Below are 221,142 nucleotides of genomic sequence, written 5' to 3'. Positions count from 1 at the left end.
TCGGCGCCACCGTCGCCGAGACCAACTGGCTGATCGCCGCCTATATGGCGCCGAACGTCTCGCTCTCGATCGCCCTGATCAAGATCAGGATGCAATACGGCCTGCGCAACTTCGCCGAGATCAGCATCGCCGGCTTCGTCATCGCCGCCCTGCTGAATTTCTTCGTGCACGATTTGCAATCGGCGCTGGTCGTGCGCTTCATGAGCGGCATCGCCGCCGCGCCGATGTCCTCGCTCGCCTTCCTCTACATGATCGAGCCGCTGCAGCCGCGCCAGAAGCTGACAGTCGGCCTGTCGCTGGCGCTGACCAACACCACGCTCGGCATCCCCGTCACGCGGCTGATCTCGCCGAGCCTGCTCGAGATCGGCGGCTTCCATGGCCTGACCCTATTCGAGATGGGGCTGGCGCTGGTCGCCTTCGGCCTGGTCTACGCCCTGCCGCTTGTGACGCCGCCGCGGGTCAAGGTAATCGGCCCGCTCGACGGCGTGAGCTATCTCCTGATCGCGCTCGGCTTCGGCGCCATCGCCGTCGCGCTTTCGCTCGGGCGGATCTACTGGTGGCTGGAGGCGCCCTGGCTCGGCTGGCTCTTCGCCGGCGCGATCCTCTGCCTGACGCTGGCGGCGGTCATCGAATTGCACCGCCAGAGCCCACTCATCGACATACGCTGGCTGACCAGCCCGGCGACGCTGCATTACGCCACCGTGCTGCTGCTCTTTCGCGTCGTGCTGGCCGAGCAGACGGTCGGCGCCTCCAATTTCTTCCAGGTGCTGGGCTTCCAGAACGAGCAGACCCTGCCGCTCTATGGCGTGATCCTGGCGGCAATCCTGGCAGGCGGCTTCACCTGCGCGACGCTGCTGCGGCCCGGCCGGGAGAATGCCTTCTACGCGGCGGCGCTGGTCTGCATCATGGCCGGCGCGATCCTCGACAGCAGCGCCACCAACCTGACCCGGCCGGACGACATCCATCTCAGCCAGGCACTGGTGGCCTATGGCTCCGCCCTCTTCCTGCCGGCGGCGATGGGACAGGGTCTCGCCCCGGCGCTGGCGCGGGGACCGGTCTACATCCTCAGCTTCTTCGTGATCTTCCTGTTCACCCAGAGCATTGGCGGGCTGCTCGGCTCGGCGCTGTTCGGCAGCTTCATCACGCTCAGGACCAGCTTCCACTACAGCCAGCTCGCCGAGCATTTCTCGCTGGCGAATCCGCTCGTCGCCGAGCGTGTCCAACAGCTCGGCGGCGCTTATGGCCATGTCCTGACCGATCTCGGGCTGACGCGGGCCGAAGGCGTCACCCTGCTCGCCCAGCAGGCGACCCGGGAAGCGACCGTGCTCGCCTATAACGACGCCTTCCTGCTGATCGCCCTGATCGCCGGCAGCGCGCTGATCGGCCTCCTCACCCATCTCACTGCCTTACGCCTGCGGGAACGCTTCGCCGCTCCCGCCGCCACCCCTGCCCCCGTGCCCCAGCCATGACCCGCATCGTCCGCTCGCTCTCAACCTATGTCGCGCTCGCCGTCGGCCTCGCTGGCATCGGCGTCATCCTCTACGCATGGCGGTTGCCGCCCTTCGCCAGCGCGATCGAGACCACCGAGAACGCCTATGTGCGTGGCCAGGTCACGGTGATCTCGCCACAGCTCGCCGGCTATGTCGCGGAGGTGGCAGTCCAGGATTTCGCGGCGGTGAAGCAAGGCCAGCTCCTCGTCCGCATCGACGAGCGCATCTTCCAGCAACGGCTCGATCAGGCCCGCGCCAGCCTCGCCGCGCAGCATGCCGCGCTCGCCAATTCCGAGCAGGCCCGCCACGCCGCCGAGGCACGCCAGCGCGCCAGCGAAGCCAATGTCGCCAGCGCCGAGGCAGCGCTACGCACGGCGGAAGCAAATTGGGGCCGCATCGAGCCGTTGCGCGAGCGCGGCATCGTCAGCCAGACCAACACCGATCAGAGCCAGCAAGCATTCGACCAGGCTAAAGCCGCCCTGACGGCGAGCCACGCCGCGGTCGACGTCTCCCGTCAGGACGTGCAGAGCGCCATCGTCAACAAGGCTTCGCTGGAAGCCGCGGTGCAGGGCGCCGAGGCGGCTGTCCATCTCGCCGAGATCGACCTGCAGAACACCCGCATCACCGCGCCGCAGGACGGGCGCCTCGGCGAAGTCTCGGCCCGGCTCGGGCAGTATGTCTCGGCCGGCACGCAATTGATGGCGCTGGTGCCGAGCCAGGTCTGGGTGATCGCCAACTTCAAGGAGACGCAGCTCTCCGGCATGCGCATCGGCCAGAAGGTCTCCTTCACCGTCGACGCGCTGCGCCATGCCCGGCTGGCTGGCACGATCGAACGCTTCTCGCCGGCGGCCGGGTCGGAATTCAGCGTGATCCGGCCGGAGAACGCCACCGGCAACTTCGTCAAGATCGCCCAGCGCGTGCCGGTGCGCATCGCGATCGACCCCGGCCAGGGCCTGGCCGAGCGGCTCTCGCCCGGCATGTCGGTGGTGGTCAGCGTCGATACCGCCCAGCGCTGACGCGCCGCATAACCTGATCAATCGGCGATATCGACGTCGGTGAGCAGGAATCCGGTCGGCGTCTTGGTGAAGGTGAAGATGCTCCCGCCGCAGGCGGTGGCGTAGATCTCGTTCCTGGCGCCGTCGCGGTCGTAGACCGGCTTGGTGCGCTGCAGGCAGGTGCGGTTCTTCGTAGTGAAGTCGCGCGGCCAGGCCTTGGCACGGAATTGTGCGGCATCGGCAATGGAGGCGTCGGCCATATAGGGCAGCCGCGTCATGCCGGCGACGGCTGCTGCATCATTGGCTTTCAATGCCGCGCGGAACTTTCCGATGAAGTCGCCGAACTCCTTCTGCACGGCCGGGGAAGCCGTGGCTGGCTTGGGAGCCTGAGCGAAGGCGGGAGCTAGATTGGCAAGAGCGGCTGCGATCACAAGGGCCGGCAGAGTCTTCATGGTTCAGCTCCGTCCGCTTCATCGATCAGCGCAGGGTGCAGGCTGATCGGGGGAGGAGCCTACCGCAACGTCAGCATCCGCTCCAGCAGCAGCTTCACGTCGCCTTCCGTCTGGTAGAGCCCGAAGCCGACGCGCAGGCGGTCGCCGCGCAGATCGACGGTGATGCCGGCCTGCTTCAGCTTCTCGTGCCACAGCGTCGCGTCGGCATGGCGGAAGGTCAGGAAATTGCCGCGCGCCGGCTCGTCCAGCGGTACGACCAGGTTCTCCAGTGCGAGCACGCCGCAGGGCTGCCGCGCCAAGCCCTCGGCAAAGATCGCCTGCAAGGCATGGGCATGCGCGTGGATTGCCGCGGCATCCAGGCCCTTGGCATCGAGCCAGTCGAACATCGCGCCCATGCGGTAGAGACCGGATGGGTCGAAGGTCGCGCCCATGAAGCGCCAGCCATTCTCAGCATAGCCGATCTCGCCCTGCGCGCCCGAGAGCGCGCCGAAGGAGGCATACCAGCCGGTGTCGCGCGGACGCATGGCGAAACCCGGCGGGCAGTGCATGAAGCAGGCGCCCTCGCCCGACATCGCGTATTTGTAGCCGCCGGCGATATAGAAGGCCTTGTCTGCGATCCCCGAGAGATCGGTCGGGCGGGCCAGGAAACCGTGATAGCCGTCGATGACGACGAGTCGCCCGGGCGCGCTGACGCCATCGACCAGCGCTTCCAGATCAGTCAGCGCATAGCCGGAATTGAAATGGACCTGGCTGACGAAGACCATGTCGGGACCGGGGCCGGTTTGCGAGGCCGCGATCAGCCGCTCGGTCAGGCCGGCGAAGGGTTCGGCCGGAACGACGGTGAGCTCGATCAGAGCATCCTCGGCGAGCCGCTCGATCTGGCGCCGGAAGGAATGGAATTCGGCATCGCTGGTCAGGATGCGCGGCTTGCGCTCGCGCGGCAGACAGGAGAGCAAGCGGTTGACGAATTCATGGGTGTTGTTGGCCGGGACGAGCCCATCGATGCCAGGCAAATTGAGATGCCGGGCAACGCCTTGCGCGAGCTTCTGCCAGACCGGGCCGAGCACCTCCTGCCACTTGCCATCGACGAGGCGAGCGGCATCGTCCCAGGCGCGTAAGTGTGCCTCGCGGGTCGCATCCGGCCAGAAATGATGGCTGTGGGCGGCAAAATGCAGCTTGGCCGGCCAGTTCTGGCGGAAGCGCGAGAACTCGGCGGAAAGATCGAAGGGCGGGCGGCCGAGCGTTGCGGGAACCTTCGTCATCTGGTCCATCATCATGCTCCGCAGCCTTGCCGATCCGGCAAAATACTTTAAATTTAAAATATCTTGTGCCTCTTCCCAGTCAAGGCGCGAGGCGAGCGAGGGCGGCATCATGACCAGCGGGACGGGCGATCACCAGAGCCGGATCGAGCCGGGCATGCAGACCGATTTCAAGGAGCGGATGGATTACGGCTCCTATCTCGGTCTCGACCTCTTGCTCGCAGCGCAGAAGCCGCTCAGCGATGCGCCCGACGAGCTCCTGTTCATCACCATCCACCAGGTCCAGGAGCTCTGGCTGAAGCTCGCCGCGCACGAGCTCGACGGCGCCATCGCCGCGATCAGGGCCGACGAATTGCAGCCGGCCTTCAAGTCGCTGGCGCGGGTCTCGCGCATCCAGGCGCAATTGATCAGCGCCTGGGACGTGCTCTCGACCATGACACCGGCCGATTACCTCGCTTTCCGCGACGCGCTCGGCCAGTCCTCCGGCTTCCAGTCCCATCAGTACCGCGCCTTCGAATTCCGCCTCGGCGCCAAGGATCCTCGCATGCTGGCGATGCACAAGCATCACCCCGAGCATCACGCCCATCTGAAGGCGCTGCTGGAAGTGCCGAGCCTGTATGACGAGGCGCTGCGGCTGCTCGCCCGCCGCGGCCTGCCCATCCCGGCCGAGTGCATCGAGCGCGACTGGAGCCAACCGCATGTCGCGAATGAGGGCGTGAAGGCTGTCTGGCTCGCGATCTATCGCGATACGCACACCTATTTCGATCTCTACGAGTTCGCCGAGGAGCTGGTCGATGTCGAGGACCAGTTCCAGCAATGGCGCTTCCGCCACATGAAGACGGTCGAGCGCATCATCGGCTTCAAGCCGGGCACCGGCGGCTCCAGCGGGGTGAAGTTCCTGCGGACCGCGCTGGAGCGCTCGTTCTTCCCTGAGCTCTGGCAGCTGCGCAGTGAGTTGTAGCTTTACCCGCGCAGTCATTCCGGGGCTTCGCGTAGCGAAGAGCCCGGAACCCAGAAACGATGCCTTCGGCAGGAGAACCGCAATGGCGGCCGTTTCCCTTTAGCCACCTGCGGTTCTGGATTCCGGGCTCAGGCCTACGGCCTGCCCCGGAATGACGGCGAGTGCTATTCGTTATTCCCGAAGGTCATGTCGCGCCGCGCCGTCAGGATGCTGATCGAGTAGCCCGCGATCACGTCGACCAGCGCCATCAGCGTGATGATCACGAAGGTGCCGGTGCCGAAGCCGGGTACGAACAGGAAGATCAGTCCGCAGGCGATGAACACCACCATGGACAGGCCATGGTTGAGGATCGAGCTCGACTTGGCGCTGGTCGCGTTCATGATCTCGAAGAACAGCACGACCGTCGAGATCGCGAGCAGAAGCTCGCTGACAGTGAGGACGAAGGCCGAGCCGGACGGCAGGCCGATATTCAGAAGCTCGCGCGAGAGCGGCACGCCCAACGCCGCGACGGTGACGCCATAGGCGATGACCGCCAGCAGCATGAAGGGAAAGAAGCGCGCCATCGCATCACCGTTCGGTTTGCCGGCGCAGCCTGCTCTTTCGCGGCGCACCGGGAGCCGCTAGATAACAGCCCTGCACTGAACGCGCTACGCGGCTGCCGCTGCGACAGTCTCACCGCGTTGCCCGTGCAGTTTGGAACTGGTAGAAGCACGTCATGACGGTGAAACGGCAGAACAGGGGCGAAGTCCGGCGCGTGATGCGCCGCACACTGAACCTGCGCCGTTTTCCGAGCACCCAGGGCTTTGCCGCGCTGCATGACCATGCCCGCCTGCCCTGGCGCTTCTTCGGCCGCTTCACGGCCTCGCTCGCAGCCGGCCTTAGCCGCGCCTGAGACCGGCCGTCCGGCCGGCGACAGGCCATTGCGATGCGCGAAAGCCCTATTGGGCTGCTACCCTTTTCCATACCGAAGGCGATGAAGCCATGACTGCGACCAAGGCCCCCACCACCCTCTACGACAAGATCTTCGAGGACCATGTCGTCGATCGCCAGGACGACGGCACCTGCCTGCTCTATATCGACCGCCATCTCGTGCATGAGGTGACCAGCCCGCAGGCCTTCGAGGGCCTGCGCATGACCGGCCGCAAGGTCCATGCCCCCGGCAAGACGCTCGCCGTCGTCGACCACAACATCCCGACGACCGACCGCAGCAAGGGCATCGCCGAGGAAGAGAGCCGGATCCAGGTCGAGGCGCTGGCCAAGAACGCGAAAGAGTTCGGCGTCGAGTACTTCAACGAGCTCGATATCCGCCAGGGCATCGTCCACATCGTCGGCCCCGAGCAGGGCTTCACCCTGCCCGGCACGACCATCGTCTGCGGCGACAGCCACACCTCGACGCACGGGGCTTTTGGGGCTCTTGCCCATGGCATCGGCACCTCGGAGGTCGAGCATGTGCTCGCCACCCAGACGCTGATCCAGAAGAAGGCCAAGAACATGCTGGTCCAGGTCGACGGCAAGCCCGCTCCGGGCGTCGGCGCCAAGGACATCACGCTCGCCATCATCGGCGAGATCGGCACGGCCGGCGGCACCGGCTCGGTGATCGAGTATGCCGGCGAGGCCATTCGCGGCCTCTCCATGGAAGGCCGCATGACCGTCTGCAACATGTCGATCGAGGGCGGCGCCCGCGCCGGCATGGTCGCGCCGGACGAGAAGGCCTACGCCTATCTCAAGGGCCGCCCGAAGGCGCCGCAGGGCGCCGCCTGGGACGAGGCCGTGCGCTACTGGGAGACGCTCCGGACCGACGAGGGCGCGTATTTCGACCGCATCGTCCGGCTCGATGCCGCCAACCTGCCGCCGATCGTCTCCTGGGGCACCAGCCCCGAGGACGTGATCTCGGTGACCGGCGCCGTGCCCGATCCCGAGCAGATCGAGGACGAGGTCAAGCGCGCTTCGAAGAAGCGGGCGCTCGACTATATGGGCCTGACCGCCGGCACCAAGATGACCGAAATCCCGCTCGACGTGATCTGGATCGGCTCCTGCACCAATGGCCGCATCGAGGACCTGCGCACCGTCGCCAAGATCGTCGAGGGCAAGAAGATCCATCAGAGCCTGGACTATGCCATGATAGTGCCGGGCTCCGGCCTGGTGAAGCAGCAGGCGGAAGCCGAGGGGCTCGACAAGATCTTCCTCGCCGCCGGTTTCGAATGGCGCGAGCCGGGCTGCTCGATGTGCCTCGGCATGAACCCGGACCAGCTCAAGCCGGGCCAGCGCGCCGCCTCGACCTCGAACCGCAATTTCGAGGGCCGTCAGGGCTTCAAGGGCCGCACTCACCTGGTCTCGCCGGCGATGGCGGCGGCGGCGTCCCTGATCGGCCACTTCGTCGACGTGCGGACGCTGGGCTGAAGCGGTTCGATTCGCGGGAGGACGTCATGAGCACCGATCCCCGCGAAGCCGCCCGTGCCAAGGAGGCCAAGGAAGCGCTCGATCGCGTCAGGCGCGACGATGAGAGTTTCCTCGGCTCCTCCATGGGGCGCGCGGCCGACCACTTCTCCGGCAAGGACGCGCCGGAAGGCGACGACATCGAGCTCTGGGGCCGCAGAATCGGCCGCGGTCTCTCGCTGATCGCCTTTATCGGCCTGTCCTGGTGGCTCGGGCATCAACTGAAGATCTGGTGATGGGCAGCGTTCCGTCGATCAAGGCAGCCGCTTCGGGCGAGGCCTCGCAGGGCCTCGACTGGGACGGCGTGCGCGCGCCTTCGAGCGCCGAGTTCGAGATCCTGGCGCAGGCGGCCTATGACCGTCTGCCCGAGGATTTCCGCAAGCTCTGCGCCGATCTCGTCATCAACGTCACCGAGTTCCCCGAGGACGACGTGCTGAAAGAGCTCGAGGCCGAGAGCCCCTTCGACCTGCTCGGCCTGTTCTCGGGCGTAGGCCTGCCGCAGCAGGGCTATGCTCCGCAGACCGGGCAGATGCCCAACACCATCCATCTCTATCGCCGGCCGATCCTCGACTACTGGGCGGAGCACGACGAGACGCTGGGCGCCATCGTCACCCATGTGCTCGTCCACGAGATCGGCCACCATTTCGGCTTCGACGACGACGACATGGACGCAATCGAGAAGGCAGCGGGATAAAAGACATGCTGGACGAACTGACCCGCCACCTGCCTGACCTCGCCTTGGTCTTCTCGGCCTTCTTCATCGCCGTCGCCAGCCCTGGACCGAGCAATCTCCAGGTGATGGCGACCTCGATGGAGCATGGTCGGAAAGCCGGGATGACGCTTGCGCTCGGCGTCACCACGGGATCGCTGACCTGGGGCATCCTCGCCGCGGTCGGCGTCACCGCGCTGATCGTCGCCCATCCCGGCGCGCTCTACGCCATCAAGATCGTCGGCGGGCTCTATCTCCTGTTCCTGGCCTGGCGCTCGGCGCGCTCGGCCATGCAGGCGGAGATGCCGCCGCCGAAAGCCAGTGGCTCGGGCCGCCGCCTCTATCTGCGCGGCTACCTGATGCACCTCACCAACCCGAAAGCGATCCTGAGCTGGACGGCGATCATCGCGCTCGGCCTCAGGCCCGAAACGCCGGCGGTGGTGCTCTACGCCATCATCCTCGGCTGCCTGACGATCTCGCTCGCGATCAACCAGACCTATGCCTGGCTGTTCTCGACCGCCTCGATGGTGGCGGGCTACCGCAGGATCCGCCGCCGGGCGGAAGCCTGCCTCGCCGCCTTCTTCACCTTCGCCAGCTTCAAGCTCCTGACGGCGCAGCTCTGACGCGCGCCGCCGCCCTATCCTGACCAGACAAGACCTGCCGGAGTATCCGCCATGCAGCCCTTCACCACCCTGACCTCGACCCCCGCCCCGCTGAAGGTGATCAATGTCGACACCGACATGATCATCCCCAAGCAGTATCTGAAGACGATCAAGCGCACCGGCCTTGGCACCGCGCTGTTCTCGGAGATGCGCTACAAGGAGGACGGCTCGGAGAATCCGGACTTCGTCCTGAACCAGCCGGCCTATCGCAAGTCGGAGATCCTCGTCGCCGGCGACAATTTCGGCTGCGGCTCGTCGCGCGAGCATGCGCCCTGGGCCCTGCTCGATTTCGGCATCCGCTGCGTGATCTCCACCAGCTTCGCCGACATTTTCTACAATAACTGCTTCAAGAACGGCATCCTGCCGATCGTGGTCAGCCAGGAAGATCTCGACAAGCTGTTCGACGACGCCGACCGCGGCTCGAACGCGACGCTGACCGTCGATCTGGTGAACCAGAGCATCAAGGGGCCGGACGGCGGCACGGTGAACTTCGAGATCGATCCGTTCCGCAAGCACTGCCTGCTCAACGGCCTCGACGACATCGGCCTCACTATGGAGAAGTCGAGCAAAATCGACGCCTTCGAGGAGAAGCTGAAGGGCCGCGCCTGGGCGTGATCTTCCCTTCTCCCCTCGGGGGAGAAGGTGGCAGCGCGAAGCGCTGACGGATGAGGGAAGGGTCGCGCAAGCGGCCCTTTTTGTGGTGCCTCACCCCGTCATAACGCCCTCATCCGCCTGCCGGCACCTTCTCCCCAGTCCATGTCGGATGTTTCCGACATGGACCACCTAAAGTACCGATCTCGGGCAAGCCCGAGATCGGTGGGAGAAGGAGGCTAGACGACCAGCCCCTGCATCGGCGCGAGCCCGCCGGTGCCCGGAAACACCTTTTCGGCCAGCACCGGGCCGGACAGCCCGAACAGGTCGGCGACCACACCCTTGGCGACGGCGCGGATGTCTGTGGTCGGCCTGAGATCGCGCTGCTCGTGCAGTTGCTCGGGTTTCAAGCCCGGCCAATCGACGATCATCCGCTTGCCCTTGACCGCGCCGCCGACCAGGAAGGCGACCGTGCCGGTGCCGTGATCGGTGCCGACCGTGCCGTTGACGCGAGCGGTGCGTCCGAACTCGGTGACGACCATCACCACCGTGTCCTTCCAGACCGGCTTGAGCCCGCTCTCGAAGGTAGCAAGCGCGCCGTCGAGCCCGCCGAGCAGCGTGGCGAGCCTTCCCTTGGCACCGCCCTCATTGGCATGCGTGTCCCAGCCCTCGAAAGCCAAAGCGGCGATGCGCGGGCCATCCTCGGCGCCGACCAGCCTCGCTGCGCCCTCAGCGATCCGCTTCATGCCCTCGGCACTATCAGGCCCGCCGCCGCCGCGCGGCTGCTCCGCGCCCTGCCTGGACGCGATCAGTTCGGTCTCGATCGCTCGCTTCAGCACCAGCGCTAGAGCAGGATCGCGCTCGCCATAGAGATCGCCGAGGCGCTGGACGAGATCGGCGCCGGCCCGCGCCATGCGCGGCGGCGCCCAGCCCAGCACCGGCGCCGCGCCACGCACCACCAAAGGCGGCACCACGCCGACGCCGAGCGCACCATGGCGCGACACCGCCTCGCCCGGCGGCAAGCTGGCGATCAAACGGTTGAGCCAACCTGAGTCAGTCTTGCCCGGGCCGCCCTGCCCGCTCTCCAACACGTCCTGCCCGTCGAAATGCGAGCGCTCGCGATAGCCGGTGGCGCTGGCATGGACGATCGCCGCCTGCCCGCCGGCATAGAGCCGCGCCAGGTTCGGCATCGCCGGGTGCAGATAGAAGAAGCCGTCGAGCGGCAACGCCGCCTCCGGCCCGTCCTTGCCCAGCGCGATGCCTTCGCGCAGATCGGCGTAGGCGGGATCGCCGAGCGGCGGCACGGCCGAAAGCCCGTCGAGCGCGCCGCGCAGAACCACCAGCAGGAAGCGGGCATCGCGCGAACCCGCCGCCGCATGGGCGAATTTCGGCATATAGGACCAGGCGAAGAGCGCGCTGGCCGCCCCGAGCACGGCCCGGCGCGAGGGCGTCATGCGTTCGCAATCGTCATCGTCGGCGGCCATGCTCACCTCCGCTGGAATTCAGGCGACATCAGCAGCAGTGCGAGCGCCTGAGGCTTGCTCTCGGCACGCGCCACCGCCTGCCGTGTCTGTGGCGAAGCGAGCGGGCCGAGTACCTCCTCGACCAGCGCGCGCGGATCGGCGACCGAACCGGCGGCCTGCCGGCTGAGCTGGGCAGCGACGTCGATGCGGGTCTTGATCCCTTCCGGCGTCGCCCAGGCGGCGTTGCTGTCGGGATAGCCGTCCGGCCCGGAAGGCTGCCAGAGCGGCTGGCCCATCACGCCGAGCGGCCCGGCGATCTGGCCAAAATCCGGCTTGCGGCCGAGCGCCCGGAACGAGGCGACCAGGAACTCCTGCGGCGTGCGCAGCTTGGTCGCCGGTGCTGCCCCGGCAAGCTCCGAGGTCACCAGCGCCCGCGAGAGCGCAGCGAGGTCGCCACCGGTCTCGCGGAACGTACGAGCGAGTTCGGCGACCAGCGCCTGCGGTGGATCATCGGCGACGAAATGGCGGGCGAGCTTGCGGGCGATGAAACTGGCTGTGCTCGGATGGCGGGCGAGATCGGCGAGCGCCGCCATGCCCATCTCCTTGCCCTCCTGCCGGTAGACCTTGCCGAGCAGCCTCTGGCCGCCGGGATCGTGCAGGCCGGGATTGAAGGCGAAGGAGCCGGGAAAGCCGAGGCGGGCATCGCGCCCGACCACCGTCCAGCCGGTGATGATCCGCGCCAGTGAGGTGACGTCGGCTTGCGTGTAGCCGCCGGAGACGCCGAGCGTATGCAGCTCCATGATCTCGCGAGCGAGGTTCTCGTTGAGACCACGGCCGCGGCGCTTGCCGGCGCGCGAATCCGGGCCGATCGAGAGCTGGTTGTCGAGGAAATTGAGCATAGCGGGATGGCTCTCGACCGCGACCAGCAGATCCTCGAAGCGGCCGAAGATGTTGGGGCGGACCGCCTCGCGCTCGAAGGCGCCGGCCATGGCGCGGACGAAATTGCCCTTGGCGACCGAGACGCAGAAATGGTTCGACCAGAACTGCACGAGCCGCTCGGCGAAGCCGGCCTCCGCCTCCAGCGCACCCTGGACGCGGGCGACCGCTTCCTCGCGATAGACTTTCGCCGGAAAGGGCGGCTCGAGTTGCGGTGGTTTCGCCGTCGGGCTCTGGGGCTGGCCGGGCATGGGCGACGCGGCGGCGACCTGTACGCCCTGCCCCATGGCCTGCTGCCCGCTGCCCTGCTGGGCGGCGACGCGCTTTGCCTCACGCGCAGCGCGTTCCTCATCCTCGAAGGCGTAGAGCGCCCGGCCGATCGGCGCGGCGCCGGAGAAGCTGACGCGCGGCTGCGGCGCGCCTTCACTGCGAATCTCCGCGAGCAGGCGCTCGCGAACGTCTGCAACCGTTCCGCCCTGCCCCGGCTTCAGGCCGAGGCCGAAGCGTTGCAGGGCCAGCATCCTCAAGCGTGGGTCTGACCAATCCGCCATGCCCTCGCCTCCGCCATCTGCGTCGCCATCCGCAGACTCCACTGCAACTATGGCGAAAGCCCGACCGTCTCCGCAACGGAAAAAGGCCGCCACTCCCTCGGGAGCGGCGGCCTCCTGTAGATCGCAGGATGCGTTCGGGTCACATCGCCGGCAGCGCCGCGACATCACGCACCGGCGCGGTGAGCCCGCCGATCTTGCCGACCATCGCGGCCTTGCCCGAGGTCAGGTCGACCTTGTAGAGGCCGCCATCGGCGACGAGCCAGCCGGTATTCGTGCCATCGGCCGCCGTCTCGATGTCGAAGGCGATCGCCTTCGGAGTAACGCCGAGCTTGCCGATCGCGCCGAGCACGCCATCATTCGGCGGCGCCTGCTTCAGGAGCCCGCTGATCTTGCCATCGATGTCGTAGAGCGCCGTCTCCTTGGTGCCCTTGACCGAATTGCTATAGGCGCCGGCGACGACCATCGGCGTCTCGCCCTTGTGCATGTCGGTCTCGGCGAACTTCAGCTTGCCGTCGACCGTGGTCTTGCCGTCGTCGACATTGACGCGAAGATTGGTGCCATCGGCGCCGATGACGCGCAGACGATCGGCCGCCGGGTTGAAGTCGACCGTCGCCATGGTGCTGGCGGGCAGCACCGTGTCCATCTTCGACTTCATCGTGGCCTTGCCGGCCTTGTCGACCGTGTAGACCGTGCCGTCGAGGCTAAGCGCATAGAGCATGCCGTCGGCCGGGCGGACATCGATGCCGGCGATCTTGCCGTTGATGCCGCTAACCTTCATCGACTTGCCGGCCTTCTGGGTCGCGGTATCGACCATGGTCAGCGTGTCGTCGCCGGTCAGGACGGCGAGCGTGCCGGCCTGGGTTGCAGTCGCCGCGAAAGCTGCGCTGAGAATGGTGGAAGCGAGAAGCAGGTTGCGAGCCTTGGTCATGTGATGTTCTCCGGTTCGTGTCGCGATCTCAAAGGGGCTGGCCGACGCCTCCTGCGGCGCGGCACCCATGACGGATAGCGGCGAGTTTCGGGATCGGATGCGGGTGCAAAAATAAAAGCCGCAGCCTGCATCCATGACGAGCGGCATCGCGTAACTATGAGCCGCCGCTCTCACGAGGACGGCCGGAGACCGGGGAGACGGATGGCGACCGACGTGAAGCAATCAGGAGAGCTCGGCGAGATCGAAGCCGCGCTGCTCGCTTGCGCCGCCGGCGATAAAACTGCGCTCCGCCGCATCTACGAAGCGGAGTCGCCGCGTATGCTCGGTGTGGCGCAGCGTTTGCTGAAGCGCCGGGCCCTGGCGGAGGAAGCGGTGCAGGATGCGTTCGTGCTGATCTTCAGGCATGCCGGCCGCTTCGATCCCGAACGCGGCGCCGGCCTGACCTGGATCTACGCGATCCTGCGCAATCGTTCGCTCTCGATCCTGCGCGACGAGAAGCGCACCGAGACCAGCGACACCCCGATCGCCGAGGAAACGGCGAGTGAGGAGGACGATCCCGAGACCGTGATGTCGAAGCTGTCGGACGCCAGCGCGCTGCGAGCCTGCCTGGAGACGCTCTCGCCGCAGCGGCGCGGCCTCGTCCTGCTCGCCTTCGTCCAGGGCCTCACCCATGGCGAAATCGCCGGCCGCCTCAAGCTGCCGCTCGGCACGGTGAAATCCTGGATCCGCCGTTCGCTGCTCTCGCTGAAGGAGTGCCTCGGATGAGCGCTCTGCACGATGCCTCCCTGACACCGCCCGAGCGTGACGCGCTCGCCGGCGAATATGTGCTCGGCCTGCTCGACGGGACGGAATGCGCGGCCATCGAGCGCCGCCTCGACACGGATCGCGATTTCGCCGCCTCGGTCGAGCGTTGGCGGCAGCACTTCTTTGCACTCGATGCGACTGCCACGCCGCTCGCGCCACCCGCCGACCTCTGGTCCCGGATCGAGACTGGACTGGCGGGCCTGCTGCAACCGGCCTCGGCCGCGACGTCGCGGCCGACAATGGCCGGCTCCAGCCACCTCGCCGAGTGGTGGAACAGCCTGTTCGTCTGGCGCGGCGCGGCCCTCGCCGGGGCATTGGCGAGCGTGCTGCTGGCCGTCGGCCTCTTCGGCGCGCTCGATCGCGCCAGGCGTCAACCGCTGATGGTCGCGGTGCTGCTGACCGAGGGCAATGCGGCCGCCGCCGTGGTCAATACCTTCGCCGACGGGCGCGTCGAGATGCTGCCCTTGCAGAGCATCGACGTGCCGGCCGGCAAGGCGCTCGAGATCTGGACGTTGTGGGATCGCGCCGTCGGCCCGCGCTCGGTCGGCCTGATCGATCGCGCGCGCTCGACACCCCTGCGGCTCGACAATCTGCCGCTCGGCAATGGCCAGCTCTTCGAGATCACGCTGGAGCCTGCATCGGGCTCGCCGACCGGGCGCCCGACCGGCCCGATCATCGCCAAGGGCACGACTTCGCAGCGGCTGTGATGGACCGAGCCAGTGCTGACGCGATAGGACGCCGCCGAGCGACAAGCACGGTGGACCTGCAGGGCTGACGGCTAGAGGCAATGACTGATCTGAACGGACGAACGGCCCTGATCACCGGGGCCGGCAAGGGCCTCGGCCTCGCGATCGCCAAAGGGCTTGCCGCGCGCGGCGCGCACGCCGTGATCCATGGCCGCAGCCAAGACGTGCTCGATGGCGCTGCCGCTGAATTGGCGGCGGAAGGCCTCGCGGTCTCGACCTTCGCCGCCGATCTCGCCGATGAGGAGGCGACCGCGCGGGCACTTGAAGCGCTGGTCGCCCGTCATCCCCGCATCGACATCCTCGTCAACAATGCCGGCTTGCGCGATCGCCGGCCGCTCGATGCGCTCGACCGTGCCGCCTTCCGGGCCTTGCTCGAGGTCAATCTCGTCGCGCCCTTCGACCTGGTGCGGCGGCTCGCCCGGCACATTCCGGATGGCGGGCGCATCGTCAACATCACCTCGATCGCCGGCTCGATCGCGCGGGCAGGCGATCCCGGCTACATCGCGACCAAGGGCGGGCTGGAGGCGCTCACCCGCGCGCTTGCGGCCGAGCTCGGCCCGCGCGGCATCACGGTCAACGCCGTCGCGCCCGGCTTCTTCGCGACCGAGGCCAATGCCGGCCTCGTCGCCGATCCCGGCATCGCCGGCATGCTGGCGCAGCGGACCTCGATCGGGCGCTGGGGCGTTCCCAACGAGCTCGTCGGCGCCGTAGCCTTCCTGTGCTCGCCGGAAGCGGCCTATGTCACCGGCGTGACGCTACCGGTCGACGGCGGCTATCTCGCGCATTTCTGAGCAGAAGCCGCGCTCACTGCAGATCGGCGAAGGCCTGCTTCAGGCGCTCGGCCGCCTCGACCACGACGGCGCGCTGGGTCGCCAGATTGAAGCGCAGGAAACTGTCGCCGCCGGCGCCGAAGCTGTTGCCGTGGTTGACCGCGATCTTCGCCTGCTTCTCGACGCGGGCGATGAAATCCTTCGGCTCCATGCCAGTGCCGGAGAAGTCGACCCAGGCGAGATAGGTCGCTTCCAGCGGCATCGAGCGCAGGCCGGGGATGGCGTTGATGGCAGCGTCGAAGACCCGGCGGTTGCCGTCGAGATAGGCGGCGAGCGCATCGACCCAGGCGGCGCCCTCCTTGCTGTAGGCGGCGGTCGACATCTCCATGCCGAAGGAGTTCGGGGAGATGCCAAGCGCGTTCATCCGGGCACGGAAAGGCGCACGCAGTTTCTCGTCAGGGATGATGACATTGCCGACATGAGCGCCAGCGATGTTGAAGGTCTTGGTCGTCGCGGTCATCATCACCAGGCGATCGATGATCTCCGGCGCAGCGAGAGGCATGACGGTGTGCTTGTAGCCGGGCATGACGAGGTCGTGGTGGATCTCGTCCGAAACCAGGATCAGGTCGTGGCGGACGCAGAAATCGGCGATCTGGCGAAGCTCGTCACGGCTCCAGACCCGCCCGCCCGGATTATGCGGCGAGCACAGCACCAGCATCTTTTCCTTGCCGGTCATCTGCGCATCCCAGGCAGGGATGTCGAGGACGTAGAGGCCATCCTGCTGTGCGAGCCGGCATTCGACGACATCGCGGCCGGCCGCCTTAATGACGCGGGCGAAGGCGTGATAGACCGGCGTCATCAGCACGACGCCATCGCCCGGTTTGGTATAGGCGTCGACGCAGAGCGCAGTGCCGTTCACCAGCCCATGCGTGGTAAAGATCGCTTCCGGTGCGACCTCCCAGCCATGGCGTTCCTGCATCCACCAGCGGATGGCGTCGCTGTTGGTCTTCTCGTGGCCGAAATAGCCGTAGATGCCATGGGCGGCCATCGCCTCGACCGCGGCCTGCACGCAAGCCGGCGGCCGGAAATCCATGTCGGCGACCCACATGGCGATGCCCTCGGAGGCCGGCACGCCGTAGATGGCCTCCATCTTGTCCCATTTAGCGCAATTGCTGCCGCGGCGGTCGATGTGCAAGTCAAAGGTCGAAGCTGCGATCATCTCAGGTTCCGATGCATTGCCGGGCCAGCACGAGATCATCGCATACCAAGAAAATTCTTCTACGCCAGCAGCGTTTTGCGCAATTCCAATCTACCGTGGCGGTCTGGCGGAACAATACTAACGGCCTTCAGCGATGACCGATGGTGTGATTCTCCGGTCATTCCGGGACATGGCGAAGCCATGGGCCCGGAACCCAGAACCGATGCCCTGTCCGGAAGGGCGCTGCCGCCGCGGCGCCTCGCTCACAGCCGGCATCGGTTCTGGGTTCCGGGCTCAGCCCTGCGGGCTGCCCCGGAATGACCGCGAGCTCATTGCTGCGACCAGTCAAAGCCAAGGATCGTTCTTGTAAGCTACATTACCAACGTGATCGTCTGCGCCGCACGGGTCAGGCCGGTATAAAGCCAGCGCGCCCGGTGCTCGCGGAAGGCGAAGGCTTCGTCGAACATGACGATGTTGTCCCATTGCGAGCCCTGCGCCTTATGCACGGTGAGGGCGTAGCCGAAGGTGAACTCGTCGGTATGGCGGCGAAGCTCCCAGGGCACCTCGTCCTCGGTGCCATCAAAGAAGTTGGGCATGACCGAGACCTTGACCGGCTTGCCGCCGGTATCGTCCTCCGGCGTCACCCGCATGGTGATGAGGCCCTTCTTCGAGGTCTTCAGCTCCTGCACGATCCAGGCGCCGCCATTGAGCAGGCCCTTGCTCTTGTCGTTGCGCAGGCAGACCAGCTTCTCGCCGACCGCCGGGACATTGGCGACATGGCCCATGAGCTGGCGCATGCGGGCATTGTAGAGCCGGCGCGTCTTGTTGAGGCCGACCAGGACCTGATCGGCCGAGAGCACGATCTCCGGCGTGATCTCGGCGCGCCGGATGATCCGGCTCGCGCCGTAGTCGCCGATCTCGAGCCGGCCCCCTTCACGCACGATCATCGACATGCGCACGATCGGGTTGTCGGCCGCCTGGCGATGGACCTCGGTGAGCATGATGTCGGGCTCGGCCTCGGTGAAGAAGCCGCCGCCCTTGACCGGCGGCAGCTGCGCCGGGTCGCCCAGCACCAGCACCGGCGTGCCGAAGGAGAGCAGGTCGCGCCCTAACTCCTCGTCGACCATCGAGCATTCGTCGATGATGATCAGCTTGGCCTTGGCGGCAGTGCTCTCGCGGTTGAGCACGAAGGTCGGGCTCTCCTCATCGACGCCGCGCGAGCGGTAGATCAGCGAATGGATGGTCTGCGCGCCCTCGCAGCCCTTGTTGCGCAGCACCAGCGCCGCCTTGCCGGTGAAGGCGGCGAAGACGACGGTGCCGTCGACGCCCTCGGCGATGTGCCGGGCGAGCGTGGTCTTGCCCGTGCCGGCATAGCCGAACAGGCGGAAGAGCTGCGGCGAGCCGACCTTCAGCCAATCGGCCACGGCAGCGAGCGCCGCGTCCTGCTGCGGCGACCAGCTCATGGATGGATGCGGATGCTTTTGGGCATGGCGCACAAGGCCGCGAGTCGGGCGGCCAAGGCAAGCCGGTTCAGGCGGCGCGCAGGCGCCGGGCGAATTCGTCGGCCTCCGCCTGCAGGGCGGAGATGCGCTCGTCGAGCTGGCGGGCGCCGCTCGCGCCCTGCTCGGCATGGGCAGTGGTCTGGACACCGGCGCCAGCGATCGTCGTCACTGCGGCCGCCGCCTGCCCGGTGACCACCGAGATACGCGCAATGGTCTCGCCCAGCCCCTGCAGCAGGCCGGTATGCGAGGCAACCATGGTCGAGATCTCGGTGCTCGCCTGCTCGACCGCGCCGGCCCGGCTGGCGATGCCGATGATCGCCTGCGCGGCCTGCGACAGCGCGATGTCCACGGTCGCGATCCGCCTGGAGATCTGCGCCGTCGCATCGGCGGTCTGCGTCGCCAGCGCCTTCACCTCGCTGGCGACGATGGCGAAGCCGCGGCCATGCGTGCCGGCGCGGGCCGCCTCGATCGTCGCGTTGAGCGCAAGCAGATTGGTCTGGCGCGCAATCGCCTCGATCAGCTGGACGACGTCGCGGATCTTGCCGGCGTTCTCGGTCAGCCGGCCGACGAGGCCGACCGTGCCGGCGGCATCGCGGGTCGCGAGGCTGGCGGTCTCGGAGACACGCCGGACCTCGCGATTGATCTGCTCGACGACCTCCTCCAGCCGCATGGCGGCATCGGCGATGCGTATCGCCTCGTCGCCAGCTCCAGCGACGGCCTCAGCCGCAGCGTTGCCGCTGTGCGAGATCTGGCCGGCACGGAGGGCGGATGAGGCGAGCGCCGCGCGCAGGCCTTCGCTCAGCCGGCCGATATCGGCGAGCAGACGGCCGATGCGCGCCTCGAACTCCTGGGCGATCCTGTGCAGTTCCTCCGTCCGGTGCTGCCGATGCTGCTGTGCCAGATCGGCCTCGGCATCGCGGGTGACCAGCGTGGCGCGGACCTCGCTCAGCGTGCGCACCGTCCGGGCGAGCTGGCCGATCTCGTCGCGCCGTTTGCCATAGGGCACCTCGACGGCCCGGTCCGAGGAGGTGACCCTCGCGATGGTCTCCATCAGCACGCGCAAGGGCCGCGTCAGATAGGTCCGCAACAGCAGGATCGCGATCAGGCCGCCAGCCAGCGGCAGGCCGGCGGCAATCAGGATCACACGCAGCCTGACTTCTTGCGCCAGAGCGCCGGCGCGGCTGGCGGCGAGGCCGGCCTGACGATCGAGATCGTCGCGGAGCCGCGCCGTCGCCGCGATGATCTGGCGGACGTTCTCGCGCGCCTCGGCGGCCGAGGCTTCGATCAGCGCCGCCTTCGGTGAGATGCGCCGGCCGATGTCGACGATGTCGCGCTGAAAGGCGATGAACGTCTTGATGCGAGGATCGAGCGCGGCATTGACCTGGCGCTGGCCGGCAGGCAGCGACGACAGCAGATTGGCGCGGGCGGCATCGACCAGCTCGACCGCTTCATCGAGCTGGTCGAGCGCGGTTGCGACCGCCCCCGGCTCCGTCGCATCGTCGAAGCGACTGAGGAGCGAAGCTTGCGCGACCCGGCTCGACAGCAGCGCCGCCTTGTTGGCGAGCTGCTGTCCGGCAAAGGCCTCCCGATCGATCCCATGGACAGAATCGAGGCCGCTGACCGCGCTCGCCAAACCGAGGGCAGCCGCGATCCCGAAGATCGCGAACAGGACAGTGATCTTGGCTGTAAGCCCGAACGGCCGCATCATCTTCACCGCTTCGTCAGCGGGCAGAGCTTTCGCAAGTGCGAGACAAACAGATCCTTAACGGAGCCAGCTAAGTATCTAAAAAATATAAAATATTTGGCTTGACATCGACCCTTTCGATTCTCCCGCGAGGACGCTCCAGCTACAGGACGAAGCGCATCAGCGGTCTACCCGGCTTCTGCCTGGTGACCTCGACGAAACCGGCGCGCTGGAACACGCTCTCCGGACCGACATAGAGCCCATCGGCGCTGCGCCTGGCCTCGTTGTTCATTGGCGCGGCCTCGACCAAGCATGCGCCGCTCGCCCGTGCGAAAACGACCCCACCAGCCAGCAGCGCCGCCGTGACGCCCTTGCCGCGAAAGCCCTTGCGCACGAAGAAGCAGGAGGCCGCCCAGTTGCGCTCATCCTGCGCCGGCGCATCCGGCAGCGGCGTCGAGGCCCGGCGTGGATTATTCCATTCGGGCACATGCGCCCGCGGGCCGATCTGCAGCCAACCGACAGGAGCCTCGCCGGCGAAAGCGAGCCCCCCCGGAGGCGGACCTGCCTTCACCCGGCCCTCGAACAGCAGCCGCGCGCCCTCGCCGAGCAGCGGCTTGCGCAATTTCGGCGGCATGCGGAAATGATTGCACCAGCAGCCATAGCAGGGCCCCTGCGGGCCGAAGAGATCCTCCAGCGCCGGCCAAAGCTCCGGCGTCAGCGGGACGACTTGAAAATCCGCCTTCTGCACGCGCGCTCCCCTCTCTCGACAGGCCGGCGCAAACAGGAGAGGAATGACGCGCCGTCTTCAAGGCGGCCGCCAAGCCCGCCGGGAGGCTCCCTCCATGTCACTCGAACTCTTCGCCGCCTATCTCGTCGCCTGCCTGGTCATCATCATCGTACCCGGCCCGACCGTCACGCTCATCATCGCCAACAGCCTGAGGCATGGTAGCCGCGCCGGGCTCCTCAACGTGGCGGGAACGCAAGCGGGCCTCGCGATCATGATCGCGATCGTCGGCATCGGCCTGAGCTCGGTGATCGCGGCGATGGGCCATTGGTTCGACTGGGTCAGGCTCGCCGGCGCCGCCTATCTGATCTGGCTGGGCTGGAAGATGTACCGCAGCGCCGGCGCGACCGCCGAGGGCGGAACAGAAGCGCGTCCACCGCGCGGTGGCTTCTTCCTGCAGGGCTTGCTGGTGGCGCTGAGCAATCCGAAGACACTGGTCTTCTTTGGCGCCTTCTTCCCGCAGTTCCTCGATCCAGCCCGTGACCACGCCACCCAGATTGCGATCATGGGCGCGACCACGATGCTGTTCGCCGCGCTCAGCGACGGCGCCTACGCGATCCTCTCCGGCCGCGCCGGCCGCTTCCTGTCGCAGCGGCGCGTCCGGCTGATGTCCAAGGTCAGCGGCGGCTTCCTGATCGGCGGCGGGCTCTGGCTCGCCTCGACCCGCGGAAGCTGATCCCTACCAGGGGATCGCCTCGCCCTTCCAATTGCGGAAGCTGTTGGTCTGAGCCATGCCGGAAGCGTCGATCGTGGCGATCAGCCCGGCGGCGCTTTCCGTCGGCGGAATATCGGCGCCACCGCCGCCCATGTCGGTACGGACCCAGCCGGGATGGAAGAGCAGCACGGCGACCTCGCTGGCGCGCACCGCATTGCCGAAGCCGACCATCGCCATGTTCACCGCCGCCTTCGAGGAGCGATAGGCGATGGCGCCGGAGGGATTGCTGCCGATCGAGCCCATGCGGCTCGAGATCGTCACGATCTTGCGGCCGGAACCCGCTTCGATATTGGGCAGGAAGGCCTGTGCCACCCGTAAGGGGGCATAGACATTGACCTCGAAGACCTCGCGCCAGGCCTTGAAGTCCATGTCGAGCGCCGATTGCCGGTCACGCGGGCCATAGACGCCGGCATTGTTGACGAGCACGTCGATCGGCCGGCCATCGAGCGCCTGCTTGGCTGCCGCGACGCTCTTGTCGGAGGTCACGTCGAGCTCGAGCGGAGTCAGCGTCCCGGCCTGCCCGCCGGCGACCTCCGCCAAAGCCCCGCCCCAGGGTTCGCGCGCTGCGGCGACGACATGGTCGCCCCGCCGCAGCAATTCCATCGTCAAGGCCAGGCCGATGCCGCGATTGGCACCGGTGATCATCCAGGTCTGGGGCATGGTCGGTCTCCGTCTCTAGAGACTTCAGATAGGCGCGCTGCCTGCCTTCGTCATCGGGAGGCGAACCCTGCCATCCCGCAGCGCTTGCATGAATATTCATATGACCCTATTTGAATATTCATAGGAGACTATCCATGCCCCTCTATATTCGCGACGATGCCGTGGATGTCCTGGCCGAACGCGTGCAACGGGCGACGGGCGCGCGTACCAAGACCGAGGCCGTCAAGGCTGCGCTGGAGAACGAGCTTGCCCGCATCGAGGCCGACAAGCCGCTGCGGCAACGACTCGCGCGCAGCCTCGCCCTCGCCGATGCGATGGGCGAGGCGTCTGGCGATTTCGACATGAAGCGTTTCACCGATGAGATGTGGGGCGAACGCTGATGTACCTGGACGCATCCGCGATCGTCGCGATCCTCGGCCGCGAATCCGACGCAGACGCTTTGATCGAGCAGATAGAAGCGGCCACAACGCCTCTGAGTGTGTCACCGCCGGGGCTGTTTGAGGCGGTTCTCGGGCTTGCCGCGAAGAAGGCGCGGGCAGCAGGCCGCGAGCCCAATGCGGAAACGATCAGCCAATCCGAGGCGAGCATCCGGCAATTCGTCGCCGATCTCGACGCCGAGGAGATTTCGGTGACGCCGGAGATCGGCCGCGCTGCGATCGAGGCAGCGAAGCGCTATAGCCGCGCGGTCGGCAGCCCGGCCTCACTCAATTTCGGTGACTGCTTCGCCTATGCCTGCGCCCGCAGCCGCGATTTGCCCTTGCTCTACAAGGGCAACGATTTCGCGCAAACCGACTTGGCTTGAGCCTCAGCCCTTGCGCTTTCCATAGCCGCCGGCGGTCGGCGTGATCACGGTCACCGCTTCGCCGGCCTGCAGCAGCGTCTGGTCTGACGGCTTGAGCTCCTCGATCTCTCCGGAAAACCGCCGGACCAGCGTCCGGCCGAGCTCGCCGGGCTCGCCGCCCTTCATGCCGAAGGGGCGGACCTTGCGGTGCGAGGCGAGGATGGCGCAGTCCATCGTCTTGAGGAAACGGATGGTGCGGCTGGTGCCGTCGCCGGCATTCCACTCGCCCTTGCCGCCCGAGCCGGCGCGGATGTGGAAGTCCTCGAGCACGACCGGGAAGCGCGTCTCCAGGATCTCCGGATCGGTCAGGCGCGAATTGGTCATGTGGACGTGGACGCCCGAGGTGCCGTTGAAGCCCGGCCCCGCCGGCGAGCCCGAGCAGATCGTCTCGTAATACTGATACTGGTCGTTGCCGAAGGTCAGGTTGTTCATCGTGCCCTGCGAGGACGACATCGCCTCGAGCGCGCCGAACAGCGTGTTGGTCACGGCTTGGCTGACCTCGACATTGCCGGCGACGACGGCCGCCGGATAGCGCGGCGCCAGCATCGAGCCCTCCGGCACGATCACCTTGATCGGGCGCAGGCAACCGGCGTTCATCGGGATCGCGTCGTCGACCATGACGCGGAAAACGTAGAGCACGGCTGCGCGGGTGACAGGTGCCGGCGCGTTGAAATTGTCCTCGCGCTGCGGCGAGGTGCCGGTGAAGTCGACGGTCGCTTCGCGCTTCTCGCGATCGATGGTGATCTTCACCTTGATCGCGCAGCCCTGGTCCATCGGATAGGTGAATTCCGAGTCGTGCAGGCGGGTCAGCAGGCGCGCGACGCTCTCGGCGGCATTGTCCTGGACATGGCCCATATAGGCCTGGACCACGTCGAGGCCGAAGGAGCGGATCATCTTGCGCAGCTCCGCCACGCCCTTCTCGTTCGCAGCGATCTGCGCCTTCAGGTCGTTGACGTTCTGGACGACGTTGCGCACCGGCCAGCGCGCGCCGGTCAGGAGCTTGACCAGTCCCTCCTCGCAGAAGCGGCCCTGATCGACGATCTTGAAGTTGTCGATATAGACGCCTTCTTCCTCGATATTGGTCGCCAGCGGCGACATCGAGCCCGGCGCGGTGCCGCCGACATCGGCGTGGTGGCCGCGGCTCGCCACCCAGAACAGGATGTTCCTGTCCTCATTGTCGAAGACCGGGGTGCAGACCGTAATGTCGGGCAGATGCGTGCCGCCGTTATAGGGCGCGTTCAGGCAGTAGACGTCGCCGGGGCGGATCACCGGATTGTTCGAGATCACCGTCTCGACCGAACGGTCCATCGAGCCCAAATGCACCGGCATGTGCGGCGCGTTCGCGACCAGCGCGCCGGTCTGGTCGAAGACCGCGCAGGAAAAGTCGAGCCGCTCCTTGATGTTCACGGAATAGGCGGTGTTCTGCAGCGTCACGCCCATCTGCTCGGCGATCGACATGAACAGGTTGTTGAAGATCTCGAGCATGACCGGATCGGCCTTGGTGCCGATCGCCGCGTTCTGCACCAGCGCCTTGCTGCGGGTCAGGACGAGATGGTCCTTCGCCGTCAGCCTGGCGGTCCAGCCATCCTCGACCACGACGGTCTGGTTCGGCTCGATCACGATGGCCGGACCGGCAATGCCCTGCCCCCGCGCCATCGCCTCGCGCCGGACGATCGCCGCCTCGTGCCACTGCCCCTTCGAGAAGAAGCGGGTGCGCTCGGCGATTCCGGGCTCGCCGGCATTCTCAGCCGCTGCTGCTTCCTCGAAGCGGGCGCCGCCGCCGACGGCCTCGACCTCGACCGCCTCGACCACCAGCGCCTTGGTCTCGTCCATGAAGCCGAAGCGGGCCTTGTGCGCCGCCTGGAAGGCATCCTGCATCTCGGCGCGGCTGCCGAAGGGCGTCGCGATCGCGGTGTCGGTGCCGGCATAGCGGATATGGGCGCGGACATGGATAGCGATATCGCCATCCGGCACGCCCTGCCCGGCGACTTCGCCCTTCGCCTCGGCGCCGAGCCTGTCGGAAAGCGTACCGATCGCAGCCTTGGCGTCGGCATCCAGGGGCACATCAAGCGCCGCGGTGCGGGTGGCGCGGATCTCGGCGAGGCCCATGCCATAGGCGGAGAGCAGGCCGGAGAACGGGTGCAGCAGCACGGTCTTGATGCCGAGCGCATCGGCAACGAGGCAGGCATGCTGGCCGCCGGCGCCGCCGAAGGAGTTCAGCGCATAGCGGGTGATATCGTAGCCGCGCTGGACCGAGATCTTCTTGATCGCCTCGGCCATATTGGCGACGGCGATCTGGACGAAGCCGTCAGCGACCTCCTCCGGGGAACGGCCATCGCCGACCTCGCTAGCGAGCGTCGCGAACTTCTCGCGCACCGTCGCGACATCGAGCGGCTGGTCCTGGCCGGGGCCGAAGATCGGCGGGAAATAGGACGGGATCAGCTTGCCGACCATGACGTTCGCATCGGTCACGGCGAGCGGGCCGCCGCGGCGATAGGCGGCGGGGCCGGGATTGGCGCCGGCGGAATCGGGACCAACCCGGAAGCGCGAGCCGTCGAAATGCAGGATCGAGCCACCACCGGCTGCGACCGTATGGATCAGCATCATCGGCGCACGCATGCGCACGCCGGCGACCTCGGTCTCGAAGGCGCGCTCGTATTCGCCGTCGAAATGGGCGACGTCGGTCGAGGTGCCGCCCATGTCGAAGCCGATGACCTTGTCGAAGCCGGCCGAGCGGCCGGTCTCGGCGAGGCCGACGACGCCGCCGGCCGGGCCGGAGAGGATCGCATCCTTGCCCTGGAACAGCTCGGCGGCGGTGAGGCCGCCCGAGGACATCATGAACATCAGCCGCGCGCCGGTGCGGGCGATGTCGAGCTCTTCCGAGACCTGCGCGACATAGCGGGCAAGGATCGGCGAGAGATAGGCGTCGACCACGGCGGTGTCGCCGCGCCCGACCAGCTTGATCAGCGGCGAGACCTCATGGCTGACCGAGACCTGAGGGAAACCGATCTCGCGGGCGACCTTGGCGGCAAGCTGCTCATGCGCCGGATAGCGGTAGCCGTGCATGAAGGCGATGGCGACGGCGCGGAAGCCGGCATCGAACTGCGCCTGCAAGGCGGCGCGGATCGCGGCCTCGTCGGCGGCCTTCTCGACCGAGCCGTCGGCGAGGACGCGCTCATCGACCTCGACCACGGCGTCGTAGAGCTGCTCGGGCTTGATGATCTCCTTGGCGAAGATGTCGGGCCGGGCCTGGTAGCCGATGCGCAGCGCATCGCGGAAACCCTTTGTCGTGACCAGCAAAGTGCGGTCGCCCTTGCGCTCGAGGAGTGCATTGGTCGCGACCGTCGTGCCCATGCGGACCTCGCCGACCGTGCCGGCCGGGATCGGCTCGCCAGTCTTCAGGCCCAGATGATCGCGGATGCCCTGGACGGCGGCGTCACGATAGGCGCCGGGATTCTCGGAGAGCAGCTTGCGGGCATATAATTTGCCTGCAGGATCGCGGCCGATCACGTCGGTGAAGGTGCCGCCACGGTCGATCCAGAAATCCCAACGGCTCGCGGTCATCTGATCCCCCGATTATTGGCCAGTATGGCTCTTTGACGTTTCATCGATAAATCGTCGATGAAACGTTGACAAGCTCATTTCGCCGATTAGGATCGGCTTTAGCGATCGGGACATGGCTGAGGGGCCGGACCGATCTTAGGGGAGGCTTTCATGACAGGACCGGTCCTGGCAACCGTTGCTTTGCGCATGGCCGAGCGGCCCGGCGCAGCGACGCATCGTCGCGAGGCGCGCGCATGATCCGCCGCTTTCTCGACGCGCTCTATCTCTTCTCCGGCTATGCCGCCGGCCTGTTCCTGATCGCGATCCTCGTCCTGATGATGGGCCTCTCGATCGGCCGCGAAGTCGGCTTCAACATCCCCGCCGGCGACGATTTCGCCTCCTGGTGCATGGCTGCGATGGCCTTTCTCGGCCTCGCCCATACCTTCAAGTCCGGCGAGATGATCCGGGTCGGCCTGCTGATCGACCGCTTCCAGGGCCGCAAGCGCTGGTTCTTCGAGGTCTTCTCGCTGGTCCTCGGCCTCGGCTTCGCCGGCTTCTTCGCCTGGCACGCCGTGGTGATGACCTGGCAGTCCTACGAGTTCAACGACGTCGCCGGCGGCGTCGTCGCCATGCCGATGTGGATCCCGCAGCTCGGCTATTCCGGCGGCCTCACCATCCTGTTCATCGCCATGCTCGACGAGTTCGTCCACGTCGTGCTGCGTGGCCAGCCGCCGCGCTACGAGAAGCCGCCGCCGCAATCCGACGAGGAGATCGTCGAACGCGCCATGGCGAGCGGAGTCTGACCCATGTCGATGATGGAAATCTCCGCGCTGCTGCTCGTCCTGCTGATCATCATGCTGGCGGGCGGCGTCTGGATCGCGATTTCGCTGATGGCCTGCGGCTGGGTGGCGATGCAGTTCGTCGCCGGCGGCATTCCGGCCGGCTCCGTGCTCGCAACGACGATCTGGGGCAACAGCGCCTCCTGGACACTCGCCGCCCTGCCCCTCTTCATCTGGATGGGCGAGATTCTCTATCGAACGAAGCTGTCGGAAGAGATGTTCCGCGGCCTCGCCCCCTGGCTGAACTGGCTGCCGGGCCGGCTGATGCACGTCAACGTGCTGGCTTGCGGCATCTTCGGCTCGGTCTCCGGCTCCTCGGCCGCGACCTGCGCCACCGTCGCCAAGATCGCCCTGCCCGAGCTGAAGCGCCGCGGCTATGACGAGAAGCTCGCACTCGGCTCGCTCGCCGGCGCCGGCACGCTCGGCATCCTGATCCCGCCCTCGATCACCATGGTGGTCTATGCGGTGGCGGCGAACGTCTCGATCATCCAGATCTTCCTGGCCGGCTTCCTGCCCGGCCTGCTCGTGATGGCGCTCTATTCCGGCTACATCGCGATCTGGCACATGCTGCATCCGGACAAGGCGCCGCCGGCCGAGCCGACGATGAGCCTGCGCGAGAAGCTCCGGGAATCGGCCAATCTCATCCCCTGCATGCTGCTGATCGCGCTGGTCTTCCTGTCGCTGCTGCTCGGCTGGGCGACGGCGACGGAATGCGCGGCCTGGGGCGTGCTCGGCTCCTTCGGCATCGCCTGGTGGTCGGGCTCGCTGACCAGGGAAGCCTTCTGGCTGAGCGTGATGGGGACGACGCGGATCACCTGCATGATCATGCTGATCCTCGCCGGCGCCTCCTTCATGTCGACCTCGATGGCCTATACCGGCATCCCGGCGGCACTCGCCGAATGGGTCGACAGCCTGCACCTGTCGCCCTACGCGCTGATCGCCGCGCTCACCGTAATGTACATCGTGCTCGGCACCGCGCTCGACGGCATCTCGATGATCGTGCTGACCACCGCGATCGTCATCCCGATGATCAAGGCCGCCGGCTTCGACCTGGTCTGGTTCGGCATCTTCCTGGTGCTGATCGTCGAGATGGCCGAGGTCTCGCCGCCGGTCGGCTTCAACCTGTTCGTGCTGCAGACCATGTCGGGCAAGGATTCGAACACGGTCGCGCTCGCCGCCCTGCCCTTCTTTTTTCTACTGGTCGCCGCTGTGGCGATCATTACGGTCTTCCCGCAGATCGTGATGGTCTTGCCCGAACTCGCCTTTCCGAAATGATGCGCAACCACCACCAAGAGGGAACGGAGAACACCATGAAGCGCAGCGATTTCATCAAGGGCCTGCTCGTCGCCGGCGTCGCGGCCCCGAGCCTTACATTCGCCGCCCCGGCGGCCTTCGCCCAGGCGAAGTGGAACCTGCCGGCGGCCTACCCGTCCGACAACCCGCACAGCGAGAACCTCGCCGCCTTCGCCAAGGATGTCGAGACCGCGACCGGGGGCAAGCTCTCGATCACCGTCCACGCCAACGCCGCTTTGTTCAAGGCGCCGGAGATCAAGCGCGCCGTCCAGACCGGCCAGGCCCAGATGGGCGAGGTGCTGATGTCGCTGCACGAGAACGAGGACCCGATCTTCGGCATCGACGTCGTGCCCTTCCTCGCCACTTCCTTCGTCGAGTCGAAGAAGCTCTATGCCGCCTCGAAGGCGGCGGTCGAGAAGAAGCTCGACAGCCAGGGCATCAAGCTCCTGTTCATGGTCCCCTGGGCGCCGCAGGGCGTCTACGCCAAGAAGGAGATCAACACGATCGAGGACATGAAGGGCCTGAAGTGGCGGGCCTACAATGTCGGCACGACCCGCCTCGGCGAGTTGCTCGGCATGCAGGCGGTCACGATCCAGGCGGCGGAGCTGCCGCAGGCGCTGGCGACCGGCGTGGTCAACTCCTTCATGTCGTCGGGCGGCACCGGCTATGACTCCAAGGCCTGGGAGACGCTGACGCATTTCTACGACGTCCAGGCCTGGATCCCGAAGAATGCGACCTTCGTCAACAAGGCCGCCTTCGCCGGCCTCGACAAGGCGACGCAGGACGCGATCCTCAAGGCCTCGGCCGATGCCGAAGCCCGCGGCTGGAAGCTCTGGGAAGAGAAGACCAACTGGTATCTCGACCAGCTCAAGAGCAAGGGCATGAAGGTCAACGCGCCTTCGCCGGCTCTCAAGGACGGCTTCAAGAAGGCCGGCGACACCCTGACCGCCGACTGGCTGAAGAAGGCCGGCGCCGACGGCCAGGCGATCGTCGACGCCTACAAGAAGATGTGAGGCAGCCCAGGACGAGGGCGACGTGAACCCTTCTCCCACCAATCTCGGGCTTGCCCGAGATTGGCACTCAGAGTGGTGCATGTCGGAAACATCCGACATGCACGGGGGAGAAGGTGGCAGCGCGAAGCGCTGACGGATGAGGGAAGGACGGGCCACAACCTGCCCGACTCTCACCCGGTCGCACCGCCCTCATCCGTCTGCTGCGCAGACACCTTCTCCCCCGAGGGGAGAAGGAGGCCACTCACCTCCCGCCCCCTTCCGGCAAGAGACAGCATGCACCCCTCCGATGACCTCGGCCCGATCGTCTCCTCCGGCCATCTCGCCTCCGGCGCGATGCCGGCGCTGTCGGAGTTCGAGTTCGCCCTGACCATGACCGTCAATGCTTTCCATCGCTGGATGCTGCGCGCCATGACGGCGGCGGGCGTGCCGGAACTGACGCCGATGGACGTACTCGTCCTGCACAACGTCAACCATCGCGGCAAGGCCAAGCGCCTCGCCGACATCTGCCTCGTCCTCAACATCGAGGACACGCATCTGGTCAACTATTCGCTGAAGAAGCTCGAACGCCTGAAGCTGCTGAAGAGCGGGCGCAGGGGCAAGGAGAAGACCGTCGCGGTTACCCTCGCCGGCGAGGAAGCCTGCAAGCGCTACGCCCAGATTCGCGAGCAGTTGTTGGTCAAATCAGTGCTGGCGACCGGCATCGACCCAGCCCGCCTGTCGGAGATTGCCGCGGCGATGCGCTCGCTCTCCGGGCAGTACGACCAGGCAGCGCGGGCGGCGGCGAGTCTCTAGAAACGCGAGGGCTACGGCATGTTGCGGAGGACACTGACTTACGCGTCGGAGTCCGGCGACATCCCCGTCCCCATCACGATCGATGCTCCGCGCCAGGGCGAACGCGACTGGTCCTGCGCCTACGAGATCGGCTGGCCGGACGGCCCGCGCCGCAGTTTCGGCTACGGCATCGATACGACACAGGCGATGCTGCTGGCGTTAAAGGCGATCGGGACCGACCTCTACACCAGCGACTATCACCGTTCCGGCCGGCTTAGATGGATCGAGCCCGGTGATGGCTACGGCTATCCCGTGCCAAAGAACATTCGGGACCTGCTCGTCGGCAACGATGCCGAGTACGACGGGTAATCTTCCCTAACCCTCGACCAGCCGCCGCGCGATCACCTGCGCCTGGATCTCGGCCGCACCCTCGAAGATGTTGAGAATGCGGGCGTCGCAGAGCACGCGGCTGATCGGGTATTCCAGCGCAAAACCGTTGCCACCATGGATCTGCAGGGCGTTGTCGGCCGCCGCCCAGGCGACGCGGGCGCCCAACAGCTTGGCCATGCCGGCTTCCAGATCGCAGCGCCGGTCGGCATCCTTCTCGCGGGCGGCGAAATAGGTGAGCTGGCGGGCAATGACGAGTTCGGCCGCCATCATCGCGAGCTTGTCGGCGACGCGCGGGAAGGCGATCAGCGGCTTGCCGAACTGAATGCGCTCTTGCGCATAGCGCAGGCCGAGATCGAAGGCACATTGCGCGACGCCGAGCGCCCGCGCCGCGGTCTGGATGCGGGCGGCCTCGAAGGTCTGCATCAGCTGCTTGAAGCCCTGCCCTTCGACGCCGCCGAGCAGGTTCTCCCCCTTCACCTCGAAGCCGTCGAAGGCGAGCTCATATTCCTTCATGCCGCGATAGCCGAGCACCTCGATCTCGCCGCCGGTCAGCCCCTCGACCGGGAACGGCTCGGCGTCCGTGCCGCGCGGCTTCTCGGCGATCAGCATGGAGAGGCCGCGATAGCCCGGCGCATCCGGATCGGTGCGGACCAGCAGCGTCATGATGTCGGCGCGCACGGGGTGGGTGATCCAGGTCTTGTTGCCGTAGACCTTCCAGACGTCACCGTCCTTCACCGCCTTGGTGCGCAGCGACGCAAGGTCGGAGCCGGTATTGGGCTCGGTGAAGACGGCGGTCGGCAGGATCTCGCCCGAGGCGATCTTCGGCAGCCAATAGGCTTTCTGCTCGTCGGTACCACCGTTCAGGATCAGCTCGGCGGCGATCTCGGAGCGGGTGCCGAGCGAGCCGACGCCGATATAGCCGCGCGAGAGCTCCTCGGAGACGACACACATCGAGACCTTCGACAGGCCCATGCCGCCGAACTCCTCGGGGATGGTCAGGCCGAAGACGCCGAGCTCGGCCATCTGCTCGACCACCGGCATCGGGATGTATTCGTTCTGAAGATGCCATTCATGGGCATGCGGCGTGACCTGCTGCTCGCAGAAGCGGCGCATCTCCGAGCGGATCGCCTCAAGCGTCTCGTCGAGGCCGGGATCGCCGACGCTGGCGAGGCCCTGGCTCTGGCTGAACAAGGCCACGAAGCGGGCGCGGTTCTCCGGTGTGTTGCCCTCGGCGATCAGCTGCTCGGCTGCGTCCGAGCAGGCGGCGGCGACGGCCTTGGCCGAGAGGCCGAGCGTCGGCAGGCGGACGATCTCGCCCTGGCTCATCGGGATGCCGCCGAAGATCTGGGCGGCGTACTCGCCGGCGCCGATCCGGATCGCGTAGTCCTCGATCGCGCCGTAGCGATCCTCGCTCTGCAGGCGCTCGCCATAGGCCTTGAGCTCGCGCAGGCCCATCACATAAGTGGCGAGCCAGGAGAGGCCGTGGGCGGCGTGCTGCTCCTGCTCCAGCTTGGCCGAGGAGATGCGGCCGTCGACCAGCACCTTCTGCCTGACCGCAGCCACTGCCTCTTCCAGCAGAGCCTCGAAACCGGGCAAGGCGGCGGCGATCAGCGCGACGGCATTGGCTTCGGAATCGGCCTTGAGGACGGCAGCATTCATGTCTCTCTCCCTTTGTTGCGGCGCAGCATAAGGGAAGAATCGCCGATCGCGAAAGCCGTCTTTTGGCGGAGAGCCGCCGATGCGAGCGGGCGGCCGTTAACCGCCTTTCAACCCTGACAAGGGATTATCCAACTGTCGCGAATTTGCATCATCGGATTCGCGGCCACTCATCTTTCGTCTTCTCGGTGTGAGGGCCTGGGTCAGTTGCGTCTGCGTCGGCGATCGAAGCGAATGGGCTGGCAGAAGCTGCGCTGGGCGCTAGCGACCGTCGCTCCCTGGGCGCTCTCGGCCGGCATGCTGGTCTCCTTCACCGCCTCGGCCGGGCAGAAACCCGATGTCCTCGGCCCGCCGGGCTCGCTGATCCCCCGCACCGCGCCGGGCGCGCTCTCCGACCTTGCGGAAGGCCCGTCCCTGCTCGTCGCCGCCAGCGCCTTCCGTATGCCGGAGCGCGCCTATGCCCGTCTGATCCTGCCGGCACGCCTCTCCTTCGAGACGCCCGAGCGGACCTTCGCGATCGATCCGCGCCTGCCGCGCGAGGACATGAAGCGCACGGCCAGCGCCTTCCCGCAGGTCGACCGCAGCAGCAAGGGCGATCCGATCGTGCCCCTGCGTCCGACGCTGACCCGCAACGGCCCGCCCGGCGAGCTCGAACAGGTCGTCTTCGGCGACACCCAGCCCGGGCTGATCTCGGGCGGTTTCTCGCTCGAAGCGCAGGAAAGCCCGGAGGAGCCGCCGCTCGGCTTCGAGCCTTTCCTGCGCGACGAAGGCGTCACCGACCCCGCCCTGTCGGATTCCTCGCCGACGGCGGTTCCAAAGAGCCTCGGCTCGCCGCGCCATGGCGAACTGAATCCGGAAAACCTCGACGGCTCGACGCCGTCAGTCTCCGCCGCGCTCGGCCAGTCCTCCAGCACGCCGACGGCCACCGGCGTCGCCGGAGCGGCCTCCGCCACGCCGATGCAGATGGCGCCCGTCGCTGCCGAGCCGAAATCGCGTAGCCGCATCGCCAAGTCGGAGCGTGGCACGACCACGGACCTGCGCACCGTCGATCCCAGCGAAAAGCAGATCTACACCAGCCTGATCGCGCCCGAGAACATGGCCAAGGAGCAGCGCTGCCTGGCCGAGGCCGTCTATTTCGAGGCGCGCTCGGAAGGCGAGCAGGGCCGCGCCGCGGTCGCGCAGGTGGTGCTCAACCGGGTCAAGAGCGGGCTCTACCCGAATACGGTCTGCGGCGCGGTCTACCAGAACGCCAGCCGCCACCTCGCCTGCCAGTTCACCTTCGCCTGCGAGGGCAAGTCGTTGCGCATCACCGAGCCCGGCCCCTGGCGCGACGCCACCCGCATCGCCCGCGAGGTCTATGACGGCACGACCTATCTGGCGGAAGTCGGCGCCTCCACCCACTACCACGCCGACTATGTCCGGCCGTACTGGGCGCGCAAGCTGAAGAAGATGGACACGATCGGCCGGCACGTCTTCTACAAGCTGCGGCCGGGACAAACCTAGCCAGCGCGTTGTCTAACTGTCCGGCACGGCAATCATTGACTATCGCAGTGGGTATTCAAGCGCACTCACTGATCTGATATCGACGATCTCCAAGCGGCACGCGCGGAGTCTATTTGCTTGATCGACTGGGTGTCTTTTCTCCACGGTTGATTTATATCGATCCGGTACTCTTCGTAGAGCTCACTAGGAAATATGCTTAATATTCGCAGCCTGCCGTTTCTGAGGCCTGCCATTAACGCTGCCAATAACATACCGTAGCACTTTGCCGCTCAACTAGTAAGGTGATGTCAAAGACGACGAGCAGCTGCGTGACGGCAGATCGACGCTTTTTGATTTCGGCCTGTGCATCCAAAAGCCCGCTTGGACAGTAAACTGTCTCAAGCTGTTCAGGCTCGCGTGATCACTCCCGCGATAGAAGCGTTTTCGGTTCTGACGGCCGCAAGCTGCAGGGTGATCTGGTGTGTTGGAGCGCCGCCATGGACCACGACAGAGTTCGGCAGGCTCAGGCCCTGCGCGTGAAAGCGTTGATGTGCCGCCGCTGGGCCGATACCGCCCGGGACAGCGAGGGCGCAGCCCGCCTGGCCGCCATGGCGAGCGCCTATGAAGGGCAAGCGGACGCATTCGAACAGGAAGCCGCGACGCCCGGCTGCGCACAGCGGGGACGATAGGCGCCGGCGACGCTTGTCAGTGCGGGATCGTGGCGCCGTCGGTGCTTGCTCTGGCGGGGCTCGAGCATGGCTCGATCACCCCGAGCGCCTATTCGCCGTAGAGCGCCGAATGCCGCGCGGCTGCGAGGCGATCGACCTTGTCCTTGGCGATCGCATCGGGGTTGTAGAGCCAGCAGATCGACTCGCCCTCGTTCATCATCCGGCCCTGCGCCAGCTCGGCGCCGGCATAGCCGGCCTCGCGCAGGTCGCGCTTCAGCCGGCGGGCGTCCCATCTGATCGCGGCATAGCCGAAGGCGTCGTTGTCGAGGACGAAGCCGTCCTCCTTGATCCGCAGGAGGGCGTTCGTGATGTCTTGCGCTGAGTATGTCATGGCCTGTTCTGGGCTGTGATGGCCCTCCCTAACCTGCAGGCCCTTGGCCGATTGATACGGATTTGACTCGCATTTTAGCGGCGTGCCGATTTTCTGCCGCGTCGGAGCCGGCTCCACTCCCCGCAAAAGCACGAGGCCAGGACTGGTCCCGGCCTCGCTCATGGTCCCGAGATATCGCCCTCTAGTCCTGGAAGGCCCAGGCGGCGGGCAGCCAGCGATACTGGCCCTGATCGGCGACGACGCGGCCGAGCCCTGGGAAGGGCATATGCGTCGCGGCGATCAGCGAGCCTTCCGCTACCGCGCGCTGGAAGAAGCGGGTGCGCATCGCCTGCGCCGCCGGGCGGTCCTGCTCGAACAGGAAATTCACATCGAGCCCCGCCGGATGAACCACCGGGAAGAGCATGTCGCCGGCCATGATCAGGCTCTGGCCGGCATCGGCGATGCGCACGCCGATATGGCCCGGAGTGTGGCCGGCAAGGTCGACGATCGAGACGCCGGGGACGATCTCCCGCTCACCATCGATGGCCTGCAGCTTGGGATAGAGGCGTGCGACCTCGCCGGCGAGCTTGATGCCGTTCTGGAGATAGGACGGCGAAGCCGAGCGGGTCGCCGGGTCGGTCCAGTGCGCGAGCTCGCGCCGATCGACATAGATCTCGGCCTTGGCGAAACTGGCCTGCTCACCAACGACGAGGCCGCCGATATGGTCCTGGTGCATATGAGTGACGATCACGGCGTCGATCTTGCTTCGATCGAGGCCGAGTGCGGCTAAGCCCGCCGGCAGCTTCCCGGATTGGCCGATCGTACCGCCGGGGCCGGCATCGATCAGGATACGATTGCTGCCGTCCTCGATCAGGTACTGGTTGAACATCATCCTGATGCCGCCGGGCCGGGCCGAGAACTGCGCCTTCGCCAGGGCCTCGACCTCGGCGGCGGAGCGGCCGGGGAAGTATTCATAGGGCATATCGACATAGCCGTCGCTCAGCGCAGTCACCTTGAAGCGGCCGATCCTGAGCTGCGCCAAGGGCGGCGGCGGCACCACGCGCTCGGCTGTGGCCGGCGCCTGCGCCAGGCCGGCCGAGGACAGGCCAGCGCCCGCTGCCGCCAGGGCCGGGAGGCCGAGCGAAAATCCCCTGCGTGAAAGACCGGTCATCGTGAACTCCTGGGCTCGTCAGAGCGCGAGGCGCCACGAGCGGCGCCTTCATGAACAACGACGTAGTCCTCCCGGTGAGCGGATGCTATGGACAGATCATGGAGATAGCCTCCCGAATTATGGAAACCTGATGGACCGCCTGGACGCCATGGCGGTGCTGCTCGCGGTGGTCGAGGCCGGGAGCCTGTCGGCGGCCGCGCGAAAGCTGCGCATGCCGCTCGCCACCGTCAGCCGCAAGATCGCCGATCTCGAAACGCATCTGCGGGCCAGGCTGATGCTGCGCACGCGGCGCGGGACCGAGCTGACCGAGGCCGGCCGAGCCTATCTCGAAGCCAGCAAGCGCATCCTCGAACAGGTCGAGGAGGCCGAGCGGATCGCCGCCGGTGAGTACAGCGCGCCTCGCGGCGAACTGAGCCTCACCGCGTCGACGCTGTTCGGCCAGCGCCATGTCATGCCGGTCGCCCTCGCTTTCCTGGAGCAGAACCCGGAGATCTCCCTGAGGCTCCATCTCGAAGACCGGCAGATCAACCTCACCGACGAGCATATCGACGTCGCCGTGCGGATCGGCCACCTCGACGCGGGTGGGCTGATCGCGACGAAGGTCGGCGAGGTCCGGCGCGTCATCTGCGCCAGCCCGGCCTATCTCGACCGCCGCGGCAGGCCGCGGACGCCGGAAGACCTCGGGGCCCATGACGGCATCTCCTTCCGCGGCTTCTCGGTCACCCCGGAATGGCGCTATCGCGGCGACAACCCCGCCCTCGGCGAGGAACCCAGGGCCCGGCTCTCGGTGAACTCGACGATCGCGGCGATCGACGCAGCGCGGGCCGGCTTCGGCCTCGTGCGGGTGCTGTCTTACCAGGTCGAGGACGAGCTGCGGCAAGGCATCCTCGAAGCAGTGCTGGACGACTTCGCCCCGGCGCCGCTGCCGGTCAGCCTCGCCTATGCGGAAGGGGGCCTGCGCAGCCTGAAAGTCCGTTCCTTCCTGGACTGGGTGACGCCGCGCCTGCGCGCACGCCTGGCTGCTCGTGGCGGGGACCATTCCTAGGTGATCGCAGAGCTGGCATTTGCCGGTGGCGCAGCTTTTTCTGCCGAACCATTCCGCCGCCCGCGCGTTCCTTCAGCATACCCATCACGAACACGAGGAGCGTCCAATGGACTGGAACCGCGTCGAAGGAAACTGGAAGCAGCTCAAGGGCAAGGTCAAGGAGCAGTGGGGCAAGCTGACCGATGACGATCTCGACGTCATCGCCGGCAAGCGCGACCAGCTCGAGGGCAAGATCCAGGAGCGCTACGGGATCGAGAAGGACAAGGTCCGCACCGATGTCGACGACTGGTACGGCCGCCAGACCTGGCACTAAGCACGCCGCTTGCGAGCCGGCGCTCCATCTGGCCCGCCGGCTCGCGCCGGCGGGCCTTGCCTATGGGCGCCGGAGACGACGCTCAGCTTCCGTTCATCGCTGTCCCCTATCCTTCCCTGACGATCCCGCCCTTGGCTTTGGCCTCGCGCAGAACAGGAGTACAGGCACGATGTTCAAGACGCTCGCCATCGCGGCCCTCATCGGAGCGGCCATCTCGTCCACGACCAGCGCGAACGCCCAGTATTACGATCCCTACCGGCCGGCACCGCGCTACGATTACGATCGGCCGCCGCCGCCTTATGGCTACGAACGCCCGCGCTATGGCTATGAGCGGCCCTATCGCCAGCGTTTCGGCGACACCTGCGTGACCTCCCGGGGCAACTGCGCAGCCAGGCCGGCGCCGGCCAATTCGTCCTGCAGCTGCTATATCGAAGGCTTCGGCATGAAGCGCGGCGCCATCGACTGACGCCCGACCGGAAAGCTGCTTCCAGACAGGGCCGGCGGTGCTGGCCGGCTACTGCGCCGGCCCGCACTGAAACCCTTGAATACTGGGCAGCGCACCCGACGCGGCAGTCATGACGGGACTGCTTCCGTTCGGGCAGAATTGGTTAATTTTACCTTGTTTTGCAGTTAACCTTGTCTTCATAGATCGTCTCAGGCTTTCTTATCCCAACGACGCAGCGGCAGCGTTGCGCAACGCAGGGTTGGGGTCAGCTATGACGGTCAGGCTTCTTTCACTTTCGGCTCTCGCCACCACGGCGCTGATGGGCCTCGCCGCTCCGGCGCTCGCCGGCGGCTGCAGCAGTTCCTCCTGCTACCGGGCGCCGGTCAGCACTTGCGGCGGCGGCTCCTGCTACAAGCTGGTTTCGACCCCGCCGGTCTACGGCACCGTCGATGAAAGCTATGTCGTGCGCCCCGAGCGCACCTTCTCGCGGGTCGTCCCGGCACAGTACGACACCGTCACCGAGCAGGTGGTGATCCAGCCGGAGCGCCGCGTCGCCCGCCATATCCCGGCGCAGTACCGGACTGTCTCCGAGAAGGTCCTGATCTCGCCGGCGACCAAGCGCTGGGAAGTCACCCGCGACGCCTACGGCCAGACGACCGGCTGCTGGGTGCATGTCCCCGCGCAATACGGCTATCAGCAGCGCACCGTCGAAGTGTCTCCGGCCTCGGTCGACTACGACGTCATTCCGGCCGTCTATGGCCAGCGCAACCGCCGCGTCATGGTCAGCGCCACGCGGGTCGAGCACGAGACCGTGCCGGCCGAGTATGCGACGCGCCAGCGCCAGGTCCTAGTCAGCCCCGGCTCGCAGCATTGGGCCAGGGGCGGCTACTGAGTTTTCCAAGTTTTCTTCGTAGTACCTGTCACCACGTAACAGACACCTCACGCCCCGGCTTCGGCCGGGGCTTTTTTGTCTGCAAGCCTGAGCGAAGTGACCGTCATGCTCGGGCTTGACCCGAGCATCTCAGGCCGGAAGAGACGCCGGCCATCGTCTTTTCGTCAGGAGATTCTCGGGACTGCGCTTCGCTTCGCCCGAGAATGACGGTGGAGGCTCAGGCCAAGCCGCCGGTCAGCAGAATCAGCACGCCGATGCCGAAGGCGAAGGCCAGGATGCGGGCAGGCATGGAGAACAGGGTGCCGGGCGGCTGCTTCGTCACGAAGCCTGCGACGACCTCGACCAAAGCGAGCGCCAGCAGCACATAGACGAAGGGCGGGAAGGTCCCCCCTCTGGCGATCCAGCCGGTGTTGACCGCGAGCGAGGCGAGCGCGCCAAGGCCGACGCCGGCCGCGGCGAAGAATTGCTCGGGCCGGCTGAAACGCATCGTAAGCTCAGCGCCGACGGAAGTTCTGCGGCCGCGGCGGCATCGGGCCGGGGCTGGCGGTCTTCTGGCGGAAGTTGATCCGGCCACGATCGAGATCGTAGGGCGACATCTCGACGACCACGCGGTCGCCGGCGATGGTGCGGATGCGGTTCTTCTTCATCTTGCCGGCCGCATAGGCCAGGATGACGTGGTCATTGTCGAGCTTCACCCGGTAGTTGCCGTCCGGGAGCACCTCGACCACGGTGCCGTCGAATTCGAGCAGTTCTTCTTTCGCCATTCGCTGATCCTTCGTCTTGTCCTCGGCGCGGGGCCAAGCCTTTCCGGCTTAGCCCCAGCGGTTACGGTGCCTGTCAGTTCGGGCGCCGCCCGCCGCCGCCGGTGCGTCGTTGTCCCGTTCTTTGCTGCAAGAACGCGACGCCGCCAAGCCCTTCCTTGCCGGAAGCCGCGTCTTTTCGTGCACCGCCCCCATCCTGGCGTTGGGCCGGACGCTCATGACGCTGCTGCTCCGGACGTGCCTGCTGCTGGCGCGGCTGGCTCGGACGGGGCTGCTCGCGGCGCTGTTCCTGACGCTCGCCCTGCTCCGGGCGCTGGCCATTGCGGCCCTGCGCGCCCCGGCCGTCGCGGCGCTGGCCCTGACCCGGCTGCTGTCCGTTCTGCGGACGCCCCTGCCCGCGGCCACCACGATTCTGCGGCGGCTTCTTCGGGGTGCGACCATCCCAATGCGGCACGTCACCGACCGGGGTGAGCGCGATCTTGGTCAGCTTCTCGATCGCGGCGAGATCGCCGCGCTCTTCGGGCGTGCAGAAGGCGATGGCGAGACCCGAGGCGCCGGCGCGCGCAGTGCGGCCGATGCGGTGGACATAGGTCTCGGGCACGTTCGGCAGGTCGAAATTGACGACATGGCTGATGCCGTCGACATCGATGCCGCGCGCCGCGATGTCGGTCGCGACCAGAATGCGCAGCTCGCCGTCGCGGAAGGCGCCGAGGGCACGCTCGCGCTGGCCCTGGCTCTTGTTGCCATGGATCGCGGCGGAGTTGATGCCGGCCTGCTCAAGCTGGCGCACGACCTTGTCGGCGCCGTGCTTGGTGCGGGTGAAAACGATGGCGCGCTCCATCTCCGGAACGCTCAGGGTCTTCGCCAGCAAGGCCGGCTTCTGGCCGGCTTCGGTGAAGATGACGCGCTGCTCGATCTTCTCGGCCGTGGTGGCGACGGGCGCGACCGCGACCTCGACCGGATCGGTCAGGTAGGCCGAGGCAATCTCGCGGATCGCCTTCGGCATGGTCGCCGAGAACAGCAGCGTCTGGCGCTGCTTCGGGATCAGCGTCGCGATCTTGCGCAGCGCGTGGATGAAGCCGAGGTCGAGCATCTGGTCGGCTTCGTCCAGCACCAGGAACTCGATCTCACGCAGCGAGACGGCGCGCTGGTCGACGAGGTCGAGCAGGCGGCCAGGGGTCGCGACGAGGATGTCGACATGCTGGCCGAGCGCGCGGATCTGCTTGCCGACCGGCACGCCGCCGAAGATCACCGTCGACTTCAGCGAGGTGAACTGGGCGTAGTTGCGGATGCTGGCCTCGATCTGGGCGGCGAGCTCACGCGTCGGCGACAGGATCAGGGCGCGCACCGAGCGCGGCTGCATGCGCCGCGGCTGGTTCAGCAGGCGGTGCAGCATGGGCAGCGAGAAGGCGGCGGTCTTGCCGGTGCCGGTCTGGGCGGCTCCGAGCAGGTCACGGCCATCGCGAATGGAAGGGATCGCCTGCGCCTGGATCGGCGTCGGCGTCTCATAACCTTCGGCGGCGAGCGCTTTGAGAAGCGGCTCGGCCAGGCCGAGGTCGGTAAATTTGGTCAAATCAGGTCTTTCTGAGCCGAACGAAATGGGGCGCACGTGGTGAACGGAAGCGCCTCGACATGCCGTCTCGGTCTACGCATGGTCTCTTTCCGCCCGGCGAACCGCTAGCCACTGCGCCGGAGGATGTCGTGTGTCGCGGGCCTCAAGGCTCGCGTGTTGAAAACGGGCGGACGCTAATGGCCCGCCCGATAAGCGTCTTCAGCCGGCGACGAGGTTGCCAGCCGAGGACTTGCCGGTCTTGCGATCGGCGATCAGCTCGTAGGAGACGACCTGGCCTTCGCGCAGCTCGCGCAGGCCAGCGCGCTCGACGGCGCTGATGTGGACGAAAATGTCCGGGCCGCCAGCCTCAGGGGTGATGAAGCCGTAGCCCTTGGTGGCGTTGAACCACTTGACGGTGCCCTTGTTCATAGCGGGACTAATCCTTGCACTTCAGATCCGCGTATTCGTGGAACCCATGACCGGACGCGCGGACGCCTTGCCATGGCCTTGTATCGACGTGTGGTGGATCTGAAGTGGCCCGCCGGTCGGAATACCCGCGCGGAGGATTGGCCAGAACCGGCCGCATCTCGTCTTACATCGGTGGAGCTAGCACAAATTGCAAGGCTGGTCCAGCTAAGGGGCCATTAGCCCCGGCGAGGCCGCGGTTTCGGCCCGGTCAGAGTGTGGGCTCGCGCCACGATCGCCGCGACCTCGTCCCAGTCGGGACCATCGTCGAGACGCATGCCGACCCAGCCCCTGTGGCCGACATAGGGCGGCACGAAGAAGCGCCGGGGATCGGCGCCGACCAAGACCTCCTGGCTGCCGTTCGGCGCCTTGCACCAGAGCGAGCAACGGCCGTCGCCGGATTTCACCATGGCGAAGATGCGCTCGCGCACCCGAAAGGTCGGGTCGCCCCAGGCCTCCTTCTCGCTGGCGCCGGGCAGAGCAAGGCAGATGCGGCGCAGACGTTCGACCGGGTCGTCTGGCATGCTCGCTCCCCGCGTTTGGCGTGCGCCTCAGCCGATCTCGCGCACCAGATCGACCAGCCCGCCGAGATCAGACAGCTTGCGGAAACGGACCTCCCCTGCCGGCTCCTCGGCATGCTCCAGCGCCCAGGTCAGCTCATGGGGGACATGCGCCGCCCAGGCGCCGGCGGCGAGCGCCGGGACGATGTCCGACTTCAGCGAGTTGCCGACCATCATGGCCCGCCCCGGCCCGTCGCCATGGCGGGCGAAGAGCTTCTCATAGGTCGCGGCGCTCTTGTCGCTGACGATCTCGACCGCGTCGAAGAAATCGCCGAGCCCTGACTGGGCCAGCTTGCGCTCCTGGTCGAAGAGATCGCCCTTGGTGATCAGCACCAGCCGATAGCCGCCGGCGAGCTTAGCGAGCGTATCCTGTGCATGCGGCAGCGTCTCGACCGGATGGCTCAGCATCTCGCGGCCGGCGGCGAGGATCTCGCCGATCACCGCCGGTGGGACTTGCCCGCGGGTGATCTCGAGCGCGGTCTCGATCATCGAGAGGGTGAAGCCCTTGATGCCGAAACCGTAGAAGGAAAGGTTGCGCTTCTCGGCCTCGAGCAGCTTGCCGGAGATCTCGGCCGCCTCGCCATGCTCGCCGAGCAGCGCGACGAAGCGGTCCTCCGTCAACCGGAAGAACTGCTCGTTCTGCCAGAGCGTGTCGTCGGCATCGAAGCCGATGGTGGTGAGGGCGCGTGCCGCCATGATGGATCGCGCCCTCCCGTTTCTCAGGCGTCCTTGGCCTTGATCGCCCCCAAAGCCGCCTGCGCGGCGGCGAGGCGCGCGATCGGCACGCGGAAGGGCGAGCAGGACACATAATCCAGCCCGACGCTCTCGCAGAAGCCGATGGAGGCGGGGTCGCCGCCATGCTCGCCGCAGATGCCGAGCTTGATGTTCGGGCGCGCCTTGCGGCCGCGCTCTACCGCGATCCTGACCAGCTCGCCAACGCCGTCCTGGTCGATCGTCACGAACGGATCGGATTCGAGCAGGCCGCGCGCCGTATAGGAGCCGAGGAAGGAGCCGGCGTCGTCGCGGCTGATGCCGAGCGTGGTCTGCGTCAGGTCGTTGGTGCCGAAGGAGAAGAACTCGGCACTCCTTGCGATCTCCTCCGCCCGCAGCGCTGCGCGCGGCAGTTCGATCATGGTGCCAACCTGATAGGTGAGCTCCGTGCCGCTCTCCTTTTTCACGGCCTCCGCCATCGCGTCGATCCGGCCCTTGACCAGGTCGAGCTCGGGCGCGCCCATAACGAGCGGCACCATCACCTCCGGGATGACCGGGTGGCCGGTCTCCCTGGCGGCGATCACGGCCGCCTCGAAGATCGCCCGCGCCTGCATCTCGGCGATCTCGGGATAGGCGACCGCGAGGCGCACGCCGCGGAAGCCGAGCATCGGGTTGAACTCGTGCAGCTCGGCGGCGCGGCGCTTCAGCTTGTCGGCGGTTGTGCCCATGGCCGAGGCGACCTCGGCGATCTCATCGTCGGTATGCGGCAGGAACTCGTGCAGTGGCGGATCGAGCAGGCGGATCGTGACCGGCAGGCCCTGCATGATGGTGAAGAGCTCGACGAAGTCCTGGCGCTGCATCGGCAGGAGCTTGGCAAGAGCGGCGCGGCGGCCCTTCTCGTCCTCAGCCAGGATCATCTCGCGCACGGCGAGGATGCGGCCGGCATCGAAGAACATGTGCTCGGTGCGGCAGAGGCCGATGCCCTCGGCGCCGAATTCGCGGGCCGCCTTGGCGTCGCGCGGCGTCTCGGCATTGGCGCGGATCTTCAGGCGCCGGACTTTGTCGGCCCAGCCCATCAGCGTCCGGAAGTCGCCGGAAAGCTCGGGCTGCTGCATCTTGACCTCGCCGAGCAGCACCTGGCCGTTGCTGCCGTCGATGGTGACGAAGTCGCCGGCTTTCAGCGTGGTCGGGCCGACGGTCATCGTGCCCTTGGTGTAGTCGACGCGGATCTGGCCGGCGCCGGAGACGCAGGGCTTGCCCATGCCACGCGCCACGACCGCCGCATGCGAGGTCATGCCGCCGCGCGTGGTCAGGATGCCTTCGGCGGCGTGCATGCCGTGAATATCCTCCGGCGAGGTCTCGACGCGGACGAGGATGACCTTCCTGCCGGCCTTCTTCGCCAGCTCGGCGGCCTCGGACGTGAAGACGATCTCGCCGGCGGCAGCACCGGGCGAGGCCGGCAGGCCGGCGGTCAGCACGCGGCGCTCGGCCTTGGTGTCGATGGTCGGATGCAGGAGCTGGTCGAGCGCGCCGGGCTCGACGCGGCCGACCGCTTCGGTCTCGGTGATCAGGCCCTCGCGGGCGAGCTCGACCGCGATCCTGAGCGCCGCCTTGGCGGTGCGCTTGCCGGAACGGGTCTGCAGCATCCAGAGCTTGCCCTCCTGGATGGTGAACTCCATGTCCTGCATGTCGCGGTAATGCTTCTCGAGGATGCCGTAGATGCGGCAGAGCTCGGCATAAGCCTCCGGCATCACCTTCTCCATCGAAGGCTTGTCGGATTTGGCAGCGGCCTTGGCCGCCTCGGTGATGTCCTGCGGGGTGCGGATGCCGGCGACGACGTCCTCGCCCTGGGCGTTGACCAGGAACTCGCCATAGAGCGCGTTCTCGCCGGTCGAGGGATTGCGGGTGAAGGCGACGCCGGTCGCCGAGGTCTCGCCCATGTTGCCGAAGACCATCGACTGGACGTTGACCGCCGTGCCCCAGGAGGCCGGAATGCTGTTGAGCTCGCGGTACTTGATGGCGCGGGCGTTCATCCAAGAGGAGAAGACGGCGCCGACCGCGCCCCAGAGCTGCTGCTGCGGGTCCTGCGGGAAGTCGGAGCCGAGCTCCTTCCTGACGATGTCCTTGTACTTGCCGACCAGCACCTTCCAGTCATCGGCCGCAAGGTCGGTGTCGAGATGGAGGCCCTTGCGCTCCTTGTAATCCTCGAGCGCCTCCTCGAAATGGCCGTGGTCGATGTCGAGCACGACGTTCGAGTACATGGTGATGAAGCGGCGGTAGCTGTCATAGGCGAAACGGGCATCGCCCGAGGCCTTCGCGACCGCCTCGACGGTGACGTCGTTGAGGCCGAGATTGAGGACGGTGTCCATCATGCCCGGCATCGAGGCGCGTGCCCCCGAGCGGACCGAGACCAGCAGCGGGTTCGCCGGGTCGCCGAAGGTCTTGCCGGTCAGCCTGGCCATGCCGGCGAGCGCGTCCTTGACCTCACCGTCCAGCTCGGCCGGGAAGCTCTTGCCGTTGTCGTAATACCAGGTGCAGACCTCGGTGGTGATGGTGAAGCCCGGAGGCACCGGAAGCCCCAGATTGCTCATCTCGGCCAGGTTCGCGCCCTTGCCGCCGAGCAGGTTCTTCATGCCCGCCTCGCCTTCGGCCTTGCCGTCGCCGAAGGTGTAGACCCACTTCTGCCCTGCCATAGCCTGCCTTTCCCAACGTTGTCGCCGACATCAACGCCGGCGGGTCCGCCTGGTTTCGCATTTGCGGTGCCCGCTTGTTGCAGCGCACCGGGTGCGGGGGTGGTCATGCCGAAAACCGGATGAACAATCAATGATCATGCGGTGGAGCCGGCCCACCCACCCGACAATCCCGGGCGACCTGGCGACCGGTCGCGCAATATGGCCAAGGCCAGCGCCGCGCGATAGGGTACCGTTCCCGCCTCCGAGCAGCGACGACCGCCGCCGATCCGATGGTCGCCAGCGCCACACTCGCCTTGCCAGAACGACACCGAAGCAAACGATGCGCCTGAACGCCTGTCACAACTTCCACGATTTCCGCACCCTCGCCAGGAAGCGGCTGCCGGGCCCGATCTTCAACTACATCGATGGCGGGGCCGATGATGAAGTCACTCTGCGGCGAAACTCCGAGAGCTTCGAGCGTTGCGACCTCGTTCCGAGCGTCCTGCGCGGCGTGAGCAGCCTCGATACGTCCGTCACCGTGATGGGCCAGAAGCTCGCCGTGCCGTTCTACTGCTCGCCGACAGCCCTGCAGCGGCTCTTCCATCATCAGGGCGAGCGGGCGGTCGCCGCGGCGGCGGCGCGCTACGGCACCATGTTCGGCGTCTCCTCGCTCGGCACGATCAGCCTCGAGGAGCTACGCAAGGCCCATAGCGGCCCGCAGGTCTACCAGTTCTACTTCCACAAGGACCGCGGCCTGAACCGGGCGATGATGGAGCGCGCCAAGAGCGCCGGCGTCAACGTCATGATGCTGACTGTCGACAGCATCACCGGCGGCAATCGCGAGCGCGACCTGCGCACCGGCTTCTCGATCCCGTTCCGGCTCAACCTCGCCGGCATCGCCCAGTTCGCGATCAAGCCGCAATGGGCGCTGAACTACCTCACCCACGAGAAATTCAGCCTGCCGCAGCTCGACAGCCACGTCGACATGGGCGGCGGCGTGATGTCGATCAGCCGCTATTTCACCGAAATGCTCGACCCGTCGATGACCTGGGACGACGTCGCCGAGATGGTCAAGCTGTGGTCGGGGCAGTTCTGCCTCAAGGGGATCATGTCGGTCGCCGATGCGAAGCGCGCCGTCGAGATCGGCTGCACCGGCATCATCCTCTCCAACCATGGCGGCCGGCAGCTCGACGGCTCCCGCGCCGCCTTCGACCAGCTCGCCGAGATCGTCGATGCGGTCGGCGACAAGATCGACGTGATCATGGACGGCGGCATCCAGCGCGGCACGCATGTGCTGAAGGCCCTGTCGCTCGGGGCCAAGGCCGTCGGCATCGGGCGCTACTACCTCTACCCGCTCGCGGCGGCAGGCCAGCCCGGCGTCGAACGCGCCCTCGGCCAGCTCAAGACGGAAGTCGAGCGCAGCATGAAGCTGATGGGCGTCACCAGTCTCGACCAGCTGTCGCGCGAGAATTTGCGCTTTCGGTAGAGCCGGCCCAAGTCGCGACGGCTCACATTTGCTGGCCCGCGTCCGGAGCGATCACCGGCAAGCCGGGGAAATATGTCCGATAGCGGGAAGCGTCGCGCGTGATCAGCGTGTAGCCGGCGACCGCCGCATGCGCGCCGATGAAGAAATCTGGGAGCGGCGATTGCTTCGCGCCGCCTCTGCGCTTGTAGGCAAGGAAGCATTTGCCGGCCAGAAACGCAGCGGCGAATGGTATCGGCTCCCGCTCCAGCATCGTCGTAGGGAGGGCCGCATCCAAATCCTCAACCCGTGAATAATGGGTCGAGATTTCGGCATAGACTATCGCATTGATCACAAGCCGCTGCCGATCAGCGGCCTCGGACAAGGCGCGCGCCGACCAGGCGGACCAGCGGGTGTCCTGCGTCAGAACGTCGAGCAGAACATTGCTATCGACGAGGACTGCGCTCATTCGGGCTCGCGCGTCAGCGCCATGATCTCATCGGTCGTCATGGCGATATCGCCCTTGCTGTGACGCAGATGCGCAACCAGCCTGTCGCCGCGCCCCATCTTGCGGCGCGCCGGCACGGGCACGATCCGAACGACTTTGCCGTCGAACTCGAAATCCACCTCGGTCTCGGGCAGGAGGCCGGCCCGCTCACGGATATCGGCAGGAATGGTCACCTGGCCCTTGGACGTGATCCGCATAGGAACCTCCTTACTCTTACGCGTAAGAGTAAGACTTTGGCCGGGGCGCTACAAGCTGAACCGACGCGTCCTTACCGTTGCGGCCCTCGCGCCGCCTTCGGCCAGCGCAGCGGCCAGGCGACGATGCGCTCGACGATCTCCTCCTCGGCGACCTCGTCCTCGTTGGCGTGGACCTTGCCCCGGACGGACACGCCCGCCGCAATCACCGTCTGAGGATCACCGGAAACAAGCGGATGCCACCAGGGCAGATCCCTGCCCTCCCCGAGCAGCCGATAGGCGCAGGTCGGCGGTAGCCAGGGCAGCGTGCGCACCGCCTCGGGCGTGAGCGTGACGCAGTCGGGCACGGTCTTCGAGCGATTGGCGTAATCGTGGCAACGGCAGGTCGCCGCATCGAACAGGCGGCAGCCGATATCGGTGGCGTGGATCTTGCCGGTATCGTCATCCTCGAGCTTGACCAGGCAGCAGCGCCCGCAGCCGTCGCAGAGCGATTCCCACTCCGCCTCGGTCATCTCCTCGAGCGTCTTGCTGCGCCAGAAGGGCGTGCTGTCGGTCATCGCGTCGGCCATGGCCGCTTATGCACCTTGGAGGCGGCCGTCGGCAATCGGGCATCGGTAGCCGGAACTCGCCCCATCCGCGACGACGGTCGGCGACCGATGGCGATCGCCATTTCTTATAGAGATTCTAATCTATACTTAGAGAAGTTATAATCTATGAAAATTGACCCAATACACGGTTCGTCCTAACGGGAAGAAGAATTCCCTCGCTCACGAGCCGTCTTCAATGCTGACCCGCCGACATCTTCTGCGCGCTTTTACCATCACCGCGGGCCTGACGGTGGCGGCCCTCCCCGCGCTGGCCGAGAAGGTCACCGTCACCGACATCGTCGGGCGCAAGGTCGAGGTCGAGGCGCCGGTCAAGCGGATCATCCTCGGCGAAGGCCGGCAGATGTACTTCGTCGGCGCGCTCGACAGGGACGAGCCGTTCAAGCGCGTCGTCGGCTGGCGCGACGATCTCGGCAAGGCCGATCCCGAGACCTTTCGCGCCTATGCGAAGCGCTATCCCGAGATCGCCAAGCTGCCGACCTTCGGCGGCATGAAGGAAGGCGCCTTCGACATCGAGCAGGCGATCGCGCTCAAGCCCGACGTGCTCTTCCTCAATATCGAGGCCAAGATCGCCAGCGACGAGGCCAAGCTGGTCGAGAAGCTCGCCTCGGTCGGCATCCCCGTCGTCTATGTCGACTTCCGCGAGAAGCCATTCGAGCACACCGAGCCGTCGATGCGCCTGATCGGCAAGCTCTTCGGCAAGGAGCAGGTCGCCGAGGAGTTCATCACGTTCCGCGCCGAGCAGATCAAGATCGTGACCGATCGTCTCGCCGGCGCCAAGGAGCTGAAGCGCCCGCTCGTCATGATCGAGCGCGCCGGCGGCTATTCCGATGATTGCTGCATGTCCTTCGGCAATGAGAATTTCGGCAAGATGGTCGACTTCGCCGGCGGCCGGAACCTGGCGACGCCGCTGATCCCCGGCACCTTCGGCACCGTCAATGCCGAGCAGATCGTCGCCTCCAATCCCGATGTCGTGATCGTCACCGGCAGCAATTGGGACGGCTATGTCCCGGGCGGCAACTGGGTCGGCCTCGGCTACGGCGCCGACATGACCGAGGCACGCCGCAAGCTGGCCAATCTGATGAAGCGTCCGGCCTTCACCCAGACGGCTGCGGTCAAGAACGGCCGCGTCCACGGCATCTGGCACCAGTTCTACAACAGCCCCTACCAGTTCGTGGCGATCCAGGAGATCGCGAAATGGCTGCACCCCGAGTTGTTCAAGGACGTCGATCCCGGCGCGACGATGAAGGTGCTGCACGAGCGCTTCCTGTCGCTGCCCTATGAGCCCGGCCTTTGGATCTCGCTCGAGGCGGGCAAATGAGCCTAGCGCCCGCCAGCGCCGACGACGTTGTGACGACGCCGGCAGAAGCGCCGCGGAGCACGGCCCAAGGGAGAGACGCCTATCGGGCGCTGGCGCTGCGCCGCAAGCTGATCCTCGCGGGCTTTGCCGCCGTGCTGCTGGCCTGCCTGATCGTCGACCTGATGCTTGGGCCCGCCCGCTACAGCGTGAGCGAGGTCGTCAACGCGCTGCTCTCGCCCTCGACCGCGCCGGCAGCCGTCCGGGTGGTGATCTGGGATATCCGCCTGCCGGTCGCGCTGATGGCGGTCGTCACCGGCGCCGCGCTCGCCATCGCCGGCGCGCAGATGCAGACCGTGCTGAACAACCCGCTCGCCAGCCCTTTCACGCTCGGCATCTCCGCTGCGGCGAGCTTCGGGGCGGCGCTGGCGCTTGTCTTCGGCGTCTCGATCGTGCCGCTCGCGATCGACTATGTCGTGCCGCTCAACGCCTTCATCATGGCGATGGGCGCTTCGCTGCTGATCCATCTGCTCAGCCAGCGCCGCGGCGTCACCACCGAGACGGTGGTGCTGCTCGGCATCGCGCTGGTCTTCACCTTCAACGCCCTGCTGGCACTGCTGCAGTTCTTCGCCTCCGAGCAGGCGCTAGGGGCCGTCGTGTTCTGGATGATGGGCTCGCTGACCAAGGCGAACTGGCACAAACTCGCCATCACCTCCACCGTGCTGCTGATCTGCATCCCGCTGTTCGCGCGCCGGGCCTGGGCGCTGACGACCTTGCGCCTCGGCGACGAGAAGGCGGCGAGCTTCGGCATCGACGTCCGCTATCTGCGGCTCGAGACCATGCTGCTCGTCGCCCTGCTCGCATCGGTCCCCGTCGCCTTCGTCGGCACGATCGGCTTCATCGGCCTGGTTGGCCCGCATATCGCCCGCATGGTGATCGGCGAGGACCAGCGCTTCTTCATGCCCGCATCCGCGCTCGCCGGCGCGGCCGTGCTCTCGGCTTCATCCGTGGTCAGCAAGTCGCTGATCCCCGGGCTGATCTTCCCGATCAGCATCGTCACCGCGCTGGTCGGGGTGCCGTTCTTCTTCAGCCTGATCCTGACCAGCCGGAAACGCTCATGGTGAAGCGCCTCGCACTCAGCGATGTCGGCGTTGCCTATGGCAAGCGCCAGATCCTTTCGGGGATCACGACGCCGACCATGACCGGCGGCGAGGTCGTCGCCGTAATCGGCCCCAACGCCGCCGGCAAGTCGAGCCTGTTCCGCCGCATCGCCGGGCTGATCCCGGGCGCCGGCAAGGTCCAGGTCGAAAGCACGACCGGCAAGACGCCCTGCTACCTGCCGCAGGATACTGCGGTGAACGCGGTGCTGACCGTCTATGAATCGATCCTGCTCGCCCGCAAGCAAGGCGGCTCCTGGGGCGTCGGCGACGACGAGCTCGCCGCGATCGACGAAGCCCTGCACGCGCTCGACATCGCCGATCTCGCCTTCCGCGGCCTCGGCGAGCTCTCGGGCGGCCAGCGCCAGCTCGTCTCGATCGCCCAGACCTTGGTGCGCCGGCCCGAGATCATGCTGCTCGACGAGCCGACCAGCGCGCTCGACCTGCACCGCCAGTTCGAGGTGCTGAGCCTCGTCGGCCGGCTGGCGCGCGAGCGGCAGATCTGCGTGCTGATCGCGATCCACGACCTCAACCAGGCGCTGCGCATCGCCGACAAGGTGATGGTGCTATCACAAGGGCGGCTCGCCGCCTTTGGCGACCCGCGCGAGATCATCACGCCGGCCCTGCTGGAAGACGTCTACGGCGTCGTCGCGCGGGTCGAGGCGAACGAAGGCGAGACGCCCTTCATCGTCGTCCACGGCTCCGCCCGCAGGCGCAGCCGCGGCGATACGCAGCTTGCTCCTGCCCAGGCAGCGGAATAACCCCCTCTCAGTTCAACCTGGCGAACCGCCGATGTCAGACAGCAGCCTCCAGACTGGTCTTTCCGCCCCTGGTGCCAACTACTCCCTCAAGGAGGAGATCCGGACCTATTGGTCCGGCCGGGCCGCCAGTTTCGACCAGCAGGTCGGCCACGCCATCAAGTCGGACGCCGAGCTCGCCGCCTTCCAGTCGCTGCTGCGGCAATCCTTCGGCGCGGAGCCGCGCGAGGTCCTCGATCTCGCCTGCGGCACCGGCGAGATCACCCGCGCCTTGCTCTCGCTCGGGCACAAGGTCACGGCACTCGACTTCTCCGAGGAGATGCTGGCCCGCGCCCGCGCCAAGCATGGCGACAAGGCTCGGATCCTCGCCGGCGATGCCGAGCGCCTGCTCGACGAGGACGGGACCTATGATGCGCTGGTGACCCGCCATCTGGTCTGGACGCTGACCGACCCGGAAGCGGCCTTCGCCGAATGGTTCCGGGTGCTGAAGCCCGGCGGCAAACTGCTCGTCATCGACGGCGACTGGATCAACCGCTCCTGGCTGCAGCAGATGCTGAACCGCGCCGCGACATTCCTGCGCGAACGCGCCGGCGCCGCCCCGCACGCGGCCGATCGCGACGCCTTCGACTCGATCACCAAGCGCTTCTTCTTCCGCGACGGCCTGAGCTTCGAGCGGCTGGGCACGATGCTGCGCCAGGCCGGTTTCGCCCGCATCGAGGCAGCCGATTATGCGCAGGTGGTCCGGGCGCAGCAGCGCAACGCCGCCCTGCACGACGCGCTCCGGCTGGCCTCCTCGACCCGCTTCGCAGTGCTCGCGACCAAGGGCTGACCGACTACTCGGCGGCACACCCATTTTGCCGTGCAGCCGGACCACCGCCCTCTTCCGTTGCCGGCCCCGAGCTCTTACCTTCTGAGATCGGGCATGGCCTTCGCCGGCCGGTCCGGGACACCGCGGACGCGCGCCCGCGGCAGGCTCAGGATGCCGCACGACCGTGATCGAGTTCCGGAAAGCGAGCTGGACGACCCGTCTCAAGCGCCTCGCGCTGAGCGCCGACTCGTGGATCGACGCCTCGCTCTACGCGGCCGGCCACCGCGCCGGCGAGATCTATGAACGCATCCGCAGCATCACCGACCGGCTGACTGTCAGCGGCCCGAAACGGCTCGCGGCCGAATTCGCCAGCGAGGGCCTGAACGTCGGTATCGCCGGCGCGATCGTGATGCTGATGCTGGCGATCCCCGCCTTCCGCGAAGGGCGCGAGGAGGCGCTGAAGAACCAGGTCTTCGCCGTCACCTTCCTCGACCGCTACGGCTCCGAGATCGGCCATCGCGGCGCCCGCCATGATGATTCGCTGAAGCTCGAGGAATTCCCCGATCACCTGCTCAAGGCGGTGCTCGCGACCGAGGACCGGCGCTTCTACGACCATTTCGGCATCGACGTGATCGGCACCTTCCGGGCGATCACCGTCAACGCCCGCGCCTCGGGCGTGGTCCAGGGCGGCTCCTCGCTGACGCAGCAATTGGCCAAGAACCTGTTCCTCAACAACGAGCGCTCGCTCGACCGCAAGATCAAGGAAGCCTTCCTCTCGCTCTGGCTGGAATACCGGCTCACCAAGAACGAGATCCTGAAGCTCTATCTCGACCGCGCCTATATGGGCGGCGGCACGTTTGGCGTCGTGGCGGCGGCCGAATACTATTTCGGCAAATCGGTGAAGAATGTCACGCTGGCGGAGGCGGCCATGCTCGCCGGCCTGTTCAAGGCGCCGACCAAGTTTGCGCCGCATGTCAACCTGCCGGCGGCACGGGCGCGCGCCAACGACGTGCTGAACGCCATGGTCGATGCCGGCTTCATGACCGCCGGCCAGGTCGACTCGGCCCGGCGCAACCCGGCAACGCCGATCGATCGCAAGCGCGATTCCAGCCCGGACTACTATCTCGACTGGGCCTTCGACGAGATCCGCAAGCTCGCGGATGACGGCAAGCTCGGCCCCGAGCGAGTGCTGACGGTCAAGACTCCGCACGATCCGGCCATCCAGAAGCGCGCCGACGAGGCGGTCGAGTCGATCCTGCGCCAGCATGGGCCGGCCTATCGCGCCAGGCAGGCGGCGGCGGTGATCATGGATCCGGACGGGGCGGTGCGCGCCATCGTCGGTGGGCGCGACTATGGCGTGAGCCAGTTCAACCGGGCGACATCGAGCCTGCGCCAGCCCGGCTCGTCCTTCAAACCATACGTCTATGCAGCGGCGATGAGCGCCGGGCTCTACAAGCCGACCACTGTTGTCACCGACCGGCCGGTCTGCATCGGCAACTGGTGCCCGAACAATTACGGGCGCTCCTATGCCGGCTCGATGCCGCTGACGGTGGCGCTGGCGAAGTCGATCAATACGATCCCGGTTCAGATGTCGATCGCGATCGGCAAGGCGACCGGCGAGACGCACGAGGCCCGCGCCGCCCGCATCGGCCGGATGAAGATCGTCGAGACCTGCCGCGCCATGGGCCTGACCACGCCGCTGACCGACACGGTCTCGCTGCCGATCGGCGCCGGCGAGGTTACCGTGATCGAACAGGCCGCCGGCTATGCCGTCTTCGCCAGTGGCGGCAAGCGAGCCAAGCCCTATGCCGCCTTCGACATCCGCAACTCGGCCGGCGAGGAGATCTATCGCCACGACCGCGACGAGCCGGCGCCCGCGCAGGTGCTGAGCACGCAGGTCGCCTTCGAGATGAACCAGATGCTCTCGACCGTTCCGACGGCTGGCACCGGCCGGCGCGCCGCGCTCGACGGCGTCGTCAGCGCCGGCAAGACCGGCACGACCAATGGCTACAAGGACGCCTGGTATGTCGGCTACACCGGCAACCTCGTCGGCGCGGTCTGGTTCGGCAACGACGATTCCTCCGAGACCAACAACATGACCGGCGGTTCGCTGCCGGCGATGACCTGGAAGGAGATCATGGCCTTCGCGCATCAGGGCATCGAGCTGAAGCCGATCCCGGGGGTGACGCCGCAACCGGGCGACGCCAAGGTAGCAGCGGCCAAGGCCACCGACCCTGCCGCCGCGGCACGGGCCAGCGCCGGTCATATGCCACGCAAATCCTTCGAGGTGCTCTCCTCGGTCGGCGCGATGTTCAAGGCGGTCGAGGTTCCCCGGACGGCCCGGGCTTCCGTCCAGGTCGGGGCCCGCGACGCCGCGCGCGGCCTCACCGCCATACGCTGACTGCCATCATGCGGACCCGGATCGTTCCATGCGCGTCCTCCCGCTGGCCTATGTGATCGCGCTCGGGGCCGGCCTCGGCCTTGTCTCCGCCCGCTATGCAGTGGCGGAGCGGCCCTGGTTCGGCCGCGCCCAGGTCGGCGCCTGGACGAGCTGGCCGAAAAGCGGCGCGCGCGACATCGATCCCTATATGCGGGCCTATCTGGCGCGCGGCGTGCACTTGCCGCTCGGCGCCGGCGAGGGACTGGAGCTGATCGCCGGAGAGGATGACGGCGGGCAGGCGCTCGATGCGCGCTGCCGCTATCTTGTCAGCGGAGCGACACCGCCGGCGCGCGGCTGGTCGCTCGGCGTCGCCGACCCGAGGGGCCGGCACCTGCAACTGCCGATCGAGCGCGAGAGCTTCACCGACGCCGAGATCGTGCGCGGCGAGCGCGGCGGCATGCGCATCGTGCTGGCGACGACGCCCGAGACCGGCAATTGGCTGCCCCTGCCGGCAGAAGGGCGCTTCCAGCTGCGCCTGCGCCTCTACGACACGCCGATCTCGAGCCATGCCGGCGAGCTCAGGCCCGACACCCTGCCCCGCATCACCAGGGTCGATTGCCGGTGAGCGCGATCGACGACAGCCTGATGGTACCGGCCGCGGCGCCCCTCCCCGCCTGCGCAGGCGCGCCGCGCCGTTTTCTGGCGCGCCTGGGCAGCGGCCTCCTGCGGTTCGCGCTGCTGACCCTGGCCGGGCTGCTGCTCGCCGGCATCGTCCACATCGTCACCGTACTGCGCATCCCGGCCCTGGCCACACATGACGCGGCCACGGTCTATGCCGCGCTCGGCGCCAACGGCCGCGCCGAGCTGGTGACGCCGCCACCTGCGGGTTTGCCGGCCATCCTCGACGGCGATCCCAACAGCGTCGCGGCGGTGTGCAGCTACGATCTTTCGGCGGGGCCCTTGCGCGTCGTGGCGCGCACCGGCTCCCTGCCGCTCGGCCTCACCGTCCATCGCCGCGGCGGCGGCGTCGCCTATGCGATCACAGATCGGGCTGCGATCCGCGGCGTGCTCGAATTCGTGGTGATGACGCAGGAGCAGCTCGACGAGCGTCTGGCCAATGACGAGGAAGGCGAGACCTCGCGGGAACTCCGGGTGGTCTCGCCGTCGCTGCAAGGGCTCGTCGTCGCCAGGGTGGTCGTTCGCCGCGCCTTCGACCGCAGCGAGGCGGAAGCACAGGCGACCGGCGTCGCCTGCGGGCTGGCGGATTAGTCTTTAGTTTCACGCAATTCCGGACGCAAAACCGCTACGCACTTTTGCTGGAATTGCTCAGTCCGGCTTCGCGCTCAGCGTTCCAAAGAGCGATTCGAGCTGCGCGCTCATCGGCAGGCGCAGGCGCTCGCCGCCCGGCAGCTTGTGCATGAACCAGCGATTATAGCTGTGCTCGAGCTCGCGGCTTTCGGCGATGCTGCGGAACATCCTGTCGACCAGGGCCGCCATCGCCGGATCGTCGCGACGGAACATGATGCCGTAGGGGTCGTAGGAGAGGAAATCGCCGACGACCATCACCTTGTCCTCGGCCTTGGCGCGCGCGATCATGCCGTAGAGCAGGATGTCGTCGCCGGCATAGGCATCGGCCTTGCCGGCCATGAACTGCGCGAAGGACTGATCATGGTCCGGCGTGGTGACGATCGTGGCGCCGGTCTTGAAGCGCGCCTGAAGATCGTTCATCGCCTTCTCATTGGTGGTGCCGGCGGTCACGACCACGGTCTTCCCGTTGAGATCGCGGAAGGAGCGGATGCCGGCATCCTTGCGGACCATGAGCTTGGTGCCGGCAACGAAGGTCACCGGCGAGAAGGCTGCGATCGCCTGCCGCTCGCGATTCTGCGTGGTCGAACCACATTCGAGGTCGATCTCGCCTTTGGTGAGCGCGTCGAAGCGCGAGGCCGAGGTCACCGGAACCCATTTCAGCTGAAGTTCGCGGCCGAGCTCGTCGCTCATCGCATCGACGATCAGCCGGCAGAGATCGATCGAATAGCCGATCGGCTCGCGCCTGGCGTCGAGATAGGAGAAGGGGAACGAGGCCTCGCGATAGCCGATGGTCACCGCCCCGGCATCGCGCGCCTTCTTCAGCGTACCGGTGAGCGCATTCGACTGGGTCTGCGCCGAGGCCGCAGCCCCGACGAGGCACCCGAACACGGCGATCAGGCCGACAAAGAGCCGTCGCATCGTCGCTCCTTTCGGGCGGCCGCCATGGCCGCCCCGTAATCCCCGGGATGAGCGGCTTCCGGATCAGGCAGCCTGCCCGGCAAGAGCGGCCGAAGCTCCGGCGGCAGCCGGATCGTCGACCGGCTCGCCGAGCTGCCCCTCCCATTTGGCGACGCTCGCCACGGCGATCGAATTGCCGACGGCGTTGGTGGCGGAGCGCCCCATGTCGAGAAACTGGTCGACGCCCATGATCAGCAGCAGCCCGGCTTCGGGGATGTTGTACTGGTTCAAGATCGCGGCGATGACGACCAGCGAGGCGCGCGGCACGCCGGCCATGCCCTTCGAGGTCAGCATGAGCAGCAGCATCATCGAGATCTGCGTGCCCCAGGACAATTCGATGCCGTAGGCCTGGGCGATGAACAGCACGGCGAAGGTGCAGTACATCATGCTGCCGTCGAGGTTGAAGGAATAGCCCATCGGCAGCATGAAGCTGGAGATCTTGCGGCTGACGCCGAAGCGGTCGAGCGCCTCCAGCATCTTCGGATAGGCCGCCTCCGAGCTCGCCGTCGAGAAGGAGATCAGGAACGGCTCCTTGACCAGGCTGACGAGCCTGGCAACGCTCGGCCCCAGGATCAGGAAGCCGACGAGGATCATCAGCCCCCAGAGCACGAACAGGCCGAGATAGAACGAGCCCATGAACTTGGCGAAGGTGACGAGGATGCTGAGCCCCTGGGTGGTGATGGTCGAAGCGACGGCGGCGAACACCGCGATCGGCGCGAAATACATCACCATGCCGGTGATCTTCAGCATCAGATGGGCCATCTGATCGATCATCTCGGTCAGGGCCTTGCCGGTCTCGCCCATCGAGGCGAGCGCGACGCCGGCGAAGAGCGAGAACACCACGATCTGCAGGATCTCGTTGGTGGCGAGCGCCTCGGCGACCGATTTCGGCACCAGATGGGTGATGAAATCCTTCAGCGTGAAGGAGGAGGTCTTGAGATTGGTCGCAGCGCCGACATCCGGCAGCGGCAGGCCGATATTGTGACCGGGCTGGAGAAGGTTCGCCAGGATGAGCCCAAGCGCCAGCGAGATCAGCGAGGCGACCATGAACCAGCCCAGCGCCTTGATGCCGACACGGCCGATCGAGGAGGTGTCGCCCATATGGGCGATGCCGACGATCAGGGTCGTGAGCACCAGCGGGCCGATGATCATCTTGATCAGCCGCAGGAACACGGTGGTGATGATGTTGATGTTGTCGGCGATCTGCCCGGCGACCTTCGGGTCAGGGTAGTTCGTGTTGCACATATAGCCGACGATGACGCCGAGGATCATGCCGATCAGCACGTACATGGTGATCGGTGGCCGTTTCTTGGTTTCCGCCGCGGCTGCCATTGTCTCGCTCCCTCATGCCAAGGTCAGCAATGCAGTGCCCGCCGGCGCGCCTATCGGCGTAGCCGGCCGATCACAACCAGAAGGTTCAACTTGCAGTATCCGATGTCAATGACGCGCATCTCGGCGCGTCGTCTGGCCGGACCATCGAAAGGGCGCGATATCGCCGCCATCAAAGCCAGCCATTGCGCTTGAAGCGCCAGAAGAGCGTCAGGCAGGCAGTGACGATGAAGCCGAGGACGATGTAGTAGCCGTAATGCATCTCCAGTTCCGGCATGTTCTTGAAGTTCATGCCGTAGATGCCGGCGACCGCCGTCGGCACCGCGAGAATGGCCGCCCAGGAGGCGAGCCGCTTGGTGATGGAATTCTCCTGGCTCTGGCCGACGAGCAGGCTCGCCTCGAAGGCGAAGGCGAGCACCTCGCGCAGGCTGTCGATCTTCTCCTGCACGGTGCGGACATGGTCGGTCACGTCGCGGAACATCGGCGCCAGCGTCGGGCGAACCTGCAGCACGCTGCCATTGGTCAGGCGCTGGCAGACGTCGACGAGCGGGCCGACCGCGTTGCGCAGGCGCAAGAGGTCGCGCCTGAGCATGTAGAGCCGCTCGATGTCGCTGCGCGCCATCGGCCTGGCGAGGATCTTGTCCTCGATCTCCTCGACCTCGTCATGGATCGCCTCGAGCACCGGCATGTAATTGTCGACGATGAAATCGAGGATGGCGTAGAGGATGAAGTCCTCGCCCTTGGCCAGCGAGGTCGGGCAGGTCTCCCAATGCTGCCGGACCGACGTGTACGAGGTCGAGGCGCCGTGCCGGACGCTGACGATATAGCCACGGCCGATGAAGATGTGCGTCTCGCCGAAGGCGATGCGCTTGTCGACCATCTGGGCGGTGCGGGCGACGACGAAGAGCGCGTCGCCATATTGCTCGAGCTTCGGCCGCTGATGGGCGTTGGTCGCGTCCTCGACAGCGAGCGGATGCAGGTTGAACTGCTGCTGCACGCATTTGAGCAGTGCAGCCTCCGGCTCGAACAGCCCGATCCAGACGACATGGCCGTCCTTGCGGGACCATTCTCCGGCTTCCTCGACCGGAATGTCGGCGACGCGCACGCCATGGGCGTAGACGCTCGACGCGATGACACCGGCCTCATGGCGATGGCCATGATCGACGGGTGGATCGGAGGGCGCTTCCGCTGCGGCCGAAGCTGCGAACCTGATTTGCGTCACTGACATGCGATCCCCCACCGATCGCCGGCTCATGATCGGCAGGCTAGACCCAATGTGCGGGAGATGGGAACCATTTTTCGCAACACGGGACGACGAGGCCTTCGACCAATCGAAGGGCAGGCCTCCGGCGACCGGCCACTAGCCCTTGTAGACGACGGGAGCGCGCGGCGGCGCGCCCTCGCCCTTGCCGCCGAAGACGCCGATCAGCGGCAGGTTGCAGGCGGGGCCGAGCTCGCTCTCCATGCCCATGATGGCGCGCTCGGCCCGGATTGCCTCGCGCGAAGGCATTTCGACAACCAGATTGTCGAGCGAGAAGCGATAGCTCTTCAGCCTGAAGCGCGCCCGCTCGCAAACCCAGAGCATCAGCCCTTCGTTCTCGGCGACGCGCTGGGCGGCCGAATCGCGCTGTTCGGGCGACACCTGCTGCGAAGCGTCGAGGACGCGCAGGCGTGCGCGGTCGGCATTGATGACGCGCAAGGCGTTGGCGCGGAACTGGCCGAGCAGCAGCCGGTCGCCATTGGCGTCCTCGCCCAGGCGATTGTAGCGCGAGGCCTGCGAGGCGAAGGAGCCCGAGGTCAAAGCGCGGTGATAAGCGGAGACATCGTTCGATTGCGCCTCGACGGGCAGGATGCGGGCATGGGCAAGCTTCGAGACCTCCCGGTCGAAATGGCTGCGCTCATGCGCGGGCAGGACGAGCCGCCAGGCGCGAGCCCGCAACTGCTCCTCGTCGTCCGTCAGGTGGAACCAGGATGAGGCCTCGCCGCGAAAGCGCGCACTCCAGTCGCCGATCGCCGGCGCGATCTTGTCGGCGAGGATGTTGGGGCGGGGCCGGCCGAGATCGCCCGTGGTCGAGCAGCCGGCGAGCAGAAGGCAGGACAACGCCGCCGTGACGACCGAGTGGGATACGAAAAAGTGGGAACCGGTTTTTCGCATGAATCCCACTCGAACTCTCAAACGAGGATCGCGATGATTTTGGATCGATCCAAGATCATCGTGATCCGAAAGCCTTCACCCGGGACGCCTGCGCCGTGTCTCGCGCTCACCGCGGCCGGCAGGGCGCGGGCGCCGGGGCGGCTTGCTCGTGGCCGGCTCGTGCTGGCGCTCGTAGCGCACGCCGGTGAAGAACAGGATCTGGCCGAACGGGCCCGCCGCTGCGGTCCCCTGGCTGGCTGAGCGCCTGCGCGGCGCGAAAGGAATGACGTCTGCCATGATGCGCCTCCCTTGCTGGCGCCTGCGCCCAATTCGCCGATAACGCGGAAGCCGGATAGCCGCTGGCACAAACCGCGCCAGCCATCCTCAAGATCATCAAGCGCCATCATGGTTAACGCCGTGCTAACGCATCGGGGATAAGTTTCGCAAAAGTGCAGTTCGCCGACGAGAATCGCCCATGCCGTCCCGCATCGCCACAGACCTTGCCGAACTCGCCAGGCTGGCCAGCGATGGCGGCCTCGACCTGCGCCAGGTCGCGCTGCGGGTGAAGACCGATCTGCTCCTGGCGACGCCCAGCCCCTCTCCGGAGGACATGGACGCCTTCCGCGCCATGGCCAAGGCCCTGATTCCCGTGGTCGACGAGGCGACGGCGACGATCCTCGCCCGCAAGCTCGCGAGCTGGCCGCATGCACCGCGCGAGGTGCTCGCTGCCTTGCGCGACCGCGGAGGCGAGGTGCTGGCCGCGCTGATCAAGCATGACATGCCGCTCAGCACGACCGAGATCGAGGAGATCGCGGACGAAGGCGATGACGAGGCCAGGACCGCCCTCGCCGGCCGGCGCGACCTGACCAATAGCGCCAGCATCGCACTCGCCGGCTGCGACAGCGCGGAGATCGATGCGGCACTGGTCGCGAACGGGGCTACATCGCTGCCCCATGCCGCGCTCGACCTGCTGCTGCCGCGCGCGGTGGGCACGCCGGCTCTCGGCGCTGCCTTGTTGGCACGGGCGGATCTGCCCGCGTCGGAGCTGACGCCGCTCTTCCTGCAGGCGAGCCTGGAAAAGCGTCTCGCCATGATCGACGCCGTCACGGCCCACGAGGCTCTGGCGCCTTCGCCACGCCCGGCGATGCTCCCCGGCGAGCAGCTCTCCGCTCTGATCGCGACGGCGCTCTCCGACCGACACAACGCCTTCACTGCGCTGGCGGACGCCTTCGGCGGCGATGCGCGCTTCGCGACGGCGATGGCGAACGATGCGTCCCGTCAGCTTGCGGCCTTGGCGCTGATCGGCTGCGGAGCAGCCCCTGAGGATGCAACGCGCTTCCTGATCGGCCTCGGCGACGATGCTGCCCGCTCGGTCGAGCGCATCTTCGCGCTGGTCGAGCTGATGCGGGCGCTGCAGCCGGCGGTGGCTCGCCGGCTCGCCCAGCAGATCGGCGGGATCGCGCCGCGCAGTGCCCGCTCCGGCGTCTTGCAGCCAGCCATGGATCCCAGCGGCACCTCGGCCCGTCCTGGCGCCGAGCGGGCGCCGGTTCGCGGCATCGTTCAGGAGGTCAGGCGCAGGCTCGGCGGCAGCGCTGACTGAGCGCTAGCTTTCGACGATGTCGAGGCGCGCATCGCCAGCGCGGCTCTCGATCTCGACCAGCCAGAGATCGCTGTCGAAGCGGACCTCGCGCTCGACACGATCCTCGATCGCAAGCGGATCGGCATCGAGCACGAGCTGGAAGCGCCGCGCGCCGGCCTCGTCCGCCAGCGCCTGCGGCGCCGGGCCATAGAGCGCCGCGGTACCGTCCAATCGGTCGAGCTTGACGAAGATCGCGCCGGCTTCGCGCGCGCCGCGTCGGCGCAGCACCGCGACGAGCCCGTCATGCGCAGCCTGGCGCAGATAGGCCGAGACCCAGAAATCGCTGGTCAGGCGTGGCAAGGCCGGCCCTCGCGGGACTGAGAATGTCCGCGCTTCTCCGAAGCGCGGACATTCTCAGTCTTCTTGTTCTGTCGCATTTTCTTCACGCGAACCGGCCGCCACTTCGCTCGGAAATGCTCTAGCGCCGCTGGCCCTTGATGTCTGCCGGCGGGCGGATGTCACCGCCGTTGATCAGGTCCGCGATCGGATCGCGTGCCGCCGGCTGGGCAGCGGGAGCCGGACGTGCCGGGGCTGGCGCCGCCTGGGCCTGACGCTGCTGGGCGGGCGCAACCGGTGCCGGTGGGCGCGGCGCCGCGTCACGAGCGGCCGGTGCCAGGGTGCCGGGCCGCGCCGGCGGCATCACCGCCTGCGGAGCGGGTGCGGGCTCGGCGACGACCGGCGTCTCGACGCGGCGCTGTTCTGCCGGTCGCGCGGCCGATTGCGAAGGCGGCGACAGCATCGGGGCGGGATGGCGGCCCTTCTGGAACAACACCGCGTTCAGGACGATCAGCACCGACGCCGCCGCGAACAGCAGCACGATGAAGCCCCGGCCCGGACGGCGGACGAACCAGCGCAGCAGCCGCGCCGGCATCGACGGCGCGGCGCGTCGGCCGGCCGGGCGGCGAACAGGCATCGACAGCGTCGCATCGGAGCGGGCACGGGCGGCAAGCGTGGCTGACATGGGTCTTGAGCTCTCGGGTCAGGCGGTCAGACGAACGGGTTGCTTGGTGTCGAGGCCGCGGCGCGGGGCGCGGGCGAAGGTCGCGATGCGGGCCGGCTCGCTCGCGGCGGCGACGCCGCCGATCGGCAGGCGCACGCCGACGCGGGTGCCGATGCCCGGCGCGCTCTCGATGGTGAGCGTGCCGCCATGCAGGCCGACAAGGCCGCGCACCACCGAGAGGCCGAGGCCGGTGCCGTCATGAGCGCGGTCGTAGGACGATTTGGCCTGGAAGAAGGGATCACCCAGCCGCGGCAGGTCGGTGGCGGCGATGCCGATGCCCGTATCGGAAACCGAGAGGTCGATCATGCCACCATCGCGCACCAGAGCGAGCGTGACGCGTCCACCGGGCGGCGTGAACTTGATCGCGTTCGAGAGCAGGTTGAGCATCACCTGCTTGAGTGCGCGCCGGTCGCCAAGCAGCTGCGGCAGGTCCGGACCAACGACGCGTTCGAGCGCGACCGTGCCGCTGCCGGCCTTGAGCGCGACGACGTTGCAGCAATCCTCGGCGAGCTCGGCCATATCGAGCGCATCCTGCTCGATCGTCATCGCGCCGCTCTCGATCTTCGAGACGTCGAGCAGCGTATTGACCACATCGAGCAAGTGCTGCCCGGAATCATGGATGATCCTGGCGTATTCCTGACGCTGCGCCTGGCTGAACGAAACCGCGAGATCGCCGCTCAGCATCTCCGAAAAGCCGATGATGGCGTTGAGCGGGGTGCGCAGCTCATGGCTGACCGTCGCCAGGAACTGGCCCTTGACGTCGCTCGACTTGACCGCTTCGACGCGATTGCGCTCGCGCTCCTCGTCGATCGCATGCCGGTCGGTGACGTCGCGGCTGACGCAGACGACGGCGGCGGCGCCATGCGGGCCGGACTGCTCGATGCGCCGGGCGCTGAGGTCGAGCCAGCGGACGACCGGGCTCGCATTGGCGCGCCCATCGGCTCCCGCCGGGACGAAGAGGACACGGAAGCAGGCGCTGGCCCGGCCACTGCCATGAGCGGCATCGCTCAGCGCCTTCAGGAAAAGCGGCCTGTCGGCAATGTGGACGCGCTCGAACAGGCCGCGGCCGAAGAGTCCCGCGGGCTCGGCTCCGGTCAGGTTGCGGGCAGCCTCGTTGGCGAAGACGACGGCGCCGGCCGCATCATGCCAGGTGACGAGATCGCCGACATGCTCGAGCATCAGCCGAGCCCGCGCATCGGAAGCCCGGTGCTCACGCAATTCGTCGTCGCGGCGATAGAGGAAACCGACCGTGATCAGCGCCGCGTGCAGGATCGCGACGGCGGCGAAGACGGGCATCGCCTGCCAGGTCCAGGATGCCGGCTCCGCGAGCATCCCGGTTCCCTGCAAGGCGACGACGACGCCAAGACCGATCACCGCGAGCGCACTGGCGCGCGCCACATAGGGCCGGGAGCCGAAGAACATCGCTTCGGCGGGGACCGCGGCCAGCCAGAGCAGCAGCGGCGAGGCAGCGCCCCCGGTCAGGCAGGCGAGCGTGGTGACCAGCAAGGTCAGGGCGGCGCCGGACAGGCAATGCGCGAGATCGAGCCGGCCAGTGCGAGAGAGGAGGAACACGGCCAGCAGCGGCATCGCCATGGCAACGAGCACGAGCAGTTCGAGCGCGCCGATGCGGCCGCGCCAGGCGATATAGGCCGGCATCAGGCTGAGCGCCGCGACCGAAGCGGCCAGCCTGCTCAGCATGAAGCGCTCATGACGCATGCGCTCGAGCGAATCGGCCAGCGCCGATGGATGGACCATCGCCGCGACCTGCGCCCTCACCGCCGTCATCAAACTGGAAAACCGCAAACGCGCACCTCTGCCGGTCGTCGGCGCTTTCGCCTCGCCGTGTTGAGCCGATCCTCGCGGCTCCCGTTTAAGCGGGGCTTAAAGCGACGGAGCCGGAAACCTGGCGCTTCTATGGCAAAGGCAGAAATAGCTTTTGTTTTTCAACAAATTGCACAGGTCGCCACACACTTGCCGAGGCTAAGCTGTTGTTCGCGGCAAGGTGAATGGAAGCTGAAGACGATACCCTGCCTTTGATTCAAATCGATGCTGTCGCCGACACCTGATCTTTCGACCCCGGCGCTATGGTTCGCTCATCCGAGGGCTGGGGAGCCCGGAACCGGATGGGGACCAAGATGGCTTATCTTCTGCGCAGCATGGCGATCGTCGGCGTGATCGCGCTGAACTCGCCCGTGTACGGCACGAAGAGCGAGCCCGATGCGCTCATGGTCGATGCGAAGGCGGCGATCGCCATCCTCGCCAAGATCGATCCCAAGGCGGCACTGCAAGGCGCTGCCAGCATACGCGAAGCCGCGGAAGTCCTGGCTGGACTGGAGCCGGAGACCCGGGCCCGGGTGCTTGCCCTGGCCGCAAGCGCCGCGACCCGCAGCAGCGAAACGTCGCCGCGACACCGCTAAGGCTTGACCTCGCCGCGCGGCAGGCCGAAGAGCTTCGCCATCCCCGCCCCAGGGCCGGCGGGTGAGCCGGAGGCCGACAGCGGAATTCATGAGCGAGAGCCTCGACGAGATCGTCGCCAATTTCGAGCTGCTCGACGAGTGGGACGATCGCTATCGCTACCTGATCGAGCTCGGGCGCACGCTCGCCCCCCTGCCCGACGAAGCGCACAACGATGCCAACAAGGTGCGCGGCTGCGCCAGCCAGGTCTGGCTCGAGACCAAGAGCGAGGGCGGCCCCGGCGCGGCGACGCGCCTCTCGTTCCGTGGTGACAGCGACGCCCATATCGTGCGGGGGCTGGTCGCGCTCGCCATCGCCATCCATTCCGGCCAGACGGCACAGGAAATCCTGACGACCGACGCCTTCGCGATCTATGAGCGCCTCGGCCTTGCTGCCCATTTGACGCCGCAGCGCTCGAACGGCGTGCGCGCCATGATGGAGCGGATCAAGAACGACGCCCGCGCGGCGCTCGCTTAGAGCCTCTAACAAAACCTGGACCTATCTGGACGCCGGCAATTCGTCCGATCCGCCAGGAGCGGTGCGCAGCCGATACCGTTGGTATCGGCAAGCGATGCGACGCCGCGGGCGGGCGAATTCCCGGCGCCGAAGGTGAGCCTTGGAGGGCCGCCTGCGGCGTCGGATCGACTTGCCGATATCGAAGGATATCGGCTGCGCGCTCCTCCTGGCATTCGGCTCCTCCAAGACCCATCCAGATAGGTCCAGGTTTTGTTAGAGGCTCTTAGTCGCGGCGTTCCGGCGGAGCCTGGATCACCGGGCGCGCATCGGGCGCGCGCCGAGCATGGCTCGCCGGTCGTTCCTGCTTTGCGCCGAGCCCGTAGTGCTCGACCAGCGCCGACAGCGCCAGCCGGAGTACGACCTTGGCAGAGCGCGCCGGCCATTTGCGCTCGCGCTCGACCTGGTCGAGCCCCTTGAGGAAACCGCAGACATCGATCGCCAGGCCCGACAATTCGGGGCCGAGGCGCTTGCAGGCGAGGCGCACGCGCTGGCGCGCCGCCAAACTGGAATCGGAGGCGTCGGCCGGCCCGCGCGCCGGGGCATGGGTGCCGGCGGCAAGGGCCGCATCCCAGTTGACCGTCACCCGCGGCAGCATCTGCGCCAGGGTCAGATCGGCACGGAAGCGCTCGCCGGCCGCAAACTCCGCTGCCGAGATCTGCGGCGCCCCATCCTTGCCGGGACGGCGATGAAGCCAGAGCAGCGGGCTCTCGCGCTCGTCCAGCACGACCTGCTGCGCTTCCCCGTCCACCATCACCGTCGTGGTCGCGCGCGGCCTATCGGGCTCCGTGCCGGCAAGGCGCAACCGCCGCTTGCCCGCTTCCGTGACCCAGCCGGCGAAGCCGGCCGCGACCAGGGCCTGCGCCTCGGCGGCCTCGACATAGCCGGCCCCGAGCGTCGTTCCGCCGGCGCCGCGGCGGTAGAGCGCGATCCGGCCACAGCCGAGCGGGGAGTCGACGCCATAGGCGCCGGGCTCGCTCAGATGCCGCAGCAGGCGGGATGGCGACTGGTTGCGATCGTCAGCGCTCATCATGCAGCCTCCGAGGCGAAACCCAGCTGCAGGCCGAAGGCGAGGTGCGCCAGACCGGTCTCGAGCGCTGATACCGCGAGGTCGAAGGCCGGCTGATCACGCCGGTCCTCCACCAGGGCGCAGGCATGGCGCACGGTGGTACGGTCACGCTCGAAGCAGGCGCCGACCTGCGTCAAGGTCAGACCGAAGCCGACATGGGTCAGATACATCGCGAGCTGGCGGGCGAAAGAGATCCGGCGCTGGCCGCGCCCGGTCCGCAGCGCCCCGGCGGGCAGGCCCATCGCGCCGCAGACGGCGGCTTCGACCAACCTCGCCGGTGCGCTCCACCGCATCATGTCTGGCCGCTTGGCAATCACAATGTTCATGATATGTTCCATTGCGGGTATCGCCTCCCCGAATTCAACTGCGACGCTTACAGGTATATATTCCTATAATTCTTCACCACAAGCACGAAGTCGACCATCCCGACAGGCTCCTGACATTTTTGGGTCGGAGACGGCCCGGCTCGCAGGTCACAAACTCCCAAAAGAAAAAGCCGCCGGGTAATCCGGCGGCTTCTTCACGACCTCAGCGATGAGGCAGCTTGGTCTGCTGTGCCTCAGCGGCGCTTGCGGCGCTGCTGGCCCAGACCCATCTTCTTGGCAAGCTGCGAGCGCGCCTCGGCATAGTTCGGCGCGACCATCGGATAATCGGGCGGCAAGCCCCACTTCTCGCGATACTGCTCGGGCGACATGTTGTACTGCGTGCGCAGATGACGCTTGAGCGACTTGAACTTCTTTCCGTCCTCCAGGCAGATCAGATAGTCGGCCGTGATCGACTTCTTCACCGCGATGGCAGGCTTCGGCGCCTCGACCGGAACAATCGGGGCGGCACCGCCGACAACACGATTGAGGGCGGCGTGGACGTCGCTGATCAGCGACGGCAAGTCCGATGCCGGGACAGAATTGTTCGACACGTAGGCGGAAACGATATCTGCCGTGAGCTCGATGAAATCGGAACCGTCTTGGTCAGCCATGATGGCGTTGCTCCATTGTTTTATTGACCGGTCATAGCGGTGACTGCGCCCAGCTCTGTTTCCAGGCGCAAGCGCCCTCCCTGATCGCCGCCGACGAACGGTCGAATTTCCGCCGGAATAGAATCATGCAAAACGGACCAGCGGCACTCGTCTAAGCCATGCAGTTCAATATCGCAAGTGGCCTGACAAGGATTCGAATACATTCGTTGAGACATATTATTGCTTATTTTGTAAGCGCAGATCGTAACCATGACGCTTTGCGCTGCAGCATTTGCGCCAAAAGGTTGTCCTTGTCAGTGTCCACCCCCACCTCTACCTGTCGTCAACCGCAGAGATAGAGCGATCCCTATATGGATCGCTCCTTGGAAATGATCAAACCGAGTCCGGAGACCAAGCATGACTAGCCAGGGCAAGGTCGCCTCGCCGCCGATTGCCGCGGTCCGCCCCCAGAGCCGCGTCGTCCATGGCGTCACCTTGAACGACGATTATGCCTGGCTGCGCGCCGAGAACTGGCGCGATGTGCTGCGCGACCCCGATACGCTGCCAGCCGAGATCCGCAAGCATATCGAAGCGGAGAACGCCTGGTGCGATACACTGATGGCGCCGACGAAGGCACTCCAGCGCGAATTGATCAAGGAGATGCGCGGGCGCATCAAGGAGGACGACAGCGAGCCGCCACAGCCGGACGGACCGTTCCTCTATTACAGCCGCTATCGGCGTGGCGGCGAGCACCCGCTGATCTGTCGCAAACCACAGGCGAACGAAGGCGGCAAGCCCGGCCGTGAACAGGTCATGCTCGACGCTGACGCGCTGGCCGAGGGCAAGGAGTTCTTCGATCTCGGCGACGCCGAGCACAGCCCGGACCATCGCCTGCTGGCTTGGAGCGCCGACGAAGCCGGTTCGGAACTGTTCCTGATCCGGGTTCGTGATCTCGCCACCGGCAAGGACCTGCCGGACGCGATCGCCGATACCTCCGGCGAGATGATCTGGGCGGCCGATTCCAGCGCCTTCGCCTATGTCGCGCTCGATGACGACCACCGCCCGACACGTGTGTTGCGCCATCGGCTCGGCACGCCGCAGAGCGAAGACGAACTGCTCTATGAGGAGACCGATCCCGGCCTGTTCGCCGATATCGACCAGACCCAGTCGCGGCGCTTCCTGCTGATCTCCAGCAGCGACCACGAGACCTCGGAGGTGAGCCTGGTCGACCTTGCCGACAAGGCGAGCAAGCCCAGGCTGGTCGCCCCGCGACTGGCGGGACGCCAGTATAGCGTCGAGCATCACGGCGACGAGTTGCTGATCCAGACCAATGCCGACGGCGCCGAAGACTTCAAGATCGTGCGTGCGCCGCTCAGCGATCCTTCGCCGTCCAACTGGGTCGATCTCGTGCCGCACAAGCGCGGCCGGCTCATCCTCAGCCATATCTGCCTCGCCGGCCGGCTGATCCGCCTGGAGCGCGAGGAGGGCCTGCCGCGCATCGTCATCCGCGACCTTAAGAGCGGAACGGAAAGCAGCATCGCCTTCGACGAGGAGGCCTATGGGCTCGGCGTCGATGCCGGCTACGAGTTCGACACCAACACCTTGCGCTTCATCTACGCCTCGATGGCACGGCCGGCCGAGACCTATGACTACGACCTCGCAACCGGCGAGCGCACTCTGGTGAAGCGCCAGGAGGTGCCGTCCGGCCACGATGCCGAGGCCTATGTCGTGCGCCGCATCTTCGCGACGGCCAAGGACGGCGCCAGGGTGCCGGTCTCCGTGCTGCATCGGCGCGACCTGACGCTGGACGGCTCGGCGCCCTGTCTGCTCTACGGCTACGGCTCCTATGGCGCGGCGATGTCGGCCTCGTTCCGGACCCGGCCCCTCAGCCTGGTCGACCGCGGCTTTGTCTATGCGATCGCCCATATCCGCGGCGGCACCGACAAGGGCTGGGGCTGGTATCTCGACGGCAAGCGCCAAAACAAGCCCAACAGCTTCACAGACTTCATCGCTGCTGGCGAAATGCTCGCAGCCGAGGGCTTCACCAGCCGCGGCCGCATCATCGCCGAGGGCGGCAGCGCCGGTGGCATGCTGATGGGCGCAGTCGCCAATCTCGCGCCGGAGCTGTTCGCCGGCATCATCGCCGAGGTGCCGTTCGTCGACGTGCTCAACACCATCCTCGACGAGAGCTTGCCGCTGACCCCGATGGAATGGCCGGAATGGGGCGACCCGATCCGGGACCTCGCCGCCTTCCGGACGATCCTGGGCTATTCGCCCTATGACAATGTCAAGGCGCAGGCCTATCCGCCGATCCTGGCGACGGGCGGTCTCGCCGATCCGCGCGTGACCTATTGGGAGCCGGCGAAATGGGTGGCGCGCCTGCGCGCCACCATGACCGGCGGCGGCCCGATCATGCTGCACACCAATATGGACGCTGGCCATGCCGGGGCGGCCGGGCGCTTCGACTCGCTGAAGGAGACCGCCCTTGCCTATGCCTTCGCCATCACGGCGGCAGGTGGCGGCTGGAGCAAGACCGATGAGGCGGAGGGCGTCAGCTAGATCGCGATGCGTGCGATCGGACGCAAAGTGGCGATCCGGCTCCTTGTCTGAGCATCAGATTGGACCGAAACGTGGATTCCACTTTTCGGTCCAGTGCTCTAGGCGCCGAGCTTGTCCTTCTCGCTGGCGAGATAGGTCTTCAACTCGTCCATCGAGGCAAAGACATAGTCGCCATCCGGCGTGCGGGCATGGATCGAGCCGTCGGCGAACATGGTGAACTGCGTCTCGCCGACCTGATAGGCACCGATCACGCCCTCGTTGGACGCCGCAGGCTCTTCGTTCGGCTTGGCGTCGTCCGGCTTGGCTTCGGCTACCTGGGCTTCTGCTGCCTTGGCATCGGCTGCTGATGGCTCGGCTTTCTCGACAGGCGACTCGTCCACCGTTGCGAAGGCCGGCTCGGCGGCCAGCTCCGAATCTGGTTCGGGTAGCGAAGGCTCGTTCACCAGGGGAGCGGGCTCGACCTTCACCTCCTCCGGCGGCACCTTGTCGGCAGCCTCGGCCTCGACCTCGCTCAGGGCACCGGGATCGCGCGGCTGCGTCACCGGCGGCCAGGGCCGCGGCGCTATCCAGCTCTCGGCTGTATCGACGTTATCACGGTCGCGCCGCGGCGGCTCGACCTCCGGCGCATTGACAACCCCGGCGAGCTGATCGCGCAGCGCGTTGAATTCGTCGTCGACAGATGAAGACGGTTCCGACCGCGCGGAGTGATCGATGCGCGGCCACCACAGCTGCTCCTCAGAGCTCGTCGCAGGCACGGCCTGCAGCTTGGAGGCATCGTCGCGCTCATGCTCGTCCTGCCCGGCTTCGGGCTCATCCACCGCGGCGTCAGGTTCGGCGATGCCATCGACTTTCTCGTCAGTCGGGTGCGAGGCCTCGTCGATATCGGCGGTGTCCAGGTGCTTCGGCTTGTCCTGCGCGTCCTCGGCCTTCCCGTTCGCCTCACTGCTCTCGTCTCGCTCGTCCGGGCGAACACCCGCGGGGGCGATATCGAGCACCGGCGAGACCGGAGGTAGCAGCCAGTCATCGATGTCGCCGGCCGTGGCGACGGGCGCCTGGGATGGTTCGGCGACAACAGTCGAGGGCAGTTCGGCGCGATCGGAACGGGCCCCTTCGTCGCCCTCTGCCTTGTCGGCTTCGTCCGCCGCCTCGACTGCCTGCTTCTCGTCAGGCTTATCCTCAGCCTTGCCGAGGCTGGCCAGTGCACCGACCACTGCAGCAGCACCAGCTCCAGCCGCCAGCGTGGCCGCGATGCCGACAGACCCGGCGTCGGACGCCGGCGCCTTCTCGAGCACGGGCTCCGGAGGCGAAGGCGCGGTAGCCGGCACCGGATGCTCGACGACACGCGGCTCGGACAGTGCCACCGCTGCCATGGCGCCGCTGACCAGCCCCTTGAGACGGCGGACCTCGGCGAGAACCGCCGCGAGCGCGAGCAGGATCAAGCCGGCGACCATCGACAGTCCTCCGAGGATGACCTCAGTGAAGCCACGCTCCAGGACGCGATATGGCCAACCATCGACGATGGCATAGGCACCGCCCGCCAGCAGGGCGAACCCGAGAACCACGAAAAGCCTGACCAACGCTTGCTCCTTTGGGGCGAGACGAGCTGCGACAGCTTGCCGCCTCGGCGGTTAACCTATCGATACCATCCGGTATTGCCAACCAAACGGCCTGCACCGGCCCTTCCAACGGAACGCAGGCCGGCTGTGCCGGAATTCTCGGGCTCTGGCGGTTGCCGCTGCGAACCGGGCGGCTTAACTAACAGGCGAATGGCGGGGTGTTCCGCCGGGCGTACATTGCCCATGCGTTGCGTCATTGCAGCCATTCTCACGTCGCGATTTCGACAGCCCAAGGAGAGGCCCCATGTCCTTTACCCTGCCCGATCTTCCCTATGCGCATGACGCCCTCCAGCCCTTTATGTCGAAGGAGACGCTGGAGTACCACCACGACAAGCACCACCTCGCCTACGTCAACAACGGCAACAACGCGATCAAGGGCACCGAATTCGAGGGCAAGTCGCTCGAGGAGATCGTCAAGGGCTCCTATGGCAAGAACCCGGCCGTGTTCAACAATGCCGGCCAGCACTACAACCACCTCCATTTCTGGAAGTGGATGAAGCCCAATGGTGGCGGCAAGCTGCCGGGTGCGCTTGAGAAGGCGATCACCGATTCCTTCGGCTCGGTCGACAAGTTCAAGGAAGACTTCGTCGCCGCCGGCGTCGGCCAGTTCGGCTCGGGCTGGGCCTGGCTCGAGGTCAAGGGCGGCAAGCTCGCCGTCAGCAAGACTCCGAACGGCGAGAGCCCGCTGGTCCATGGCGGCACGCCGATCCTCGGCGTCGACGTCTGGGAGCACTCCTACTACATCGACTACCGCAATCGCCGCCCCGACTATCTCAAGGCTTTCCTGGAGAGCCTGGTGAACTGGGACTACGTCGCCGAGCTCTATGACGGCGCCAAGGCCTGATCGTCACATTCGATCAATGAAGACGGACGGGGCCCTGTGGGGCCCCGTTTCGTTTGGCCAACGCTCAAGCTGCGACGCGCTTGAGGAACTGGTCGACTGTCGAATCGAGCCGCATCGCCTGGGCCGAGACCTCGCCGGCGGCCTGGCGGACCTGCTCGGCAGACCGGCCGGTCTCCTCGACGCTGTCGGCCAGCACGCTGAGATCACTCGACACGGAGAGGGCCGAGGTGCTCGCCATCGCGACACCGCTGGCGATCTCGCCGGTGGCGATCGCCTGCTGCTCGATCGAGGTCGCGACCGAATTGGCGAAGCTCTCGATCGCGCCCATGCGGGTGGCGATATTCTGGATCGCGTCGACGACCTCGGTGGTCGCGCCCTGGATCGCCCCGACCTGGCTAACGATCCGGTCGGTGGCGTCGGCGGTCTGGGAGGCCAGGCTCTTAACCTCTGCCGCGACCACCGCGAAGCCGCGACCAGCCTCGCCGGCGCGCGCCGCCTCGATCGTCGCATTGAGCGCCAGGAGATTGGTCTGTGCGGCGATATCGCGGATGAGGTTGACGACTTCGCCGATCGCCCGCGCCGTCTCGTCCAGCGCCTGGACCGAGCCCGCCGTGTCGCGGGAGGCGGAGGCCGCCTCGACGATCTCGGTGCGGACGCGGCGGATCTGGAACTCGACCTCGCGGATCGCTGCGCCCATTTCCTCGGCCGCCTGGGCGGCGTTCTCGACATTGGCCGACGCGCCGTGCGAATTCTGGGCGGCGCGAGCGGCGCGCTCAGACGACTCCGCCGCGACCCGCGCCAGGCCGTCCGAAGCCTCGCCCATCCGGTCGGCATTGCTCTTGAAGGCCTCGAGCGCGACCCCGACCTCGCCGCGGAACAATGCGATGGCCTCCTCGACATGCTTCTGGTGGCGATGGCGATCCGCCTCGGTCGTCAATTGCTGCTGCTGCAGGCTCGCCCGCTCGGCGAGGCGCAGCTTGAGCACGCCGAGCGCCCTGGCGATCGCCCCGATCTCGTCCTGGCGGCCAACCGCGTCGATCGGCGTGTCGAGCTTGCCGTCGGAGATGCCGACGATCGCGCGGGTCATGCTCTTCAGCGGCCGCATGGTCCGCGACAGCGAGATCCAGAGCAGCGGCCCGAGCACGACGAGCAGGGCGATGCCGATCCCGATCGTCAGGAACTGCTCCCAGGCCGAGCGGGCGACGAGCCGGGTCTTGTCGAAGCGCAAGGCAACGTAGCCGATCTGCTTCTTGAAGCCGCCGACCTTCACCGAGAGCAGCTGCGTCACATAGGTCTTGTCCTCGAGCCGCAGGGTGTCCTTCTCGGCGAGCAGGTCCCAGGCTTCGCGCCCGAGCTCCCGGCCGAGCTTGTTCGGAGTCAGCGACAGCCGCGCCTCGTCATTGCGGCCAGCAGAGGCGAGCGCGACGAGGTCATCGGCGACGAAACCCGCGTCGAAATCGGGATCGCGCTTCAGCGATTCCAGGATGTAGGTCAAGGTGACGGTGTCGCGCGCCAGGATCAGCGGCGGAGAGGCATGGACGATCATCGCTGTCAGCGACATCATCTTCTGCTCGAGATCGCCGCGCGTCTTGGCTTCGTTGTAGCGGGAGGCAGCGATGACGACAAAGACGATCGCGACGGCGACGATGGCGACCGCAGCCCCGGCGATCTGGCTGCTGAGCGAGCGCATCACCCTCTCGACCTGGCCGAGCTGCGGCGCGGCCACATGCGATCGCGGCGCCCGCGATTGAAACCAGGCCATCACGCTCATCTTCCGCGAACTCCAGACACCGACATCCCCAGGCTGTCGGGACCGTCACTCCGCAGGGTGAACGAATGGGGTAAATTTTCGATTGCGTGCGGCGATCCTGCACGCGACCCGACAGGATCAACGCCGGCCAGAGTCGGTGAAACGACCGATCCGCAGCCCCGGCGGCGCGAACGCCATCAGCGCCGCATGCTCGAGCGGGCGCGTCGCGACGACAGGGTCGAGCGCGACGAGCTCGTCGTCGACATGGCCGGGATGGCACATCACCAGATGCGCCGGCCCCGGCTGAACGAGGAAGGCCTCGAGATCGTCAGCGAAATCGCGCTCGGGATCGAAAGGCGAGAAACCGGAGAAGCCGCGATTGGTCGGGATGCCACGTCGGACTGCGGACCGGCGCAGTCCCATGGCGAGCCCGGCGACGGTCAGCGCCTTGCCGACAGCGATGCCGCGGGCCCGGATCGCCGCGATCGAATCGGAGGGATCACGCAGATAGACCGAGCCGGCGGGATAGCGGGCCGCCAGCGCATCGAGCACCTGATGGCGGACACCGGGCAGGACATGGACATGCTGGTGGCCGTCGACGAAATCAGGCGCCCGGCCGAGATGCTGCTCGAAGGCGTCGAGCTGGCGGGCGATCTCGGCCGCAATCTCGGCACGCGCCGCGCCGGAGCGCAGCGCCAGCGGCGCGAGCCCGCCGAGCCTCGGCAGGGTGCCCGATGGCGCGACAGTCGGCATGGCCGAGAGCGGGGCAGCGCAGGTCAGGTTGAGGTGAAGGCCGAGATCGGCTCGGCCGGAGAAGGCTGCAAGCTCGCCGGCGAGGCGCGGCCAGTGCGGCCGGTTGGTCATAGCCCCGGTGGCCGAGAGCCTGCCGGCGGCGAGCAGCTCCAGGATCGAGCGGCTGACGCCCTCGGTCATGGCGAAATCATCGGCGCAGAGCACGAAGCTGCGGGTCATGCCGGCTGTTACCCCCTATTCATCAGCGCTGGTATATGGAGCCTGCGGTTGGTTCCACAGCCCTAGCCGAGCAACGAAGGTCCTGAAAGCCTTGTCCGCGATTGCGCCCAGCTCCGCCTCCACCACGATGCCGGCCCTCGCTCCGCGGCCGGAGCTCTCGATCGTGGTGCCGGTCTACAACGAGGCCGACAATCTCGCGCCGCTGATCGCACGGCTCGAGCCGATCCTCGACGCCCACGCCGCCGCCTGGGAGATCGTCTGCGTCGACGATGGCAGCCGCGACGGCACGCTGGCGGCGCTACGGGCCCTCAACGCGCAGGACAGCCGGATCCATGCCATCTCCTTCAGCCGCAATTTCGGCAAGGAGGTCGCGATCGCCGCCGGGCTCGACCATGCCAATGGCGACGCCGTGGTGATCATGGATGCCGACCTGCAGCATCCGCCGGAGGTGATCCCCGCCTTCCTGGCGAAATGGCGCGAGGGTTTCCTCAATGTCTACGGCCAGCGCACCGACCGCGAAGGCGAGAGCCCGCTGAAGCGCAATTTCGCCAAGGCCTTCTACAAGCTCTTCGCCAGCTTCGGCGAGACCGAATTGCCGGAAGGGGCCGGCGACTTCCGACTGCTCGACCGGCGCGTGGTCGAGGCGCTGCGGGCTCTGCCCGAACGGGCGCGCTTCTCGAAGGGCCTCTATGCCTGGGTCGGCTTCCCGGCGACCGGCGTGCCCTTCGCGGTCGCCGACCGTGCCCACGGCGAGAGCAAGTTCCGCTTCCGCAAGCTGTTCAGCTTCGCCTTCGATGGAATCTCCTCATTCTCGACCGTGCCGCTGAAGATTGCGACCTGGCTCGGCGTGCTGATCGCTATCGTCGCGACCCTGACCGGCCTGTATTTCATGGTCCGGACGCTGCTCTTCGGTACCGACCTGCCGGGCTTTCCCTCGCTGATCGTCTCGATCATGTTCTTCTCCGGCATCCAGCTGATCTCGCTCGGGATGATCGGCGAATATGTCGGGCGCATCTTCGCCGAGGTGAAGCGCCGGCCGCTCTATCTGGTCGGCGAGCGGGTCGGATTCGACAAGCACGACAACGCCCATCCGCGCGGCAATGTGCTGCCGCCCGGGATCGGGTAGGCGCCATAGCGAGCCCGGTGCTGGACCATCTCCCGCGACGCAGCTATGCGGCTACCTGCAAAGGGGACTGCCGACCGTGGCGGGCCCGAGTGGCGCGATGCTGAGAAAGATCCTCTCCGTCAGCGGCTTCACGCTGCTCTCGCGGCTGTCCGGTTTCCTCCGCGACACCGTGCTCGCGGCGACGCTCGGCGTGAGCGGGCTGATGGACGCCTTCTCGGTGGCCTTGCGCCTGCCGAATCATTTCCGCGCCATTTTCGGCGAAGGCGCCTTCAACCAGGCCTACATCCCGGCCTATAGCCGCATCCGCGAGCAGTCTGGCGAAGCCGCCGCGGCACAATTCTCGAACCGCGTCTTCTCGCTCAACCTCATCGTCCAGATCGTCCTGGCGGGGCTCGCCATCCCGTTCATGCCGGAGCTGGTCCGGCTGCTGGCGCCTGGCTTCGCTGGCGATCCCGTGCGCTTCGACCTTGCGGTGACGCTGACGCGGATCACCTTCCCCTACCTTCTCTTCGTCACGCTGGTGACGCTGCTCTCGGCCAATCTCAACGCCGTCGATCGCTTCGCGGCGGCGGCGGCCGCGCCGATCCTGCTGAATATCTGCCTGATCGGGGCGCTCTTCGTCGCCTTCCTGTTCCCGAGCGCGGCCCATGCCGCCGCCTGGGGCGTCGCCGTCGCCGGCGTGCTGGAATGGCTGCTGCTCTGGATCGCGGCGCGGCAGGCAGGTGTCTCGGCGGCGCTGACCCGGCCGCGCCTCGATGGTGAGGTCAGGGGCTTCTTCAAGGCCTTCGGACCGGCGGTGATCGGCTCGGCCGGCGTGCAGATCGCCCTCTTCGCCGACACGATCATCGCGTCGCTGCTGCCGGCCGGCGCCTATTCGGCGCTGTACTATGCCGAGCGCCTCTATCAATTGCCGCTCGGCGTGATCGCGATCGGCGTCGGCACCGTGCTGCTGCCGACGATGAGCCGCGCCATCGCCAACGGCAACGAAGCCAAAGCGGAGGCGGCGCAGAACCGCGCGATCGCGCTCACCCTCGTCGCCGCAGCCCCCTTCGCCGCCGCCTTCCTCGCCATTCCCGAGCTGATCGTCGCGGCGCTGTTCGAGCGCGGCCGTTTCGACGATGCGGCGACGCAGGCGGCGGGCGCCGTGCTGTTCGCCTATGCCATCGGCCTGCCGGCGATCGTGCTGATCCGCGCGCAGGTCTCGAGCTTCCAGGCACGCGGCGACACGACGACGCCGATGCTGGTCTCGCTCGCGGCCATCGCCGCCAATGTCGGGCTGAAGCTGCTGCTCTGGAGGAGCCATGGCGCGCCCGGCCTCGCCCTCTCTACCGCCGTCGGCGCCTGGATCAATCTCGGCGCGCTCTATGGCCTCGCGCTGAAGCGCGGCTGGACCAATCCCGATCGCGCTTTGCCGCTGCTGATCGTGATCGTCGGCGTCGCTGCCGGCTTTGCCGCGCTGGTCGCCCGTTTGCTGGCCGAACCGCTTTATGGGCTGCTGATCCGGTTCCCTTACGAACCGCGGCTGATTGCCCTCGCCATCCTCAGCCTGGTGGCTACCGGCATCTATGGCGTGGTGGCGCTCGGTGGCCTGAGGTCGGCCGGGCTGTGGCGACTGCTGCGCTAATTCAGCCTGCGATCAGTCTCGCGCCAGCTTTCAGTTGGCCGGCCGCCTCGTCGATCATGCGCGCGACGATCTCGCCCGCCGACGGGATGTCCGAGATCAGCCCGGCAGCCTCGCCGAAGACCACTGCCGCCTTGTCGGGATCGCCGGCCATGAAGGCCTCGCGATAGGCCGGCGCCTCCGCTTCGATCGCAGCGCGCAGATCGGCCTCGCGCCCGCGCCATGTCGCGATGAAGGCGTTGTCGCTGACGCGGATATCGAAGGGCTTCGGCCAGTCGAGCCGGCGGGCGATGTCGGGCAGCGCCGACCGCACCGTCTGGTCGCCTGTCGCCGCCAGCGCCGCCGCGTGATGGTTGGGGTGGACCAGCGCCTCGCGGCTCGCCCAGAAGCGGGTGCCGACCAGCACGCCGTCGGCGCCGAGCATCAGCGCCGCGGCAAGGCCACGTCCATCGGCGATGCCGCCGGCCGCGAGCAGCAGCGTGTCCGGGCTCTCACGCGCCAAGAGGTCGGCGACCTCCGGCACGAACGGCAAGGTGCCGCGGCGATGGCCATGGCCGCCGGCCTCGGCGCCCTGTGCGACGATGATCGCCGCGCCCGCCTCGAGTGCAGTGCGAACATGGGCCAGGCTCTGGCACTGGCAGATCAGCGGTACACCGGCCGCAGCAACCTCGCCGGCGAAAGGCGTGGGATCGCCGAAGGAGAGCATCAACGCCGCCGGCCGATGCGCCAGCACCTCGCCGAGGAGATGCGGCTGCTTCGCCAGCGACCAAGTGATGAAGCCGCAGCCGGTGCGGGTGTTGCCGGCAGCGGCGTATTGCGTCGTGAGCCAGCCGCTGTCGCCATAGCCGCCGCCGATCAGGCCGAGGCCGCCGGCGCGGGTCACGGCGGCGGCCAGTGCCCCGCCGCCCGCCAGAGCCATCGGCGCCGACAGGATCGGGTGCTCGATCCCCAGGCGCTCGGTCAGGCGGGTGGCAAGCCGGGCCATCTGGCCTCAGGCGCCCTTGCTGTGAGCGAAGTCCATGTAGAGCTCGCGGGCCTTGCGGAACATCGGGCCGGGTTGGAGCTGGCGATCGTCGATCTTGTAGATCGGGATCACCTTCGAGTAGTTGCCGGTCGAGAAGATCTCGTCGGACTGCTCGAAATCCTCATAGCGCAGCGTCGTCTCCTCGACGGTGACGCCGGCCTGGCGCAAGAGGCCGATGGTGCGCTGGCGGGTGATGCCGTTGAGGAAGGTGCCGTTCGGGGCCGGTGTCTTCACCACGCCGTCCTTGGCAAGGAAGATGTTGGAGGTGCCGGTCTCGGCGACATTACCGAGCATGTCGAGTACCAGCGCATTGTCGAAGCCCCTGCCCTTTGCCTCGCGCAGGACGCGGGCATTGTTGGGATAGAGGCAGCCGGCCTTGGCGTCGGTCGGCGCGTTCTCCAGGGTCGGGCGGCGGAACGCGCCCTTGGTCACCGAGAAGCCCTTGCCGGGATCGCCCATCTGCGCCTCGAACAGGCAGAGCGCGAACTGGGTCGACTCGGGGTCGCCGATGATGGTCGACGGGCCGTCGGCCTCGGCCCAGTACATCGGCTTGATGTAGAGCGCGGTACCGCCGGTGAATTTCTTCACACCCTCGGCGGCCTTGGCGACGATCTCCTCGGCCGACATGGTCGGCTTCAGGCCGAGCGCGAGAGCGGAGCGATTCACGCGCGCAGCATGCCGGTCGAGATCGGGCGAGACGCCGTCGAAATGGCGGGCACCGTCGAAGACTTGGGAGGCCTGCCAGGCGGCATGGGTGCGCGGGCCCATGATGCCGGGGTTCCCCTCGCGCCACTCACCGTCGAACCAGGTCCATGTCTGCGAATACCAGGCCATCATGCGCTCCGATCGGTGAGAGTTTCTGGCCGGCACCGTCTGCCGCAGGCAGGACGACGTCAACATGTCGGCCGCATGCCGACGAACGATTGCTGTGATGGATGCGATCGTAGCCGGTGATGGATCGCGGCGGCAGGCGCAGCTTCGCTCACAGGCCTGCGCGATCGCGCCCAGGCCTCAAAAGCCCGCTGCCCGCATCAGCGAGACGACCACCATGCCTGTCACGAGCGCCAGCAATTCGCTGCGCCTGATCACCATGCTGGCGATCGCCGCCAGCAAAGCGAGTCCGGCGGCAAGGCCGAGCCGCTCGATCAGCGGCAGGACGGTCGCGACCACGATCGAGCCCGGCAGGGCGGCAAGCCCGCGCCGCACCCGTGGCGTCAGCGGTATGAAGCTCATCAGGACGACGCCGGAGATGCGGCAGAGATAGGTCGCCAGCGCCATGCCGAGGATGGCGAGATAGGGGCCCCAGTTTCCGGGTTCAGGCAGGGTCATCGAGCAAGGCTCCCGCCACGGCGCCGGAGAGCGCGCCGACGATGATGAAGGCATAGCCGTCGACCAGCCGCGCAGTGACCAGCGCGACGATGCCGGCGATGATCCAGGGCAGCATCGCGCGCTTGCCACGCCAGAGCGGCACAATCATCGCCGCGAAAAAGATCGGCATCACCATGTCGATCCCGTATTTGCGGGGATCGGCGACGAGCGTGCCGAGCAGGTAGCCAGGGACCGTCATGGCGACCCAGAGGACCCAAAGCGCAAGGCCGGCGCCAAGCACGACACCGACGTCACGTCCGCCCTCGCTATGATAGCGCGTGCCGACCAGCCAGTTCGCATCGGTGAAGAAGGAGAGCTGGAAGGCTGTCACGAACCAGGGATAGCGCGAGAACCAGGGTTGCAGCGACGCCGCCTGCAGGATGGTGCGGGCGTTGACCGTCGCGGTCACGAAGGCGAGTGCGACGATCGCGCCCCAGGTCCATTCTGGCCGCCAGAGCTCCATCGCCACGAGCTGCGAGACGCCGGCATAGACCAGCGCGCTCATCAGCACCGCCTCGAACAGGCTGAGCCCCTTGGCCGAGGCGGCAGCGCCGAAGGCGACGGCGAAGACGACAACGCCCGGCATCAGCACGGAGACGCGGCGCAGGCCGAGCCGCATGCCGGCCAGGGTGAGCTGGGCCGCAGGTTGCGGCTCGGAATTGTCGTCGGAAGGCATCTGTCCTCGAACCGGTTTCCCCGTGTTGCGTCAACGCCCTGCAAGCTCCGGGCCTCCATGAGCGTGGCGCAGGGCGGGTCGGACGATCGCCTTCCGCGCGGGCGCACGCTGCACTAGAAGCGCGACATGCTCTGGCTCTCCTCCATCGATCAGATCGCCCCTACCCTGCCCGCGGCCTGGCTGATTGCGACACAGGCACAGCCGACGAACCTGCCGGAGCGTTCGCGGTTGCGGCGCTCGCTCGCCCGCGAGATGTTGGCGCGCCAGTTCGGTCTACAGGACGATGCTGTCGAGATCGGGCATGAGCCAGCAGGACGCCCGCTGATCCTTCGTCCACGCGCCTCAGGCCTGCACCTGTCGCTCGCGACGCGTGCAGGTCTCGTCGCGATCGCGCTGGCGCATCGGCCAGTCGGTGTGGATGTCGAACAGGTCGTACTCGCAAGCGAGCCGCCGCTCGCCGCGCTGCATCCGCAAGAGCGGCGCTGGCTGCAGGGCTTGCCCGCCCCTGCCCGGCCGCTGGCCTTCGCCCAGCTCTGGAGCGCCAAGGAAGCCTATGTGAAGGCACTCGGCACCGGCTTTTCCCGTGCCCCCGAGAGCTTCGCAGTCCGCCTCGATGGCGCCGAGCGTTTCGCCGTGACTGACGAGCAGAACGACCGCACCGCAAGCGGTTTCATCCGGCTCACGAAAAACGGCGGCCATGAGAGCATGGCCGCCGCATTCATTGTTCTCGATCAAGCCTGATTTTTCAGCCCGGCTGGTCGACCGGCTTCTTCTTCAGCGCATAACCGACGACGACGACGAACAGCGCGCCAAGAACGGCGGCCGCGTAGTGCGGCATGCTCGCAGGCGCAAGCCCGACCGGATTGACGTCGAGCGGCACGGTGACGACCCAACTCGGGACCACCGTCATCAGCCAGCGCAGCACAGCCGCATCGCCGAGGATCATCTCCGCTGCGATCCAGCCGAGCAGGGCTGCGCCGAGCCAGACGATAATGGGATAGCGTTCGATGATCTTGGTCAGGAGCTGGGCGCCCATGATGATCAGCGGGATCGTCAGCAGCAGGCCGAAGATGAAGAGCTCGGCATGGCCGCGCGACGCAGCCGCGATGGCGACGACGTTGTCGAGACTCATCACCGCATCGGCGATGGCGATGGTGCGGACGGCGCGCCAAAGATTGTCGCTGGCTTCGATGTCGCTATGAGCTTCCTCCTCGCCCATGGCGAGCTTGATCGCGATCCAGAACAGCAGGACGCCACCGACCACCTTGAGGAAAGGCACCGCCAGCAGATAGCTGACGACCAGCGCGAAGATGATGCGCAGGCCGACGGCAGCGCCGGCGCCGAGCCAGATGCCGAGCGTGCGCCGGTTTTCAGGCAGCGAGCGGCAGGCGAGCGCGATGACGACCGCGTTGTCGCCCGAGAGCAGGAGGTCGATCCAGATGATCTGGAGAAGCGACACCCAGAAGGTCGATGACGAGAAATCCATAGGTCGGTCAGTCCCTGTGTCAGAGGGCCGGATCTGGCCGGCGATGCTTGAGGAAATAGCCGAGGCCGAGCACGAGCAGGGCCCCGAGGATGGCGGCGGGGTATTCGAGCTGATGAGCGAGCGTCTCGCCGAGCTTGCCGATCAGCCAGGGGTCGGTCTCGAACATTTCGCCCGCGACCCAGCCGAGCAGGCCAGCGCCGGCCCAGACCAGCACCGGGAAGCGGGTCAGGAGCGAGGTGATCAGCGAGGCGCCGAGCACGATCAGCGGGATCGAGATGATCAGGCCGCCGACCAGCAGCGGGATCGAATCCTTGGCGACGGCCGCGATGGCGAGCACGTTGTCGAGGCTCATGACGATGTCGGCGATAGCGACGGTCTGCACCGCCTTCCAGAGCTTGCTGCTGGCGGCGACAGCGTTCTCGTCGCTCTCGCCATCCTCGATGATCAGCTTGACCGCGATCCAGACGAGCAGCAGCGCGCCGATGATGTGCAGGAACGGCATGTTGAGGAGGGAGGCGATCAGCACGGTGAAGACGACGCGCAGCAGCACCGCCACGCCGGCACCGAGCGCAATGCCCTTGGCGCGCTGCTCGGGTGCGAGCGCCCGGCAGGCGAGCGCGATCACCACCGCATTGTCACCCGACAGGACGATGTTGAGCGCGATGATCTCGAAGAGCTTGCCCCAGAGCGCCGGGTCCAGCAGAGAAAACGTCAGATCGGGCACCTTATCCCCCCTCCTTAAGTCTTACGTCTTTTCGGCGCCGACCACCGCTTGTGGTCAGCGCCAGCGTCGTCGTCAACCCAGCGCCTGCTCGATCGCCTTGCCGGCAGCCTCAGTCTTTAGGCTACCGCCGAGATCGCGCGTGCGGGTGCGGGCATCGCCGAGCGCGCGCTCGATCGCGGCCTCGATCGCCTTGGCTGCCTCGTGCTCGCCGAGGTGATCCAGCATCATCGCGCCCGACCAGATCTGGCCGACCGGGTTGGCGATGCCCTGCCCGGCGATGTCGGGGGCAGAGCCGTGCACGGGCTCGAACAAGGACGGGAATTCGCCGGTCGGGTTGATGTTCCCCGACGGGGCGATGCCGATCGTGCCGGTGCAGGCCGGGCCGAGATCGGAGAGGATGTCGCCGAACAGGTTGGAGGCGACGACCACGTCGAAACGGTCGGGGTTGAGCACGAAATGCGCGGTCAGGATATCGATATGGTACTGATCGACGGCGACGTCCGGATAGTTCTTGGCCATCTCCTTCACCCGCTCGTCCCAGTACGGCATGGTGATCGAGATGCCGTTCGACTTGGTCGCCGAGGTCAGCTTCTTGCGCGGCCGGCGCTGGGCCAGTTCGAAGGCGTATTTGAGCACGCGGTCGACGCCGACGCGGCTCATCACCGTCTCCTGGATGACGATCTCGCGGTCGGTGCCGCCATACATCCGCCCGCCGACCGAGGAGTACTCACCCTCGGTGTTCTCGCGCACGACAAAGAAGTCGATATCGCCCGGCTTGCGGCCGACCAGCGGGCCAGGCACGCCCGGCATCAGGCGAACGGGCCGCAGGTTGACGTATTGGTCGAACTCGCGGCGGAACAGCAGCAGCGAGCCCCAGAGCGAGATATGGTCCGGCACCTGGGCGGGCATGCCGACGGCGCCGAAGAAGATCGCGTCATGGCCGCCGATCTTCTCCTTCCAGTCGTCCGGCAGCATCTTGCCGTGCTTGGCGTAGTAGTCGCAGGAGGAGAAGTCGAACTCGTCGAGCTGGATCTCGAAACCGTACTTCTTCGCGGCCGCCTCGAGCACGCGCAGGCCCTCGGGCATGACCTCCTTGCCGATGCCGTCGCCGGCGATGGCGGCGATGCGGTAGACGCGATTGGTGCGGCTCATGTGTTCTCTCCGAAGAAGGCCGAGAATTCGGCGGCGACGAGATCGGGGATCTCCTCCGCCAGATAATGCCCGCCCGGCAGGGCCCGGCCTTGGACGTTTTCCGCGCGCTCGCGCCAGAGCGCCAGCACATCGAAGCATTTTCCGACGGCGCCGCGATCGCCCCACAGCGCCAGCAGCGGGCAGGAGACCTTCCTGCCGTCATCGGCATCGTCATGGGCGATGTCGATCGTCGCCGCGGCGCGGTAATCCTCGCAGCTGGCATGGATCATCGCCGGATCGCGAAAGCAGCGCAGATATTCGGCGAGCGCCGCCGACTCGAACAGCTTCATGTCGGAGGCGCGCCGGCTCGTCCAATAGAACTCCGGATCGGCGCCGATCATGCGCTCCGGCATCGGTGCCGGCTGGATCAGGAAGAACCAGTGCCAATAGGCGCGGGCGAAGGCGTCGGTGGTGTCGCGATACATCTCGCGCGTCGGCGCGATGTCGAGCGTCGCCAGCTTCAACACCCGCTCGCCATGGTCGAGTGCCAGCCGGTGCGCGACGCGGGCGCCGCGATCATGCGAGCCGACGAAGAAGTGTTCATGGCCGAGCGCGCTCATGACCTCGGCCATGTCCTGCGCCATGGCGCGCTTGGAATAAGGCGCGTGATCGGCGGCGCTCGGCGGCTTTTCCGAATCGCCGTAGCCGCGCAGATCCGGGCAGACCAGGGTGAAGCGCCGCGCCAGCTGCGGAGCCACGCGCCGCCACATGATGTGCGTCTGGGGATAGCCGTGGAGCAGCAGGAGCGGCGGCCCCTCCCCGCCGGTGCGAACGCGAATGCGCGCACCTGACGTCGTGACGTCGAGCAGCCGGAAACCGGGGAACAGATCGTCCGCGACAGGGAGCTCGACCAGCGACATCAGGCCTCTCAGATTGCAACAATCAGAGCCGATACCCGGATTTTCAACCGATTTCCTGCGTCGATTATTTCATAATTCTGGTCAATAACGCGGGGGCGCGGGTAGCACAAAGCCGTCATTCTCGGGCGAAGCGAAGCGCAGACCCGAGAATCTCATGACGAAAAGGCACCATCCGGCGCCCATTCTGGCCTGAGATGGTCGGCTCAAGGCCGACCATGACGTTCCCTATCCCCGCAACACCGCGCCGTAGCGCTTGCTCATCTCGGCGACGATCTTGGCCGCGACAGCCTCGATCTCGGTGTCGGTCAGCGTCTTCTGCGTCGGCTGCAGCGTCACGGCCAGCGCCACGGACTTCTTGCCCGGTTCGACACCTGTGCCCTCATAGAGGTCGAAGACGCCAACGTCCGAGACCAGCGCGCGGTCGGCGTTCTGGGCGCTCTTGGCCATCTCGCCGGCCGCCACCGCCTTGTCGACGATGAAGGCGAAGTCGCGCGTCACCGGCTGGAAGTCGGAGAGCGCCAGCTTCGGCTTGACCTTGGTCGGCTTGTACTTCGGCAGCGGCAGTGCATCGAGATGGATCTCGAAGGCGACCAGCGGGCCCTTGACGTCGAGCGCCTTGAGCACGCGCGGATGAACCTCGCCGAAAGCGCCGATCACGCCCTTGGGACCGAACTGGAGCGTGGCCGAACGGCCGGGATGGGCCCAGGCCGGACCGCCCGCGACGATCTGCAGTCCACCGACCGGCACACCGAGGCCGGAGAGCAGGCCGAACACGTCAGCCTTGGCATCGAAGGCGTCGACCGGCTTGGCGCCGCCGTCCCAATGGCGGCCGGCCCCCTCGAGCCTGGCCGTGCCGCGGCGAAGGCCAGCGGCGGCAATGAGCTGGCCTTCCGGCTCGTCGCTCAGGAATATCTGGCCGACCTCGAACAGGGCGACGTCACTGAACCCACGGTCGGCATTGGCCTGCGCCGAGCGGATCAGCCCCGGCAGCAGCGAGGGCCGCATGTCGGAGAGATCGGCCGCGATCGGGTTGGCGAGCACGAGCTTGCGCGAGCCGCCGCCGAAGAGCTTGGCTGCATCATGCGAGATGAAGGACCAGGTCACCGCCTCGACCAGCCCGCGGCTGGCGAGCAGGCGCTTGGCCGCGCGGGTGCGCTTCTGGAGCACGGTCAGGACCGGCTTGATCACCTCGCCCTTGATGCGCGGCAGCGGCGCAGGCGCGACGCGGTCGATGCCGGCGATGCGCAGGATCTCCTCGACGAGATCGGCCTTGCCCTCGACATCGGCGCGCCAGGACGGCGGCGCGACCTTGACGCGATCACCGGCGCCGGAGACGTGGAAGCCGAGCGAGGTCAGCGCCAGCTTCATCTCAACCACGGGCAGGTCGAGCCCGGTCAGGCGCTTGACCTCGGACCAGGGGAAGTCGATGGCGCGCGGACTCTCCGGCAGGTCGCCGGCGAAGACGACCTCGGACGGCTCGCCGCCGCAGAGCGAGATGATCATCTGCGTCGCCATGTCGAGGCCGGCACGGGTGAAGTCCGGATCGATGCCGCGCTCGTTGCGGTAGCGGGCATCGGAGTTGATGCCGAGCGCGCGGCCGGTGCGGGCGATGTTGAGCGTGTTCCAGACCGCGCTTTCGACCAGCACGTCGGTGGTGCTCTCGTCGCAGCCGGAATGCTCGCCGCCCATCACGCCGGCGATCGATTCGACGCCGTTGTCGTCGGCGATCGCAACCATGTCCGAGGTCAACGCATAGGTCCTGCCGTCGAGCGCCAGCACCTCCTCGCCATCCCTGGCGCGGCGGACGACGAGGTCGCCCTTGACCTTGGCTGCGTCGAAGACGTGCAGCGGCCGGTTGCGGTCGAAGGTCATGAAGTTGGTGATGTCGACCAGCGCATTGATGGGGCGCAGGCCGATGGCGCGCAGGCGCGCCTGCAACCATTCCGGCGACGGGCCGTTCTTGACGCCGCGCACCAGCCTGAGCGCGAAGACCGGGCAAAGATTGCGGTCTTCCTCGGCGAAGTCGAGCTTCAGCGCAACCGGGCACGGGAAGGCGCCGCGCACCGGCTGGACCGGAGCGGTCTTGATCGTTCCGAGGCCGGCGGCGGCGAGGTCGCGGGCGACGCCGGCGACACCGAGTGCATCGGCGCGGTTCGGCGTCACCGCGATCTCGATCACGGCATCGTCGAGGCCGGCATAGGTCGCGTAGGGTTGCCCGACAGGGGCATCCTCAGGCAGGTCGAGGATGCCGTCATGGTCTTCCGAGATCTGCAGTTCGGCGGCCGAGCAGAGCATGCCGTTCGACTCGACGCCGCGGATCACGCCCTTGCCGAGGGTGATGTCCTTGCCGGGGATATAGGTGCCGGGCGGAGAGAACACGCTCTTCATGCCGGTGCGGGCATTGGGGGCGCCGCAGACGACCTGGACCGGCTCGCCCGAGCCGGTGTCGACCATGCAGACGCGCAGCCGGTCGGCGTTCGGGTGCTGCTTGGCCTCGATCACATAGGCGATCGTGAAGGCACTGAGCGCCTTGGCCTTGTCCTCGACGCTTTCGACCTCAAGGCCGACCCGGGTCAGCGTCTCGGTGATGGTGTCGAGCGAATCGGTGGTGTCGAGATGCTCTTTGAGCCAGGAAAGCGAGAATTTCATGCTGTTACGTCCATCGGAGCGAACACCTCCACCAGACGGAAGCGTTCGCAAAGCAAGATCATGTCGGGACTGAAGACGCCGAGGCGCCGGAAATAGTTTTCATGGGCTTCGCGCCAGGAGGCGAGCGTCCTGTCGTCCTCACCCTCCTCGAAGGCGAACGCCTCGTCGATCTCGTCGAAGCGCCTGGGAAACAGTTCAAGCGTCTCGATCACGCAAACGGGGCGCTTGTCGCCGTCGAGTACGATCCACAGTTCGCCGACTTTCGGGCAGTCGGGGGCATCGGGTGTATTCACCGTCGCGCGCTTGCGGCCGGCGACGACCAGAGCCGCCAGCTCGGTAGCCAGTTCCGGACCGTCGCCGAAGGAGAAGGTCCGACAATCGCGATATCGCTCGGGAATCCCGGTCATGTCCATGGTCAGGCAGCCCCGTCGCGTCGGACCGCGACGGTCGACAATTCGGGCTGACTGTCGTTCAGTTGGTCCTCGCCATCCGTCCTGATCTTCATCGCATTGCCGCGCCAGCTCACTTCGCGGGCAATGAAGGCATAGGCCCAGATGCCGGGGAAGATGAGGTCGCGGGTCAGATAAGCCAAAGGCGTGCGCCAGTTCACGAACCAGCCGACGCCCTTCGCCAGCACGATCTCGCCGGCATACCAGAGTACGAGGACGGCGAGCACGGCTTGCCAGATCGCCAGCCCGAAAGCCGGCGCGGCGTAAGCGGCAAGCAGCGCCGGCACCAGCGGCCCGACCAGAATCTCCGGCGCGAAGAAGGGCAGGAAGGTGACGCGGCGCAAGCGCGCCCAGCGGAACTGGCGCTGGACGACGTCGCGCAGACTGCGCGGCCCGAGCGGCTGCTCGAAGGGCTGGCCGACGAGATGGACATGCTTGCCGGCCTTGCGCACCAGCTTGGTCGCCGCGGCATCCTCGGCGATCTCGGCAGCGAGCGCGGCGATGCCGCCATTGGCGTCGAGAAAAGGCTTGTTCCACAGCATCGACTTGCCCTGGGCGAAGCCGAAGCCGAGCGCCTCGCCGGCATATTGCCAGCGCGCCTGGAAGGTATTGAGGAAGGCGCACTCGACCTCGGCGCCGAAGCAGCCCGGCCGCGAGCCGGCCGGCGTCGAGCAGACCAGCCCGGTGTCCTCACGCCAGGAAGCCATCAGCCGCTGGACATAGTCCTTCGGCATCAGCACGTTGGAATCGGCGAGGATCACCCAGTCATGGCGCGCCGCCTCCCAGCCCTTGACGCAGTTGTTGAGCTTGGGATTGGCGCTGACCGCGACATCGCCGACGATCAGGCGGACGCGATCGGCGCCATAGATTCCGATCAACTCCTCGATCAGCGGCACGATCGGATCGTGGCCGTCGGCGACGCAGAAGATCGTCTCGTATTGGGGATAGTCGAGTTCCAGGCCGGAGGTCAGCGTCTCCCGGCTGAAGGTCTCGATGCCGCGCACCGGGCGCACGATCGTCACCGGCGGCGCGAGCTTCTGCAGGCGCGACGGCGCCTGCTTGCGGCGCAGGCGCACGAAGGCGACGGCCAAGCACAGCAGATTGGCGGCGACCATCAGCGCCGCGATCAGCCCAGCCCATTGCGCGCCGTTCATGCGTCTCCCCTCAGGGTGAGGTTTAAGAGGTCAACCCGCCGGTCAGGGTCGGCAGGTCGAGCGGGCGGAAGCCGTAATGCGACAGCCAGCGGACATCCGCCTCGAAGAACGGCCGCAGGTCCGGCATGCCGTATTTCAACATGGCGATGCGATCGATGCCCATGCCCCAGGCGAAGCCCTGGTAGACGTCCGGGTCGAGCCCGCAATTACGCAGCACGTTCGGATGGACCATGCCGCAGCCGAGAATCTCGAGCCAGTCCTCGCCCTCGCCGAAGCGGATCTCGCCGTCCTTGCGCGAGCACTGGATGTCGACCTCGGCCGACGGCTCGGTGAACGGGAAGAAGGACGGGCGGAAGCGCATCTTGACGCCCTCGACCTCGAAGAACGCCTTGCAGAACTCCTCCAGCACCCATTTCATGTGGCCGAAATGGGTCTTCTTGTCGATGACGAGGCCCTCGACCTGATGGAACATCGGCGTGTGGGTCTGGTCGGAATCCATGCGGTAGGTCCGGCCCGGGCAGATCACGCGGATCGGCGGCTCCTGCGACATCATCGTGCGCACCTGGACCGGCGAGGTATGGGTGCGCAGCAGCTTGCGCTCGCCATTGGCATCCGGCGCGAAGAAGAAGGTGTCGTGCATCTCGCGGGCGGGATGGCCGACCGGGAAGTTCAGCTTGGTGAAGTTGAGATCGTCGGTCTCGACGTCCGGGCCTTCGGCGACCGAGAAACCCATATCGCCGAAGATCGCGGTGATCTCGTCGATGACCTGGCTGATCGGGTGGATGCGCCCGCGCGCCTCCGGCCCCTCGCGCACCGGCAGAGAGATGTCGAGCCGCTCGCTGGCGAGTCGCGCTTCCAGCGCCGCCTCGCCGAGCGCGTCCTTGCGGGCAGTAAGCGCCTGCTGGACGACATCGCGCAGGCCGTTGATGCGCGGCCCCTGCTCCTTGCGCTCGTCCGGCGTCATCGCGCCGAGCGTCTTCAGCAGGGCCGAGACCGATCCGGACTTGCCGAGCGCCGCGATGCGCAACTGCTCCAGCGCCGTTTCGTCGCCGGCCGCCTCGATCTCCCCGACCAGGGAATCGCGAAGGGTATCGATGTCGTTCATGCCAATTCAGCCTGTTTGCGAGCCACCTTCTAGGGGGTCAGGCAAGCGGATGCCAGTCCAATCACGCTGGCAAAGCATCCCGTTCACGCAGTTCTCGACGCTGTCGCCACTCTAGCCACTGCTTCATGACAATCCCGTCGCAATCATCCTTACCTTGGACGCGAGGGGCGACAGGAATGGTCCGGCGCAGCTATGCAGTGCCGACGACGGAGACGACGAGCATGCCCGACAACAGCGCCCAGAAGAATTCGCCCTCCTACCGGATCGCCGCACTCGACCAGGATTTCCTCCTCGGCGATTCCATGCGCGGGGCGCGCTTCATGCTCGAGTACCAGAAGGCCGAGGACGCCCTCAGAGCCCGCGGCATCCTCTCGACCATCGTCGTGTTCGGCTCAGCGCGGGTGCGCGAGGGCAATCCCTGGTACGAGGCGGCACGGGAGTTCGGCAAGATCGCCTCGGAACGCGGCGGCGCCCTCGACGGCAAGGATGGCGGCAAGCGCCATGTCATCGCCACCGGCGGCGGGCCAGGGATCATGGAGGCCGCCAATCGCGGCGCCACCGAGGCCGGCGCCGTCTCGATCGGCTTCAACATCACCTTGCCGCATGAGCAGGATCCGAATGCCTGGTCGACGCCGGACCTGACCTTCCGCTTCCACTATTTCGCGATGCGCAAGATGCATCTCGCCATGCGGGCGGCGGCGCTGGTGGTCTTCCCCGGCGGCTTCGGCACGCTCGACGAGCTCTTCGAGATCATGACGCTGGTGCAGACCGGCAAGATGCCGCCGGTGCCGATCGTGCTCTACGACAGCGCCTATTGGCAGGGGCTGATCAATCTCGAGCGGATGGCCGAAGCGGGCTTCATCCGGCCGGAGGATCTGAAGCTGTTCTGCTATGCCGACAGCCCCGAGGAGGCCTATCAGCGCATCGTCGACGGCGCCGGCGAGAGCTGGACGCCGAAGGCGGTGGACAAGGTGCAGACCTGAACGGCTCCGTCCGGCCCTCTATCGCCGTGGGTGCTGGATGTCGGCGACAGTACGGAGCCGACGGCCGACCACCGGGCCGGTGTAGACATCGGCCTGCCGGACGGCGTCGGCGAAGACGATGCCGGTGTCGGCCTCGATCTTGGTCACCGGCACCTGGAAGTTCTGGCCCGGCTTCGTGCTGTTGGGGCCGACGGGAAGCTGCTCGAAGGGGATGTCGAGCGCATAATCCTGCTGGCTGACGATATACCCGCTCGAAAAGAGCTTGCCGACCTTGTCCACGACCGCGATCACCTTCCAGTAGAATTGCGGGATGCGGATGCCGCGGTGAAGCTCGTCGTCCGAGCGGAGCAGCGGGCCCGAGAAGACGGAGGCCCGCACATTCTCCTCGTCGGTGTTGTAGAGCAGGAAGTTCTCGAGGCCCTGCCAGAGGTCGGCGCCCTGGTTGAACCCCCAGTACTGCGGTGAGCAGTTGGTCCAGTGAAAGGTGTCGTCATTGGCGAGCTTGGCCTCGCGGATGCCGCCCCAGACCGGGTCGAGCCGGCGCACCAGATGGCCGCGGTCGAAATAGTTCTTCGACGGGACCGGCTCGTTGCCATAGAGCTCGTCACCGTTCTGCAACTCCTCCGGGATGCGGCCATCATAGAACCAGGCGTCGTCGCCGCGGTCGAGATTGGTCCAGCGCGTCCCGTCGATGTTGACCGCCGTATAGAAGGCGAGCTTGCGGTCCTCGGCGCCGTTCAGGACCACGGAGAAATGCAGATAGCGCAGCACATCGTCCGCCGCGCCCGCCACCTTGGCCGGCGCGCCATGGCGTAGCGCGGCCGGGCCGAGGGTCGGCAGCGGGATCCGCGTCGGCAGGAAGTCCGGTTCGTAGCCACGCCGCCCGTCGAAAAAGGAAGCCGGATGGGTACGCCGGGTCGGCCTGCGCGCAGCCTCGAGCACCGCCGCCTCGGCGGCGACAGCAGCGATCGTCGCGATAGCCGGCGCAGCGATCAGCGGTGGCCCTATGATGCTCTGCGCCGGCACGGTTCCGGCGAAGGCTTTCACGCCGGTGGCGTCGGCGATCAGATCGACGATCAGCGGCGAGCTGACAAAGCCGTCGAGTTTCGACTGCCGCTCCAGATCAGCGATCAGTTTCGAAATCCGGACACCTTCATTGGCCAGCCAATGCACTTTATCGGCCGGGAGGCGCCTGGCCAGTGCGGCGGGTGCCGTGGTGCCGTCCGCGAGCACCCAATGCTCCTGCCCCTGGACCATCTTGCGATCGGGGACGCCGGCATGGTGCAGGCAGATCACCTGCCAGGCATCGGTGAAGACCGGTGCACCGGATGAACCAGGGGCCGTATCCGAGGAATACCAGAGGAAGTTGTCTCGGGTCGGATCGGCGCGATCGCCATATTTGACGATCTTGTTCTCGCGCAGCGAGATGCGCTTGGTCCTGGCATCGGGGTGCTGGATGATCGTTGCGTACTGGCCGAGTTCGGTCTTGCCGGTGCGCGGATCGAGGCGCAGGAAACCGAGATCGGCGAGGGCGACATCACCGTCCTCGCTCACCGGCGCCACCGCGACGATGGTGTAGTCGAGCGCATTCCTGTCGCTGGTGACGAAACCGTCCTGCGGCGTCAGGCGGAAACGGGTGGACCGCTTCAGCCTCCCCTCCCCGTCGAGCTCGTAGCCGAACTCGACCGTCGACGTGAGCGCCTCCTCGACCGAGCCGATGACGTGGTTGTTGGTCAGCAGCAAGCGCGGGCCGATCAGGAAGCCGGTTCCCCATTCACTGCCGTCACCGACCGCTGCCGGCCCATTGATGCGGCAGACGGTGCGAGCTGCGAGCAGGCCGCGCTCGAGATAGTTGATCTCGACGAGGTCGTTCTCGCCGAGCAGGGCTTCGAAGACATCAAAGTCGACGCCCGCGCCTGCACGCGTGCGGTGGACGATCTGCTCGGCCAGGCGCTGCGGATCCTGGGCCGGGCGCTTCAGCTTGCGGCCGGCAGCGATGTCCTTGGCGAGACGGTCGTCGGCGACGAAATTCGAGATCTCGAGCATGGTGCGATCCTCCCCGCAGGAAGGGATCACGCAATCGCAACACAACCATGACGCGCGCGACCAAGCGGCCGCGAAAAACAAAAGGCCGGCGTTTCCGCCGGCCTTTCGTATTCCGATCAGGTCAGACCGCTCAGGCGGCCTGGGCCTCGGTGCCCAGCGCGCCCTTGACCGTCTCGACCACCGCAGCGAAGGCGGCTGCGTCGTCGATGGCGAGAGCCGACAGGGTCTTGCGGTCGAGCTCGAGGCCCGCCTTGGCGAGGCCGCCGATGAACAGCGAGTAGGTCAGGCCGTGCTCGCGCACCGCAGCGTTCAGGCGCTGGATCCAGAGCGCGCGAAACGTGCGCTTCTTGTTCTTGCGGTCGCGATAGGCGTACTGCATCGAGCGATCGACGGCCGCCTTGGCGGCGCGGATCGTGTTCTTGCGGCGGCCATAGAAGCCCTTGGCGGCCTTGAATGTCTTCTTGTGCTTGGCGTGGGACGTAACGCCCCGTTTCACGCGAGCCATGTTTGATCTCCGGAAAAGTTAGGGGACGTCAGCCGTTGGGGAGGAAGTACTTCTTCACGTTGGCGGCATCGCCTTCGAAAAGAACGTTCGTCCCACGGTGATTGCGGAGCTGCTTGTTGGTCCGCTTGATCATCCCGTGACGCTTGCCGGCCTGGGCGTAGAGCACCTTGCCGGTTCCGGTGACCTTGAACCGCTTCTTGGCGGCCGATTTAGTCTTCATCTTGGGCATTTCAGCTCCTCATAGGTCGCGAGCGCGAACAATGCGCCGCTTCAATTTTGCTTTGGGAAGCAAAGTACGACCGCCACGGCAGCCCTTATCAGCCGGGCGATCGAAGGCGCGGCTTATGGCAGAAAGGCCGGGACCTGGCAAGAGCTTGGAGCTGTGGCGAAATCCGCCTCCCGATGGCATGCCTCGCGCCAGCGGACATCTATCATTTGAAAATCGTCATAGAACCGTAATTATTTCCGACCATCGCAGCCGCATTCCCGCCCGGAGACACTCATCGTGAAGACACCCCTCCTAAGTTTGGCAGCGGGCCTTGCGCTCGTGGCCGCCTCTGCCGTCTCCGCCTTCGCCCAGGGCGGCAGCCAGTCGACCCTCGACCGGATCAAGGCGCGCGGCCATATCGTCTGCGGCACCAGCGAAGGCGTGCCGGGCTTCTCGCTGCAGGATGGCAAGGGTGTCTGGAACGGCTTCGACACCGATGTCTGCCGCGCGCTCGCGGCTGCGATCTTCAACGACCAGGACAAGGCGCAATATCTGTCGCTGTCGAGCAAGAACCGCCTGGTGTCTTTGCAATCGGGCGAGATCGACGTCCTGGCGCGCACCACCACCTGGACGCTGAGCCGCGACATCGGCCAGGGCCTCAGCTTCACGGCAGTGAACTATTATGACGGCCAGGGCTTCATCCTGCGCAAGAAGCTCGGCGTGAACATGGTCAAGGAGCTCAATGGCGCCTCGGTCTGCGTCGCCCAGGGTACCACCACCGAACTCAACCTCGCCGACTACGGCCGCACCAACAATCTCAAGTTCGAGACCGTCGCCTTCGCCACACTGGAGGAGACGGTCGCTGCCTATGAGGCCGGGCGCTGCGATGCCTACACCACCGACCTCTCCTCGCTCGCCGGCACGCGCAACAAGCTGCAGAAGCCGGACGAGCACATCCTGCTCCAGGAGGTGATCTCCAAGGAGCCGCTCGGTCCCTGGGTCCGCAAGAACGACCAGGCCTGGTTCGACATCGTGCGCTGGACCGTGTTCGCGCTGATCAATGCCGAGGAGCTCGGCGTCACCCAGGCCAATGTCGAGGAGTTGGCGAAGACCTCGCAGAACCCGGAAGTGCGCCGCATGCTCGGCGCCGAGAGCAAGTTCGGCGAGTCGCTCGGCCTCACCAATGACTGGGTGGTGCGCATCGTCAAGGCGGTCGGCAATTACGGCGAAAGCTTCGAGCGGCATTTTGGCGCCCAGAGCCGCAACCCGCTGCCGCGCGGCGTCAACAAGCTCTGGTCGCAGGGCGGGCTGCAATACGCACCGCCGATCCGCTGAGCTTAGCTGCAAACAGATCGGGCGGCCTCCTTCGGGAGGCCGCCCTTTTTGTGAGGCGGATCTTACACGCGGCTCGCCCTCAGCCCGTCCATGCCATCGCCGTCCGCCGCGGCTCGGCGATCAGGCAGAATCCGATCGTGACGATCGCCAGCGCCGAGAATCCGCCGGCCACCGAGACGTAGAAGCCGGTGCTCGCGCCATAGACGTCGATCAGCCAGCCGGAGGCGGCCGAACCCGCCGCCATGCCGATACCCATGCCGGTCATCACCCAGGTGATGCCCTCGGTGAGCTTCGAAGCCGGCACATGCCGTTCGACCAGCGCCATCGCGACGATGACGGTCGGCGAGATCGAGGCGCCGGCGATGAAGAGCACGATGCCCAGCATCCAGAGCGACGACACGATCAGCAGCGGCAGTGTTGTCGCCGCGGCAAGCCCGATCGCGAGCAGCAACTGCGTGGCGAGCGGCATGCGCAGGCGGAGCGCGCCGAAAACGAGGCCGGTGATGAAGGAGCCGGCAGCATAGGCCGCAAGTGCCAGACTCGCCGCCGCCTTGTTGCCCTGCGCTTCGGCGAAGGCCACCGCAGTGACCTCAGCCGTGCCGAAGACGACACCGAGCGCAACCATCAGCAGCGCGATGATCTGCACTGGCACCAGGCGGATGGCGGAGCTGCTGGCGTCGACGCCTTGCGAGTGCACAGGCGGCTCGGTCGCGCGCTGCGCCACGAACAGGGCCATGCCGACAGCGAGCATGATCGTCGCCGCAAGCGGCCCGGCTTCCGGGAACCAGATCACGCTCAGGCCGATCGAGATCACCGGGCCGAGCATGAAGATGACCTCGTCGATGACCGATTCGAAGGCAAAGGCGGTGCGCAAATGCGGCGTATCGCGATAGATCTCGGTCCAACGGGCACGCACCATCGCCATCATGCTCGGCTCGAGCCCGGCGAGAGCGGCAAAGAGGAAAAGTACCCAGATCGGCGCCTCGAGGCGCGTCGCCAGCATCAGCCCGATCAGCGCGACAATGGTCGCGAGCGTGGAGGGGATCAGCACTTTGCTCTGACCATGGCGGTCGACCAGCCGCGAGATCTGCGGCGCGATCAGCGCATTGGACAGCGCGAAGGTCGCGGCGACGCCACCGGCAAGCCAATACTGGCCGCGCGCCTGGGAGAGCATGGTGACGATGCCGATCGTCAGCATCGAGAATGGCATGCGGGCGAGGAATCCGGCGGCTGAAAAGCCGATCGAGCCGGGAGCCCGGAAAATTTCGCGATAGGGGTTAGGCATGGACGTCTCCGTCACATCGAAGCGCAACGTGGAAGCGTAATTGACATACGTTGCGTATGTGACATGAGTAATTACATACGCAACGTATGTCAATTCACATACGCTTCGTATGCGAAAGGAACATGGACGATGCGCAAGCCGCGCAGCCAGATGATCGCCGAGACGCGGACCAAACTGATCGCCGCGGCGCGCGCCGCCTTCGGCACGGTCGGCTATGCGCAGACCTCGATGGATGATCTCACCGCCTCGGCCGGGCTGACGCGCGGGGCGCTCTACCATCATTTCGGCGACAAGAAGGGCCTGCTGGTCGCGGTGATCACCGAGATCGACGGCGAGATGAACGCCCATATGCAGGAGGTCTCGGCGAAGGCCGGCGACCCATGGACCGGTTTCCGCGACGAATGCACCGCCTATATCGAACTGGCGCTCGATCCCGAAATCCAGCGCATCATGCTGCGGGACGGTCCAGCGGTCCTCGGTGATCCCTGGGACTGGCCAACGCTGAGCGAGTGCATCCGCTCGATGACGGAAAGCCTGACGAAACTGGCCGAGACCGGCGTCATTGCCCCTATCGATCCCGAAGCGGCTGCGAGGCTGATCGCGGGGGCAACGCAATATGCCGCACAGTGGATCGCGAATGCCCCCGAGCCGGAAGCGATCTCGCGCAAGGCGATCGACGCCTTCAACCTCATGCTCGACGGGCTGCTGGTTCGGAGCTGAGCCAAACTCGGTGCCCGCGAAAGGCATCGCGTCGCATGAAACAATCGTTTCACTCTATAGGTCTCAAAGAATCTGTTTCATACACTGTATGCCCCTGCTAAGGTCCGGCGCATGGACAAGCCCGGCCTGACGGCGAGCCTCACCGAGAGCTTCGAACAGTTGCCGCAGCAATTGCAGGCGGCGGCGCGCTGGGTGCTCGATCATCCCGCCGATGTCGCGCTGCTGACGACGCGTGAGCAGGCCAAGCGCGCCGGCTTGTCGCCGGCCACCCTCACCCGGCTGGCGCAACGCTTCGGCCTCAAGGGTTACGACGAACTGCGCGCTGTCCATGCGGCTGCGCTGCGGCGACGGCCGGAAGGCTTCGCCGGCCGGGCAGGCGAATTGATGCAGCGCCATGGCGAAGAAGGTCCGAGCGCGATCGTACAGGACATGTTCGCGGCGCTGACCGAACATCTGAAAGCACTGCGCGAACCACAGGCGCTCGCCCGCTTCGAACAGGCTGCCGACCTGCTGAGCGAGGCGCAGACGGTGTTCTGCTTCGGCCTGCGCTCGGCCTTCCCGGCCGCCTTCATGCTCGACTACATCCGCGATCTGATCGGGGCAGGCTCCGTGCTCGCCGACGGCGCCGGCGGGCGCGGCATCGATGCGCTGCGCCGGATCGGACCCGGCGATGCGCTCTTCGCTGTCTCGGTCGCGCCCTATACGCGCCAGACCGTGCAGGCGGCCGAGATCGCCAAAGAGAGCGGCGCAAAGGTTATAGCGCTGACCGACAGCACGCTTTCTCCCCTCGCCGCCATCGCCGATGTGGCGCTGCTGGTGCGAACCGAAACGCCGTCCTTCTTCCACACGATGACACCGGCCTTCGCCGCGGTCGAATGCCTGGCGGCGCTGATGACCGCGCGCAAGGGCAAGGCCGCGCTCGACGCGATCGCGCGCCACGAGGCGACGCTCGACGCGGCCGGTACTTTCCTCACTCACCGATCCAACAGGCGAGGCCATCGATGAGCCACATCCTGCATCGCATGCTGAGCAAGACCTATCCGACCGCTACCGGCGGCGAGGGCATGGTGCTGCGCGACCGCGATGGGCGCGAGCACATCGACGCATCCGGCGGCGCCGCTGTCTCCTGCCTCGGCCATGGCCATCCCGACGTGCTGGCGGCGATGCATGCGCAGATCGACAAGCTCGCTTATGCCCATACCAGCTTCTTCACCACCGACGCGGCCGAGGAGCTCGCCGACCATCTGATCGCGCGAGCGCCGGCCGGGATGGCATCAGTCTATTTCTGCAGCTCGGGCTCGGAGGCGATCGAGGCCTGCCTGAAGCTGGCACGGCATTACTTCGTCGAGAAAGGCGAGACGCGCCGGGTCAACTTCATCTCGCGGCGCCAGAGCTATCACGGCATCACGCTGGGGGCGCTTTCGGTCGGCGGCCGGATGAAGGACCGCGCGCCGTTCGAGCAGATGCTGATGCAGGGCCATCACATCTCGCCCTGCTACGAGTATCGAGGCCGCCGGGCCGACGAGACCAGCGAGGACTACGCCTTGCGTGTCGCCGACGAGCTCGAGGCGAAGATCCTGGAGCTCGGCCCGGAGACGGTCTGCGCCTTCGTCGCCGAGACGGTGGTCGGCGCGACGCTCGGCGCGGTGCCCGCGGCGCCCGGCTATTTCAAGCGCATCCGCGAGATCTGCGACCGCCATGGCGTGCTGCTGATCCTCGACGAAGTCATGAGCGGCATGGGTCGCACCGGCACGCTCCATGCCTGCGAGCAGGAAGGCATCGCGCCCGATTTGATGGCGATCGCCAAGGGGCTCGGCGGCGGCTATGCGCCGATCGGCGCGATGCTGGCCTCGAAGCGGGTCGTCGGGGCGGTCAGGCAGGGCTCGGGCGTCTTCCCGCACAGCCAGACTTACGTGGGCCATCCCCTTGCCTGCGCCACCGCGCTGGCGGTGCAGCAAGTGATCGAGCGCGACGACCTCCTCGCCAATGTCCGCAAGCAGGGCGCCAGGCTGGAGCAGCGCCTGCGCGAGCGCTTCGGCAATCATCACCATGTCGGCGACATTCGCGGGCGCGGCCATTTCTGGGGCGTCGAGATCGTCGCCGACCGCTCGACCAAGACACCTTTCGACCCGGCCCTCAAACTCAACGCCAGGATCAAGCAGGCGGCACAGGAGCGCGGGCTGCTGATCTACCCGATGGGCGGCACCGCCGACGGCACCGCCGGCGACCATGTCCTGCTCGCCCCGCCCTTCATCATCGACGCTGCGACCGTCGACACCATCGTCGAGCGGCTGGGCGACGCGCTCGATGCGAGTTTGGCCTCGGCCCGGCTGGCCTGAGGCTTGCCACGATCCGGGCCAACAAGAGCCCGGTACTTCCACAACAGGGGAACGATCATGAAAACCAAGCAGCTGAAACATCTGCTCTTCGCCGGACTCGCCACGCTCGGCTTTGCCGGCGTAGCCAGCGCCCAGACCGGCACGCTCGACCGCGTCAAGGCGCGCGGCGAACTGATCTGCGGCAACCATATCGCCCTGCCCGGCTTCGGCATCCAAGGGTCGGACGGACGCTGGGACGGGCTCGATATCGACCTCTGCCGCGCCGTCGCCGCGGCGATCTTCAACGACCCGAACAAGGTCAGGTTCATCCCGACGACGCCGCAGATGCGCTTCGTCGTGGTGCAGTCCGGCGAGGTCGACATGCTCGCCCGCAACGCGACCTATACGATGTCGCGCGACACCTCGGCCGGCATGTCCTGGCCGATCATCAACTATTTCGATGGCCAGGGCTTCATGGTGCGCAAGTCGCTGGGGGTCACCGAGGCGAAGGGGCTGGAGGGCGCCTCGATCTGCGTGACACAAGGCACGACGACCGAGCTCAACCTCGCCGACTTCTTCCGCGCCAACAAACTCAAATACGAGATCATCGGCTTCGCCACCAACGAGGAGGGCGTGAAGGCGCTGGAAGCGGGGCGCTGCGACGCCTTCACCACTGACACCTCCGGGCTCGCTGCCGAGCGGCTGAAATTCTCCAAGCCCGACGATTTCGTCGTCCTGCCGACGCTGATCTCGCGCGAGCCACTCGGCCCGGCGGTGAAGCGCGGCGACGAGAGCTGGGTCGCGCTGGTGAAATGGGTGCACTACGCCATGCTCAACGCCGAGGAGTTCGGCGTGACCAAGGCCAATGTCGACGAGCAGCTGAAGTCTGGGAATCCCGAGATCAAGCGTCTGCTCGGTGTCGAGGGCAAGTTCGGCGAAGGCCTTGGCCTGAGCAATGACTGGGCCTATCGCGTGATCAAGCATATCGGCAATTACGGCGAGAGCTTCGAGCGCAATGTCGGCGGGGGATCGAAGCTGCAGTTGAAGCGCGGGCTGAACGACCTCGCCTCGCGCGGCGGGCTGCAATACCCGCATCCGATCCGGTAAGATTAAGAGCTGCCTATGCGGATCGCGCTGATCCATGCCCTGCGCCATTCGCCGCCTCCGATCGAGGCGGCGTTCGCGCGGCTATGGCCAGAAGTCACGCTGATGAACCTGCTCGACGACAGCCTCTCGGCCGATCTTTCCCGCGACGGGCAGATCACCGAGGCGATGACCGGGCGCTTCCTCAGCCTCGCCGGCTATGCGCGGTCGACCGGCGCCGACGGCATCCTCTTCACCTGCTCGGCCTTCGGCCCCTGCATCGAAGCGGTGCAGCGCGCGCTTTCCCCCCTGCCGGTGCTGAAGCCGAACGAGGCGATGATCGAGGAAGCCGAGGCGATCGGCGGCCGGATCGGCCTGCTCGCCAGCTTCGGACCGACGCTGCAGTCGATGCCGCCGGAATTTCCGGAATCGCTTACGATCACGCCCAAGCTGGCGGAGGGCGCGCTCGCCGCGCTCGACCGCGGCGACGGGGCCGAGCACGACCGGCTGGCGGCGCTTGCGGCTGGCGATCTGGCTGATTGCGAAGCGATCGCGCTGGCGCAGTTCAGCCTGGCACGGGCCGCATCGGCAGTCGCGGAGGCGACGGGCAAGCCGGTGCTGACCACGCCGGACAGCGCGGTCCGCAAGTTGAAGCGCCTGCTCGGCCGATAGGCCCTGCCCGGTACCGGCCCGTCATGCTAGATTGACGGGATAGGCCCGGCGGATGGTCAACGGCCCATCCGGAACCGCGCGGCGACAAGCGGGCCGCCGTAGGCAGCTTCCGACGAAAGGCCGGGCCTTTCTGGGAGAAGCGCGATGACGACCTACATCATGCTGCTCAACTGGACCGACCAGGGCGCACGCAACCTCAAGGATTCGCCGACCCGTCTCGATACGGCCAAGCAGGCGCTGAAGGAGATGGGAGGCGATTTCAAAGCCTTCTTCATGACCATGGGCAAGCACGACATGGTCGTCATCTGCGAGGCACCGGACGATGCCGTGCAGGCGCGCTTCTGCCTGCGGCTCGCCATGCTCGGCAATGTCCGCACGGAAACGCTCAAGGCTTTCCCGGAGACGGCCTATCGCGAGATCATCCGCTCCGTCAGCTAGTACGCCGCCGACACGACAAAGCCCGGCCGAGGCGGCCGGGCTTTGTGAAAGGCAGGTCCGGGTGTGGCGCCTTGGGCAAGGCGCGCAAGCCTCGCCTTATCGGGGCGCGAGCACCATGACCATCTGGCGGCCTTCGAGCTGCCAGTCGCTCTCGACCTTGGCGACCTCGACGGTATCGACCTTGACGCGCTCCAGCACCTTCACGCCGAGGTCCTGGTGCGCCATCTCGCGGCCGCGGAAGCGCAGGGTGACCTTCACCTTGTCGCCCTCCTCGAAGAAGCCGTGCATCGCCTTCATCTTCACGTCGTAGTCGTGCTTGTCGATGCCGGGGCGAAGCTTGATTTCCTTGATCTCGATGGTGCGCTGCTTCTTGCGCGCCTCGGACGCCTTCTTCTGCTCGAGAAAGCGGAAGCGGCCGTAATCGAGGATCTTGCAGACCGGAGGCACAGAATTGGGGGCGATCTCGACCAAATCGAGACCGGCGTCCTCGGCAATCTTGAGCGCCTCGAAGAACGAGACCACGCCACGGTTGGCGCCGGTATCGTCGATGAGCTGGACGTCGCGGACGCCACGGATGTCGCGGTTGGCGCGGGGACCGTCCTTGACGGGGGCTGGTGCGGCACGGAAGGGACGACGAATGGCTGTATTCTCCTGTGAATGGCGCTCGTCGCGCCGTTGGTGAGACACATTGCACAACGCGAAGCGTTGTCAATGGATCAGGCGGTTTCAGCGCCCGAGCAGGGCGCAATAGACATCGAGTGTGTCATTGACCATCGAGGCCAATGAGAAGTGGCGCTCGACATGCAGCCGGGCGCGGCGCGCCAACGCTTCGCGGGCGGAGGGGCGCAGCGCCAGCGCTTCGCGCAGCGCCTCGGCCAGTGCCGCCGCATCATCGGGCGGGACATGCCAGCCGGAGCGTTCCTGCGGCGCGACCTGGGGCGGAGCCAGCACCGTTTCCGGCACGGCGCCGAGATTGGAGACGACGACCGGCGTGCCCATGGCCTGCGCCTCAACCGCGACACGGCCGAAGGCTTCGGGCTCGGTCGAGGGCACGGCGACGACAGCCGCCGCCAGGAAGGCGGCCGGCATGTCCGAGCAATGGCCGACGCGGCGGACCCGGCCCTCGAGCCCGGCCCTGGCAATGGCGTCGTCAAGCTCGCGGACATAACCGTCGCGGCCTTGAGCGTCGCCCGCGAGGATGAAGGCAGTGTCCTCGTCACCGGCATCACGCAATTGGCGCGCCGCCTCGATCAGCACCTTCTGGCCTTTCCAGCCGGTGAGCCGGCCAGGCAGCAGCACGATGCGCTGATGCGGCTCGACGCCCCAGGCGCTGCGCAGGGCGCTGATCCGCTCCGGGCTCACCGCCGACGGCGCGAAGGCCGAGAAATCGGTACCGCGATGGACGACGCGGATGCGATCGCGGGCGAAGGGATGGCGGGCGCGGATCAGGTCAGCCGTGTAGCCGGAGTTGGCGATGACGACGTCGCTGCGCGCCATCACCGAATTGTAGAGGTTCTTCACCACCGAGCGGGCATTGTAGGAGCCGTGATAGGTGGTGACGAAGGGCAGCTTCAGCGCCCGCGTCGCCGCCAGCGCGACCCATGCCGGCGCCCGCGAGCGGGCGTGGACGAGTTCGACCCGCTCACGCTTGCAGAGCAGGGCGAAGGTCCGCACGTTGAGCAGCATCGAGACGGGGTTCTTGGCCGCCGCCGGAAATGGCAGCCAGATGCCGCCCTTGGCCTGCAGCTCGGCGACGAGCCGCCCGCCCTCCGTCGCGACCAGCGCCCGCGCGCCGACCTCGGTCAGCCCGGCGGCGATGTCGACCGCAGTGCGCTCGGCACCGCCGGCTTCCAGCTCCGGGATGATCTGCAGCACGGTGCGCCCGGCCAGCGGATGCGTCTCGGTCGACGGCAGGGAGAGTTGCGCGCCGGAACGCAGGGAGATGCTCACTATTCGAAAGGGCCTTCTGCTTGGCGACTCGCCGATGCTATCGGGGTCGTGATGATCACAAAATCGGGCGGGATTGCAGCAGGGTTATACCTGCTTTCGCCCGGTTCATCACAGGAGAGATTAAAGTGACGAGGCCCCAGCCGCAATTTCTGAGCGTCGGCACCGGCGCGGAACGCCGTGATATCGCGGTGCTGACGCAGGCCGGCAAGGGTCCGCCGGTGGTCTGGCTCGGCGGCCTGCGCTCGGATATGCGCGCCACCAAGGCCGAGGCGCTCGCCGCCTGGGCGGAGCGCACCGGGCGCGCCTTCATCCGCTTCGACTATGCCGGCCATGGCGAATCGAGCGGCGAGTTCGCGCAGTGGACGATGTCGCACTGGATCGAGGATGCGCAGGCGGTGCTGGCCGTCCATACGCAAGGTCCTGCCGTCCTGGTCGGCTCGTCCATGGGCGGTTGGGTCGCGCTGCTGACGACGCTGAGACTGCGCAAGACCGCCCCGGACCTGCAGCCCGCCGGCCTCGTTCTGATCGCGCCGGCGGTCGACTTCACCGAGGAGTTAATGTGGGCGCAGATGCCGGAGGCGATCCGCGAGACGATCATCAGGGACGGCGTCTGGCAGCGGCCGTCGGAGTACTCCCCGGAGCCGATGCCGATCACCCAAGCGCTGATCGAGGACGGCAGGAGCCATCTCCTGTTCGGGCATCCGCTCGAAACCGGCTGCCCCGTCCATATCCTGCAGGGAATGAAGGATCCCGATGTGCCCTATGGCCAGGCGCTCAAGCTCGTCGAGCATCTGCCGCACGATCCGGTCGTGCTGACCCTGATCAAGGACGGCGACCATCGCCTCTCGACGCCGGAGGACATCGCGCGCCTGCTCACCGCCGTCGAGGGCATCGCGCCCGCGACGGCATAGACGTTTCGGGTCAGTGCAGGCTGACCATCCTGAGATCGTGCTCCCAGGCGTTGGCCGTCGCGGCCTCGCGGGAATCGGTCACCAGGATCGGAGCGCCATCGGCTGCGAGCAGCGCGAAGAGCTGCAAGCCGGGTTCGATATCCGGCGCCTGCGGAAAGATGCGGGCCAACTCATCCGACATGATCGGCTTGAGATAGGCGACCTGGCCGTTGCCGAGGGCGGCGAATTCGGCCGTGGTCAGAGGGTTGTTTCTGGTCTCAGTCATCGCGCCCTCCTTCAGAGCAGTGCGAGGCGGTTAGATTGTGCACCCTTGATCATGAACGGAAGGCAAACCGCATGCCCTCTCGTAAAGACCTTCTGTAGCCCTCAGGGGCCTAGTCGCGGCTCATGATATCGATACGCCGGACGAGCCGCTCCGGTTCCGGACGGGCCAGATCGATGGCGAGCAGCCCGTTCGAGAGATCAGCCCCCAGGACCTGCATGCCGTCGGCGAGCAGGAAGGAGCGCTGGAACTGCCGCGCGGCGATGCCGCGATGCAGGAAATGCCGCGTCTTGTCGTCGACCTGTCGACCGCGGATGGTCAGCTGGTTTTCCTCCAGCGTGATCTCGAGCTGGTCGCGCGAGAACCCGGCCACCGCGAGCGTGATCCTGAGCTTGTCGGGCTCATCCTCCGTGCGCGGCATGCGCTCGATATTGTAGGGTGGATAGCCATCGCCGGCGCCTTTGGCGACACGGTCGAGTGCCCGCTCGATATCGTCGAAGCCGAGCAGGAAGGGATGCGACAGGCTAGGCGGACGCGTCATCACGAAGCCCTTGAAAAGGCGCCTCTGGAACTATCGGAGCCCGCTTGCGCAGCACCCCGCACGCGAAAGGCGAACCCAACCGCGCAAGCGAGATATGGCGAGCGGCCTGCCCTGCCGCAAGCCCTTGGCGACGGCGCCTCAATCCAGCGCCGCGATCGCCTCGATCTCGATCAGCAGGCGCGGATCGACGAGGGCGGTGACGCCGACCATGGTGCTCGCCGGAAATGGGCCGTCGCCGAGATATTTCATCCGCACCTTGCGCACGGCGACCGCCTTCTCGGTGCTGAGCCCGACGACGTAGGTCACCAGCTTGAACACTTTCGTGAAGTCGGTGCCGGCGGCGGCCAGGGCGGCGGCGAGGTTGGCGTAGACCTGCTCGGCCTGGGCGGCGATATCACCCTCCCCGACCACCTTGCCCATCGGATCGAACGCGACCTGGCCGGAGACATGCACCTGCTTGCCGGCCTCGACGATCGCGAGATGCGAATAGCCGGTCGGCGGCGAGAGCGAGGCGGGATTGAGGAGATCGATCTTGCTGGGCATGGAGGGCCTCCCGAGGCGGGCGGCTCAAAGCCGCGTGGCGCGGCAAGCTAGGCCGGCGCGGGGCTCACGCGCAATCTCGGGAAGAAGCGGAATGGAGGAGGAAGATGGTACAGCCACCCCGGCTTGAACGGGGGACCTCTAGATCCACAATCTAGCGCTCTAACCAACTGAGCTATGGCTGCACGGCTTGCGCCTGATGTCGCGGCGCCTGGAAGCGGTCCGGCGACGGCGCGGAACCTAGTGCCACGCCTCGCCGAATGCAACGGCAAATACAGGCCGGCGCGTGGAAAACCGCGCCGGCTTTCAAAATCAACGGCGCGGCAGTTCCTGGCGCGCCGTCGCGGCGAGATCACCGAGATGGGCCGCGAAGGATTCGTAGCTGCGGCGGAAGGCCTTGGCCTGGAGCGCGACCGCGTCCGCGGCGCTCTGCGTACGCGCCAGGGTCTCGACCTCGTCCAGCGTCGCCTTGAGCTCAGCGCAGGCATGGTCGAGGACCTTGGCCTGGACGACGCCGAAGGTGCGTGTCAGCGCCAGGGTCGGCTCGAGCCAGGCGATGGCCGGGAAAGCTGCGACAGAAGCTGGCTTCGGCGCCTCGACCGGCTTGGCGACAACGGGGGCGATAGCCACCGGCGTCGCAGCGGGCTTGGCGGGCTGAACGGCTTCGGCGACCTTGGCCGCAACCGGAGCAGCCGGCTTCACGACAACGGGCTCGACCTTGGCGGGAGCGGGCTGCACCTTGACCGGCTCGGCAGCGACCTTGGCAGACGCGGCCTTAGGCGCCGGAGCGGCGACCTTGACGGCCGGCTTCGCAACCTTGGTCTTCTGCGGGGCAATGCGCTTGGTCGGCTCGGCGGCGGGCTTTACCACAGGCTTCGGTGCGGGCACGGCGACAACGACGGCGGCGGGCTTCACCACCGGCTGGGCGACGGGCTGCGGGACAGCGGGCTTGGGAGCAGCGGCAGCGGACTTGGCTTCTACCTTGGCGACGGGCGCCTCGACCTTGGGGGCGGGCGCAACCGCGACCGGAGCGGCGACGGGCTTAACCTCGACCACGGGCTTGATTTCCACCGGCTTGGTTTCCACCGGCTTGGCCTCCGGAGCCTTGACGGGTGCAGCCGGCACGACCGGTGCAACCAGCTTCGACTCGCTCAGCGCCTTGACCGGTGCGAGGCTGACCGGCGCCTTGCCGGGGATCGTCTGCTTAGCCATCGGATCTCTCCTTCACGGTTTCGGCAGGACATGCCTGCGCGATAGATGCAACCGGGCACGAGCGAACTCCGGCGAGGTGAGTCTCACCCCATCAAAGAGTCACGCACCGGCCCGGCCACTTGGTCGTGAAAGCCTGCTCCGCGCCCGTGGCGCTCAAGGCTTCACTTAAGCTTGGTCGCCTTGGCGGCGGTCTCGGCCGTCTTCTTGGCGACATCCTGCACGCTCGCGCCGACTTCCTTGAGCTGCGCCTGCAGCGCGGCGACCTGCGCCTTCAGGAATTCGGACTGGTGCTGGAGCACCTCGTTCATGTCCTTGGACTTGACCAGCTTGTCGGCGAGGTCGAAAGCAGCCGCGATGTTGTTCTCGGCGTAGGACATCGCCTTCTTGGTCATGTCCTGGACGTTGACGCGAGCCGACTCGGCCGAGCCATGAGCGCTGTCGACCGCCTTCTGGGCGGCGCCGATGAAGCCGTCGAAGGCCTTGCGAGCCTGGTCGACGCTCTTTTCAGCGAAATCGCGCATCTCGGTGGGAACTTCGTAGGGAAGCTTGCCGTCCATGGTAGGTCCTCCTGCGACCGAGCCAAGCGTCCGCGCCGTCTCCAGCGCTGCGCTTCTATTGTGCACTGCAATATCATTATTGCAGTGCAATGACAATGCCGCCACCGAGACGGCGGCGGGGGCATATTAACGCTGTTTTGAAACGTCAGGGGAGAGGCCCGGTTCCCGCATGGATTCACCTCGCTCGCGCGGTTATTAAAGATTTGTTAGGCATATTCGCGCGGGCTGGAGTCGCCAGCAGGCAGAGCGGAGCAGGATGAGCGAATCCGGACAGGATTGGAACGGCCTCACCGGCGCCCTGGCGCAGGATCCCGCGCTCGCGGGCTTTGCCCGTGACGGCGCGCTGCTGCTCTGGCCAGCCGACGGCGATGCCCCGGCCTTCGCCAACGCCGGCGGCCGGGCCCTGCTCGGCGCATTCGGCGGAGCCGTCAAGCTTCCCGCGGCGACGCGCGAGCGTTTGCGCCTGCTTGCCGGTGGGCTCGCCTCACCGACAGCGCTGAGGCTCGAAAGACTGCGGCTTGGCGCCTCCCTCGCAGGGCTCGTGACCTGCGGCTGCAAGCGCATCGAGACCGGCTCCGGCCTGGCGTTGGCCATCGGCGTCACCGCCTCCGAATTGCGCCGCCTCGGCATCATCGTGCCAAAGGACGAGCCGGCGGCGGTTGTTGCGCCGCCCCCTGCCGCGCCCCCAACGACACCTGTCATGGCGGACACCGCTGCCGAATCACCCGAGCAGCCACGCCGCGCCAATCTGCGCTTCCTGTGGGAAAGCGACCTCGACGGGACGCTGGTCAGCCTGTCGCAGGACTTCGCCGCGCTGGTCGGCCGGGAGGTCGCGAGCGCGACGCAGGGACGCAACTGGTCCGCGCTGCTCGCCAGCGACATCGTCGATCTCGAGGGCGACCTGGCGACACGCCTCGCGACCTCCTCGACCTGGAGCGGCCGGGCCGTACTCTGGCGCGTTTCCCCCGGCGAAGGCGCGCGCGTCGAGCTTTCCGGCTTCCCGCTGTTCGACGGCGAGCGCAATCCCGCCGGCTTCCGCGGCTTCGGCCTCACCCGCTCGCCCGCCAACGAGGCTTTTCCGCAGCGGGAAGCGCCTGAAGAGGACGGCGTCTCCATAGTTCCGGAGGCTGATATCCCGGCGGTAGAACCGCCGGTTGCGGCTATCGTGGAAGACCCCACGCCCGCAGTTCCTTCGCCCGAAACTGCCGAAGCGGCGCCGATTGAGCCGGCCCGGGCAGAGGCCGGCGAGGACGAGACTGACGGCGTGCCGGCGAATGCGGACATAACCGCTGAAGCGTCCTCCGAGCCGGAAGAAGCCGTAGAAGCCCAAGAGGCGCCGGCCGAGCCCAGGGCTTCGGATGACGATGCCACGACGGAGCAAGCCGAAGACGGCGGCGAGCCCGCGAAGGCCAGCGAACCGCCACCGACTCCCGAAGCGCCACCGGCCAATGTCGTACCGCTGCGCAATGGCCACCTGGCCGCCGTGCGCCCGGTGCTCGAGCCGTCCAAGACCCTGCTCTCCTCGGCCGAGCGCAACGCCTTCCGCGAGATCGCCAAGGCGCTCGGAGCCCGCATCGCCGGCGAGGAGGACGAGCCAGGGGGAGCGCGCCTGCCGGTCGCGGCGCAACTGCGCGTGCGGGAGAAGGAGACGAGCGACACCAAGGAAGAGTCGTCCGTCTCGGCTCCGGCGACTGCTGCGCCGGTGCCGCCCTCGGCTTCGGAAGGGCGCCCGCGCGTCGCCAACGCCCATGCCGAGATTCTGGACCGACTCCCGATCGCAGTGCTGGTCAATCGCGACGAAACGGCGCTCTACGCCAACCGCACCCTGCTCGACCTGCTGGATTACGCCGATCTCGACGATCTCGCAGCGGCGGGCGGCGTCAGCAAGCTGATCAGGGGCGTGAGCCGCAGCAGCGACGGCGCGATGATCCTGGTCGACCGCAAGGGTGGGCTGGTCAGCGTCGATGGCCGGCTCTCCAGCGTGAGCTGGCAGGGCGAAGCGGCTACGCTCATGGCCTTCCGCAACAGCGTGCCGGGCGGCGACCTCAAGATGCTGACGCCCGAGGAGGCGGAAGAGCAGGAGCTCGCAGCCGAGTTCGCGGCGGAGGAAGAGGAGGCCACATCCCGCGTCGAGCAGCTGCGGCTGGAGGGACAGGCCAACGACGCGCGCGTCTCCGAGCTGTCTGCGATGCTCGACACCGCGACAGACGGCGTCGTCACCGTCGACGGGCGCGGGCGCATCCTGTCGCTCAACAAGAGCGCCGAGGCGCTGTTCGGCTACGACCAGCGCGAGGTCGCCGGCGAGCTCTTCACCCTGCTCTTCGCGCCGGAGAGCCATTCGCCGGCCCTCGACTATCTCGACGGGCTGATCGGCGGCGGCGTCGCCTCGCTGATGAACGATGGCCGCGAGGTCATCGGCCGCGTGCGCCAGGGCGGGCGCATCCCGCTGTTCATGACCATGGGCCGCATCGCCGAAGGGCCGGACAGCAAGTTCTGCGCGGTGCTGCGCGACATCACCGCCTGGAAGAAGACCGAGGGCGAGCTGGTCGAGGCGCGCAAGACGGCCGAGAAGGCGAGCGCACAGAAATCGGACGTGCTCGCCAAGATCAGCCACGAGATCCGCACGCCGCTCAACGCGATCATCGGCTTCGCCGAGGTGATGGCGGAGGAGCGCTTCGGCCCGATCGAGAACGAGCGCTACAAGGAATATCTGCGCGACATCCACCTGTCGGGCGGCTACGTCATCAGCCTGGTCAACGACCTGCTCGACCTCGCCAAGATCGAGGCCGGCAAGCTCGACCTCGACTTCGGCAGTGTCAACCTCAACGACATCGCGCTGTCCGCCGTGAACCTGCTGCAGCCGGAAGCGCAGCGCGGCCGCGTCGTGCTGCGCTCCGGCCTCGCGCCGAAGCTGCCGCCGGTCGTCGCCGACGAGCGCTCGCTGCGCCAGATCGTGATCAACCTGCTCTCCAATGCGGTGAAATTCACCGATGCCGGCGGGCAGGTGATCGTCTCGACCGCGCTCGGCGATCAGGGCGAGGCTATCCTGCGGGTCCGCGACACCGGCATCGGCATGGACGATGACGAGATCAAACTGGCGCTGGAGCCGTTCCGGCAAGTGCCGACGACGCGCAGATCGGGAGGGACCGGCCTCGGCCTGCCCCTGACCAAGGCGCTGGTCGAAGCCAACCGGGCGGCGCTCTCCATCACCAGCGTCAAGAAGGAAGGCACGCTGGTCGAGGTCACCTTCCCGCCGCAACGGGTGCTGGCGAGCTGAGGCCTGCTGCGCGGGGTAACACCTCTAAAATGCGCACGCCGGGGAAAGCGGGGCCGCGCATTGGCGTGCGCCGCCGCTCGCTCTAGAGTTCCCGTCCGGCCACCGATCGACGAGCACCCGCATGCAGTTCGCGCTCAGCGAAGAAGAAGAACTCATCCGTGAGAGCGCGCGCAAGCTCGCGGCGGACCGGCTGGCGCCATTGGCCGAGCGGCTCGACCGTGGCGAAGGCCGACCGGAGTTCCTCGCCAACCTCAAGCTGCTCGCCGAGAACGGCTTCATGGCGCTCAACGTCAAGGGCCTGTTCGGCGGCACCGAAGCGGGCACCGTTTCCTTCGCCCTGGCGCTGGAAGAGCTCGCCGCCGCCTGCGCCTCGACGGCGGTCACGACCTCGGTGACCAACATGGTCGGCGAAGTCATCCAGGCTGTCGGCAACGAGGCGCAGAAGTCGACCTATCTGCCCAAGCTCGCCGACGGCACCTATCCGGCCGGCGCCTTCTGCCTGACCGAGGCCGGGGCAGGCTCCGACCCCGCCGGCATGAAGCTGCGCGCCCGGCGCGACGGCGACGCCTATGTGCTCGACGGCCAGAAGATCTTCATCACCTCGGGCGAATATGCCGGGCTTTTCGTCGTCTGGGGCGTGACCAATCCCGACGTGCCGAAGGGCAAGGGTATCTCGGTCTTCCTGGTGCCGGCCGACACACCCGGCGTCAGTGTCGGCAAGGCCGAAAAGAAAATGGGCCAGACCGGCTCGGCCACCAATACGATCCATTTCGACGGTGCACGCATCCCGGCTGCCAATCTGATGGGCAAGGAGAACGACGGCTTCCGCGTCGCGGTCGGCGAGCTCGCCGGTGGGCGCATCGGCGTCGCCTCCGTCTCGCTCGGCATCGCCCGCGCCGCGATGGACGCCGCCAAGTCCTATGCCCGCGAGCGCAAGCAGTTCGGGCAGGCGATCTCCGACTTCCAGGGCCTGCAGTGGATGATCGCCGACCGCGAGCTCGACCTGCACGCGGCGCGCCTCCTGATCCTCGATGCCGCCGCGAAGAAGGATCGCGGCGAGCCCTTCGCCAAGGAGGCCTCGATGGCCAAGCTCTTCGCCTCGGAGGCGGCGCATCGCTGCACTGATACGGCAATCCAGATCCATGGCGGCGCCGGCTATTGCCGGGACTTCCCGGTCGAGCGCTATGCGCGCGACGCCCGCATCACCCGGATTTATGAAGGCACCTCCGAGATCCAGCGCCTGATCATCGCGCGTGAGACCTTGCGTCAGCTGGGCTGAGCTTCGTAGAATTTTCTTCTTCGGGTCCCCGGATTCGGAGCTCATCCCCGTCTGCCGGAATCCTGCTCATGTCCCTGACTATCTATGGCTGCTATCGCTCGCGCGCGACGCGCAATGTCTGGCTCGCCAACGAGCTCGGCATCACCTTCAAGCATGTGCCGGTGATCCAGGTCTATCGCCTGCCCGATCCCAACGCCCCGGGCGCGCCGATCCATACGCGCAGCGCCGAGTTCATGGCGGTCAACCCGAACGGCCATGTCCCGTCGATCGACGATGACGGCTTCGTCATGCACGAATCGCTGGCGATCAACCTCTACCTCGCCCGCAAGCATGGCGGGCCGGTCGCGCCGAAAGACGTCCAGGAGGAAGGGCTCGCCGCAATGTGGGCGCTCTGGGCCGCGACCGAATGCGAGACGAACGCGCTCAACCTGACCTACCATCTCGCAGCCTATCCGCCGGAGAAGCGCGATCCGGCCCTCGTCAGCAAGGCGCTCGAGGCGCTGGCCGCGCCATTCGCCGTGCTCGACAAGGCCCTGGCGGACGGCGGTGGCTACGTCATGGGCGGGCGCTTCACCGTCGCGGACATCAATGTCGGCGAGGTCATCCGCTACGCCAAGCCGGCGACGCAGCTCTTCGACGCTGCCCCGAACGTCAAGGCCTGGCTCGACAAGCTGCACCAGCGCCCCGCCTTCAAGGCGATGTGGGCGGCGCGCGATGCGGAGCCGGCATAACGCTCTAGCGGAAATCGGGTGGCTGGGCCCGGCCCGGCCACCTACTGACGCAGGATGACCGGCCCTGCGAGGACAGATTGCGCCATGACACAGCCGACCTCTGCTCCCTCGCTCCGCATGGGCCCCACCGAGTGGCTCCTGCTGGTCGCCCTCTCGATCCTGTGGGGCGGCTCGTTCTTCTTCAACAAGATCACCGTGGCGGAATGGCCGCCCTTCGCCGTCGTGCAGGTGCGCGTCGGGTTGGCGGCGCTGGCGCTGCTGCTGGTGGTGCGGATCACCGGGCACTCGATGGCGGTCGGCCGCAACGTCTGGCTGGCCTTCTTCGGCATGGGCATCCTCAACAACCTGATCCCGTTCAGCCTGTTCCTCTGGGGCCAGCAGCAGATCGCCAGCGGCCTCGCCTCGATCCTGAACGCGACCACGCCGGTCTTTGCCGTGCTGGTGATGCATTGCTTCGCCAATGAGAAGGCGACCGGGCTGAAGCTCGGCGGCGTGCTCGCCGGCCTGATCGGCGTCGGCATCCTGATGGGTCCCGATGTACTCGGCGGCCTCGGCTCCAACCTCACGGCGCAGCTCGCCTGCATCCTCGCCGCGGTCTCCTATGCCTTCTCCGGCCTGTTCGGGCGGCGCTTCCGCGGCATGCCGCCGCTCGTCGCGGCCACGGGGCAGCTCACGGCCTCGACGGTGATGATCGTCCCGATCGTCTTTTTCCTGCATCCGCCCTGGACGCTGCCGGCCCCCTCGCAGCAAGCGATCCTGGCGGCGGTCGGCCTCGCACTGATCTCGACGGCGCTGGCCTACATCATCTTCTTCCGGATCATGCGCGCCGCCGGGCCCAGCAACGTCATGCTGGTGACCTTCCTGATCCCGGTCAGCGCCATCCTGCTCGGCTCCGGCCTGCTGGGCGAGGAGCTGCTGCCGCGCCATTTCGCCGGCATGGCCGCGATCTTCGTCGGACTAGCCCTGATCGACGGCCGGGTCGCCGCACTGTGGAGCGCCAGGCAAGCCGACGCGCCAACAGCCTGACGAAGCCGCGGCCGGGCGCTCACAAGCTCCAAACGATCAATTCATTACCGCATCATCGGGCTCGGAGCGGCGTTCACCTCTGTGGACGCCGCTTTTTCGGCATCGGGCTTTGTTGCCAATAAATTATGAATTGCTCTAGGGTCGCAAAACCGGCGGATAGCGCTAAAGGGCATAACCGAAACAACTGGCAGATATCACAAAAAGCGATACGCCAGAGGGGAGCGCGACAACCATGGACCTGCGGCAGCTGCGATGTTTCATCGCGGTGGCGGAAGAGCTGCACTTCGGCCGGGCGGCCGAGCGGCTCGGCCTCGCACCACCAGCCCTTTCACGCCAGATCAGCGCGCTCGAGGACGAGCTCGGCGTCAGCCTGCTGACGCGCACCACCCGGCAGGTCGCGCTCACGCGCGCCGGCCTGATCATGCTGGAAGAGGCCAAGGCCATCCTCGTCCGGATGGAACGCGCATCGCGCTCGGTGCGCGAGGCGTCACTGGCCTCGAGCAAGGTCTTGCGGGTCGGCGCGATCGACGCGGCCTCGTCCAGCTTCGTCCCGGAAGCGCTGGTGACGTTCCGCTCGCGCCATCCCGGCATCGAGATCAAGTTCGTCGAAGCGATGACAGCGCCGCTGGTGCAGATGCTGGAGGCCGGCAAGCTCGACCTCGCTCTGCTGCGCCCGCCGCGCAAGCCGACCGACTGCGCCTTCGAGATCCTGCGCGTCGAGCGGCCGATCGTGGTGCTGAGCGAGAGCCACCCGCTCGCGGCGCGCGAATTCCTGACCATGCAGGACCTGGTCGGCGAGCCCTTCGTCGTGCCGTCGAAGCGGATCCGCCCCTTCGCCTACGACCTCGTCATGGCTTATTTCGAGAGCGTCGGGGCGGTGCCCAACGTCACCATCGAGGCGACCGAGAAGCCGGCGATGATGTCCGCTGTCGCGGCCGGCCTCGGCATGGCGCTGGCGCCGGACTGGGTCTCGCGGCTGAGCTTCCCGGGCGTCACCATGCGGCGCCTGCGCGGCGCGCTGCTCGACCCGCCGCCGCCCGGCGCGCTCGTCGGCGTTGCCTGGCGGCCGCACCAGAAGCTCGCCGCCCGCGACGACTTCCTCGCCATCCTGCGCGAGAGCGTGACCCTGATCGACGAGGGCCACGTCTTGCCGTTCAGCGTCAACGGGCGTGGCAGAAAGCCTGCCGTCCGCACAGCAACCACCCGAGCCGGAGGACATTGATGAGTCTGAACAAGATCGAGGCCGCGCGAGGTTGGCGCGTCCGTTCGACACAGGATCTGGCCGCCGGCCTGTTCATGATCGCTCTGGCCGGGCTGGCACTGTTCCTGTCGAGCGACCTTCCGACCGGGACGCTGCGCCAGATCGGCCCGGGCATGCTGCCCAAGGCCTTCGCCTGGATCTGCGCCGCGCTCGGCGCGGTGCTCGCCTTCAACTCGCTGCGCTACAATGGCGAGAAGCTCGCCGGCTGGTCCTGGCGCGGCGTCATCTTCGTGCTCGGCGCGGCGGTCGTGTTCGGCCTGACCATCCGCGGCTTCGAGATCGGCCCGCTCAAGGTGCCGCAGCTCGGCATGCTGGTCTCCGGTCCGCTCGTCGTGATCATCTCCGGCCTCGCGGCGGAAGATGTGAAGATCAAGGAACTCCTGATCTTCGCAGCCGCGATGACGATCGGCTGCGCCCTCATGTTCAAATACGCGCTGGGTCTGCCGATCCCGCTGGCGCCCTGGCTGCTGGGAATCTGATCCATGGAAGAAATGCTTGGACATCTGGGCCTCGGCTTCTCGACCGTCTGGAAAGTGGTCTGGTGGTCGCCCGCCTTCCTCCAGGGCGCCTTCGCGGTGCCCGTGCCGATCAACATCCTGCTCTGCTTCGTCGGCTGCCTGGTCGGCACGCTGATCGGCGTGCTGCCCGGCGTCGGCCCGGTTGCCACCATCGCCATGCTGCTGCCAATCACCTTCGGACTCGATCCGGTCGGCGCGCTGATCATGCTCGCCGGCATCTATTACGGCGCGCAGTACGGCGGCTCGACCACGGCGATCCTGGTCAACATCCCGGGCGAGGCCACCGCCGTCGTCACCACGCTCGACGGCCACCAGATGGCCAAGCAGGGCCGCGCCGGCGTTGCGCTCGGCACCGCCGCGATCGGCTCCTTCGTCGCCGGCTGCGTCGCGACCGTGATCATCGCCGCGCTCGGCGCGCCGCTGACCCGGCTCGCCTTGCTGTTCGGCCCGGCCGAATACTTCTCGCTGATGGTGATGGGCCTGTGCTTCGCAGTCGTGCTGGCGCGCGGCTCGATCCTCAAGGCCTTCTGCATGATCATGCTCGGCCTGCTGCTCTCGACCGTCGGTACCGATCTCGAGACCGGCCAGGAGCGCATGACCTTCGGCTTCCCGCCGCTCTCGGACGGCGTCGACTTCGCCGTGCTGGCGATGGGCGTGTTCGGCTTCGCCGAGGTGCTGCGCAATCTGGAGACCCCGGAAGCGCGCGACGTGGTCAAGTCGAAGATCGGCCGCCTGCTGCCCGACTGGAACGACATCAAGCAGTCGGCGGCGCCATGCATACGCGGCACCTTCATCGGCGGCATCCTCGGCATCCTGCCCGGCAATGGCGCGGTGCTCGGGCCGTTCGCGAGCTACACGATCGAAAAGAAGCTCGCCAAGGATCCTTCGCGCTTCGGCAAGGGCGCGATCGAGGGCGTCGCCGGGCCGGAATCGGCCAACAACGCCGGCGCGCAGACCGCCTTCATCCCGCTGCTCACCCTCGGCATCCCGCCGAATGCGGTGATGGCGCTGATGGTTGGCGCGATGACGATCCACGGCATCATCCCCGGCCCGCAGGTCATGACCAAGAACCCCGACCTGTTCTGGGGCATGATCGCCTCGATGTGGATCGGCAACCTGATGCTGCTGATCATCAACCTGCCGCTGGTCGGCCTCTGGGTGAAGCTGCTGCAGGTGCCCTACCGCCTGATGTTCCCGGCGATCCTGATCTTCTGCTCGATCGGCATCTACTCGGTGAACAACCAGCCGGTCGACGTCGCCTTCACCGCGCTGTTCGGCCTGTTCGGCTATCTCCTGATCAAGCTCGGCTTCGAGCCGGCCCCGATGCTGCTCGGCTTCGTGCTCGGCAAGCTGATGGAAGAGAAGCTGCGCCAGGCGCTGATCATCTCGCGCGGCTCGTTCATGACCTTCCTCGAGCGGCCGATCTCGGCCGGCCTGCTGCTGGTCGCTGTCGTGATCCTCGTGATCGCGCTCCTGCCGTCGATGTCGAAGAAGCGCGACGAGGTCTTCACCGAATGACGGGGTTGTCTGCCAGCCCCGCGTCGGCATCCTCGCCATATCATGTCCAGGGAGAGAGATTGATCATGAAGAAGCTCGTACTCGGTCTTGCCGCAGCGCTCGCCTTCACGCTGCCGGCGCAGGCCCAGTCCAAATATCCGGAGCGGCCGATCACCATGATCGTGCCCTTCGCCGCCGGCGGGCCGACCGACATCATCGCCCGCATCGTCAGCGAGAGCATGTCGAAGACGCTCGGCCAGCAGATCGTGGTCGAGAACGTCGCCGGCGCCGGCGGCACCACCGGCATCGCCCGCGCGCTCTCGGCGGCGCCGGACGGCTACACCATCGCGATGGGGCATCTGGGCACCTTCTCGGCCGCGCCGGCCACCTATCCCGGCCTGAAATACGACCCGATCAACGGCATGCAGACAATCGGCCTCGCCGGTGGCACGCCGATCCTGATCGTCGCCAAGAAGGGCTTCGCGCCGAAGGACCTCAAGGAGTTCGTCACCTATGTGAAGACGAACACCGACAAGGTGAACGAGGCGCATGCCGGCGTCGGCTCGGTGTCGTGGACGACCTGCACCCTGCTCAAGGGCCAGCTCGGCGTACCCAAGCTGAACTCGGTCGCCTATCGCGGCACCGGCCCGGCGCTGAACGACCTGGTCTCCGGCCAGATCGACTTCATGTGCGACCAGATCGTCAGCGTCTCCGAGCAGGTCAAGGCCGGCACGATCAAGGCCTATGCCATCGCCTCGGCACAGCGCTCGCCGGCCCTGCCCGACGTCCCGACGACCACGGAAGCCGGGCTGCCGGAATACCAGATCGAGGCCTGGAACGGCATCGCCGCGCCGAAGGGCCTGCCGAAGGAAGCCGTCGACAAGCTCGTCGACGCGCTCGGCAAGGCGCTTAACGACGAGACCGTCAAGAAGCGCCTGCTCGACCTCGGCACCGTATTGCCGACCGCCGAGGAACGTACGCCGGCCGGCTTCGCCGCGCTGATCAAGCGCGACGCCGACAAGCTCTCGCCGGTGCTCGCTGCCGCGCCGAAGTAGTAAGCGCCTGACGCATGGATTTACAGGCGGCGGGCTCAGGCCCGCCGTTTTCTTTTGACGGCAACACACTACGATGCGGACATGCGCCGCATCATCTTGCCCATCTCGCCGATCTCGGCCGAAGCCTTCGCTCCCTATGGCCGCGTGCTCCGTCCCGCTGACGGACGCGACACCGGGCGCGAGGGCTACGACATCTGGATCCAGCCCTTCGCCGCCGAAAGCCGGCCGCGGCTGCAGATCGTGCGCTATCATGCGCGCCCCTTCGTGGTCGCCCTGATCGAGCGGCATCTGCACGTCACCGAGGCGCGCCAGCCGCTCGGTGGCCCGCCGGCCATCATCGTCGTCGCCGAGCCATCCGACACCCCACCGGCGCCCGAAGCGCTGCGCGCCTTCCGGCTCGATGGCGAAGGCGTGCTCTTCCATCGCGGCACCTGGCACGCAATCGACGCCTATCCCGAGCACGGCAGCCACGCCGACTTCCTGTTCCTGTCGGAGGAAGCGACCGTGAACGAGCTGTTCGACAATCCCGGTCGCGTGCCCCAGCGCACCCAGGTTCACGATTTCCATGCCGCCGGGATCGAGCTCGTGATCGACGCCAACGCCTTGGCCGAGCAGGGAAACCCCTAGCGGCCTGTCACGATCGTTCACAGCTTGTGACCGATTTGGCGGAACCGAGCCCGGCTCCCGCCCGTTCCTTCCTCCGAGGCTCCCCCTCTGGAAGGAGAACGGACATGTTCAAGAAGCTTGCTCTTATCACCGCCCTCGCCATCGTCCCGGCGGCGGCCTTCGCCCAGAATCCGGACGGCGCCCAAGGCGGCGCGGCCAGTGGCATCGTCGGCGGCGCGACCGCGGGTGCTGTCGGCGGCGCCGTGGTCGGCGGCCCGGTCGGCGCAGTCGTCGGCGGCGTCGGTGGCGCTGTGGTCGGCGGCTTCACTGGTGCAGTGATCGGCGACAACGCCCCGCGCTTCCGCACCTATGTGGTCGAGCAGCGCGTCCCGTCCTACGCCTATGCCGAGCCGGTAGCGGTCGGCACCGTTCTGCCGCAGCAGGGCGTGGTCTATCGCGAGGTGCCGGCCGAATTCGGCGAGCGCGCCAGCGGCTATCGCTACACGGTGGTGAACAACCGCGCCGTGCTGGTCGAGCCGCAGACCCGCCGCGTGGTGCAGATCATCGAATGATCCAGGCAGATCCGCAGGTTGCTCGCGCCATCGCGGCCTGAGCAGCCACCCCGGATCGCAAGGCCCGCCCCGGCAACGGGGCGGGCTTTTTTAATGTCAGCGCGTGCCGAACATGCGGTCACCGGCGTCGCCGAGGCCGGGGACGATGTAACCGTGATCGTTGAGGCGCTCGTCGATCGCCGCCGTCCAGATGCGCACATCCGGATGGGAATCGCGCATGCGGGCGATGCCCTCGGGCGCAGCGAGCAGGCAGACGAAGCGCAGATCCTTGGCGCCGCGCTCCTTCAGCCGGTCGACCGCCGCCACCGCCGAGTTCGCCGTCGCCAGCATCGGGTCCATCACCACGATCATACGGTCGGCGATGTCGGACGGCGCCTTGAAATAGTACTCGACCGCCTGCAGCGTCTGCGGATCGCGATAAAGGCCGATATGGGCGACGCGGGCGGCGGGAACGAGCTCCAGCATGCCGTCGAGGAAGCCGACGCCGGCGCGCAGGATCGGCGCGAAGACCAGCTTCTTGCCGGAGATCACCGGCTGCATCGACTTCTGCAGCGGCGTCTCGATCTCGATCATCTCGGTCGGCAGGTCGCGCGTGACCTCATAGCAGAGCAGCATGCCGATCTCGTTGAGGAGCTGGCGGAAGCTCTTGGTCGAGCGGTCCTTCTCGCGCATCAGCGTCAGCTTGTGCTGCACCAGCGGGTGGTCGACGACGGTGACGCCGTTAGCGCTCGTGGCCATGCAATCCTGATCCCCTTCGTCTTCTTTTGGTTGCTTAGAATACCGTGCCGTCGCTGACGATGGTCAAGGGCGGACCGCCATCCTCGCGCTTCTCGCGGGCGATGCGACGGCCGGCGGCCCAGGTCCCGCCCTCCAGCACCTTGGCGAGCGGCAACTGCTCGGCGCTCAAGCCGAGCTCCACGCGGACCAGTTCGCCGATCTTGTCGAGCAGCGCAACCGTCAGCGCCCGCCACTCCACGACGAGCTGCGAGCCGACCTCATGGCCCCGCACCGCGTCGGCAGGATCCTTCAGTTCGAGCACGCCGAGATCGAGCAGGAGCCCGCCATTGCGGTATTCCGGCAGGCCGGTGAGGTCGTCGATGCCGACGACCTGGATGCCGGCCCATTGCAGCGGCTCGATCAGCGAATAGCTCAGCCATTGCGACAGCTTGTGGAACGGCACGATGCCGGCGGTGACCTCGCCCGGCGCAATCAGTGGGTGCTTCCAGCTGTCACCGAGTGCGATGCCGGCATAGCTCAGGCGCGACGGCCAGATGCCGCCGAGCACCTCCAGCACCTGCGAGAGGATGTAGGCGGCGCGGATCGAGCGGCCTTCGGCTGCCTCGACCAGCCGGTCGAACAGATCACCTGGGCGGGCGAGCCCCCGCTTCTCCAGCTCCTCGCCGAGGCGGTTGAGTAGCGCGGCGCGGCCTTCGAGGCCGACCAGCGAATTGCCGTCCGAGACCTGGAAGCCCGCAGCCAGCGCTTCGGCGTCGAGATGTTCGAGCGCAGCGACATCCACCCGCAGCGGCTCGGCCGGATTGCTGGAAAAGGCTCCGGCGGCGAACATGTCGAGCGAGGCCAGCGCCAGACCTTCCGAGCGGCCGATGCTCTGACCGGTGACCGCATCGCGATAGCGCCAGTCGGCGCCGGCGCCGGCATCGAGCAGAACACTGACGACAGCGAGATCATAGGCGGCGCGGCCCCTCGCCCGGGCGTCGGGGAAATGCGCCTTCGCGTCGAGCAGCTGCCAGCGATCCATGCCGGCGACGATGAAATGGCGCCAGCGGGCATGGAACGGAATGTCGAGCGAGGGATAGTTCTGGCGGATCGTCTCCAGCACATAGGCCGCGCAAGCGGGCAGGCGCTCGGGATGAACGCTGAAATGCGCCAGCCGGCCGGCGAGGCCGAGCCGCAACATCTCCTGCGCGCGCTCACGGACGGCAGCCGGCTTGAGCAGCTGGCGGACGGCTTCGGGATTGGTGTCAGGCATAGGCGGGATCAGAACTTTTCAAGGTCGCGGCCGACAGTGGCCTTGAGTGCGTTGTCGCCGGGCGCGCCGTCCGGCGAATAATAGCCCGCCGCCTTCTTGGCCTCGATCTCGACCGAGGCGTCCGGCGGGACCAGCTCGGGCGGGATGGCGACGCGCTCGCCGATCTCGATGCCGCTTTCGACCATGGCGTCGTATTTCATGTTCGACATCGACATCAGCCGGTCGATCCGCTTCACGCCGAGCCAATGCAGCACGTCCGGCATCAATTGCTGGAAGCGGGCATCCTGCACGCCGGCGACGCATTCGGTGCGCTCGAAATAGGTCGCGGCGGAATCGCCGCCTTCCTGGCGCTTGCGGGCGTTGTAGACGAGGAACTTGGTGACCTCGCCGAGCGCCCTGCCCTCCTTGCGGTTGTAGACGATCAGGCCGACGCCGCCGCTCTGTGCCTCCTTCACGGCTTCCTCGATGCCGTGCACGAGATAGGGCCGGCAGGTGCAGATATCGGAGCCGAAGACGTCGGACCCGTTGCACTCGTCGTGGACGCGGCAGGCCAGCGTCTTCTTCGGATCGGAAATCGCCGAGACCTCGCCGATGACATAGGCCGTGATCGAGCCGATCGGCGGCAGGAAGACCTTGAGGTCGGGCCGCGTCACCAGCTCGGGATACATCCCGCCGGTCTGCTCGAACAATGTGCGACGCAACTCGTTTTCGCTGGTGGCGAAGCGCTCGGCGATTCCCGGCAGATGCCAGACCGGATCGACCGCGATCTTGGTGACGCTGATGTCGCCGGAGCCGTGCAGGATGGCGCCATCGGCCGCCAGCCGGTGGCCAGCCATGGCGGCGAGGATCTCGGGCAAGTTGAGGCGCGCCTTGGTGACCGCGATGGTCGGGCGGATGTCGATGCCCTCGCCGATCCACTTGCCGAAATCCTGGGCGACGCGGTGGCCGAACGGATCGAGCGAGACGATCCGGCCGGGATCGAACCATTGCGGCTGCGGCAGGATGTCGGAGGTCGGATGAGTGTTGGTGAGGTCCGGGCGCTGCGCCGGGTTCATGGCGCGGGCGGAGATGGCGAGCGCGCGATAGACCGAATAGGAGCCGCCATGGGCGCCGATGACGTTGCGGTCAGCCGGATTGGTCGTCGAGGCGATCACGGGGCCTCGCTCCGCCGGCGTGCCCGCACCCCACTGGATCGGAAAACGGGTCGAAGCGCTGCCGGGCTCGGGATGCGAGGTCAGGCGGATATGGCTGGTGCGGTTCTGCGAAGTCATCGCGGCGATCGCTCGATCTGTCGATCATGGCTGCGGCCATGCTCGAACGGGAAAGGGCCCCGGGACGGTTCGCGTCCGGGGCCCTCTGGACCACTGAGATTCTGGATCAGCGCAGCATTTTCGTCAATTGCCGGTTGAAGACGTCACCACCGCCACGGCCGGGCCTTGTCCCGACCACCCATGTGCTCGCCGGTCACGGGCGATGTTCGCATGGACACTCGCCACGGGGCGAGCATGACGGCGGCCCCTTTGGCTAGAACACTGCGAGATAACGCAGCAACGAGATGATGCCGATGATGATGACGATGATCTGGATGATGTTCTTGACGTTGCCGTCGACCGGCAGCATCCGCACCAGATAAAGCACGAGAACGATCACCAGGACGGTGATCAGAAGCGAAATCAAAAGGCCCATGGCTCAAATCCTCTTATCGCGGCCGAAAGCCGGCCCCCCGAGGCCCTCGCTGCGACGCGTTCGCAATGAGCTGTCTCAGGCAAGAGAACGTGGAGCGCTGGGAAAAGGTTCCGGAAGGGTAGCTGGCTGAGAGATTGGGCGCGGGATCCCCTCTCCTGGAAGGAGAGGGGTAGGGGTGAGGTGTTCGGACTGAAAACGTTGGCCTAAACCCGACGGTGCGGTCAGGCTTCGCGGAACTGGTCCAACCGCCCACACCTCACCCTGCCCTCTCCTTCCAGGAGAGGGTTCCCCGCGGATGTCAGCCAGCAATCCGCCCGAAATCCGCGACGGCGCGGGTCGCCTCGCGCAGCTGGTTCAGGAGCTTGAGGCGATTGGCGCGCAGGGCCGGATCGGAATCGTTCACCGTGACCTTGTCGAAGAAGGCATCGACCGCAGGCCGAAGCTCGGCGAGCGCCGCCATGGCGCCCTCATAATCCTCGGCCGCAATGGCGGCTTCCGCCTTCGGCGTCGCCTGGGCGAGCGCGACCGCGAGCGCCTTCTCCTCGATCAGCCCGGCATCGGCGATGAGCTGGAGATCGGCCTTGCCGGCAAAGGCGCCCTCGCCGTCCTTCTTCTCCTCGGCCTTGAGGATGTTGGCGGCGCGCTTGTAGCCGGCCAGCAGGCTTTGGCCGTCTTCCGTTTCGAGGAAGCGACCGAGCGCTTCCGCGGTTCGCACGATGATCGAGATTACTCGAACATTTGCCATTCCCGGCATCATCGTTCCGCGGCGGATGCCTTGACTGGCCACAGCGTCCACAATGTCGTGCGCAATACCTCTGTCGCGCAGCATGACTTTGATACGCTCAACTACGAAGCCAATCAGATCGAAGGCAGCTACGGGCGCATCGACATTAGGCCACCAGCGATCGAATAACGAAATCAACAAGAGCTCTAGCTGCAGCTTATTGAGGTTGTGCTCGTCACAAATTCGGCTCACGCCCAGTGCCGCACGGCGCAGCGCATAGGGGTCCTTGCTCCCGGTCGGCTTCTCGTCGATCGCCCAGAACCCGACCAGCGTGTCGAGCTTGTCGGCGAGCGCGACGGCGACCGAGACCGGATCGGTCGGGACGCGGTCGGAGGGGCCGAGCGGCTTGTAGTGCTCCTCGATCGCAGCGGCGACCGAGGCGCTCTCACCCTGCAGTTCCGCGTATTTGCGGCCCATCAGCCCCTGAAGCTCAGGGAACTCGCCAACCATCTCGGTCGGCAGGTCGGCCTTGGCGAGTTTCGCTGCGCGCTCGGCCAGCGCCGGATCGGCGCCGACGATCGGCGCCAGTTCCTTGGCCAGCGCGGCGATGCGCTGGACGCGCTCGCCTTGCGTGCCGAGCTTGGCGTGGAAGACGACGCCGAGCTTGTCGAGCTTGGCCATGCGCTGGTCGAGCGGCTTCGACAAATCGAGGCCGAGCTTGTCGGCGCTGTCCTTGAGCGTACCCAGATCAGGCAGCGGGCCGCGATCGGTCTGCCAGAAATAGGCGGCGTCGGAGAGGCGCGCGCGGACGACGCGGCCATTGCCGGCGGTGATCGCCAGCCCGCCATCGCTGGCCATCAGGTTCGAGACCGGGATGAAACGGTTGGCCAGCTCGCCGCTATTGGGATCGCGCAGCACGAAGCATTTCTGGTTGGCGCGGATGGTGGCGCGGATCGCCTCGCCGGGAATCTCGAGGAAGCGCTCCTCGAAATCGCCCATCAGCACGACCGGCCATTCGACGAGGCCGGCGACCTCCTCCAGCAAGCCCTCATCCTCGACCAGCTCCAGCCCCGCAGCGAAGGCGAGGTTCTTGGCATCCGCCAGGATGATCTCCTTGCGACGGTCGGCGTCGAGCACGACCTTGGCCCGCTCCAGGCTCGGGACGTAGTCGTCGAAACGCTTGACCGTGATCGGGCCGGGCGCATGGAAGCGATGGCCATAGGTGACGTTGCCGGATTTGATGCCGTCGACCTCGAAGGGCACGACCTCCGGGTCCTCGGTCTCGGCGCCGAAGGTGCAGAGGATCGAGTGCAGCGGGCGGACCCAGCGCAGCGAACCACTCTCGGCCGAGGCCTTGCCCCAGCGCATCGATTTCGGCCAGGGGAAGGCGCGGATGACGGCTGGCACGATCTCGGCGATGGCCGCGACCGTCTCCTGCCCCGGCTTCTCGATCACGGCGACGTAGCTATCACCCTTCTTGGGATCGCTGACGATCGTCGCCTGATCGAGCGAGGCCAGCCCCGCCGCCTTGAGGAAGCCCTGCACAGCGGCCTCGGGCGCGCCGACGCGCGGCCCTTTCCGCTCCTCGCGGACATCGCGCCCGCGCACGGGCAGGCCAGCGATGGTGAGCGCGAGACGGCGCGGCGTCGCGAAGGCCTTGGCGCCCTCATAGGTCAGGCCGCGCTCGACCAGCGCATCGGTGACGAGCTTCTTCAGGTCCTCCGCCGCCTTGCGCTGCATGCGGGCGGGAATCTCTTCCGAGAAGAGTTCGAGCAGGAGATCAGGCATCAGTTCGCTCCCCCGCCGGCGGTCTTCAGCCAGGCGGCGCCGCAGGCCTTGGCGAGCTCGCGCACGCGCAGGATGTAGCTCTGGCGCTCGGTGACCGAGATCACGCCGCGCGCATCGAGCAGGTTGAAGACATGGCTCGCCTTGATGCACTGGTCATAGGCCGGCAAGGCCAGCTTGTGCTGGGCGGAATTGGCGCCCTCCTCCGCCTCGCCGGCGGCGAGCAGCGTCTTGCACTCGGCCTCTGCGTCGCTGAAGTGCCGGAACAGCACCTCGGTATCGGCGTATTCGAAATTGTGCCGCGAGAACTCCTGCTCGGCCTGCAGGAAGACGTCGCCATAGGAGACGCGGTCCTCGCCTTCGAGACCGTTGAAGTTGAGGTCGTAGACGTTCTCGACGCCCTGGACATACATGGCGAGGCGCTCGAGCCCGTAAGTCAGCTCACCGGCTACGGGTGCGCATTCGACGCCGGCGACCTGCTGGAAATAGGTAAACTGGCTGACTTCCATGCCGTCGCACCAGCACTCCCAGCCGAGGCCCCAGGCGCCGAGCGTCGGGCTTTCCCAGTCGTCCTCGACGAAGCGGACATCGTGCAGGGCAAGGTCGACGCCGATCGCCTTGAGCGAGTCGAGATAGAGCTGCTGAAGGTCCGGCGGCGACGGCTTCAGGATCACCTGGAACTGGTAGTAATGCTGCAGCCGGTTGGGGTTCTCGCCATAGCGGCCGTCCTTGGGCCGGCGCGAGGGCTGGACATAGGCAGCCTTCCAGGGCTTCGGCCCGAGCGCGCGCAGCGTCGTCGCCGGGTGGAAGGTACCGGCGCCGACCTCCATGTCGTAGGGCTGGAGGATGACGCAGCCACGCTCGGCCCAGAAGCGCTGCAAGGTCAGCAGCAGCCCCTGGAAGGAGCGGGTCGGGTTCATGGGGTCGGAGGACGCGGCCAAGGGCATCAGCCTTTTAAACTATCGAAAAACGTGCGGCGTGATTAGGGGCTGGCAGCGCTCATGGTCAAGCCGCCGGCCATGAATGAGGCGTGAACCCTTCAGCAAGCATCGCGTTCATAGACAGGCGCCTATTGTCGCCCCATCGAACGGTCCGCGGTACTCGGGGCGAGTGCTTGAGACGGGCCGACGCGACAAGCAGGAGTACACAATGCTGTCGAATCGTATCGCCGCCGCCCTGTTCGGTGCCGGCGCCCTTCTCTTCACCGGCCTCGCCGTCGCCCCCGCCAATGCCGCGCCGATCGCGGCCGGCAGCGTCCCGGCCACCACCGGCCAGATCGAGCAGGTCCAGTATTACGACCGGCCCTATTATGGCCCGCGCCGCTATTATGGCCGCCCGGTCTATCGTCCGCGCTGCTACTTCGTCGACCGCCGTGTCTGGAATGGCTGGCGCTGGGTCATCCGCCCGGTGCGCGTCTGCCGCTGACGGCCACTTGAATTCATGAAGACAGGCTGAACGGCGCGGCCACGCACCGTTCAGCCCCGCAACCGCAAACTGGCCGCCACGATGATGCCCGATTGCCCCGGCACAGGCCGGGCCTATCAGCGAAGGAGGTAACCATGCTTCGCAAACTTGTTCTGGGACTTTCCGCCGCGGCCGCGCTCGGTGTGGCCGGCCTCGGCATGGGTGCGGTCACCGCCACACCGGCGGAGGCGCAGGCGCTGGGCGGCGGCTATGGCCCGCATGTCTGGGGCGGCGGCGGTTATTACGGCCGCCCGCGCTACGGCTATGGCGGGCCACGCTATGGCTATGGTGGCCCGCGCTACGGCTATGGCGGCGGCTATTACGGCCCGCGCTGCTATGTCCGCCCGGTCCGCTATTGGGACGGCTGGGGCTGGGTGGTGCGCGAGCGCCGCATCTGCCGCTGAGCTTTGAGCTCTAGGCGAGTGACGCCTCGCCACGATGGAGCGCTTCGCTGAAAGCGGTGAAGCGCCCATCCGTACCGTTGAGAATCAGGGCCGGCAGCAGCGCTGCCGGCTTTTTGCTGCCGAGGCGGGCCGAGACGATCACCCGGATCGCCGGCCGCTCCGCCTGGCCATGGACAGGACGGATCTCGATCGCGCCGAAACCTGTCTCCAGCCCCGCGAGAATCGCTCCCAATGCCTCGGCGCGGTGGATGATGCTGACACCACCGCCCGGCTTCAGCACATGGCGTGCCGTCTTCAGCCAGTCGTCCAGGGATTGTCCGGCGACATGTGCCGCACGGCGATTGGCGACCGGCGAGGCGCGCACCTCGCCTGCTTCGAAAAAAGGCGGATTCATCGCGACCCAGGCCATGGATGCCGCCGCCAATCCTCCGCGAGCAAGATCGCTGCTGCGCTCGCCGATCGTCCCGACCACGGCGCGGACACGCGCTTCGAGGTCATTGAGCCCGGCATTGCGGGCCGCGAGCGCCGCAAGCTCCGGATCGCGCTCGACCAGGACGACCTCCAGCCCCGGCTGGCGTAGCGCGACGGCGAGCCCGACCGTGCCGACGCCGGCACCGAAATCGGCGAGCGGTCCTGCATCCAGCTCCGGAATCGCGGCCGCCAGCAGCACGGCATCCGAGCCGGCGCGATGACCTTTCACCGGCTGCAGCAGGCGAAGGCGCCCGCCGAGCAGCCGATCCTCGCCGATCTCACCAAGAGCCGGCAACGGCTCGGCCAAGGACCGTTCCATCATGGCAAAGGGGCGGGGCGCAATTCATGCCCAAAGCCCGCCTCGATCAGCAAGGCGCGGGCGCGCTTGCTGTCCTGCTCGCGCACCAGCAGGCGCCGCGGAAAGGCGCCGATCATGCCTTCGAGCGAGCTGATGTGCTGGTCGGCGATCAGGCAGTCGAGATTGGCCGATGCCAGCAGCGCCTCGATGGCGCCGAGCAGGACGAGATCATTGGAGCGGACGAGTTCATGCATGCCGTCATGGAGCCCACGAGGCCGGCCCGGCGCAACAGGAAAGATCGCATCGCCCGGGTCAGAACGGCAGCGCAGCGTCAAACTGCTGCGTCGCGAAAGGATTGCCGGGGCTGGCCACGCATGCGACGTTTGTGGCAAGGGCATGGGCGCGCGGATGCGCGAGAATGAGGCCGGAGTTTGCGCGTGGGCGTCGTCGTAGCTTTCGAAGACAAGGACACCAGCCAAGGCGGCATCGAGCCGCTGGTCGGGCTGACGCGCGCCGACATGGAGCGCGTCAACGCGATGATCCTGTCGCGCACCGGCTCCGAGGTCACGATGATCCCGGAGGTCGCGAACCATCTGATCTCCTCCGGCGGCAAGCGCCTGCGGCCGATGCTCACGCTGGCAACGGCGGCGCTCTGCGGCTATCGCGGCGAGGGCCATGTCAAGCTCGCGGCCAGCGTCGAGTTCATGCACACGGCGACGCTGCTGCACGACGACGTCGTGGACGAGAGCGACATGCGCCGTGGCAAGGCCGCGGCCCGCATGCTCTGGGGCAACGAGGCGAGCGTGCTGGTCGGCGACTTCCTGCTCGGCCAGGCCTTCAAGATGATGGTCGAGGTCGGCTCGTTGCGCGCGCTCGACATCCTCTCGACCGCCGCAGCCGTCATCGCCGAGGGCGAGGTGATGCAGCTCGCCGCCGCCAAGAACACCGAGACCACCGAGGACGAGTATCTCGCTGTGATCCGCGGCAAGACCGCCGAGCTCTTCGCCGCGGCCTGCGAGGTCGGACCGGTGATCGCCGGCTCGTCCAAGGGCGAGGCCGCCGCCTGCCGCAGCTACGGGCTCAATCTCGGCATCGCCTTCCAGCTCGTCGACGACGCGCTCGACTATGGCGGCTCCGCGGGCCAGCTCGGCAAGAACGTCGGCGACGACTTCCGCGAGGGCAAGATCACGCTGCCGGTGGTGCTATCCTTCCGCCGCGGCAATGAGGAGGAGCGCGCCTTCTGGCGTCGCACCCTGCAGGAAGGCGAGGTCCGCGAGGGCGATCTCGCTGAGGCACAGGCTCTCATGCGCAAGCATGGCGCATTGGCCGACACGATCGAGCGCGCCCGCCACTACGCCAAGATGGCGAAGGACGCACTCGGCCTGTTCCCGTCATCGCCGATGAAGCAGGCGCTCAACGACGCCGTCGACTTCTGCGTGGCGCGAGCGCACTGAGGCAGCTCTTTTTCTGCCGGCCCTTGAGGATGGTGGTAAGGCTTACTACCATCATGTCATCGGAGGGCATGTCATGGCGCAGGTCGAGAAGGTCAGCATAGCGGTCACGCCAGAAATGGCGGCGATGCTGCGCCGGGCCGTCGCCAGTGGTGACTACGCCTCATCCAGCGAAGTGGTGCGCGAAGCATTGCGCGACTGGAAGGAGCGCCGGACACTCCGCAACGAGGCTGTGGCCGAATTGCAGAGGCTCTGGGATGAAGGACTTGCCAGCGGCGAGCCAGTGAAGAGCGAAGACGCCTTCGCTCGTATCAAGGCCAAGATCGACGCTGCGACGACGCGATGAGCTTTCGGCTTCTTCCCCAAGCCGAAACCGATATCGCCGAAATCTCCGTCTACATCGCCTATGACAGCAAAGCTGCAGCTCATCGGTGGGCGGAGGCGATCTTTGCGTAATGCCAACGGCTTGCGGACATGCCTGAACTTGGCGTTGCGCGGGACGAAATCCGGTCAGGCCTGCGCATGATGCCGACCGGCAATTATGTCGTCCTCTATCGGCGGATTAGCGATGGCATCGAGATCGTGCGCGTGCTGGACAGCCGCCGGAAGTGGCAAGACCTGCTCTGACCCTATCGCTGACCCATCACCTCAACACGGTCGGCCTCACCCACCAGCCGGGCTGCTGACGCGAAAGCCGCTTCGCTGACGCGGCGCTGGCACGGCAGTCGTCGAACACGGCAAAGCAGGTCGCGCCCGAGCCCGACATGCGCGCCAGCCGGCAGCCGGGCGAGGCTGACAGCGCCGACAGCACCTCGCCAATAGCCGGAGCGACGGCGCGGGCCGGTGCTTCGAGATCGTTACCGGTGGTAGCCAAGGCGACGATCAGTGCAGCCGCGGTCTCGGGTGAAGGCTCTTCCGTGCTGAACGCCGGCACGCCCCCCGGATGCCCCTGCCCCGGCTGGAGCCCCAACGCCCGAAACACCGGCGCCGTCTCGACAGCCTCCCCTGGATTGACCAGCAGTGCGAACAGCCGCGGCAAGCGCATGGGCGGGCCGAGCCGCTCGCCGATGCCGCGCATCACGCGGGCACGCACCTCCAGGCAGACCGGGACATCGGCGCCGATCCGGCCAGCGGCAGCGAGCAATGCCGGGTGCGAGAGCGGCAGGCCGTTGAGTCGCGCCAGCAGGCGCAATGCCGCAGCAGCATCGGCCGAGCCGCCGCCGATGCCCGAGGCGACCGGCAGGCGCTTGACGAGATGGAAGCGGCCGGAGCACAGCCCGGCGATCTCCTCGCGGAGCACGCGCTCGGCCTTGAGGACGAGATTGTCCGGGCCGGTCGAGAGGCCGCCGGCAAAGGGGCCGGAGATCTGCAGCTCTCCGGCGTCGCCCGGCGACAGGCTCAGCTCGTCGCCGACACCGGCAAAGGCGACGAGGCTGTCGAGTTCATGATAGCCATCGGCGCGCCGGCCAAGGACGCTCAGGGAGAGGTTGACCTTGGCCGGGGCGCGGGTCGCCAGTCTGGCAAACAAGGATCAGCCGCCATCCTTCTTCGGCTCGGCCGCATTGGCCGAGGGCGCCGGGTCTTCCAGGCCCTTGTCGATCTTGCGCAGGATCCGGGTCAGGTCCTCGGGCTCCGGCCCGAGATCGCGGGCATAGTTCCACTGATAGCGCGCTTCGAGATGGCGTCCGGTCTTCCAGTAGACATCGCCGAGATGGTCGTTGATCACCGGGTCGGACGGGCGCAGCTCCATCGCCTTCTCCAGCTCCGTCACCGCCTCGTCATAGCGGCCGAGCCGGTAATGCGCCCAGCCGAGCGAGTCGATGATGTAGCCGTCACGCGGCCGAAGCTCCACGGCCCGGCGCAGCATGCCGAGCGCCTCTTCGAGCTTGAGGTTCTGGTCGACCAGCGAATAGCCGAGATAGTTGAGCACCAGGGCGCGCTCGCGGCCAAGCGCCTCTGGCATCAGCTCCAGCGACTTGCGCAGATCGGCCTCGGCCTGCGGCCATTTCTTGATGCGCTCATAGGCGATGCCGCGCGAATAGAAGATGTCCCAGTTGGCGCGGCTCGGCGTGCCGAGCTTGGCGACCGCCTTGTCATAGGTCGCAGCCGCCTCCTCGAAGCGCTTGCGCGAGCGATAGATGTTGCCGAGCGCGGAGATCGCCTCGATGTCGTCGGGGCGGGCCGTGATGATGCTCTCGAGATGCTTGACCGCTTCGTCGGTCTTGCCGAGCTGCTCGAGGCCGAGCCCGATCTGAATGTCGGCGACCGGGCGCAGCGGCGAGTTCTCCGGCATGCGCCGGTAGACCTGGACGGCGTCCTCGGTCTGCTTGGCGCGCTCCAGGATATCGGCCAGCGTCAGCACGGCGAGGTCGTGGCCGGGATCGAGATAGACGGCGAAACGCAGATAGAGCAGCGCGGTCGCCTCGTCGCCCTGAAGAATGCCAGCGCTGGCGAGCCCGTATAGCACTTCGGCGGCGCCCTGCTGGGTGTTGCCGACGATGCGCTGCAGCGGCTCCTTGCTGCCGATCTTGGCGATGGCGTCGCGGACCACCGGATGGTTCGGGCGGACGCTCCGCTCGAAATCGTTCAGGGTCGCCAGGGCCGCCTCGCTGTCTCCGGCGCGCGCCTGCTGGCGCGCCCAAAGATCGACGAGGCGCAGATTGGTCTTCTCGGCATCATAGGCCGCCTTGAGTCGGCGATTCGCCTCGTTGCGGCGCCCCGCGATGTCGAGGATCAGTCCGGCATGGAAATCGCGGAAGCGATCAAAGGTCGATTCGCCCTTGAGACGCTCCAGCGTGTCGATGGCGCGATTCGTCTCGCCCGAGCCCGAGTAAGCCCAGGCGGCGAGCAGGGTCGCGGTGATGTCAGCCGAGCGGCCGCGGCCGCCGCGCTGCAGCTGGGTGCGGGCGGCGCCATAGTTCTTCTGCTTCAGCGCACGCACACCGAGCGCGAGCTGGGCCAGGCCATTGGTGGCGTCGCGCTGGATCAGCTTCTCGGCGGCGCGGAAAGTCTCGTTCATCGCGCCATCGGCGAGGAAGGCGACGAAGCCGCGCTCGAGCAGTTCGCTGTTCTGCGGATCGTTCCGGATCGCCTCGCGCAAATAGATCGAGGCCGCGCCAAGATCCCGGGCCGAACCGGCTACCACGGCCGCCAGGTAATTGCCTTCAAGACTCTCGGCCGGCTCGAATTTCTCGACCGGGCGCGCCTGCGCGAGTGCCGGCACGCCGACATGCAAACCTGCGACAAACGCCAGCACAAGAGCGGCGCTACGGCCGTTGATTTGAAACGTCACGTTCGACACTCTCCTCGGTCCGCCCCGGTCGCCGGGGACTGGTCCGTAGACGGGACCGTGACCTGAACGATTAGGCCGCCAACATGGCCGTTTCCGGGCTTGCCGACAAGAGCGGCGCCCCCTGCTGCGTCATCGCTGTCACGCTGACGTGAAAAAGTCACAGGCCGCCCCGGCCCTCCCACGAACACGATAGATTCGGTCAATTTTTCAGGCGTAGTCTTCGCTCCGCCGCGCGTTCGCGGCGATTCGTCAAAGGTGCTCCCAGATGAAGAAGGTCTCGCTCGCGCTCGCGGCCGTTCTCACGCTCGCCGGCATTGCCGGCGGCTGCGCCACCAAGGAACCCGAGAAGCCGGCTCCGATCGTCCGCAAGGGCTGATTCGTCGCCTTTTCAGGGCTGAACAATGAAAAAGGCCGCGCGGTCCAAGCCGCGCGGCCTTTCACGTTTCAAGCGCCCACCGCGAACCGGCGGCCCGCGCGATCACATGTTCGAGTAGTTCGGACCGCCCGCCCCTTCCGGCACCGTCCAGGTGATGTTCTGGGCGGGGTCCTTGATGTCGCAGGTCTTGCAGTGAACGCAGTTCTGCGCGTTGATCACGAAGCGCGGCAGCGACTGCTTCTCCGGATCGGCATAGACCACCTCATAGACGCCGGCCGGGCAATAGAGCCGCGCCGGCTCGCCATAGATCGGCAGGTTCTGCAGCACCGGCACGTTCGGGTCGGTCAGCTTCAGATGCGCCGGCTGGTCTTCCTCGTGATTGGTCGCCGAGAGGAAGACCGAGGAGAGCTTGTCGAAGGAGATCTTGCCGTCGGGCCTGGGGTAGACGATCGGCTTGACCATGCCGATCGGCTTCAGCGTGGCATGGTCGGGCTTGCCGTGCTTCAGCGTGCCGAAGGGCGACCAGCCGAAGAGCTGGTTCAGCCACATGTCGATACCGCCGAGCGCGACGCCGCCGAGCGTGCCGAGCTTCGACCAGAGCGGCTTGACGTTGCGCACCAGCTTGAGGTCGCGCCCGATCTCGGAGGAGCGCCAGCTGTCCTCGATGCCGTCGACCATGTCATGGGAGCGGCCTGCCGCCAGCGCCGGCACGAGATGCTCGGCCGCCAGCATGCCCGACAGGATGGCGTTGTGGCTGCCCTTGATGCGCGGCACGTTGACGAAGCCGGCCGAGCAGCCGATCAGCGCGCCGCCCGGGAAGGTCAGCTTCGGCACCGACTGCCAGCCGCCCTCGGTGATGGCGCGCGAGCCATAGGAGAGGCGCTTGGCGCCCTCGAAGACGTCGCGGATCATCGGATGGGTCTTGAAGCGCTGGAACTCGTCGAAGGGCGAGAGCGTCGGATTCGTATAATTGAGGTGGACGACGAAGCCGACCGAAACCAGATTGTCGTCGAAGTGATAGAGGAACGAGCCGCCGCCGGTCGACATGTCGAGCGGCCAGCCGAAGGAGTGCTGCACCAGCCCCTTCTTGAACTTCTCCGGCTTGACCTGCCAGATCTCCTTGAGGCCGATGCCGTATTTCTGCGGCTCGCGGCCTTCATCCAGAGCAAATCGCTTGATCGCGATCTTGGAGAGCGAGCCGCGGGCGCCCTCTCCCAGAAGCGTATAGCGGCCGCGCAGTTCCATGCCGCGGGTGAAGCGGTCGGAGACCGTGCCGTCCTTGGCGATGCCCATGTCGCCGGTGGCGATGCCGGCAACCGAGCCGTCCTCGTTATAAAGCAACTCGGCGGCGGCGAAGCCTGGATAGATCTCGACGCCGAGCGCCTCGGCACGCGCGGCGAGATAGCGGGCGACCAGGCCGAGAGAGCCGACGAAGTTGCCGTGATTGCTCATCAGCTTCGGCATAGCGAAATTCGGCAGGCGCGCGCCGCCGGCCGGGCCGAGGAAATAGAAGACGTCCTCGGTCACCTGCGTATGCAGCGGGCGGGCGTCGTCCTCGCGCCAGTCGGGCAGAAGCTTGTCGAGGCCGATCGGATCGATGACCGCGCCGGAGAGGATATGCGCGCCGACCTCGGAGCCCTTCTCGACCACGACGACCGAGATGGCTTCGTCGAGCTGCTTCAGCCGGATCGCGGCGGCGAGCCCGGCAGGACCGGCACCGACGATGACGACGTCATAGTCCATGCTCTCGCGCGGCGTGCTCTGCGCTTCCTTCAGGTCCATGCTGCCCTCCACCCCGCGCCGGCTATGTCTCGTTAGATAGTTTATATATGAACTATCTTGATCAACCCGCCAAGCGCTGCCGCAAGGCTGATTGGAATTCCTCTATCCGGGGCTCCCGTTCATTTTGCAACAGCGAAGGGCTCGCTTCGTTCCGAACGCCGCTCTATTCTCCCGCCATGTCGCTCGACGCCGTCTCCGCAGCCGAATTGATCGCCTGGTACGCCGAAATGGGCGTGACCGAGGCGCTCGACGAAACGCCGCACGACCATTTCGCAGCCGCACCAGAGCTGGCGCGACAGCCTGTCGCACGCCCCGTCGCCGCTGCGCAGCAAGCGGTGCGGCGCCCTACGGCCGTAGCGGCTGCCACCCCGCCGGACGAAGCTGCGCTGTCGGCCCGGGCGCTGGCGCGCGAGGCGACGACGCTGGATGAGCTCAAGACGGCCCTCGCGAGCTTCGAGGGCTGCCCGCTCAAGGCGACCGCAAAGAACCTCGTCTTCGCCGACGGCAATCCGGCCGGAAAGGTCATGGTCGTCGGCGAGGCGCCCGGCGCCGACGAGGACCGAGCCGGCCTGCCCTTCGTCGGGCGTTCGGGCCAATTGCTCGACCGGATGCTAGGCGCGATCGGCCTCACCCGTCAGGAACATGTCTACATCGCCAACACCGTGCCCTGGCGGCCACCCGGCAACCGCACGCCGACGCCGCAGGAGGTCGCGATCTGCCTGCCCTTCATCCAGCGCCAGATCGAATTGGTCGACCCCGACATCCTGGTCTGCATCGGCGCTCCCTCGGCGCAAGCGCTGCTCGGCGTCACCGGTATCCTGGCCTCGCGCGGGCGCTGGATGGAATACGACACCGGCAGGCGCATGATCCGGGCGATCGCGACACTGCACCCGGCCTATCTCCTGCGCCAGCCCTTGCAGAAGCGCCTGGCCTGGCGCGACCTGCGCGCGCTCAAGGCCGCTCTCGCCGCGCTTTGACGCAGCGGCGCGATGCCACTGCGTCATCGGCACCGGCTGCCCTGTTCCATCGCCTTGATTATTCCGAGTGCAAAGTAGACGCTGCAACCAGCAGGGTCATTCGGCCATGACGTTCGTGGCCGGCACGCCGGAGCGATGCGATGGAAATCGACGCCTTTCTGCTGTCACGCATCCAGTTCGCCTTCACGATCTCCTTCCACATCGTCTTCCCGGCCTTCACGATCGGGCTCTCCGCCTATATCGCGACGCTGCTTGGCCTATGGCTGAAGACCGGTGACCAGAAATTCCACCTGCTCGCCCGGTTCTGGACCAAGATCTTCGCCGTCACCTTCGCCATGGGCGTGGTCTCGGGCATCGTGCTGTCCTACCAGTTCGGCACGAACTGGAGCCGCTTCTCTGTCGCCGTCGGCAATGTCATCGGTCCGCTGATCGGCTACGAGGTGCTCACCGCCTTCTTCCTCGAGGCCTCGTTCCTCGGCGTGCTGCTGTTCGGCTGGAAGCGCGTGCCGCCCTGGCTGCATTTCCTCTCGGCCGTGATCGTCGCCGGCGGCACCGCCCTCTCCGGCTTCTGGATCCTCTCCGCCAATAGCTGGATGCAGTATCCCGCCGGGCACGAGGTCCGCGACGGCATCGCCTACCCGGTCGACTGGCTGAAGATCGTCTTCAACCCGACCTTCCCCTTGCGCTTCGCGCATATGATGACGGCGGCCTACCTAACCACTGCCTTCGTCGTGCTGGCGACCGGGGCGCGCCATCTGCTCGCCGGGCATCGCACCGAATCGGCCAGGACGATGGTGCGCATGGCGATCCTGATGATCGCGCTGACCGCGCCGCTGCAGGCCGTCATCGGCGACTTCCACGGCAAGCAGACCGCGATCTACCAGCCGGCCAAGCTCGCCGCGATCGAGGCGCATTGGGACTCCTCCAAGCCCGGCGCGCTCGTGCTTTTCGCCTGGCCGGACGAGAAGGCCGAGCTCAACCGCTTCGAGATCGCGATCCCCGGCGTCGCCAGCCTGCTCACCCATGGCAGCATGGACGCGCTCTTCCCGAGCCTGAAGGATTTCAAGCTCGAGGACCGCCCGCCGGTGCTCATCCCCTTCTTCGCCTTCCGCCTGATGGTCGGCATCGGCACGCTGATGATCGTCTTTGGCTGGATCGGCGCCTGGCTGTGGAAGCGCGGCACCGTCTTCGAGACGCGCAGCTGGCTCTGGCTCGCCCAATACAGCTGGCCGGCAGGCTTCCTCGCCATCCTGTCGGGCTGGTTCGTCACCGAGGTCGGCCGCCAGCCCTGGCTCGCTACCGGCATCCTGCGCTCGAAGGACGCGGTCTCGCCGGTGACGACGCTGGAGGTCGCGATCTCGCTGGCGCTGTTCGTCTTCGTCTACTGCGTGGTCTTCGCTGCCGGCATCGCCCTGATCAACCGCCTGATCGACAAGGGGCCGGACGAGATCAGCCTGGAAGACCCGCCGGAGCAACCCTCGAAGCGGCCGCTCAAGGCCGCGCAGGCGCCGGCCTCCGCCATCTTCGGCGACGGCCATCCCGGCGACGACAAGATCCAGCCGGCGAACTGAGGAGAACCTGAGATGGAATGGTATCTCCCCGTGATCTGGGCCGGGCTGATCGGCACCGCCGTCATGCTCTATGTCGTGCTCGACGGTTTCGACCTCGGCATCGCCATCCTGTTCCCGACGACCAGGGACGAGAGCGAGCGCGACCAGATGATGAATTCGGTCGCGCCGTTCTGGGACGGTAACGAGACCTGGCTGGTCCTCGGCGGCGGCGGCTTATGGGTCGCCTTTCCCTATGCCTACGCCATCATCATGCCGGCCTTCTACATCCCGGTGATCCTGATGCTGCTGGCGCTGATCTTCCGCGGCGTCGCCTTCGAGTTCCGCTGGGTGGCCAAGCCCCATCACAAGATCTGGGACCTCGCCTTCTGGGCGGGATCGACGGTGGCGGCCTTCGCGCAGGGGCTGATCCTCGGCGGTCTGCTCCAGGGCGTGAAGGTGGTCGACAAGCAGTTCGCCGGCGGCCCGCTCGACTGGCTGACCCCGTTCACCCTTATGTGCGGCGCCGGCGTCGTCATCGGCTATGCCACGCTCGGAGCGACCTGGCTGGTCTACAAGACCGAAGGGCCGGTGGCCGAGCGGGCGCGCCGGCAGGCCAGGACGCTGCTGCTGGGCCTGCTCGCCTTCGTGGTAGTGATCTCGCTGTGGACGCCCTATGCGCATCCGCGTATCGCCGAGCGCTGGTTCGCCCCGTCGAACCTCGTGCTGCTCTGGCCTTTCCCGGTGCTCACCGCCTTTTGCGGCTACATGGCCTGGAAGCGGCTGCATGGCGCGCATGAGTTCACGCCCTTCGCCTTCACCATCGCGATCTTCCTGCTCTGCTTCCTTGGTCTCGCGATCTCGAACTATCCCTATCTCGTGCCGCCCGGGCTGACGATCTGGGACACGGCGGCGGCGCCAGCCTCGCATGTCTTCGTGCTGATCGGGGTCAGCTTCCTGCTGCCGATGATCCTGTTCTACACGGCCTTCGTGTACTGGACCTTCCGCGGCAAGGTGAAAGCCGATGCCGGCTATCATTGAGGCCCCCCACACGTAGGATGGGCAAAAGGAAGCAAGCCTGAGCGGGATGAAGCCATGAGCGGGATCGAGACATTGCGTCGCGCAGCGGTGGGCATCTTGATGCTGGCTGCCGTCCCAGCCCTGGCGGCTCCGCAGAAGCCGGTCCTCGACGCGGCGGAGGCCGAGAAGCCCGCTTATATCGAGACGCTCAAGGCCCTGGTCTCGATCGAGTCAGGCTCGCGCGATGCCCCGGGACTTGCGACGATCGCCGCCCTCATCGCCGAGCGGCTGAAGGCCCTGGGCGGCGAGACGGAGCTGATCGACTCGGCCGAGCCGGCACGATCACCAGCCAAAATCGCGCTCGCGCGCTTCAAGGGCAGCGGCACCAGGAAGATCCTGCTGCTGGCCCATATGGACACCGTCTACACCAAGGGCATGCTGGCCCAGCAGCCCTTCCGGATCGAGGGCGACAAGGCCTATGGCCTCGGCATCGCCGACGACAAGCACGGCGTCGCCCTGATCCTCCACACCGTCGCGCTGCTCAACACGCTCGCGGCCAGGGACTATGGCACGCTCACCGTCCTCATCAACGGCGACGAGGAGATCGGCTCGGCCGGGTCCAGGGCGCTTATCACCAGGCTCGCGGCCGAACAGGACGCCGTGTTTTCCTGCGAAGGCTCCGGGATCGGCCAGGACACGCTCCGCCTCGCCACCAGCGGCGTCGGCTCGGTGCAGCTCAAGGTCACCGGCCGGGCCTCCCATGCCGGCAGCTCGCCGGAGCAAGGCCGCAACGCGCTCTACGAGCTCGCCCACCAGATCCTGCAGATGCGCGATCTCTCCAAGCCGGAAATGGGCCTCAAGCTGAACTGGACGCTCGCGTCCGCAGGCTCGGTCAGCAACGCGATTCCGGCCGAAGCGAAGGCGCAGGGCGACATGCGGGCGCTGCGCATGGCCGATTTCGACCTGATCGAGGCCGCGGTGAAGGAGCGTATCCAGAACAAGCTCATTCCCGACACGGTGGTGGAAGCGACCTTCACGCGCGGGCGCCCACCCCTGGCGCCGACCGAGGCCAGCAAGGCCCTCGGCGCGCATGCCAAGCGCGTCTTCGGCGAGATCGGCCGCCCGCTGACAATCGCTGAAAGGGCAAGCGGCGGTGGAACCGACGCGGCCTATGCCGCGCTTCAGGCCAAGGGGCCGGTGATCGAGGGCTTCGGCCTCAGGGGCTTTGGCTCCCATTCGAATCAGAACGAGTACGTCGCGCTCGATTCGATCGTGCCCCGGCTCTATCTCCTGGCGCGCATGATCGTCGACGTCTCGCGGGACCAGACCAAATAGCGCGGCCTCGCGCCGATCGAGGCTCTCTCGCTCGGCTCACACACCTAACGAACGGTGCGGCTTGAGTTCCGCCGCGTCCTCGCCGACATTGGCGGCGCTGCAACAAGGGTTCGCACATGCGTTGGGAAGATTACCGCCAGTCCGAGAACGTCGAGGATCGGCGCGGCGGTGGTGGTGGCGAATATGCCGGCCTTCCCGGCGGGCGCGGTGGCATCGGCATCGGCACCATGGTCGTGCTCGGCCTGCTCGGCTGGGCGCTCGGCATCGATCCACGCCTTTTGATCGGCGGCGCCGAGATGATCGGCGGCATCGGTGGACGCAGTGCGCCGACACAGGAGCAGCGCAAATCTGCCGGCCCGCCGCAGGACGAGATGGGCAAGTTCATTTCGGCGGTGCTGGCGCAAAACGAGGACATCTGGACGAAGGTGCTGCCGCAGCAGGCCAACCGGAAATACACACCGCCCAAGCTGGTGCTGTTCAGCGGCGTCGATCGCTCGGGCTGCGGCACGGCCCAGTCGGCGATGGGGCCGTTCTATTGCCCCAACGACCAGCGGGTCTATCTCGACCTCTCCTTCTTCCAGGAGATGCAGCGCAAGCTCGGCGGCGGCGGCGACTTCGCCTATGCCTATGTCATCGGCCATGAGATTGGCCATCACATCCAGAATCTGCTCGGCATCCTGCCCAAGGTGAACGAGCTGCGCCAACGGATCTCCGAGCGCGAATCGAACGCGCTGTCGGTGCGCGTCGAATTGCAGGCCGACTGCTTCGCCGGCGTCTGGGCCTACAACCTCCAGGCGATGGACCGGATCGAGGCCGGCGACATCGACGAGGCGATGCGAACAGCTTCGGCGATCGGCGACGACAAGCTGCAGCAGCAGGGCCGCGGCGTGGTTGTGCCGGATTCCTTCACGCACGGCTCGTCGGCGCAACGCACCCGCTGGTTCAACACCGGCTTCAAATCCGGCTCGCTGCAGAGCTGCGACACCTTCCGCACCAACCAGCTCTGAGCCTCAGAGCTCGGCGCGCTCGCGGCGGACCGTAAGCCGGCGCGGCGCACGCGCCAGCCGGCCGGAGAGGATCTGCTTCTTCGGCGCGAGCAGCCCCGCCCTGACGCCGCGCGAGCGCAGCGAGACCGCGCCCCATTCGCGCAGCGCCGCAGCCATGCCGCGCAGCGGCATCAGCGCCGGCCGGGCCGCTGCGGTCAACAGATGCCGCTCGATGCTCGGCGTCCATTGCGGCTCAGGCAGGTCGCCGGCCTCGAGCAAGATCACCCAGTCGCCGCGCGCCTGGGCTACTCCCGACGACCAGGCCTCGCCGGCCTTGGCCTTGACATAGCTCGCGCCGGTCTCGTCGGCGAGCCGCGCGATCGCGGCGTCGTCGCCATCGTCGACCACCACGGCATGGCCAATCACGCCCTTGGCGACCGCTGGAATCAGCACGGACAAGGTCGCGGCGAGCGCCTCGGCGTCACGATTGGCCCAGATGACGGCGGTGATCATGAGGGATCAGCTTATGACGCAGTGCAACATGTCGCAATCCTGTCACTTGTCTTTTGTTCTCTATATGTTCACATTCCTTGGTCTCGGATCATCCGATTCCGCCGAGGAGACGAAGCCATGCTGCAGGCCAGACCTTCAGCCAGGACGCAACCGCTCAAGCGCCGCGACAGCGAGCCGGGCACGGTCTCGGCACCGGTGCGGCTCGCGCCGGTCGATCCGCTCGCCCATATCGGTAGCCAGATCGACCCCGACAGGCGGCGTGGACGCGGCGCGACGATCAACCCCGGCGGCCGCTATGAAGCCGAGCAGCGCATCAGCGAGGATGATGGCTGGGGCTCGCTCGGCGAGCTGCCGCCGTTCAAGACCGAGGTCTCGGTCGAGAAGCCGCGCACGATCATTACACGCAATGACTCTCCGGATATTTCCTTCGACCGCTCGATCAACCCTTATCGCGGCTGCGAGCATGGCTGCGTCTACTGCTTCGCGCGGCCGAGCCATGCCTATCTCGGCCTCTCGCCCGGTCTCGACTTCGAGAGCAAGCTGACCGCCAAGCCCGATGCGGCGCTGCTGCTTGAGAAGGAATTATCCTCACCGAGCTACCAGCCGCGCACCATCGCGATCGGCACCAATACCGACGCCTACCAGCCGATCGAGAAGAAGCTCAGGATCATGCGTGGGATCCTGGAGGTGCTGGCGAAGTTCAATCACCCGGTCGGCATCGTCACCAAATCGGCGCTGGTGCAGCGCGACATCGACATTCTCGCGCCGATGGCGGCGAAGGGGCTGGTCAAGGTCGCGCTCTCGGTGACGACGCTCGACCCCAAGCTAGCCCGTAACATGGAGCCGCGCGCTGCTTCGCCTGCCAAGCGCATCGAGACGATCCGCAAGCTCTCGGAAGCCGGGATCCCGGTGACGGTGCTGGTCGCGCCGATCGTGCCGGCGATCAACGAGCATGAGATCGAGCGTATCCTCGACGCCGCCAAGGCGGCGGGCGCGCGCGAGGCCGGCTATGTGCTGCTGCGCCTGCCGCTTGAGGTGAAGGACATCGTGCAAGACTGGCTGGTGACGCATCATCCCGACAAGATGCGCCATGTCGTCTCGCTGATCCGCTCGACCCGCGGCGGCAAGGACTATGATGCCGCCTGGGGCCAGCGCCAGGTCGGCTCCGGCCCCTATGCCTGGATGATCGGCCGGCGCTTCGAAATGGCGGCCGAGCGGCTCGGTTTCAACAGCACGCGGCTGCGGCTGCGCACCGACCTCTTCGTCAAGCCGGAGAAGGAGAAGGCGCAGCTCAGTTTGTTCTGAGAGGCATATGACCTCCATGCAGGTCGTCCCGGACAAGCCGCGCCAGCGGCGCCGATCCGGGACGACAACTCGGGGTCGGGGAGCTGGCAAGTGGACAATATGCAATTCCGGCAGACCTTCGAGCCACGATCTGGCATAGCCGTGCCATGACCGCCGATTTCAGCCGCGAGCAAGCCGCGATGATTGCCGGGCGCGCCCGCGTCGCCGGCGTGGATGAGGTCGGGCGCGGCCCGCTCGCCGGCCCGGTCGTCGCGGCCGCCGTCATCCTCGATCCCCTGGCGATCCCTGACGGGCTCGCCGATTCGAAGGAGCTCAGCGCTCAGCGCCGGGAAGAACTCTGCGTGCTGATCCTCGCCAGCGCGCTTGCTGTCGGTGTCGGCAGCGCCTCGGCGATCGAGATCGATACGATCAATATCCGGCAGGCGACACTGCTTTCCATGCGGCGCGCGGTTGGAGCACTATCGCTGTCACCCGATCTCGTCCTAGTCGACGGCAACGATCCGCCGGCGCTGGCCTGCGGCTGCGAGCCAATCATCGGCGGCGACGGGCTGATCGCCTCGATCGCCGCGGCCTCGATCGTCGCCAAGGTGACGCGCGACCGGATGATGGCGCGGCTCTCGCTGACCTACCCCGCCTATGGCTTCGCCAGCCATGCGGGTTACGGGACTGCCGTGCACCGTGCCGCGCTGAAGACGCATGGCCCCTGCCCCGCGCATCGCTATTCCTTCGCCCCGATCAAAGGTGTCTGGTCGCGCTCGATCGCTTGAGCCTGCCGGAGACGCCATGTCTATCTTGACTATGCATCAGGTCGACGCGTTCACCGACAAGGTGTTCGCCGGCAACCCGGCCGCCGTCCTGATCCTGGACGATTGGCTGCCCGAGCCGACGATGCAGGCGATCGCCAATGAGAACAATCTGGCTGAGACCGCCTTCGCCCGCCCAAACGGCAGCGGCTGGGACCTGCGCTGGTTTACCCCGGTCCACGAGGTCAATTTCTGCGGCCATGCTACGCTCGCGACCGCGCATGTCCTCGCCAGCGCCCACGGCGTCTCCGACGACATGGAATTCCTGACCCGCGTCGGTCCGATCCGAGTCTCGCGGCAGGACAATGGCTACCGGCTCGACCTGCCGGCCTTCGCTCCAGAGCCGGTCGATGCTCTGCCTGCGGTCATCGCCGCGCTCTTTCCGGTTCCGCCGCGAGCGCTCTTCCGCAATTTCGAGAACGTCTTCGCCGCGCTGGCGGACGAACAGGCCGTGCGCGACTTCGTGCCCGATGCCGCCGCGATCGCAACTCTCGCCCCGCTCTGCTTCGGCGTCACCGCACGCGGCGACACGCATGATTTCGTCTCGCGCTATTTCGCGCCGAGCGCCGGGATTCCGGAAGATCCAGTCACCGGATCGATCCATGCGACGCTCGTTCCCTACTGGGCCGGCGAGCTCGGCAAGACGCGCCTCGAGGCCTTCCAGGCCTCTGCGCGTGGAGGGCATCTGAGCTGCGAGCTGGCCGGCGAGCGCGTGCTCATCACCGGGCAGGCGGTGACCTTCATGAAGGCCGAAATCTACCTGCCCGAGTGACGGTCGGGAGCCTCGCGGAACTGCCTCCAAACTGCCGCAACGGCAGCTGCAGGCCGCTTACCTTTCCTTAATCTCCGTTACGAATTTCCAAACACATTCAATAGGCTAGGCAAAATCTGCAGCCCCAGAATGGGACGCATTTTTTTCAACCTGGAAACCCGCCCTTTACCCTGACCAGCCAGGATCGCGACTGTTGAAGTTGCGTAACGGTCTTGGCGTCATGAGTACCTCGCGTACCGGGACCGCCAGCGCTCCCGTCCGGATTCAGGTTTCGCGTACCGGACGGCCCGCGCTGGGGGCCCGGATGAAGGCCAAGAGCCTTCTCCACTCTCAGATACTCCCTCGCGAGCTTCCGCTCGACCAGGTGATCGTGGGCGATTGCGTCGCCGCGATCGAGGCCCTCCCCCCCGGGAGCGTCGACCTCGTCTTCGCCGATCCTCCCTATAATCTCCAGCTCGGCGGCGATCTGCGCCGGCCCGACGACAGCCTCGTCGACGCCGTCGACGACGACTGGGACAAGTTCGCCTCCTTCGCCGATTACGACACCTTCACCCGCGCCTGGCTCACCGCCTGCCGCCGGGCGCTGAAGCCGGATGGCGCACTCTGGGTGATCGGCTCCTATCACAACATCTTCCGTGTCGGCTCGATCCTGCAGGATCTCGGCTTCTGGATGCTGAACGACATCGTCTGGCGCAAAGCCAACCCGATGCCGAACTTCCGCGGCCGCCGTTTCACCAATGCGCATGAGACGCTGATCTGGGCGGCGCGCGGCGAAGCGTCCAAATACACCTTCCATTACGAGGCGCTGAAGGGCGGCAATGACGACCTGCAGATGCGCTCGGACTGGTATCTGCCGCTCTGCACCGGCGACGAGCGCCTGAAGGACGACAAGGGCGCCAAGGTCCACCCGACCCAGAAGCCCGAATCACTGCTCGCCCGCGTGCTGCTCTCGGCCAGCAATCCCGGCGACGTGGTGCTCGATCCCTTCTTCGGCACCGGCACGACCGGCGCCGTCGCCAAGGCGCTCGGCCGCCATTTCATCGGCATCGAGCGCGAGCAGGTCTATGCCCAGGCGGCGCGCGAGCGCATCGCCGCGGTGCAGCCGCTACCGCCGGAAGCCTTCGCTACCGCGCCTTCGAAGCGCAGCGAGCCGCGCGTACCCTTCCTCAGCCTGGTCGAGGCCGGGCTGGTCAGGGCTGGCGAGACCGTATTCGACGAGAAGCGCCGTCACAGCGCCACCATCCGCGCCGATGGCACGCTGGTGCTCGGTCCGGCCGTCGGCTCGATCCACAAGGTCGGCGCACTGGCGCAGGGGTTGCCGGCCTGCAATGGCTGGACCTTCTGGCATGTCGAGCGCGAGGGCAAAGCCATGCTGCTCGATGTCCTGCGCGGCGAGATCAGGACGCAGATGGCAGCGGCCTAAGGCCGCTGCAGCTCTTCCAGTCCGGCCTCAAGCGCCTTCAGGAAGACGTTCGGAAACGCCTCTTCCTTCAGCCTGTTGAACGGCGTGAAGCGCATGCCCTCCGGCGCCTGCGTCTCCAGCGGCACGTGCCCGGCGAAGACAGTCAGCTCCAGCGGGAAATGCGTGAAGACATGACGGACCGGCAGCATCAGTCGGCGCCATTTCGCTGACACCGGTGCGTCACGCAGGGCATCGTCCACGTCGTAATCCGCTCGCCAGTCGCCGCCGGGCACTTCGACCATTCCCCCGAGCAAACCCTTGGCCAGGCGGGTCCGGACCAATACGGCGCCATCCTCGCGCATCGCGACGAAGGCCGCGCCATAGCGGGTCTTGCCGGTCTTCTTTGCCGCCTTGCGCGGAAAGCTCTCCTGCGTCCCAGCGATGCGCGCCTGGCAGGGCTCACGCCAAGGGCAGAGCCCGCAGGCCGGCGAGCGCGGCGTACAGATCGTCGCGCCGAGATCCATCAGCGCCTGCGCGAAATCTCCGGGCCGGTCGAGCGAGAGCAGCGCCAGCACCCGCTCGCGGATCAGCGGCTTGGCGCCCGGCATCTCGTCTTCGATGGCGAAGAGCCGGGTGATGACCCGCTCGACATTGCCGTCGACCGCGACCGCCGGCCGGTCGAAGGCGATCGCGGCGATGGCTCCCGACGTATAGGCGCCGATGCCCGGCAGAGCGCGCAAGGCGTCTTCCGTATCGGGAAAGCGGCCGCCATGCTGATACGCGACAGCCTGGGCGCAGGCATGGAGATTGCGGGCACGGGAATAATAGCCGAGCCCGGCCCATGCCTGCATGACGTTCTCCGACGGCGCGCCCGCCAGCGCCTCGACGGTCGGAAACCGCGCCATGAAGCGTTCGAAATAGGGCTTCACCGCCGCGATCGTGGTCTGCTGCAGCATGATCTCGGAGACCCAGACGCGGTATGGATCGGCCCGCTCGCCCGGCAGCGCGCGCCAGGGCAGGACGCGGCGATGGCGGTCATACCAGGCGAGGAGATCGGCGGCGCGAGGCTGGGGAGCGGGAGCGTCCATGACCTCCGATGTAGCGTGGTAGACAAGGTAAGCAAGCGCCCCTCGACCTCGCAAACGGGTGTTTGTCGAGAGCAGCTGCGGCTATAGGATGGCTGCATGCCCGCAAAACCCCTCGCCGAACTGATCGACGACTGCCTCGCGCCCGCGCTCGCCGCCCAGGGCTTTGCGGGGCGCTCGGTCGTCGCCTTCTGGCCGGAGATCGTCGGCGAGCGGCTGGCGCAGCGCACGCGGCCACTCAAGATCGACTGGCCGCGGCGCCGTGGCGCGCCGGGAGAGCTTTCGGACCCGGCGACGCTGGTGGTGCGCGTCGAGGGCGCCTTCGCGCTGGAGATGCAGCAGCTCGGGCCGCTGGTGCTGGAGCGGGTCAACAGCCATCTCGGCTGGCGCGCCGTCGGCAAATTGGTGCTGAAGCAGGGGCCGGTCGCGCTGCCTGCCGCACCGAAACCGGCCCCGCCGCCGGACCCGGCTGCGCTGGCGCGGATCGAGAAGCAGGTCGCATGCGTCGAAAGCCCCGAATTGCGCGCGGCGCTGGCGCGGCTCGGGCGTGGCATTGCGCAGCGGCGCCAGGTCACGGGCGACGACACGGCTTCGTGAGCGGGAAGCAGCGAACCGATCTTGCCACAATCCTGATGGCGACTATGGTCCGCAGCAATTGCTTCGCCATCAGGGATTGTCTCATGACCAGCCGCCGCCAGGTGTTGATCGGCTCCGCCGCCTTGGCCCTCTCGCCGCTTCTCGCCAGCCAGGGCGCCTCGGCCCAGACGCTTCCCGGCGTCGCCAACCCGCTTGGCGACGTCTGGCTCGGCAACGCCGACGCCAAGGTCTCGATCATCGAATACGCCTCGCTGACCTGCAGCCACTGCGCCACCTTCCACAAGGACACCTGGCCGGCGCTGAAGGCGAAGTACATCGACACCGGCAAGGTGCGTTTCGTGCTGCGCGAGTTCCCGCTCGATCCGCTGGCCACGGCGGGCTTCATGCTGGCGCGCTGCAATGGCACCGACAAATACTATCCGCTGACGGACCTGCTGTTCGCGCAGCAGCGCAACTGGGCCTTCACCGAAAAGCCGGTCGACGCGCTCTCCAACCTGGTCAAGCAGGCCGGTTTCACACAGGAATCTTTCGAGGCCTGCCTGAAACGTCAGGACATTTACGACGCTGTCACGCAGGTTAAGGAAGGTGGGTCCAAGGCTGGCGTGGACTCCACCCCGACCTTCTTCATCAACGGGCAGAAGCGCTCCGGTGCACTCAGCCTCGCCGAATTCGACAAGATCCTCGAGCCGCTGCTCGGCAGCTGACGCGCGCGTCCTTCTCCCCTTGGGGGAGAAGGTGTCTGCGAAGCAGACGGATGAGGGCAGCGCAGCGCTACTTCATCCTTCCCTCATCCGTCAGCGCTTCGCGCTGCCACCTTCTCCCCCGAGGGGAGAAGGAAGGATGCGTCGATGCAGCTGACGCGCCTCAAGCTCGCCGGCTTCAAGACCTTCGTCGAACCGGCCGAATTCCAGATCGAGCCAGGACTAACTGGCATCGTCGGCCCCAATGGCTGCGGCAAGTCCAATCTCGTCGAAGCCCTGCGCTGGGTGATGGGCGAAAGCTCGTTCAAGAACATGCGCGGCTCGGGGATGGACGACGTCATCTTCGGCGGCTCGTCCGAGCGCCCGGCCCGCAACATGGCCGAGGTCGCGCTCACCCTCGACAACAGCGACCGCAAGGCGCCCGCCGCCTTCAACGAGGCCGAGGTGCTCGAGGTCACGCGCCGGATCGAGCGCGAGGAAGGCTCGACCTACAGGATCAACGGCAAGGAGGTGCGCGCCCGCGACGTGCAGCTGCTCTTCGCCGACGCTGCCACCGGCGCGCGTTCACCGGCATTGGTGCGACAGGGCCAGATCAGCGAGATCATCTCGGCCAAGCCGCAATCGCGCCGGCGCATCCTGGAGGACGCCGCCGGCATCGCCGGGCTGCACAGCCGCCGGCACGAGGCGGAGCTGCGCCTCAAGGGCGCCGAGGACAATCTCAATCGGCTGGAAGACGTGCTCGCCGAGATCGACGGCCAAGTCGAAGCCTTGCAGCGCCAGGCGCGCCAGGCGACGCGCTATCGCAACCTCGCCAGCGACATCCGCAAGGCCGAGGCCGTGCTGGCGCTGATCGCCCATCACGAGGCGCGCACGCAGGAAGCGGCAGCCGAACGCGCCCTCGAAGCGGCCGTGCGCGAGGTCGCCGACAAGACCGGTGTGCAGGCGGAAGCGGCCCGGTTGCAGGCAATCGCAGCGCATGCGCTGCCGGCGTTGCGCGAAGGCGAGGCTGCCGCGGCGGCCGCACTCGTGCGCTTGAAGCGCGGTCTCGACGAGATCGAGGCCGAGAACCGGCGCGCCAAACAGCGCACAGAGGAACTGGCCAAGCGGCTCGCCGAATTGCAGAGCGATCTCGCCCGGCAGGACAGCCTCGGCAAGGACGCGAGCGACAGCCTGTCGCGCCTGACGACCGAGGATGAGAGTCTGCAGCTGGAGGGCGAGGCAGCGGCCGGTGGCAGCAAGGCCGCGGCAACCGAACTCGCCGAGGCGGAAAAGGCACTGGCAACGGCGGAAGCGGAGCATGCCGCCGTGCAGGCGCGCCTCTCCGAGCTCGCCGCCCGGCGCGGTGCACTCGAACGGGCCCTGCGCGAGGCGAAGGAAAGCGAGGCTCGCCACGCCAGCGAGCGCGAACGACTGCAGCGCGACCAGGCAGCGCTCGATGCCGACGGCACCGCCGCCTCGCTCGACGGATTACGCGCGATGGTCGCGACTGCGGAAACGGCAATGCGGGGCGCAGATGCTTCCGCGGCCACCGCGCGCAGCGCCCTCTCGGCAGCGCGCGAGGAGGAGGCGGGACTGCGCGGACCGGTCGCGGAAGCCGACCGCAAGGCGCAACGCCTCGAAACCGAAGTCCGTACCTTGCAGAAGCTGCTCGCCCCAGCGGCGGGCGGACGCTGGCCGGCGATCCTCGATTCGATCGCAGCAGCCAAGGGCTATGAAACGGCGCTCGGCGCGGCGCTGGGCGACGATCTCGATGCCTCGGCCGATCCGGCTGCGCCGGCGCATTGGTCCGACAGTGGCAGCGGCGAAAGCGACCCTGCGCTTCCCGACGGCGCCGAGCCGCTCGCCAAGCATGTCCGCGGGCCGGCGGCGCTCGCCCGGCGCCTGCGCCAGGTAGGCGTCGTCTCCCGGGCCGATGGCGCCGGATTGCGGCCGAAGCTGCTACCGGGCCAACGGCTGGTCTCGCGCGAAGGCGATATCTGGCGCTGGGACGGCTTCACCAGTGCGGCCGAGGCGCCCTCGCCTGCCGCCCGCCGGCTCGCCGAAAAGAACCGGCTCGGCGATCTCGAGCGCGAGGCGCAAGCGGCGCGCGAAGCATCCGAAGCGGCGCGTGATGGCCTCGACCAGGCGAGCGAGCGCACCAAAGCTGCCGCGCAAGCCGAGACGAAGGCGCTGGAGGCGATCCGCGAGGCCAGACGCAGCCTCGACCACGCGCGCGAGCGGCTGGCCCAGGCCGAGCGCAAGGCCGGTGAGACGGCGGCGCGCCGCTCGGCCCTGACCGAGGCGATCGGCCGGCTCGGCCAGAACATCGCCGATGCGCAGGCGCAAACCGAGGCCACGAATCAGGATCTGGGGGGCCTCGCCCCGGCGCCCGAACTGGAAGGTGCCCTGCTCGCCGCCCGGGCCGAACTCGGCGAGCGGCGCGCTGCAGCCTCCGAAGCGCGGGCGCGGGTGCAGACCCAGGGGCGCGAGGCCGAGCTGCGCAGCCGCCGGCGTGAGGCGATCGCAGGGGATCTGCGCGCCTGGCGCGAGCGCGCAGCCACCAGTGAGCAAAGCGCCGCCGATACGCGCGGGCGAATCGAGACGACGGCGGCCGAGCACAAGGCGCTGCTGGAGGCCCCCGACACTTTCCTGGTCGAGCGCCGCCGGCTCCTCGCGGAGATCGAGACTGCGGAGGGGGCTCGCCGCGCCGCCGCCGACAAGCTCGCTGCCGGCGAGGTCGCGCAGGCGGAGGCTGACCGGCAGGCTCGCGCGGCGCTGGAAGCGTTGTCGGCGACTCGTGAGGCTCGGGCGAGCGCCGAGGCCAGGCTGGAGGCAGCGCGCCAGCGCCTCGCAGACGTGGTGCGCCAGATTGTCGATGGACTGGAGACCGAAGTCGCAAACCTGCACCAGCTCGCCGGGCTGAAAGTCGGCGACACCCCGCCGGATGCGGAGGATGTCGAGCGCCGGCTGGGCGGGCTCAAGGCCGAGCGCGAACGACTGGGGGCGGTCAACCTGCGCGCCGACGACGAACTGAGCGAAGTCCAGGGCAAGCGCAGCGGCCTTGCGACCGAGCGCGACGACCTGACCGAGGCGATCCGGCGCCTGCGCCAGGCGATCGGAGCACTCAACCGCGAAGGAAGGGAGCGGCTTCTTGCCGCATTCGAGATCGTCAACGGCCATTTCCAGCATCTGTTCGGGGTGCTGTTCGGCGGCGGCACCGCCGATCTCACGCTGGTTGATTCGGAAGACCCGCTCGAAGCTGGGCTCGAGATCATCGCGCGCCCCCCGGGCAAAAAGCCGCAGGTGATGACGCTGCTCTCCGGCGGCGAGCAGGCGCTGACCGCGACCGCGCTGATCTTCGCGGTGTTCCTGACCAACCCTTCGCCGATCTGCGTGCTCGACGAGGTCGACGCTCCGCTCGATGACGCCAATGTCGAGCGCTATTGCGACCTGCTCGAGGAGATGGCGCGCAACACCGCGACGCGGTTCATCCTGATCACCCACAACCCGATCACCATGGCCCGCATGGACCGGCTGTTCGGCGTCACCATGGCCGAGCGCGGGGTCAGCCAGATGGTCTCGGTCGACCTCGCCACGGCCGAGCGCATCCGCGAGGCGGTCTGACATTATTGCCGCGGCGCACAAGAATCGTCCCCAGCGCCCTGCGGCAGTCTAAAATCATTTTATTTTTCAAGGCATTAATCGCCCCTCACTCGGCTTGACACCATATGACCCCGTCAATATGGTGCGCCCGATTTTTCCGGGTGGCGGAGCTTTTTTCATCGCACGGAACGATCGGCAATCCGATGAGCGCACGCCACGACGATCCGGTGCCGGATCGGCTGATCAGGCAGCGCAAATCAGCGACAAATCCGGTATTGTCCGGTTCTCCAGGGGACCGAGCACGGAGGGGTCGTGTCATGACGGCGGTCGAGCGGCAATGACGGGCCAGGACGGAAAGAGTTCGGGCCCGGGGCGGCCTGCGGACAAGGATGCGAGCCTGGAAATCCGGCTCAAATCCCTCGATGCAGGCCTGAAGCGCGCGACCAACCAGACGGAAGCCGAAATCCGGCGCGAGAGCACATCCGCCGATTCCAGCGGAATCGGGCAGGCGATGCGGCTTTCCACGGAATTCGTTGCCGGCATCATCGTCGGCGGCGGGCTCGGCTGGGCCGTCGATAAATGGCTGGGGACGGCGCCCTTCGGGATGATCGTCCTGCTGATGCTCGGTTTCGGCGCTGGCGTGATGAACGTCGTGCGCGCAGCGGGCTTGATGAAATCGCGCACTGACGATAAGTCGAGCGCGCAGAACTGAGGCTCGGTCCCGAAAGGGGCCGTCTTATGGCAGGAACAAGGGCGACAGATGGCTGGTCCGATCGAACAATTCGAGATCAAACCGATCGTGTCTCTTGGCAAGATCGGCGGAAGCGAAATCGCTTTCACCAATTCCGCCCTGTTCATGGTCGCCGCCGTCGCCATCATCGTGCTGCTGTTCGTCTATGGCACGCGCAACCGCTCGCTGGTTCCAGGCCGGCTGCAATCGCTGGCAGAGATGGGCTACGAGTTCGTAGCCAACACAGTGAAAGACTCGGCCGGCCATGACGGCATGAAGTTCATGCCGCTGGTGTTCTCGCTCTTCATGTTCGTGCTGGTCTGCAACATGCTCGGCATGATCCCGGGCTCGTTCACCGTCACCAGCCACCTGGTCGTCACCGCCGCGCTCGCCGCGCTCGTGATCTTCACCGTCATCATCTACGGCATCGCCAAGCACGGCGCCCATTTCTTCGGCCTGTTCGTGCCCAAGGGCGTGCATCCGCTGATGCTGATCATCCTGGTGCCGATCGAGGTGATCTCCTTCGTCTCGCGCCCGATCAGCCTGTCGGTCCGCCTCTTCGCCAACATGCTGGCCGGCCACATCGCGCTGAAGATCTTCGCCGGCTTCGTGGCGACGCTGCTCTTCGCCGGCGGCTGGGCCATCCTCTCGCCGCTGCCGCTCGTGCTGACCGTCGCGCTGATCGCGCTGGAATTCCTGGTCGCCGGACTGCAGGCCTATGTCTTCGCCGTGCTGACCTGCATCTACCTGCACGACGCCCTGCATCCGGGCCACTGAGCGGCCCTGATCTTAAAGTTCACCCCTCAACTGTCACAACTATCCCCCTAAGGAGCATTTCCATGGATCCCGTCGCAGCCAAGTACATCGGCGCTGGTCTCGCTTGCCTCGGCATGGCCGGCGCGGGCATCGGCCTCGGCAATCTCTTCGGCCAGTTCCTCTCGGGCGCCCTGCGCAACCCGTCGGCGGCCGATGGCCAGCGCGGCACCCTGCTGCTCGGCTTCGCGCTGACCGAAGCGCTCGGCATCTTCTCGCTGCTGATCGCGCTGCTGCTGCTCTTCGCGGTCTGATCGCGAACACTACCCGAGCCTGCCGCAGGCGACGACCCTCATAGGGCGTCACGCGGCAGGCTCCCGCCTCCCTTCCCATATCGCCGTGCGAACCGTCCGGGCTCGTGCGGCCGGATGAGGTTCAGTGATGGCAGCGCCAGCCACGACCACCGGAACGACCGCCCATGGCGGCGCGGCTCCCGCCCATGGCGGCGGCTTCCCGCCTTTCCAGGGCGAAACCTTCGCCTCGCAGCTGCTCTGGCTGGCGATTACCTTCGGCTTCCTCTACTGGCTCGCCGCCAAGGTCATCGTGCCGCGTCTCGGCGGCATCCTCGAGGACCGCGCCAACAAGATCGGCAACGATCTCGACGAGGCGGCCGCGATGAAAGCCAAGGCCGAAGAGGCCGGCCAGGCCTATGAGAAGTCCCTTGCCGAAGCCCGCGCCAAGTCGCAGGCCATCGCGCAGGAGACGCGCGAGAAGGTCAACGCCGACAGCACCGAGCGGCGCAAGGGCGTCGAGGCCGACCTCGCCGCCAAGCTCGCCGATGCCGAGGCCAAGATCGTCGCCACCAAGACCGAGGCGATGAGCCATGTCGATGCGATCGCCGCCGACGCGGCCGGCGCCATCGTCAGCCACCTGACCGGCACGGCTCCGGCCCCGGCCGACGCCGCCAAGGCGGTCAAGACCGCGCTGGGAGGCTGAGCACCATGTTGAGCAATCCGACCTTCTGGGTCCTCGTCTCGACCGTCATCTTCCTTGCCATGGCGGTGAAGATGGGTGCTCTCAAGAGCCTCACCGGCGCGCTCGACGCCCGCGGCGAGCTCGTCGCCCGTGAACTCGCTGAAGCCCGCCGCTTGCGCCACGAGGCCGAGCTGCTGCTCGCCGAGTTCGAAGGCAAGCGCAAGGCAGCCGAGGCCGAGGCCGAGGCGATCATCGCTAACGCCAAGGACGAGGCCCAGCGCCTCGCCAAGGACGCCGAGGAGAAGCTGGCGGAGTTCGTCACTCGCCGGACCAAGTCGGCGCAGGACAAGATCGCCCAGGCTGAGACGCAGGCCACCGCCGAGGTCCGCGCTGCTGCCGCCGAGGCTGCGACGCGCGCCGCCGAGGTCATCCTGCGTGGCCAGGTCGCCGGCAAGGCCGGTGCCGACCTGATCGTCGCCGGTCTCAAGGATGTCCGCGCCAAGCTCAACTGAGCCGACAGCGCCATCACGAGAAACGAAAACGCCGCGGCCTTCGGACCGCGGCGTTTTTCATTTTGATCTCCCGGAACGGGAAAAGCTGCGCGCGACCCTACTGAATGGCGACGGCCGTCGGAGGCGCCGGACGCGGCGCGACGACAGGAGCCGCGGCAGCCCTCGGCGCAGCCGGCCGGACGACGGGCTGAGGCAGCTTCGACGTCGCCGGAGCTGCCGTCGGCACGGCAGCCGGCTTCGGTTTGGGCCGCCGCGGCTGGATCGTCGAAGTGACGATGCCCTGCGGCGTGTCGAGCCCATAGATGTCGTCTCGGAACTGCACCAGCCCTTCGGCGTCCTGCCAGCCGGTCATGTAGACCCAGGCGACCGGCACTGCCTTCTTCAGCGTGATGTTCTTGCGCTCGCCCTTGGCGATCTCGGCCTCGATCGCCGGCTGGTTCCACTCGGTGCCTTCGAGCAGCCAGGCCGCCAGGTCACGCACGCCCTCGATGCGGGCACAGCCGGAGGAGTTGAAGCGGACATCGTTGCGGAACAGCGACTTCTTCGGCGTGTCGTGCATGTAGACCGCCTCGCCGTTCGGCATGTCGATCTTGAGCTGGCCGAGCGAGTTGGTCGGGCCCGGCTCCTGCCGAACGTAGAAATAGGGGTTGCTCAGGCTCGCCCAGTTGACGCTCACCGGGTCGATCTCGCGGTTCTCGGCGCCGAGCAGCTTCATGTTGGACTTGGCGATGAAGCCGGGGTCCTTGCGCATATGCGGGATGATGTCGGCCTTCACGATCGACATCGGCACCGTCCAGTAGGGATTGAGGTTGACCGAGGTGATGCTGGCCTGGAGCACCGGCGAGGGCCGGTCGGGCCGGCCGACGATGGCGAGGTGGCGGCGCTGGACGACACCGCCCTCCACGGCCTCGGCGCTGGCGCCGGGGATGTTCACCACGACATAGCGGCCGGTGAAGCTGAAGCCGTTGCCCTTGAGCCGCTCCAGCGTCGCCGTGAGCTGGTTGAGGCGCACTTCCACCGGCACATTCAGTGCCTTCAGGGTGAGGCGGCCGACGGTACCGAGATCCGAGAGGCCATGGCGGCGTTGAAAGCGCTTCATCGCGGCGACGACGGCTGCGTCATAGACGTCGCCCGGCAACGCATCGGGCGGCAGGTCGCCGCTCAGCATCAGGCGCTGCTTCAGCAGCGCGACGTCCGGCCCCTGCGAATCGGGCTTCAGCGCGCTCGCCGAATTGGGAATCCTGGGCCAGCCGCCGCGGCCAGCGATATCCTCATGCGTGATCAGCGCCTCGAGCGTGCGGTCATAGGTCTTAGGGCCATAGCCCGGCTCCTCGGCGCGGGAGGCCGAGAGCATCGCTGCGAAGGAGACTGCAGCGGCGAGCACATGGCGAAGGCGAACGCGATACATGGGCGAGCTTCCAAGGCGCGAGGATACACGCCGTCGGAAGCTTCCCTCGCATATGGTCAAGGAAGACTTAAGGCAGCCGGCTCAGGTGACGAAAGGGCAGCAGCCACCTTGCTCGATCAGAAATCTGACCTATATGGTCATAATAGTCATTTTGTGGAGGCGCCAGCATGACCGCGATTCCCAAGGAGACATGGACCGTGGCGAACGCCAAGGCGCGCTTCTCGGAACTCATCGACAAGGCAAAATCCGAGGGACCACAGACGGTGACGCGCAACGGCAAGCCGGCGGCGGTGCTGGTGTCGGTGGAGGAGTGGGAAAAGAAGACGGCACCGAAGGGCACTTTGCTGGAGTTTCTGCAGAACTCGCCATTGCGCGGGGCTGATCTCAACCTCAGCCGCCTCACCGATCAGCCGCGCGACATTGACCTGTGAGAATCCTGCTCGACACCAACGTCATTTCCGAGCCGCAGAAGCCGCACCCATCAGCGGCCGTCGAGCGCTTCCTCCGAGATACCCCCGAGGAAGGGCTCTATCTCAGTATCATCACGATCGCCGAGCTTTACCGCGGTGTGGCCTTGATGACGGACGGCCGCCGACGCGTCCGCTTGAGCGAATGGGTTGCGGCTGAGCTGCCCGAGCGTTTCGGCGACCGGCTCCTGCCCATCACGACATCGATTGCAGCGCTCTGGGGAGACGTGATGGCGCAGTCTCGTCGCAACGGCCTGAATGTGTCGATCATGGACGGATTTCTTGCGGCGACGGCAGCCGCGCATGGCCTCGCCATCGCCACACGCAACGTCCGGCACTTTTCCGGCCTTGGACTGACGGTCATCGACCCTTGGGACGCGGCTTAAGAACGCCCGATCCGATCAGGTCGATCAACCTGATCGGATCCAACTCAAGCGCCCCTTACTCCGCCGCTTCCTTCACCGGCGTAGGCTTTTCCCATTTCAGCACCGGCTGGCGCGCGGCCCTCGTCTCGTCGAGACGGCGCATCGGGGCGTGATGGGGAGCTGCGGTGAAGCGGCTCTTGTCGTTGCCCTTGGCGGCGATGGCGAGGTCGCGCAGCGTCGCGATGAACAGGTCGAGCGAGGCCTTCGATTCGGACTCGGTCGGCTCGATCAGCATGGCGCCGTGGACGACGAGCGGGAAATACACCGTCATCGGGTGGTAGCCCTCGTCGATCATCGCCTTGGCGAAGTCGAGCGTGGTGACCCCGGTGCCCTTCAGCCATTCGTCGTCGAACAGCGCCTCGTGCATCGAGGGATGGTCCGGGAAGGGCAGCGACATCAGGTCGGCGAGGCCGGCGCGGATGTAGTTGGCATTGAGCACCGCATCTTCCGAGGCCTGTTTCATGCCGTCGGCGCCATGGCTGAGCATATAGGCGAGTGCCCGGACATACATGCCCATCTGGCCATGGAAGGCGGTCATGCGGCCGAAGGGGTCGTTACCCTCGGGCGCATCGGCCTTGTGCTCGACGAGGCGCGACTTGCCGCCCTCGACATGGATGAACGGCACCGGCGCGTAGGGCGCCAGCCGCTCCGACAGCACGACCGGGCCGGCGCCCGGGCCGCCGCCGCCATGCGGGGTCGAGAAGGTCTTGTGCAGGTTGATGTGCATGGCGTCGACGCCGAGATCGCCGGGCCGCGCCTTGCCGACGATCGCGTTGAAGTTGGCGCCATCGCAGTAGAAATAGGCACCGGCCTCATGCATCGCCGCGGCGATCTCGACGATCTGCGATTCGAAGATGCCGCAGGTGTTGGGGTTGGTCAGCATGATCGCGGCGACGTCGGGGCCGAGCAGCGCCTTGACGTCCTCGACCGCAACGGTGCCGTCCGGGCGGGCCGGAACAGCCTTCACCGAGAAGCCGATCAGCGCGGCGGTCGCCGGGTTGGTGCCGTGAGCCGATTCAGGGACCAGCACGACAGTGCGGGTCGCGCCCTCGCCCTTGGCGGCGATCGCAGCCTTGATCGCCATCATGCCGCAGGCTTCGCCATGGGCGCCGGCCTTCGGCGACAGCGCCACCGCCGGCATGCCGGTCAGCGTCATCAGATAGCGGGCGAGCTCGAGCATGACGTCGAGCGCACCCGGCACGGTCGAGACCGGCTGCAGCGGATGCACGTCGGAGAAGCCGGGCAGGCGCGCCACCTTCTCGTTGAGGCGGGCATTGTGCTTCATCGTGCAGGAGCCGAGCGGGAAGAGCCCGGTGTCGATGCCGTAGTTCTTCTGGCTGAGGCGCACATAATGGCGCATCGCCTCCGGCTCGGAGAGACCGGGCAGGCCGATCTCGCCTTGGCGGGCATGCTTGCCGAGGCGGCTCTTGAACGGCGCCGGCTTCTCGATGTCGACACCGGTCGTCTCATGATGGCCGATCTCGAAGATCAGCGGCTCGATCTGCTGGAGCGCGCGGTTACCGGTGAAGGTCTCATGGACCTCGGCAGAAGCTTCGCCAGCCTGGCTAGGACGTCCCTGACGGTTCAGCATCACAGCACCTCCGCGAGCGCCGCCACGAAGGCCGCCCGATCGTCATCCGTGTTCACTTCGGTATTGGCGACGATCAGGAGATCGTCGAGCCCGGCGCCCGGGAGCAGGCGCGAGACCGGCACGCCGGCGAGGACCCCCTTGGCGGCGAGCGCCTCGGCCACCGCAGCCGCCGGCTTGGCGAGCTTCACGGTAAACTCGTTGAAGAAGCTCTCGTTCAGCACCTCGGCGCCCTTCACCCCGGCAAGCGCGTCGGCGAGCTTGACCGCATTGGCGTGGTTGACCTCGGCGAGCCGGGTCAGCCCGGCCTGGCCGAGCAGCGTCATATGGATGGTGAAGGCCAGCACGCAGAGGCCCGAATTGGTGCAGATGTTCGAGGTCGCCTTGTCGCGGCGGATGTGCTGCTCGCGGGTCGAGAGCGTCAGCACGAAGCCGCGGCGGCCATCGGCATCGACAGTCTCGCCGCAGAGCCGGCCCGGCATCTGGCGGATATATTTCGATTTGGCGGCGAAAAGGCCGACATAGGGGCCGCCGAAGTTCAGCGCGTTGCCGATCGACTGGCCCTCGCCGACGACGATGTCGGCGTCCTGCGCGCCGGGAGGCGTCACCGCGCCGAGCGAGACAACCTCGGTGAAGACCGCGATCAGCAGCGCACCATGGGCATGGGCCTTGTCGGCGATCGGCTTCAGGTCACGCAGATTGCCGAAAACGTCAGGCGACTGCACGACGACGCAGGAGACGCTGTCGTCGATTGCAGCGAGGATGTCCTCGGTGGCCCGGACGTCGGGCTTCAACGCCACGACCTCGTCATTCGCCATTTCCGACAGAGTCTCGACGACCTGGGTGTAATGCGGGTGCAGGCCGCCGGAGAGCACCGCCTTGCGCCGCCGAGTGACGCGATGCGCCATCAGCACCGCCTCGGCCGTGCCGGTCGAGCCGTCATACATCGAGGCGTTGGCCACCTCCATGCCGGTCAGCGCCGCGACCTGGGTCTGGAACTCGAACAGGTATTGCAGCGTGCCCTGCGCGATCTCGGGCTGGTAGGGCGTGTAGCTGGTCAGGAACTCCGAGCGCTGGATCAGATGGTCGACCGTCGCGGGAACATGGTGCTTGTAGGCCCCTGCCCCGACGAAGAACGGCACCGAACCGGCCGCGATGTTCCTGGCCGACATCTTGCCGAGGATACGCTCGACCTCGAGCTCTCCCTTGGTTCGGGGCAGGTCGAGCGGCTCTTTCAGCAGCTTGCCGTTCGGCACGTCGGAGAAGAGCGCGTCGACGTCGGCTACGCCGATGCGCGCGAGCATGTCCTCGCGGTCGGTCTCGGTCAGGGGAAGATAGCGCATGGAGGTTCCTTGAATGGCGTCACGCCCGGGCTTGACCCGAGCATCTCTTCAACCATTGCCTTCTCATCCGGAGATCTCGGACCTCCGGACGAGAATGACGGTTTCAGAGCGTCTTGACGTAGTCCTGGTACTCGGCCTCGCTTAGCAGGCCGTCGAGTTCGCCCGTGTTCGTCAGCTTCAGCTTGACGAACCAGCCCTTGCCGGCCGGGTCCTCGTTGACCGTGCCGGGCGCAGCCTCGAGCTCGCTGTTGACGGCGACAACTTCGCCGGAAACCGGCGCATAGACCTCGGAGGCCGCCTTGACGCTTTCGACGACAGCGGCTTCGCCGCCCTTGGCGAGTGCCTTGCCGACGCTCGGCAGCTCGACAAAGACGACGTCGCCGAGCTGGCCCTGGGCGTAGTCGGTGATGCCGACGGTGCCGGTGTCACCCTCGATGCGGATGTATTCGTGGTCCTTGGTGTAACGGGTCTCGGCCATGGTTTCCTCCGATGAAACAGGTGGGTTCAGCGCTTGTAGCGGTTGGGGACGAAAGGCATCGCGGCGATGGTCGCCGGCAGCGGCTTGCCGCGCACGATCAGGTCGAGCCTGGTGCCGGGAGCGGAATGCTCCTTGGCGACATAGCCCATGGCGCAAGGGCCGTTCAGGGTCGGGCCGAAGCCGCCCGAGGTGACCTTGCCGACGATGGTGCCGTCGGCGGTCGCGATATCGGCGCCCTCGCGGGCCGGAGCCCGGCCTTCCGGTAGCAGGCCGACGCGGACGCGCGAGACGCCCTCGGCGAATTCACGCTGGATGCGGGCCGCCCCCGGGAAACCGCCCTCCTCTCGCCGACGCTTCTGGATCGACCAGTTGAGCGCCGCTTCGACGGGGGAGGTCGTGGTGTCGATGTCATGGCCGTAAAGGCACAAACCGGCTTCCAGCCGCAGCGAATCGCGAGCGCCAAGGCCGATCGGCTTGACGCGTGCGTCGAGCAGGAGTGCATCCCAGATCTCGCCGATCCGGTCAGCCGCGGCGGAGATCTCAAAGCCGTCCTCGCCGGTATAGCCGGAGCGGCTGACATTGGCCTTGACGCCGCCGAGCTTCATCGTGCGCAAGGTCATGAAGCCCATCTCGGCAGCTTCGGGATTGAGCGCCGCCAGCGCTTCCTCCGCCTTCGGCCCCTGCAGGGCGATCAGGCCACGATGCTCGGCCTTGACCAGCTTCACATTGGCCGGCAGACGCGCCTCGATATGGGCGTAGTCTTCAGTCTTGCAGGCGGCGTTGACGACGAGCAGCAGCGCGCCGTCCTCGTCCGGATCGGCCGAGCGCGTCACCATCAGATCGTCGAGGATGCCGCCGTCCTCGTTCAGCAGCTGCGAATAGCGCTGCTTCCCCGGCGGCAGGTTGACGATGTCGGCCGGGATCAGCGCTTCGAGCGCGCGGGCCGTGGTCTCGTGGTCGGGACCGACGAGGAAGGCCTGGCCCATATGCGAGACATCGAACAGGCCGGCACTCTCGCGCGTCCAGTTGTGCTCGGCCATGATCCCGGCAGGATACTGGACCGGCATGTCGTAGCCGGCGAACGGCACCATGCGCGCGCCCAGCGTGACATTGCGGGCGTGCAGCGGCGTCTTGAGCAGCGGCTCGGTGCTTGCAGTCTCGGCTTCGGCAGCCATGGCATCCCTTCCAGAGTCGAGCGCGAGCCCCGGACGGATTCGTCCGGAGCGCGCCCCCTCTGTCTCGGGACCTGAGAGATTTCCCCGCCAGGCCGAAGCCTTGGGCGAGTTACCCCCGTCGGTGGGCGAGCTTCAAAAGCCCGCCACTTTCCAGAGCGCCAATTCCCACGCGGTCCGTTTGCCTGAGCGTTTCCGGGGCGGTTGCGCCTTCGGCGCCGGGTCCGGACAAGTCCGGTCCCGGTCTCTCCCGCGGGGATGATGCGGCTGAGCCAGCAATAGACGAGCGAGGGGCCGAGTCAATCGGCCCACCCGCGTGAATTTACGGCAGCGTGCCGCTTACCTGCGCCGGCGCCGCGCCGGCTCGCCGCCGCCGCCCGGATTCAGGCCGACGATGATCTCGACCTCGCCGGATCCTGCGGGAACCGAGATGTTGCTCTCGACATGCGAGAAATCGGCACCGGTCTGGCCACTGGGGATGGCGCCGCCGACGCGGGAACTGCGGCGCGCGATCACCTGATTGTTGCGCATGACCTGCGTGTACAGCGTCGCGCCATAGCTGCCGGGGCTGCCGGCGGGTCCGATCAGGATACGCCCTTCGACGCCGACCTTGAGAGTGAAGGCGCCATCCTTGCCGATGGGCGTGCATTCGCGCGCGACAGTGTTGATCGAGACCTGGCTGCGCAGGCTGCCGCTATCCTGGCCCGACTGGGCGCGGATCGCCGCGCCACCATCGGAGATGATGACCTGCGGGCAGATGAAGTTCACCTCGTCGTCCTGCGGCAGCTGATTGACCGGCGGCGGCGTGGTCGACTGGAACATCAGGATATTGCCGAGCTTCTGCGCGGAACTCGGCTCGCCGGAGCCCGACGAGCCGGAGGAACCGCAGCCGGCGAGCGTGAGCGCCAGAGCGGCAGGCAGAGCGAACCGACCGAAGCGGCCAGCAAAGCGATCAATCACGGCAAAGCCTCCACACCAGGGCCGAATCCGTTGAGCGAAACCGGGATTCCGACCCCTTCCTCCGGCGTCTGAAACACGATGAATGTGGCGCTCTTACCAGTCTTGAGCTGGCCGAGCAGCGTATCGTCCATCACCACCTCGGCGACGCAGCCGGTGGTCAGGCAGCGCACGAAGCCGGCACGGCCGATATCCTTGTCGTCGATCTTGAGGCCGAGTCCGGAGGGCAACAGCACGCCGAGCGGGGCGACGACGCGCAGCAAACGGCTCTTCTGGTCGGCCGTCTTCAGCACGATGACGAGCAGCGTCAGATTCGGGCGGTCCTCGGCGGCGACGTTCTGAACGAGCGCGCATTGTTCGGCCTTGGCGCCGGGCGGCGTCTCGCAGCGCATCTGCCAATCGCCATGCGTGGAACGTACCGCGCCTTGCGCATGGGCCGGCGTGGCCGAGAGCCAGCCGTAGCCGAGGACGGCAAGCGCCGCGGCCACGGGACCGATCAATGAGCGCATCCCTGTCATCCTCTCCTTACAGGTGTGGGAATGTGCGCACACCCACACCGAAACGGCGCCCCCGCCACGCGAGAATGCGTTCCGACCATGCGTCCCGATTCCTGTCAAGGCGAAGGATCACGTGCGTCCGCGCGGCAGACTCCCTGCAAACAGCGCAGATCGACCGCCCGGCGCCCATGCGCTCGTCGCGTACTTATGCCGCACGGGCTGCGTCACAGCCTGTCATTGCCCCACTGGCGCAAGCGTGATCTTTGATTTATCGCAATGCCGAAGAACCGGGCCGGTCAGACGTGGCCGCCCCGGCGCGCGCCTGTCTTAAGCTGACGAAGGCGGATCGCGCGGCATCAAAGGAGCTATGTCGGACCGATGCGATTTGTGACCACTCCTCTCAGGAACGCGCTGGCGGCCCTTGCTGCTGCCCTGGTAGCGTTTTCGCCGGCCGTCGCATCGGCCCAGAACGGCATGCCGCAGCCCTGGGAGCTGAATCTGCAGCCGGCCGCGACCGAGGTCGCGACGTTCATCCACTGGTTCCATGACTGGGTGAACGTCCTCATCTTCATCATCACGCTCTTCGTGCTGGGGCTGCTGATCTACGTCGCCTGGCGCTTCAACGAGAAGCGCAACCCGGTCGCCTCGAAGACGACACACCACGCTCTGCTCGAGGTCGCCTGGACGATCGTCCCGGTCCTGATCCTGGTCGTGATCGCGATCCCCTCGTTCCGCCTGCTCAAGCTGCAGCTGGAGATTCCGCAGGCCGACATGACCGTGAAGGTCACCGGCAAGCAGTGGTACTGGTCCTATGAGTACCCGCAGGACGGCGGCAGCTTCGGCTTCGATTCGCTGATGCTCGACGAGAAGCAGCGCGCCGAGGCAATCTCGTCGAAGAAGATCGCCGAGGCCGAGGCGCCGCGCCTGCTCGCCGTCGACAACGAAGCGGTCGTTCCGGTCGGCAAGATCGTGCGCGTGCAGGTCACCGGCGCCGACGTCATCCACAAGTTCGCGCTGCCTGCCTTCGGCGTGAAGATCGACGCCATCCCCGGCCGCCTGAACGAGACCTGGTTCAAGGCCGATCGCGAAGGCATCTTCTACGGCCAGTGCTCGTTCATCTGCGGCCAGAACCACGCCTTCATGCCGATCGCCATCCGCGTCGTCAGCCAGGAGCGCTACACGGCCTGGCTCGCGGAGGCGAAGCAGAAGTTCGCCAATGCTGCCGACGCCACCAGCAAAGTCGCCGAAGCGGCTCGCTGAACCCGACATTCTTGAAAGAACTCACGCGAAGCGCATTCGCAGGAGGAGACGAAATTCATGGCTACCGCGGCTCCCCACGCCCACGGGCATGACGACGCCCACGCCCACGAGCACCACACCCCAACGGGCTGGCGCCGCTGGCTGCTCTCGACCAACCATAAAGACATCGGCACGCTCTACCTGATCTTCTCGATCATCGCGGGCCTGATCGGCGGCTTCCTGTCGATCATGATGCGCATCGAGCTGCAGCAGCCGGGCCTGCAGATCTTCGCCAACGGCCAGAGCTACAACGTCTTCGTCACCGGCCACGGCCTGATCATGATCTTCTTCATGGTCATGCCCGCCGTCATCGGCGGCTTTGGCAACTGGTTCGTGCCGCTGATGATCGGCGCGCCGGACATGGCCTTCCCGCGCATGAACAACATCTCGTTCTGGCTGACGGTCGCGGGCCTGATCCTGCTGCTGATCTCGATGTTCGTCGAAGGCGCCCCCGGCGCGAAGGGCGTCGGCACCGGCTGGACGATCTACCCGCCGTTCTCATCGGCAGGCCACCCGGGCCCATCGGTCGATTTCGGCATCCTGTCGCTCCACGTTGCCGGTGCGGCCTCGATCCTGGGTGCGATCAACTTCATCACCACCATCCTGAACATGCGCGCGCCTGGCATGACCATGCACAAGATGCCGCTGTTCGCCTGGGGCGTCCTCGTCACCGCCTTCCTGCTGCTGCTGGCGCTCCCGGTCCTCGCCGGCGCGATCACCATGCTGCTGACCGACCGCAATTTCGGCACGACCTTCTATGATCCGGCCGGCGGTGGCGATCCGGTGCTCTACCAGCACCTGTTCTGGTTCTTCGGCCACCCCGAAGTGTACATCATGATCCTGCCGGCCTTCGGCATCGTCAGCCACATCATCTCGACCTTCTCGAAGAAGCCGATCTTCGGCTATCTCGGCATGGCCTACGCCATGGTCGCGATCGGCGTGGTCGGGTTCATCGTCTGGGCCCACCACATGTACACGGTCGGCCTGTCGCTCAACACGCAGCGCTACTTCGTCTTCGCGACGATGGTGATCGCGGTTCCGACCGGCGTGAAGATCTTCTCCTGGATCGCGACGATGTGGGGCGGCAGCTTGCGCTTCACCGCGCCGATGGTCTGGGCGATCGGCTTCATCTTCCTGTTCACCGTCGGCGGCGTCACCGGCGTGGTGCTGGCCAATGCCGGCCTCGACCGCTCGCTGCACGCGACCTACTACGTGGTGGCGCACTTCCACTACGTGCTGTCGCTCGGCGCGGTGTTCGGCATCTTCGCGGGCTTCTACTACTGGTTCCCGAAGATGAGCGGCTACATCATCCCGGACTGGATCGGCCGCCTGCACTTCTGGATCGCCTTCATCGGCGCGAACCTGCTGTTCTTCCCGCAGCACTTCCTCGGGCTCTCGGGCATGCCGCGGCACTATGTCGACTATCCCGACGCCTTCGCCGGCTGGCATTTCTGGTCGTCGATCGGCTCCTACATCTTCGCGGCCGGCCTGCTGGTCTGGCTCTACGGCATCGTCGTCGCCTTCACCAGGAAGGAGCTCGCCGGCAACAATCCGTGGGGCGAAGGCGCGACCACGCTGGAGTGGACCCTGTCCTCGCCGCCGCCGTTCCACCAGTTCGAGACGCTGCCGCGCATCACCGGCTCGGACCACTGAACACACCGGCGGCGGGCTGAAAGCCCGCCGCCGCCCCTCCCCCGAGCGCCTGATCCAGGGCGTTCCGGAGACGGGCGGATCCCGCAAGCGACATCCGGTTTGGGTGTCTTCGAACGTTGAAGTGAACGAGTTTCGATGTCTGCTGCCTTCGATCAGATCACCCAGGCTGACGACGGCGTCTCGCTGAGTTCCCCCGGCGAGGCGCAGGACTTCTTCGCGCTGCTCAAGCCGCGGGTGATGTTCCTCGTGATCGTGACGGCGCTCGGCGGCATGGTCGCGGCGCCAGGAGCGGTCAATCCGGTCATCGGCTTTGCCGCACTGCTGGCGATCTCGGTCGGCGCCGGCGCCTCGGGCTGCCTCAACATGTGGTGGGACGCCGATATCGACGCGGTGATGGCGCGCACCGCCAACCGGCCGATCCCCGCCGGCCGCATCCTGCCGTCCGAGGCGCTTGCCTTTGGGCTGACGCTCTCGATCGGCTCCGTGCTGGTGCTCGGCCTCGTCGCCAATCTGCTCTCGGCAGCGATGCTGGCCTTCACGATCTTCTTCTACGCCGTCGTCTATTCGATGTGGCTGAAGCGGGCGACGCCGCAGAACATCGTCATCGGCGGCGCCGCCGGCGCCTTTCCACCGATGATCGGCGAAGCCGTGGTCACCGGTGATTTCGGCCTGACCTCGATCGTCCTGTTCGCCATCATCTTCCTGTGGACGCCGCCGCATTTCTGGGCGCTCGCCCTGGTGAAGTCATCAGACTACGCCCGCGCTGGCATCCCGATGCTGCCGAACGTCGCCGGCCCCGCAGCGACCCGCCGCCAGATCGTCGCCTATACGCTGGTGCTGGCGCCGGTCGCGGTGCTGCCGGCGCTGATGGGCTTTGGCGGGCTGATCTATCTGATCGTCTCGGTCGTCACCGGCCTTGCCATGATCGGCCTGTCGCTGCGCGTGCTGCACGTCACCGAGGGCGAGCCGGCCAACAAGGCGGCCTATGCTCTGTTCGGCTTCTCGATCCTCTATCTCTTCCTGCTCTTCGCCGTGCTACTGGCCGAGAACGGCCTCGGCCTGATGTGGGCCCTGCCCAAGGTGCTGGGATGAGCCAGGGCCCGCAGGACAAGAAGCAGCAGCCGGCGGCGTTCTCGCCGGAGGACATGGCCAGGCGCAATCGCCGCTCGATCGCGCTCGCGCTCGTGCTCGGCGGCCTCGTGGTCTTCTTCTTCATCGTGACGCTGGCCAAGACCGGGCCGGCGATCCTCAACCGGCCGCTGTGACGCGATGACCGCCGCTTCCCGCAACCGTCGCACCGTCCTTGCCTGCAGCGCCGCCGTGCTCGCCATGACCGGGCTCTCCTTCGCCGCGGTGCCGCTCTACAACCTGTTCTGCAAGGTCACGGGCTTCGCCGGCACGCCGATGGTCGGCACCGCCGCCACCGGCAAGACCAGCGAGCGGATCGTCTCGGTCGCATTCGACGCCAATGTCGCGCCCGCGCTGGGCTGGCGCTTCGAGGCGGAGAAGACGGAGATCAGGGCGCAGGTCGGCGTGACGCAGACGGTGTTCTACAAGATCACCAACACGTCCTCGCGGCCGATGACCGGGATCGCGACCTACAATGTCCAGCCGAACCAGTCGGGCGCCTATTTCGTCAAGATCCAGTGCTTCTGCTTCACCGAGACGACGCTGCAGCCTGGCGAGACCCTGGAAGCACCGGTGGTGTTCTACATCGATCCCGAGATCGAGTTGAACCGCGAGCTCGCCAGCCTGAAATCGATCACCCTGTCCTACACCTATTTCCCGTCGAAGAACGGGCAGCCGGTGGCGGAAAGCAAGGGTGACGGCAACCAATCGAAACTATAAAGCTGCGCGACAAGCGCTGCACTTCTACGGACGCGGAGACTTAAGCACGATGGCCGGGGCTCATACCAAGAACCACGACTACCACCTCGTCGATCCGAGCCCGTGGCCGATCGTCGGCGCCGCCAGCGCGACCATCATGGCGATCGGCGCGGTGATGTGGATGAAGGCGCTGCCGGTCGCCGGCATGACCGTCGGCCCGCTGGTCTTCGGCGTCGGCCTGCTCGGCGTGCTCTACACCATGCTCGCCTGGTGGATGGACGTGACCCGTGAAGCCGAGCGCGAGGGGCATCACACCCGCGTGGTGCAGCTGCACCATCGCTACGGCATGATGATGTTCATCGCCTCCGAGGTGATGTTCTTCGTCGCCTGGTTCTGGGCCTATTTCGATGCGAGCCTGTTCACCGGCGAGCACATCCAGTACGCACGCGCCGAATTCACCGGCGGGCACTGGCCACCGAAGGGCATCGAGACCTTCGACCCCTGGCACCTGCCGCTGCTCAACACGCTGATCCTGCTGACCTCCGGCACGACCGTGACCTGGGCGCACTACGCCCTGATCCAGGGCGACCGGAAGAGCCTGAAGCAGGCCCTGTGGCTGACCGTGATCCTCGGCATCCTGTTCACGCTGTGCCAGGCCTACGAGTACTCGCACGCCGCCTTCGCCTTCAAAGGCAACATCTACGGCGCGACCTTCTTCATGGCGACCGGCTTCCACGGTTTCCACGTCATCATCGGCACGATCTTCCTGGCGATCTGCCTGTGGCGCGTCTATCTCGGCCACTTCAAGCCGGACCAGCATCTCGGCTTCGAGTTTGCCGCCTGGTACTGGCACTTCGTCGACGTGGTCTGGCTGTTCCTGTTCGCCTCGATCTATGTCTGGGGCGCCGGAGCGCCGGCAGCGCACTGAGTTTCGGGCCGGAAGCGGCCGCGAACCTTAAAAAGGGGCGGCCGCGAGGCCGCCCTTTCCATTTGAGGAGACCGCCATGGCGCAGCCGCAGATCACCCCGCCCTCGCCCTATTCGACGGGCCTGACCGGCCGCTGCCCGCGCTGCGGCGAGGGCAAGCTGTTCGACGGCTATCTCAAGCTGAAGCCGCGCTGCGCCGCCTGCGGGCTGGACTTCGCCTTCGCCGATTCGGCTGACGGGCCGGCGGTGTTCATCATGCTGATCGCCGGCTTCTTCGTGCTCGGCCTCGCGCTCTATGTCGAGATCGCCTACACCCCGCCGATCTGGCTGCATCTCCTGCTCTGGCTGCCGCTGGCGCTCATCACCTGCCTCGGGCTGCTCAGGCCGATGAAGGGGCTCGCAGTCGCCTTGCAATATGCCCACAAGGCCGAGGAAGGCAGGTTGAAGAAGTGAGCGAGTCGGTGTCCCCCACGCCCAGGCCGAAGCTGCTGCTGCCCGGCATCATGATGGTCGCGGGCGTCATGGTCCTGCTCACGCTCGGCGTCTGGCAATTGCAGCGCTGGACCGAGAAGGGCTTTTTTCTCGACAAGCTGCGCACGCAGGCTGCGGCTGCGCCAGCGCCCCTGCCGGCCTCGACGAGCTGGGCGACGCTCGATCCGGCCAAGCTCGACCTGCTGCGCGTCGCAGCCAAGGGGACTTTCGTTGACGGCCCGATCGCCGGCGTGCGCACCACCATCGCCGCCGGCCCGCCCGGCTCGCGCCAGCTTTCCGGCTTCGGCCGCTGGGTGTTCCAGGGCTTCCGGCTGGACGACGGTGCAACGATCCTGGTCAATCGCGGCTTCGTGCCGGAAAGCCGCTTCGCGACGATCGCCCCCGCCAGCGGCCAGGCGACGGTCACGGGCTTCCTGCGCGCGCCGGAAGGCCGCAACAGCTTCACCCCGGCCGACCTGCCGCAGCAGCGCGAATTCTACACGCGCGATCCGGCGGGAATCGCCGCGGCTCTGAACATCGGGGCAAGCCCGTCCTTCTATCTTGAAGCCGAACGTCAAGGCGACGGGCTGACACCACCGGCCGGCGTCGATGCAAACGAGCTGATCGCCCGCATCCCCGACAACCACCTGCAATACGCCCTGACCTGGTTCGGCCTTGCAGCGACGCTGATCGGCGTGTTCGCAGCCTATGCCTGGCAGGCGCTGAGGAGGCCCGATCCGGAGAGCTGAAACCCTCCAACCGGACCTTGGACCTCCGGGAAACCGGCAAGACAAGGCCGCGTTGCGCAGCCGGGCTTTGCCCTCTTTTGCCAACAGGCCTATAGGATCAGCACGCCATCCGAGATCAAGAACCGTGCTGCATATTTCGACCCGCGGCGAAGCGCCGTCGCTCTCCTTCGCCGACGCGCTGCTCGCTGGACTTGCCCGTGACGGCGGCCTCTATCTGCCGCAATCCTTGCCGCGTTTCAGCGCGCAGGAGATCGCCGGCTTCGCCGGCAAACCCTATGCCGACGTCGCCGAGCGCGTCCTCGGCGCACTCGCCGATGGCGACATCGCCGCCGATGCGCTGAAGGCCATGATCGGCGAGGCCTATGGCACGTTCCGCCATCCGGCCGTCTGCCCGCTGGTCCAGCTCGGCGACAACCTGTTTTCGCTCGAGCTCTTCCACGGCCCGACGCTCGCCTTCAAGGATGTGGCGATGCAGCTGCTCGGGCGGCTGATGGATCATGTGCTGACCCAGCGGGGCGAACGCGCTACCATCGTCGGCGCAACTTCGGGTGATACCGGCGGCGCCGCCATCGACGCCTTCAAGGGGCTGGAACGCGTCGACGTCTTCATCCTCTATCCGGAAGGCCGCGTCTCCGACGTGCAGCGCCGGCAGATGACCACGGTGGAAGCCGCCAACGTCCACGCCATTGCGGTCGAAGGCACCTTCGACGACTGCCAGAACCTGGTGAAGGCGCTGTTCAACCACCACGCCTTCCGCGACGAATTGCGCCTCTCCGGCGTCAATTCGATCAACTGGGCAAGGATCGCAGCTCAGGTCGTCTACTACTTCACCGCGGCGGTCGCGCTCGGCGCTCCGCACCGGCCGGTCTCCTTCGCGGTGCCGACCGGCAATTTCGGCGATATCCTCGCCGGCTGGATCGCCAAGCAGATGGGGCTGCCGATCGGCCGGCTGATGGTCGGCACCAACAGCAACGACATCCTGGCGCGCACGCTCGAAACCGGCGTCTACGAGATGCGCGGCGTCGCGGCGACGACCTCGCCCTCGATGGACATCCAGATCTCCTCGAATTTCGAGCGGCTGCTGTTCGAGGCGCATGGCCGCGACGGCGCCGCGGTGCGCCGGCTGATGCAGTCGCTGGCACAGTCCGGCCGCTTCGAGATCGCAGCAGAGCCGCTCGCCCATATCCGCGCCGATTTCGATGCGGTCTCGCAGGACGAGGCCGCGATCGCGGCCGAGATCGGCACGACATGGCGCGAGGCCGGCTATCTGCTCGACCCGCACAGCGCCATCGGCGTCGCCGCCGCCCGCAAGCTGCTCGAAGTCGATCCGGCCACGCCGGTCGTCGCGCTCGGCACCGCCCACCCGGCCAAGTTCCCGGCGGCCGTCGCGGCGGCGAGCGGCGTGACACCCGCGCTGCCCGCCCATCTCGCCGACCTGATGGAGCGCAAGGAGCGCTTCAGCCTGCTGCCTAACGACCAAAGCAAGCTCGAGCGGTTCATCGCCGAGCGGGCACGGGCCGTCCGGAGTGCCGCGGCATGACGGTAGCCAAGACGCTCAAGGCCAAGATCGAGAAGCCCGTGAAACCAGGCGAAGCTGGCCACGACCCGGCCGTCAGCCTGACGACGCTGCCATCGGGCCTGCGCATCGTCTCCGAGCGCATGGCCCACGCCTCGACCGTCTCGCTCGGCATCTGGATCGGCGCCGGCGCACGGGACGAGCTGCCGCATGAGCACGGCCTTGCCCATCTGCTCGAGCACATGGCCTTCAAGGGCACGGCCCGGCGCACCGCCTTGCAGATCGCCGAGGAGATCGAGAGCGTCGGCGGCGACCTCAACGCCGCGACGTCGGTCGAATACACCTGCTACACCGCCCGCGTGCTCGGCCAGGACCTGCCGCTGGCGATCGACATCCTCGCCGACATCCTGACCCAACCCTCGCTCACCGAGGAGGAGCTGGCGCGCGAGAAGGGCGTGATCCTGCAGGAGATCGGCGCCGTGCAGGATACGCCGGACGATCTTGTTTATGACCGCTTCCTGCAGGCTGCCTTCCCGGAGCAGCCGCTCGGCCGGCCGATCCTCGGCACGGCGGAGACGGTGAAGGGCTTCACGCCCGACGCGATCCGCGCCTATCTCGACCGGCACTACCATGCCGGCAACATGGTGCTGGCCGCAGCCGGTGCGGTCGACCATGACGAGCTGGTCGCCCTGGCGGAACAGGCGCTCGCAGCGCTGCCGGCACGGCCCGCTGCCGCGCCCGCGCCACGCACGCCGGCAGCCTATCAAGGTGGCGAAGCCCGCATCGATGGCGACGAGGAACAGGTCCATATCGTCCTCGGCTTCCCCGGCAAGCCGTTCACCAACGGCGTCCACTATCCGCTGCAGATCTTCTCGGCCGTGCTCGGTGGCGGTCTGTCATCGCGCCTGTTCCAGGAGGTGCGCGAGCGCCGCGGCCTCGCCTATGCGGTCGACGCGTTCCACTGGCCCTTCTCCGATTGCGGCGTCTTCGGCATCAGCGCCGGCACCGCGCCGGAGGATGTCGGCGAGCTGGTCGAGGTCGCGCTCGACTGCCTCGCCCAAGCCGCTCGCGACGTCAGCGAGGCCGAGGTCGCCCGGGCCCGGGCACAGATGAAAGTCGGCCTGCTGGCCTCGCTCGAAAGCCCTGGCGGCAAGCTCGAGCAGATGGCGCGACAGGTGCTGGTCTTCGGCCGGGCGATCCCGCGCGAGGAGCTGGCGCGCCGGCTCGACGCGGTCAGCCTCGCCGATGTGCGGGCGGCCGGTCAGGGCCTGCTCGACGGCGTGGTCACGGTCGCTGCCGTCGGCCCGCTCGACGGTCTTGCCCCGGCGACGGCCTTGCGCGCGCTGCTGGCACGAGCCGCCTGACGACGATGGCCCTCTTCCGCTTCGCCACCGACCCGCCGGCGCGGCCGCTGATCAGGACGCAGAACCTGATCCTGCGCGCCCCGCTCGCCGGCGACTACTCGGCCTGGGCGAATCTGCGGATGGAGAGCCGCGACTTCCTCACCCCCTGGGAGCCGGTCTGGACCGAAGACGATCTGTCCCGCGCCTCGTTCCGCCTGCGGGTGAAGCGCGCGGCCCGCGAGATTGCGACCGACGAAGCCTATTCCCTGTTCATCCTCGACGCACGCTCGGAGGCAGTGCTCGGCGGGCTGACGCTGGGCCTCGTCAGGCGCGGTGTCGCCCAGGCCTGCACGCTCGGCTACTGGATGGGCCAGCGCCATGCCGGCAAGGGCCATATGACCGAAGCGGTGCGCGGCGCGCTCGACTTCGCCTTCTCCGAACTCGCTTTGCACCGCGTCGAAGCCGCCTGCCTGCCGCATAACGAGCCCTCGCGCCGGTTGCTAGAGCGCGTCGGCTTCACCCGCGAGGGCGAGGCGCGCGGCTATCTGCGCATCAACGGCGCCTGGGCCGATCACCTGCTCTACGGCATGCTTGCCTCCGAGCTGCGCCGCCCTGCTGAAACCGATCGCAAGCTGTGAACAGGCCGGCATTGCCTTGCCCTCGCCACGTCGCGCCGATACCACTGACCGTCACGCCTGAAGAGTTTCCCGCAGAGCCCATCTTGTCAGCGAAACCACGTTTCCTCCGGTCCGGCATTGCCGTCCTCGGCCTCCTGATGCTGGCGCTGCTTTCGCTGCTGCGACCGGCACTGGCGGTCGAGGCACAGCGCGTGCCGCTCGACGTGCCCGTGCTCGACCTCACCGACGTGGTCGAGCGCAACAAAGCCGATGGCGACGTTATCCAGATCTCGACCGCGCCGGGTGCCGACGGCATCGTCCGGCGCATCGCCGTCCGGGCGCGCGAATCCGGAGCACGGCCAGACTGGATCGTGTTCGCGCTGACCAATGATTCCGACGAGCAGATCGACCGGCTGCTGGTCGCGCCCTTCCATCGCCTGATCGGCTCGGGCGTGGTCTGGCCCGATCTGGGCGACCGCCGCATCGAGGCGATCACCGCGAGCCAGGGCCTGCGGCCCGAGCGCGAGGAAGCGCCCGACGCCGACATCTTCCAGATCACGCTCGACCCCGGCACCACCGTCACCTTCGTCGCCGAGCTGAAGTCGCCGAACCTGCCGCAGCTCTATCTGTTCGAGCCGGAGGCCTATCGCCAGAAGACCAACGGGCTGACGCTCTACAAGGGCATCATCATCGGCATCGCCGGCCTGCTCGCGCTGTTCCTGACCATCATCTTCGTGGTCAAGGGCGCGGTGATCTTCCCCGCCGCAGCGGCGCTGGCCTGGGCGGTTCTGGCCTATGCGGGCCTGGATTTCGGCTTCTTCCAGCGCATCTTTCCGCTGACGCCGGCAATCGAGCGAATCTACCGCGCCGGCGCCGAGGTGGTCCTGGCGGCGACGCTGGTCGTCTTCCTCTTCGCCTATCTCAACCTGTCGCGCTGGCATGTGCGCTACAGCCATATCACTATCGTCTGGATCCTCGGCCTCGCCGGGCTGGTCGGCCTTGCGGTGTTCGATGCGCCGATGGCGGCCGGCATCGCCCGCATCTCGATCGCGGCGGTCGCGACGATCGGCTTCGTGCTGATCCTGCACCTCGCCACCCATGGCTATGAACGGGCGGTGATGCTGATCCCGACCTGGTTCCTGCTGCTGGTCTGGGTGACCGCGGCCAGCTTCACCGTGATCGGACAGGTCACCCGCGACCTCGTACCGCCCGCCCTGATCGGCGGCCTGGTGCTGATCGTGCTGCTGATCGGCTTCACCGTGGTGCAGCACGCCTTCGCCGGCGGCGCGCTGGCGCAGGGGCTGGTCTCCGACACCGAGCGGCGCGCGCTCGCCCTGTCAGGCTCGGGCGACCTCGTCTTCGACTGGGACGTCTCGGCCGACAAGATCTTCGTCTCGCCGCAGGCCGAGATCCTGCTTGGCCTGTCCAAGGGCGCGCTCGAAGGCTCGGCCGCGCGCTGGCTCGAGCACATGCATGTCGCCGACCGCGATCGCTACCGCGTCTCGCTCGACGCGGTGATCGAGCAGCGCCGCGGCAAGCTGCAGCTCGATTTCCGCCTGCGCGCCGCCAACGGCGCCTATCACTGGTTCAGCCTGAAGGCCCGGCCGGTGATCGGCTCGGATGGCGAGGTCATCCGCGTCATCGGCACGCTCGCCGACGTCACCGAGCAGCGCACCGCCCAGGAGCGCATGCTGCACGACGCCGTGCACGACAACCTGACCGGCCTGCCCAATCGCGAGCTGTTCCAGGACCGGCTCACCGCCGTGTTCGGCTTCAGCCGCGCCGATGACGCCATCCGCCCGACCGTGATCGTCATCGACATCGACCGCTTCAAGCAGGTCAACGAATCGGTCGGCTTCTCGGCCGGCGATTCGATCCTGCTGACGCTGGCGCGCCGCCTCGGCCGGCTGCTGCGGACGCAGGACACGCTTGCCCGCATCGGCGGCGACATCTTCGCGATGATCATCGTCTCGGAGAGCGATCCCGAACGCATCCTCGCCCTGGCCGAGCTGATCCGCCGCGCCGTCTCGACGCCGATCACCTTCGCCGAGCGCGAGATCGTATTGACGCCCTCGATCGGCCTCACCCTGTTCGACGGCACGCCGACCGCACGCAAGGACGACGCGCTGAAGAACGCCGAGCTCGCCATGGCGCATGCCAAGAACCAGGGCGGCAACCTCGTCGAGGTCTTCGTTCTGGCGATGCGCAGCGACCGCAACGACCGGCTCGCGCTCGAAAGCGACCTGCGCCGGGCGATCGAGCGCGGCGAGATCCAGGTGATGTACCAGCCGATCGTCAGGCTGGAGGACCGGACCATCGCCGGCTTCGAGGCGCTGATGCGCTGGGACCATCCGCGCGAGGGCCGGCTCTTGCCGCAGGACTTCCTCGCGATCGCCGAGGAAAGCGGGCTGATCGTCGATCTCGGCGTCTATGTGATGGACCGGACCGCGCGCGAACTCGCCGCCTGGCAGGCCGCGCTCGAGGTCGAGCCGCCGATCTTCGCCAGCGTCAACGTCTCCAGCCGGCAGCTGCTGCGCCACGACCTGCTGAAGGACGTCAAGGCCGTGCTGGCGCGCCGGCGGGTGCTGCCGGGTACGCTGAAGCTCGAGATCACCGAAAGCCTGGTGATGGAGAACCCGGAATATGCCGCGCAGATGCTCAGCCGCATTCGCGACCTCGGCGCCGGCCTGTCGCTCGACGATTTCGGAACGGGGTATTCCTCGCTGTCCTATCTGCAGCGCTTCCCCTTCGACACCATCAAGATCGACCAGAGCTTCGTGCGCCAGATGGGCAACGGCAAGCCGCCGGTGATCCTGCGCTCGATCGTGCAGCTCGCCGCCGACCTGCAGATGGACGTGGTCGCCGAGGGCGCCGAGACCGAATCGGATGCGATCGAGCTCTACCAGCTCGGCTGCCAGTACGCGCAGGGCTACACCTTCGGCCAGCCGATGACGGCGGCGGAGGCAAGGCGGCTGGTGGGAGCGTCGAGCTCGTCCTTCGAGGCGGCGTGACGAACGACGAGTTGCGTGCGGCCGATCTGCGCTTCATCGGCGGCGTCCTGTCGGCACCAATCAGTCTCGTTCTGCTCGGCCGCCTGATAAGCGGCGAGCTACCGTCGTTGCTCGCGCATACGGTCGTTTTAGCGAGCGCGATTGCGGCTTCAGCTCTGCTTGCGAGAGCCAAGCCCGAGCTGCTGCCCAAATCCTTCCTAGTGGGATGGGCACTGGGGTTGGCGCTTTCCATGCCACTCGCAGCATGGGCTTCCCACTTCGTCGCTGACGCAGCACACCGCAGGGCAGCAGGGCGACCATATTGCGTGACGGTCAGCGACGGGGCGATGCACTACCGCATCCCCCAAAACCTGCTGGATTTTTCACCTATCCGAATGTGGGGCAAGGGCGGCCAGAGAAGCGCGATCCAATTCCACGGGGTTCTTTGGGTCTTCGGCAGCGGCGAGCCAAAGCCTTACAACTGGTCCTACTTTGGACGAGAGGTCCGGCCAGTAGGATCGGGCCTAGGTTTGGGCAGACTACGCGCGACAGACTGCTTACCGGCAACCAATTTTACCGCGCAGTTATCGTGGTTTTGAAAAGACCAGTCGCTTCGAACTCGCCTCAGGCGTGCCCGGCGTCCTTCGACAGGAAGGCCTGATCGATGCCGAGCTTGCTGAGCGCCCGCGTATATTTGGTGTCGAGCGCGTCGTCGAAGAGCAGCGCCTCGTCGGCGGCGCAATGCAGCCAGCCATTGGACTGGATCTCGGATTCGAGCTGCCCCGCCCCCCAGCCGGCATAGCCGAGCGCCAGCACCGCATTCTCCGGCCCGGTCCCAACGGCGATGGCGCGCAATATGTCGAGCGTCGCGGTCAGGCAGATGCCGTCGTCGATCGGCAACGTCGCCGCTTCCAGGAAGAAATCGGCGCTGTGCAGGACGAAGCCGCGCTTGGTCTCCATCGGGCCACCGCGCAAGACCCTCATCCTCTCGGCCTGGCTCGGCAGGCGGATCGCCTGGTCGGATGGGATGACGTCGAGCTGGACGAGCAGTTCGGGAAAGCGCGTGTCGGCGGCCGGCTTGTTGACGATGATGCCCATCGCACCGTCCTCGGAATGGGCACAGAGATAGACGACGCTGCGGGCGAAGCGCTGGTCGCTCATGCCCGGCATGGCGATCAGGCACTGCCCGTCGAGATAGCTGCGTCCGCTGACGCGCTGGTTCGATCCGAGATTCATGGCGCCATGCTAAGACATGTTCGGTCGGTGTGGGAACATTTTTGGCACGCGCGCGAGCCAGGATATTCGGGCTTAGCCGGATGGCTCTCCGGGATGCCGGTCCGCCCTCGCCGCAATGCTGGCGCAAAGCTGGCCATTCTTGGCTGCAATATCGATCCCGGATCACAGCGCCGGTATCGGCCTCGCAAAACGCGGCTCGATCGCCTAAATCAGACCACGTGAAAACGGTCACGACCCTCTCCTTCCTTGCCGCGCTGGCGCTCGGCACCCCGGCTTCCGCCCAGGACGCCGCGGTTTCGCCGTGGTCGAAAGCCGCGTACTCGTCGATGCGCCTGATCGCGGGCGCGACTGCGCCTTCGGGCAAGCAGCGCGTCGGCGTCGAGATCACGATGTCGCCAGGCTTCAAGACCTATTGGCGCAGCCCCGGCGATGCCGGCGTACCGCCGGTCTTCGACTGGAGCGGTTCGGAGAATGTCGGCGGGCTCGACGTGCGCTGGCCGACCCCGGAGCGCTTCGACGACGGCGCCGGCTCAGGCATCGGCTATGTCGGCGAGGTGGTGGTGCCGGTCTCGGTGCAGCCGATCGATCCGACCCGGCCGGTAACCGTGGTGCTGAAGCTCGACTACGCGGTCTGCGACAAGATCTGCGTTCCCGCCAAGGGTGAGGCACGGCTCTGGCTGGAACCGGGCGTCACCTCGGTGACCTCGCCACGGCTGGAGCAGTTCGAGGCCCGGATTCCGCACGCGGTCAAGCTGGGCGCGACGGATGACCGCCTGTCGATCCTGGAAGTCACGCACAGCGACGCCGCGGTGAAGCTGCTGCTGAAGGCCCCCGACGGCGGCTCAGTCGACGATGTCTTCGTCGAAGGCGCCGGGATGTGGTCCTTCGGCCGGCCGATGCTGATGCCGCAGCCGGACGGCACCGTCGCGGCAAAGCTGAAGATCGTCGAACGTCCCAAGGGGACAACCGGCCCCACCCCCCTGATCATCACCGTGCGCGGAAAACCACAATCGGTCGAGACGCGGCTCGAACTCGACATCGGCAGCGCGAAGCCGTAACCCTGCGCTCGAAGCGGCGCGACGCCGCGAACCGGAGACATGGCGATGGCGATCAAGGTCGGTGACAAGCTTCCGCAGGCGACGTTTCGCGTGATGACGGCCGACGGGCCGGCAGCCAAGACCACGGACGACCTGTTCAAGGGCCGCAAGATCGTGCTCTTCGCCGTGCCGGGCGCCTTCACGCCGACCTGCCACAAGAACCATCTGCCGGGCTATGTGAACAAGGCCGCTGAGATCAAAGCCAAGGGCGTCGAGGAGATCTTCGTCACCGGCGTCAACGACGTCTTCGTCATGGACGCCTGGTCGAAGGCGACCGGCGGCGCCGGCGTGATCACCTTCCTCTCCGACGGCAATGCCGATTTCGTCAAGGAGATCGGCCTGTCGATGGACGGCTCGGGCTTTGGCCTCGGCACCCGCTCGCAGCGCTATTCGATGGTCGTCGAGGATGGCGTGGTCACCGCGCTCAATGTCGAGGACGCGCCGGGCAAGGCCGACGTCTCCGGCGCCGAGGCGATGCTGAACCAGCTCTGAGCCGAACCTCGGCACGCCGTCATTCTCGGGCGAAGCGTAGCGCAGACCCGAGAATCTCCTGACAAGTAGGCTCCGGTTGGAGCCTCATCCGGCAAGAGATGCTCGGGTCAAGCCCGAGCATGACGCCGAACGAATCCCAGCACGAAATCCGATCGATCCGATCTGCGCTTGTCATGAGACAGCACTGACGAGCGCCGCTAGCCTCCCGACAAAATCGAGGAGACGCTACGCCATGTCAGAGATCAGCATCCGCCCGCTCACGGCCGATGATCGCGCCGCCTGGGAGCCGCTCTGGCAGGGCTATCTCACCTTCTACAAATCGTCGCTGACGCCGGAGACGACGGACACGACCTTCGCCCGATTGACGGGTGGCCAGGAGCCGATGGGCGGCTTCATCGCCGAGCGCGACGGCCGGGCGCTCGGCATCGTCAACTATGTGCTGCACCGCACGACCTGGAGCCAGAACGAGATCTGCTATCTGCAGGATCTCTTCACCAGCGAGGAGGCGCGCGGTCACGGCGTCGGCCGCAAGCTGATCGAGGCCGTCCGGCAGATGGCGGAGAAGCACGGCCTGTTCCGTGTCTACTGGCAAACGCATGAGAGCAACCTGCAGGCGCAGGAACTCTACGACAAGGTCGCGCAGAAATCCGGGTTCATCGTCTACCGCCAGCCGCTGGGCTGAGTGGCGGGCCGTGCGGCCCTTGACCAGGATAAGGCTTCGTTTCCGTCGCGCGCGCTACGGCAAATCCGCCACAGCTGAACAATTTGGCCGGATGTGAACGGCTGTTCATTGCCTCGCGCGCGAGGCCGCCTAGCCTGCGGATAGAATTGGGCTGGGGATTCCCGTGACGTTCGTCTTCGCTCCGATGGCTGCACGCATCCGGCGGCAGCGCATGTCGCTTCTGTTGGATGCCGCGGCGCTGCCGGCCTGTGCTCGCCCGTTCCGCGACGAGCCTCTGCCGAAGTGCTGCAGATCGTTCAAGGCGTCGACCGCTCTTGTCGGCCTGACCCTGCTCTTTGCCGGTATCGGGCTGCTCGGCACGACAGGCGCCGTCATGGCTGAAGGCGGCGCCGGTGGCGGTGGCGGTGGTCTCGGCGCTGGCGACTCGGAGACGGCCGCCGGCGGCCCGGGCAGTATTGGCACCTCCGGTGGCGGTGGCGGTGGCGGTGCCGGCCAGACCGGCGGCGACGGTGGCTACGCTGGCGGCTCGGCAGGCACAGGTGGAGCCGCGCCGGGCGGGGCCGGCGGCAATGGCGGGAGCAGTGCTTTCCCCGGTTCGGGTTCCGGCGGCGGCGGTGGCGGCGCCCATGGCAGCGTCAGCTCAGGGCTACCGCTCGCCGCAGCGACCGGCGGCAATGGCGGCAATGGCGGCAGCTCCGGAGTGGTGGCCTCCGGCGGCGGCGGCGGTGGCGCCGGCGGCTGGGGCGCCGTGATCACCGGCACCGGCACGTTCGGTGGGCTCTTCTTCACCGCGACCGGTGGAAGCGGCGGCAATGGTGGCGACAGTCAGAACGGCCCTGGCGGCGGCGGCAGCGGCGGCCATGGCCTGGCAGTGACCGGCGGTGCCGGAACGACACTGGACACCGTCAACGACCTTCGCGGCGGACGCGGTGGCAACGGCGGTAATGCCGTTGGCTTCGGCAGCGTCGGTGGCAGTGGCGGCGCCGGCGGGCATGGCCTGCTCGTGACGGGCGGCGCGACGGTCTCAGTCTCTCAGAACGCCATTGGTGGCGCCGGCGGGACGGGAGGTACCAGCAGCAATGGCGGCGGCGGCGCAGGCGGCGCCGGTGGTGCCGGCATCTTTGCAACCGACGGCGCCGTGATCATCGTCTATGACGGCGTCACCGGCGGCAATGGCGGCGCTGGTGGTTCCGGCCTCGTGCCCGGCGCCAACGGCGCCGGTGGCGCGGGCATCGCCGGCAACAACGTCACCATCGTCCTGGATGGCGGCGGGATCGCGGGCGGCCTGAATGGCGATGGTAGCCGGGCCTATTCCGTCTCGCTGTCCGGCGACAGCAAGCTGACCGTCGTGCAAGCAGGGACCGCCTCGCTGTTCGGCGGCATCCAGCTGGTGTCGGGCACGCTGACGCTCGACCAGGCTGGTGGCATCGACGTCACCATCGCCAATGCGATCAGCGGCGCCGGCGGGTTGCGCAAGACCGGCGCCGGCATGGTCACGCTGACGGATGCGAATACCTATACCGGCGGGACGACGATCTCCGGCGGCACGCTCCAGATCGGCGACGGCGGCACGAGCGGCTCCATTCTTGGTGACATCGTCAATAATGGCCAGCTCATCTTCAATCGTAGCAATTCGATCAGCTTCAATGGCGCCATCAGCGGCACGGGCGGCCTGACCAAGCAGGGTGCCGGCGCGCTGATCCTGTCCGGCAGCAACACCTATTCCGGCGCGACCACGATCGAAGCCGGAGCGATTTTCATCAACGCCGCGCCGGCGCTGTCGGCCGCGTCGGACTACAGCATCGCCAGCGGCGCGAGGCTCGAGATCAGCGACGGGCTGGGCACCGTGACCGCCGGCTCGATCGCCGGCGCGGGGACGATCCAGATCAGCACCGGCACAAAGCTGAAGGCGGGCAGCAGCAACGCCTCGACGACCTTCTCCGGCACGATCAGCGGCAATGGCGCGCTCGACAAGACCGGCACAGGCACGCTGACGCTGTCGGGAACGAACACCTATACCGGCGGCACGACGGTCTCGTCCGGCAAGCTGGTGGTCAACGGCTCGATCAGCGGTTCGGTGAGCTTGAGCGGCGGCACGCTCGGCGGCTCCGGCACGATCGGGGCGCTCGCGGTTGCGAGCGGCGCGACGGTCGCGCCGGGCAACTCGATCGGGACGCTGACTGTCTCCGGCAACGTCGCCTTCGCCTCGGGCTCGACCTATCAGGTTGAGGTCAACGCCGCCGGCCAGAGCGACAGGATCGTCGCCTCGGGCAATGCGACCATCAGCGGCGGCACGGTGCAGGTGCTGGCCGAGAGCGGCAACTACGCGGCCTCGACCAACTACACCATCCTGACCGCCTCGGGCGGGGTCGGCGGAACCTTCAGCAGCGTCACGTCGAACCTCGCCTTCCTGACACCGTCACTGAGCTATGGCGGCACGAACGTGACGCTGACCATGACCCGCAACGACACCTCGTTCGGACCGGGCGACGGTGGCAGCTCAGGGGGCAGCAGTTCCGGCAGCACGGGCGGCAATTACATCGCCGTCACCCGCAACCAGGGCTTCATCGCGATCGCAGCGGAGCGGCTCGGGGTCGGCAATCCGGTCTATGACGCGCTGATCTCGGCGACGGCCGATCAGGCCCGCGCCGGCTTCGACCTGCTCTCGGGCGAGGCGCATGCCCAGGCGGTCAGCGTGATGATCGACGAGAGCCGGCTGGTGCGCGAGACCATTCTGGGCCATCTGCGCGGCCCGCTGCTGACGCAAGCCCCCGGTCAGGTTGCAGGCGCCTTCACTGCCGATCTGCCCGGCCGCAAGGGCGGGGTCGTGATGGCTGCTCCGATCCCGCAGCCGCGCTATGCGCTCTGGGGCACCGCCTTCGGCAGCACCGGCAACAGCGATGGCGACGGCAATGCCGCGAGCATGAGCCGCCGCAGCGGCGGCGCCCTGCTCGGCGCCGATTTGATGCTCTACGATGCACCGGGCTCGTCGCTCAAAGTCGGCGTCGCCGGCGGCTACAGCCAGTCGCGCTTCGATCTCGATGCGAGGCTCTCGACCGGCAAGCTCGAGAGCGGCCATGCCGCACTCTATGCCGGCGCCCGCTTCGGCAGCCTGCGCTTCGATGCCGGCGCGGCCTATAGCTGGTCGGAAAGCGACATCCGCCGCCAGGTTCAGATCCGCGGCTTCGGCGACCTGCTGCGGCTGCAGCGTCCGGGTTCGGTGACGCAAGGCTTTGCCGAACTCGGCTATGGCTTCGCCTTCCAGGGCTTTGCGCTCGAGCCCTTCGCGCAACTCGCCTTGATCCGCGTCAGCACGGATGCCGGCACCGAGCGTGGCGGGGCGGCGGCCTTGCGGGTCTTCGGCAGCGACCAGACGCTGGGCTTCACCACGCTCGGCCTGCGGGCCGAAGCGCAGCTCGGGGCGATGCCGCTGTTCGCCCGGGCCATGCTCGGCTGGCGTCACGGCTTCGGCGAGCTGACCCCGCAGGCGCGCACCGCCTTCGTCGCCGGAACGACACTGGCCACGGTCTTCGCCGCCAGGATCGACCGCGACGCCCTCACCGCCGAGGCCGGGCTCGATTGGCGCATCTCCCAGGCCACCGCGCTCGGCCTGACCTACTCCGCCGCCATCGGCGAACGCTCCAGAGACCACGCCCTCAAGGGCAGGGTCGAGATGAAGTTCTGACCAAAGAGGTTTCGTCATCGCTGGGCAGGCCAGCGGACTGCCCAGCGATTGCGACCAGGATTGCATTGCGGCATTGGCGCCTGTGCGCGGACGCCGCGGCAACCCGACGAATCCTACCTATATGGAGGCGAAGCACGCCCGGCGGTGATGGCCGCTCGGGCGTTTTCCTGTCGCGGACCAGTTCCGCGCACTCGGTGGTTCACAGGCGTCACGCGATGAAAAAGATCGGCTTCCTGTCCTTCGGACACTGGACCCCCTCGCCGCAATCCCAGACCCGCTCGGCGGGCGATACGCTGCTGCAGTCAATGGACCTTGCCGTCGCCGCCGAGGAGCTGGGCGCGGACGGCGCCTATTTCCGGGTGCATCATTTCGCACGCCAGCTCGGCTCGCCCTTCCCGCTGCTGGCCGCGGTCGGCGCCCGGACCAAGCGCATCGAGATCGGCACCGCCGTCATCGACATGCGCTACGAGAACCCGCTCTACATGGCCGAGGATGCGGGGTCGGCAGACCTGATCTCCGGCGGACGGCTGCAGCTCGGCATCAGCCGCGGCTCGCCCGAGCAAGTCATCGATGGCTGGCGCCATTTCGGCTACCAGCCGGCGGAGGGGCAGAGCGATGCCGACATGGCGCGCCGCCATGCCGAGGTCTTCCTCGACGTCCTGCGTGGCGAGGGCTTCGCGCAACCCAATCCGCGCCCGATGTTCCCCAATCCGCCCGGCCTACTGCGACTGGAGCCCTATTCGGAAGGGCTGCGCGAGCGCATCTGGTGGGGCGCCTCCTCCGACGCCACGGCCGTCTGGGCGGCGCAGCGCGGCATGAACCTGCAGAGTTCTACGCTGAAGACCGACGAGAGCGGCGAGCCCTTCCACATCCAGCAGGCCAAGCAGATCCGCCTCTTCAGGCAGGCCTGGAAAGAGGCCGGTCACACGCGCGAGCCGCGCGTCTCGGTCAGCCGCAGCATCTTCGCCTTGGTCGATGACCGCGACCGCGCCTATTTCGGCCGCGGCAATGAGAGCGACGATTCGATCGGCTATATCGACGACAGCACGCGCGCTATCTTCGGGCGCAGCTATGCGGCCGAGCCGGACAAGCTGATCGATGAGCTGAAGCGGGACGAGGCGATCGCCGAGGCGGACACGCTGCTGCTGACGGTGCCGAACCAGCTCGGCGTCGACTACAACGCCCATGTCATCGAGGCGATCCTGAAGCAGGTCGCGCCGGGGCTCGGCTGGCGCTGAGAGTGAGGCGCGTCGGCGCTGGAGAGAACGAGATACCGGTCTGAGGGTCCCGTTTCCGACCCTTAGCGGAGGATCGGGTTCTGCATCACTTCGTGCGACGGCTTCGCCAGAACTCACGAACAGCCCAAATCACCAGCGCTCCGCAAATGAGCGCTCCCAGCACATTGTAGGCGACGCCAAACGAAATCGACTGATCTGGTTGCAGTGGCTCCCACCGCTTATAATACTTCCACTGATTCAAGATCAGAATTCGATATAAACTGTCTATACAGTTGATGGCATAGAGGAGACATAAACCTAGAATCCCAAGCCGCCTGCCTCGAATAAGAGCATCGGCATATTTGTCGCCATCCTTGAGTTTATGCATGAAAAGAAGGGCGCCAAGTACCCAAATTTGAATGGTCAACAGCGGGCCGAGGAACCACCACAGCCTGCCCATGAAGCCAAATATGCTCGGATAGATAATTGCGTTGATCGCCAGGAGAGCGAGCAACAGAAGCCATGGATAGGCCTGCCATGTGAACACTGCTTTTACGAGGCTAGGTTCAGCGGCCCTCTCGTCGTCAGGCATCCTACCCTCTTGGCCCTGTGGCCGCCGTCCCCGCCCTCACCGCCCCGGCTTGAACGGCGCCATGCCGGCGCGCGCCAGCGCGTCGGCGCGCTCGTTCATCTCATCGCCGGCGTGGCCTTTGACCCATTTCCACTCGATCTTGTGCTGCTTGAGCGCAGCGTCGAGGCGCTTCCAGAGCTCCTCGTTCTTGACCGGCTTCCGGTCAGCGGTCTTCCAGCCGTTCTTCTTCCAGCCATGGATCCAGCTGGTGATGCCCTGGCGCAGATACTGGCTGTCGGTGTGGAGCGCGACGGTGCAAGGCCGGGTCAGTGTCTCCAGCGCGGAAATCGCGCCCATCAGCTCCATACGGTTGTTCGTGGTCAGCGCCTCGCCGCCGGAGAGCTCGCGCTCCTTGCCCTTGTAGGACAGAATCGCGCCCCAGCCGCCGGGGCCCGGATTGCCCGAGCAGGCGCCGTCAGTCCAAACCTCGACGGGGTCGGTCATCGGCGCAGCCCATATTCGCGTGCATCCGAGACGCGCTGGTGGAAGGCAAGCTTGCGGTCGTATTCGAGCGGATCATGCGGCTTGACCAGCGCGCCCGGCGGCACGTTGAGCCAGTCGACCAGCCGGGTCAGGAGGAAGCGCAGCGCCGAGCCGCGGCAGAGCGCCGGCAGGGCCGCGACCTCGGCTTCATTGAGCGGGCGCACGCTCTCATAGCCGGCCAGCATCGCCTGGCCCTTGGTAAGGTTGAACGAGGAATCGGCCTCGAAGCACCAGGAATTCAGGCAGATGGCGAGGTCGTAGGCGTAGGCGTCGGTGCAGGCGAAATAGAAGTCGATGACGCCCGACAGCTTCTCGCCGATGAAGAAGACGTTGTTGGGGAAGAGATCGGCATGGATGACGCCGCCCGGAAGATCCTTCGGCCAACCCGCCTCATGCACCGCGATCTCGGCCATGACCCGCCGCGCCAGCCCGGGCGAGACCTTGTCGGCGTCGGCCCCGGCCTGCTCGGCGAGCGGGCGCCAGCCCGGCACCGAGAGCGCATTGACGCGTGTCATCGAAAAATCCGCGCCGGCCCGGTGCAGCAGCGCGAGCGCGCGCCCGACCTCGCCGCAATGGCCGGCACCGGGGCGGCGCACCGAGAGCCCGTCGAGGAAGCTGACAATCGCCGCCGGACGGCCGGCGAGCACACCCAGCGCCTGGCCCGAGGCGTCGAGCACCGGCACCGGGCAATTCAGCCCACGCCCGGCGAGATGCTGCATCAGCTCGATGAAGAACGGCAGATCGGCCGGGTTCACCCGCTTCTCGTAGAGGGTGAGGATGTAGAAGCCCTGCGTCGTGTGGACGAGGTAGTTCGAGTTCTCGACGCCCTCGGCGATGCCCTTGGCGGAAAGCAGGTTGCCGATGCCGTAGCGCGCCACGAAGGCGGCCATCTCGTCATCGGGCACTTCGGTATAGACGGCCACGCGCTCTTTACTCTGCTGCGTTCGGGGTCGGCTCACGCAATTCGCGCGGCAGCGGGAAGAAGACGCTCTCATCGGCGGTCGAGACGGTCTCGACCGTGACCTCGTAGCGCTCGGCGAAGGCATCGATGATCTCCTCGACCAGCACCTCGGGCGCGCTGGCGCCAGCGGTGATGCCGAGGCGGCGGATCCCGCCGAAGAGCGACCAGTCGATCTCGTTGGTACGCAGAACGAGGCGCGAGACCGGGCAGCCGGCCCGCTCGGCGACCTCGCGCAGGCGCTGCGAGTTCGAGGAATTGGGCGAGCCGACCACGATCAGCCCGTCGACCAGCGGCGCGACGCGCTTCACCGCCTCCTGGCGGTTGGTGGTGGCGTAGCAGATGTCTTCCTTGTGCGGGGCGATCAGCGCGGGGAAACGCGCCTGCAGGCCCTGCACGATCTCGCGGGTGTCGTCGACCGAGAGCGTGGTCTGCGTGACATAGGCGAGGTCCTTGCCCTCGGGTGGGGTCAGCCGCGCGACGTCATCGAGCGTCTCGATCAGCGTGATCGCGCCTTCCGGCAACTGCCCCATCGTGCCGATCACCTCGGGATGGCCGGCATGGCCGACCAGCAGGATGTGCCGGCCGCGCTTGTGATGGACCTCGGCCTCGCGATGCACCTTGGTGACCAGCGGACAGGTCGCGTCGATGGCGAAGAACTGGCGCGCCTCAGCTTCCGCCGGCACCGATTTCGGCACGCCATGGGCCGAGAAGATCACCGGCCGGGTCGCATCGGGCACCTCGGAGAGCTCGGCGACAAAGACCGCGCCCTTCCGCTTCAGCGACTCGACCACGTATTTGTTGTGCACGATCTCGTGGCGCACGTAGACCGGCGCACCGTGCATGGCGAGCGCCTTCTCGACGGCGTCGATCGCCCTGACCACGCCGGCGCAGAAGCCGCGCGGGGCGCAGAGCAGGATGTCGAGCGGCGGCTTGGCGGTCACTGGGGCGCTGGTTCCGAAGGGATCGCGCCTTCTTTTCTGTCTGGCGCCGGCGATGTCAAGGAAGCGCGGCGACGCAGTGCCGTAGGCCATGCGCGGCTGCCCCTCGCAGGATGCACGGATAGGCCCTACATTGCACGCGTCCGGCCACCTGCCTTCCGCACGGGCCCCCTTCGCTTCAGCACGAGTTCCTGCATGGCCGATGCCGCCTCGCATGCCAGCTATCTGCCGCCGATCCTGACTTTCTGCGCGGGCGCGGTGGTGGCGGTACCGCTGTTCCGCCGCTTCGGCCTGTCGGCGGTGCTAGGCTATCTCGCGGCTGGCATCGCCATCGGCCCCTCGGCGCTCGCCGTGATCAAGGACCCGGATGCGATCCGCAGCACCGCCGAGATCGGCGTCGTGCTGCTGCTCTTCCTGGTCGGGCTCGAATTGCAGCCGGCGCGGCTCTATTCGATGCGCAAGGACATCCTCGGCGCCGGCTTCGCGCAGATGCTGCTGAGCGCGGCCGTGATCGGCGCCGTCGCCTGGAAGCTCGGACTCAGCCCCGCCGGTGCGCTGGCCGTCGGGCTGGCGCTCGCTCTCTCCGCCACCTCGATCGCACTGCAACTGCTCGAAGAGCGCGGCGACGGCGCCGAACCCTATGGCCGGCGCTCCTTCTCCATCCTGCTGTTCCAGGACATCTCGATCGCGCCGATGCTGGCGCTGCTGCCGCTGCTGGCGACGACCGAGGCCGCCCATGGCGGCGGCTCGACCAAAGCGCTGACGGGCCTCGGCCTTGCCCTGCTCGCCATCGCCGTCGTCGTGCTCGCCGGCCGCTATGCGCTGAACCCGTTCTTCCGGCTACTCGCCAAGACCGGCGCCAAGGAGGTGATGACGGCGGCCGCGCTGCTGGTCGTGCTCGGCGCCGCGCTGCTGATGGAGCAGGTCGGACTCTCGATGGCGATGGGCGCCTTCCTCGCCGGCGTGCTGCTGGCGGATTCGCATTTCCGGCACGAGCTCGAAGCCGATGTCGAGCCGTTCCGCGGCGTGCTGCTCGGCCTGTTCTTCATGGCGGTCGGCATGTCGATCGACCTGAGGCTGGTCGCCGAGAACGCCTTGCTGCTGGCGCTGGCGGCCCCGCTGCTGGTGCTGTTCAAGATCGCGGCGGCGGCGGCGATCTTGCGCGCCTCCTGTTCCTCGACCAGCGAAGCCATCCGCGCGGGCGCCCTGCTCTCCCCTGCCGGCGAATTCGCCTTCGTGCTGCTGCCGCTCGGCGCCTCGCTCGGCCTGCTCGACGAGAAGCAGGGCGCGCTCGCAACGGCGATCGCCGCGCTCAGCATGCTGATCGGCCCGGTCGCCGCCAAGCTGATCGACATCTGGCTCGCCGCCCACGCGCCGCCGGCCGAGGAGATCGAAGAGACCTTCGACGGGGTAACGCCCTCGGTGCTGGTGATCGGCTTCGGCCGCTTCGGCCAGGTGGTGACGCAGGCGCTGCTGCTGCAGCATCTCGACGTCACCATCATCGATTCCGACATCGAGCGGATCCGCTCGGCCAACAAGTTCGGCTTCAAGATCTACTATGGCGACGGGACGCGCCTCGACGTGCTGCGCGCAGCCGGCGCCGGGAAGGCCAAGGTGATCTGCGTCTGCATCGACGATCGGCAGGCGGCGCTGCGCATCGTCGAGATGGCCAAGGTCGAGTTCCCGGCGGCGCGCATCCATGCCCGCGCCTATGACCGCGTCCATGCGATGGACCTGATGCGCGCCGATGTCGACTACCAGATGCGCGAGACCTTCGAATCGGCGCTCGGCTTCGGCCGCGTGACGCTGGAGGCGCTCGGCCTCAGCTATGAGGAGGCGGGCTTCGTGATCGAGCATGTACGCGATCGCGACGCGCAGCGCATGGAGATCCAGTTCAGCGAGGGCATCGCCGCCGGGATCGACAAGGTGCCGCGCGTCACGCCCGAGCCTATCGTCGCTCCGAAGAGCAAGTCGAAGGCGCTCACCAAGGAAACGCAGGACGTCATCGAGGATGGCGGCGCCGAGGTCGCGGTCGGCGGGGTCGGGGAGCCGGCCGAGTGAACGCACCGGCAAAGCCTCAACAGGCCGTCTTCGTCAGCGGCTCGACGCTGCGCCATGTCGCGGTGATGACCACGACCGCCTCGGTCGGCCTGGTCGCGATTTTCGTCGTCGACTTCCTGTCGCTGCTCTATGTCTCGCGCCTCGGCCGGCCCGAGGCGACGGCGGGCGTCGGCTACGCCACGATCGTGCTCTACCTGATGGTCTCCATCAATGTCGGGCTGATGATCGCGGTTGCCGCGCTGACGGCGCGGGCACTCGGCTCCGGCGACCGCGAGGGCGCGCGCCGGATGGCCGGCTCGACGCTGACGGCCATGACCATCTGCGGCCTCATCGTCAGCCTGCTGATGCTGCCGCTGTTGCCCTGGCTGCTGCCGAAGCTCGGCGCCCACGGCGAATCGCTCGCCGTTGCCACCTCGTTCCTGTGGATCACCCTGCCTTCGAACGCGCTGATGGCACTCGGCATGGGGCTCTCCGGCATCCTGCGCGCGGTCGGCGACGCCAAGCGGGCGATGTACGTCACCCTGGCCGGCGGTATCGTCACCGCCGGGCTCGACCCGCTGCTGATCTTCGGGCTTGGCCTCGGTCCAGATGGCGCCGCCTGGGCGACCGTGCTCTCGCGCCTCGTCTTCCTCGTCATCGGCTTCCAGGGCGTGCTCGGCGTGCACAAGATGATCGCGCGCCCGAGTTTCGCGGCGCTCCGCCGCGACGTCAGGCCGACCTTCGCGATCGCGGCACCGGCGATCCTGACCAATCTCGCCAACCCGATCGCCAATGCCTGTTTCTTCGGCATCATCGCCCGCTTCGGCGACCAGGTGATCGCGGCGAGCGCGATCATCGACAGGCTGGTGCCGGTCGCCTTCGGCGTGCTGTTCGCGCTGTCGGGAGCGATCGGGCCAATCCTGGCCCAGAACTGGGGCGCGCAGCGCTATGACCGGATGCGCCGGGCACTGACCGATGCGGTCGGCTTCGCTGCGGCCTATGTCGCGGTGGTGGCGGTGTTGCTGGCACTGCTGCGCCACCAGATCAGCGCGCTGTTCGGCACCGGCGGCGAGACCGCCGAGCTCGTCGCCTTCTTCTGCCTGATCGCCGGGCCGATGTGGCTCTTCGTCGGCGCGCTCTTCGTCGCCAATGCCGCCTTCAACAATCTCGGCATGCCATTCTACTCGACGCTGTTCAGCTGGGGCCGGGCCACGCTCGGCACGGTGCCGCTCGCCTGGCTGGGCGCGCAGTATGCCGGCCCCAAGGGGGCGCTCGCCGGCGCGGCTCTGGGCGCGGTGCTGTTCGGTATCGTCGCGCTCGTTGCCGCCTATCGCGGCATCGCCCGGCTCGAAGGCGCGGCGCAAGCCGCGGCAAGGTCGTCGCTTGCCTGATGGCAGCCGGCTGCTATCGTTTCCCGGTGGATGAGCGGGCTGGTCCCGCCAGGGAGCGCGCCATGATGAACCTGTTCGAGATGATGCGGTCGGCCCAGAACGGCCAGGCCATGCAGAACCTGGCGCGGCAATACGGGCTCTCGATGCAGCAGACGCAGGCGGCGCTCGACGCGCTGCTGCCCGCCTTCTCGATGGGGCTGCAGCGTCAGACCCAGAACCCCTACGCCTTCGGCAACCTCGCCCAGATGATGACGGCGACGCCCTTCGGCCAGATGTATGACAGCGACGGCGACGGCATTCCCGACCGGGCAATGCCGATGGGCCAGGACGTGATGAGCCAGCTCTTCGGCTCCAAGGAGGTCGCCAATGCTGTCGCGGCGCAGGCGGCGGCGACCAGTGGCGTCGGCCAGGCGATCCTGAAGCAGATGCTGCCGGTGATCGCCTCGATCCTGATGGGCGGCCTGTTCAAATCGGTGAACAATCAGGGGCTTGGCGGCATTCTCGGCCAGTTCGCCGAGATGATGCGCGGCCAGATGCCGGGCATGCAGCCCCAGGCGCAGCAGCCGAATGCGGCCAATCCCTGGGAGCAGATCCTCGGCGGGTTGTTCGGCGGGCAGCGCCCCCAGGCCGGCCAGGCACAAGGCGGCGGCCCCTTCGGCGGCGGAATGCCCGGCATGCCGGCCGACATGGGCAACATCTTCGGCCAGATCCTCGGCGGCATGTTCGGTGGCGGCGCGCAGGGGCAGCAGGCCCCGCAGAGCAGCCCCCAGCCGGCGCCGAAATCGCGCCGTCCGGCGCCCGAACCCGAGCCGGAACAGGCTCCCCCGTCAGCGGGCGAGGCTAGCCCCGGCTCGATCGGCCTCGATGCGCTCAACCAGATGTTCGAGCACGGCCGCCAGGTCCAGGCGAGCCAGCAGGACGCGCTGCGCTCGATCTTCGAGACCATGCTCGGCGGCGGCCAGCGCAAGGCCTGAAGAATAAACGAACGGCGGCCTCAGGGCCGCCGTCGATCAACTTCAGTGATGTCGGCTATCGTCAGGCGCGCCGGCGCTCGTCCCACTCGTAAGCATCCTCAGCGGCTTGCGTATTGGTCAGAGCGGGGCCGCCGCCAGTGCGGAAGCTCGCGACCAGCTCGTTGAGCCGTCCGATCTGACCGCTGAGCGAGGTCGCGGAGGCCGCGCTTTCTTCGGCGAGTGCCGCATTCTGCTGGGTCATCTCGTCCATATGCGCGACCGTCTGGCTCATCTCGTCGATGCCGTTGGCCTGTTCGGCCGCCGCGGCCGAAATGTCGGAGACTGTGGCTGCGACCTTCCTGGAGGCCTGGACGATCTGGCTCAGTGCCTCGCCGGCAGCCCGGACCAGCCCGACGCCCTGCTCGACCTCGACGCCCGATTCACCGATCAGGCCCTTGATGTCCTTGGCGGCGTCGGCTGAACGCTGCGCCAGCGTGCGCACCTCCGAGGCGACGACGGCGAAGCCCTTGCCGGCGTCGCCGGCCCGGGCCGCTTCGACCGCGGCGTTCAGCGCGAGCAGATTGGTCTGGAAGGCGATCTCGTCGATCACCGAGGTGATGTCGGAGATCTTGCGCGAGGTCTGTTCGATCCGCGCCATGGCATCGACCGCCTGGCCGGCGACGATCCCGCCATTCGCGGCGACGTCCGTCGCCTCATTGGCGAGCTGAACGGCCTGTCGCGAAGCCTGCGCCGAGGCCTTGACCGAGGCCGCGAGCTGCTCGGTGGTGGCGGCGGTCTGTTCGAGCGAGGACGCCTGCTCCTCGGTGCGTTTCGAGAGATCGTCGGCGCCCGAATTGATCTCGCGCGCAGCATTGCCGACATCGACCGAGGTCGCCTGGATCGTCGCGATCGTCTGCGCGAGATGGCCGACGGCGCTGTTGAAGTCCTGCTTCAGCGCGGCATAGTCGGCCGCGACCTCCTCCTCGACGCGGGCGCCGAGATCGCCCTGTGACAACCGGGTCAGCCCTTCGGCCAGGGCCCTGACCACGACGGCCTGCTCCGCTGCGAGACGCTGCTGCAAGACAGCAGCGTCGCTGCGCTCGGCTTCGGCGGCGAGACGCTGACGCTCGGTTGCGGTGCGGCTGGCCTCGGTCTCGCTTTCGAGACGCTGGACCGCGAGACCATTCTCCCTGAACACCTGGACGGCACGTGCCATCTCGCCGACCTCGTCCTTGCGGGTCTGGCCCTCCACCTCGGCGGCATAGTCGCCCTGGGCGATCTGGCCCATGCGGAGCTTGAGCCGCTCCAGCGGACGCGTGATGGCCGCGCCGGTCAGAAGCGCGCCGACGATCAGCCCCAGCAAGGTACCGGCGATGCTGAGGCCGATCGCCACCATGGTGACGCGGCGTGCATCAGCGGCCAGTACGTCCGAGGTCGCTTCCGTATCCTTCCTGATCTCGTCGTTGACCTTGGCCGCAGCGCCGGCGATCTCGCTGATCGTCTTGTCGAGCTGTGACATGATCGAGAGCGCCGGCAGATCCTCGTCGCGAGCGGCCTGGGCGATGATCTGGTCGATATCGGACTTGGTGGCCTGCAGGCGGCGGCTCAGTTCATCGAAGCTCTCGGCCCGCTGCGGGAAGCTGATCTTGGCCTCGACCAGCGCCTGGAGCGAGGCCGCATAGGCGGTCTTCACCTTCTCGATGCTGGTCGTGTTCTGCTTCATGAACTCGGGATAGGCGATCGCCTGGTAGAGATTGCCGACGATCTCGGTCATGCCGCTGGCGGCGCGGGCCGAATCGAGGATGGCGGCGGCACGCTGCGAAACCAGGTCGCCATAGGTCTTCTCGATCCTGCCGAATTCGAGCGCGCCATAGACGGCCGAGCCGATGCCGATTGCGCCCATGACGAGCATCGGAATGGCGATCTTGGTTCGGATCCTCAAGTCATGCAGGCGGAGGCGAAAACGTCGCATGGAAAACCCCGGGGCGAGGGATCGGGGCGCCGTGCTCGGCGCAATGCGGCGCAAATGTGATCGAACTTGCTGAATGAAGCGTTACGTGACGCGCAGGCCGGTTAACGATTGCAGGCCAGACTGCACCCTCCGGCATAAAAAAGGGCGGCAGCCGAAGCCACCGCCCGCAGGGACGCGTCACGCCAAGGGGTCAGGCGTTGCACGCGATCTTGATGTCATTCGCGCTCGGCCGCGTCGCGGCCTTGATCACCACGGGCCGTCGAACCCCGGCCTCTCGCCGGCTTACGGCAGCCGCCTGCTGCTGGTTCGAGCGATCCTGCAGCACGCTCGACGGATCGCTCAGCCAAGAGACCGCGAGCGCGCCGTCGATATCGGAGCGGACGAGGCCGATATCCTTCAGCCCGCGCTCGTCGAGCTCGCTGAGGCGCATCACCTCGCGGCGGTGCAGGAAAGCGCGCACCAGGTTTTTCGTGCCCGTGACCGAATGAGCGGCAGCACGCGCCGCGCCGCCGGAAACGGCAGACAAGGTCTTCGTGACGAAGGTCATGACCAGCATGACAGCCTCCTCGGGGTTGGACATGGAAACTCGCCTCCCCTCCGAACCGGGGCTGACCGGCATAGGCGGGAGAATGCCCAAACGATAACTCCACGCTGGCCATCAGCCAAACGAATGGTTATGATACCAAACACAACCGATCTTGATGAACCTCTGGGAGGAGGCCGGCCATGGCCCATGTGCTCGACGCCGATCAGCTCAAGACCTTCGTTGCCATCGCCGACACCGGCTCCTTCACCCGCGCCGCCGAAATCGTCTTCAAGACGCAATCGGCCGTTTCGATGCAGATGAAGCGGCTGGAGGAGCGCGTCGGCCGCCCGCTCTTCGGCCGCGATGGGCGTCATGCCAAGCTGACCGAGGATGGCGAGCGCCTGCTCGACTATGCCCGCCGCATTGTCCGCCTGAACCTCGAATGCGTCGCGAGCTTCACCGAGGCGGATCTGAAGGGCCGCATCCGGCTCGGCGTGCCCGACGACTATGCCGACCGCTATCTGCCGGAGATCCTGGCGCGCTTCGCCCGCTCCAATCCGCGCACCGAGGTCACCGTGGTCTGCGAGCCGACGCCGATGCTGGCGGAACGGATCGGCGGCGGCGACATCGACCTTGCGATCATCACCCATGTCGAAGGCCGCGGCCAGGGCGAGATCATCCGGATCGAGCCGCTGCTCTGGGTGACCTCGGCCCGCCATTGCGTGCACGAGGAAGACCCGCTGCCGCTGGCGCTGGGCCGCCCGACCTGCAACTGGCGTCAGGCGGCGGTCGAGGCGCTGGAAAGCAAGGGAAGGCGCTTCCGCGTGCTTTATGCCAGCTGGAACTCGACCGCGGTCGGCGCCGCAGTGGTAGCGGGCCTGGCCGTCTCGGTGCTGCCTGAGAGCGCGGTCCGGCCGGGCATGCGCATCCTGGGCCCCGCCGAGGGCTTCTCCACCCTGCCCTCCTGCAAGATCGGCCTGCTGCGCACGCGGCACGATCCCTCGATCCTGTCGAACGCGCTCGCTGAGCACATCATCCAGAGCCTGGACAACCTGCAGAGTTTCAAAGTGGCGGCGGAATAGGCGGCACCGACACTACAGCATTTCCGGCGAACACGGGTTCGCCTCCAATGCTCCATCTCTTTGTTTTCACGCAATTCCTGACGCAAAACCGCTGCGCACTTTTGCTGGAATTGCTCTAGTATCCGGCGCGGGAAGCTAGAACGACGCTCTTGCCGGTGAAGTTCTTGGTCGTGAAGCCCCAGTCGTCAGCGAGGCCGAGGATGATCGGCCGGTGGGTATAGGTCGCGAGCACCGCGACACCCTTGTCGCCGTTCGCCATGATCGCCATGGCCCGGGTATTCATGTCGGCCGGCAGATAGGTCATCGTGCCGGCAATGTTCTCGATGCGATCGTTGTTCCTCTCGAAATTCGCGATGCCGAGCTGCATCGCCCCGAGCTGCGGTGCGATGTTGCCCTGCCGCGCCCTGATGTTCTCCAGTGCCGCGGCGAAACAGCTGGCCCCTCCCTTGCAGGCGCTGGCGACCGCCTGCGCAACCTCCGCGGTGAAGCGGTTCAGATCGCGCTGGATGGTGATGGCCTGGGTGACGTCGACCGCGCCCGAAAGCATGGCGAACATACCCGTGCTGATCAAGGCGAACTCGATCGCCGCGACGCCGCGCTGATCGCGGAGCAATCCATGCCGCCGCCGCGATAGGCTGAACAATCCGAAGGAACGCCTCATCACGGCCTCGTATAGAGTGCGGCTGCGGTGACGTGCAGCGTCGGCAGCCCGGGCACGAAGGTGATCACCGGCGCCCGTGCCCGGATCAGCATCATCGTCCCGGATGTGCCGGCGACGAAGTTCGCGCCGGTGACCGGTTGCGACCCGGCTGGATAATTCGCCAGCGGCTGCGTTTCGACGAGAAGATTGCCGGCGCAATTGTCGACCGCGATCATGCGCCCGCAGATCTGCGTCTTCACCTGCGCCCGGTTTCCCGCATAAGTACCGGCGGTCCTGCCGGTTGCCGCGTCGGATACGGCGTCATGGATGTACATCTGTGCCATGAAGGCGAGCGCGAACTGGAGAATGCCGAGCAGCAGGACGACGAACGCCATCCCGATGAAGGCGAACTCGATCGCCGTCGAGCCCGCGATATCGCGACGGAATGCGCGAAGGCGCGTCTTGCCGAGCGGTGGAGCGTCACCTCTCATATGGTCAGGCCCGTTCACGGGCAGCTGCCGCTGCAGAAGCGGATGTAGTCGATCAGGCCGCCATAAGTGTCCTCGCGGCCTGCAGCCTGGAAGAAGATGCGATAGGTGCCCTTCGTCGTGACCTTCAGCGGAATCTTGCGCTCGGTCCACTTGTCGGTATGCACGCAGACATCGACCTGGTCGGTGGCCTTGTCCACGTCCTTGGAAGGCGTGCTGTAGCTGCTCGACTTCTTCTGAAAGAAGACCTCGATGCGATTGGTCTGGCTTTCCCAAGTCGCCGCCTTGAGCTTGTCCCACACCGCCTTCACGTCGGTGCTGTAGGCGCACAGAGTCTGGTTGGCATAGGCCGCGTTCCGAACACGCGAGATGTACCAGTAGCTCAGCTCGTAATCGCCCACCTCGAGATTGGTGAACTCGCGCCACATGTTCGAATTGGTCTTGCAGCCCGAGGTATAGCAGTGCGAATCCAGTTCGGCGAAGAAATTGCCGAAGCGGATCGTGTTGGCCGCGAGTTCCGGGATACCGTTGATCTCGATGCCACCCTTGCCGCTCTGGGTCGTCCAGCCATTCCAATTGTTCAGGACGGTCCAGCTGTTCGACGCGACATTGTGTCCGGTCTCGAAGGATTCGACGAAGAGAACCTTGCCGGTTCCAGTGGTGGGCGGTGTCCCAGGAGTTCCGACTACGTAATTGCAGTTCCGTTCGACGCGAAGCGCTATCGTATTGTAGCCTAGTATGCCGCCGAAGGCATTGGCGCTGGTAGCCGTTGCGACGGCCGTAATGATGCTGTTGGCGAGCGTGCTCGTCACCGTGACGCCGGTGACGCCCGACTGGGAGAGGTTGTTGACCTGCTCCCTGATCTTGGTGTTCGCGACCGAGGTGTAGTCCTTCTTCGGGTCCGCTCCCGTCTGCCGCGACAGGTAGTTGATCTCCAGCGACGCTGCCCGGCAACCGATCTCGACCTCGCTGGCGATACGCTGGCGTCGCGCCGCGGCCTGGCTGAAATCGATGCCTCCGCCGACAGCAAGAGCGATCGCCGGCGCGGCGAGGCCGAACATCAGCGCGCTGACGCCGCGCACATCCGTCAGGAAAGATCGGAACAGGCCGGGCATTGGAGGGCCTCGCAAACGGGACAGGCGAACTACAGGACGATTGCCTGAACGCTAGGCGCGGGGCGATTGAGAAAACCTTTCCAGAACTCGTGAATGTCGCTGGTATCGCTGGGAAAACCCGCCTGACCGCATGATCTTCCGGCGATATGGTAAAATGCGCTTAAAACTGAATGGAGAGTCACGGCACAGGCGGGCGAGATCGGCGCGCCACGACAGGCGCGCGCAGGAGTGTCCTACTGGAGGCCAGGCAGAATGCTGGCGTATTTCGCGTTCAGCAGCGGGCCGATCTGCCGGATCGTCGCGATCGCCGCGATCGAGACGAAGAACGCGATGAAGCCATATTCGAGCGCAGTCGCGCCGCGGCGGTCGCGCAGGAATTCGAGGGCCAGGGCCGAAAAGCGTTCCATGCCCACCAGATTAGCCCAAAACTCCGGACGATTGGTTAATCCGAAGCGCAAAACACGCGATCACCGGCGAATGTCTCGCTCGCCTACAGCGCCTACAGCGCGAGTTCCGGGAAGACCGGCTCGACCTTGCCGCCCCAGGCCCCCTGCTCACGCACTGCCAGACGCTCGGCGAGCGTGCGGCCGCTCTGGGCGATGGCGATGACCGGCTCGAGATAGATCGCCTCGTCGCGGCCTTTGCCGTCGAGTCGAGCCCGGCGAGCGAGACCTGCACGCGACAGCTCGACCACCTCGCGGGCGAGCTCGCGCAGCGGACGGTTCGCGATCTTGGTGTTGAGCCCGGCCTTCGGCACGGTGTCGCGCAGTTGCTGACGTTCCTCGGCGCTCCAGCCCTTGACCAGGTCCCAGGCGGCCGCGAGCGCAGCGTCGTCATAGAGCAGGCCGACCCAGAAGGCCGGCAGCGCGTTCAGCATCTCGACCGGGCCGGCATCGGCGCCGCGCATCTCGATATAGCGCTTCAGCCGCACCTCCGGGAACAGGGTGCCGAGGTGATTGACCCAGTCCGACATGGTGGCGCGCTCGCCCGGCAATTGCGGGAGCTTGCCGGCGAGCAGGTCGCGGAAGGAGGCGCCGGCGACGTCGTGATAGGTGTCGCCGCGCTTGACGAAGTACAGGGGAACGTCGAGCGCCCAGTCGACATAGGCCTCGTAGGACATGCCCTCGTCGAAGGCGAAGGGCAGCATGCCGGAGCGGGCATTGTCAGTGTCGCGCCAGATCTCGGAGCGCATCGACTGGAAGCCGTTGAGCTTGCCCTCGCTGAAGGGCGAGGCGGAAAAGAGCGCCGCGGCCAGCGGCTGCAAGGCGAGCGAGACCCGCAGCTTGCGCACCATGTCGGCCTCGTCGGCGAAATCGAGATTCACCTGGACGGTACAGGTGCGGAACATCATGTCGAGGCCGCGCGTGCCGACCTTCGGCATGTAGTTCTTCATGATCTGATAGCGCCGCTTCGGCATCATCGGCGTCTGCTCGCGGGTCCAGAGCGGCGAGTGGCCGAGCGGCAGGAAACCGATGCCGTGTGGCTCGGCGACCGCCTTCACATCGGCGAGGTGCTGGTCGAGCTCGCTGGCGGTCTCATGCACATTTGCAAGCGGCGCGCCGGAGAGCTCGAACTGGCCGCCAGGCTCCAGCGAGATCGCGCCGCCGCCCTCGGGACCGGCCAGGCCGATGATGTGGCCGGAATCGAGGATCGGCTCCCAGCCGAGGCGTGCCTGCATGCCCTCCAGCAATTGCCGGATGCCGCCGCTGCGGCCGGCCGCTGCGCCCTCATAGGGAACCGGGCTGAGATCGTCGCGATAGAACGGGAACTTCTCGTGCTCGGTGCCGAGCCTGAATTCGGAAGCCGGTTTTTCACCCTGCGCGATCCAGCCGACGAGTTCGGCCTTCGAGCTGATCGGAGTCGAATCGGATACGTCGCGGGCCATGGGCGCTCCGGCATGCATGCACCGAGGCGCCGCCCGCCGATCTGGCAGCCGGGCAACGCGCCGGATCTAACAATGCGACACGGCGAGCGGAAGCGAACGCTCCCGCCGCGCCATGCGCTGAGGAGCGCCAGCAATAGGCGAGCGGCGACCATACGACAACGACCGCAAACGCGTGCGAGCGCGCGCTGACCTTGCATCAATGCATGATCGCGAAGCGGTCAGGCGGCTCCGCGCAGCAGATTTGCACCCTTCGGCGCGAACCGGTCGTCATCCGCACGCGTCTGCGCGGCGATCCAGTCGGTGACGGCGACGAGCCCCGCGTTCTGGCCGCCAGCACCGGCGCGAGCCTCCTCGAAGATCGCGAGCTGCATGTCGGCGCTGGTGCCGCCGGCGACGATGGTACGGCAATGGGCGAGGTCGAGGCTGCAGCAGAGCGCAGCGGCATCCTCATCGAGCAGGGCCAGCACCTCGTCCAGCACCTGTCCGACCGGCAGCATGGCGCGGCGCTTCTCGCAGACGAAGCCGCCATGCAGGCCGTAGCGCTGGGCGCGCCAGATGTTCTCGCCGGCGAGGGCGCGCGAGGCGGCGGTGAGGTCGGCGTTCAGCCCGGGCTTGCGCGCGAGATGGCGTACCAGGCAGCGATAGAGCGCGGTTATCGCAAGCGTGTCGTCGAGCCGCGTGCAACTGTCGGCGACGCGCAGCTCCAGCGTCGGATGCTGATGCGAGGGCCGGATCGCCCACCAGATGAAGCTGGAATCGCGCATCGCGCCGGCGGCGACCATGGTGTCGACATAGGCGCGATAATCCGCAGCGTTGGCGAAGAGCTCCGGCAGGCCAGTGCGCGGCAACTCGGCATAGGCGCAGAGCCGGTAGCCCATCAGCCCGGTCCGTCGCCCCTGCCAGAACGGCGAAGAGGTCGAGAGCGCCAGCAGCAGTGGCAGAAAAGGCAGCATCCGGACCATGATCGAGATGCGCTGCTCCTCGTCCGGCACCTCGACATGGACATGCAGGCCGCAGAGCTGATTGCGGCTGCCGAGCATCTGCAGGTCGCGCATGATGCCGTCATAGCGCTTGGCCTCGGTGGCGCGCTGGCGAGCCCAGACGGCGCTCGGATGGGTGCCGCAGGCAAGCAGCAGCATATCGTGCTCGCGTGCGATCGCCGCGAGCCCCGAGCGCAGCCGCCGCAGCGAATGGCGGGCCTGGGTCATGCTCTCGCAGACCGGCGTCGCCACCTCGATCTGCGATTGCAGCATCTCGCGCTGCAACTCGTCGGGAAAGGCAGCCTGGGCCGCCTCGATGAAACGCGGTGCGATCTTGCGCACGGCGCCGCGGCTTCCGGCATCGGACAGGAAATACTCCTCCTCGATACCGAAGCGGTAGGCGCTGCTCACCATGATGTCTCTCCCCCGTGGCGGGCCGCCCCGGAGCGAAGCAGCGGCGCCAGACTGCCAGTCAATGAGTCGGAACTGCGACCAGCGGCGCAGTTTCCACGCCTAAACGCGGAAGCCGCCATCGCGTTCCGAGCGGCGGGAGAGGAGCTCACAGCACGCAAGTTGCGGAGTTATTTGACGGACCAGTCGCCCAATGTCGCCTGCACGACGGCGAGCGCCGCGACCGCCGCAGTGTCCGCTCGCAGGATGCGCGGGCCAAGCGACAGGCGTAGCACCCGCTCGCGCTGGAGAATCAGAGCGCGCTCCGATTCGTCGAAGCCGCCTTCCGGGCCGATCAGCAGGGCGATCGGCCCATGCGGGGCCTTCTGCAAGGCGGCGATCGGACTCTGCGGCTCCTGCGCCTCGTCGCAGAAGACCAGCAGCCGCTCCGGCTCGAGCGCTGCCAGCGCTGCCGCGAGCGGCTGCTCTGCTCTGATCTCCGGCAGAGCGAGGATGCCGCATTGCTCGGCCGCCTCGACCGCATTGGCGGCGAGCCGCTCGAGATTGAGCCGCGAGACCTGGGTGAAGCGGGTCAGCACCGGCTGAAGCACGCCCGCCCCCATCTCGACCGCCTTCTGGGCCATATAGTCGAGCCGCGCATGCTTCAGCGGCGCGAAAAGGTAGACGAGCCCGGGCGCGGGCGGCTGCGGGCGGGTTTGGTTCAGCGCCTCCAGGCTGGCCTGCTTGCGTCCTTCCGCCCGGATCGCGCAGAGCCATTCGCCGTCGCGGCCGTTGAAGGCGAGGATGGTGTCGCCGCTGCGCAACCGCAGCACGTTGAGCAGGTAATTGGCCTGGTCGCGCGCGAGTTCCAGCACAGCGCCCGTGGCCAACGGCGCCTCGCTGTACAGCCGGTGCTTGGTGAAATCCCGCATGCTCTTCGAATCCGATCCCGTCACAATGGCGCGAAAGTCGCCACAATCCCACGCTATCAGCAAGCAATCTCGGTGAATTACGAGCCGGCGCTTGTTGGCGCATGGCTCTCACTGTTATGGAAAGGCCCGCGACGCCGGGACGGGCGTGGGTGATGGGACAAGAGCGGAGCGGATGATGCGGCGATACGCGACCCTGAAGCTGGCGACGGCGCTGGCCGGGCTGGCCCTGGCCGAGCCTGCATTGGCGCAGGCGCCCTCGGGCTGCGAGAATATCCAGAAGCTCATGCAGGAGCGCCAGTCGATCGTCGGGCAGCTCAACGCGAACGCGAAGGCCAAGCGCAAGATGACGCCCCAGCAGGCCTGCGGCATCCTGGGTCGGCTGGTCGGCAACGGCAATACCTTGATCAAGTTCGCCTCCGCCAACCAGGACTGGTGCCAGATTCCGGCGAGCTTCGTCGACGGCATGAAGGCCGACAATGAGAAGGCCGGCGCCATCCGCGGCCAGGCCTGCAATGCGGTGAAGCAGCAGGCGCAGATGCAGCGCCGCGCCCAGCAGCAGGCGCAGCAGCAACAGGGCGCCAACCCGTTCGGCGGCGCCGATTCGATCACCGGCGGCGCGATGCGCGTGCCGCAGGGCGCGCTCTGATACGGCCGGCGCCACGATGGCGCCCTCGCCCCCTCTTGCGGATGCGCCGCTTCCCGACGCTCTAACCGGGCATTGGGTCGATACCAAAGCGCCGCGTCCCCTTCGGCCCTATCTGAAACTCGCCCGGATCGAGCGCCCGATCGGCTGGCAGTTGCTGCTGCTGCCGTGCTGGTGGGCGGCAGGGCTGGCGGCGATCGCAGCCGGCCAACCCCTCCCCAATCCCTGGCACTGCCTGCTGTTCCTGATCGGCGCGATCGTGATGCGCGGCGCCGGCTCGACCTTCAACGACATCGTCGACCGCAAGCTCGACGCACAGGTGGCGCGCACCCGTGGCCGTCCCCTGCCCTCCGGCCAGGTCAGCCCGAAGCAAGCCGCCGCCTTCATGGTCGGGCTGTCGCTGGTCGGCCTCGTCATCCTGCTGCAGTTCAACCGCTTCACGGTGATCGCCGGCATCGCCTCGCTGGCAATCGTCGCGATCTATCCGTTCATGAAGCGGATCACCAACATGCCGCAATTCGTGCTTGGCCTCGCCTTTTCCTGGGGCGGGCTCGTCGGCTGGAGCGCGGTGTTCGGCCAGCTCGATGCGCCGGCCTATCTGATCTATGCCGCCGCGGTGTTCTGGACGATCGGCTACGACACGATCTACGCGATGCAGGACATCGAGGACGATGTCATCGCCGGAATCAAGTCGAGCGCGCGCTATTTCGGCGCCTTCACCCAGCAGGCGGTCGGGCTCTGCTACGGCATGACGATCGCGCTCGCCGGCGTCGCCGCCTGGTTCTCAGGGGCGGGTCCGGTCGCCTTCATCGGGGTGGCGCTGTTCGCGCTGCACCTCGGCTGGCAAGTCCACAGCATCGCCGGCGCCGACGGGCCCACGGCGTTGAAGCTATTCCGGTCGAACTGGCATGCCGGCCTGCTGCTCGCGGCCGGCTTCGCGCTCGATGCACTAGTGAAGTTCGCCTTCTAGCAACCGAACCACGCTGTCATTCCGGGGCGATCCAAAGGATCGAGCCCGGAAAGACGCGGTGTTTCTGCGCTAAGCCATCCTGCTCTAGGACAAGATTTCGCCGCGGATCACCACGGGGCGCTCCGGCAGGCGGCCGGTCTTGCGCCGCGTCAGGAAGCGCGGCCGGCGGCCGGCGAGCAGGGCATGCCGGCGGCGGATGCGGACCGCGCCGAGCGCGACCCGGCCGACCTGCGGATAGGGTTCGGTGATCGCGCCGTCGCTGGTTTCGAGCAGCAACGGCAGGCCGCTGGCGCGGCCGGCATCGCGCCAGACGGCGATGGCATCGTCCTGATCGAGCACGGCGACCACGACCGAACGGCCATCGCCCGCGGTCAGAGCAAGCTGGAAACGGTCATCATCGGCAATCGCGCCGCCAGCCAAACGCAGCGCGACACCGCGCCATCCGGCACCGCCACGCAGGATGCGCACCGGCCCGACGCGCTCGATGCGTGGACCATTTTGCTGCTGCGGCGCTTGCGCCGGCTGCGAGGGCTGTCCGCTCTGATTATGCGCGCTGCTGGGAAAGGCAGGCACGCAGCCAGCCTCCCCAGCAGCCGGCGTGACGCTGGCCATCGGTTTTAACGCCTCTCTTTTAATCCCTGCTGCCCGGAACCCTCTGTCGATGCGGGGTTCTCGTGCTCTGCAGGGAGGAGAGTGGCCGGAAGGATTGTCCGAGCGCTTAAGCTTGAGGGTTAAACAAAGGTGTTGAAGCGGTTTTCCGCCCTCTTCCGGCCGGTTTCCCGGTTGATGCTTGACGAAATCTTTCTCTCGATGGTGGCTTTTTCCTTGTTCAGCCGCCCCGCAAGGCCGTAACGAAGCGCGATGACATCGATACCTCTACCGATCGCCGGGGATCTGTTGCCCGCCGTCGAAGCCGCCTGCCGCGAGGCCGGTGGCCTCGCGCTCGACCTCTTCCGCCCCGGCGCGAATACCGCCGCCAAGACCTGGTCGAAGGCCGGTGGCTCGCCGGTGACCGAAGCCGATATCGGCGTCGACACCTTCCTGCATGTCCGCCTCGCGGCACTGCTGCCGGAAGCCGCCTGGCTTTCGGAGGAAACGGCCGACGACACGATCCGCCTGTCGCGCCGCTTCGTCTGGGTGGTCGATCCGATCGACGGCACCCGCGCCTACATGGCGGGCTCGCCCGATTGGGCAGTCTGCGTCGCCCTGCTCGACGAGGGGCGGCCCGTCCTCGGCGTGGTGCACGCGCCGGCGGGGGCGACGACCTATACGGCGATCAGCAGCGGTGGAGCGCACAGCAACGGCAAGTCGATCCGCACGAACGAGCTCACGACGCTCGCCGGTGCCCGCATCGCAGGCCCAAAACCGATGCTCGATGCCCTCGCCCGCCAGGACAATTTCATCGCCGCGGACAAGATTCCGTCGCTGGCGCTGCGGCTGACCCGCATCGCCGACGGCACGATCGATGCCGGGCTGGTCTCACCGGATGCGCGCGACTGGGATCTCGCCGCCGCCGATCTCGTGCTCAAGGAGGCCGGCGGGCAGGTCACGACGTCCGATGGCGAGACCCTCGGCTATAACCGCGAGATACCGGTCCACGGCATGCTGATGGCGTCAGGAACCAGCCTCGCAGCACCACTCGCGCAGGCACTGCGCCGGCTGCGAGAGAGCCAGCCGCAGCGAAGCTGAAGCGCGGCGCGACGCCGCTGCCGCGGCACCAGGGCGAAAGCTGCCGGAAATAACCGCAATTTGTTGGCGATCGGCCCTCGCGCGGGCGCGGCTGATGGCTTATCTGATCGCACGGCAAAAACGCAGGCGAGGCAGGTCGGAGCGAATCCGGCAGTGCTCCAGCTTGCTTTCGACATAGACCTCAGGACACCGGTCGGAGACGAACGATGAGCACGAGCCAGGACAACAAGCAGCTGCTGCACCTCGTGATCGGCGGCGAGCTGAGCTCGCTCGACGGGGTCGAGTTCAAGGATCTATCCAAGCTCGACATCGTCGGCGTGTACCCGAACTATGCCGCCGCCCATGCGGCCTGGAAGTCCAAGGCGCAGCAGACCGTCGACCAGGCCCAGACCCGCTATTTCGTCGTCCATCTGCATCGCCTGCTCGATCCCTCGACGGCTCAGAATTGATCTGAAAGGCACCACAGTCCGGTTCGATGGGATTTTCGCTGCTCAAGACGAAGTTCGCGCAGGAGGCGCTCGGGCGCAGCCTCGCCTATTATCTGCGCCTGGTCAGGCGCACGAACCGCTTCGTCGTCGAGCCGGCCGACGTCTATGACCGCGTGCGCGGCGAGCTGCCGCTGATCATCGCGATGTGGCACGGCCAGCATGTCATGATCCCATTCGCCCGGCCGGAGTGGATGCCGTCCTGCTCTCTGGTCTCGCGTCATGGCGACGGCGGATTCAATGCCGTCGCGCTGCGTGAGCTCGGCATTGGTGCAATCCGCGGCTCGGGCGCCTCGGGCAAGAAGGTCCGGGAGAAGGGCGGCGCGCCGGCCTTCCTCGCCATGGTCCGCCGACTCGCCGCCGGCGATACCATGGTGCTGACCGCCGACATTCCCAAGCGCGCCCGCATCTGCGGCCCCGGCATCGTCCAGTTGGCACGCGCCTCCGGCCGGCCGATCCACCCGATCGCGGTGGTGACCAGCCGGCGCATCGACTTCAACAGCTGGGATCGCGCCTCGATCGGCCTGCCCTTCGGGCGCGGCGCCATCGTCGTCGGCGATCCCGTCTGGGTTGCGCGTGAGGCGGACGAGGCGACCTGCGAGGCGGCGCGGCTCGCCGTCCAGGCCGGGCTCGACGCCGTGCATGAGCGCGCCTATGCGCTGATCGGCGCGCGCGACCCCGGCGCCGGCCTGCGCGAAACCCAGGCTGCCAAGGCAATGGCGAAGGCCAACGCCGCATGATCGGCCGCAGCTTCATCATCCAGGCCTACCGGACGCTCACCGCCCTGCTCGAGCCGGTGGCCGCTGGCCTGCTGCTCTGGCGGCGCCGGCGCGGCAAGGAAGACCCGGCACGCCTCTCCGAGCGGCGCGGCCATGCGAGCGTCGAACGGCCGGCGAAGACGCTGGTCTGGCTGCACGGCGCCAGCGTCGGCGAGACGGTGACGCTGCTGCCCCTGATCGAGCGGCTGCAGCGGCGCGGACTCGCCGTGCTGGTGACCTCGGGCACTGTGACCTCGGCGCGGCTTCTGGCGCAGCGCCTGCCAGCCGGGGCGATCCATCAGTTTCTGCCGCTCGATGTGCCGCGCTATATGCGCCGCTTCCTCGACCATTGGCGCCCCGATCTCGGCCTGATCTGCGAATCCGAGATCTGGCCGAACCTGATGATCGAGGCCGGCAAGCGCGGCGTGCCGCTCGTCCTGGTCAATGCGCGCATGTCGCAGCGCTCCTTCCAGCGTTGGTACAAGTTCCCGCAGACCTCGCGCTATCTGCTCTCCGGCTTCGACCGCTGCCTGGCGCAGTCGCAGGAGGATGGGCAGCGCCTCGCCCAGCTCGGCGCGCCGCGCGTCAGCATCGCCGGCAACCTGAAATTCGACGTCCCCGCCCCGCCGGCCGATCCCAATACGCTTGCCTTGCTTGACGGCCTCGCCGCCGGCCGGCCGGTCTGGGTCGCCGCCTCGACCCATCCGGGCGAGGAAGAGGACGTGCTCGCCGCCCATCTCGGCGTCAGGACGCATCTGCCGAAGCTCCTCACCATCGTCGTGCCCCGCCATCCCGATCGCGGCGGCGAGGTCGAGGCGCTGGCGCAGGCCAACGGCGTCGCCAGCGCCCGGCGCTCGCTCGGCCACCTGCCCGAGCGCGACATCGACTTCTACATCGCAGACACGCTCGGCGATCTCGGCCTGTTCTACCGGCTGGCGCCGGTCGCCTTCATCGGCGGCTCGCTCGCCCCCATCGGCGGCCATAACCCCATCGAGCCGGCCAAGCTCGGCTGCGCCCTCCTGCACGGCCCGCTCGTGCATAAATCCGCCGACCTCTTCGCCGCCTTCGATGCCGGCGGTGGCGCAATCCAGGTCGCCGACCGGCAGGAACTGGCCCAGGCCGTGCATCGCTGGCTCAGCGACCCCGCGGCAGCGCGCCAGGCCGCTCGGGCCGCAGCCCGCACCAGCACCGAGCTCAGCGGCGCGCTGGAACGAACCGTCCAGGCGATCGAGCCGCTGCTGCTGCGCGCCACCATCGGCCAGCGCGAGAGCGTGGACTGATGCGCGCCCCGGGCTTCTGGTGGCGCGTGCCGCCATCCGCCCTCGCCCGGCTGCTGCAACCGCTCGGGATGCTCTATGGCGCGATCACGCTGAAGCGCATGCAACGTCCGGGTGCCGAAGCCGGCATACCGGTGATCTGCGTCGGCAATTTCGTCGCCGGCGGCGCCGGCAAGACGCCGACGACGCTGGCGCTGGCATCCCGGCTCGCCACGATGGGCGAGATGCCCTTCGCCCTGACGCGCGGCTATGGCGGGCGGCTCTCCGGCCCGGTGCGGGTCGAACCGGACCGGCACACCCCTGTCGATGTCGGCGACGAACCGCTGCTGCTGGCGGCGCAATTGCCGACGATTGTCGCGCGCGAACGGCCGGCGGGCGCTGCGCTGGCGCGCGAGGCCGGCGCAAGCCTCGTCCTGATGGATGACGGGTTGCAGAATCCCTCGCTGCACAAGGACCTGCGATTGGCGGTCGTCGATGGTGCCGTCGGCGTCGGCAACGGACTTTGCCTGCCGGCCGGGCCACTGCGCGCACCGCTCGCCGGGCAGCTCGGGCAGGTCGATGCCCTCATCGTCATCGGAGAGGGAGCGGCCGGCGACCATGTCGCCGCGCAGGCGCTCACCGTCGGCAAGCGCGTCCTGCGGGCCAAGCTCGTGCCGCCGGTCGACATTCAGGCGGAGCTCGCCGGCCTGTCGGTGCTGGCCGCCTCGGGGATCGGCCGGCCCGAGAAATTCGCGGCGACGCTGCGCGCCGCCGGTGCGAGGCTTGCCGGCGAACGCGCTTATGGCGACCACCACGCCTATTCGGATGCTGACGTCGCGGTGCTGATCGCCGACGCGAAAGCGAAGGCCTGCCGCATCGCCGTCACGCAGAAGGACATGGTCAAGCTCGCGCCGCTCTGGCCGGCGGCCGAGCGCTCGCTCCTTCTGTGCGTGCCGGTCACGCTCGTCTTTGAGGATGACGCAGCGCTCGACGCGCTGCTGCGCAGTGCCGTCGTAAAGGCCCGCTCAGGTGCGGCCGGCACGTCGCACGCGCAATAGCACCGCCTCGGGCGAGGCATAGGCCTCCTGCCAGTCGACCGACCAGTAGCGCAGATCCTCGAGCCGGATCGCAGCGCCAGTGACGGCGCAGCGGACGAAGGCGCCGGGGCGCACGACCCGGAACTCGCCATGGCCGTAATCGACCTGCGCTTCGGATCCGGAAGGGGGCAGACGTTCGTTGATGTTCATCACGGGGCCGTACAGTGGAGCGGCGGAAGACTAGCGCAGGGGTTGCAGTAGGACGCAACCATCTCTGAATCAACGCATTGTTCCAACAGGGTCTTTCTGTGATAGCGTCAGTTCCGATGATGTCCAGCCTGACCCGCGCCACCTTGCTGGCGATTGGTCTTGTTTCCCTGCTCGCGGCACCCGCGATCGCGGGCGGCTATGAACGCGTCCGTATCCCGCATGACGATTACCAGCTCGACGGTGTGATATTCCGTCCGACAGGTCCGGGACCGTTCCCTGCCGTGGTCGCGCTGCATGGCTGCGGCGGCCTTTGGCGCGAGCCCGAGAAGCTTTCGATGCGGCACAGCGACTGGGGCGAGCGCCTGGCCGAGACCGGGCTCATCGTCTTGATGCCCGACAGCTACGGCTCGCGCGGGCTCGGTTCGCAATGCGGCGTCAAGGACGTCACCATTCGTGCCAGCCGCGAACGCGTCGGTGATGCGATGGCGGCGCGGCGCTGGCTGCAGGAGCGCCCCGATGTCCGCCGCGATGCGATCGCGCTGCTCGGCTGGTCGGGCGGCGGCTCCAGCGTCCTGGCCGCGATCCGCAAAGACCGCCGGCCGGCCGATCGCCAGCCCGATTTCGCCCGCGCCGTCGCCTTCTATCCCGGCTGCCGGCTGCAATCGGAGTCGGGCAGCTTCGAGGCGCGGCTGCCGACCCTGATCCTGATGGGCGATGCCGACGACTGGACGCCGCCCGCCCCCTGCGATTTCCTCACCAGGGCGGCCCGCGCCCGCGGCGAGCCGGTCGAGCTCGTGCTCTATCCCGGCGCGGTGCATGATTTCGATCACCCACGTCTCGACCGGCGCGAGAAGGAAGGCGTCGCCTATTCGGCCTCCGGAACCGGCAAGGTCACCATCGGCACCGACCCGGCCGCACGCGCGGACGCGATCAAGCGGGTCAAGGCCTTCCTGATGGGTAAGTGAAGCGGCGGCGAGCAGCGGCCTATCAGACCTCAGCGTGCCGAGGCCGTGAGCGTCACAGCCGGCTTGTCGCCCAGGAGTGAGCGGGCGATGTCCTGCGCTAGGCAGCCATAGCCGGCATCGCTCATATGGAAACGGTCGCCGGCGAGCGCCGCCATGAAGCCGTCCGCGTCGCGCTGATACCAGCTCAGCATCGCCTGATAGCGCGACAGCACCGGAACGGCCTGTGCCCTGGCGACTTCGGCGATGGCGTCGACATAGGCGCGATAACGCGCCGTCTCCTTGATGCCCGGATAGAACTGCGGATCGAGGATGATGAGCCGGGTCCGAGCCTGCTTGCCGGCAGCGATCCCGTCGGCGACGAGATTGCGGAAGGTGCCGAGGTCGCCGCCGTTCACCGCATCATTGGTTCCGACCTGCCAGATCACCAGATCGTAGCGGCCTTCCGACAACGCGGCCTTCAGGCGCGACAAAGTCTGCGGCGCGGTCTCGCCGCCGATGCCGGCATTGACCATCTCGATGGAGCGGCCCGACAGGCCTTCGCGCAACAACGCGCCGAGCCGGGCCGGGTAGGTCTTGTCCTTGCCGCTGGCGCCGATGCCTTCGGTCGAGGACGAGCCGATGGCGAGGATGCGCAGGGGAGCGCTACCCTTGTTCCAGGCTGAAGCGAGATCGGCGGCATCGCGGGTGAGCGTCGACGGCTTGCAGACGAACTCGGTCGCGTTTGCCTGCTGAACTTGCAGACCCAGAGGCGCAAGCATGGCAAAGGCACAAGCAAGGCGTATCCGGAAACCGGCGAGCATCAAGGATCATTCCCCCAACCGCTATCAGGCAGCGATTAGCCAGCTCTAGCTGAACGCTATCTGAACGGGACGCTATTCATCCAAATTGGTGGTGAATGACCGGTTTTCGGAATGTCAGAACAGATCGCCCTGCCCGCTCCCGCCGACCGCCTTGCGCGCGGCCTGTCGCGGCGCCTGCGGCGGCGAAGCCCCCCCCGGCACAACGGCGCCGAAGCTGCCATCGGCGAGCGTGACCTGGAGGGCCAAACCCGGCCGCGCCGCTGCAGCGCTGCGCAGCAGATTGCCGTCATCGTCGCGCACCAGCGCATAGCCGCGTGCCAGCACCGCTTGCGGCCCGAGCGAGACAGCGAGCGCCCAGACGCTGTCGAGCCGGTCGCGGCGGCGCTGGATCTGGCGGGTGAAAGCGGAGACCGCACGTGCGGCGACCGCATCGAGCCGATCATTGGCGCGGGCGATCCGGTCACGTTCTGCCCGCAGCAGCGCTCCACGCGCCGCCGCCAGACGCTTGCCAAGGCCGTCGAGCCGAGCGGCATGTGTCGCGAGCCGCGCCGCCGGTGACTGCGCATGCAGGCGCCGATCGAGCTGGGTGAGACGCTGTTCGTAAGCACGGGCATTGCGCGCCAGCGCCGGCCCAAGCTTGGTGGCGGCAAGATCGAGCCGCTGACGCGGCGCAGCTAGCAGGTTCTCGGGTGTTGGCAGAGCACGGGCGAGCGCGCGCAGATCGTTGCGGCGGCGCTCGGACAGGCGCAGCGTCGCTCCGGAGAGCCGCCGGGAAAGATCCGTCACCTGCCCCAGCAATTCGACCCGCACCGGCACGACCTTCTCGGCCGCGCCGGTCGGCGTCGGCGCGCGCAGATCGGCGGCGTGATCGATCAGGGTCACATCGGTTTCGTGGCCGACCGCCGAGACCAGCGGGATCAGCGAGGCTGCGGCGGCACGCACCACCACCTCCTCGTTGAAGCCCATCAGGTCTTCGAGCGAGCCACCACCGCGCGCGACGATGATCACATCCGGACGCGGAATGCGCCCGCCTTCAGGAAGCGCGTTGAAGCCCGCGATCGCGTTGGCGACCTCAGCCGCGCTGCTCTCGCCCTGGACACGCACCGGCCAGACCAGGACCTGACGTGGAAAACGCTCCTCCAGCCGGTGCAGGATGTCACGGATGACGGCGCCGGTCGGCGAGGTGATGACGCCGACGACGCGCGGCAGGAACGGGATGAGCTGCTTGCGGCCTGCATCAAACAGGCCTTCGGCGGCGAGCTTCTTGCGGCGTTCTTCCAGCAGCGCCATCAGCGCGCCGATGCCGGCGGGCTCGAGCGAATCGATGATGATCTGGTAGCTCGACTTGCCGGCAAAGGTGGTGATCTTGCCGGTGGCGACCACCTCGAGCCCTTCCTGGGGCTTGGTCTTCAGCCGGCCGAAGACGCCCTTCCAGATCACCGCGTCGATCTTGGCGTTGGCGTCCTTCAGCGAGAAATAGACATGGCCGGAGCCGACGGGGCCGCGATAGCCGGAGATTTCGCCGCGCACGCGCACGAAGCCGAAGGCATCCTCCAGCGTACGCTTGAGCGCGCCGGAGAGGTCGGAGACCGACCATTCGGGGGCATTGCCGGGGGCTTGAGGCGATTCGTTGTCCATGGCGCGAACTTAGCGGCGCAAGGACGCAAGCAGAAGCGTTGCCCTGTCAGGTGATGGCGGCTATTGCGCGCCTTGTGGACTTCCTGCCGGAACCAGCCACGTCGTCCCGGGCGACCGGAGGGAGACCCGGGACCCATTCCGGAACCTCTTTCGGAAAGGCTCTGGAATGGATCCCGGATCGGCGCGGCTGCGCCGCTTGTCCGGGATGACCGGTGAGGTTTGGTGCACGGTGGATGTGAGCTGAACGAGGCGGCACGATGAACATTCTTCTGATCGGGTCCGGCGGGCGCGAGCATGCCCTGGCCTGGGCGATCTGCGCCTCCCCTCTCTGCGACAAGCTTTTCATTGCCCCCGGCAATCCCGGCACCGCGGAATGCGGCACGAATGTCGTGCTCGACGTCGCCGACCATCGCGCCGTCGCCGATTTCTGCAAGCTGACGGGCGTCGGCCTCGTCGTGGTCGGGCCAGAAGGACCGCTGGTCGACGGTATCGTCGACGACCTCGAAGCCGCGGGTATCAAGACCTTCGGGCCGTCGAAGGCGGCGGCGCAGCTCGAAGGCTCGAAGTCCTTTACCAAGGAGCTCTGTGCCGAATTCGGCATCCCGACCGCGGGTTTCGCCCGCTTCACCGACGAGGCTACGGCGAAGGCCTATGTCGCGCAAACAGGCGCGCCGCTCGTGATCAAGGCCGACGGGCTCGCCGCCGGCAAGGGCGTGATCATGGCCGAGACGGTCGAGCAGGCCAATGAGGCGCTGGCGATGATGTTCTCCGGCGGGCTCGGCGTTGCCGGCGCCGAGGCGGTGATCGAGGAGTGGATGATCGGCGAGGAAGCGAGCTTCTTCGCCCTTTGCGACGGCACGCATGCGCTCGCGCTCGCCTCCGCCCAGGACCATAAACGCGTTGGCGACGGCGACACCGGCCCGAACACCGGCGGCATGGGCGCCTATTCGCCGGCCCCGGTCATGACCAAGGCGATGGAAGCACGCGTCATGGCCGAGATCATCGCGCCGACGCTAGCGGGCATGAACCAGCGTGGCACGCCGTTCAAGGGCGTGCTCTTCGCCGGGCTGATGATCACCGCCGATGGCCCGAAGCTGATCGAATACAACACCCGCTTCGGCGACCCCGAATGCGAGGTGCTGATGCCGCGCCTGAAGAGCGATCTGGTGCCGGCGCTGCTCGCCGCCCGCGACGGCGTGCTCAACGCCGTCGACCTGCGCTGGTCCGACGATGTCGCGCTGACGGTGGTGATGGCCGCGAAGGGCTATCCCGGCACGCCCGAGAAGGGCAGCGTCATCAAGGGTATCGACAAGGCGGCCGCCGAAAAGAACGTGCTGGTCTTCCATGCCGGCACGCAGGCGGAGGGCGACGACATCGTCGCCAATGGCGGGCGCGTGCTCAACATCGTCGCGCTCGGCAAGACCGTCAGCGAGGCGCAGGCCAAGGCTTACGCGGCTGTCGACCTGATCGACTGGCCCGGCGGCTTCTGCCGCCGCGATATCGGCTGGCAGGCGATCAAGCGCGAGCGCGAAGGCTGACAAGATCTGGCAGCCTGCCTAGATAATGTGGCGCGACGCGAGAGCAGCGGAGAGCCACATATGACCAATATCGACAGCCTCTTTCCCGGTTTTGAGGCGCGCTGGATCGACGGGCCGGTCGGCAAGATCTTCGCTCGCGTCGGCGGCGACGGGCCGCCGGTGGTGCTGATCCACGGCTTCCCGCAGACCCATGCCGAATGGCACGAGATGGCCGGCGAGCTCGCCAAGACCCATACCGTCGTCTGCCCGGATTTGCGCGGCTATGGCTGGTCGGCCGCGCCGCATGGCGACGGCGGCAAGGCGCTCTACAGCAAGCGCGGCATGGGCGAGGACATCGTCGCCGCGATGAGCGCGCTCGGTTTCAACCGCTTCGCGGTGATCGGCCATGACCGCGGCGCCCGCGTCGCCTATCGCCTTGCGCTCGACCATCCCGGCCGGGTCGAGCGGCTCGTCCTCCTCGACATCCTGCCGACCGTGTCGATGTGGGAGGGCATGAACGCAGCGCGCGCCATGCAGGTCTATCACTGGACCTTCCTCGCCCAGCCCGAGCCGGTGCCGGAGAAGCTGATCCAGGCCGATCCCGCCGGCTGGCTCGACCACACCATCGCGAGCTGGACGCGGGCCAAGAAGATCGAGGCCTTCCACCCGCTGGCGATGGCCGCCTACGCCGACTCCTTCAACGACCCCTCACACATCCATGCCGCCTGCGAGGATTATCGCGCCGGCGCGACGAGCGACCTCGAGCACGACAAGGCCGATCTCGGGGCGGGCAAAAAGATCCTCTGCCCGGTGCTGGTCCTCTGGGGCGAGGCCGGCATCCCGGCCAAGGGCGCGAGCCCGCTCGCGATCTGGCGCGAGACCTTCGCGCCGCAGGCGGAGGGACAGGCGATCGTCAGCGGGCATTTCCTGCCGGAGGAGAATCCGCAGGATACGCTCGCGGCGGTGAAACCTTTCCTCGCAAGGGAGGTTGCCTGAGCGGCTCCCGCACCGCAACATCAGGCCATGACCAGCGTCTCCAGCCCCCTCGCCCGCCTGCCCGATCCGTCCGGGCCCGAGCTCGTCCTCGTGCTAGGCTCGGGCGGCGCGCGCGGCCTCAGCCATATCCCGGTGCTGGAGGCGCTCGACGAGCTCGGCCTGAAGCCGGCGCTGATCGCCGGCTCGTCGATGGGGGCGATCGTCGGCGCGGCCTATGCCGCCGGCCTCTCCGGACGCGACCTGCGCGCCCATATCGAGGCGAGCTTCCGCGACCGGGCCCGGGTGATCGCCCGGCTGCTCGAAGCGCGCATCGGCAAGATCGCCGATCTCTGGCGCGGCGGCCTCGGCAACCCAGTGCTGATCGACGGCGAGCGCCTGCTCGACCTGTTCTGGCCGCAAGCGGTGCCTGATCGCTTCGAGGAACTCGGTATTCCCTTCCTGTCGGTCGCGACCGACTACCACCTGCATGACGAGGTCATCCTCGGGAGCGGCCCGCTCACCCCAGCGGTCGCCGCATCGCTGGCGATCCCCGGACTGATCCGACCGGTGACGATCGGCGGGCGGGTGCTGATCGATGGCGGCGCCATCAATCCCCTGCCCTATGACCGCCTGCTCGGACCGGGACGCCTCGTGCTCGCGGTCGACACCAGCGCACCGGCGACCGTCAGCGACAGCCGCGTGCCGGAACCTTTGGAAGCGATGGTCGGCGTCTCGCAGATCCTGACGCGGGCACTGGTTCAGCGCATGATCGAGCGCCAGCCGCCGGACATCCTGATCCGGGCCGGCGGCGAGGGCTTCGGCGGGCTCGACTTCTTCCGCTGGCAGGCGATCCTCGAGGCCGCCCAGCCGGCGAAGGAAGAGGTCAAGCGGAGGCTGTCAGAGGCGCTCGAACGGGCGGCGTGACCGCCTCGGGCTCGTCGCAGCGGAAGCCCGGCAGGCCGGCCTCCAGCGCCGTACGCCCTTCCTCGGTCAGCACAACAGCGCGACTGTCCTTGATCCGCGTCACCCAGCCAGCCTCGAAGCAGCGGCAGGCCAAAGCCGCCGCAAGCGAGCCGGCGAGATGCGGGCGGCGCTCGCTCCAGTCGAGACAGGGACGCAGCGCAGCCCGCTTGCCCTTGCTCGCCGTCGCCGGATCAATCCCGAGTCCGACGAAAAGCGCGACACCGGAGCGGCTGAGCCCATAACCGCCATCGGCGACGGTGAGATGGCCGCCCGCCAAAAGCGCATCATGGATCGCGATGCCTAAGCGGCCGGCGAAATGATCATAGCAAGTACGGGCACGGGCAAGGTCGGCACTGATGCGCGAAGGCAATCGCCTGCCATTCGCCTGGCCGCCGGAGAGCACCATCAGCCCTTCCAATGCGGTCGCGACCTCCGGCCCCGCGAGCCGGTAGTAGCGATGGCGGCCCTGCGCGGCGACGTCGAGCAGGCCGCCCTGCATCAGCTTGGCAAGGTGACCGCTCGCCGTCTGCGGCGCGACGCCGGCCAGGAAGGCGAGTTCCTTCGCCGTCAGCGCGCGACCATCCATCAACGCGTGCAGCATGTTGGCGCGCGCGGGATCACCCATCAGATGGGCGATCTCCGCGAGATAGGGTCCGTGCATGGCCATGGCTCGACGCCTCCATTGTGGCTGCCATGATGACGTCCGCGCCCCCTGAGGCAAGCAAGGACGCTACGGCGGGGACCGTAGCATCGAAGAGCGACAGCCGGGGTCAGGACCTGCCACAAGTCGCGGCATCGCAATCGATCGGATTGGCAGGGCCATGGACCAGACGACGCTCCTCACCTTCATCGCCGCGACCTTCGTGCTCGCCGGCTTCGTCAAGGGCGTGATCGGGCTCGGCCTGCCGACGATCGCAGTCGGCGTGCTTGGCGTGGTGATGGCACCGGCCCAGGCCGCGGCGCTGCTGGTCATCCCCAATCTCGTCACCAACAGCTGGCAACTCACCGGGCCGAAGCTCAAGGCGATCGCGATCCGGCTCTGGCCGATGCTGGCCGGAACCTGCCTCGGCACCTGGGCCGGCGCCGGACTGCTGGAGAAGGCCAAGGACGGTTCGGCGACGCTCTGGCTCGGCATCGCGCTGGTGCTCTATGCGCTGGTCGGGCTGAAGGCCGCCAAGCTGCGCGTACCCGCCAACGCCGAGATCTGGCTCGGCCCGCTGGTCGGCGTGATCACCGGGGCCGCCACCGCAGCGACCGGCGTCTTCGTGCTGCCGGCCGTGCCCTATCTGCAGGCGCTCGGCTTCGACAAGGACGAGCTGGTGCAGGCGCTCGGCCTCTCCTTCATCGTCTCGACCATCGCCCTGTCCTTCGGGCTGGTCGGCGCCGGCGCGCTCGACCTGAAGGTCGCCGGCGCCTCATTGCTGGCGCTGCTGCCGGCGCTGGCCGGGATGTGGTTCGGCCAGGCGATCCGACAGCGCATTTCCGCTGCGACCTTCAAGCTCAGCTTCTTCGCCGGATTGCTGGCGCTGGGCGGCTACCTGGTCGCCCGGACGATGCTTTGAGCTAGCGCCCACGTCCCGCATAGGCGAGCCGGCGGCTGCGCTTGTGGCCGTACCAGGCGATCTCGCGGTCACCGACATCGACATGGACGAGACCGTTCGAATAGGAGCCGACGCCGCCGACAGCTTCGATCTTCTTGGCGACGGCCGCGGCGTTCCGCGGCGAGGTGGCGAGCGGGCGGAAATCGATGGCGTTGCCGCGATAGTGCTGGGAGTTGCGAGCGTGGCGGCCGCCGCAGGTCGAGGTGATCTGGATCGGGCCGATCTTGGCGGTGAGTTCCTTGATCATGCCGAGGGTTTCCGGCTTCAGGCAGCCGAGCCCTTTCACCTGGAGCTGGAACGAGATCTTCGCGAGATGGGTATCGGCGGCGAAGGAGGGGGACACAGACCAACAGGCCGCGGACAGCGCAGCCAACGCAACTTTACGCATAATGGAGATTTACCGACTTTGGAGAATGGAAGGCTCAAGCCACCATTCCTTGGTCTGGCTGAGCAGTGCAGCGGCGACCTACGGATGATACAAGGCAAAAACATGGCAAAAAGCGCCAGCAACGCCTTGATCGATCAACTCGAAACGCCTCTACCCCATCGGAGTTAGACCGATCGAACTAGGCGCATGAAATTCAAATACCAGAAAATTTACTTTACATCTATTCTCAAAAATTCCTGAAAATGATGCGAATACTCATTCTTGAAGTGCTAACGCTGTTCCTTGAAGCATTCGCGCGCAATTCGGCGGCCATACGGGCGCACCGGCCGATTACAGCCCAAACGCCGCCGGGTAGCTGACCGAGCCCCGCTCGCCAGCCAGGGCTTCCGGCACCAGTTCCAGCGCCATGAAGGCCTCACCTGAGAAAGGAGAGGCGAGGTTCCGTGCCAGCGCCGCCGAGAAGCCGAAGCGCGGATAATAATCGGGATGGCCGAGCACGATCACCGCCTCGGCGCCCGCAGCCCTCGCCTCGTCGAGCGCCGCCATGATGAGCCGACCGCCGATGCCCTGCTTTTGCAACCCCGGCCGGATTGCCATCGGCGCCAACGCCAAGGCCTTCACGGCGCGCCCGTCCATCACCGTCGGCAGCCAGCTCAGCAGGACATGGCCGATGATCGCACCGCCCTGCTCCGCGACCAGCTCGACGGCAACGAGACCATCGCTGTGCAGGCGCTCGACGATGCCGACCTCGTCCTCGCCACCGAAGGCGGCGCGGGTGAGCCCGAAGATGGCGTCAGCATCAGCTGGGTTCGCGGCTCGGATCACCTCCGCCATCAGCGCTTCCCCCGGAAGAAGTCGCGCAGCAGCTTTGCCGCCTCGCGTTCGCTCAGGCCGCCATAGACCTCGGGCGCATGATGGCAGCTCGGGCTGCGATAGAGCCGGACGCCGTTCTCGACCGCCCCGCCCTTCGGGTCGGAGGCTGCGAAATAGAGCCGCCTGATCCGGGCGAAGGAGATCGCCGCGGCGCACATCGGGCAAGGCTCAAGCGTGACATAGAGATCGCAATCGATCAGTCGCTCCGACTGGATGGCTTCGCAGGCCAGCCGGATCGCCAATGTCTCGGCATGGGCGGTCGGGTCCTTCAGCTCAAGCGTGCGGTTGCCGGCGCTCGCCAGCACCTCACCGCCGCGGACGATCACCGCCCCGACCGGCACCTCGCCGCGCTCCGCCGCAGCGCGTGCCTCGGTGAGCGCCAGCGCCATCGGCGCGACCTCGACCTGCTTTGCGTCGATCGATCCCATCGAACCCCATCATTGCCGCTCGCAGCGGGCGAAATCGCCTGCTACAAGCGCCGGCTAATACCAGATTCAAGAGCCGCTGCCGTCCCGGATCGCTTCGCAACCCGGCCCGCGATGATCCGGCTTCAGGAGCCACCATGAGCGACGACAACAACCAGAAAAGCCGCGGCCCGCGCAAGGGCGGCGGAACCGGTGGCCGCGGCGGCGGACGCGATGGCGGCCCTGGACGCGGCGGTCCCGGCGGCCGGCCC

General features: G+C 67.0%; 221 protein-coding genes, 1 tRNA gene, 3 pseudogenes and 2 riboswitches (1 of these 227 only partly in view). Of the genes and pseudogenes, 119 read left to right on the top strand and 106 right to left on the bottom strand.

Annotation, left to right across the window (positions count from 1 at the left end):
• Together AC1DS0_RS10130 and AC1DS0_RS10125 are read left to right on the top strand one after the other, a co-directional pair.
• Positions 1–1,469, top strand: partial view of an efflux MFS transporter permease gene (locus AC1DS0_RS10130; protein ID WP_476814216.1) — the 3' portion only. The gene continues 112 nt to the left of window position 1, outside the view; the window shows 1,469 of its 1,581 coding nt (coding positions 113–1,581); its start codon lies off the left edge, out of view; it ends in the stop codon at positions 1,467–1,469.
• Positions 1,466–2,506, top strand: coding sequence for an HlyD family secretion protein (locus AC1DS0_RS10125; protein WP_476814215.1), 1,041 nt, complete (start codon positions 1,466–1,468; stop codon positions 2,504–2,506). The genes AC1DS0_RS10130 and AC1DS0_RS10125 overlap by 4 nt, the downstream gene beginning before the upstream one ends.
• Positions 2,507–2,523: 17 nt before the next feature.
• On the opposite strand, the gene AC1DS0_RS10120 is transcribed toward AC1DS0_RS10125, so the two are convergent.
• Positions 2,524–2,937 (bottom strand): hypothetical protein, encoded by a 414-nt coding sequence (locus AC1DS0_RS10120; protein ID WP_476814214.1) that lies wholly within the window; start codon positions 2,935–2,937, stop codon positions 2,524–2,526.
• A gap of 59 nt (positions 2,938–2,996) precedes the next feature.
• Positions 2,997–4,208 carry an aminotransferase class V-fold PLP-dependent enzyme gene (locus AC1DS0_RS10115; RefSeq protein WP_476814213.1) on the bottom strand — a complete coding sequence of 404 codons (1,212 nt, stop codon included), beginning with the start codon at positions 4,206–4,208 and terminating at the stop codon, positions 2,997–2,999.
• A 100-nt stretch (positions 4,209–4,308) separates the two neighbouring features.
• On the opposite strand from AC1DS0_RS10115, the gene kynA reads away from it, so the two are divergent.
• Positions 4,309–5,157: a tryptophan 2,3-dioxygenase gene (kynA, locus tag AC1DS0_RS10110; RefSeq protein WP_476814212.1), complete on the top strand. Its 849-nt coding sequence runs from the start codon at positions 4,309–4,311 to the stop codon at positions 5,155–5,157.
• 164 nt (positions 5,158–5,321) lie between these two features.
• Here kynA and AC1DS0_RS10105 read toward each other — a convergent pair whose 3' ends face one another.
• Positions 5,322–5,720, bottom strand: coding sequence for a hypothetical protein (locus AC1DS0_RS10105; RefSeq protein WP_476814211.1), 399 nt, complete (start codon positions 5,718–5,720; stop codon positions 5,322–5,324).
• Between the two features lie 152 nt (positions 5,721–5,872).
• On the opposite strand from AC1DS0_RS10105, the gene AC1DS0_RS10100 reads away from it, so the two are divergent.
• From AC1DS0_RS10100 to leuD, 6 genes are all read left to right on the top strand, one after another.
• Positions 5,873–6,049, top strand: coding sequence for a hypothetical protein (locus AC1DS0_RS10100; RefSeq protein ID WP_476814210.1), 177 nt, complete (start codon positions 5,873–5,875; stop codon positions 6,047–6,049).
• Positions 6,050–6,138: 89 nt separating this feature from the next.
• Positions 6,139–7,557: a 3-isopropylmalate dehydratase large subunit gene (leuC, locus tag AC1DS0_RS10095; RefSeq protein WP_476814209.1), complete on the top strand. Its 1,419-nt coding sequence runs from the start codon at positions 6,139–6,141 to the stop codon at positions 7,555–7,557.
• Between the two features lie 26 nt (positions 7,558–7,583).
• Positions 7,584–7,829 carry a hypothetical protein gene (locus tag AC1DS0_RS10090; protein ID WP_476814208.1) on the top strand — a complete coding sequence of 82 codons (246 nt, stop codon included), beginning with the start codon at positions 7,584–7,586 and terminating at the stop codon, positions 7,827–7,829.
• Entirely contained in the window at positions 7,829–8,287 is a 459-nt protein-coding gene (locus tag AC1DS0_RS10085) for a metallopeptidase family protein (RefSeq protein WP_476814207.1), read from the top strand. Before AC1DS0_RS10090 ends, AC1DS0_RS10085 begins: the two co-directional genes overlap by 1 nt.
• A 5-nt stretch (positions 8,288–8,292) precedes the next feature.
• Entirely contained in the window at positions 8,293–8,925 is a 633-nt protein-coding gene (locus tag AC1DS0_RS10080; protein ID WP_476814206.1) for a LysE family translocator, read from the top strand.
• 51 nt (positions 8,926–8,976) lie between these two features.
• Positions 8,977–9,579 carry a 3-isopropylmalate dehydratase small subunit gene (gene leuD, locus AC1DS0_RS10075; protein ID WP_476814205.1) on the top strand — a complete coding sequence of 201 codons (603 nt, stop codon included), beginning with the start codon at positions 8,977–8,979 and terminating at the stop codon, positions 9,577–9,579.
• Positions 9,580–9,794: 215 nt separating this feature from the next.
• Here leuD and AC1DS0_RS10070 read toward each other — a convergent pair whose 3' ends face one another.
• The 3 genes from AC1DS0_RS10070 to AC1DS0_RS10060 all read right to left on the bottom strand — a co-directional run bounded on the left by AC1DS0_RS10070 (position 9,795) and on the right by AC1DS0_RS10060 (position 13,433).
• Entirely contained in the window at positions 9,795–11,039 is a 1,245-nt protein-coding gene (locus tag AC1DS0_RS10070) for a DUF1501 domain-containing protein (protein WP_476814204.1), read from the bottom strand.
• A 2-nt stretch (positions 11,040–11,041) separates the two neighbouring features.
• A complete protein-coding gene (locus AC1DS0_RS10065; protein WP_476814203.1) occupies positions 11,042–12,505 on the bottom strand; it encodes a DUF1800 domain-containing protein in 1,464 nt (487 codons plus the stop codon).
• Between the two features lie 139 nt (positions 12,506–12,644).
• Entirely contained in the window at positions 12,645–13,433 is a 789-nt protein-coding gene (locus AC1DS0_RS10060) for a DUF4394 domain-containing protein (RefSeq protein WP_476814202.1), read from the bottom strand.
• A gap of 201 nt (positions 13,434–13,634) precedes the next feature.
• Between AC1DS0_RS10060 and AC1DS0_RS10055 the strand changes: the two genes are divergently transcribed.
• The 3 genes from AC1DS0_RS10055 to AC1DS0_RS10045 all read left to right on the top strand — a co-directional run bounded on the left by AC1DS0_RS10055 (position 13,635) and on the right by AC1DS0_RS10045 (position 15,774).
• The gene (locus AC1DS0_RS10055; RefSeq protein WP_476814201.1) at positions 13,635–14,198 is read left to right on the top strand and encodes a sigma-70 family RNA polymerase sigma factor; all 564 of its coding nucleotides are present in this window, start codon (positions 13,635–13,637) and stop codon (positions 14,196–14,198) included.
• Entirely contained in the window at positions 14,195–14,944 is a 750-nt protein-coding gene (locus AC1DS0_RS10050) for an anti-sigma factor (RefSeq protein ID WP_476814200.1), read from the top strand. Before AC1DS0_RS10055 ends, AC1DS0_RS10050 begins: the two co-directional genes overlap by 4 nt.
• An 80-nt stretch (positions 14,945–15,024) precedes the next feature.
• Positions 15,025–15,774 carry an SDR family oxidoreductase gene (locus AC1DS0_RS10045; RefSeq protein ID WP_476814199.1) on the top strand — a complete coding sequence of 250 codons (750 nt, stop codon included), beginning with the start codon at positions 15,025–15,027 and terminating at the stop codon, positions 15,772–15,774.
• A gap of 13 nt (positions 15,775–15,787) precedes the next feature.
• Here AC1DS0_RS10045 and AC1DS0_RS10040 read toward each other — a convergent pair whose 3' ends face one another.
• From AC1DS0_RS10040 to AC1DS0_RS10025, 4 genes are all read right to left on the bottom strand, one after another.
• The gene (locus AC1DS0_RS10040; protein ID WP_476814198.1) at positions 15,788–16,972 is read right to left on the bottom strand and encodes a MalY/PatB family protein; all 1,185 of its coding nucleotides are present in this window, start codon (positions 16,970–16,972) and stop codon (positions 15,788–15,790) included.
• Positions 16,973–17,322: 350 nt separating this feature from the next.
• The gene (locus AC1DS0_RS10035; RefSeq protein ID WP_476814197.1) at positions 17,323–18,414 is read right to left on the bottom strand and encodes an ATP-dependent DNA helicase; all 1,092 of its coding nucleotides are present in this window, start codon (positions 18,412–18,414) and stop codon (positions 17,323–17,325) included.
• 67 nt (positions 18,415–18,481) lie between these two features.
• The gene (locus tag AC1DS0_RS10030; RefSeq protein WP_476814196.1) at positions 18,482–20,161 is read right to left on the bottom strand and encodes a methyl-accepting chemotaxis protein; all 1,680 of its coding nucleotides are present in this window, start codon (positions 20,159–20,161) and stop codon (positions 18,482–18,484) included.
• 139 nt (positions 20,162–20,300) lie between these two features.
• Complete coding sequence (locus tag AC1DS0_RS10025; protein WP_476814195.1) at positions 20,301–20,885, bottom strand: N-acetyltransferase; 585 nt, start codon at positions 20,883–20,885, stop codon at positions 20,301–20,303.
• Positions 20,886–20,979: 94 nt separating this feature from the next.
• Between AC1DS0_RS10025 and AC1DS0_RS10020 the strand changes: the two genes are divergently transcribed.
• Positions 20,980–21,597 carry a LysE family translocator gene (locus tag AC1DS0_RS10020; RefSeq protein WP_476814194.1) on the top strand — a complete coding sequence of 206 codons (618 nt, stop codon included), beginning with the start codon at positions 20,980–20,982 and terminating at the stop codon, positions 21,595–21,597.
• 3 nt (positions 21,598–21,600) lie between these two features.
• Here AC1DS0_RS10020 and AC1DS0_RS10015 read toward each other — a convergent pair whose 3' ends face one another.
• Positions 21,601–22,296: an SDR family oxidoreductase gene (locus AC1DS0_RS10015; protein ID WP_476814193.1), complete on the bottom strand. Its 696-nt coding sequence runs from the start codon at positions 22,294–22,296 to the stop codon at positions 21,601–21,603.
• Positions 22,297–22,430: 134 nt separating this feature from the next.
• Here AC1DS0_RS10015 and AC1DS0_RS10010 point away from each other — a divergent pair, with 134 nt between their 5' ends.
• Together AC1DS0_RS10010 and AC1DS0_RS10005 are read left to right on the top strand one after the other, a co-directional pair.
• Positions 22,431–22,676 (top strand): type II toxin-antitoxin system VapB family antitoxin, encoded by a 246-nt coding sequence (locus AC1DS0_RS10010; protein WP_476814192.1) that lies wholly within the window; start codon positions 22,431–22,433, stop codon positions 22,674–22,676.
• Complete coding sequence (locus AC1DS0_RS10005; protein ID WP_476814191.1) at positions 22,676–23,098, top strand: type II toxin-antitoxin system VapC family toxin; 423 nt, start codon at positions 22,676–22,678, stop codon at positions 23,096–23,098. Before AC1DS0_RS10010 ends, AC1DS0_RS10005 begins: the two co-directional genes overlap by 1 nt.
• Positions 23,099–23,101: 3 nt before the next feature.
• Here AC1DS0_RS10005 and AC1DS0_RS10000 read toward each other — a convergent pair.
• Positions 23,102–25,087: pseudogene (locus AC1DS0_RS10000) on the bottom strand (hydantoinase B/oxoprolinase family protein); the annotation flags it as partial.
• Positions 25,088–25,179: 92 nt separating this feature from the next.
• Positions 25,180–26,701 (bottom strand): annotated as a pseudogene (locus AC1DS0_RS09995) (hydantoinase/oxoprolinase family protein); the annotation flags it as partial.
• Between the two features lie 233 nt (positions 26,702–26,934).
• Here AC1DS0_RS09995 and AC1DS0_RS09990 point away from each other — a divergent pair.
• The 5 genes from AC1DS0_RS09990 to AC1DS0_RS09970 all read left to right on the top strand — a co-directional run bounded on the left by AC1DS0_RS09990 (position 26,935) and on the right by AC1DS0_RS09970 (position 30,965).
• Positions 26,935–27,483, top strand: coding sequence for a TRAP transporter small permease (locus tag AC1DS0_RS09990; RefSeq protein ID WP_476814190.1), 549 nt, complete (start codon positions 26,935–26,937; stop codon positions 27,481–27,483).
• Positions 27,484–27,486: 3 nt separating this feature from the next.
• Complete coding sequence (locus AC1DS0_RS09985; protein ID WP_476814189.1) at positions 27,487–28,794, top strand: TRAP transporter large permease; 1,308 nt, start codon at positions 27,487–27,489, stop codon at positions 28,792–28,794.
• A gap of 35 nt (positions 28,795–28,829) precedes the next feature.
• Positions 28,830–29,825, top strand: a complete 996-nt coding sequence (locus tag AC1DS0_RS09980) for a TRAP transporter substrate-binding protein (RefSeq protein WP_476814188.1) — start codon at positions 28,830–28,832, stop codon at positions 29,823–29,825.
• A 273-nt stretch (positions 29,826–30,098) separates the two neighbouring features.
• On the top strand, positions 30,099–30,617 hold the full coding sequence (locus AC1DS0_RS09975; protein ID WP_476814187.1) for a winged helix DNA-binding protein: 519 nt from the start codon (positions 30,099–30,101) through the stop codon (positions 30,615–30,617).
• A gap of 18 nt (positions 30,618–30,635) precedes the next feature.
• Positions 30,636–30,965, top strand: a complete 330-nt coding sequence (locus AC1DS0_RS09970) for a DUF6968 family protein (protein ID WP_476814186.1) — start codon at positions 30,636–30,638, stop codon at positions 30,963–30,965.
• Positions 30,966–30,971: 6 nt separating this feature from the next.
• On the opposite strand, the gene AC1DS0_RS09965 is transcribed toward AC1DS0_RS09970, so the two are convergent.
• On the bottom strand, positions 30,972–32,645 hold the full coding sequence (locus AC1DS0_RS09965; RefSeq protein ID WP_476814185.1) for an acyl-CoA dehydrogenase family protein: 1,674 nt from the start codon (positions 32,643–32,645) through the stop codon (positions 30,972–30,974).
• Positions 32,646–32,876: 231 nt separating this feature from the next.
• Here AC1DS0_RS09965 and AC1DS0_RS09960 point away from each other — a divergent pair, with 231 nt between their 5' ends.
• Positions 32,877–34,145 (top strand): cell wall hydrolase, encoded by a 1,269-nt coding sequence (locus AC1DS0_RS09960; protein ID WP_476814184.1) that lies wholly within the window; start codon positions 32,877–32,879, stop codon positions 34,143–34,145.
• Between the two features lie 476 nt (positions 34,146–34,621).
• The gene (locus tag AC1DS0_RS09955) at positions 34,622–34,813 is read left to right on the top strand and encodes a hypothetical protein (RefSeq protein ID WP_152016993.1); all 192 of its coding nucleotides are present in this window, start codon (positions 34,622–34,624) and stop codon (positions 34,811–34,813) included.
• 88 nt (positions 34,814–34,901) lie between these two features.
• Here AC1DS0_RS09955 and AC1DS0_RS09950 read toward each other — a convergent pair whose 3' ends face one another.
• Positions 34,902–35,183, bottom strand: coding sequence for a hypothetical protein (locus AC1DS0_RS09950; protein ID WP_476814183.1), 282 nt, complete (start codon positions 35,181–35,183; stop codon positions 34,902–34,904).
• Positions 35,184–35,364: 181 nt separating this feature from the next.
• Positions 35,365–36,333: an MBL fold metallo-hydrolase gene (locus AC1DS0_RS09945; protein WP_476814182.1), complete on the bottom strand. Its 969-nt coding sequence runs from the start codon at positions 36,331–36,333 to the stop codon at positions 35,365–35,367.
• 130 nt (positions 36,334–36,463) lie between these two features.
• On the opposite strand from AC1DS0_RS09945, the gene AC1DS0_RS09940 reads away from it, so the two are divergent.
• The 4 genes from AC1DS0_RS09940 (at position 36,464) to AC1DS0_RS09925 (ending at position 39,028) form a co-directional block, all read left to right on the top strand.
• The gene (locus AC1DS0_RS09940) at positions 36,464–37,378 is read left to right on the top strand and encodes a LysR family transcriptional regulator (RefSeq protein ID WP_476814181.1); all 915 of its coding nucleotides are present in this window, start codon (positions 36,464–36,466) and stop codon (positions 37,376–37,378) included.
• A 106-nt stretch (positions 37,379–37,484) separates the two neighbouring features.
• Complete coding sequence (locus tag AC1DS0_RS09935) at positions 37,485–37,691, top strand: CsbD family protein (RefSeq protein ID WP_057187726.1); 207 nt, start codon at positions 37,485–37,487, stop codon at positions 37,689–37,691.
• A 169-nt stretch (positions 37,692–37,860) separates the two neighbouring features.
• Positions 37,861–38,157 (top strand): hypothetical protein, encoded by a 297-nt coding sequence (locus AC1DS0_RS09930; protein ID WP_476814180.1) that lies wholly within the window; start codon positions 37,861–37,863, stop codon positions 38,155–38,157.
• A 250-nt stretch (positions 38,158–38,407) separates the two neighbouring features.
• A complete protein-coding gene (locus tag AC1DS0_RS09925; RefSeq protein WP_476814179.1) occupies positions 38,408–39,028 on the top strand; it encodes a hypothetical protein in 621 nt (206 codons plus the stop codon).
• A gap of 217 nt (positions 39,029–39,245) precedes the next feature.
• On the opposite strand, the gene AC1DS0_RS09920 is transcribed toward AC1DS0_RS09925, so the two are convergent.
• From AC1DS0_RS09920 to ppdK, 7 genes are all read right to left on the bottom strand, one after another.
• Positions 39,246–39,515, bottom strand: coding sequence for a hypothetical protein (locus tag AC1DS0_RS09920; protein WP_476814178.1), 270 nt, complete (start codon positions 39,513–39,515; stop codon positions 39,246–39,248).
• A gap of 7 nt (positions 39,516–39,522) precedes the next feature.
• Positions 39,523–39,792, bottom strand: coding sequence for a translation initiation factor IF-1 (gene infA, locus AC1DS0_RS09915; protein ID WP_057187732.1), 270 nt, complete (start codon positions 39,790–39,792; stop codon positions 39,523–39,525).
• 73 nt (positions 39,793–39,865) lie between these two features.
• Positions 39,866–41,362, bottom strand: coding sequence for a DEAD/DEAH box helicase (locus AC1DS0_RS09910; RefSeq protein WP_476814177.1), 1,497 nt, complete (start codon positions 41,360–41,362; stop codon positions 39,866–39,868).
• A 198-nt stretch (positions 41,363–41,560) separates the two neighbouring features.
• Entirely contained in the window at positions 41,561–41,770 is a 210-nt protein-coding gene (locus tag AC1DS0_RS09905; RefSeq protein ID WP_152016986.1) for a cold-shock protein, read from the bottom strand.
• 215 nt (positions 41,771–41,985) lie between these two features.
• Positions 41,986–42,330 carry an MmcQ/YjbR family DNA-binding protein gene (locus AC1DS0_RS09900; RefSeq protein WP_476814176.1) on the bottom strand — a complete coding sequence of 115 codons (345 nt, stop codon included), beginning with the start codon at positions 42,328–42,330 and terminating at the stop codon, positions 41,986–41,988.
• Between the two features lie 27 nt (positions 42,331–42,357).
• Positions 42,358–43,062 carry an HAD family hydrolase gene (locus AC1DS0_RS09895; RefSeq protein WP_476814175.1) on the bottom strand — a complete coding sequence of 235 codons (705 nt, stop codon included), beginning with the start codon at positions 43,060–43,062 and terminating at the stop codon, positions 42,358–42,360.
• Between the two features lie 23 nt (positions 43,063–43,085).
• Positions 43,086–45,770 carry a pyruvate, phosphate dikinase gene (gene ppdK, locus AC1DS0_RS09890; protein ID WP_476814174.1) on the bottom strand — a complete coding sequence of 895 codons (2,685 nt, stop codon included), beginning with the start codon at positions 45,768–45,770 and terminating at the stop codon, positions 43,086–43,088.
• A 319-nt stretch (positions 45,771–46,089) separates the two neighbouring features.
• On the opposite strand from ppdK, the gene AC1DS0_RS09885 reads away from it, so the two are divergent.
• Positions 46,090–47,235: an alpha-hydroxy acid oxidase gene (locus AC1DS0_RS09885; protein ID WP_476814173.1), complete on the top strand. Its 1,146-nt coding sequence runs from the start codon at positions 46,090–46,092 to the stop codon at positions 47,233–47,235.
• 22 nt (positions 47,236–47,257) lie between these two features.
• Here the strand turns inward: AC1DS0_RS09885 and AC1DS0_RS09880 are convergent, their stop codons facing one another.
• The 3 genes from AC1DS0_RS09880 to AC1DS0_RS09870 all read right to left on the bottom strand — a co-directional run bounded on the left by AC1DS0_RS09880 (position 47,258) and on the right by AC1DS0_RS09870 (position 48,482).
• Positions 47,258–47,680: a type II toxin-antitoxin system VapC family toxin gene (locus AC1DS0_RS09880; protein ID WP_476814172.1), complete on the bottom strand. Its 423-nt coding sequence runs from the start codon at positions 47,678–47,680 to the stop codon at positions 47,258–47,260.
• Positions 47,677–47,916 (bottom strand): AbrB/MazE/SpoVT family DNA-binding domain-containing protein, encoded by a 240-nt coding sequence (locus tag AC1DS0_RS09875; protein WP_476814171.1) that lies wholly within the window; start codon positions 47,914–47,916, stop codon positions 47,677–47,679. The genes AC1DS0_RS09880 and AC1DS0_RS09875 overlap by 4 nt, the downstream gene beginning before the upstream one ends.
• A 71-nt stretch (positions 47,917–47,987) precedes the next feature.
• Complete coding sequence (locus AC1DS0_RS09870) at positions 47,988–48,482, bottom strand: YcgN family cysteine cluster protein (RefSeq protein ID WP_476814170.1); 495 nt, start codon at positions 48,480–48,482, stop codon at positions 47,988–47,990.
• Between the two features lie 214 nt (positions 48,483–48,696).
• Between AC1DS0_RS09870 and AC1DS0_RS09865 the strand changes: the two genes are divergently transcribed.
• The 7 genes from AC1DS0_RS09865 (at position 48,697) to AC1DS0_RS09835 (ending at position 56,187) form a co-directional block, all read left to right on the top strand.
• Positions 48,697–49,839: an ABC transporter substrate-binding protein gene (locus tag AC1DS0_RS09865; protein WP_476814169.1), complete on the top strand. Its 1,143-nt coding sequence runs from the start codon at positions 48,697–48,699 to the stop codon at positions 49,837–49,839.
• Positions 49,836–50,939 (top strand): FecCD family ABC transporter permease, encoded by a 1,104-nt coding sequence (locus AC1DS0_RS09860; protein ID WP_476814168.1) that lies wholly within the window; start codon positions 49,836–49,838, stop codon positions 50,937–50,939. The genes AC1DS0_RS09865 and AC1DS0_RS09860 overlap by 4 nt, the downstream gene beginning before the upstream one ends.
• On the top strand, positions 50,936–51,733 hold the full coding sequence (locus AC1DS0_RS09855; RefSeq protein ID WP_476814442.1) for an ABC transporter ATP-binding protein: 798 nt from the start codon (positions 50,936–50,938) through the stop codon (positions 51,731–51,733). Before AC1DS0_RS09860 ends, AC1DS0_RS09855 begins: the two co-directional genes overlap by 4 nt.
• Before the next feature lie 31 nt (positions 51,734–51,764).
• The gene (locus AC1DS0_RS09850; protein ID WP_476814167.1) at positions 51,765–52,559 is read left to right on the top strand and encodes a class I SAM-dependent methyltransferase; all 795 of its coding nucleotides are present in this window, start codon (positions 51,765–51,767) and stop codon (positions 52,557–52,559) included.
• Positions 52,560–52,722: 163 nt separating this feature from the next.
• Complete coding sequence (locus tag AC1DS0_RS09845) at positions 52,723–54,939, top strand: transglycosylase domain-containing protein (protein ID WP_476814166.1); 2,217 nt, start codon at positions 52,723–52,725, stop codon at positions 54,937–54,939.
• 28 nt (positions 54,940–54,967) lie between these two features.
• Positions 54,968–55,543: a DUF1214 domain-containing protein gene (locus AC1DS0_RS09840; RefSeq protein WP_476814165.1), complete on the top strand. Its 576-nt coding sequence runs from the start codon at positions 54,968–54,970 to the stop codon at positions 55,541–55,543.
• Entirely contained in the window at positions 55,540–56,187 is a 648-nt protein-coding gene (locus AC1DS0_RS09835; RefSeq protein ID WP_476814164.1) for a hypothetical protein, read from the top strand. Before AC1DS0_RS09840 ends, AC1DS0_RS09835 begins: the two co-directional genes overlap by 4 nt.
• A 57-nt stretch (positions 56,188–56,244) precedes the next feature.
• Here the strand turns inward: AC1DS0_RS09835 and AC1DS0_RS09830 are convergent, their stop codons facing one another.
• The 5 genes from AC1DS0_RS09830 to AC1DS0_RS09810 form a co-directional block, all read right to left on the bottom strand.
• A complete protein-coding gene (locus AC1DS0_RS09830; RefSeq protein WP_476814163.1) occupies positions 56,245–57,144 on the bottom strand; it encodes an amino acid ABC transporter substrate-binding protein in 900 nt (299 codons plus the stop codon).
• Between the two features lie 63 nt (positions 57,145–57,207).
• Entirely contained in the window at positions 57,208–58,515 is a 1,308-nt protein-coding gene (locus AC1DS0_RS09825; RefSeq protein WP_476814162.1) for a dicarboxylate/amino acid:cation symporter, read from the bottom strand.
• A 169-nt stretch (positions 58,516–58,684) separates the two neighbouring features.
• Positions 58,685–59,740 carry a magnesium/cobalt transporter CorA gene (gene corA / locus AC1DS0_RS09820; RefSeq protein WP_476814161.1) on the bottom strand — a complete coding sequence of 352 codons (1,056 nt, stop codon included), beginning with the start codon at positions 59,738–59,740 and terminating at the stop codon, positions 58,685–58,687.
• A 132-nt stretch (positions 59,741–59,872) separates the two neighbouring features.
• The gene (locus tag AC1DS0_RS09815; RefSeq protein ID WP_476814160.1) at positions 59,873–60,667 is read right to left on the bottom strand and encodes a hypothetical protein; all 795 of its coding nucleotides are present in this window, start codon (positions 60,665–60,667) and stop codon (positions 59,873–59,875) included.
• A 75-nt stretch (positions 60,668–60,742) separates the two neighbouring features.
• Complete coding sequence (locus AC1DS0_RS09810) at positions 60,743–60,943, bottom strand: hypothetical protein (RefSeq protein ID WP_152016973.1); 201 nt, start codon at positions 60,941–60,943, stop codon at positions 60,743–60,745.
• 178 nt (positions 60,944–61,121) lie between these two features.
• Here AC1DS0_RS09810 and AC1DS0_RS09805 point away from each other — a divergent pair, with 178 nt between their 5' ends.
• On the top strand, positions 61,122–62,246 hold the full coding sequence (locus AC1DS0_RS09805) for a hypothetical protein (protein ID WP_476814159.1): 1,125 nt from the start codon (positions 61,122–61,124) through the stop codon (positions 62,244–62,246).
• Positions 62,247–62,249: 3 nt separating this feature from the next.
• Here the strand turns inward: AC1DS0_RS09805 and AC1DS0_RS09800 are convergent, their stop codons facing one another.
• The 3 genes from AC1DS0_RS09800 to AC1DS0_RS09790 all read right to left on the bottom strand — a co-directional run bounded on the left by AC1DS0_RS09800 (position 62,250) and on the right by AC1DS0_RS09790 (position 65,088).
• Positions 62,250–62,585 (bottom strand): DUF1491 family protein, encoded by a 336-nt coding sequence (locus AC1DS0_RS09800; protein WP_476814158.1) that lies wholly within the window; start codon positions 62,583–62,585, stop codon positions 62,250–62,252.
• A gap of 118 nt (positions 62,586–62,703) precedes the next feature.
• On the bottom strand, positions 62,704–63,246 hold the full coding sequence (locus AC1DS0_RS09795; protein WP_476814157.1) for a hypothetical protein: 543 nt from the start codon (positions 63,244–63,246) through the stop codon (positions 62,704–62,706).
• A gap of 18 nt (positions 63,247–63,264) precedes the next feature.
• Complete coding sequence (locus tag AC1DS0_RS09790) at positions 63,265–65,088, bottom strand: sensor histidine kinase (protein WP_476814156.1); 1,824 nt, start codon at positions 65,086–65,088, stop codon at positions 63,265–63,267.
• A gap of 332 nt (positions 65,089–65,420) precedes the next feature.
• Between AC1DS0_RS09790 and AC1DS0_RS09785 the strand changes: the two genes are divergently transcribed.
• Together AC1DS0_RS09785 and AC1DS0_RS09780 are read left to right on the top strand one after the other, a co-directional pair.
• Complete coding sequence (locus AC1DS0_RS09785; RefSeq protein ID WP_143079671.1) at positions 65,421–65,702, top strand: hypothetical protein; 282 nt, start codon at positions 65,421–65,423, stop codon at positions 65,700–65,702.
• An 88-nt stretch (positions 65,703–65,790) separates the two neighbouring features.
• A complete protein-coding gene (locus AC1DS0_RS09780; RefSeq protein WP_476814155.1) occupies positions 65,791–66,216 on the top strand; it encodes a SufE family protein in 426 nt (141 codons plus the stop codon).
• Positions 66,217–66,478: 262 nt separating this feature from the next.
• Here AC1DS0_RS09780 and AC1DS0_RS09775 read toward each other — a convergent pair whose 3' ends face one another.
• From AC1DS0_RS09775 to AC1DS0_RS09765, 3 genes are all read right to left on the bottom strand, one after another.
• Positions 66,479–67,282 carry a DUF6456 domain-containing protein gene (locus AC1DS0_RS09775; protein ID WP_476814154.1) on the bottom strand — a complete coding sequence of 268 codons (804 nt, stop codon included), beginning with the start codon at positions 67,280–67,282 and terminating at the stop codon, positions 66,479–66,481.
• Complete coding sequence (locus AC1DS0_RS09770; RefSeq protein ID WP_476814153.1) at positions 67,282–67,647, bottom strand: helix-turn-helix domain-containing protein; 366 nt, start codon at positions 67,645–67,647, stop codon at positions 67,282–67,284. The genes AC1DS0_RS09775 and AC1DS0_RS09770 overlap by 1 nt, the downstream gene beginning before the upstream one ends.
• Positions 67,648–67,880: 233 nt before the next feature.
• Positions 67,881–68,297, bottom strand: coding sequence for a Ros/MucR family transcriptional regulator (locus tag AC1DS0_RS09765; protein ID WP_091831652.1), 417 nt, complete (start codon positions 68,295–68,297; stop codon positions 67,881–67,883).
• Positions 68,298–68,693: 396 nt separating this feature from the next.
• On the opposite strand from AC1DS0_RS09765, the gene AC1DS0_RS09760 reads away from it, so the two are divergent.
• Complete coding sequence (locus AC1DS0_RS09760; RefSeq protein WP_476814152.1) at positions 68,694–70,835, top strand: S9 family peptidase; 2,142 nt, start codon at positions 68,694–68,696, stop codon at positions 70,833–70,835.
• 98 nt (positions 70,836–70,933) lie between these two features.
• Here AC1DS0_RS09760 and AC1DS0_RS09755 read toward each other — a convergent pair whose 3' ends face one another.
• Positions 70,934–72,412, bottom strand: a complete 1,479-nt coding sequence (locus AC1DS0_RS09755; protein ID WP_476814151.1) for a hypothetical protein — start codon at positions 72,410–72,412, stop codon at positions 70,934–70,936.
• A 283-nt stretch (positions 72,413–72,695) separates the two neighbouring features.
• On the opposite strand from AC1DS0_RS09755, the gene AC1DS0_RS09750 reads away from it, so the two are divergent.
• Positions 72,696–73,295, top strand: coding sequence for a superoxide dismutase (locus AC1DS0_RS09750; protein ID WP_091831660.1), 600 nt, complete (start codon positions 72,696–72,698; stop codon positions 73,293–73,295).
• A gap of 64 nt (positions 73,296–73,359) precedes the next feature.
• On the opposite strand, the gene AC1DS0_RS09745 is transcribed toward AC1DS0_RS09750, so the two are convergent.
• A complete protein-coding gene (locus tag AC1DS0_RS09745) occupies positions 73,360–74,985 on the bottom strand; it encodes a methyl-accepting chemotaxis protein (protein ID WP_476814150.1) in 1,626 nt (541 codons plus the stop codon).
• Between the two features lie 198 nt (positions 74,986–75,183).
• Positions 75,184–76,017 (bottom strand): ChbG/HpnK family deacetylase, encoded by an 834-nt coding sequence (locus tag AC1DS0_RS09740; RefSeq protein ID WP_152016961.1) that lies wholly within the window; start codon positions 76,015–76,017, stop codon positions 75,184–75,186.
• 127 nt (positions 76,018–76,144) lie between these two features.
• Here AC1DS0_RS09740 and AC1DS0_RS09735 point away from each other — a divergent pair, with 127 nt between their 5' ends.
• Entirely contained in the window at positions 76,145–77,143 is a 999-nt protein-coding gene (locus AC1DS0_RS09735) for a glycosyltransferase family 2 protein (protein ID WP_476814441.1), read from the top strand.
• Between the two features lie 97 nt (positions 77,144–77,240).
• Complete coding sequence (murJ, locus tag AC1DS0_RS09730) at positions 77,241–78,767, top strand: murein biosynthesis integral membrane protein MurJ (RefSeq protein WP_476814149.1); 1,527 nt, start codon at positions 77,241–77,243, stop codon at positions 78,765–78,767.
• Position 78,768: 1 nt separating this feature from the next.
• Here the strand turns inward: murJ and AC1DS0_RS09725 are convergent, their stop codons facing one another.
• The 4 genes from AC1DS0_RS09725 to AC1DS0_RS09710 form a co-directional block, all read right to left on the bottom strand.
• Entirely contained in the window at positions 78,769–79,749 is a 981-nt protein-coding gene (locus tag AC1DS0_RS09725) for an NAD(P)H-dependent flavin oxidoreductase (protein WP_476814148.1), read from the bottom strand.
• Between the two features lie 6 nt (positions 79,750–79,755).
• Positions 79,756–80,622 carry a branched-chain amino acid aminotransferase gene (locus AC1DS0_RS09720; protein ID WP_476814147.1) on the bottom strand — a complete coding sequence of 289 codons (867 nt, stop codon included), beginning with the start codon at positions 80,620–80,622 and terminating at the stop codon, positions 79,756–79,758.
• A gap of 177 nt (positions 80,623–80,799) precedes the next feature.
• Positions 80,800–81,117: an AzlD family protein gene (locus AC1DS0_RS09715; RefSeq protein ID WP_476814146.1), complete on the bottom strand. Its 318-nt coding sequence runs from the start codon at positions 81,115–81,117 to the stop codon at positions 80,800–80,802.
• A complete protein-coding gene (locus AC1DS0_RS09710; RefSeq protein ID WP_476814145.1) occupies positions 81,104–81,832 on the bottom strand; it encodes an AzlC family ABC transporter permease in 729 nt (242 codons plus the stop codon). The genes AC1DS0_RS09715 and AC1DS0_RS09710 overlap by 14 nt, the downstream gene beginning before the upstream one ends.
• Positions 81,833–81,958: 126 nt before the next feature.
• Here AC1DS0_RS09710 and AC1DS0_RS09705 point away from each other — a divergent pair, with 126 nt between their 5' ends.
• Complete coding sequence (locus tag AC1DS0_RS09705) at positions 81,959–82,573, top strand: 4'-phosphopantetheinyl transferase family protein (protein WP_476814144.1); 615 nt, start codon at positions 81,959–81,961, stop codon at positions 82,571–82,573.
• Between the two features lie 4 nt (positions 82,574–82,577).
• On the opposite strand, the gene AC1DS0_RS09700 is transcribed toward AC1DS0_RS09705, so the two are convergent.
• The 8 genes from AC1DS0_RS09700 to pheS all read right to left on the bottom strand — a co-directional run bounded on the left by AC1DS0_RS09700 (position 82,578) and on the right by pheS (position 91,450).
• The gene (locus AC1DS0_RS09700; protein ID WP_476814143.1) at positions 82,578–83,318 is read right to left on the bottom strand and encodes a TerC family protein; all 741 of its coding nucleotides are present in this window, start codon (positions 83,316–83,318) and stop codon (positions 82,578–82,580) included.
• Positions 83,319–83,337: 19 nt separating this feature from the next.
• Entirely contained in the window at positions 83,338–84,042 is a 705-nt protein-coding gene (locus tag AC1DS0_RS09695) for a TerC family protein (RefSeq protein WP_476814142.1), read from the bottom strand.
• Positions 84,043–84,114: 72 nt separating this feature from the next.
• Positions 84,115–85,194, bottom strand: coding sequence for a tartrate dehydrogenase (locus AC1DS0_RS09690; protein ID WP_476814141.1), 1,080 nt, complete (start codon positions 85,192–85,194; stop codon positions 84,115–84,117).
• The gene (locus tag AC1DS0_RS09685) at positions 85,191–86,093 is read right to left on the bottom strand and encodes an alpha/beta fold hydrolase (protein WP_476814140.1); all 903 of its coding nucleotides are present in this window, start codon (positions 86,091–86,093) and stop codon (positions 85,191–85,193) included. Before AC1DS0_RS09685 ends, AC1DS0_RS09690 begins: the two co-directional genes overlap by 4 nt.
• Before the next feature lie 225 nt (positions 86,094–86,318).
• A complete protein-coding gene (gene pheT, locus AC1DS0_RS09680; protein WP_476814139.1) occupies positions 86,319–88,742 on the bottom strand; it encodes a phenylalanine--tRNA ligase subunit beta in 2,424 nt (807 codons plus the stop codon).
• Positions 88,739–89,149, bottom strand: a complete 411-nt coding sequence (locus AC1DS0_RS09675; RefSeq protein ID WP_476814138.1) for an ASCH domain-containing protein — start codon at positions 89,147–89,149, stop codon at positions 88,739–88,741. Before AC1DS0_RS09675 ends, pheT begins: the two co-directional genes overlap by 4 nt.
• 8 nt (positions 89,150–89,157) lie before the next feature.
• Positions 89,158–90,345, bottom strand: coding sequence for a glycosyltransferase (locus tag AC1DS0_RS09670; RefSeq protein ID WP_476814137.1), 1,188 nt, complete (start codon positions 90,343–90,345; stop codon positions 89,158–89,160).
• 22 nt (positions 90,346–90,367) lie between these two features.
• Positions 90,368–91,450 carry a phenylalanine--tRNA ligase subunit alpha gene (pheS, locus tag AC1DS0_RS09665; RefSeq protein WP_476814136.1) on the bottom strand — a complete coding sequence of 361 codons (1,083 nt, stop codon included), beginning with the start codon at positions 91,448–91,450 and terminating at the stop codon, positions 90,368–90,370.
• A 221-nt stretch (positions 91,451–91,671) separates the two neighbouring features.
• On the opposite strand from pheS, the gene AC1DS0_RS09660 reads away from it, so the two are divergent.
• Positions 91,672–92,433 (top strand): LOG family protein, encoded by a 762-nt coding sequence (locus AC1DS0_RS09660; protein WP_476814135.1) that lies wholly within the window; start codon positions 91,672–91,674, stop codon positions 92,431–92,433.
• Positions 92,434–92,451: 18 nt separating this feature from the next.
• On the opposite strand, the gene AC1DS0_RS09655 is transcribed toward AC1DS0_RS09660, so the two are convergent.
• From AC1DS0_RS09655 to rpmI, 3 genes are all read right to left on the bottom strand, one after another.
• Entirely contained in the window at positions 92,452–94,479 is a 2,028-nt protein-coding gene (locus AC1DS0_RS09655; RefSeq protein ID WP_476814134.1) for a DNA/RNA non-specific endonuclease, read from the bottom strand.
• Between the two features lie 130 nt (positions 94,480–94,609).
• Positions 94,610–94,984: a 50S ribosomal protein L20 gene (gene rplT / locus AC1DS0_RS09650; RefSeq protein WP_476814133.1), complete on the bottom strand. Its 375-nt coding sequence runs from the start codon at positions 94,982–94,984 to the stop codon at positions 94,610–94,612.
• 28 nt (positions 94,985–95,012) lie between these two features.
• Positions 95,013–95,213 (bottom strand): 50S ribosomal protein L35, encoded by a 201-nt coding sequence (gene rpmI / locus AC1DS0_RS09645; RefSeq protein WP_091831700.1) that lies wholly within the window; start codon positions 95,211–95,213, stop codon positions 95,013–95,015.
• Positions 95,214–95,486: 273 nt separating this feature from the next.
• Here rpmI and AC1DS0_RS09640 point away from each other — a divergent pair, with 273 nt between their 5' ends.
• Positions 95,487–96,527 carry an amino acid ABC transporter substrate-binding protein gene (locus AC1DS0_RS09640; protein ID WP_476814440.1) on the top strand — a complete coding sequence of 347 codons (1,041 nt, stop codon included), beginning with the start codon at positions 95,487–95,489 and terminating at the stop codon, positions 96,525–96,527.
• A gap of 79 nt (positions 96,528–96,606) precedes the next feature.
• Here the strand turns inward: AC1DS0_RS09640 and AC1DS0_RS09635 are convergent, their stop codons facing one another.
• Positions 96,607–97,812, bottom strand: a complete 1,206-nt coding sequence (locus AC1DS0_RS09635) for an MFS transporter (RefSeq protein WP_476814132.1) — start codon at positions 97,810–97,812, stop codon at positions 96,607–96,609.
• 129 nt (positions 97,813–97,941) lie between these two features.
• Between AC1DS0_RS09635 and AC1DS0_RS09630 the strand changes: the two genes are divergently transcribed.
• The 6 genes from AC1DS0_RS09630 to AC1DS0_RS09605 all read left to right on the top strand — a co-directional run bounded on the left by AC1DS0_RS09630 (position 97,942) and on the right by AC1DS0_RS09605 (position 103,043).
• Complete coding sequence (locus AC1DS0_RS09630; protein WP_476814131.1) at positions 97,942–98,532, top strand: TetR/AcrR family transcriptional regulator; 591 nt, start codon at positions 97,942–97,944, stop codon at positions 98,530–98,532.
• Positions 98,533–98,643: 111 nt separating this feature from the next.
• Positions 98,644–99,537 carry a MurR/RpiR family transcriptional regulator gene (locus AC1DS0_RS09625; protein WP_476814130.1) on the top strand — a complete coding sequence of 298 codons (894 nt, stop codon included), beginning with the start codon at positions 98,644–98,646 and terminating at the stop codon, positions 99,535–99,537.
• Positions 99,534–100,871 (top strand): aspartate aminotransferase family protein, encoded by a 1,338-nt coding sequence (locus AC1DS0_RS09620; protein WP_476814129.1) that lies wholly within the window; start codon positions 99,534–99,536, stop codon positions 100,869–100,871. The genes AC1DS0_RS09625 and AC1DS0_RS09620 overlap by 4 nt, the downstream gene beginning before the upstream one ends.
• Before the next feature lie 57 nt (positions 100,872–100,928).
• The gene (locus tag AC1DS0_RS09615) at positions 100,929–101,957 is read left to right on the top strand and encodes an amino acid ABC transporter substrate-binding protein (RefSeq protein WP_476814128.1); all 1,029 of its coding nucleotides are present in this window, start codon (positions 100,929–100,931) and stop codon (positions 101,955–101,957) included.
• 15 nt (positions 101,958–101,972) lie between these two features.
• Positions 101,973–102,605, top strand: coding sequence for an aspartate/glutamate racemase family protein (locus AC1DS0_RS09610; RefSeq protein ID WP_476814127.1), 633 nt, complete (start codon positions 101,973–101,975; stop codon positions 102,603–102,605).
• Positions 102,606–102,749: 144 nt separating this feature from the next.
• A complete protein-coding gene (locus AC1DS0_RS09605) occupies positions 102,750–103,043 on the top strand; it encodes a GYD domain-containing protein (protein WP_476814126.1) in 294 nt (97 codons plus the stop codon).
• 96 nt (positions 103,044–103,139) lie between these two features.
• Here AC1DS0_RS09605 and infC read toward each other — a convergent pair whose 3' ends face one another.
• Both infC and AC1DS0_RS09595 read right to left on the bottom strand, forming a co-directional pair.
• Positions 103,140–103,682, bottom strand: coding sequence for a translation initiation factor IF-3 (gene infC / locus AC1DS0_RS09600; protein ID WP_152017510.1), 543 nt, complete (start codon positions 103,680–103,682; stop codon positions 103,140–103,142).
• 87 nt (positions 103,683–103,769) lie between these two features.
• On the bottom strand, positions 103,770–104,993 hold the full coding sequence (locus AC1DS0_RS09595; protein WP_476814125.1) for a glycosyltransferase: 1,224 nt from the start codon (positions 104,991–104,993) through the stop codon (positions 103,770–103,772).
• Positions 104,994–105,118: 125 nt separating this feature from the next.
• Here AC1DS0_RS09595 and AC1DS0_RS09590 point away from each other — a divergent pair, with 125 nt between their 5' ends.
• A complete protein-coding gene (locus AC1DS0_RS09590) occupies positions 105,119–105,904 on the top strand; it encodes an alpha/beta hydrolase (protein WP_476814124.1) in 786 nt (261 codons plus the stop codon).
• 10 nt (positions 105,905–105,914) lie between these two features.
• Here AC1DS0_RS09590 and AC1DS0_RS09585 read toward each other — a convergent pair whose 3' ends face one another.
• The 6 genes from AC1DS0_RS09585 to AC1DS0_RS09560 all read right to left on the bottom strand — a co-directional run bounded on the left by AC1DS0_RS09585 (position 105,915) and on the right by AC1DS0_RS09560 (position 109,016).
• Positions 105,915–106,169: a BQ00720 family protein gene (locus tag AC1DS0_RS09585; protein ID WP_091831714.1), complete on the bottom strand. Its 255-nt coding sequence runs from the start codon at positions 106,167–106,169 to the stop codon at positions 105,915–105,917.
• 109 nt (positions 106,170–106,278) lie between these two features.
• Entirely contained in the window at positions 106,279–106,707 is a 429-nt protein-coding gene (locus tag AC1DS0_RS09580; RefSeq protein ID WP_091831716.1) for an Hsp20 family protein, read from the bottom strand.
• Positions 106,708–106,845: 138 nt separating this feature from the next.
• Positions 106,846–107,250: a RidA family protein gene (locus tag AC1DS0_RS09575; RefSeq protein ID WP_476814123.1), complete on the bottom strand. Its 405-nt coding sequence runs from the start codon at positions 107,248–107,250 to the stop codon at positions 106,846–106,848.
• 105 nt (positions 107,251–107,355) lie between these two features.
• Positions 107,356–107,432 (bottom strand) — tRNA-His (locus tag AC1DS0_RS09570).
• A 127-nt stretch (positions 107,433–107,559) separates the two neighbouring features.
• Complete coding sequence (locus tag AC1DS0_RS09565; protein WP_476814122.1) at positions 107,560–108,459, bottom strand: hypothetical protein; 900 nt, start codon at positions 108,457–108,459, stop codon at positions 107,560–107,562.
• Between the two features lie 161 nt (positions 108,460–108,620).
• Positions 108,621–109,016: a phasin gene (locus tag AC1DS0_RS09560; protein ID WP_476814121.1), complete on the bottom strand. Its 396-nt coding sequence runs from the start codon at positions 109,014–109,016 to the stop codon at positions 108,621–108,623.
• A gap of 256 nt (positions 109,017–109,272) precedes the next feature.
• Here AC1DS0_RS09560 and AC1DS0_RS09555 point away from each other — a divergent pair, with 256 nt between their 5' ends.
• From AC1DS0_RS09555 to AC1DS0_RS09510, 10 genes are all read left to right on the top strand, one after another.
• Positions 109,273–112,293, top strand: coding sequence for a PAS domain-containing sensor histidine kinase (locus AC1DS0_RS09555; protein ID WP_476814120.1), 3,021 nt, complete (start codon positions 109,273–109,275; stop codon positions 112,291–112,293).
• Between the two features lie 121 nt (positions 112,294–112,414).
• A complete protein-coding gene (locus AC1DS0_RS09550) occupies positions 112,415–113,572 on the top strand; it encodes an acyl-CoA dehydrogenase family protein (RefSeq protein WP_476814119.1) in 1,158 nt (385 codons plus the stop codon).
• 68 nt (positions 113,573–113,640) lie between these two features.
• Positions 113,641–114,303: a glutathione S-transferase family protein gene (locus AC1DS0_RS09545; RefSeq protein WP_476814118.1), complete on the top strand. Its 663-nt coding sequence runs from the start codon at positions 113,641–113,643 to the stop codon at positions 114,301–114,303.
• 84 nt (positions 114,304–114,387) lie between these two features.
• Complete coding sequence (locus AC1DS0_RS09540) at positions 114,388–115,329, top strand: DMT family transporter (RefSeq protein ID WP_476814117.1); 942 nt, start codon at positions 114,388–114,390, stop codon at positions 115,327–115,329.
• Positions 115,330–115,561: 232 nt separating this feature from the next.
• Positions 115,562–116,551 carry a LysR family transcriptional regulator gene (locus tag AC1DS0_RS09535; protein WP_476814116.1) on the top strand — a complete coding sequence of 330 codons (990 nt, stop codon included), beginning with the start codon at positions 115,562–115,564 and terminating at the stop codon, positions 116,549–116,551.
• Positions 116,551–117,069, top strand: a complete 519-nt coding sequence (locus AC1DS0_RS09530) for a tripartite tricarboxylate transporter TctB family protein (RefSeq protein WP_476814115.1) — start codon at positions 116,551–116,553, stop codon at positions 117,067–117,069. The genes AC1DS0_RS09535 and AC1DS0_RS09530 overlap by 1 nt, the downstream gene beginning before the upstream one ends.
• A 3-nt stretch (positions 117,070–117,072) precedes the next feature.
• A complete protein-coding gene (locus AC1DS0_RS09525; RefSeq protein ID WP_476814114.1) occupies positions 117,073–118,626 on the top strand; it encodes a tripartite tricarboxylate transporter permease in 1,554 nt (517 codons plus the stop codon).
• Positions 118,627–118,691: 65 nt separating this feature from the next.
• Positions 118,692–119,660: a tripartite tricarboxylate transporter substrate-binding protein gene (locus tag AC1DS0_RS09520; RefSeq protein ID WP_476814113.1), complete on the top strand. Its 969-nt coding sequence runs from the start codon at positions 118,692–118,694 to the stop codon at positions 119,658–119,660.
• Positions 119,661–119,741: 81 nt separating this feature from the next.
• The gene (locus AC1DS0_RS09515; RefSeq protein ID WP_476814112.1) at positions 119,742–120,287 is read left to right on the top strand and encodes an ureidoglycolate lyase; all 546 of its coding nucleotides are present in this window, start codon (positions 119,742–119,744) and stop codon (positions 120,285–120,287) included.
• 104 nt (positions 120,288–120,391) lie between these two features.
• A complete protein-coding gene (locus AC1DS0_RS09510) occupies positions 120,392–120,838 on the top strand; it encodes a DUF1236 domain-containing protein (protein WP_476814111.1) in 447 nt (148 codons plus the stop codon).
• A 96-nt stretch (positions 120,839–120,934) separates the two neighbouring features.
• On the opposite strand, the gene upp is transcribed toward AC1DS0_RS09510, so the two are convergent.
• The 6 genes from upp to AC1DS0_RS09480 all read right to left on the bottom strand — a co-directional run bounded on the left by upp (position 120,935) and on the right by AC1DS0_RS09480 (position 127,943).
• A complete protein-coding gene (gene upp / locus AC1DS0_RS09505) occupies positions 120,935–121,576 on the bottom strand; it encodes a uracil phosphoribosyltransferase (protein WP_100959125.1) in 642 nt (213 codons plus the stop codon).
• A 34-nt stretch (positions 121,577–121,610) separates the two neighbouring features.
• Positions 121,611–122,828 (bottom strand): URC4/urg3 family protein, encoded by a 1,218-nt coding sequence (locus tag AC1DS0_RS09500; RefSeq protein ID WP_476814110.1) that lies wholly within the window; start codon positions 122,826–122,828, stop codon positions 121,611–121,613.
• A gap of 8 nt (positions 122,829–122,836) precedes the next feature.
• On the bottom strand, positions 122,837–124,099 hold the full coding sequence (locus AC1DS0_RS09495; protein WP_476814109.1) for a GTP cyclohydrolase II: 1,263 nt from the start codon (positions 124,097–124,099) through the stop codon (positions 122,837–122,839).
• A 253-nt stretch (positions 124,100–124,352) separates the two neighbouring features.
• A complete protein-coding gene (locus tag AC1DS0_RS09490) occupies positions 124,353–124,514 on the bottom strand; it encodes a Thivi_2564 family membrane protein (protein ID WP_193219594.1) in 162 nt (53 codons plus the stop codon).
• A 298-nt stretch (positions 124,515–124,812) separates the two neighbouring features.
• Positions 124,813–126,978, bottom strand: a complete 2,166-nt coding sequence (gene glyS, locus AC1DS0_RS09485; protein WP_476814439.1) for a glycine--tRNA ligase subunit beta — start codon at positions 126,976–126,978, stop codon at positions 124,813–124,815.
• A 47-nt stretch (positions 126,979–127,025) separates the two neighbouring features.
• Positions 127,026–127,943 (bottom strand): glycine--tRNA ligase subunit alpha, encoded by a 918-nt coding sequence (locus AC1DS0_RS09480; RefSeq protein WP_476814438.1) that lies wholly within the window; start codon positions 127,941–127,943, stop codon positions 127,026–127,028.
• A 229-nt stretch (positions 127,944–128,172) separates the two neighbouring features.
• Between AC1DS0_RS09480 and AC1DS0_RS09475 the strand changes: the two genes are divergently transcribed.
• Positions 128,173–128,448 (top strand): hypothetical protein, encoded by a 276-nt coding sequence (locus AC1DS0_RS09475; protein ID WP_476814108.1) that lies wholly within the window; start codon positions 128,173–128,175, stop codon positions 128,446–128,448.
• A gap of 134 nt (positions 128,449–128,582) precedes the next feature.
• The gene (locus tag AC1DS0_RS09470; protein WP_152016917.1) at positions 128,583–128,891 is read left to right on the top strand and encodes a hypothetical protein; all 309 of its coding nucleotides are present in this window, start codon (positions 128,583–128,585) and stop codon (positions 128,889–128,891) included.
• A 10-nt stretch (positions 128,892–128,901) separates the two neighbouring features.
• On the opposite strand, the gene AC1DS0_RS09465 is transcribed toward AC1DS0_RS09470, so the two are convergent.
• On the bottom strand, positions 128,902–129,669 hold the full coding sequence (locus tag AC1DS0_RS09465) for a tRNA1(Val) (adenine(37)-N6)-methyltransferase (RefSeq protein WP_476814107.1): 768 nt from the start codon (positions 129,667–129,669) through the stop codon (positions 128,902–128,904).
• 11 nt (positions 129,670–129,680) lie between these two features.
• Positions 129,681–129,914: a putative signal transducing protein gene (locus AC1DS0_RS09460; RefSeq protein WP_476814106.1), complete on the bottom strand. Its 234-nt coding sequence runs from the start codon at positions 129,912–129,914 to the stop codon at positions 129,681–129,683.
• Between the two features lie 183 nt (positions 129,915–130,097).
• On the opposite strand from AC1DS0_RS09460, the gene AC1DS0_RS09455 reads away from it, so the two are divergent.
• The 3 genes and pseudogenes from AC1DS0_RS09455 to AC1DS0_RS09445 form a co-directional block, all read left to right on the top strand.
• Positions 130,098–131,114: a polyprenyl synthetase family protein gene (locus AC1DS0_RS09455; protein ID WP_476814105.1), complete on the top strand. Its 1,017-nt coding sequence runs from the start codon at positions 130,098–130,100 to the stop codon at positions 131,112–131,114.
• 73 nt (positions 131,115–131,187) lie between these two features.
• Positions 131,188–131,457: a type II toxin-antitoxin system ParD family antitoxin gene (locus AC1DS0_RS09450; RefSeq protein WP_476814104.1), complete on the top strand. Its 270-nt coding sequence runs from the start codon at positions 131,188–131,190 to the stop codon at positions 131,455–131,457.
• Between the two features lie 122 nt (positions 131,458–131,579).
• Positions 131,580–131,738: pseudogene (locus tag AC1DS0_RS09445) on the top strand (type II toxin-antitoxin system RelE/ParE family toxin); the annotation flags it as partial.
• A gap of 16 nt (positions 131,739–131,754) precedes the next feature.
• Here AC1DS0_RS09445 and AC1DS0_RS09440 read toward each other — a convergent pair.
• The 3 genes from AC1DS0_RS09440 to AC1DS0_RS09430 form a co-directional block, all read right to left on the bottom strand.
• Positions 131,755–132,639 carry a 4-(cytidine 5'-diphospho)-2-C-methyl-D-erythritol kinase gene (locus AC1DS0_RS09440; RefSeq protein WP_476814103.1) on the bottom strand — a complete coding sequence of 295 codons (885 nt, stop codon included), beginning with the start codon at positions 132,637–132,639 and terminating at the stop codon, positions 131,755–131,757.
• 3 nt (positions 132,640–132,642) lie between these two features.
• Complete coding sequence (locus AC1DS0_RS09435; RefSeq protein ID WP_476814102.1) at positions 132,643–134,403, bottom strand: tetratricopeptide repeat protein; 1,761 nt, start codon at positions 134,401–134,403, stop codon at positions 132,643–132,645.
• Between the two features lie 478 nt (positions 134,404–134,881).
• Entirely contained in the window at positions 134,882–136,561 is a 1,680-nt protein-coding gene (locus AC1DS0_RS09430; RefSeq protein ID WP_476814101.1) for an electron transfer flavoprotein-ubiquinone oxidoreductase, read from the bottom strand.
• Between the two features lie 176 nt (positions 136,562–136,737).
• Between AC1DS0_RS09430 and AC1DS0_RS09425 the strand changes: the two genes are divergently transcribed.
• The 5 genes from AC1DS0_RS09425 (at position 136,738) to ypfJ (ending at position 142,447) form a co-directional block, all read left to right on the top strand.
• A complete protein-coding gene (locus AC1DS0_RS09425) occupies positions 136,738–137,538 on the top strand; it encodes a uracil-DNA glycosylase (protein WP_476814100.1) in 801 nt (266 codons plus the stop codon).
• A 140-nt stretch (positions 137,539–137,678) separates the two neighbouring features.
• Positions 137,679–139,109 carry a cytochrome ubiquinol oxidase subunit I gene (locus tag AC1DS0_RS09420; protein ID WP_476814099.1) on the top strand — a complete coding sequence of 477 codons (1,431 nt, stop codon included), beginning with the start codon at positions 137,679–137,681 and terminating at the stop codon, positions 139,107–139,109.
• A gap of 12 nt (positions 139,110–139,121) precedes the next feature.
• Positions 139,122–140,126: a cytochrome d ubiquinol oxidase subunit II gene (gene cydB / locus AC1DS0_RS09415; protein WP_476814098.1), complete on the top strand. Its 1,005-nt coding sequence runs from the start codon at positions 139,122–139,124 to the stop codon at positions 140,124–140,126.
• Positions 140,127–140,180: 54 nt separating this feature from the next.
• Positions 140,181–141,440 (top strand): M20/M25/M40 family metallo-hydrolase, encoded by a 1,260-nt coding sequence (locus tag AC1DS0_RS09410; RefSeq protein ID WP_476814097.1) that lies wholly within the window; start codon positions 140,181–140,183, stop codon positions 141,438–141,440.
• Positions 141,441–141,556: 116 nt separating this feature from the next.
• Entirely contained in the window at positions 141,557–142,447 is an 891-nt protein-coding gene (gene ypfJ / locus AC1DS0_RS09405) for a KPN_02809 family neutral zinc metallopeptidase (protein WP_476814096.1), read from the top strand.
• A 3-nt stretch (positions 142,448–142,450) separates the two neighbouring features.
• Here ypfJ and AC1DS0_RS09400 read toward each other — a convergent pair whose 3' ends face one another.
• Positions 142,451–142,939 carry a glycosyltransferase family A protein gene (locus tag AC1DS0_RS09400; RefSeq protein WP_152016907.1) on the bottom strand — a complete coding sequence of 163 codons (489 nt, stop codon included), beginning with the start codon at positions 142,937–142,939 and terminating at the stop codon, positions 142,451–142,453.
• A gap of 117 nt (positions 142,940–143,056) precedes the next feature.
• Here AC1DS0_RS09400 and AC1DS0_RS09395 point away from each other — a divergent pair, with 117 nt between their 5' ends.
• The 4 genes from AC1DS0_RS09395 (at position 143,057) to AC1DS0_RS09380 (ending at position 147,242) form a co-directional block, all read left to right on the top strand.
• Complete coding sequence (locus AC1DS0_RS09395) at positions 143,057–144,244, top strand: PA0069 family radical SAM protein (RefSeq protein WP_476814095.1); 1,188 nt, start codon at positions 143,057–143,059, stop codon at positions 144,242–144,244.
• 146 nt (positions 144,245–144,390) lie between these two features.
• A complete protein-coding gene (locus AC1DS0_RS09390) occupies positions 144,391–145,011 on the top strand; it encodes a ribonuclease HII (RefSeq protein WP_476814094.1) in 621 nt (206 codons plus the stop codon).
• A 16-nt stretch (positions 145,012–145,027) separates the two neighbouring features.
• Positions 145,028–145,819, top strand: a complete 792-nt coding sequence (locus AC1DS0_RS09385) for a PhzF family phenazine biosynthesis protein (protein WP_476814093.1) — start codon at positions 145,028–145,030, stop codon at positions 145,817–145,819.
• Positions 145,820–146,039: 220 nt separating this feature from the next.
• Positions 146,040–147,242 carry a DNA methyltransferase gene (locus AC1DS0_RS09380; RefSeq protein WP_476814437.1) on the top strand — a complete coding sequence of 401 codons (1,203 nt, stop codon included), beginning with the start codon at positions 146,040–146,042 and terminating at the stop codon, positions 147,240–147,242.
• On the opposite strand, the gene mutY is transcribed toward AC1DS0_RS09380, so the two are convergent.
• Positions 147,239–148,309: an A/G-specific adenine glycosylase gene (gene mutY, locus AC1DS0_RS09375; RefSeq protein ID WP_476814092.1), complete on the bottom strand. Its 1,071-nt coding sequence runs from the start codon at positions 148,307–148,309 to the stop codon at positions 147,239–147,241. The genes AC1DS0_RS09380 and mutY overlap by 4 nt on opposite strands.
• Before the next feature lie 96 nt (positions 148,310–148,405).
• Here mutY and AC1DS0_RS09370 point away from each other — a divergent pair, with 96 nt between their 5' ends.
• The 8 genes from AC1DS0_RS09370 (at position 148,406) to AC1DS0_RS09335 (ending at position 156,156) form a co-directional block, all read left to right on the top strand.
• A complete protein-coding gene (locus AC1DS0_RS09370; RefSeq protein WP_476814091.1) occupies positions 148,406–148,903 on the top strand; it encodes a DUF721 domain-containing protein in 498 nt (165 codons plus the stop codon).
• Between the two features lie 83 nt (positions 148,904–148,986).
• Positions 148,987–149,607 (top strand): DsbA family protein, encoded by a 621-nt coding sequence (locus AC1DS0_RS09365; protein WP_476814090.1) that lies wholly within the window; start codon positions 148,987–148,989, stop codon positions 149,605–149,607.
• Positions 149,608–149,751: 144 nt separating this feature from the next.
• On the top strand, positions 149,752–153,207 hold the full coding sequence (gene smc, locus AC1DS0_RS09360; RefSeq protein ID WP_476814089.1) for a chromosome segregation protein SMC: 3,456 nt from the start codon (positions 149,752–149,754) through the stop codon (positions 153,205–153,207).
• 118 nt (positions 153,208–153,325) lie between these two features.
• A complete protein-coding gene (locus tag AC1DS0_RS09355) occupies positions 153,326–153,898 on the top strand; it encodes an AtpZ/AtpI family protein (RefSeq protein ID WP_476814088.1) in 573 nt (190 codons plus the stop codon).
• A 48-nt stretch (positions 153,899–153,946) separates the two neighbouring features.
• Positions 153,947–154,693, top strand: a complete 747-nt coding sequence (locus AC1DS0_RS09350; protein ID WP_152016897.1) for a F0F1 ATP synthase subunit A — start codon at positions 153,947–153,949, stop codon at positions 154,691–154,693.
• Between the two features lie 62 nt (positions 154,694–154,755).
• The gene (locus AC1DS0_RS09345; protein ID WP_091831801.1) at positions 154,756–154,983 is read left to right on the top strand and encodes a F0F1 ATP synthase subunit C; all 228 of its coding nucleotides are present in this window, start codon (positions 154,756–154,758) and stop codon (positions 154,981–154,983) included.
• Between the two features lie 127 nt (positions 154,984–155,110).
• Positions 155,111–155,665: a F0F1 ATP synthase subunit B gene (locus tag AC1DS0_RS09340; protein WP_476814087.1), complete on the top strand. Its 555-nt coding sequence runs from the start codon at positions 155,111–155,113 to the stop codon at positions 155,663–155,665.
• A gap of 8 nt (positions 155,666–155,673) precedes the next feature.
• Positions 155,674–156,156, top strand: coding sequence for a F0F1 ATP synthase subunit B family protein (locus tag AC1DS0_RS09335; protein ID WP_476814436.1), 483 nt, complete (start codon positions 155,674–155,676; stop codon positions 156,154–156,156).
• Between the two features lie 97 nt (positions 156,157–156,253).
• Here AC1DS0_RS09335 and AC1DS0_RS09330 read toward each other — a convergent pair whose 3' ends face one another.
• Positions 156,254–157,564, bottom strand: coding sequence for a L,D-transpeptidase family protein (locus AC1DS0_RS09330; RefSeq protein WP_476814086.1), 1,311 nt, complete (start codon positions 157,562–157,564; stop codon positions 156,254–156,256).
• A 167-nt stretch (positions 157,565–157,731) separates the two neighbouring features.
• Between AC1DS0_RS09330 and AC1DS0_RS09325 the strand changes: the two genes are divergently transcribed.
• Together AC1DS0_RS09325 and AC1DS0_RS09320 are read left to right on the top strand one after the other, a co-directional pair.
• The gene (locus tag AC1DS0_RS09325; protein ID WP_476814085.1) at positions 157,732–157,995 is read left to right on the top strand and encodes a type II toxin-antitoxin system Phd/YefM family antitoxin; all 264 of its coding nucleotides are present in this window, start codon (positions 157,732–157,734) and stop codon (positions 157,993–157,995) included.
• The gene (locus tag AC1DS0_RS09320; protein WP_476814084.1) at positions 157,992–158,417 is read left to right on the top strand and encodes a PIN domain-containing protein; all 426 of its coding nucleotides are present in this window, start codon (positions 157,992–157,994) and stop codon (positions 158,415–158,417) included. The genes AC1DS0_RS09325 and AC1DS0_RS09320 overlap by 4 nt, the downstream gene beginning before the upstream one ends.
• A 55-nt stretch (positions 158,418–158,472) precedes the next feature.
• On the opposite strand, the gene gcvPB is transcribed toward AC1DS0_RS09320, so the two are convergent.
• The 6 genes from gcvPB to AC1DS0_RS09290 form a co-directional block, all read right to left on the bottom strand.
• Positions 158,473–160,047 carry an aminomethyl-transferring glycine dehydrogenase subunit GcvPB gene (gene gcvPB / locus AC1DS0_RS09315; RefSeq protein WP_476814083.1) on the bottom strand — a complete coding sequence of 525 codons (1,575 nt, stop codon included), beginning with the start codon at positions 160,045–160,047 and terminating at the stop codon, positions 158,473–158,475.
• A complete protein-coding gene (gcvPA, locus tag AC1DS0_RS09310) occupies positions 160,047–161,387 on the bottom strand; it encodes an aminomethyl-transferring glycine dehydrogenase subunit GcvPA (protein ID WP_476814082.1) in 1,341 nt (446 codons plus the stop codon). Before gcvPA ends, gcvPB begins: the two co-directional genes overlap by 1 nt.
• A 103-nt stretch (positions 161,388–161,490) precedes the next feature.
• Positions 161,491–161,865 carry a glycine cleavage system protein GcvH gene (gene gcvH, locus AC1DS0_RS09305; protein WP_476814081.1) on the bottom strand — a complete coding sequence of 125 codons (375 nt, stop codon included), beginning with the start codon at positions 161,863–161,865 and terminating at the stop codon, positions 161,491–161,493.
• 26 nt (positions 161,866–161,891) lie between these two features.
• Positions 161,892–163,040 (bottom strand): glycine cleavage system aminomethyltransferase GcvT, encoded by a 1,149-nt coding sequence (gcvT, locus tag AC1DS0_RS09300; RefSeq protein ID WP_476814080.1) that lies wholly within the window; start codon positions 163,038–163,040, stop codon positions 161,892–161,894.
• A 57-nt stretch (positions 163,041–163,097) separates the two neighbouring features.
• Positions 163,098–163,196: riboswitch (glycine riboswitch) on the bottom strand.
• Between the two features lie 4 nt (positions 163,197–163,200).
• A riboswitch (glycine riboswitch) is annotated at positions 163,201–163,300 on the bottom strand.
• A gap of 76 nt (positions 163,301–163,376) precedes the next feature.
• Entirely contained in the window at positions 163,377–163,997 is a 621-nt protein-coding gene (locus AC1DS0_RS09295) for a hypothetical protein (protein ID WP_476814079.1), read from the bottom strand.
• Positions 163,994–164,512, bottom strand: coding sequence for an invasion associated locus B family protein (locus AC1DS0_RS09290; protein WP_476814078.1), 519 nt, complete (start codon positions 164,510–164,512; stop codon positions 163,994–163,996). Before AC1DS0_RS09290 ends, AC1DS0_RS09295 begins: the two co-directional genes overlap by 4 nt.
• Positions 164,513–164,869: 357 nt before the next feature.
• Here AC1DS0_RS09290 and coxB point away from each other — a divergent pair, with 357 nt between their 5' ends.
• The 13 genes from coxB (at position 164,870) to AC1DS0_RS09225 (ending at position 178,481) form a co-directional block, all read left to right on the top strand.
• Positions 164,870–165,751 (top strand): cytochrome c oxidase subunit II, encoded by an 882-nt coding sequence (gene coxB / locus AC1DS0_RS09285; RefSeq protein WP_476814077.1) that lies wholly within the window; start codon positions 164,870–164,872, stop codon positions 165,749–165,751.
• A gap of 57 nt (positions 165,752–165,808) precedes the next feature.
• Entirely contained in the window at positions 165,809–167,443 is a 1,635-nt protein-coding gene (ctaD, locus tag AC1DS0_RS09280; protein WP_152016884.1) for a cytochrome c oxidase subunit I, read from the top strand.
• A gap of 135 nt (positions 167,444–167,578) precedes the next feature.
• Positions 167,579–168,535 carry a heme o synthase gene (locus AC1DS0_RS09275; RefSeq protein WP_152016883.1) on the top strand — a complete coding sequence of 319 codons (957 nt, stop codon included), beginning with the start codon at positions 167,579–167,581 and terminating at the stop codon, positions 168,533–168,535.
• The gene (locus AC1DS0_RS09270; RefSeq protein ID WP_476814076.1) at positions 168,532–168,708 is read left to right on the top strand and encodes a hypothetical protein; all 177 of its coding nucleotides are present in this window, start codon (positions 168,532–168,534) and stop codon (positions 168,706–168,708) included. The genes AC1DS0_RS09275 and AC1DS0_RS09270 overlap by 4 nt, the downstream gene beginning before the upstream one ends.
• A 4-nt stretch (positions 168,709–168,712) precedes the next feature.
• Positions 168,713–169,291 (top strand): cytochrome c oxidase assembly protein, encoded by a 579-nt coding sequence (locus tag AC1DS0_RS09265; protein ID WP_152016882.1) that lies wholly within the window; start codon positions 168,713–168,715, stop codon positions 169,289–169,291.
• 49 nt (positions 169,292–169,340) lie between these two features.
• The gene (locus AC1DS0_RS09260; protein ID WP_152016881.1) at positions 169,341–170,198 is read left to right on the top strand and encodes a cytochrome c oxidase subunit 3; all 858 of its coding nucleotides are present in this window, start codon (positions 169,341–169,343) and stop codon (positions 170,196–170,198) included.
• A 76-nt stretch (positions 170,199–170,274) separates the two neighbouring features.
• Complete coding sequence (locus AC1DS0_RS09255) at positions 170,275–170,649, top strand: DUF983 domain-containing protein (RefSeq protein ID WP_326873222.1); 375 nt, start codon at positions 170,275–170,277, stop codon at positions 170,647–170,649.
• Between the two features lie 8 nt (positions 170,650–170,657).
• The gene (locus AC1DS0_RS09250; RefSeq protein WP_476814075.1) at positions 170,658–171,416 is read left to right on the top strand and encodes an SURF1 family protein; all 759 of its coding nucleotides are present in this window, start codon (positions 170,658–170,660) and stop codon (positions 171,414–171,416) included.
• A gap of 124 nt (positions 171,417–171,540) precedes the next feature.
• Complete coding sequence (gene thrC, locus AC1DS0_RS09245) at positions 171,541–172,956, top strand: threonine synthase (protein WP_476814074.1); 1,416 nt, start codon at positions 171,541–171,543, stop codon at positions 172,954–172,956.
• Positions 172,953–174,296 carry a M16 family metallopeptidase gene (locus AC1DS0_RS09240; RefSeq protein ID WP_476814073.1) on the top strand — a complete coding sequence of 448 codons (1,344 nt, stop codon included), beginning with the start codon at positions 172,953–172,955 and terminating at the stop codon, positions 174,294–174,296. Before thrC ends, AC1DS0_RS09240 begins: the two co-directional genes overlap by 4 nt.
• A 5-nt stretch (positions 174,297–174,301) precedes the next feature.
• Complete coding sequence (locus AC1DS0_RS09235; RefSeq protein ID WP_152016876.1) at positions 174,302–174,913, top strand: GNAT family N-acetyltransferase; 612 nt, start codon at positions 174,302–174,304, stop codon at positions 174,911–174,913.
• Positions 174,914–175,050: 137 nt separating this feature from the next.
• Positions 175,051–177,903 (top strand): EAL domain-containing protein, encoded by a 2,853-nt coding sequence (locus AC1DS0_RS09230; RefSeq protein ID WP_476814435.1) that lies wholly within the window; start codon positions 175,051–175,053, stop codon positions 177,901–177,903.
• Complete coding sequence (locus tag AC1DS0_RS09225; RefSeq protein ID WP_476814072.1) at positions 177,900–178,481, top strand: hypothetical protein; 582 nt, start codon at positions 177,900–177,902, stop codon at positions 178,479–178,481. Before AC1DS0_RS09230 ends, AC1DS0_RS09225 begins: the two co-directional genes overlap by 4 nt.
• Positions 178,482–178,506: 25 nt before the next feature.
• On the opposite strand, the gene AC1DS0_RS09220 is transcribed toward AC1DS0_RS09225, so the two are convergent.
• Positions 178,507–179,118 carry a YqgE/AlgH family protein gene (locus AC1DS0_RS09220; RefSeq protein ID WP_476814071.1) on the bottom strand — a complete coding sequence of 204 codons (612 nt, stop codon included), beginning with the start codon at positions 179,116–179,118 and terminating at the stop codon, positions 178,507–178,509.
• A 218-nt stretch (positions 179,119–179,336) separates the two neighbouring features.
• Between AC1DS0_RS09220 and AC1DS0_RS09215 the strand changes: the two genes are divergently transcribed.
• From AC1DS0_RS09215 to AC1DS0_RS09195, 5 genes are all read left to right on the top strand, one after another.
• Positions 179,337–180,176 carry a protein-disulfide reductase DsbD domain-containing protein gene (locus AC1DS0_RS09215; protein ID WP_476814070.1) on the top strand — a complete coding sequence of 280 codons (840 nt, stop codon included), beginning with the start codon at positions 179,337–179,339 and terminating at the stop codon, positions 180,174–180,176.
• 45 nt (positions 180,177–180,221) lie between these two features.
• Positions 180,222–180,707: a redoxin family protein gene (locus AC1DS0_RS09210; protein WP_476814069.1), complete on the top strand. Its 486-nt coding sequence runs from the start codon at positions 180,222–180,224 to the stop codon at positions 180,705–180,707.
• 232 nt (positions 180,708–180,939) lie between these two features.
• Entirely contained in the window at positions 180,940–181,389 is a 450-nt protein-coding gene (locus AC1DS0_RS09205; protein WP_476814068.1) for an N-acetyltransferase family protein, read from the top strand.
• 211 nt (positions 181,390–181,600) lie between these two features.
• A complete protein-coding gene (locus AC1DS0_RS09200) occupies positions 181,601–185,074 on the top strand; it encodes an autotransporter outer membrane beta-barrel domain-containing protein (RefSeq protein WP_476814067.1) in 3,474 nt (1,157 codons plus the stop codon).
• A 215-nt stretch (positions 185,075–185,289) separates the two neighbouring features.
• Complete coding sequence (locus AC1DS0_RS09195; RefSeq protein WP_476814066.1) at positions 185,290–186,312, top strand: LLM class flavin-dependent oxidoreductase; 1,023 nt, start codon at positions 185,290–185,292, stop codon at positions 186,310–186,312.
• 85 nt (positions 186,313–186,397) lie between these two features.
• On the opposite strand, the gene AC1DS0_RS09190 is transcribed toward AC1DS0_RS09195, so the two are convergent.
• Genes AC1DS0_RS09190 through ispH form a run of 4 tightly spaced genes read right to left on the bottom strand, consistent with a single transcriptional unit; the run spans position 186,398 to position 189,307 of the window.
• Entirely contained in the window at positions 186,398–186,883 is a 486-nt protein-coding gene (locus tag AC1DS0_RS09190; protein ID WP_476814065.1) for a hypothetical protein, read from the bottom strand.
• 36 nt (positions 186,884–186,919) lie between these two features.
• Positions 186,920–187,366, bottom strand: coding sequence for a ribonuclease HI (rnhA, locus tag AC1DS0_RS09185; RefSeq protein WP_152016869.1), 447 nt, complete (start codon positions 187,364–187,366; stop codon positions 186,920–186,922).
• Positions 187,363–188,328: a homoserine kinase gene (locus tag AC1DS0_RS09180; protein ID WP_476814064.1), complete on the bottom strand. Its 966-nt coding sequence runs from the start codon at positions 188,326–188,328 to the stop codon at positions 187,363–187,365. Before AC1DS0_RS09180 ends, rnhA begins: the two co-directional genes overlap by 4 nt.
• A 7-nt stretch (positions 188,329–188,335) precedes the next feature.
• Positions 188,336–189,307 (bottom strand): 4-hydroxy-3-methylbut-2-enyl diphosphate reductase, encoded by a 972-nt coding sequence (gene ispH, locus AC1DS0_RS09175; RefSeq protein WP_476814063.1) that lies wholly within the window; start codon positions 189,305–189,307, stop codon positions 188,336–188,338.
• A gap of 192 nt (positions 189,308–189,499) precedes the next feature.
• On the opposite strand from ispH, the gene AC1DS0_RS09170 reads away from it, so the two are divergent.
• The 3 genes from AC1DS0_RS09170 (at position 189,500) to AC1DS0_RS09160 (ending at position 193,709) form a co-directional block, all read left to right on the top strand.
• Positions 189,500–191,365, top strand: coding sequence for a monovalent cation:proton antiporter-2 (CPA2) family protein (locus tag AC1DS0_RS09170; protein ID WP_476814062.1), 1,866 nt, complete (start codon positions 189,500–189,502; stop codon positions 191,363–191,365).
• Positions 191,362–192,735 (top strand): MATE family efflux transporter, encoded by a 1,374-nt coding sequence (locus AC1DS0_RS09165; protein ID WP_476814061.1) that lies wholly within the window; start codon positions 191,362–191,364, stop codon positions 192,733–192,735. Before AC1DS0_RS09170 ends, AC1DS0_RS09165 begins: the two co-directional genes overlap by 4 nt.
• A 62-nt stretch (positions 192,736–192,797) precedes the next feature.
• Complete coding sequence (locus tag AC1DS0_RS09160) at positions 192,798–193,709, top strand: DUF937 domain-containing protein (protein WP_476814060.1); 912 nt, start codon at positions 192,798–192,800, stop codon at positions 193,707–193,709.
• A gap of 61 nt (positions 193,710–193,770) precedes the next feature.
• Here the strand turns inward: AC1DS0_RS09160 and AC1DS0_RS09155 are convergent, their stop codons facing one another.
• Positions 193,771–195,591 (bottom strand): methyl-accepting chemotaxis protein, encoded by a 1,821-nt coding sequence (locus tag AC1DS0_RS09155; protein ID WP_476814059.1) that lies wholly within the window; start codon positions 195,589–195,591, stop codon positions 193,771–193,773.
• Positions 195,592–195,850: 259 nt separating this feature from the next.
• Complete coding sequence (locus AC1DS0_RS09150; protein ID WP_476814058.1) at positions 195,851–196,279, bottom strand: DUF1127 domain-containing protein; 429 nt, start codon at positions 196,277–196,279, stop codon at positions 195,851–195,853.
• A 107-nt stretch (positions 196,280–196,386) separates the two neighbouring features.
• Here AC1DS0_RS09150 and AC1DS0_RS09145 point away from each other — a divergent pair, with 107 nt between their 5' ends.
• The gene (locus AC1DS0_RS09145) at positions 196,387–197,268 is read left to right on the top strand and encodes a LysR substrate-binding domain-containing protein (RefSeq protein ID WP_091832439.1); all 882 of its coding nucleotides are present in this window, start codon (positions 196,387–196,389) and stop codon (positions 197,266–197,268) included.
• A gap of 115 nt (positions 197,269–197,383) precedes the next feature.
• Here AC1DS0_RS09145 and AC1DS0_RS09140 read toward each other — a convergent pair whose 3' ends face one another.
• From AC1DS0_RS09140 to AC1DS0_RS09110, 7 genes are all read right to left on the bottom strand, one after another.
• Complete coding sequence (locus AC1DS0_RS09140) at positions 197,384–197,881, bottom strand: TadE/TadG family type IV pilus assembly protein (RefSeq protein WP_476814057.1); 498 nt, start codon at positions 197,879–197,881, stop codon at positions 197,384–197,386.
• 47 nt (positions 197,882–197,928) lie between these two features.
• Positions 197,929–198,399 carry a TadE/TadG family type IV pilus assembly protein gene (locus AC1DS0_RS09135; protein WP_476814056.1) on the bottom strand — a complete coding sequence of 157 codons (471 nt, stop codon included), beginning with the start codon at positions 198,397–198,399 and terminating at the stop codon, positions 197,929–197,931.
• 14 nt (positions 198,400–198,413) lie between these two features.
• Positions 198,414–199,511, bottom strand: a complete 1,098-nt coding sequence (locus tag AC1DS0_RS09130) for a TadE/TadG family type IV pilus assembly protein (protein WP_476814055.1) — start codon at positions 199,509–199,511, stop codon at positions 198,414–198,416.
• 233 nt (positions 199,512–199,744) lie between these two features.
• The gene (locus AC1DS0_RS09125) at positions 199,745–199,918 is read right to left on the bottom strand and encodes a Flp family type IVb pilin (protein ID WP_152016862.1); all 174 of its coding nucleotides are present in this window, start codon (positions 199,916–199,918) and stop codon (positions 199,745–199,747) included.
• A gap of 92 nt (positions 199,919–200,010) precedes the next feature.
• The gene (locus AC1DS0_RS09120; RefSeq protein WP_476814054.1) at positions 200,011–201,396 is read right to left on the bottom strand and encodes a glutamate--cysteine ligase; all 1,386 of its coding nucleotides are present in this window, start codon (positions 201,394–201,396) and stop codon (positions 200,011–200,013) included.
• A 218-nt stretch (positions 201,397–201,614) separates the two neighbouring features.
• Positions 201,615–202,790, bottom strand: coding sequence for a carboxylate-amine ligase (locus AC1DS0_RS09115; protein WP_476814053.1), 1,176 nt, complete (start codon positions 202,788–202,790; stop codon positions 201,615–201,617).
• Positions 202,791–202,957: 167 nt separating this feature from the next.
• Positions 202,958–203,698: a 16S rRNA (uracil(1498)-N(3))-methyltransferase gene (locus AC1DS0_RS09110; protein WP_476814052.1), complete on the bottom strand. Its 741-nt coding sequence runs from the start codon at positions 203,696–203,698 to the stop codon at positions 202,958–202,960.
• A 175-nt stretch (positions 203,699–203,873) separates the two neighbouring features.
• Here AC1DS0_RS09110 and AC1DS0_RS09105 point away from each other — a divergent pair, with 175 nt between their 5' ends.
• Both AC1DS0_RS09105 and ubiA read left to right on the top strand, forming a co-directional pair.
• The gene (locus AC1DS0_RS09105; protein WP_476814051.1) at positions 203,874–204,344 is read left to right on the top strand and encodes a hypothetical protein; all 471 of its coding nucleotides are present in this window, start codon (positions 203,874–203,876) and stop codon (positions 204,342–204,344) included.
• A 16-nt stretch (positions 204,345–204,360) separates the two neighbouring features.
• The gene (gene ubiA / locus AC1DS0_RS09100) at positions 204,361–205,311 is read left to right on the top strand and encodes a 4-hydroxybenzoate octaprenyltransferase (protein ID WP_476814050.1); all 951 of its coding nucleotides are present in this window, start codon (positions 204,361–204,363) and stop codon (positions 205,309–205,311) included.
• An 84-nt stretch (positions 205,312–205,395) separates the two neighbouring features.
• Here the strand turns inward: ubiA and AC1DS0_RS09095 are convergent, their stop codons facing one another.
• A complete protein-coding gene (locus AC1DS0_RS09095; protein ID WP_476814049.1) occupies positions 205,396–205,884 on the bottom strand; it encodes a DUF6101 family protein in 489 nt (162 codons plus the stop codon).
• Between the two features lie 288 nt (positions 205,885–206,172).
• On the opposite strand from AC1DS0_RS09095, the gene AC1DS0_RS09090 reads away from it, so the two are divergent.
• From AC1DS0_RS09090 to lpxK, 5 genes are all read left to right on the top strand, one after another.
• Positions 206,173–207,000 (top strand): 3'(2'),5'-bisphosphate nucleotidase CysQ, encoded by an 828-nt coding sequence (locus AC1DS0_RS09090; protein ID WP_476814048.1) that lies wholly within the window; start codon positions 206,173–206,175, stop codon positions 206,998–207,000.
• Between the two features lie 206 nt (positions 207,001–207,206).
• Positions 207,207–207,449 (top strand): DUF4170 domain-containing protein, encoded by a 243-nt coding sequence (locus tag AC1DS0_RS09085; protein WP_476814047.1) that lies wholly within the window; start codon positions 207,207–207,209, stop codon positions 207,447–207,449.
• Between the two features lie 26 nt (positions 207,450–207,475).
• The gene (locus AC1DS0_RS09080) at positions 207,476–208,225 is read left to right on the top strand and encodes a lysophospholipid acyltransferase family protein (protein ID WP_476814046.1); all 750 of its coding nucleotides are present in this window, start codon (positions 207,476–207,478) and stop codon (positions 208,223–208,225) included.
• On the top strand, positions 208,222–209,523 hold the full coding sequence (locus AC1DS0_RS09075) for a 3-deoxy-D-manno-octulosonic acid transferase (RefSeq protein ID WP_476814045.1): 1,302 nt from the start codon (positions 208,222–208,224) through the stop codon (positions 209,521–209,523). Before AC1DS0_RS09080 ends, AC1DS0_RS09075 begins: the two co-directional genes overlap by 4 nt.
• The gene (lpxK, locus tag AC1DS0_RS09070; RefSeq protein WP_476814044.1) at positions 209,523–210,557 is read left to right on the top strand and encodes a tetraacyldisaccharide 4'-kinase; all 1,035 of its coding nucleotides are present in this window, start codon (positions 209,523–209,525) and stop codon (positions 210,555–210,557) included. The genes AC1DS0_RS09075 and lpxK overlap by 1 nt, the downstream gene beginning before the upstream one ends.
• Here lpxK and AC1DS0_RS09065 read toward each other — a convergent pair.
• A complete protein-coding gene (locus tag AC1DS0_RS09065) occupies positions 210,525–210,746 on the bottom strand; it encodes a DUF2093 domain-containing protein (RefSeq protein WP_476814043.1) in 222 nt (73 codons plus the stop codon). The genes lpxK and AC1DS0_RS09065 overlap by 33 nt on opposite strands.
• 119 nt (positions 210,747–210,865) lie before the next feature.
• Here AC1DS0_RS09065 and AC1DS0_RS09060 point away from each other — a divergent pair, with 119 nt between their 5' ends.
• Positions 210,866–211,711, top strand: a complete 846-nt coding sequence (locus AC1DS0_RS09060; protein ID WP_476814042.1) for a dienelactone hydrolase family protein — start codon at positions 210,866–210,868, stop codon at positions 211,709–211,711.
• 29 nt (positions 211,712–211,740) lie between these two features.
• On the opposite strand, the gene AC1DS0_RS09055 is transcribed toward AC1DS0_RS09060, so the two are convergent.
• Positions 211,741–212,469, bottom strand: coding sequence for an SGNH/GDSL hydrolase family protein (locus tag AC1DS0_RS09055; protein ID WP_476814041.1), 729 nt, complete (start codon positions 212,467–212,469; stop codon positions 211,741–211,743).
• 156 nt (positions 212,470–212,625) lie between these two features.
• Positions 212,626–214,149 (bottom strand): exodeoxyribonuclease VII large subunit, encoded by a 1,524-nt coding sequence (gene xseA, locus AC1DS0_RS09050; RefSeq protein WP_476814040.1) that lies wholly within the window; start codon positions 214,147–214,149, stop codon positions 212,626–212,628.
• A gap of 257 nt (positions 214,150–214,406) precedes the next feature.
• Between xseA and purD the strand changes: the two genes are divergently transcribed.
• Genes purD through AC1DS0_RS09035 form a run of 3 tightly spaced genes read left to right on the top strand, consistent with a single transcriptional unit; the run spans position 214,407 to position 217,565 of the window.
• The gene (purD, locus tag AC1DS0_RS09045; RefSeq protein ID WP_476814039.1) at positions 214,407–215,687 is read left to right on the top strand and encodes a phosphoribosylamine--glycine ligase; all 1,281 of its coding nucleotides are present in this window, start codon (positions 214,407–214,409) and stop codon (positions 215,685–215,687) included.
• A 60-nt stretch (positions 215,688–215,747) separates the two neighbouring features.
• Complete coding sequence (locus AC1DS0_RS09040; protein ID WP_476814038.1) at positions 215,748–216,662, top strand: alpha/beta fold hydrolase; 915 nt, start codon at positions 215,748–215,750, stop codon at positions 216,660–216,662.
• Between the two features lie 27 nt (positions 216,663–216,689).
• The gene (locus tag AC1DS0_RS09035) at positions 216,690–217,565 is read left to right on the top strand and encodes a patatin-like phospholipase family protein (protein ID WP_476814037.1); all 876 of its coding nucleotides are present in this window, start codon (positions 216,690–216,692) and stop codon (positions 217,563–217,565) included.
• On the opposite strand, the gene AC1DS0_RS09030 is transcribed toward AC1DS0_RS09035, so the two are convergent.
• Positions 217,525–218,271 carry an ArsR/SmtB family transcription factor gene (locus tag AC1DS0_RS09030; RefSeq protein ID WP_476814036.1) on the bottom strand — a complete coding sequence of 249 codons (747 nt, stop codon included), beginning with the start codon at positions 218,269–218,271 and terminating at the stop codon, positions 217,525–217,527. The genes AC1DS0_RS09035 and AC1DS0_RS09030 overlap by 41 nt on opposite strands.
• A gap of 154 nt (positions 218,272–218,425) precedes the next feature.
• On the opposite strand from AC1DS0_RS09030, the gene AC1DS0_RS09025 reads away from it, so the two are divergent.
• Complete coding sequence (locus tag AC1DS0_RS09025; protein ID WP_476814035.1) at positions 218,426–219,166, top strand: sulfite exporter TauE/SafE family protein; 741 nt, start codon at positions 218,426–218,428, stop codon at positions 219,164–219,166.
• Between the two features lies 1 nt (position 219,167).
• On the opposite strand, the gene AC1DS0_RS09020 is transcribed toward AC1DS0_RS09025, so the two are convergent.
• The 3 genes from AC1DS0_RS09020 to AC1DS0_RS09010 all read right to left on the bottom strand — a co-directional run bounded on the left by AC1DS0_RS09020 (position 219,168) and on the right by AC1DS0_RS09010 (position 220,894).
• A complete protein-coding gene (locus AC1DS0_RS09020; protein WP_476814034.1) occupies positions 219,168–219,548 on the bottom strand; it encodes a hypothetical protein in 381 nt (126 codons plus the stop codon).
• A 375-nt stretch (positions 219,549–219,923) separates the two neighbouring features.
• Complete coding sequence (locus AC1DS0_RS09015) at positions 219,924–220,427, bottom strand: GNAT family N-acetyltransferase (RefSeq protein WP_476814033.1); 504 nt, start codon at positions 220,425–220,427, stop codon at positions 219,924–219,926.
• A complete protein-coding gene (locus tag AC1DS0_RS09010; protein ID WP_476814032.1) occupies positions 220,427–220,894 on the bottom strand; it encodes a nucleoside deaminase in 468 nt (155 codons plus the stop codon). The genes AC1DS0_RS09015 and AC1DS0_RS09010 overlap by 1 nt, the downstream gene beginning before the upstream one ends.
• Positions 220,895–221,142: the final 248 nt, after the last annotated feature.

The organism is Allobosea sp. P4_H5, from assembly GCF_056400825.1.
Note: the sequence above shows the minus strand (reverse complement) of the source record. Positions and strands in the feature narration are given on the sequence as shown.

Coding starts and splice junctions, on each gene's coding strand:
- AC1DS0_RS09540 (WP_476814117.1), top strand. CDS start 114,388: ATGACACAGCCGACCTCTGCTCCCTCGCTCCGCATGGGCCCCACCGAG.
- rplT (WP_476814133.1), bottom strand. CDS start 94,984: ATGGCTCGCGTGAAACGGGGCGTTACGTCCCACGCCAAGCACAAGAAG.
- infA (WP_057187732.1), bottom strand. CDS start 39,792: ATGGCGAAAGAAGAACTGCTCGAATTCGACGGCACCGTGGTCGAGGTG.
- AC1DS0_RS09385 (WP_476814093.1), top strand. CDS start 145,028: ATGTCTATCTTGACTATGCATCAGGTCGACGCGTTCACCGACAAGGTG.
- AC1DS0_RS09635 (WP_476814132.1), bottom strand. CDS start 97,812: ATGCCTAACCCCTATCGCGAAATTTTCCGGGCTCCCGGCTCGATCGGC.
- AC1DS0_RS09575 (WP_476814123.1), bottom strand. CDS start 107,250: ATGCCCAGCAAGATCGATCTCCTCAATCCCGCCTCGCTCTCGCCGCCG.
- AC1DS0_RS09945 (WP_476814182.1), bottom strand. CDS start 36,333: ATGACCGGTCTTTCACGCAGGGGATTTTCGCTCGGCCTCCCGGCCCTG.
- AC1DS0_RS10030 (WP_476814196.1), bottom strand. CDS start 20,161: ATGATGCGGCCGTTCGGGCTTACAGCCAAGATCACTGTCCTGTTCGCG.
- AC1DS0_RS09390 (WP_476814094.1), top strand. CDS start 144,391: ATGACCGCCGATTTCAGCCGCGAGCAAGCCGCGATGATTGCCGGGCGC.
- AC1DS0_RS09155 (WP_476814059.1), bottom strand. CDS start 195,591: ATGGGCGCAATCGGCATCGGCTCGGCCGTCTATGGCGCGCTCGAATTC.
- AC1DS0_RS09990 (WP_476814190.1), top strand. CDS start 26,935: ATGATCCGCCGCTTTCTCGACGCGCTCTATCTCTTCTCCGGCTATGCC.
- AC1DS0_RS09060 (WP_476814042.1), top strand. CDS start 210,866: ATGTCCAGCCTGACCCGCGCCACCTTGCTGGCGATTGGTCTTGTTTCC.
- AC1DS0_RS09940 (WP_476814181.1), top strand. CDS start 36,464: ATGGACCGCCTGGACGCCATGGCGGTGCTGCTCGCGGTGGTCGAGGCC.
- AC1DS0_RS09750 (WP_091831660.1), top strand. CDS start 72,696: ATGTCCTTTACCCTGCCCGATCTTCCCTATGCGCATGACGCCCTCCAG.
- AC1DS0_RS09920 (WP_476814178.1), bottom strand. CDS start 39,515: ATGCGTTTCAGCCGGCCCGAGCAATTCTTCGCCGCGGCCGGCGTCGGC.
- AC1DS0_RS09460 (WP_476814106.1), bottom strand. CDS start 129,914: ATGCATGAACTCGTCCGCTCCAATGATCTCGTCCTGCTCGGCGCCATC.
- AC1DS0_RS09625 (WP_476814130.1), top strand. CDS start 98,644: ATGGACAAGCCCGGCCTGACGGCGAGCCTCACCGAGAGCTTCGAACAG.
- AC1DS0_RS09500 (WP_476814110.1), bottom strand. CDS start 122,828: ATGCCTGACACCAATCCCGAAGCCGTCCGCCAGCTGCTCAAGCCGGCT.
- leuD (WP_476814205.1), top strand. CDS start 8,977: ATGCAGCCCTTCACCACCCTGACCTCGACCCCCGCCCCGCTGAAGGTG.
- AC1DS0_RS09565 (WP_476814122.1), bottom strand. CDS start 108,459: ATGGCTAAGCAGACGATCCCCGGCAAGGCGCCGGTCAGCCTCGCACCG.
- AC1DS0_RS09525 (WP_476814114.1), top strand. CDS start 117,073: ATGGAAGAAATGCTTGGACATCTGGGCCTCGGCTTCTCGACCGTCTGG.
- AC1DS0_RS09055 (WP_476814041.1), bottom strand. CDS start 212,469: ATGCTTGCGCCTCTGGGTCTGCAAGTTCAGCAGGCAAACGCGACCGAG.
- AC1DS0_RS09660 (WP_476814135.1), top strand. CDS start 91,672: ATGCCCGACAACAGCGCCCAGAAGAATTCGCCCTCCTACCGGATCGCC.
- ubiA (WP_476814050.1), top strand. CDS start 204,361: ATGGCGCCCTCGCCCCCTCTTGCGGATGCGCCGCTTCCCGACGCTCTA.
- AC1DS0_RS09365 (WP_476814090.1), top strand. CDS start 148,987: ATGACCAGCCGCCGCCAGGTGTTGATCGGCTCCGCCGCCTTGGCCCTC.
- AC1DS0_RS09490 (WP_193219594.1), bottom strand. CDS start 124,514: ATGGGCCTTTTGATTTCGCTTCTGATCACCGTCCTGGTGATCGTTCTC.
- AC1DS0_RS09630 (WP_476814131.1), top strand. CDS start 97,942: ATGCGCAAGCCGCGCAGCCAGATGATCGCCGAGACGCGGACCAAACTG.
- AC1DS0_RS09925 (WP_476814179.1), top strand. CDS start 38,408: ATGACGGTCAGGCTTCTTTCACTTTCGGCTCTCGCCACCACGGCGCTG.
- AC1DS0_RS09775 (WP_476814154.1), bottom strand. CDS start 67,282: ATGAGCGCTGACGATCGCAACCAGTCGCCATCCCGCCTGCTGCGGCAT.
- AC1DS0_RS09765 (WP_091831652.1), bottom strand. CDS start 68,297: ATGGCTGACCAAGACGGTTCCGATTTCATCGAGCTCACGGCAGATATC.
- AC1DS0_RS09510 (WP_476814111.1), top strand. CDS start 120,392: ATGTTCAAGAAGCTTGCTCTTATCACCGCCCTCGCCATCGTCCCGGCG.
- AC1DS0_RS09950 (WP_476814183.1), bottom strand. CDS start 35,183: ATGACATACTCAGCGCAAGACATCACGAACGCCCTCCTGCGGATCAAG.
- AC1DS0_RS09930 (WP_476814180.1), top strand. CDS start 37,861: ATGTTCAAGACGCTCGCCATCGCGGCCCTCATCGGAGCGGCCATCTCG.
- AC1DS0_RS09450 (WP_476814104.1), top strand. CDS start 131,188: ATGGCGCAGGTCGAGAAGGTCAGCATAGCGGTCACGCCAGAAATGGCG.
- AC1DS0_RS09670 (WP_476814137.1), bottom strand. CDS start 90,345: ATGAACGGCGCGCAATGGGCTGGGCTGATCGCGGCGCTGATGGTCGCC.
- AC1DS0_RS09135 (WP_476814056.1), bottom strand. CDS start 198,399: ATGAGAGGTGACGCTCCACCGCTCGGCAAGACGCGCCTTCGCGCATTC.
- AC1DS0_RS09205 (WP_476814068.1), top strand. CDS start 180,940: ATGTCAGAGATCAGCATCCGCCCGCTCACGGCCGATGATCGCGCCGCC.
- AC1DS0_RS10115 (WP_476814213.1), bottom strand. CDS start 4,208: ATGGACCAGATGACGAAGGTTCCCGCAACGCTCGGCCGCCCGCCCTTC.
- AC1DS0_RS09705 (WP_476814144.1), top strand. CDS start 81,959: ATGCTCTGGCTCTCCTCCATCGATCAGATCGCCCCTACCCTGCCCGCG.
- AC1DS0_RS10060 (WP_476814202.1), bottom strand. CDS start 13,433: ATGACCAAGGCTCGCAACCTGCTTCTCGCTTCCACCATTCTCAGCGCA.
- AC1DS0_RS09880 (WP_476814172.1), bottom strand. CDS start 47,680: ATGAGCGCAGTCCTCGTCGATAGCAATGTTCTGCTCGACGTTCTGACG.
- AC1DS0_RS09810 (WP_152016973.1), bottom strand. CDS start 60,943: ATGGCAGACGTCATTCCTTTCGCGCCGCGCAGGCGCTCAGCCAGCCAG.
- AC1DS0_RS09585 (WP_091831714.1), bottom strand. CDS start 106,169: ATGACTGAGACCAGAAACAACCCTCTGACCACGGCCGAATTCGCCGCC.
- AC1DS0_RS09825 (WP_476814162.1), bottom strand. CDS start 58,515: ATGGCAGCCGCGGCGGAAACCAAGAAACGGCCACCGATCACCATGTAC.
- AC1DS0_RS09420 (WP_476814099.1), top strand. CDS start 137,679: ATGGAAATCGACGCCTTTCTGCTGTCACGCATCCAGTTCGCCTTCACG.
- xseA (WP_476814040.1), bottom strand. CDS start 214,149: ATGGACAACGAATCGCCTCAAGCCCCCGGCAATGCCCCCGAATGGTCG.
- AC1DS0_RS09075 (WP_476814045.1), top strand. CDS start 208,222: ATGATCGGCCGCAGCTTCATCATCCAGGCCTACCGGACGCTCACCGCC.
- AC1DS0_RS09830 (WP_476814163.1), bottom strand. CDS start 57,144: ATGCGACGGCTCTTTGTCGGCCTGATCGCCGTGTTCGGGTGCCTCGTC.
- AC1DS0_RS09410 (WP_476814097.1), top strand. CDS start 140,181: ATGAGCGGGATCGAGACATTGCGTCGCGCAGCGGTGGGCATCTTGATG.
- AC1DS0_RS09110 (WP_476814052.1), bottom strand. CDS start 203,698: ATGCGGGATTTCACCAAGCACCGGCTGTACAGCGAGGCGCCGTTGGCC.
- AC1DS0_RS09270 (WP_476814076.1), top strand. CDS start 168,532: ATGAGCCAGGGCCCGCAGGACAAGAAGCAGCAGCCGGCGGCGTTCTCG.
- AC1DS0_RS09340 (WP_476814087.1), top strand. CDS start 155,111: ATGGCAGCGCCAGCCACGACCACCGGAACGACCGCCCATGGCGGCGCG.
- murJ (WP_476814149.1), top strand. CDS start 77,241: ATGCTGAGAAAGATCCTCTCCGTCAGCGGCTTCACGCTGCTCTCGCGG.
- AC1DS0_RS09015 (WP_476814033.1), bottom strand. CDS start 220,427: ATGGCGGAGGTGATCCGAGCCGCGAACCCAGCTGATGCTGACGCCATC.
- AC1DS0_RS09955 (WP_152016993.1), top strand. CDS start 34,622: ATGGACCACGACAGAGTTCGGCAGGCTCAGGCCCTGCGCGTGAAAGCG.
- AC1DS0_RS09395 (WP_476814095.1), top strand. CDS start 143,057: ATGCTGCAGGCCAGACCTTCAGCCAGGACGCAACCGCTCAAGCGCCGC.
- AC1DS0_RS10105 (WP_476814211.1), bottom strand. CDS start 5,720: ATGGCGCGCTTCTTTCCCTTCATGCTGCTGGCGGTCATCGCCTATGGC.
- AC1DS0_RS09655 (WP_476814134.1), bottom strand. CDS start 94,479: ATGCTCGAGATCTCGAATTTCGTCGCCGACGACCGTCTCGCCAAGGAC.
- AC1DS0_RS09545 (WP_476814118.1), top strand. CDS start 113,641: ATGTCCCTGACTATCTATGGCTGCTATCGCTCGCGCGCGACGCGCAAT.
- AC1DS0_RS09885 (WP_476814173.1), top strand. CDS start 46,090: ATGCGCCTGAACGCCTGTCACAACTTCCACGATTTCCGCACCCTCGCC.
- AC1DS0_RS10090 (WP_476814208.1), top strand. CDS start 7,584: ATGAGCACCGATCCCCGCGAAGCCGCCCGTGCCAAGGAGGCCAAGGAA.
- AC1DS0_RS09965 (WP_476814185.1), bottom strand. CDS start 32,645: ATGAATGCTGCCGTCCTCAAGGCCGATTCCGAAGCCAATGCCGTCGCG.
- cydB (WP_476814098.1), top strand. CDS start 139,122: ATGGAATGGTATCTCCCCGTGATCTGGGCCGGGCTGATCGGCACCGCC.
- AC1DS0_RS09065 (WP_476814043.1), bottom strand. CDS start 210,746: ATGAACATCAACGAACGTCTGCCCCCTTCCGGATCCGAAGCGCAGGTC.
- AC1DS0_RS09430 (WP_476814101.1), bottom strand. CDS start 136,561: ATGGACCTGAAGGAAGCGCAGAGCACGCCGCGCGAGAGCATGGACTAT.
- AC1DS0_RS09840 (WP_476814165.1), top strand. CDS start 54,968: ATGCGCGTCCTCCCGCTGGCCTATGTGATCGCGCTCGGGGCCGGCCTC.
- AC1DS0_RS09010 (WP_476814032.1), bottom strand. CDS start 220,894: ATGGGATCGATCGACGCAAAGCAGGTCGAGGTCGCGCCGATGGCGCTG.
- AC1DS0_RS09120 (WP_476814054.1), bottom strand. CDS start 201,396: ATGGCCCGCGACGTATCCGATTCGACTCCGATCAGCTCGAAGGCCGAA.
- AC1DS0_RS10070 (WP_476814204.1), bottom strand. CDS start 11,039: ATGGCCGCCGACGATGACGATTGCGAACGCATGACGCCCTCGCGCCGG.
- AC1DS0_RS09400 (WP_152016907.1), bottom strand. CDS start 142,939: ATGATCACCGCCGTCATCTGGGCCAATCGTGACGCCGAGGCGCTCGCC.
- AC1DS0_RS10020 (WP_476814194.1), top strand. CDS start 20,980: ATGTCACTCGAACTCTTCGCCGCCTATCTCGTCGCCTGCCTGGTCATC.
- AC1DS0_RS09550 (WP_476814119.1), top strand. CDS start 112,415: ATGCAGTTCGCGCTCAGCGAAGAAGAAGAACTCATCCGTGAGAGCGCG.
- AC1DS0_RS10015 (WP_476814193.1), bottom strand. CDS start 22,296: ATGCCCCAGACCTGGATGATCACCGGTGCCAATCGCGGCATCGGCCTG.
- AC1DS0_RS09160 (WP_476814060.1), top strand. CDS start 192,798: ATGATGAACCTGTTCGAGATGATGCGGTCGGCCCAGAACGGCCAGGCC.
- AC1DS0_RS09555 (WP_476814120.1), top strand. CDS start 109,273: ATGAGCGAATCCGGACAGGATTGGAACGGCCTCACCGGCGCCCTGGCG.
- AC1DS0_RS09480 (WP_476814438.1), bottom strand. CDS start 127,943: ATGAACCCGACCCGCTCCTTCCAGGGGCTGCTGCTGACCTTGCAGCGC.
- AC1DS0_RS10085 (WP_476814207.1), top strand. CDS start 7,829: ATGGGCAGCGTTCCGTCGATCAAGGCAGCCGCTTCGGGCGAGGCCTCG.
- AC1DS0_RS09495 (WP_476814109.1), bottom strand. CDS start 124,099: ATGACTTCGCAGAACCGCACCAGCCATATCCGCCTGACCTCGCATCCC.
- AC1DS0_RS09725 (WP_476814148.1), bottom strand. CDS start 79,749: ATGGCCCGGCTTGCCACCCGCCTGACCGAGCGCCTGGGGATCGAGCAC.
- gcvT (WP_476814080.1), bottom strand. CDS start 163,040: ATGGCTGCCGAAGCCGAGACTGCAAGCACCGAGCCGCTGCTCAAGACG.
- AC1DS0_RS10125 (WP_476814215.1), top strand. CDS start 1,466: ATGACCCGCATCGTCCGCTCGCTCTCAACCTATGTCGCGCTCGCCGTC.
- AC1DS0_RS09325 (WP_476814085.1), top strand. CDS start 157,732: ATGACCGCGATTCCCAAGGAGACATGGACCGTGGCGAACGCCAAGGCG.
- AC1DS0_RS09145 (WP_091832439.1), top strand. CDS start 196,387: ATGGCCCATGTGCTCGACGCCGATCAGCTCAAGACCTTCGTTGCCATC.
- AC1DS0_RS10120 (WP_476814214.1), bottom strand. CDS start 2,937: ATGAAGACTCTGCCGGCCCTTGTGATCGCAGCCGCTCTTGCCAATCTA.
- AC1DS0_RS09125 (WP_152016862.1), bottom strand. CDS start 199,918: ATGGAACGCTTTTCGGCCCTGGCCCTCGAATTCCTGCGCGACCGCCGC.
- AC1DS0_RS09240 (WP_476814073.1), top strand. CDS start 172,953: ATGACGGTAGCCAAGACGCTCAAGGCCAAGATCGAGAAGCCCGTGAAA.
- AC1DS0_RS09900 (WP_476814176.1), bottom strand. CDS start 42,330: ATGCCAGACGACCCGGTCGAACGTCTGCGCCGCATCTGCCTTGCTCTG.
- AC1DS0_RS09580 (WP_091831716.1), bottom strand. CDS start 106,707: ATGACGCGTCCGCCTAGCCTGTCGCATCCCTTCCTGCTCGGCTTCGAC.
- AC1DS0_RS09150 (WP_476814058.1), bottom strand. CDS start 196,279: ATGCCGGTCAGCCCCGGTTCGGAGGGGAGGCGAGTTTCCATGTCCAAC.
- AC1DS0_RS09520 (WP_476814113.1), top strand. CDS start 118,692: ATGAAGAAGCTCGTACTCGGTCTTGCCGCAGCGCTCGCCTTCACGCTG.
- AC1DS0_RS09265 (WP_152016882.1), top strand. CDS start 168,713: ATGACCGCCGCTTCCCGCAACCGTCGCACCGTCCTTGCCTGCAGCGCC.
- AC1DS0_RS09610 (WP_476814127.1), top strand. CDS start 101,973: ATGCGGATCGCGCTGATCCATGCCCTGCGCCATTCGCCGCCTCCGATC.
- pheT (WP_476814139.1), bottom strand. CDS start 88,742: ATGAAATTCTCGCTTTCCTGGCTCAAAGAGCATCTCGACACCACCGAT.
- AC1DS0_RS09230 (WP_476814435.1), top strand. CDS start 175,051: ATGCTGGCGCTGCTTTCGCTGCTGCGACCGGCACTGGCGGTCGAGGCA.
- AC1DS0_RS09690 (WP_476814141.1), bottom strand. CDS start 85,194: ATGAGCCGCACCAATCGCGTCTACCGCATCGCCGCCATCGCCGGCGAC.
- AC1DS0_RS09770 (WP_476814153.1), bottom strand. CDS start 67,647: ATGAACATTGTGATTGCCAAGCGGCCAGACATGATGCGGTGGAGCGCA.
- AC1DS0_RS09330 (WP_476814086.1), bottom strand. CDS start 157,564: ATGTATCGCGTTCGCCTTCGCCATGTGCTCGCCGCTGCAGTCTCCTTC.
- AC1DS0_RS09860 (WP_476814168.1), top strand. CDS start 49,836: ATGAGCCTAGCGCCCGCCAGCGCCGACGACGTTGTGACGACGCCGGCA.
- AC1DS0_RS10035 (WP_476814197.1), bottom strand. CDS start 18,414: ATGAGCTGGTCGCCGCAGCAGGACGCGGCGCTCGCTGCCGTGGCCGAT.
- AC1DS0_RS09685 (WP_476814140.1), bottom strand. CDS start 86,093: ATGTCGCTGGTCGAGCTCCCTGTCGCGGACGATCTGTTCCCCGGTTTC.
- AC1DS0_RS09350 (WP_152016897.1), top strand. CDS start 153,947: ATGGCTGGTCCGATCGAACAATTCGAGATCAAACCGATCGTGTCTCTT.
- AC1DS0_RS09795 (WP_476814157.1), bottom strand. CDS start 63,246: ATGTCAGCCACGCTTGCCGCCCGTGCCCGCTCCGATGCGACGCTGTCG.
- AC1DS0_RS09380 (WP_476814437.1), top strand. CDS start 146,040: ATGAGTACCTCGCGTACCGGGACCGCCAGCGCTCCCGTCCGGATTCAG.
- AC1DS0_RS09515 (WP_476814112.1), top strand. CDS start 119,742: ATGCGCCGCATCATCTTGCCCATCTCGCCGATCTCGGCCGAAGCCTTC.
- AC1DS0_RS09090 (WP_476814048.1), top strand. CDS start 206,173: ATGACATCGATACCTCTACCGATCGCCGGGGATCTGTTGCCCGCCGTC.
- AC1DS0_RS09235 (WP_152016876.1), top strand. CDS start 174,302: ATGGCCCTCTTCCGCTTCGCCACCGACCCGCCGGCGCGGCCGCTGATC.
- AC1DS0_RS10005 (WP_476814191.1), top strand. CDS start 22,676: ATGTACCTGGACGCATCCGCGATCGTCGCGATCCTCGGCCGCGAATCC.
- AC1DS0_RS09780 (WP_476814155.1), top strand. CDS start 65,791: ATGAGCGAGAGCCTCGACGAGATCGTCGCCAATTTCGAGCTGCTCGAC.
- AC1DS0_RS09475 (WP_476814108.1), top strand. CDS start 128,173: ATGCTGTCGAATCGTATCGCCGCCGCCCTGTTCGGTGCCGGCGCCCTT.
- AC1DS0_RS09085 (WP_476814047.1), top strand. CDS start 207,207: ATGAGCACGAGCCAGGACAACAAGCAGCTGCTGCACCTCGTGATCGGC.
- leuC (WP_476814209.1), top strand. CDS start 6,139: ATGACTGCGACCAAGGCCCCCACCACCCTCTACGACAAGATCTTCGAG.
- gcvPA (WP_476814082.1), bottom strand. CDS start 161,387: ATGCGCTATCTTCCCCTGACCGAGACCGACCGCGAGGACATGCTCGCG.
- ctaD (WP_152016884.1), top strand. CDS start 165,809: ATGGCTACCGCGGCTCCCCACGCCCACGGGCATGACGACGCCCACGCC.
- AC1DS0_RS09975 (WP_476814187.1), top strand. CDS start 30,099: ATGCACCCCTCCGATGACCTCGGCCCGATCGTCTCCTCCGGCCATCTC.
- AC1DS0_RS09785 (WP_143079671.1), top strand. CDS start 65,421: ATGGCTTATCTTCTGCGCAGCATGGCGATCGTCGGCGTGATCGCGCTG.
- AC1DS0_RS09715 (WP_476814146.1), bottom strand. CDS start 81,117: ATGACCCTGCCTGAACCCGGAAACTGGGGCCCCTATCTCGCCATCCTC.
- AC1DS0_RS09605 (WP_476814126.1), top strand. CDS start 102,750: ATGACGACCTACATCATGCTGCTCAACTGGACCGACCAGGGCGCACGC.
- rpmI (WP_091831700.1), bottom strand. CDS start 95,213: ATGCCCAAGATGAAGACTAAATCGGCCGCCAAGAAGCGGTTCAAGGTC.
- ppdK (WP_476814174.1), bottom strand. CDS start 45,770: ATGGCAGGGCAGAAGTGGGTCTACACCTTCGGCGACGGCAAGGCCGAA.
- AC1DS0_RS10055 (WP_476814201.1), top strand. CDS start 13,635: ATGGCGACCGACGTGAAGCAATCAGGAGAGCTCGGCGAGATCGAAGCC.
- AC1DS0_RS09760 (WP_476814152.1), top strand. CDS start 68,694: ATGACTAGCCAGGGCAAGGTCGCCTCGCCGCCGATTGCCGCGGTCCGC.
- kynA (WP_476814212.1), top strand. CDS start 4,309: ATGACCAGCGGGACGGGCGATCACCAGAGCCGGATCGAGCCGGGCATG.
- upp (WP_100959125.1), bottom strand. CDS start 121,576: ATGGCCACGAGCGCTAACGGCGTCACCGTCGTCGACCACCCGCTGGTG.
- AC1DS0_RS10050 (WP_476814200.1), top strand. CDS start 14,195: ATGAGCGCTCTGCACGATGCCTCCCTGACACCGCCCGAGCGTGACGCG.
- AC1DS0_RS09470 (WP_152016917.1), top strand. CDS start 128,583: ATGCTTCGCAAACTTGTTCTGGGACTTTCCGCCGCGGCCGCGCTCGGT.
- AC1DS0_RS09115 (WP_476814053.1), bottom strand. CDS start 202,790: ATGGTGAGCAGCGCCTACCGCTTCGGTATCGAGGAGGAGTATTTCCTG.
- AC1DS0_RS09720 (WP_476814147.1), bottom strand. CDS start 80,622: ATGGCCTGGTATTCGCAGACATGGACCTGGTTCGACGGTGAGTGGCGC.
- AC1DS0_RS09255 (WP_326873222.1), top strand. CDS start 170,275: ATGGCGCAGCCGCAGATCACCCCGCCCTCGCCCTATTCGACGGGCCTG.
- AC1DS0_RS10045 (WP_476814199.1), top strand. CDS start 15,025: ATGACTGATCTGAACGGACGAACGGCCCTGATCACCGGGGCCGGCAAG.
- AC1DS0_RS09850 (WP_476814167.1), top strand. CDS start 51,765: ATGTCAGACAGCAGCCTCCAGACTGGTCTTTCCGCCCCTGGTGCCAAC.
- AC1DS0_RS09615 (WP_476814128.1), top strand. CDS start 100,929: ATGAAAACCAAGCAGCTGAAACATCTGCTCTTCGCCGGACTCGCCACG.
- AC1DS0_RS09080 (WP_476814046.1), top strand. CDS start 207,476: ATGGGATTTTCGCTGCTCAAGACGAAGTTCGCGCAGGAGGCGCTCGGG.
- AC1DS0_RS09345 (WP_091831801.1), top strand. CDS start 154,756: ATGGATCCCGTCGCAGCCAAGTACATCGGCGCTGGTCTCGCTTGCCTC.
- AC1DS0_RS09710 (WP_476814145.1), bottom strand. CDS start 81,832: ATGCCTTCCGACGACAATTCCGAGCCGCAACCTGCGGCCCAGCTCACC.
- AC1DS0_RS09105 (WP_476814051.1), top strand. CDS start 203,874: ATGCGGCGATACGCGACCCTGAAGCTGGCGACGGCGCTGGCCGGGCTG.
- AC1DS0_RS09740 (WP_152016961.1), bottom strand. CDS start 76,017: ATGACCCGCAGCTTCGTGCTCTGCGCCGATGATTTCGCCATGACCGAG.
- AC1DS0_RS09130 (WP_476814055.1), bottom strand. CDS start 199,511: ATGCCCGGCCTGTTCCGATCTTTCCTGACGGATGTGCGCGGCGTCAGC.
- AC1DS0_RS09905 (WP_152016986.1), bottom strand. CDS start 41,770: ATGAACAAGGGCACCGTCAAGTGGTTCAACGCCACCAAGGGCTACGGC.
- AC1DS0_RS09425 (WP_476814100.1), top strand. CDS start 136,738: ATGTCGCTCGACGCCGTCTCCGCAGCCGAATTGATCGCCTGGTACGCC.
- AC1DS0_RS09970 (WP_476814186.1), top strand. CDS start 30,636: ATGTTGCGGAGGACACTGACTTACGCGTCGGAGTCCGGCGACATCCCC.
- AC1DS0_RS09275 (WP_152016883.1), top strand. CDS start 167,579: ATGTCTGCTGCCTTCGATCAGATCACCCAGGCTGACGACGGCGTCTCG.
- rnhA (WP_152016869.1), bottom strand. CDS start 187,366: ATGACCGACCCCGTCGAGGTTTGGACTGACGGCGCCTGCTCGGGCAAT.
- AC1DS0_RS09030 (WP_476814036.1), bottom strand. CDS start 218,271: ATGGCCATGCACGGACCCTATCTCGCGGAGATCGCCCATCTGATGGGT.
- AC1DS0_RS09370 (WP_476814091.1), top strand. CDS start 148,406: ATGCCCGCAAAACCCCTCGCCGAACTGATCGACGACTGCCTCGCGCCC.
- glyS (WP_476814439.1), bottom strand. CDS start 126,978: ATGCAGCGCAAGGCGGCGGAGGACCTGAAGAAGCTCGTCACCGATGCG.
- AC1DS0_RS09700 (WP_476814143.1), bottom strand. CDS start 83,318: ATGGATTTCTCGTCATCGACCTTCTGGGTGTCGCTTCTCCAGATCATC.
- smc (WP_476814089.1), top strand. CDS start 149,752: ATGCAGCTGACGCGCCTCAAGCTCGCCGGCTTCAAGACCTTCGTCGAA.
- AC1DS0_RS09170 (WP_476814062.1), top strand. CDS start 189,500: ATGGCCGATGCCGCCTCGCATGCCAGCTATCTGCCGCCGATCCTGACT.
- AC1DS0_RS09355 (WP_476814088.1), top strand. CDS start 153,326: ATGGTGCGCCCGATTTTTCCGGGTGGCGGAGCTTTTTTCATCGCACGG.
- AC1DS0_RS09035 (WP_476814037.1), top strand. CDS start 216,690: ATGACCAGCGTCTCCAGCCCCCTCGCCCGCCTGCCCGATCCGTCCGGG.
- AC1DS0_RS09040 (WP_476814038.1), top strand. CDS start 215,748: ATGACCAATATCGACAGCCTCTTTCCCGGTTTTGAGGCGCGCTGGATC.
- AC1DS0_RS09260 (WP_152016881.1), top strand. CDS start 169,341: ATGGCCGGGGCTCATACCAAGAACCACGACTACCACCTCGTCGATCCG.
- AC1DS0_RS09875 (WP_476814171.1), bottom strand. CDS start 47,916: ATGCGGATCACGTCCAAGGGCCAGGTGACCATTCCTGCCGATATCCGT.
- AC1DS0_RS09815 (WP_476814160.1), bottom strand. CDS start 60,667: ATGCGAAAAACCGGTTCCCACTTTTTCGTATCCCACTCGGTCGTCACG.
- purD (WP_476814039.1), top strand. CDS start 214,407: ATGAACATTCTTCTGATCGGGTCCGGCGGGCGCGAGCATGCCCTGGCC.
- AC1DS0_RS09290 (WP_476814078.1), bottom strand. CDS start 164,512: ATGACAGGGATGCGCTCATTGATCGGTCCCGTGGCCGCGGCGCTTGCC.
- AC1DS0_RS09865 (WP_476814169.1), top strand. CDS start 48,697: ATGCTGACCCGCCGACATCTTCTGCGCGCTTTTACCATCACCGCGGGC.
- AC1DS0_RS09560 (WP_476814121.1), bottom strand. CDS start 109,016: ATGGACGGCAAGCTTCCCTACGAAGTTCCCACCGAGATGCGCGATTTC.
- AC1DS0_RS10040 (WP_476814198.1), bottom strand. CDS start 16,972: ATGATCGCAGCTTCGACCTTTGACTTGCACATCGACCGCCGCGGCAGC.
- AC1DS0_RS09190 (WP_476814065.1), bottom strand. CDS start 186,883: ATGCCTGACGACGAGAGGGCCGCTGAACCTAGCCTCGTAAAAGCAGTG.
- gcvPB (WP_476814083.1), bottom strand. CDS start 160,047: ATGCTGAACCGTCAGGGACGTCCTAGCCAGGCTGGCGAAGCTTCTGCC.
- ypfJ (WP_476814096.1), top strand. CDS start 141,557: ATGCGTTGGGAAGATTACCGCCAGTCCGAGAACGTCGAGGATCGGCGC.
- lpxK (WP_476814044.1), top strand. CDS start 209,523: ATGCGCGCCCCGGGCTTCTGGTGGCGCGTGCCGCCATCCGCCCTCGCC.
- gcvH (WP_476814081.1), bottom strand. CDS start 161,865: ATGGCCGAGACCCGTTACACCAAGGACCACGAATACATCCGCATCGAG.
- AC1DS0_RS09735 (WP_476814441.1), top strand. CDS start 76,145: ATGCCGGCCCTCGCTCCGCGGCCGGAGCTCTCGATCGTGGTGCCGGTC.
- AC1DS0_RS09200 (WP_476814067.1), top strand. CDS start 181,601: ATGTCGCTTCTGTTGGATGCCGCGGCGCTGCCGGCCTGTGCTCGCCCG.
- AC1DS0_RS09935 (WP_057187726.1), top strand. CDS start 37,485: ATGGACTGGAACCGCGTCGAAGGAAACTGGAAGCAGCTCAAGGGCAAG.
- AC1DS0_RS10065 (WP_476814203.1), bottom strand. CDS start 12,505: ATGGCGGATTGGTCAGACCCACGCTTGAGGATGCTGGCCCTGCAACGC.
- AC1DS0_RS09985 (WP_476814189.1), top strand. CDS start 27,487: ATGTCGATGATGGAAATCTCCGCGCTGCTGCTCGTCCTGCTGATCATC.
- AC1DS0_RS09210 (WP_476814069.1), top strand. CDS start 180,222: ATGGCGATCAAGGTCGGTGACAAGCTTCCGCAGGCGACGTTTCGCGTG.
- AC1DS0_RS09530 (WP_476814115.1), top strand. CDS start 116,551: ATGAGTCTGAACAAGATCGAGGCCGCGCGAGGTTGGCGCGTCCGTTCG.
- AC1DS0_RS09870 (WP_476814170.1), bottom strand. CDS start 48,482: ATGGCCGACGCGATGACCGACAGCACGCCCTTCTGGCGCAGCAAGACG.
- AC1DS0_RS09620 (WP_476814129.1), top strand. CDS start 99,534: ATGAGCCACATCCTGCATCGCATGCTGAGCAAGACCTATCCGACCGCT.
- AC1DS0_RS09895 (WP_476814175.1), bottom strand. CDS start 43,062: ATGGCGGCACGCGCCCTCACCACCATCGGCTTCGATGCCGACGACACG.
- pheS (WP_476814136.1), bottom strand. CDS start 91,450: ATGAACGACATCGATACCCTTCGCGATTCCCTGGTCGGGGAGATCGAG.
- AC1DS0_RS09980 (WP_476814188.1), top strand. CDS start 28,830: ATGAAGCGCAGCGATTTCATCAAGGGCCTGCTCGTCGCCGGCGTCGCG.
- AC1DS0_RS09745 (WP_476814150.1), bottom strand. CDS start 74,985: ATGCGCTCGCTCAGCAGCCAGATCGCCGGGGCTGCGGTCGCCATCGTC.
- AC1DS0_RS09195 (WP_476814066.1), top strand. CDS start 185,290: ATGAAAAAGATCGGCTTCCTGTCCTTCGGACACTGGACCCCCTCGCCG.
- AC1DS0_RS10100 (WP_476814210.1), top strand. CDS start 5,873: ATGACGGTGAAACGGCAGAACAGGGGCGAAGTCCGGCGCGTGATGCGC.
- AC1DS0_RS09805 (WP_476814159.1), top strand. CDS start 61,122: ATGCCGTCCCGCATCGCCACAGACCTTGCCGAACTCGCCAGGCTGGCC.
- corA (WP_476814161.1), bottom strand. CDS start 59,740: ATGTCAGTGACGCAAATCAGGTTCGCAGCTTCGGCCGCAGCGGAAGCG.
- AC1DS0_RS10010 (WP_476814192.1), top strand. CDS start 22,431: ATGCCCCTCTATATTCGCGACGATGCCGTGGATGTCCTGGCCGAACGC.
- AC1DS0_RS09960 (WP_476814184.1), top strand. CDS start 32,877: ATGGGCTGGCAGAAGCTGCGCTGGGCGCTAGCGACCGTCGCTCCCTGG.
- AC1DS0_RS10080 (WP_476814206.1), top strand. CDS start 8,293: ATGCTGGACGAACTGACCCGCCACCTGCCTGACCTCGCCTTGGTCTTC.
- coxB (WP_476814077.1), top strand. CDS start 164,870: ATGCGATTTGTGACCACTCCTCTCAGGAACGCGCTGGCGGCCCTTGCT.
- AC1DS0_RS09025 (WP_476814035.1), top strand. CDS start 218,426: ATGGACCAGACGACGCTCCTCACCTTCATCGCCGCGACCTTCGTGCTC.
- AC1DS0_RS09535 (WP_476814116.1), top strand. CDS start 115,562: ATGGACCTGCGGCAGCTGCGATGTTTCATCGCGGTGGCGGAAGAGCTG.
- AC1DS0_RS09220 (WP_476814071.1), bottom strand. CDS start 179,118: ATGAATCTCGGATCGAACCAGCGCGTCAGCGGACGCAGCTATCTCGAC.
- mutY (WP_476814092.1), bottom strand. CDS start 148,309: ATGGACGCTCCCGCTCCCCAGCCTCGCGCCGCCGATCTCCTCGCCTGG.
- AC1DS0_RS09675 (WP_476814138.1), bottom strand. CDS start 89,149: ATGACCGGGATTCCCGAGCGATATCGCGATTGTCGGACCTTCTCCTTC.